This window comes from Cellulomonas sp. Root137 (assembly GCF_001426725.1).
Lineage (GTDB): Bacteria > Actinomycetota > Actinomycetes > Actinomycetales > Cellulomonadaceae > Cellulomonas.
In genome coordinates, this window is the sequence record NZ_LMFG01000002.1 from 1 (window position 1) to 223,928 (window position 223,928).

Below are 223,928 nucleotides of genomic sequence, written 5' to 3' on the forward strand. Positions count from 1 at the left end.
TCGTCCAGGTCGACGTCGCGGACGCGGTGGCGGCGGATCACGACGTGCGGCTTGGGGGTGGTCCAGGCGACCGCCGCGAGGCGGGACCCGTCCTCGAGCCGCAGGTGCAGTGCAGGGTGGGCCGAGGAGAAGGTCCGTTCGGCGTTACCGGTGCGGGCCGCGAGCAGCTGCAGGATCTCGATCAGCTCGGCGTCGGAGTCGGCGATCGGGGGGTGCTGCTGGTCGCGGCCGTCGGCGTAGGACACCCAGACGTGGTCGTGCCCGTCGACCTCGATGTTCTCGATTGCCGGGTCCTCGATCAGCGGTTGTAGCCGGCCGAGGCCGAACAGGGCCGCCATCACTGCCCGCGAGGTCACGATCTCCAGGTCCAGCGGCCACGGCTCCTGCCCGCGCCGCACCCGCTCGCGCCCACGCTCGGACAGCTCAGCGGCGACCACGGAGCGGGCCAGCTCGCGTCGGGCGTCCGGGGAGTCCAGATGCTGTGCCTGGAGCCGTTCGGCGAGCCGGTCGGCGACCACACGGCGCACCTCACGCACCAGCGCCACATCCGGCACGGGCAGCACGGGCCCGGCGCCGTTGGTCAGGTGTGTGGCGGCGGGACCGAACCCGTTCGTCGCCCGGGTGGTCTCGTCCAGGCCGGTCACGACGTCACCGCCAGGTCCGGGCTCGGGGCGAGCTGGGCGAGGCGCTCGATCACGGCACGGACGGTGCGCAGCAGCGGGGACCGATCAAACCGCCAGCCCTGGGCGCCGCCCTCGGCGAACCGGCGAGCCGTCCACGCGTCGAGAGCCACCGGCAACGCGTCCGCCACCGCGAGGGTGGCGGTGATCTCGCCGGGGGAGTACCCGTCGCCGATCACCAGGGCCACCGGCGGGATGCGGCCTGGGCGCTCGTCGCGCAGCCTGCGCACCGCCGCGGCGGCCGGCACCAGCGACGCAATCTCGCCGCGAGCCGTCACTGCCACGAGGTCCGCGTCGTGCAGCAGGCTTGTCGGTTCGGACCGGTGCCCCAACCGGCCCGCATCGACAACCACGTCCACCCCGCACCGGCCCAACTCGCGGCCGGTGTCCGTCAACGCGGTCCACGTTCCGACGAGGGGCCGGGCCTGCACTGGGTCGGCCACACCGGGAACCACCATCCGGGTCGAATCGTCGTCGAGCGCGAGCGCGCATTGCATCGTCTGCTCCGCCGACAACGGAGGGCGTTGTGCTGCCAACGCGAGCACCCCGGCAGTGTCCGGAACCCCGGCGTGCAGGTACCCGGTCAGCAGCCCGGACCCGGCCGGGTCCGCGTCCAGGAGCAGCACCCTCCGATCGGGGTGCACCGCCGGCCACATCCAGGTCAGCGCCAACGACGTGGTCGTCACGCCGGGGGCTCCGTGTGCCGCGCACACCACCACGACGCTCACTTCGACCCCTGCGCGGGCAGGACCACCAGGGCGAACCGTCCGGTCGCTGCGCGAGCCGCGAGGGCTGGCCCGTCCTCGGCCGCGGCGACCACGTCGGCGACCACCAGACCGTTGATGTCCGGTGCCCCGACACGCGCCACCGTTGCAGCGAACGATCTCGGTGTCCCGTCCACGGGGTCGGCCCCTTGCGGTGGCGCATCCACGATCAGCACGGCTTCGCCTGCGGTCAGGCCGCCGGCGGGCACCCGTTCGACAGGCAGCGGCAGCGGCACGAGGACCTGGCCCGGCCCGACGACGCCCGCTGAGGTCACGTCGGTGCGGGCGAGCAGCGTCCCCTTCGCCAGGAACGCCGCGGCGACCTGACCGACCACCTCGCGCGCATCGCCGGCCGGGACCGTCTCGACGTCCGGGTCAACCGCCACCGCCGTCGTCGCCAAGTCCTCCGCGGTGATCGGTGCCCCGTAAGGCACGTCGGCAGCCATCACGACCACGTCGACGCGGTGCCCCGAGCTGGACACCAGCCACACCGCGGCCAGCGCACCGACAACCACCATGACGGTCCCCGCCACGACGAACAGCGGTCGACGTCGGAAATGCGGCGCCACGACGCGTGGAGCACGCAGCTCCGCACGCGCGGGCGCGCCGTTCAGCGTGGACTGCTCACTCGTTGCCGTCATGGCAACCTCCCCCTGCAGGCGGGCACGCCGCCGGTCACTACTCCTGGGTGATGAGCACCTGCATCTCACCGATGCGCACGCTCGCCGTGGACTGCCGCGTCACCGTCAGGGCACCCGAGGCACCCCCACCGGTCNACTACTCCTGGGTGATGAGCACCTGCATCTCACCGATGCGCACGCTCGCCGTGGACTGCCGCGTCACCGTCAGGGCACCCGAGGCACCCCCACCGGTCCACGTCACGTCCCACGTCGTCGTCGCGGTGACCGGGAACGCCTCGTTCGGCTGCCCGGCGGACGACTGCTCATAGATGTGCTGGCACGTCGGAGACGTGACACCACCGGNTCCCACGTCGTCGTCGCGGTGACCGGGAACGCCTCGTTCGGCTGCCCGGCGGACGACTGCTCATAGATGTGCTGGCACGTCGGAGACGTGACACCACCGGCGTAGTACGGCGTGCCCGCGTTCTTGCACGTCTCCTTGCGCCCGTCGCCCGTGTCCCACACGATCTGGCGCGCCTGCGCGGTTGCGGTCACCGACAAGCCCGGCACCGCGGCCGTCGCCGAGTTCGGCCCCCACGTCGTGGGACCCACCTCGGTCCACAACCACACCGGAAGCCCGACCAGGCCGTGCTCGTCGCCCTCGATCGTCATCCTGATCGCCGGACCAGTCAGCGCCATCTGCGCCAGCGCCTGCTGGGCCAACTGAGCCGGCGTCACCCCTGTTCCGCCGTAACCCGGCGGATCCGCTGGAGCCCACTCCCACCCGTCCACGCCTCCCGGATGAGTCGGCGCGCAGGCAACGGAGTACACGGCGCCGTTCGGGAAATGGCCACCCCAGATCACGTCAGTCATCGGGGGCTGAGGTTCGACTCGCCGCCAGTAGCAGTCATCCCCGTCGTTGAACCATCCCCAAACGTCGCTGTGGCACGGGACGTCTCTGCCGGTGCCAGACACGAGGCAACGTCGCTCAATGACGTCGGAACCACCCGGATCGGGTGCCCCGGGGGCGCCGGGTGCACCGGGCTGCTCGACGCGGATGACGCAGACCTGGGTTCCCGGTGCGCAGTCCACTTCGCCCGCGGCGTTCGCAGCCGGTGCAGCCGTCGCGAGCGCAACTACGAGGAGGGCGCTGACGACGATCACCCGCCGCATGACGTTCCCCGGTCAACGTCGGACGTTCGGATGGTCCAGTGATCGATGTAGAAGTACGCCGTCGAGTTGGTCAGCACTTTCGTTGCCTGGCCAGGTGCCGCAGCGGAGTCGCCCGTGGCCGTGTAGATCGGCCGCCAATCCGAGACATCCACACAGTCGGTGATGTTCGCGCTGCCTTGATCGCCGGCGACGACGTCGGCGACTTTGGGGGACAGTCGGGGAGCCCCGATGAATGCGATTCCGCTGTCCCTGAAGGTAAAGAGCGACGTACCGACATCGGTGAAGGCGCGGTCGACGGCGAAGCGTTCGAGCTCAGCTCCTGGGTCCTTCGTCGGATCGGCGAATGCCGCGACCTTGGCGGCCCAGTACCCGTGGTACGCCTCGAGGATCGCCACCTCGGCGGCGGCGAGGGTCGGGTCCACCGACCGGGTTGGGCTGACCGTCGGTNGACCTTGGCGGCCCAGTACCCGTGGTACGCCTCGAGGATCGCCACCTCGGCGGCGGCGAGGGTCGGGTCCACCGACCGGGTTGGGCTGACCGTCGGTGTCGGGGTCGCCGTTGAAGCCGACGGGGTCGGGCTGGGTGTGGGTTCAGGTTGCGTGCACGCGCCGAGGAGGACCGCGACGACGATCAGCGCTGTGGCGATCGCGGTCCCGTTGGTGATCTGTCGATGTCTCATCGCCGAACACCCGCCCCCTGACGGCCCCCGCTGACGCACGCACCGCTCGACGACACCGGAACGCCCATTCCATACCCAAGCGGGTGAACCGCACTAGTCGGAACCGTCAGGTGATCCATGACTGACACGCACGCACCGCTCGACGACACCGGAACGCCCATTCCATACCCAAGCGGGTGAACCGCACTAGTCGGAACCGTCAGGTGATCCATGACTGACTGCCTACCCATGCCCATAGGTGTGCCACGCGATGCGTAACCCGCGAGCCATGCGCGGGGAATCTGTGGACGGGACTCAGCCTGCACGGCGCTGTGGACAGGCGTCGGTTGCGGCTTCCTCGGCGCGACGGGCGGCGAGGACGGGGGAACGGTCAGAGTGTCGGCGGGTCGTCATCAATGCCGTATGCACGATGGGGGACTCGACGACGGTCGGTCCTTCGGCGACGATCCGCGCCAGTACGCCCGGCCAGTCGCTCGTCCCACGGAGTGCGATCGTGAGCCGGCGTGCCTGCCACGCCGGGATGCCCAGCGCACTGGCCATCGCCCGCCAGCCGGGGAACTGCGTGCGATCGTCGACCCGGGTTGAGGTGTCCAGCACCATCGCCAAGATCTTCGAGGCCATCTGTTCGCTCCACCCGACGAGCATCAGGGCGCGGCACGCCGCCTCTGCCAGGACGCCCGTGTGCAACGGAGCGGACGGGTCGGGATCCTCAGAGGCCGGCTCCCAGCCAGCCTCGAGCAGCAGGTCGAGACTCACGGCCGGGGCGACGGCCCCGTAGCGGGATGCGACCTCGAGCTTCCACGCGCGTCGGTCGTTGGTGGCGAACCGGGCGGCGACGATCTCGCCTAGCAGCTGTCGCCTGGCGACCTGCCCGAGGATCCCCCACGGTGAGGTCGCGGTGCGCAGCGCGGGCTTGGTGAGCTCCACCCACAGTGCCTGCCACGCCGTTGCCTCGGCCTGCGACGCGGCCGCACCCCGAAGGCCAACGCTGATCGCCAGCGGGCGAACGATCCGCTCACGCACGAAGTTCAGAAGGGCGGTGCCAGTCGGCCCGTCCCAGCCCTCCCGGTCGATCACTGTGAGCATGCGTAGAAGCGATGCGCGTTCTCGGACGACGCACACGTCGTGCCCGAGCTCGTTGCCGGCTGGGGGATCCGGTGTCGTGGTCATGCTCGCCTCCGGTGTCGTCGATGAACGACACAGAGGCTCGTCAGGGGCGATAGACAGACCGATCACACGCACGGTCCCGCGTCGATGTGATCGATCCGTCTATCGATGCCGCCGATGCATCACGGGGCGCGGCCAGAACGATCACACGCCTATGACCAGCGCAGTCACCGCGTGCAAACCCTCGATCATCTCCCTCACACACCTCGGTGGGGCGGCCTGCTGGCCGCGCTCGGCCGCCCGGCGTTCCACACGCGAGCCGGAGGCCATCGCCCCACACCGTGATCGATCGGTCTATGAAGAGGGCGCTTCGTCGTACCTGTTAGGTGTGACCAGGTGCTGTCGGTGCATTGCAGAGTCACCACGAGGAGCAACCGTGACGACGTCACCCACCGACGCGTAGCGAACCGAGTTCGTCTCGGTGGCGGACCTTGCCGCGGAGTTGAGAGTCACGCAGTTGTTCGTAGCTCGGCTCATCGCCGAGGGCGAGCTGCAGGCCGTCAGGATCGGGAGCCGGCTCGTCAAGTTCCGTCGCGACGACCCGGAAGCGATGCTGCGCGCCGTCCCGGTCCACGGGGCCAACCGCCTCAAGCCGTGAAGCAGCATGGCTACCCACGGCGGCCCGACCTCAGGAGTGCCGTGCGACTAGGGCTGCGCAACGCGTGCGCGCACCGCGGCCGTGTCGTTGAGGCCTGTCGCCTCGCTGCTCGCTGCCGAGCACGTCCGGAGCGTGTTCGCCCGGTGTGGCATCGGTGTATCCCAAGCCGCCTTCCCGAGCAGGTCCACCAGGTGTTCTCCGTCGATGAGGTGGATAGGTGTCACGCGGTCCCTCGTTGCCAAGGGCTTTGGCGCGACCGTCGATCCCGCCGCCCTCGGTCGCAGGTCGAGGGCGACGCGCAGGTCTAGCTCAAGCTGGTCCGGCCAATCACACGCTCAGGCTGGCGGTGGGTATAGAGCGCACCCGCGTGCGCGGCGGCGTCTCGCAGCTTGCGTCCCTTCTGCCGCTGCGTACCCCTCGTTGGCTCTCCACGGAAGTCGACCGAGGCGTGGTCTGCGGGGTGAGTCGAGCAAGCACTCGTCGTCTATGCAGAAAAGGTCGAGGGTCGACGCGAGTGCAACTGCGATCCCCCGCGTTCCAGCTGACGCTAGGCCCGTTCACAGCCCTTTCAGCAGCGACCGCGACGCGTCATGCTTCTCGGCCGCCGTCCGCCGGTCTCAAGACGACTTCCGAATCTGACTGCCTCTCATGCGGTACCACGGAGCAGCCGGCCAGGGGTGGCAGGGCGAGGGACGGACCGGCAACGTCGAGAGCGACCCAAGCATGGAGGTCCGACTAGGACTAAGCGGCGTGAGCAACTTGCCCCGTGGCCTGCGCAACGCTATTCGCCAGCGCGCAGGGAGAAGAAGGCCGCGGTGATCTCGTCGGGCATCAACCCTCGGCCCGCACCCGCCGAGACGATGGGGCGCACGGCCTCGATCGATGGCTGTGCTCGGTCCGGCACGATCACCACAACAGGTGCATCGTCCGGATACAGCAAGGGCTCCGCAAGCAGTTCGGCGGCAGTAAGCACGCTCTAGAGCTCAAGCATCGTCGCCTCCAGCCGACTCTCTCCCAAGTCGCGGCCCTGCGCGATGAGCCTGCGGCGCCAGTCCGCCGGCGGTGGCCAGCACACGCCCCAGTTCGCCAACTAGGCCCGCGTCCATCCACCTCCCGCCGTGCTTGCCGCTTCAATCTCGTCCGCTGAGGGCATGGGCCGAAGGTACCGCTCAACCCGATCGAGTCTGAGGCGGGTTGTGGACATCTGAGTTGCGAGTCGGGCTGATGTGATCGATCGGTCTATCGATGCCGCGGATCGTCGTATAGGTGACGAGCCGTCGGCCGCCGTCCGCTGGCGGCCGCATCACGACGACGAAGGGAGCCGCGAAATGTCCCTTGAAGCCAGCACCCTGACGCCCGAAGAGGTCGCGCAGATGCTCGGAGCTTCCCCTTGGTGGGTGCGCGAGCAGGCGCGGCGCGGCCGAGTCCCGCATCTTCGATTGGGTCGCGGCAGGATCCGCTTCCTGCCCGAGCACTTCGACGTTCTTGTGCGGATGGTGACGGTGCACGCTAACGGCACTGGCAGCGAGCCGCCCGCTTCAAAGCCCGTGGACCTTCGGGCACTGGGGGCGACTTCGAAGTCCACCCGGGCGCATCTGAATCGGCCGCACGTGCAGGGCAACTTGCGTTGAGAGTCGGCCGCCCTTCGGGTTCACCGCCGGAGCGATGACGATCTAGTCGGGACCTCCGAGCGGCAAGGAGTACTTCCTCCAGTCTCCGCTCGGCGTATCGATACCGCCCCGGAAGCCGCTCCCAGAACGGCTAGCCCGGCATCTCGGCAAGAATCTGTTCAAAGTGTAGTGCAGCGGACTACTCTTTGTCCGTGAACGGGAGAATGTGGACAGATCTAGACGTCGGGCAAAGTGGCCCGCCGCGGCTTGGGGCACGGCCGATGCGTGTCGTTCGGCCGGCTGACCTGACCGGGCAATACGCGAACCCGCGCGCGATCCTGCGCGAGCGCGCTGCAAAGGGAGAGGTGCGCAAGGTCGCCTACGGCATCTATGTGGCGGTACCCGACGACGTTTACGACCCGGGCCGATGGCGTCCGTCGTTCGAAGCGGCTGCGGGGGCTGTCGCGACCGCGATCTTCGGTGACCAGGGTGCTGTACTTATGGGGATGGCAGCGGCCCGGCTCCAGGGTGCTGTGCCGCGGGCGCACGGCTTGGCGACCGTTGCGGCGCCACGACGTCATCGGGCCGTAGCACTCACCGATCGGAGCTTCGGCGTCATCGAGTTCGTTACGCGTGACCTGGATGCGATCGATGCGCAGCTACTCAGGACTGAACTCGGCGGAATGCTTGTCACCACCGCAGAACAGACAATCGTCGACTTGGCTCGGGATCGCACTACCCACGAGTCGGACCTTCGCGATGCTATGCGCAACCTTGGCTACGTCGCCGACTGGAGCCTCGTAGAGGAGCTGGCGGGCAACCAGCGCGGGGGAGGGGTCGTGCTCCCGGGACTTCGTCGGCTACGTCGAGAGCTCAACAAGTGACTGCAGGGGTCCGTCTCGGTGTGTGGTTCGACGAAGAGGTAAGGTCCCGCGGCCGCCGCTCGACAACCTCGGGCCGAGCGTCCACGGTGCCGATTTGAGATAGTCACCCCCGGATCGCATTCCGGATTCGGGTGCTCGAGGGTGCGGCGGCTTGCTCCTTCATCGTCTAGTGGCGCTTGGTGGTGTCAACGCGTTCAGTCGGCGCGCACGCCGAATCTCGTGTCGCATGGATATTGGCACGATCGCCTTGTTCTCCAGGCCGACAAACTGGCTCCAGCCCTCACCATCGATCGTTGACCAGTCGCCTTGCACATGGACCCGGGTTACTGGCGTACCCCAGGAAGAGACCTCTTCGCGGCTGGCGAGCACTACCCCTTGGAGCGCGTCCGGAAACGCCTCGTTCGCGCCCTCGACGTTGGCAGCGAGGTCACCTGAGAAGTAGGGGAAACCCAGAGAGATATCGTGGTTTACCTGCTCGATCGTTTCTGAAAAGGCCGCGAAAGAGTGTCGACCATCAAATGTGAACCCGAAGACATACGGCCTGTCCTCGACCGTTACCTGGCCGCAGATGACTCGTGAACTGCCGCCGGGGCGTCGGCCATCCATCCAGGCGCGAGCCTCCGCTGAGTCCGAGGGCTCTTCAGGGTGCAGCGCGTGCGACATGCCGGGCTGGTTCATCAGTGGGAATCCGGTCCATTCGCCGTTCAGATCCCGGTGTATGACGTCGGGCACGACGTCAGCGTAGAACCGCAGTACCTCCATCATCGTGCTCATGACTTCCTTGCCGAAGAGCTTCGCGTCGTACGCTGGGCGCAATGACTGTGTGCCCGGTCGCAACTTCGCGTGAACTGCGGCCGGAACCTCATCCCAATGCGCGTACAACCTCATGCCGAGCGTCCCACCGACGAGATTGACCTCATCGTCGGGGCTAACGATGTGCATGACGTGCTGGGACACGTTCCGCACGTACTTGTTCGCGTCGATATAGTCTGCGAGCAAATGGCGAGGCGTTCCAAAGTGGGCCTTGTAGGAGGCAGCGTCTCCGACGGCATTCGTTAGCCAGTCGTTGACCGTCTGGGTATGAGTGATGAACTCGCGAACTAGTGCTCCGAGGTCTTCGCTGGACGCAGTTCCGGCGTAGTAGCGCGAGGCGCTCAGTTGGAGATCGCGCATCACCGTGCGCAGCGGTGCTAGCTCGTCAGGTCTGACGGTGACCGGCATATCCGTCCCCTTCTCTGAGGTTGCAGAAGGCGCAAGCGCAGCGGGCCGGCTTGTTCCAGGTCCCACGACGTCAAGAACATCGACCGCCAACAAACCCTTGGTCAGCAGCAAGCGCTGGTCGGTACCGACAGTACGGGGCATCGTGCGATTTGCGTGGCGCTGTTGCCGACCCGCGCGGCCGAACGTACCGGACCTTCGGCGACTGACAATCCGCACCGACGGACGACTAGGCCAATCGCTCGGTCCGCTCAGCCGCGTCGTGACGAGTCGGGTGAAACTTCGCCAGAGCCGCACTGTTCACCGCTAGGCTCGATTCGGATGGCGGCGGGCCGGGAGCCGGCGACCGTGTGCGACGAAGCCGGGAGGCGCCCGTGCCCGTTCGTGCACCGAGCGCAGGCTCATACCGCGCCAGCGCCGCGCTGCAGGCGTCGCGTCGGGTAGAGACCTGGATCGTTGCACTCCTGTTCGCGGCAGTGCCCTTGTCGACGACGAGCGCATCGGCAGCCACGGCGGACCCACCCGCCCCGACGATCGCCGTGTTGCCGAGCTCCGTGACGCTGCAGGTCGGCGAGACGGCCGTGCTCGACGTCGTGGTCGCGAACCCTGGCACCGCGCCGGTTGTCGTCACGAAGGTCGTTGTGGCCGCCCCACCTGGGGTCCAGACGGCGAAGCGCGTCGAGGCGCCCGCGCCGCTCGAGGCCGGTGCATCGGTGGACCTGGACCTTTCCGTGACCCCGACCCGTGGACTCACGGACGCCCAGATCGGGCTGGCCCTCTACTACAGCGACGGTGCCGCAGGCTCACCCGTAAGGACAGCGACCGCCTCCGTCGCACTCAGCGCGACGGCCGCGACGGCTCCGGTGATCACGTTCGTGGTCGCGCCGTCCGCGCTCAACGACGGTGAGTCGCGGCCCACGTCGGTACGCATCGACAACTCGGCCGGTCTGGCGTTCGACGATGTCTCGCTGGCGGCGGTGAACGGCGATGACGTCGCGATCGTTGTACCCAAGGACGCAGACAAGGGCTGCGCCGACGAGCACCGCACACTCTGGACCGCCCCGAGACTCGACGCGGGTGCGACTGTCGTGGTGGACCTCGTGACCTGCGCCGAGTCCAGCGTCCGTACCGGAGCGCAGCAGGTGGGCGTGGTGCTGACGGCGACACCGAGCACGGGCCCCCCGAGCGTCGGGTCGATCGCCACCCACAACGTGACGCTGAGTGTGTTCGGCGTCGACGCCCTGTCGCCGTTCGGCGTCGGCACCCTTTTCCTGATGCCCGGGGTGCTGGCGGTCGTCGTCTTCCTGCTCGGCAACGCCGTGTACCCGAGGACCAAGGCGTTGCCCGACCAAGTCGACCTCAAGGACCTCCGGCAGCTCCCCGCCGTAGTGGGTGTGAGCGCACTTCTGTACGTCGGAGCGTGGTTCGGGCTGAAGCGGGACCTCACGCAGTCCGTCAGCACGGGCGAGGTCGCGTTGCTGATGCTCGGCGGCGCAGCGCTCGGAGCTGCGGCCTGGGGTGCGCTGGCGCTGTTCTACCGAGACCTCGTCGGAAAGAAGGTCTTCCGGCTCGACGACTCACCCGAGAAGGTGCTCACCCGCCTCAAGGCCCGCGGTGCGACATTCGAGGTGCCCGCGTTCACGGTCGGGGGCCTCACCTTCGGACGTCTCGCACCCGCAGCGGACGGCGAGGTGTACGCGGCACCGCAGATCAAGTTCACGTTCACCGCTTCGGCGAACGCCGACGACCCAGCCCGCCGGCAACTGCTCGCCGCGGTCGAGCGCCGTGAGATCGACCCGGTGCTCGCTGCTGCGGCGGACGACGTCATCAACCTCGACTGGGGCGGCCGGGACGGGGTACGCACTGTCGACGAGGACAAGGCCGTCGTCGCCGGCACGGTCAGTCTGCTGGAGATCACCCCGTAGGCCAGCGGGTGCGGGACCGTCCCCTTCCTTTCTTGGGAAGGGGGCCGGCCCGCGGATCCGCCGACGAGACGCCGAACACGTCGACGCTCAAGGACAGGAACAATCATCACGAGAGTAGCGGAGGGCACTGTGGGACTCCATGGGGTTCGGGTCACCGTTGGGCGGACGTGGAGGTTCGTGGCCGCCGACAAGACGTGCTCGGACGTGGACCTGGCGGTCTATCGGCGACGGTTCGACGAGCTCAAGTCCCCCTCGCCCGTCATCGGGTTCGGCCTGCCGTGGCCGCGGTACCCAAGCCACGTCTGGCGTTACGTGTACAGCCCCGAGTACCAAAACACCCCATCTCGCGACCTGGTCAGCACCCTGCTCCCGACACGGTGGGCGGAGACGAGGACGCTTCAACTGCCCGGCTCGTCGCCATGGAGCGTCGACGTCGAGGCGATCCGCCATCCGTTCGCCCTGACGACGATGGCCCACGCCGGTCCATTCCCGGGTGCGGCTTGGCCCTCCGACCCGGCCAAGGCCGCCGCCCAGCTCCGAGCCATTCTTAGGACGAGCGTCGGCGCTGGCTCCCTGGTCGACGGTGTCCCGGCTTTGGAGATCCCGTTCCTGCCCGACACTAGCTTCGAGGGCTTGCCCCTCACGCTCGTCCCCGGGGGCCAGTTCGTCGTCCTGTCAGGCATCCACGACGAAAAGGACGGTCGCGCGATCGCCTCGGCGCTGGCTCGGCTCTTCGACGACGAAGCCGATCCCACCAAAGCGGTCGCACTGCGCTCTCCTCGGGGGGCGATCAGCGTGCGCGGCGAGAACGTGGCCCTGACCATTCCCGTCGGACTGCCGCGTACAGATCAGAAGCTTCGGTGCCTGCACCACAACGCGACGACCGTGCTGGCGCAGATGCAGAACCTCTCGACGGTGCTGAGCGGCCCGAGGACCACGACGTGCGAGTGGTTCGGCAAGCAGGCCGCCAGCGTGCTCAGCCACCTCCATCGACGCGCGCCGCTGACCGAAAGCGGAACGATCTACAAGTCCCGGCTGCCCGAGCTGTGGATCGCCCAACGCCAGCTCGCCCCCGCGATCAACGCCCTCACCGTGGACCTTCAGGCGCTGCCCAGCTGAGCGAGGAGGTCGTCGAACGGGGCCGCGATCGGAGGGACAGAACCGACCGTGTCGGTGGGCCGCATCGGAAGTAGCGAGCCGGCCTCGGGTCCTGGCGTCCGGCGCGACTGTCGCCCCGCCTTCATCCACGCCCGTCGTGCGACATGGTCGGCCACCTTGCGAGCTCCGCAGTAGCTCACAACATCCGTGATGGGACGAGTCAAGCGACCGATCCCCTCAGCCGTGCGCAGTCGCGATCTTGAGCAGCAGGAAGCCGGCCACGAATGGTGTGCGCGTTGCAGGGCCAGCGATCGAAGCGGCCCGATGCTCGACATGGTGGGAGGCGGCGGGCGGGTTGTGTTGCCGTGGCCTGGTACCAGCAACTCGTTGGCGCGGCATTCCGGTTCGTACACGCGGGACCCGGCGCCACCAGAGCTCTGCCATGGCGATTCTGTTCGGACGCGCATGTCCCGGCTACCGTCTCAGAGATGACCGATGCGAGCGGCTGGGTGGATCTGGCGTTCCAACTCGTGGCGCTGGTAGTGGTATCGGTCGGAGCGCTCTGGGCCTACACGCGCTACGCGCTTGAGCGTGGGCTGTTGGCACCGGCGTCGTTCAACATCGAGGTCGAGGCATTCGAACCCGATCAGTTGGTTCCTGGGGTTCCGCGTGATCGAAGGATAATCTCGGTGCTACTGCAGGTTCGCAACCGCGGCACGTCGACCCTCGTGCTGAAGAACCTTCGGGTCGACGTTCGCTACTTAGCATCGAGCGACCCGATCGTCCTCGGAACTGACCCCAAGCACTCGCTGTTTGGCCGGGTGCAGTTCTCCAACTCAGTTCTATCCGACATGCATCCGGCCGCGCCCCGAGACGATCTTGTTGGCCAGACGAGCGCTTCGAAGCCGCAGCGCGGCTTTCTGCTCCTGAAGTACGACACGTTCGTCCAGTCGGGTGTGGACCAGACCTACACGTTCGTCACGAGCGTGCCGACTAGCGCTCAGTACGTTCTCGCCTGGGGTTCATTTGAGTACGCCCAGCGCCCTGGGTATCTACAGAAAGTTGTGCTGCGTATCAGTCGCCGGCTTGGACTCGTGCAGTTCAGCTTGACGCACGTCCAGATACCACACACGGCAGAGACTGTGGTTCAGATCGGAACCGCGGATGGTGCGACGTCCTCCGAGTCGCATTTAGCCGAAGACCGCCCCGAGCATGACGACCGCTAAGCGCGGTGCTTTGTTGCACCGGATCGTGCTGGATGGCACCGCGCGGCCCACGACGAGACGTCTCGCTCCCCCACATCACCCCTCGGAGCTGGACAGGTCTTGTTCGCAAGTGGCTCAGACGGTCCGCGATTCACGCGACGTATGGGCTCGAGCCGGTCCCTGCAGACTGCTCCTTCACCGTCCGTCGATTGCATACGTCACGTCCGGCACGGTCTGAGGGAGCGATGAGCCGTCGTGGCCGAGCTCCGGATCAGGGCAAACGCTGGAGAGAAGAATCGCCAGACGCAGCGCCGCCGAACGCGGAGTGTGGTGGTTGTCAGTGGGTAGGCGCACTGCACGGCGGCTAACCTAGAAAGTCCGGACGTCTCCGCGCCCGATGTGGGTGTCGCCGCCGTCGGTCGATCGCGCGGGCACGCTGGCGGGTCCTCGGAACCTAAGTGGTTGGCGTCGTGTGGCAAGAGGCCCGCAGGCGGGACCGGATCACTACTTCGGGATCTTGTGCAGCGGCCTGGATAGCGGTGCCCGGCTCGTCGAGACCCGTGGCATAGCCGCCAAAACCGAGGGCCCGGGGTCGCGTTGATCCTGTCAACCGACGAGCCCGAAGAGACAAGATCTGTCCGAACCGGTCCCGAGCAAACCTGCAGGTCGCGGCCCCGAACCAACGGTTTCAGACGGCTCCCAACGCTTTCGATTCCCGACACCTCCACCATCAAGGCCTCGCGGACCTGCGTAAGTGCGAGGCGAGCGGCGCTATGGCGCTGTCCGTGTGCCCTGCACACCGTAGGCCCCGACCTGCCTGCCCGGTATCCGCGGAATCGGGCGCGCAACATGTCGCGCACTGTCACGCCGAGCCGGGAGCCAAGCCATCCCAACCCTCAGGGAGCTAGGGAGTCATCGACCCTGAGGATGGCGTTGTCACACCGGACAGCCAGATACTCTCAAAGTGGGCGAGTGCTGCGGTCGAGACGACTATCAGGCCACGTTCTCCGACCGGTTCGCGCGCCAGATGGCGCGGCGGTTCCGCACGCGCGGCCTGACCCGCGTCGAGGAGCGGCTGGTCGGGTTTCTCACCGAGCGCGGCATCGACGGCGCCACGGTCCTGGAGATCGGTGGGGGCGTCGGCGGGATCCAGATCGAGCTCCTCCGCCGCGGGGCGGCTTCGGCGACGAACCTGGAGATCTCGACGAACTACGAAGACGAGGCTCGACTTCTGCTCGAGCATTCCGAATTGACCGGAAGAGTGAGCCGGCGGTTCCTCGACATCGCGGTGGCTCCAGACGACGTCGAGCCGGCCGACTTGGTCGTGCTGCACCGCGTGGTGTGCTGTTATCCGGATTACGAACGGCTGCTCGCGGCTGCAGGTAGTCATACCCGGCGGTTGTTGGTCCTTTCCCACCCACCGCGCAACGGGATGACTCGTGTGGCGCTGTGGGGTGAGAACGCGTTGCGACGACTGAGGCGCAACGACTTCCGCGCCTTCGTGCATTCGCCCCCGGCCATGGTGGACGTCCTGGCAGCCCAGGGGCTGACCCCTCGCTACCGTCATCACGGTCTGGCCTGGGATGTGGTCGGGTTCGAGCGATGATCGGGAGGTCGAGTGTTCGCTGGAGCCGCGCTCGGGGCAAACGCGGTGCAAGTCCGGCGTCGGCAGCCGAGAGCGGCGAGAGCGAACGCACGGCAGGTGCTCACGGCTCGGCCGGAAGCGCGATCGCCTCAAGTGCGGAGCCGGTCTCGATCAACGTGCTCAGCGTCTCGGTGAACCGCGCCGCCGGTGCCCCGTCGATCACCGCGTGATCAAAGCTCAACGTCAGCGGCAGCATCGGCCGAACGACCACGACCCCGTCGCGCACGACGGCGCGGTCCGCGATGCGCCCCACCGTCGCGATCACCGTGAGAGGTGCGAGCGGAATGGCCCACCCCCACCCGCCGGCGAACATCCCGATCGACGTCACTCCCACCGCGGGGCCAAACGTGGCGGCGATGTCGGGTCTGGTGGCGGCGACCCGGATGGCGCTCCGCCGAAGGGGACCCGGTAGGCGCAACATCGCCCCGGTCAGCCCGCTCGGGCGGTGCTGCTCACCGGGGCCGAACTTCGCGCGCTGCAGGGCCCGCGAGATCGCCGCGCAGGACAGCTGATCGGCGTCGGCCACGGTCACGGCGTCGAGCACGATGCGTCCCTGCCAGTGTCGCTCCACGGTCGCGCCGATGTCGACGCGGTCGAAGGAGACGATCGCGTTGCCGGCCTTGCGGGCGTTCACCTCAGGGTGCATCGCGACAGCCCGTGCCACGCTCGCGATGACGAAGCCGGTCCACGACACGCGAGGCTCGGATGCGGCGATGCGCGCCATGGGGACGGTCACGTCGAGCTCGAGCAGGGCGTGGACCTGGAATCGCCGGCTTGCGCCCGCCAGCCTGTCCAGGATCGGCTGGCGTTCCCGGGGCACAGCCCGCACGACATAGGCCATGGTCAGCGGATGCCCTCCCAGAGCGCCCGTTCCCAGGCTCGTGGGTCGTCGACGACCTCCGATGTGGTGTCGAAGCGCATCGTGGCCCGGCGGTGCTGGTCGTACGGGGGCCAGCCCGGGTCACCGGTTCTGGCGAAGGCGATCCAGGTGGCGTGCATCAGACGCGCGAGGTCCTGCGGCGGGTGGGCGCCGAGCATCGGGCCGAACAGCGGCGCGTCGGGAGTCGCTGTGTCGAAGACGAAGGGCACCTCGACGGCGTGGACCGCGCCGAGCCCGGGGGCGGGCCAGGCGAACTCGTACATGTAGGTGCGTCCGGTTGCGGGGGTACGCGTGCGGGCTTCGGCGAGGCGGAGGGCCGGCACCCGCATCCACCAGTCGGTCTGGACGTTCGCGAGCAGGTCGCCGGGGGAGGCCTGCGGATACCTGTCGCGGTAGGCGGCGAGCGCCGTCGACGGATCGAGTCCGTAGGCCGCCAGCGCCTGGTAGCCGTGCCCGCGGACGGGGCCGGTCAGGATCTCGTCGGTGATCTGGCCGAGGGCGCCGCTGACCAGGAGCCAGAGCCGCCAGTCGTCGGTGTTCGTGCCCACGATGACGTCGATGTCGCCGCCCGACCCGGCTGCGATCTGGTCGATCGGGACGCCTGGCACGGTCTGGCCGTCGACGACCGGCTGCCACGGCATGGTGCTGGTGACGACCGCGTGGCCCCAGCGCTCCGGGTCCGGGTCGGTGAGCAGCTCGATCTTCAGCTGTGCCTGGGCGGCGAGCAGGCGCTCTACACCGACGGATGCGATCGCCTGGCGGGTCGGGGGCACGCCGAGGATGTCGGCCAGGTGGCCGGCGATGCGTCGCGCGTCGTCGGCCGGGGTCACCTGGTGCGCCGCGCCGCTCTGCAGGATGGCCCGTCGGAACAGTCCCTTGGCGTGAGGCATCGCGAGCAGGATGCCGATGCTCATCGCGCCCGCGGACTCGCCGAAGACGGTGACGTTGCCGGGGTCTCCGCCGAACGCGTCGATGTTCTCCTGCACCCACTCCAGCGCGGCGACCTGGTCGAGCAGGCCGACGTTCGCGATGCCGTCCCCGAGGGAGAGGAACCCCTCGGCGCCGGGGCGCCAGTTGATGACGACGCAGACGACGCCGTCGCGGGCGAAGTGCGCACCGTCGTAGGCCGAGGTCGAGCTGAGCTCGAACATGCCGCCCTGGATCCACACCATCACCGGCAGGCCGGTCGCCGTGGGATCAGGGGTCCACAGGTTGAGGTTCAGGCAGTCCTGCGACGGTGCGGCGCGCTCGACGGCGGCGAAGGCGCCAGAGACGTCGCGCCAGTCCTCACTCGGTCCGCCGGTGGCCGGCGGAGCGACCTGCGGGGGCTCCGGGCCCGGAGCCGTGGCGTCGCGCACGCCGCTCCAGGGCTCGGCGGACCGCGGGGGTCGAAGCCGGTTCGCACCGAAGGGCGGTGCGGCGTACGGGACTCCCAGGAACGCGTACACGCCATCGGCGACGCTGCCACGCAGGACGCCCTGAACGGTCTTGACCGTTGCACCCATGTCGACCAGGTTTCGTCGGCCCAGGCCCCGCCGGTAGGGGCGGAAGTCCCGGGGCAGCCCGTTAGCCTCGGTGACGTGGATGAGGCTGCGGCGAATGACGAGACCGACGTCCTCGCCGACCTCCGCCGCTACCCCGACCTCGAGGCGCCGAACCTGCACGCCGTCGACGCGAGCGACCGGCTGATCCTCGACGAGGCCGCATCCACGCTGTCGAGAGCCGGGGACGGCGTCGTCGTGATCGGCGATCACCACGGCGCCCTTACCCTCGGTGCGATCGCGCGGCACGGGCTGTCCGGGGTCCGCACTCACCAGGACCGACTGCTCGGCGAGCGGGCTCTTCAGGCGAACGCCGAGCGCCTCGGCATGGACGGCTTCACCCAGCACGGGCTGACAGCCGAACTCGTCGATAAGGCGAGAGTCGTGCTGCTCCAGCTCCCACGGTCGCTCGACGCGCTCGACGAGATCGCGGGCCTGATCGCCGCGCACGCGGACCCCGAGGTGGTCGTCGTCGCGGGCGGGCGGGTCAAGCACATGACGACCGCGATGAACGACGTCCTCGGGCGCCACTTCACCAGCGTGCAGGCGCACCTGGCACGACAGAAGTCGCGCGTCCTGGTGGCGTCAGAACCGCGACCGGCCAGCCAGCGGTGGCCGGAGTGCCAGGAGCACGCCGACCTCGGCATCACCGTGTGCGCCCACGGCGGCGCGTTCGCCGGGACGAAGATCGACATCGGCACGCGCGCACTGCTGCAGCACCTCGACGCGATGCCGCCGGACATCGCCCGGGCCGTCGACCTCGGCTGCGGCACCGGGGTGCTCGCGGTCCTGCTGGCACGGGCGAACGAAGGGCTGACCGTCACCGCGACCGACGAGTCCGCCGCCGCGGTGGCCTCCGCCCGCGCGACGGTCGCGGCGAACGGTCTGGAGGGTCGAGTCGTCGTCGTGCGTGCGGACGGTGCGGAGACGATCCCGGACGCGAGTGTCGACCTTGTCGTGCTCAATCCGCCGTTCCACGTGGGCGCGGCGGTCCACGACGGGGTGGCCCGGACGCTCTTTGCGGAAGCCGCGCGCGTGCTCACGAACGGCGGCGAGCTGTGGGCGGTGTGGAACTCGCACCTGCGCTATCGGCCGACGCTGGAGCGTGTGGTCGGGCCGACCCGGCAGGTCAGCCGCGACCCGAAGTTCACGGTCACGGTCTCCACTCGCGCGGCTCAGCTCCCGCCGATCTGATCCTTCGAGTCGTCGACCGCATCGTCGATCAGCGTCGTCAGAACCTCCGCGACGAGGGAGTCCGCCATCGCCTCGATGCGGGGGAGCTGCGACTTCTGCACCTTCCGGGGCTGGTGCTGGAGGATCTGCAGCGCCCGGTCGACCTGGTCGGCCCGCTGCTTCCAGCCCGCCGCCTGGACCGAGGCGATGGACTCGGCATCCTGAGCCTCAGAGCCGAGGACTATCGAAGCCTGCTCCCGCACCGACACCATCGCCCGCGCGATCTTGGCCTCCGGCGTTCGGGCCCGCTGGACGTCGGCGAACTTCTTGCCCAGGTTCTCGAGGCGCTTCTGGATCTCGGGGTTGTTGGCGACGATCACGCTGACCTGTGCCGCGACCTTCTTGGCCAGGGGCCACGCGACCGCCAGTGCGACACCGGTGGATCTCTTCTTCGCCATTTCACCGACCCTGCCCCGGCGACCCTCCATCGGCAACTGGTCGGAACCGGACGTACGCTCGGCCGAATGATGCGTCCCACAGCCGCAACTGTCGGCGAGCTCCGCGCTTCCGGGCATGTCCACACGTCGGTGCGAGAAGAAGTCCGCACCAACCTCCTCGCCGCCCTGAAGGACGGTCGCGACCCCTGGCCCGGCATCCACGGGTTTGACGACACCGTCATCCCGCAGCTCGAGCGCGCCCTCCTCGCCGGCCACGACATCGTCCTGCTCGGCGAGCGCGGCCAGGGCAAGACGCGACTCCTGCGCACGCTCCACGGCCTGCTCGACGAGTGGTCGCCGGTGATCGAGGGGTCGGAGATCGGCGAGCACCCGTACGAGCCGATCACGGCAGCGAGCAAGAGGCGCGCAGCTGAGCAGGGCGACAGCCTCCCCGTCACCTGGCGCCACCGCGACGAGCGGTACGTCGAGAAGCTCGCGACGCCGGACACGAGCGTCGCGGACCTCATCGGCGACGTGGATCCCATGAAGGTGGCCGAAGGGCGCGCGCTCGGTGACCCGGAGACGATCCACTTCGGCCTCGTCCCGCGCGGCCACCGGGGGATCGTCGCCATCAACGAGCTGCCCGACCTCGCCGAGCGCATCCAGGTCGCGATGCTCAACGTGATGGAGGAGCGCGACATCCAGATCCGTGGCTACGTCCTGCGCCTGCCGCTCGACGTGCTGGTCGTGGCCACCGCGAACCCGGAGGACTACACCAACCGCGGGCGGATCATCACGCCGCTGAAGGACCGGTTCGGGGCGGAGATCCGGACGCACTACCCGACCGAGCTCGACGACGAGGTCGCGGTCATCCGTCAGGAGGCCCTCCTCCACGCGGACGTCCCGGATCACCTCATCGAGATCCTGGCCCGCTTCACCAAGGCGCTGCGGGCGTCGAGCTCGGTCGACCAGCGCAGCGGGGTGAGCGCCCGGTTCGCCATCGCCGGCGCGGAGACCGTCGCCGCCTCGGCCCTGCACCGGGCCGCGCGGCAGGGCGAGGACCACGCGGTCGCCCGGCCCGTGGACCTGGAGACCGCGGTCGACGTGCTCGCCGGGAAGATCGAGTTCGAGTCGGGGGAGGAGGGGCGCGAGGACGAGATCCTCGAGCACCTGCTCCGCACCGCCACGGCGGAGACCGTCCGCGCGCATCTCCGCGGTATCGACTTCAGTCTCCTGGTCGACGCGATCCAGGGCGGCGCCATGGTGACCACCGGCGAGCAGGTCACCGCGCGAGACGTGCTGGCGGGCCTCCCGCCGCTCGGCGAGTCCGAGCTGTACGACGACATCGCGCAGCGACTCGGCGCCACGAACGACGGCGAGCGAGCCGCCGCGATCGAGCTCGCGCTGGAGGGCCTGTACCTGTCCCGCCGGATCAGCAAGGAGTCCGGAGGCGGCGAGACGATCTATGGCTAGACCCAACCGCCGCCTGGCCCGGTACACCCCGTACGTGGACGGGCCGGACCCGCTCGCGCCGCCGGTCGACCTGGCCGAGGCTCTGGACGCGATCGGCCAGGACGTCATGGCCGGCTACTCGCCCGAGCGCGCGATGCGCGAGTTCCTCCGGCGCGGCGGCCGGGACCAGGCGGGCCTGGACGAGCTCGCGCGGCGGGTCGCCGAGAGGCGCAGGGAGCTGACGCGCGAGAACAACCTCGACGGCACGCTGCAGCAGGTCAAGGAGCTGCTCGACCGGGCGGTCCTCGCCGAGCGCAAGCAGCTGGCGCGCGACGTCGACATGGACGAGGGCGACCGTGCCCTGCGCCAGATGCAGCTCGACAACCTCCCGTCCTCGCCGGCCGCTGCGGTCGACGAGCTCAACGGGTACGACTGGCGCAGCCGCGAGGCACGCGAGGAGTTCGACAAGATCAAGGACCTGCTGGGCCGGGAGGTCCTCGACCAGCGCTTCGCCGGCATGAAGCAGGCGCTGGAGAACGCGACCGACGCCGACCGGGCCGCCCTGAACGAGATGCTCGCGGACCTCAACGGGCTGCTCGACGAACGAAAGCAAGGCACGGACACCCAGGAGCAGTTCGACGACTTCATGGCGAAGCACGGTGAGTACTTCCCGGAGAACCCGCAGAACCTCGACGAGCTCCTCGACGCCCTGGCGCAGCGGGCCGCCGCCGCGCAGCGGATGCGGAACTCGATGACCCAGGAGCAGCGCGACGAGCTCGATGCGCTCGCGCAGCAGGCGTTCGGCTCGTCGGACCTCATGGACGCGCTGGGCCAGCTCGACGACAACCTCAGAGCCCTGCGACCGGGCGAGGACTGGGGCAGCTCGGAGCGGATGGACGGCGAGAACGGGCTCGGCCTGGGCGACGGGACCGGCGTGTTCCAGGACCTCGCCGACCTCGACGCGCTAGCGGAGCAGCTCGCGCAGTCCTACCAGGGCTCGCAGCTGGACGACCTCGACCTCGAGAAGCTCGCACGCCAGCTCGGGTCGGACGCGGTCGTCGACGCCCGCACCCTGCAGCGGCTGGAGAAGGCGCTGAACGAGGGCACGATGCGGCGCGGTGCGGACGGCCAGCTCGCGTTGACGCCGAAGGCCATGCGCCAGTTGGGCAAGGCGGTCCTCAAGACCGTCGCCGACACGATGTCCGGCCGCACCGGCGGCCATGAGGTCCACCGCTCCGGCGCCGCCGGCGAGCCGTCGGGATCGACGCGGCAGTGGACGTTCGGTGACACCGAGCCGTGGGACGTGAGCCGGACGATCACCAACGCGCTGGCTCGCGGGTCGCGCACGATCCAGGTCGACGACGTCGAGATCCAGGAGACCGAGGCGCGTACGCAGGCGTGCGTGGCGCTGCTCGTCGACACCTCGTTCTCGATGGCGATGGAGGGGCGGTGGGTGCCGATGAAGCGCACCGCGCTGGCGCTCCACACCCTGGTCACGAGCCGGTTCCGCGGCGACCAGCTGCAGCTGATCGGCTTCGGGCGCAGCGCGTCGGTCATGCAGATCGAGGAGCTCGTCGGGCTCGACGAGAAGTGGGAGAAGGGCACCAACCTGCACCACGCCCTGCTGCTCGCCAACCGGCACTTCCGCAAGCACCCGAACGCCCAGCCCGTGCTCCTCATCGTCACCGACGGCGAGCCCACGTCCCACCTGGAGTCCAGCGGCGAGGTCTTCTTCGACTACCCGCCGAACCCGGTCACGATCGCCCTCGCGGTGCGCGAGCTCGACGGCTCGGTGCGCCTGGGCGCGCGCACGACGTTCTTCCGCCTCGGCGACGACCCGGGACTGGCGCGGTTCGTCGACGCCATGGCCAAGCGGGCGGGCGGCACCGTCGTCGCGCCCGAGACGGACGACCTGGGCGCGGCGGTCATCGACTCGTACCTGAGCTCGCGGCGCAACGGTGCCTTCGGGGGCTGGGGTCGCGACGAGGAGTGGTGACGGCCGATATCGTTATCGAACCGCCCTGGAGGAGATGACGATGACGTCCGACCAGCTCACGTTCGACAACCCCGTCGAGCGCCACTCCCACATCAAGCCGCACGCCTCGTGGCAGCCGCTGCCGGGCCTCGACGCGGAGCTCGACCCGAAGGCCGACCACGGCGAGACCAGCTACCGCGGTACCGGTCGCCTGCCCGGCCGCAAGGCGCTCATCACGGGCGGCGACTCGGGGATCGGCGCAGCCGTGGCCATCGCGTTCGCGCGCGAGGGTGCGGACGTCGCGCTCAGCTACCTCCCCGAGGAGCAGGTGGACGCGGAGGCCATCGCGGAGCACGTGCGTGCGGCGGGTCGGAAAGTGGTCCTGCTTCCCGGTGACATCCGGGACCGCGAGTTCTGCCGGTCACTGGTCGCCGACGCCGTCGAGGGTCTCGGTGGGCTGGACATCCTGGTGAACAACGCGGCGCACCAGGTGTACCACCAGAGCTTCGACGAGCTGGACGAGGCCGACCTCGACCGCACGATCCAGACGAACCTGTACGCGATGTTCTGGATCACCCGGGATGCCCTCCCGCACCTGGGCCCGGGGTCGACGATCATCAACAGCACGTCGGTCCAGGGGTACAACCCCTCGCCGATGATCATCAACTACGCGTCCACCAAGTTCGGGATCATCGGCTTCACCAAGGCGCTCGCCGCCGACCTGGCGCCCCGCGGCATCCGCGTGAACGCCGTCGCTCCGGGGCCCGTGTGGACGCCCCTGCAGGTCTCCGACGGGCAGCCCACCGAGAAGCTGAACGGTTTCGGGGAGTCGTCCTGGTTGGGCCGGACGAGCCAGCCGGTCGAGCAGGCACCGGCCTACGTGTTCCTCGCGTCGCCGGAGTCCAGCTTCGTGGTCGGCGAGGTCATCAACGTCAACGGCGGGGCGAACGTCCCCTGATCACTTGATCGCCCCCTGGGTCACTCCGGACATCACCCAGCGCTGGGTGAACAGGTACACGATGATCGCCGGCGTCATGGCCATGAGGTACGAGGCGAACGCGACGTTGTAGTTGCTGCTGAACTGGGTCTGGAAGATGTTCTGCAGCACCGGGAGCGTCTGCAGCGTGGAGTCGGCGGTGATGAGCGACGGCATCATGAAGTCGTTCCAGGAGGCGAGGAACGCGAAGATCGCGACGGTCGCGCTCATGGGCGCCATCATCGGGAACACGATGCGCCGGAACACCACCCAGGTGGTGGCGCCGTCGAGCCGGGCGCTCTCCTCGAGCTCCTCGGGAAGGCCCCGGATGAAGGCCGTGAACAGCAGCACGCTGAACGACAGCTGGAACATCACGTGCAGGAGCGCCACACCGACGGGGTTGGCGAGGCCGACCATCCCCGTGAGCTTGACCTGGGACAGGGCCAGCACGGGGAACGGCAGGAACATCGCCGCCAGCAGGTAGAAGAACGACCAGCGGAAGAACTTGTGGTCCCAGTTGCGTGCGATGGCGTACGCCGCGAACGCCGCGAGGAGGACGGTGCCGACGACGGTCACCGCGGTGACGAACACGGAGATGGCGAACGCGCGGGGGAAGTCGGTGAGCTCCCACGCCTGGACGAACCCGTCGACGCTGATCGGGTTCGGCAGGGAGAAGACCTGCCCGTCGACGGACTGCTCGGTGGTCTTGAAGGCCATCGTGACCGTCGCGTAGAGCGGCACGATGACGGCCAGCGTGCACAGGACGAGGACGAGGGTGGTGCCCCAGCTCGGGCGGTCCTCGCCTCCCGTGCCGAGGAAGCGCCGGCGGGGACGGACCGGTACCTGGGCGGGGGTCGTGGTGACCAGGGTCTGGGCAGTCATCAGAACGCGCTCCTTCCGCGGTTGAGGCGTAGCTGGATCACGGCGAGGACCACGGCGATGAGGAAGAAGATCGTCGCGTTGGCCATCTGGTAGGCGTAGTCGCCGCCGGTGAAGCCGGAGAAGATCGTCATGGCGACGCTGCGGGTCGCTGTGCCGGGACCGCCGTTGGTCAGGCCGACGATGATGTCGTAGGCGTTCAGGAAGTTCTTGAAGCCGATGACCAGGTTGATGACGACGTACCCCGCGACGAGCGGCAGGGTGATGGAGACGAGGCGTCGCATCGGGGACGCGCCGTCCATCGACGCCGCCTCGTAGACCTCCGCCGGGATCGACAGGATCCCCGCGATGTAGATGAGCAGCGCGCTGGGGATCGCCTGCCACGCCGTGACGATGACGATCGTCACCCAGGCGAGGTCGGGGTTGGCCAGCAGGCTCTGCTCGAGGGCCGTGATGCCCACCGCCTCCCCGAGCTGCGGCAGCGAGTTGGAGAAGAGGAAGTTGAAGACGTAGGCGATGACGATGCCCGAGATGACCATGGGCAGCACGAACGCCGCGCGCAGCGCGACCTTCCCCCGGATCTTGGCGGTCAGGCCGACGGCCAGCAGGAACGCGAGGAGGTTCACCAGCAGCACCGTGACCAGGGCGAACCCGATCGTGAACAGGTACGAGCTGCGGATCGCCGGGTCCGAGAACAACGCCACGTAGTTGGTCAGGCCGATGAACTGGAACTCCCCGAAGCCCACCGAGTCGGTGAAGCTGAAGGTGATGCCCATGATCGCCGGCAGGGTGATGCAGAGCGTGAAGAGGACGAGCGTGGGCAGCAGGAACAGGTAGAACGTCCGGTTCACCCGGGGGCGGCTCGCCTTCATCGGCGTCGGAGCCGCGACGTCGCGGCTCCTCGGCCGGGTGGCAGCTGCTGTGGCCATGAGATGTCTCCGTTCGAAGGTCGAGGTCGTCAGGAACGGAAGGCCAGGCGCCGCCAGTCGGCGTCGAGGGTCCGCAGGATGGGTTCCGGGTCGGCGCCGGAGGCGAGGGACTGCGTGTAGTTCTGCAGCGGGATCGACTGCGGGACCAGCTGCGACGCGCCCAGGTAGAAGGCCGCGTCGTCGTAGTACTCCTTCAGCTCCACGAGCGTCTCGTTGGTCACCGGGGCCGCGTCCTTGGTCACGCCGAAGCCCAGCGCGTGCGCGTTGTAGGCGTCGATGACCTCGGGCTGCATGAGGAAGGACAGGAACTCCCGCGCCGCCTCCTTCTTCGTCGAGCCCTCGGGGATCCACAGCGCGAGGTCGATGTTGACCCGGACCTTGCGGTCCGCCGGGTCGTCGGTCATCGGCAGGGGGAACGCACCGACGTCGAGCTCCGGGTTCGACTTCGCGATCTCACCGATGGCCCACGGACCCTGCAGGTACATGGCCGCCTCGCCGTTCGCGAACGCGAGGTTGCCGTCCCCGTAGCCCCGGCTCGCCGCGTTGTCCTGCGAGTACGGCACGAGCTCCTGCATCTGCTGCACCGGCGCGAGGAACTGCTTCTCGAACGACACGGGGGAGTCGGGCCCGACGTTGGTGCCCTGCCGCTTGATCTGGTTGAAGAACTTCGTCGTGTCGACCGTGCCGCCGACCGAGTAGTCGAAGTGGCCCTGCGCGATCGTCCACGGGTCCTTGAACGTGCTGTACAGCGGCGTGACCCCCGCGGCTGCGAGGGCGTCGCACACGGCGATGAGCTCGTCCCAGGTGGTCGGGACCGTCAGGTCGTGCTCCGCGAAGATCTGCCGGTTGTAGAGCACGGCCGCCGCCATCAGCGAGTAGGGGATCACGCTGGTGCGGTCCGGGTAGGTGGCGGTGACGTCGATGAGGGGCTTCAGCTCGTCGAGGATCCGGCCGGCCTCGGGCATGTCGCCGAGGTCGCTGAGCGCCCCGCGCTCGACGTAGCGCGAGATCTCGAAGTTGTAGTTGAGGCAGCCGATGTCGGGTGGAGACTCCCGCACGAACGTGCCGGCCAGGTTCGACGCGGCGTCGTGGCGGACGCGCACCCGGGACTGGGACTGGTGGAACTGCTCGATGAGCTCGTCGAAGTACCCGATCACCTCCGGCTTCGACTGGTAGAAGATGATCTCCGTCGTTCCGGAGCCTGCGGGTCTGGCGCACGACGCGAGCGCGAGGCCGGCGCCCGCGACCCCGACGCCGCGAAGGAATCCCCGTCGGCTCAGCTCCGCCGACATGAGGGGTGTCTGGGACGTCATGCCTTCGCCTCCATTGGTCGAAGTCATCGAACGGCAGGGTTGCCGTCAGTGGTCGCGTTGCAGCCAGACAGTGGTCTCCGCGGGCACCTCGTGGGTGTCGAGCGGCGAGCTCGACACGACCACCCGCCCTGCCGGCATCGGCGCCGGTGAGCTCCCGAAGTTGGTGACGGACATCCAGCCGCCGGGTCGCGTGAACGCCACGACGCCCGGGGCCGCGGGCGTCAGCCACTCCAGCGTCTCGTCGGTCTGGAGGCGTCGGCGCTCGGCCAGGGCCTGCCGGTAGAAGCTCAGGGTGGAGCCCTCGTCGGCCTCCTGGGTCTCGACCGCGAAGCGGCCGAAGTCGGCGGGGACCGGCAGGTGCGCCCGCTGGTCGCCGAAGCCGAGCGTCGGGCCGTCCGTGGCCCACGGCAGAGGCACGCGGCAGCCGTCGCGCCCCTTCTGAGCGCCTGAGGACCGCAGGAAGGTCGGGTCCTGGAGGGCGTCGGCGGGCAGGTCGGCGACCTCGGGAAGTCCCAGCTCCTCGCCCTGGTACAGGTACGCGGACCCGGGCAGGGCCAGGGTGAGCAGGGTCGCCGCACGGGCCCGTCGACGACCGCGCTCCTCGTCGGGGTGCGGCTCGGCGCCGTCGTGCAGGAGCCACGCGTTCAGGTCGGTGCCCTCCGGCAGCGCGTACCGGGTGGCGTGCCGCACGACGTCGTGGTTGGAGAGCACCCAGGTGGACGAGGCGCCGGACTCGCGAGCGAGCGCGAGGTTCTTGTCGATGATCGCGGAGAACGTCGTCGCGTCCCAGCCCGCCTCGAGCAGGTCGAAGTTGAAGGCCTGTCCGAGCCCGTCGGGGGAGGCGTAGCGCGAGCGTCGGTGCGCAGGGACCCACGCCTCCGCGACGGCGGTGCGCGGCGGGTCGTACTCGTCGAAGAGCCGGCGCCACTCGCGGTAGATGTCGTGGACCTCGTCGCGATCCTGGAGCGGGTGCGCGCCGCCCCAGATGTCGGCGTCCAGGTCCGCCTGGCTGGCGAGCGGCTCGGTGAGGTCCTTGGCCAGCGCGTGCGCCACGTCGATGCGGAAGCCGTCGACTCCCCGGTCGGCCCAGAACCTGAGCGTGGTGAGGAACTCCCGGCGCACCTCGTCGTCGGCCCAGTTCAGGTCGGGCTGCTCCGGGGCGAACAGGTGCAGGTACCACTCGCCGTCACCGACGGGCTCCCAGGCCGGGCCGCCGAAGATCGAGGTCCAGTCGCTGGGCGGGAGCTCGCCGCGGCCCGGCCGGAAGATGTAGCGCTCACGCGCCCGCGAGCCCGGCGGCGAGGCGAGCGCCTCCTGGAACCAGACGTGCCGGTTCGAGGTGTGGTTGGGGACGATGTCGACGACGAGCCGGATGCCTGCGCCGTGAAGGGCCGCGCACAGGTCGTCGAACTCCTCGAGCGTGCCGATCCGCGGGTCGACGGCCCGATAGTCGTCGACGTCGTAGCCGCCGTCGGCCAGCGCGGACGGGTAGAACGGGCTCAGCCACACCGCGTCGACGCCCAGCTCGCGCAGGTAGCCCACCTTGCCGGTGATGCCGCGCAGGTCGCCGATGCCGTCGCCGTTGGAGTCGGCGAAGCTGCGCGGGTAGATCTGGTAGACGACAGCCTGCCGCCACCAGGCCGCGTCCTGCTGTGGGCCGACGGACGTGCTGCCGGTCGCTGCCAGAGTCGACACTCATATCCTCCGATTGATGTAGGTCCTAAATTTAAGACCTGCCATTACAGTGACACTGTCGATCGAGGAGGTCAAGTGGTTGTCCGGACTCCGGTGGCGTCGCGGCACCTGCGCGACGCCAGCGCGCGGCTGGTGCTCGAGCACCTCTGGGACGTCGACGAGGTCACCGGATCGGCGTTGATCGAGGCCACAGGGCTCTCGCGGGCGACCGTGCACGACGTGTGCGACGAGCTCATCGAGCGCGGATGGGTCACCGAGCTGGAGAGCCAGCGCGCCGGGAACGACCACCGCAAGGGACGGCCCGCCCGCCGCTACGCGTTCGACGCACGCGCCGGGGTGGTCGTCGGCGTCGACGCGGGTCAGCACCGGGTCAGCGCGACCGTGACCGACCTGCGCGGCGACGCGCTCGCCAGCACCGTGCTGACCGTGGAGCCGAAGGACGGGACCGTCGCCCGACGGCTCGCCCTCATCGAGGAGGGCGTGTTCACCGCCCTGGCGGACGCGGGCGCGCAGCTGACGAGCGTGCTGGCGGTGGCGGTCGGTGTACCGGCACCCGTGGACCGTGACGGCCGCACCACGTTCCAGGACAACCCGTTCTGGGAGCTGATGAACCCCGACATCGCCCGCCACCTGCGCGACCGGCACGGCTGGACGACGCTCACCGACAACGACGCGAACCTCGCGGCCATGGCCGAGCACTGGCGGGGGCACGGTGCAGGAGCGCGGTGCCACGTCACGCTGCTCGCCGGCGAGCGGTTCGGTGCGGGCGTCGTCGACGACGGTCGCCTGCTGCGCGGTGCCCACGGAGGCGTGGGGGAGATGCGCTACCTGGACTTCGTCGAGGGCGTGGGCTCAGCCGACGGCATCGCGGCGCTGGTGCGCGACGACGCCCGCGCCCAGCTGCACCGGCTGGACGGTCAGACCGGCTCGTCGCAGCTGCAGGAGCTGGATCCCGCGACGCTGGACGCGGCGAGCGTCTTCGCGGCGGCCCTCGACGAGGACCCTCTCGCGGTCAGCGTCGTCGAGCACGTGGCGGCGCTCCTGGCGCGGGTTGTCGCCACGTTCGCGAGCATCTACGACCCGGAGCGCGTCATGATCGCCGGCGCCGTCGCCGCGTCCTGCGGGCCCCTGCTGGAGCTCGTGCGGCGCGACCTCGACCGGTACGTCGACCCCCCGGGCATCGAGGTCCTCGCCTCCGAGCTGGGCCGCGACATCGTGACCGTCGGAGCCGTCAAGCGGGCCCTGGACCACGTGCGCGAGCACGCGCTGGAGATCGCACCGGCCAGGCTGCGCTAGAAGAAGGGCCACGGGAACGCCGGCATGTCGCCCGACGGACCGGGGAAGACGCCGTTGCGCACCAGCCGGTCGCAGCGGTCCGCCAGCGCCTCCAGCTCCTCGTCGCTGAGGAGCTCGGACAGTCGCTGACCGAGACCGCCGTCCAGGTCCGCGTGCACCCGCTCGACCCCCGCGACCTCGGCGGGGTCCAGCGCGTCGCCGCGCCATCCCCACAGGACCGTGCGGAGCTTGTGCTCCACGTGGAAGCTGACTCCGTGGTCGACGCCGTAGCGGTGACCCTGCGACGTCGGCAGGACGTGGCCGCCCTTGCGGTCGGCGTTGTTCACGACGACGTCGAAGACGGCCATCCGGCGCAGCGCGGGGGAGTCCTCGTGGACGAGGCTCAGCGGCTGGTCGTCCTCGTCCACGCCCTCGAACACGGCACGCCATCCCTCGCGTGGCTCCCGGACGATGTCGACCGGATCCTGCTCCGGGTCGGGCTCCTGCCAGAGCTGCACCATGCCCGGACCCAGCGGACCGTCGCGCAGGACCGTCGTCGGCACCACGTCCCACCCGAACGCCTCCGACACCAGGTAGGCGGACGCCTCCCGGTTCGCGAGCGTCCCGTCCGGGAAGTCCCACAGCGGCTTCTCCCCGGCGACCGGCTTGTAGACGACGCGGACGTCGCCGATCGTGGCGAGGAAGGTCGCGTTGGAGGCGACCGTGATGCGCCCGACGAGCTCGAGCTCACCGCCGACGAGATCGGTCACAGCTGGTCGGGAGCGCCGCACACGTGGCCGTCGTCGACCGGCCTGCCGCAGCTCGGGCAGAGGGGCCGGCCCGACCGGACGACCTGCCGGGTGCGTTCGACGAACGCCCGCGCGGTCCCCACCGGCATCCGGACCAGGAGCACCTCGCTCGCGTCCTCCGGCTCGGGAGCCTCCTCCTCGTCCTCCAGCGGGAATGCCTCGACGATCACCTGCGCGGTCGACGGGTCCCAGCCGAGGCGCAGGAGCCCCGTGCGGAACTGCTCCTCCACGGGTTGGTCCAGGGGCTCGTCGTCGACGAGCTCCACGGGTGTGGCGGCGGGGACGCTGAACCGGTTCCCCTCGTCGGCCATGAGGGCGCCGAGGATCTCGTCGATCTTCTCGGCGAGCACGGCGGACTGCTCCTTCTCCAACCCGACGCTCGTGTTCCGGGCGCCGTCGCGCACCTGCAGGTAGAAGGATCGGGAACCTGGGGGGCCGACGGTGCCGACGACGACACGGTCGGGCCAGTCGAACTGGTGAACAAGGGCCGGCATGTCGCCCACTTTACGAGTGGGCCGAGCCTGCTGCCGGGGGTCCGGCCCCGCCCCCGACCTGTGCGTCGCCGACCGGACCGGCGGTGCGCAGCCAGGACAGGTCCCCCGAGTCGGTGTTGGTGGCCACCACCTCGGGGCGGGTCGTCCCGTACCGGACGATCGACGCGGAGCCGGGGTTGACGGTGAGGCGCTGGAAGAGGTCGAGCTCCATGCCCAGCGCGTCCGCGAGGACGGACTTGATGATGTCGCCGTGGCTGACCGCCACCCACACCGCGCCGGTGCCGTGCTCCGCCTCCAGCTGCGCGTCGTGCCGGCGGATCGCCGCGACCGACCGTGCCTGCATGGCGGCCAACGACTCCCCGCCAGGGAACACGGCCGCGGACGGCTGGTTCTGCACGACCGACCAGAGGGGCTCCTGGGCGAGCTCCTTGAGGGGCCTGCCCTGCCACTGCCCGTAGTCGCACTCGAGGAGGTCCGGCTCGAGCTGCACCGGCAGGGAGTGGTGCTCCGCGATGGCCCGCGCGGTCTGCCGGCACCGCGCCAGGGGGCTCGAGATCACTGCGACCAGCGGCGCGGCGGCGAGCCGTTCGGCCGTGCGCTCGGCCTGGCTCCGGCCGACCGCGTCCAGGTCGACCCCGGCGGCCCGCCCGCTCAGGATCCCGGCGACGTTCGCGGTGCTCCGGCCGTGCCGGACGAGAAGGAGGGTGGCCATGGCCTGGAGCCTAGGCAGGATCTCGGGGTTCAGCCGCGCCCGGCGCTCGTCACGGCCCTGGTCGCCCCTCCCGCTCGAGCGTCGCGGCCGTCTTCCCACCGATCACAGCGCGGAAGGCACGGTCCCACGCCTGCTTCGCCGCGGCGCCGGCTCGTGCCCCCGTCGACTTCACCTCGAAGTACGACGAGGCGGCGAGCACCCGGTACGTCGCCAGGATGCAGAGCAGAGGAACGGCCGAGATCAGGGGCGCTCCCGCCGGCACGGTGTCGACGAGCACGCTCGCCGCGATGGCTCCGCCGAGCACCAGCGCGCTGACGATCCCGACCAGCGCGCCCCGCGAGGTGGTCTGCGTGAGGACGACGGCGATGGCGAGACAGACGACCGCGCTCACCGCCGTGATCGCGTCGACGTGTCGCCACGCGACCAGGAGCCACCCCGCGCCGGCCGCGGCGACGAGCACGGACAGGTTCCACGGGGCGACCAGCGACGTCCGCGGCCGCAGCGCCTGGACGACCTTCCAGTCGGCGGGCCGCGCCCCCTCCCAGTGCGCCAGGTCCACGAACTGCAGCAGGGGAGCGAGGTGGGGGCGGGCCTGGTCGGAGCGCCAGCCGGTCGGGACGTCCCAGTCGGCTCCGACCGGGCCGGCCTGGCAGACGGCGTGCAGCGTCCAGGTCATCGCGACGAACATCGACCCGAACGCGGCCCCGACGACGACGATCACGAGGTCGCCGGCCACGATCTCCGGGTGCGGCCATCGCGCCGCCTCGACGAGGGCGACCCCGACGCCGGCGCGCAGGGCGTACCCGAGCGCGAGCACCACGCCGACGAGGCGAGCCCCCGACCGCGCGCGCAGGAGCTCGTAGATCGCGGAGAGGATCACCAGGAGGGCGGCGGCGACGGCCATGACGACCTGGCCCGGCGGCGCGAGGAAGAGGGTCAGGCACACCGCCGCGTAGATCCGTGCGGCCGCGACCACCAGGCTCGCGCGCACCGCGAAGCGGGCCTCGCCGGGGCGGACGGGGAGCCTCTGCCGTTCCGCGGCGGCAGGGTCGGACGTGTCCTCCTCCAGGCCGCGGATGTCGTTGAGCTGGTAGCGGCTCTGGTAGAGGAGGAGCTCGAAGACGACGACGCCGAGCAGGACGGTCCAGACGGTGCCACCCAGGGACACCCCGTCGACGACAGCGGCCAGCGCGGCGGCGACCACGATGAGGAAGGCCTTCGGGATCGAGTCCGGCCGGGGCAGGAGCAGGTACTGGGTGAGGCTGCGGGTGCCCGGGGGCCGAGCGGGCCGCGGCTGCAGGTCCTCGCCCAGGGACGCGTCGAGGGTGTGGACCGCCCGGTAGAAGTAGCGGCGGCCGTCGACGACGGCGAGCACCCCCTGGCGACCGATCGACAGGAAGGCGGCGCCGTACACCGCCACCACGATGAGCCTCCACGGCGCGGAGACCGCGGCGATGATGACGGCGAGGAAGCCGACGTACCCGACGATGAGCGCGAGCATCACCAGGACCCCGAGCGCCCGCGCCGCGCCCGATCGCCGCAGCGCCGTCGGGCTGGCGAAGAGGGTGAGCTCCGCGCCCCGCGGGAACGTCAGGCCCGGGTAGGACTCGACGCTGGTGTCCGGCACCGTGCCGGCCAGCTCGCGCTCCAGCGCCCGCATGTGGAACGAGCGCAGCGTGGACCGCAGGGCATTGGCAGCGAGATAGGCGAGGAGCGCTGTCGGGACGAGCGGGGCGCCTGCCAGGAGCACGTCGGGAGCCGGGACGCACTGGTCCCTGCCCGCGTAGCCGACCGAGCAGACGTTGAGCATCAGCCCCGCGAGAAGGCCGATGCTGGCGAAGGCCAGCGAGGCGAACCCGGCCTGCAGAGCGAGGTGCGACGTGTCCTCGGCGCGCTCGAGGCGGTAGGCCTCGAGCAGCAGGTTGCGGCGCCACGTCTCGTCACCGGCCGGGGTGGTCTGTGGCGCTCTGCCCATGTCCGTGACTCTACGGACGCAAAGATCTCCTGTGCAGTGGTGCTGTCGACGACCGGTTCGTCGGCGCCCGACGCCCGACGTCGATACGGTCAGACTGTGACGAACCTCGTGGAGAAGCTGGCAGGCTCGGTCTCGTCGTGGGGCACGAAGGTGGCCTACGGCGAGAAGGTCACGGTGGACGGGCACGAGCTGGTGCCCGTCGCGCTGGTCGGGTTCGGCTTCGGTGCGGGCGAGGGCTCGGGCGAGATGCCTGACGCGGGCACGGTTCCGGCGGGCAGGGGTGAGGGCAACGGCGGTGGAGGTGGCGGCTACGCGGTGCCCATCGGGGCCTACGTCGGCGGTCCGGACGGGCTGAGGTTCCGTCCCAACGTCATCGCCGTGATCGTCGTCGCCGCACCGTTGGTGTCCGCCTCGGGCATGGCGCTCGCGCAGATCATCCGAGCGTTCCGAGGCCGCGCGACGAGCTGATCGCGCTACGCCAGTGCGCGTTCGACGGCTGCGGCCTCGCGGCGGTACCCCACGGTCTCGTAGCCGACCACGACCACCGCCGGCGCGATCGTGACGACGACCAGGCACACCCCGATCGGCGCTCCCGCGGCGGCGAGGCCGATCGCGGCGACCAGTGTGGCGACGCAGCCGGCGACGAGGCCGACCATGACCCGGTCCAGCTCGCGCAGCAGGTAGGTGTGCAGCGCGAGCAGGGTCACGGAGAACACCAGCGCGGGCACGGACACCGACACGATCGCCGCCATCACACCGACCGCCGCGTGCCCGTCGATCACGTCGGCGGCGACGTGCAGGCCCGCACCGATGGCCGCGATGGCACCGAGGATGACGATCTGGCCGTAGCCCCACACGACGGACCGCTCGCGGTGCCGGGCGAGGAGCTCGCCGGACGGCACGATGAAGTACGTCCACCACAGGCCGAACGTGATCCCGACCCCCGCCACCACCACGAGGACGGCCTCCGTGCTCCAGCCCTGGTGGTCCACCAGGGCGGAGACCGCAGCGACGGTGCCGAAGATGCCTTCGCCGAGCGCGATGATCGCGAGGAGCCCGTAGCGCTCGGCGATGTGCAGCGGGTTCCACGGGGTGCCCGACGACCTGCGCTCGGCGATCACCGGGCACGCGGCCTCGAACACGAAGAGCAGGCCGGCGCAGACGAAGAAGGCGAGCGCGGACTGCGGGACGAGCACGAGAGCGATCCATGCGAGCTGCGCGATCCCGACGAGGACGGCGTACGCGAGGGCCGTGCTGCGGCGCAGCGGGTCCTGGACCGCGACGCGCAGCCACTGCGCGATCATGGCGACACGCATGACCACGTAGCCGGCCACGAGCACGCCGTTGTCGACGGTGCCTCCGACCTCCAGGGACTCGAACAGCGCCGGGAGGCCGAGGGTGAGCACGACGACGCCGATCATCTGGACCAGGGTCATGACCCGGAACAGCCAGTCGTCGGTGTCGTAGGCGGACGCGAACCAGGAGAAGTTGACCCAGGCCCAGCAGGTGGCGCCGATGGCGAAGACGAATCCGAGGATGCCCGGAGCCGCGTGCCCGTCGGCGACGAGGTGCGAGAGCTCGTTGGCGGCCTGTCCGAAGGCGACCACGAAGGTGAGGTCGAAGAGGAGCTCCAGCGGGGACGCGGCTCGGTGGTCCGCGCCCGGGTCGCGCCCGGTCATGCGCGCGAGGCGGTGCCCCCTGGCTGTCGCTGGCGGGCTCTCCTCCTGCACGGCACTCATGGTGCCACCGCATCACGCCCGCGGAACCCTTGCCCTCGACCCGTGCGCCCGTCCATCGTGAGGGAAGACCTGCCGGCCCGCCCCACCGGGTCGTCATGACACCGCTGGAGGTGGCGCTCCCGATGGCTCCTCGCCGGATCCTCGTCGTCGGTGCCGGGGTCGGTGGCCTCGCGCTGGCGGCCGGTCTCAGGGACGGCGAGCACCTCGCGGTCCTCGAGCAGTCGACCGAGCTCAGGGCGAGCGGCGGTGCCGTCACCCTCTTCCCGAACGGTCTTGCGGCGCTGGACGCGTTCGGTGTCGACGTGACCGGGACGGGTGCACCCGTGGGGGTGATGCGGATGCACCGCGGCGACGGGACTCCGCTGATGACGATCGATTTCGCCGAGATGGCGCGCCGGACCGGCTACCCGGTCCGCAACATCCTGCGACGGGACCTCCTGCGCCTGCTCGCCGACCAGGTCCCGGCCGGCGTCGTGGAGCTCGGCACCGAGGTCAGCGACGTGGCGCCCCACGAGGAGTCCGCGACGGTGCTGCTGTCCGACGGCTCGTCGCGGGAGGCGGATCTCGTCGTCGGCGCCGACGGCACGTCGTCGGTGGTGCGTCGGTCCGTCCTCTCGGCGCAGCCCGCCCGCACGAGCGGGTGGATGACGGTGCAGTCGCTCGTCCACGGCTCGATGCAGGGCGTCCTCGACGACCGGTCCGGCGCCTCGTACGTGGGGCGCGCCGGGTTCTGCGGCATCATGCCGGTCGGCCCGCAGCTGACGCTCGTCTGGTTCGACGTCCGGGTGCCGGCGGAGGGATGGCGGACCGTCGACGCGGCGTGGCTCCGGGAGATGTTCCGGGACTACGCCCGGCCTGTGACCGACGTCCTCGGTCGGATCGAGACGGTGGACCCTTTCGCGCACCGCACCCACGAGGTGCCGGACACGTGGGGACGCGGACCGACGACTCTCCTGGGAGATGCCGCCCACGCCGTGCCACCGACAGCGGGGCAGGGCGCGAACCAGGCGTTGGACGACGCCTGGGCCCTGCGCGAGGCGCTGCGCTCGGACGGGGACGCCGTCCGTGCCGTGCGCCGGTACGAGAGCCATCGCGTGCCCAGGGTGCGGCGGATGTCCCAGGTGGCCGCCGCCGAGCGCCCGAACCAGGTGCCCGGCGCCGCGACCGGGTTCGTGATGCGGCACGTCCCCGCCCGCATGGCCGGCATCGGGCACACGGCGCTCGTGCGCCGGTGGAGCAGCGTGCTGTCGGGGTCGCGGCCCTGAGCGACGTGACGGGCCGGTCGTTCGGTTCAGCTGCGTCAGTGGGCGATCAGCCGCGGGCGGGGACCGGGGTCGAGCAGCTCCGCGGCTCTCCGGAGTGCTCGTGCGACGAGGACTCGCATGCTGGTGCCGCGGCGCTGCCTCACCTGGTCCGCCACCACCGGGGCGTCCGGCATCGCCGAGTGCTGCAGGTTCCACGTGGCCCGTGCTCCGATGTACGCCAATCCGTCGATCATGATGACCTCCGCTACCAGTGAACGGTGTTATACCGGTAGCCTACGCGTGCGCTACCATCAAAACAAGGTATGCAAGTAGCAGAATGGAGACGTCGGTGGACGATCGACAGACGCCCCCCGAGCTGGTCGCTGGGGCACTGTGCCTGGACGTCGCGAACTCGGTGGACGGCCGGGTGCTGGAGGTCCCGCTGGACTACTTCACGACCTACGCCGACGTCGTCGACTGGGTGTCGCGGGCCGGCGGCCTGTCGGCGGTGGAGGCGACGGCGCTCCTGGCCCGCGCCGACGCCGAGCCCGAGGCGGCCGCGGAGGAGCTCGCGCGCACCCGGGCTCTTCGTGAGGCCGTGTTCGATCTCTTCCACGGGCGAGCCACGGGGGGCGCACCTGACCCGACGGCGGTCCAGCAGGCATACACCGAGGCGCTCCGGCACGGCAGGCTCGAGCCCGGTGAGGCCGGCCTCCGGTGGACGTGGGAGCTCGATCTGCGGCTGCCACGCTGGCGGGTCGCGCAGTCGGCGATCGAGCTCGCGACGAGCCGCTCGCTCGACCGCGTGAAGGCGTGCGCGTCCCAGGATGGCTGTCAGTACCTGTTCGTCGACACGTCGAAGAACGGCAGCCGCCGGTGGTGCAGCATGACGGACTGCGGCAACCAGGCGAAGTCGCGGCGGCTCACGGAACGTCGACGCGCGAGCCGGGTCTGACCGGGGGGCGGTTCGACGGTGCGACTCTTCCCGACACGGTGTGGATAAGATAACGACACCGTGTCGGGAAGACTCGGTCGTCCTGTCTGAGAGGTCCACTGTGTTTCTTGCGCTACGTGAGCTCGCGTTCGCGCGCGTCCGGTTCGGCCTGATGGCCGCGGTCGTCGCGCTCATCTCGGTGCTGATGGTCATGCTGTCCGGCCTGTCGTCCGGCCTCGTCGTCGACGGCGTCTCCGGCCTCATGCGCAGCCCCATCCAGTCCGTGGCATTCGCCGACGGCGTCAAGACCGACTCCGCCTTCACCCGCTCCGAGGTGACGACCGCGCAGCGTGACGCGTGGGCGGCGCAGGACGACGTCGCGGACGCGGAGCTGCTCGGCACGGCGATCGTCAACGGCAAGAACGAGGACGGCACGGCGATCGACCTCACGCTGTTCGGCGTCGAGCCGGACGGGTTCGTCGCACCGGAGGCCAGCGAGGGTCGGGAGCTCGTCGGCGAGGGCGAGATCGTGGTCAGCGCGTCCGCCAAGGACGAGGGCGTCGAGCTGGGTGATGTCGTGACCCTCGACCGGCTGGGCACCCAGCTCGAGGTGGTCGGGTTCACCGCCGACCAGCGGACGTTCGGGCACGTCGACATCGCGTTCCTGCCGCTGCGCACCTGGCAGGAGGTGCACGCCGGGGTCCTGCCGGGCGAGGTGCCTGAGCCTGAGGCCTACGACGTCGCGAGCGTGGTCGCGCTGCGCGGGATCGACGGCGCACCGGCGGAGACGTCGGTCGCGGGGACGTCGGCGCGCTCGCTCGAGGAGACCTTCGACTCCTCGCCCGGCTACAGCGCCGAGCTGATGACCATGCAGCTCATCCAGGTGTTCCTGTACGCCATCGCGGCGCTGGTCGTCGGTGCGTTCTTCACGCTCTGGACCGTCCAGCGCACCCGTGAGCTCGCTGTCATGCGAGCCATCGGTGCCTCGACGCGGTTCCTGCTCACCGACGGCGTCCTGCAGGCCGCGATCATGCTCGTCGGCTCCGTCGCCGTGGGTGTCGGCATCGGCCTCGGGTTCGGGGCGCTGCTCGAGGGCACCGGCATGCCGTTCGCCCTGGAGCTCGGCCCGATCCTCGGCGGAGCGGGGCTGCTGCTCGCTCTCGGCCTGATCGGCGCCGCCGTCGCCACCGCCCGTATCGCCTCCGTCGACCCCGTCACCGCGCTGGGAGAGAACCGATGACCACGACCACCACCACCCGGGTCGGCACAGGCCTGAGCCTGTCCGGCGTCACCCTGACCTTCGGCGACGGCGACGACCAGGTCGCCGCGCTGGACTGCGTCGACCTCGCGGTGTCGCCCGGCGAGCTGGTCGCGGTCGTCGGGCCCTCCGGCGCCGGCAAGTCGAGCCTCCTCGCCGTCGCGGGCGGGCTCACCCAGCCCACGGCCGGCTCGGTCGTGGTCGACGGGATCGAGCTGACCGAGCTGTCGTCACGCGCGCTGGCGACGTTCCGCCGCGACCACGTCGGCTTCGTGTTCCAGTCGGGCAACCTCGTCCCCGCGCTCACGGCGATCGACCAGCTTCGCCTCGTCGAGAAGATCACCGGTCGACGAGCCGCCACGCCCCCGGAGGCTCTGCTCGACGCGGTCGGGATGGCCGGGCACGCCGACCGGCGCCCGGGGCGGCTGTCCGGGGGAGAGCGGCAGCGCGTCGGCATCGCGCGGGCGCTCGTGACATCGCCGTCGGTGCTGCTGGTCGACGAGCCGACCGCGGCGCTCGACCGTCGGCGCAGCCACGAGATCGTCGAGCTGCTCGCCCGCGAGACGCACGCGTTCTCCGTGGCCACCGTGATGGTCACGCACGACCACGACGTGCTGAAGCACTGCGACCGCGTGCTGGAGATGGTGGACGGGAAGCTCCGGGCACTCTGAGGCACCCCCGCAGGTACGGCTGGGGCAGTGCCCGTGCCGTACCTGCGGGGGCATCGAAATAGGCTGTCGTCGCCCCCGCCAGAGGAAGGACGCCATGCCCCGGATCGACGCTCCCACCGTCGCTGAGCACCGCGCCGGGCGCGAGCGTGCGCTGATCGCCGCCGCCCACACCCTGCTGATGGCGGAGCCCGACCGCATCCCCACCCTCGCGGAGGTCGGGGAGCTCACCGGCCTGTCCCGGTCGAGCGTCTACCAGTACTACACGTCGCGCGAGGACCTCCTGTCCGCCGTCGTCAGCGAGGCCTTCCCGCGCTGGCAGGAGCGCCTGGACACCGCGATCGCCGCGGCGGCCGACCCGCGTGGCCGCATCCTCGCGTTCGTCCGTGCCAACCTCGAGCTGGTGGCGGACGGTGAGCACGCCCTCGCGCGCACGCTCGCGCTCGTCGCCCCGTCGGAGGACCTGGCGCGCCGGTCGCGCGAGTTCCACGACCGGCTGCTGGTGCCCATCGTCGAGGCACTCACCGAGCTCGGCGTCCCCGACCCGGAGACCACGAGCGAGCTGGTCAACGCGCTGGTGCACGCCGCCTCGCGCCGCGTCGAGCAGAACGGTGACCTCGAGCGCGCCTACGCCGCCACGGAGGCGCTGCTCGAGCCGTACCTGCGCGGATAGGTCGTCAGGTGGGGTCCCGCCACAGCAGCAGCGCTTCTCCCTGTCCACCGCCCCCGCACAGGGCCACGCCGGCCCGGCCGGATCCGCGACGTGCCAGCTCGCTCGCCGCGTGACCCGCCAACCGCGCCCCGGACGCCCCGATCGGGTGCCCGAGCGCGATCGCGCCGCCGTGGATGTTCGTCTGCTCCAGCGGGTACGACAGGTCGCGGAGCGACTGCACCACGACCGACCCGAAGGCCTCGTTGATCTCCAGGAGGTCGATAGCCGACAGGTCCCAGCCGGCACGTGCCAGTGCAGCCGTGATCGCCGCCGACGGCTGCGAGTGCAGCGAGTTGTCCGGCCCCGCCACCTGCCCGGACGCGCCGACGGTCGCCAGCCACGACAGCCCGCGCTCCTCGACGACCTCCCGGGCGGCGACCACCACGGCCGCGGCTCCGTCGGTCAGGGGAGAGGCGTTGCCGGCGGTGATCGTCCCGTCGGCCGAGAACGCCGGCCGCAGCGCTGCCAGAGACTCCAGTGACGTCTCGGGCCGAAGACCCTCGTCCACCGACACGACCACAGGGGCGCCGCGCCGCTGCGGCACCTCCACCGGCTCGATCTCCTCCGCGAACACGCCGGAGGACGCGGCCTCGGACGCGCGCCGGTGGCTCTCCACGGCCACGAGGTCCTGCGCCTCCCGGGGGATCGCCAGCGTCGTGTTCCCGCGCTCGGTCGACGACCCCATCGACTCCCGGTCGAACGCGTCGGTCAGCCCGTCGAACGCCAGGGAGTCGACGGCCTGGATGTCGCCGTAGGTCCACCCGCGACGCGACCCCGGCAGCAGGTGCGGCGCCTGACTCATCGACTCCTGCCCACCGGCGACCACGATCGACGCCTCACCGAGCCGGATCATGCGCGCGGCGTCGATGATCGCGGTCAGCCCGCTGAGGCAGACCTTGTTGAGCGTCATCGCCGGCACGGTCCAGGGGATGCCGGCCTTCACGGCCGCCTGCCGTGCGGGGTTCTGGCCCGCACCGGCCTGCACGACCTGGCCCATCAGCACCTGGTCCACCGACGCCGGGTCGATGCCCGCCCGGGAGAGGGCGCCACGGAGGGCGACGGCTCCCAGGGATGCGGCGGACAGCGACGACAGGGCGCCGTTCAGCCGCGCCATCGGCGTCCGCGCGAACGACACGATCACGACCTCGCGGTCAGCAGTCATGAGAGCACCACCTTCAACGGCACCAGGGGAGTTGCGGCGAGGACCTCGTCGACGGATACGCCCGGCGCACACTCCCGCAGCACGAGTCCGTCGGGCGTCACATCCAGCACCGCCAGGTCGGTGATGATCCGATCCACCACCCCGACCCCGGTCAGCGGCAGCGTGCACTCGGGCAGGATCTTCGCCGACCCGTCCCGCGCCACGTGCTCCATGAGCACGACGATCCGCCGCGCCCCGTGCACGAGGTCCATCGCGCCGCCCATGCCCTTGACCATCTTCCCGGGGATCATCCAGTTGGCGATGTCCCCGGACGACGACACCTGCATCGCCCCGAGGATCGCGACGTCGACCTTCCCGCCGCGGATCATCGCGAAGGACGTCGCCGAGTCGAAGTACGACGCCCCCGGGGCGATCGTGATCGTCTCCTTGCCGGCGTTGATGAGATCGGGGTCGACGTCGTCGTCGGAGGGGTACGGCCCCACCCCGAGCACCCCGTTCTCCGACTGCAGGACGACCGACACCCCCGCCGGGACATACCCCGGCACCAGCGTCGGCAGCCCGATCCCGAGGTTCACGTAGGACCCGTCGGCCAGCTCCAGGGCGGCCCGCGCGGCCATCTGCTCCCGCGTCAGACTCATGAGACCGTCCTCCGCTCGATCCGCTTGTCCTCGGCCTCGGCGGGTGAAAGTGGGACGACCCGGTCCACGAAGATCCCCGGCAGGTGGATCGCATCGGGGTCCAGAGACCCCACCGGAACAAGCTCCTCGACCTCCGCGATCGTCACCGCGCCCGCCGTCGCGCACAGCGGGTTGAAGTTCCGCGCGGACGCGTGGAACACCAGGTTCCCCTGCCGATCTCCGACGGCGGCCCGCACCAGGGCGTAGTCCGCAGTGATCGCCTCTTCCCGCACGAACTCGTGCGACACCCCTCGTACCGAGAACGTCTCGACCGGCTTGGGAGGCGACGACACCAGGACCGATCCGTCCGGGGAGTACCGCCACGGCAGCCCGCCGGAGGCCACCAACGTGCCCACCCCGGTCCGCGTGTAGAACGCCGCGATCCCGCTCCCACCTGCACGAAGACGCTCCGCGAGCGTGCCCTGCGGGGTCAGCTCCACCTCGAGCTCCCCGGCCAGGTACTGCCGGGCGAACTCCTTGTTCTCACCCACGTACGAGGCGATGATCCGCCGGATGCGACCCGCCTGCAGCAGCAGCCCGAGCCCCCAGTCGTCCACACCGCAGTTGTTGCTCACCACCTCCAGGTCCTGGACGCCGGAGTCGAGCAGAGCGTGGATCAGCACGCTCGGGATACCGCACAAGCCGAACCCACCGACCGCGAGGGTCGCCCCGTCGGGGATGTCGGCTACCGCCTCGACGGCGGACTGGACGACCTTGTCCATTCTTGCCTCCTGTCGACGACGACATTGTGCGCCGACCGGTCGACACTCGCGCTAGCCCATGGGCACAAGGTCCCTTGCGGACTTACCCTGGCGGGACATCAGGCAATGGGGCCTAGCTTCACAAGAGCGACGGTTCCGCCACCACAACGGAGCGAAACATGTTGCGTGCAGATGTGTCACCCAGCCGTGCCCTGCCCACCCATCAGCAGGCGGAAGCACTGCAGCTGGTGACCCCCGACGGCGTCCGTCGGCCGGATCCCGAGTATGACCCGTGGATCGCCGACGTCGACGACGAGCAGCTCGAAGCCCTGTACGAGGACATGGTCGTCGTGCGCCGCTTCGACACCGAGGCCGTCGCGCTCCAGCGGCAGGGACAGCTCGGGCTGTGGCCGCCGCTCCTCGGTCAGGAGGCCGCGCAGATCGGCTCCGCCCGCGCGCTGCGCAGCGACGACTTCGTGTTCAGCAGCTACCGCGAGAACGGCGTCGCGTACTGCCGGGGCGCCCAGCCGACCGACCTCATGCGCGTCTGGCGGGGGACCGCGCTCGCGGGCTGGGACCCGCGGGCGATCGGGATGGCCACGCCGCAGGTGATGATCGGCTCGCAGACCCTGCACGCCACCGGGTACGCGCTCGGCTGCGTGAAGGACGGCGTCGACTCGGTGGCGGTCGCGTACTTCGGCGACGGTGCCACCAGCAAGGGCGACGTGCACGAGGCGATGGTCTTCGCCGCGACCTTCACGGCCCCGGTGATCTTCTTCTGCCAGAACAACCAGTGGGCGATCTCCGAGCCGGTGGGCCTGCAGGCGCAGCGCCCGATCGCGGACCGCGCGGCCGGCTACGGCATCCCCGGCATCCGGGTGGACGGCAACGACGTCCTCGCGGTGATGGCCGCCACGCGGTCGGCCCTGGACCGGGCTCGGCGCGGCGACGGCCCCACGTTCATCGAGGCGGTCACCTACCGGATGGGTCCGCACACCACGTCCGACGACCCCACCCGGTACGTGAACCCCGAGGACAAGGCGCTCTGGGCCGCCAAGGACCCGATCGTCCGGCTCGAACACCTGCTGCACGCGCGCGACGCACTCTCCGAGGAGCGCATCTCGCAGGTCAAGGAGAAGGCCGAGACGTTCGCCGCGGCCATGCGCAGCGGCTGCTACGGGCTGCCGGTCCCGGAGCCGCTGAGCGTCTTCGAGGACGTGTTCGTCGAGCCGTCGCCCGCGCTCGAACGGCAGCGCAGCCAGTACGCCGCCTACCTCGCCATGTTCGACGAGGAGGCGTGATGACCACGATGACCCTGGCCGCGGCCCTGAACTCCGGCCTGCGGCACGCGCTCGACGACGACCCGACGGTGGTGCTCCTCGGCGAGGACATCGGCACCCTCGGGGGAGTGTTCCGGGTGACCGACGGGCTCCAGCGCGACTTCGGCGCCGACCGCGTCATGGACACACCGTTGGCCGAGTCCGGGATCATGGGCGTCGCGGTCGGCCTGGCGTACCGGGGGTACCGACCGGTCGTGGAGATCCAGTTCGACGGGTTCGTCTACCCGGCGGTCGACCAGCTGGTCACCCAGGTGGCGCGGATCCACTACCGGACCGGGGGCGCGGTCCGCATGCCGATCACCGTCCGGATCCCGTACGGCGGTGGCATCGGGGCGGTCGAGCACCACTCCGAGTCACCCGAGGCCTACTTCGCCCACACGCCGGGCCTGCGCGTGGTCACCTGCGCGAGCCCGCAGGACGCGCACACGATGATCCGCCAGGCGATCGCGTGCGACGACCCCGTGGTGTTCTTCGAGCCGAAGCGGCGGTACTGGGTCAAGGGCGAGGTCGACGAGTCGTTCGACGACGTCCCGCTGCTGGACCGCGCACGCGTGGTCGTCGAGGGCACGGACGTCACGCTCGCCACCTACGGCCCGCTGGTCATCACCGCGCGGGACGCCGCCCTAGCCGCGCAGGACGACGGGCTGTCGGTCGAGGTGGTGGACCTGCGGTCGCTGTCGCCGATCGACGTCGACACGCTCGAGGCGTCCGTGCGCAAGACCGGCCGGCTCGTCGTGACGCACGAGGCCCAGGCCAGCGGCGGTCTGGGCGCCGAGATCATCGCGAGCATCACGGACCGCTGCTTCGACGTCCTCAGGTCCGCACCGGTACGCGTCACCGGGTTCGACACCCCGTACCCCGCCGCGAAGCTCGAGGAGCACTTCCTGCCCGACCTCGACCGGATCCTCGACGCCGTCGACCGCGTGATGGGCAGACAGCACTCGCTGACCGGATGGAGGGCGTCATGACCACGATCCAGACGGTCACGCTGCCCGACCTGGGCGAGGGTCTCACCGAGTCCGACCTGGTGGAGTGGACTGTCGCCGTGGGTGACACCGTCGAGCTGAACCAGGTGGTCGCCGAGGTGGAGACCGCGAAGGCGCTGGTCCAGCTGCCGTCGCCGTACGCCGGCGTGGTCGCCGAGCTGCTCGTCGAGCCCGGAGCCACCGTGCCCGTGGGGACCGCGCTGCTGACGATCGCGGTGGAGGTTCCGGCCGATGCCACGGCTCCGGCCGATGCCACGGCTCCGACGTCGCCCGCTGTCGAGCCGGCCGCGGAGGGCGAACCCGCCGCGCCCGAGCGGACCGCCGTGCTCGTCGGGTACGGGCCGCTGGTCGAGGGGTCGTCGCGACCCCGCCGCCGGTCGAAGTCGGAGGACTGGACCGCGGCGCACGCGGTCGCCGACGAGGTCGGTCTGGCCCTCGCGGGCGGTCGCATCGGGCCCAAGGTGCTCCCCCCGGTGCGCAAGCTCGCGCACGACCTCGGGGTCGACCTGAACAAGATGGAGGGCTCGGGCAAGGACGGGATGATCACGCGGGAGGACGTCCTGCGGGCGGTGTCCGGTGTGGACGTCTCCCCGGCGGCACGCCGGCCCGACGCGTTGTCCGCCGCGCACCGGCCCGGCCTCGCGCGGCCCGTCGAGACCGTGCCGACGCCCAGCCCGCCCGAGTCGGCGCGCGAGGTGCGGACCCCGATCGCGGGGGTGCGCAAGCAGACGGCCGCTGCGATGGTGGCCAGCGCGTTCACGGCTCCGCACGCGTCGACGTCGCTGACGATCGACGTCACCCCCACCCTCGACCTGCTCGACGAGCTCAAGCACGACCGCGCGCTGGAGGGCCACCGGATCTCGATCCTCACGCTCGTCGCCAAGGCCGTGACGATCGCGCTCGGTCGCAACCCGTCGCTCAACGCGCACTGGGACGAGGCCGCGGGGGAGATCGTCCAGTTCGGCTACGTCAACCTCGGCATCGCTGCGGCGACCCCGCGCGGGCTGCTCGTGCCGAGCATCAAGGACGCGGACCGCCTGCGGCTGCCGGACCTCGCGGACGCGATCGGGGCGCTGACCGAGAGCGCACGGGCGGGGACGTCGACGCCCGCGGACCTGGCCGGGGGGACGATCACGATCACCAACATCGGGGTCTTCGGCGTGGACACCGGCACGCCGATCCTGGTGCCGGGGCAGGCGGCGATCCTGGCCATGGGCGCGATCCGACGCCGGCCGTGGGAGTTCCAGGACCAGCTCGCGCTGCGCAGCGTGATGACGCTCAGCCTGTCGTTCGACCACCGGCTGGTGGACGGAGCGGAGGCCGCGCGGTTCCTGGCCGACGTGGGCACGATCCTCGCGCGGCCCGGCTCCGTCGTGAGCATGGTCTAGCGGGGCGCGACGACCGCCGGCACCGCCGTCGTGCGGTGCCGGCCTCCGACCCTGGGGCGGCGCGGTCAGGAGTCGAGGCTGCGGTAGAAGCCGAGGAGCGCGTGGGCCAGCTCCTCGGGAGCCTCCATGGCGACGAAGTGGCCGATCCCCTCGATGGTCGCGGTGGTGACGTCGGCGGCGACCGCGTGCATCGTCCCGCTGGTGAACGGCCCGCTGCCGGCGTCGACCGCCAGGACGGGCATCGTCAGCCTGTGCTCGGTGGCGAGCCGCGTGATCTCGGCGCCCTCCGTGAGCACGGAACCGTAGATGCCGGTGGTCCCGCGAAGGCCCTCGGGGCGCGAGTACACCCGCGTGAACTCCTCGACGTCCTCGTCGCTGAGGGCGCCCGGGGTGCCGTTCATGGCGGGGAAGGCGAATCCGGTGAGGAACTCGCGCTCCCGCCCCGCGAGCAGCATCTCGGGGATGCCCGGAGCCCCGAGGAACCCGACGTGCCACGCCCCGCCGTGCGCCACGTCGGCGAGCAGCTCCAGCCCGAACCCCGGCAGCGCCGCCTCGATGGCGGTGTAGCTGCGCAGGAGGTCGGGGTGCTGGGCGGCCAGGCGGAAGGTGGGGGTCCCGCTGATGTCCTGGCCGGTGAGGTGGACGGGGCCGAGGTCGAGGTGGGCGATCAGCCCGCGCAGGCTGTCGGCGAACGTCGAGCTCGTGTACTCGCCGGGATCGGTGCCGGAGTCGCCGAACCCCGGCAGGTCGACGGCGATGACGCGGTGCTCGGCAGCGAGCAACGGGATGAGCTTGTGGAACGCCCACCACGACTCGGGGAACCCGTGCACGAGCAGGACCGGCGTCCCGGTGGCGCCGGCGGTGACGTAGTGCAGCTCGGTGCCGTCGAGGGTGACGCGGTGGTGCGTGACCTCGGGGATCGAGGCGGCGGTCGTGACGGTCATGGTGTCGCTCCTTCGGAGGTTTTGGACAACCAGGTTGTGACAAGTGTAGAAACATGGTTGTCGATACGTCAACCAGGTTGTCGTAACATGGCGCCATGACGCGTTCCGGTGCTGACCTCGCGCTCCTTCTGCTGGGGGGCTTCCGCGCGCTCGCCGACGCGGGGAGCGCCGAGCTGGCCGACCGCGGCTACGACAAGATCCGGCCCATCCACGACTTCGCCCTGCGCTCGATCCTCGCCGGGGCTGACACCACCGCCGAGCTCGCGCGGGAGCTGGGCATCTCGAAGCAGGCCGTGATCAAGACCGTCGGCTTCCTCGAGGCGGAGGGCTACGTGGCCGTCGAGGCCGACGCGCGCGACGGCCGCCGCCGGCTCTACTCGCTGACCCACCGGGGGCGCGGGCTGCTGCGCACGGGGGAGCAGGTGTTCAACGAGCTCCGCGACGCGTGGGCGCAGCGCATCGGCGCCGACCAGCTGGAGGCGGTCGGGGACGCGCTCGCCGACCTCGGCGTCCGAGCCCCGGCCCACCTCGACGCCGCGGGCTGGTTCAGCGGTTCGTCAGCCGAGTGACGGCCGCAGGGCGGCCAGCGCCATCTGCTCCAGCACGGCCCGCGTGCGGGCCGCCGTCACCGCGCGCGCGCTGTGCGGGGTCGAGTTGAGCAGTCCGAACGTGGCCTGGGCGCGCAGGCGGAGCTCGGCGCGCTCGGTGGACGGGCTGAGCCGGGCGAGCACGTCCACCCACAGGTCGATGTAGCGACGCTGCAGGTCACGGACCGATTGGCGGTCCTGCGGGGACAGCGCCGCAAGGCTGCGGTCCTGCACCCGGATGACGTCGGGATCCCGCAGGGCGAACTCGACGTGGAACCGGACGAGTGCGCGCAGCGCGGCCGGTGCGTCGTCGCCCGACGCGCCCACGACCGCCTGACCGCCGTCGAGCAGACCCTCACTGGCCCCCACCAGGAGCGCGGCGAGCACGGCCTGCTTGCTGGGGAAGTGGCGGTAGACGGCCGGCCCGCTGACGCCGACCGACGAGCCCAGGTCCTCGATCGACACCCCGTCGAACCCGTGGCTGGCGAACAGCCGGGCCGCCTCGGACAGCAGGGCGTCACGGCGCTCGGCCTTCGCGCGGACGCGGGCGGTGGTCGGGGCCTCACTCATGTGGTGCGAGCTCCTCGATGGACAACGGGGTGATCGAACACTAGCCTCATTTCAGTTAGCGATCACTAACTCAGTTCGTCTCTCCCACCACCCCCGTGGAGACAGCGTCGATGGAGATGCTCAGCACGACGGCGGACCCCGCCGCGGACTCGTTCGTCGCGAACGACCGGTCGCAGCGCGCCCTCGTCGGCGAGCTGCGGGACCGGCTCCGCACCGCGGCCGAGGGCGGCCCCCTGCGCTCGCGGGAGCGGCACGTGGCCCGCGGCAAGCTGCTGCCGCGCGAGCGGATCGACGTCCTGCTCGACGACGGCAGCCCGTTCCTCGAGGTCGCACCGCTGGCCGCGCACGAGCTCTACGGCGGCGAGGCGCCCGGCGCGGGGGTGATCGCGGGGATCGGCCTGGTGCACGGCCGGCACGTCATGGTCCTGTCCAACGACGCGACCGTGAAGGGCGGCACCTACTACCCGCTCACGGTGAAGAAGCACCTGCGCGCGCAGGAGATCGCGCTCGAGAACCGGCTGCCGTGCATCTACCTGGTCGACTCCGGCGGCGCGTTCCTGCCGATGCAGGACGAGGTGTTCCCGGACCGCGACCACTTCGGCCGGATCTTCTACAACCAGGCCCGGATGTCCGCCGAGGGGATCCCGCAGGTCGCGTGCGTGATGGGCTCCTGCACGGCGGGCGGTGCCTACGTGCCCGCGATGAGCGACGAGACCGTGATCGTGCGCGGCCAGGGCACGATCTTCCTGGGCGGCCCGCCGCTGGTGAAGGCGGCGACCGGTGAGGTGGTCACGGCCGAGGACCTGGGCGGCGGGGAGCTGCACTCGCGGACGTCGGGTGTCACCGACCATCTGGCCGAGAACGATGCGCACGCGCTGCAGATCGTGCGGGACATCGTCGCCACCCTTCCCGCCCCACGACAGACCGCGTGGGACGTGCAGGAGAGCCGGCCGCCGAAGGTCGACGAGGGTCAGCTGTACGGCGTCGTGCCCACGGACCTGCAGACCGCGTACGACGTGCACGAGGTGATCGCGCGGCTGGTCGACGGCAGCGAGCTGCACGAGTTCAAGCGGGAGTACGGCACCACGCTGGTCACCGGGTTCGCGCGGCTGCACGGGCACCCGGTGGGGATCGTCGCCAACAACGGGGTCCTGTTCAGCGAGTCGGCGGTCAAGGGAGCCCACTTCATCGAGCTCTGCGACCAGCGGGGGATCCCGCTCGTGTTCCTGCAGAACATCTCCGGCTTCATGGTCGGCCGCGACTACGAGGCCGGCGGGATCGCGAAGCACGGCGCCAAGATGGTGACCGCCGTCGCCACCACCCGGGTGCCCAAGCTGACCGTGGTGATCGGCGGCTCGTTCGGGGCCGGCAACTACTCCATGTGCGGGCGGGCGTACGGTCCGCGGTTCCTCTGGATGTGGCCCGCCGGCCGGATCTCGGTGATGGGCGGCGCGCAGGCGTCGTCGGTGCTGGCGACCGTCCGCCGCGAGCAGCTGGGTGACCAGTGGTCCGCCGAGGACGAGGAGGCGTTCAAGGCTCCGCTGCGGGAGCAGTACGAGACGCAGGGGAGCCCGTACTACTCGACCGCGCGGCTGTGGGACGACGGGATCATCGATCCCGCGGACACCCGGCGGATGCTCGGCATGGCCCTCGACGTGTGCGCCGGCGTCCCCCTCGGAGAGCCCCGCTTCGGGCTCTTCCGGATGTGAGCGGCATGTTCGGGACCGTGCTGGTGGCGAACCGGGGGGAGATCGCCTGCCGGGTCATCGCGACGCTCCGCACCCTCGGGATCCGGTCGGTCGCGGTGTTCACGGACGGAGACCGCGCTGCGCTCCACGTGGCGCGCGCGGACTCGGCGATCCGCGTCGAGTCCTACCTGTCGATCGACGCGGTGATCGAGGCCGCGCGGTCCGCTCATGCCGAGGCGATCCACCCCGGGTACGGGTTCCTCTCCGAGAACGCGGACCTCGCGCGGGCGTGCGAGGCGGCGGGCGTCGTGTTCGTCGGGCCCGGGGTGAAGGCCCTGGAGCTCATGGGCGACAAGATCCGCGCGAAGGAGCACGTCTCGGCCGCGGGGGTGCCGGTGATCCCGGGCTCGTCGTCGACCGATGCGGCCGACGCCGACCGCGTCGGGTACCCGCTGCTGGTCAAGCCGTCCGCGGGCGGGGGCGGCAAGGGCATGACGGTCGTCGAGCGTGCCGAGGACCTGGCCGATGCCCTCGTCGGCGCCCGTCGCGTGGCCGCCGCGGCGTTCGGCGACGACACGCTGCTGCTCGAGCGTCTGGTGCGGACCCCGCGGCACATCGAGGTCCAGCTGCTCGCCGACACCCTGGGGAACGTCGTCCACCTCGGCGAGCGCGAGTGCTCGCTGCAGCGCCGCCACCAGAAGGTCGTCGAGGAGGCGCCGTCGCCGCTCCTGGACGCCGCCACCCGGGACCGGATCGGTGCGGCCGCGTGCGAGGTGGCGCGGAGCGTCGGCTACGTGGGAGCCGGGACGGTGGAGTTCCTGGTGTCCGACGAGGCGCCCACGGAGTTCTTCTTCATGGAGATGAACACGCGGCTGCAGGTGGAGCACCCGGTCACCGAGCTGGTCACCGGGCTGGACCTGGTCGCGTGGCAGCTGCGGATCGCCGCGGGAGAGCCGCTGGGCGTCCAGCAGACCGACGTGCGGCTGACCGGGCACGCGATCGAGGCGCGCGTCTACGCCGAGGACCCCCTCCGGGACTTCCTGCCGAGCACCGGGACCGTGCGGGTGCTCGACGAGCCGGCCGGCGAGGGGATCCGCGTCGACAGCTCGCTGTACGCCGGGCTGGAGATCGGGTCCGCCTACGACCCGATGCTGGCCAAGGTCGTCGCGTGGGGACCGGACCGCGCCACGGCTCTCGCCCGCCTGGACCGCGCGCTGGCCGGCACCACGATCCTCGGCGTCCGGACCAACCTCGCGTTCCTGCGGCAGGTGCTGGCCGACCCCGACGTGCGGGCCGGCCGGCTGGAGACCGGCCTGCTCGGACGCCTGACGCCCTCGACCGAGGCTGCCCCGATCATCGCCGCGGTCCTCGCCCGCCACCCGGCACCCGTCGGCGCGTGGGGGACCGACGGCTGGCGCCTCGGAGATCACCGACCCGTGCGCTACGAGGTCGACGACGTCGAGGTGTCGGTGCTCGGTCCGCCCGACGGTGCGACCGTCACGGTCGGCGACGACGCGCCCGTCCACGCATCGCTGGAGCGGACCGGACCCTCCTCCGTGGCGCTCGAGGTCGACGGCGTCGTGCGCCCGCTGCGCCTCGTCTCGGACGGCCCGGTCACCTGGGTCGGCACCTCCGAGCTGCGCTTCCGCAGCCGCGTGGAGCGGCTGGCCGACGAGCTCGCCGCCCTCACCCGCGGCACCCGCCCGGCCGACCCGGAGGTGCGCTCGCCGATGCCCGGCATCGTCGTCTCGGTCGACGTGCGCACCGGCGACCAGGTGGTCACGGGACAGAACCTCCTCACCATCGAGGCGATGAAGATGGAGCACCGGGTCGTCGCGCCCAGCGACGGCATCGTCACCCTCACGGTCCGACCGACCGACCGGGTGGCACTCGACCACGTGGTGGCCACCATCACCGGCCACCCCGACGAAGGGACACCGGCATGACGTCCGACCTCACCCCCGAGCAGCAGAAGCTCCGCGACGAGGTGCGGGACTTCGCCGACACCGTCGTCGCGCCCGCCGCCTACGAATACGACACCAAGCGCGAGCTGCCCTACGAGATCCTCGCCCAGATGGGGGAGATGGGGCTGTTCGGGCTGCCGTTCCCCACCGAGTACGGCGGCCAGGGCCGCGACTACGTGGACCTCTGTCTGGCGGTCGAGCAGCTGGCGCGGGTGGACCAGTCGATCGCCGTGACGCTCGAGGCCGGGGTCGGCCTCGGCGCGATGCCGGTGTGGCGCAGCGGGACCGAGGCGCAGAAGCGGGAGTGGATCCCGATGCTCGCGCGGGGCGAGGCGCTCGCGGCCTTCGGGCTGACGGAGGCCGAGGCCGGGTCCGACGCCGCCGGCACCAAGACCACCGCGCGACTCGAGGACGGTCAGTGGGTGATCGACGGGACCAAGCAGTTCATCACCAACTCGGGCTCGGCGATCACGCGGCTCATCACCATCACCGCGGTCACGGGCGAGACCGTGCGCGCCGACGGCTCGGTGAAGAAGGAGCTCACCGCGATCCTGGTCCCCAGCGACACCCCCGGGCTGACCGTGCTGCCGGCCTACGACAAGGTCGGCTGGCACACCTCCGACACCCACCCGCTGCGGTTCGAGGACGTGCGCGTGCCCGAGGCCAACCTGCTCGGGGAGCGCGGCCGCGGCTTCGCGCAGTTCATCCAGACCCTCGACGAGGGCCGCGTCGCGTTCGCCGCCCTGTGCACGGGGGCTGCGCAGGGCTGCCTCGAGGAGGCCATGCGGTACGCCAAGAGCCGCAACGTGTTCGGCCACCCGATCGGCGACAACCAGCACATCGCGTTCACGATCGCCCGGATGGAGGCGCGGGTGCACTCCGCCCGGCTCGCGTGGCTCGACGCCGCACGCCGGCTCGTGGCCGGGCAGCCATTCAAGCTCGAGGCGAGCCTGGCCAAGCTCATCGGCAGCGAGGCGGCGATGGACAACGCCCGGGACGCGACGCAGATCTTCGGCGGGTACGGCGTGATGAACGAGAACCCGGTGGCCCGGCACTACCGCGACTCGAAGATCCTGGAGATCGGGGAGGGGACCACGCAGGTGCAGCTCATGGTGATCGCGCGGGAGCTGGGCTTCTCGGGGGCGCCTCGATGACCCGCGACGTGGAGCAGCGGGGGCTGTACTACGAGGAGCTCGAGCTCGACGTCCGGTACGTGCACCGCCCCGGACGCACGATGACCGAGGCGGACAACGTCCTGTTCTCGACGCTGACCATGAACCCGCAGGCGCTGCACCTGGACGCGGCGTGGTCGTCCGGTCAGCCGTTCGGGCAGCGGCTGGTGAACTCGATGATGACCCTGGCCGTGCTGGTGGGGAGCTCGGTCGCGCAGCTGACCCAGGGGACCATCGTCGCCAACCTCGGGTTCACCGACGTCCGGTTCCCGCACCCGCTGTTCCACGGGGACACGCTCTACTCGTCGACCGTGGTCACGGACAAGCGCCTCTCGTCGTCGCGGCCCGGACAGGGCGTCGTGACGCTCGAGCACACCGGGCGGAACCAGGACGACGTCGTCGTGGCCGTCGCGACACGGACCGTCCTGTTCTGGTGCACGCCATGAGGGGCCCGGCGCTCCTGTTCTGCCCGGCCGACCGGCCCGAGCGGTACGAGAAGGCCGCGGCCCGCGCCGACTCCGTGATCCTCGACCTGGAGGACGCGGTCAACCCCCACGCGAAGGCGTCCGCGCGATCCCTGCTGGCCACCGTCCCGCTGGACCCCGCGCGCACGATCGTCCGCGTGAACCCCGCCCCCGACCTCGACGACGACCTGCGCGCCCTGGCGCAGACGCCCTACCGCACGCTGATGCTGGCCAAGACCTCGTCCGCCGACGACGTCCGCGCGCTCGCGGGCTACGAGGTCGTCGCGCTCATCGAGACCGCGGCCGGCGTGGTCAACGTGGCCTCGATCGCCGCCGAGCCGAACGTCGTCGGGCTCATGTGGGGTGCCGAGGACCTGGTCGCGTCGCTGCGCGGGACGTCCAGCCGGGCACCGTCCGGGGCGTACCGCGACGTGGCGACGCACGCGCGGTCCGCCGTGCTGCTGGCCGCGGGCGCGTTCGGCAAGGCGGTGATCGACGCGGTGCACCTGGACATCGACGACGTCGACGGGCTCGCCGCGGAGGCCGCCGACGCCGCGGCCTGCGGGTTCACGGCCACGGCGTGCATCCACCCGTCGCAGGTCGAGGTGATCCGGGCGGCCTACCGGCCGGGGGCGGCCGAGGTCGAGCGGGCGCGCGCCGTGCTCGCGGCCGCGGTCGGGCAGCACGGGGCGTTCCGGTGGGAGGGGCAGCTGGTCGACGGCCCGGTGCTCAAGCACGCGCACGAGGTGCTGCGTCGCGCGGGCGACCCCGGGTGAGCACCGCGCTCCCGCCGTTCGCCGCCTGGCGGTTCGTCGACGCGGTCGACGGCTTCGAGGTGGTCTTCGCCGGACCGGGCACGCTGCGCGGACACACCTCCGCGGTCGAGGACGGCCGGGCCTACGCCGTGGCGTACGAGATCACGCTCGACGGATGGGTCACCCGAGAGGTGCGGGTGCGCGCCGACACCGTGGACGGGACGCGCACGACGGTGCTGGTCTCCGACGGGCGCGGGACGTGGACGGTCGACGGGGTGCACGCGCCGGCGCTGGACGGGCTCGTCGACGTCGACCTCGAGGCGTCCGCGTGCACGAACACGCTGCCCGTCCACCGGATGGCGACGCCCGTGGGCGAGCTCGTCGCCGCGCCCGCGGTGTACGTGCAGGTGTCGGACCTCGTCGTGCGGCGCCTGGACCAGACCTACCGCCGGCTCGACGAGCACCGCGTCGCGTACATGTCGGAGGGCGGGTTCGAGGCGGTGCTGACGTACGACGACGCCGGGCTGGTGGTCGACTACCCCGGGATCGCCGCCCGCTTCGCGTGACGTCGGCAACCGGTCGACCGACTAGGGACCAACGGATCTGGTGCCGCGCTCGTCGCTGAGCAGGCTGGGAGGGGCGGCACCGCGCGTCGTCCAGGTCACCAGGCCCGAAGATGCGCCGCCCGCCCACGGAGGCAGTCATGGCCGGCACGATGAGCCCCGCCCGGGTCGAGGATCTCCCCACCCGGCACACCCCGCGCCGGACCCGGTGGGTGGCCGTCCGGCCCTGGGTCCCGCTCGTCGGAGTCCTCGTCCTGGCCGCGGTGACGGGGGTGCTGACGGGGCAGCTCGCGCCCCTCGGGCCGGTGTCGACGCTCGGCGCCCTGGCGGTGATGGCGACCGGCGCCGGTCTCGGCCTCGTCGGGGGACGGGTGGTCGGCGCCGTCTGGGTCGTCCTCCCCCTGCTCGTCGTGCACGTGGCCGCGCTCGAGCTCGCCCGCAGCGACGTCCTGCTCCCCACGGTGCACGACGTCCGGCTCGACTCGACGTGGGGGGTCCTGGCACTGGTCCTCGGGCGTGGGATGCACGCCCTCCTGCTGGTCCTGCCGATGCTGCTGGGCGCTCTCGTGGGGTCGCGCCTGACGCGTCGGCGGGTCGCGACGCGGGGCACCGTGCTCGTCGGAGCCCTGACCCTCGCGCTCGCCGCCGTCGTCGCCCTGCCCGCCTCGACGCCGCCGGTGCGCGGCGCCGACGGCGAGGTCGTCCCGGGCAGCGTCGCGACGCTCGACACGGTCGCTCTGGGTGGCGATCCGCACACGGTGATGGTCCGGGCGGCGGACCCCGACGCCCCGGTGCTGCTCTACCTGTCCGGCGGTCCCGGGCAGTCCGACCTCGCGCTCGCCCGGGTCCTGTCCGAACCCTGGGTCGACGACGTCGTCTTCGCGAGCTTCGACCAGCGAGGCAACGGCACGTCCTACGCCGCGCTCCTGCCCACCGAGGAGGCCACGCTCGACCGGGCGGTCGCCGACGTCATCGAGCTCACCGAGTACCTGCGGGACCGGTTCGACGAGGACAAGGTCATCCTCATGGGGGAGTCGTGGGGCACGATCCTCGGCGTCCTGGCGGCGCAGCAGCGGCCCGACCTCTTCCACGCCTACCTCGGCAGCGGGCAGATGGTCGACGTCACCGAGACCGACCGGCGGATCTACCGCGACCTCGTCGAGTACGCGGACCGGACCGACGACCAGGCGGTGGCGGACCTGACGGAGCGGATCGGGGAGCCGCCCTACGCCGACCTGCCCTGGGCCAACGCCGACGTCATGCTCGCCTACGAGTACCTCTACGGGTCGTACACGCCGTCCGAGGGGTACCTGGCACGTGGCAAGTCCTCCGGGCTGGACGCGTTCGGCGTCAAGGGCGTCGAGTACACCCTGCTCGACAAGGTCTCCGTGCTCCGCGGGCTGATGGACACCTTCGCGGTGATGTACCCGCAGATCCAGGGTCTGGACCTGCGCCGGGAGGTGCCGCGGCTGGAGGTCCCGGTGTTCGTGCTCGACGGGGCGGCGGAGCTGGACGGTCGCCGCGACCTGGCCCTCGAGTGGTACGCGGCCCTCGAGGCACCGACGAAGCGCCTCGTGACGTTCCAGGACGCCGCGCACGCGGTGGCGTTCGAGCAGGCCGACGCCGTCGACCGGCTGCTGGTGGACGAGGTCCTGCCGCTGGTCGGGCGATGACTCGGCTCAGCCGGCGGCGGGTGGCGTGAGGACCTCGACGCCTGCGGCCTCCAGCGCTTCGGCGAGGTCCGGCGGCGGGGTGGAGTCGGTGACCAGGTAGTCCGCACGGCCCAGCTCGGCGATCTGCGCGAACAGCCGGCGTCCGAACTTGCTGGAGTCGGCGAGGACGGCCACCTTGGCGGACCGGTCCATCATCGCGCTCATCATCGCGGCCTCGCCGAGGTTGCTGGTGGAGTAGCCGGCGTCGGCGTTGACCGCTCCGACGCCGATGAGGGCGAGGTCGCAGCGGATGTCGCGGTCGGCGCCGCTCTCGGTGGGGAACGCGACGGCGCCGATGGTGCCCTGGGCACTGAGCCGGACCGCGCCCCCGAACACGTAGAGGTCCCTGAACGCGAGCGGGTTGATCTCGGTCGGCATGCGCAGCGAGTTCGTCGCGACCGTGAGGTCACGGTGCTCGGACAGGTGGCGTGCGACAGCCAGGGTCGTCGTGCCGGCGTTGATCATCAGGGCTGCCCCGTCGCGCACCAGGCCTGCCGCCAGCGCGCCGATCTGGTCCTTGGCCGAGGTCTGCAGCCGCAGCCGGACGTCCAGGCCGGTGTCCGGGCGGGGGACGGCCTGCGGGCTGATGGCGCCGCCGTGCGTGCGGATGAGGACGCCGTCGGCGTCGAGGGCGTCGAGGTCGCGCCGGATGGTGTCGGCGGAGACGTCGAACCGCTCGGCGAGGTTGGCGACGGTCACCTGCCCCTGCTCGGCGACGTACGCCGCGAGGTCGGCCTTGCGGCCCGCGGGGAGGCGCCGTGACGTGCCGTCGGTGGTCGCTGACATGGGAGTACTGAACCACAGGTCTGCGGGTTTGTGCGAGAACCCGCATGCAGGCGTGCCGTGCTCAGATCCGGCAGCGAACCAGACATTTGCCCAGTTCAGAGGCGAAGAACCAGGTAGATCGCGTGCGCCGACGATCGACACGGCCATGTCACGGAGTGGTTGCGACTCGCCAGCACCGGTTGACGACGCACATCCACGGGTCTACGTTGGCGGAAATACGCAGAAGTGCGCAGACAGTCGCACCAAGCGGCAGATTCCGAGGATGGGAGAGTCATGAGCAAGGGCGCTCACGTAGGACGCTTCATTGCACTCACCGGTGTCACAGCACTTGCGCTCACGGCCTGCTCCGGGGGCGGCGGGTCCAGCTCGGACGGCGACGGCGACTCGGGGGGTGACGTCACTCTCGAGTTCTCGCAGTGGTGGGAGCCCGAGCTCCCCGACGGCGCGTTCCGCGAGCTGATGGACAAGTTCGAGGCCGAGAACCCCGGTATCACGGTCGACCTGCTGTCCGGCCCGTACGCCTCGACCAAGGAGCAGGTGGTCGCCGGTGCGGCCGCCGGCACCATGTCGGACGTCGTCGGCCTCGACGGCGCGTGGGTCAGCGACTTCGCCGACCAGGGCGCGATCACCGACCTGTCCGCGGTCATGTCCGAGGCCGGCTACGACGAGTCGCAGCTGGCCAGCCAGGTCCAGGTGGACGGCAAGACCTACATGATCCCGGTGGTGAACTTCGTCTACCCGATGTTCACCAACGACGACCTGCTGGGCCAGGCGGGCGTCACGGCACCGCCCACCAACCGCACGGAGTTCGCGGATGCCGCGGCCAAGGTCACCAGCGGCGACGCCCATGGGTGGGTGCTCCCGCTCTCGCTCGAGGCTCCGAACGGGATCCAGAACGACGTCATGTCCTGGGTGTGGGCGTCCGGCGGCTCGATGCTCAAGGACGGTCAGCCCGCCCTCACCGACAACGAGGCCGTCACCAGCGCCACGGACTACATCCAGGGCCTGTGGGACGCCGGTGTCATCGCCCCCGGTTCCTTCACCATGAAGGAGCAGGACAAGGTCGAGGAGTTCAGCAACGGCCGGGTCGGCATGATGATCGACTCGCTCGCCCACGTGAACCTCATCCGCGAGTCCAACCCGGACCTGAACTTCAGCATCTCGGCGATCCCGGCCGAGGACGGGTACACCGGCGAGCGCGGCATCCCGTACGCCTCCTGGGGCATCGGCATCGCCGAGAACTCGGAGCACAAGGCCGAGGCGTTCAAGCTCGTCGAGTTCCTCATGAGCGAGGAGACCAACAGCGAGCTGTCGTCGATCGCCAACGCGTTCCCCGGCAACACGACCTCCGTCCCCGACTTCGTCGAGGAGGACGAGCTGTTCGGCACCGCGTTCGAGATCTACCAGTCGGGGTTCCCGGCCAACGAGTTCACCGGCCTGCCCGTGGCCGAGCAGCTCATGCGCGACTTCGGCGAGGAGTTCCAGAAGGCGCTCGACGGCCAGCAGTCGATGCAGGACGCCCTCGCCGCGGCCCAGACCAAGTGGGAAGAGGAGTTCTAGGCCACCAGCCCGGAACGCCCGGGCCGCGCCGGACACGCATCGCCGGCGCGGCCCACCCCCTCAGGGAGAGAGCCCCGTGTCCATGTCACAGACCACCAGCCCCGAAGCGGAGGCACGGCCCACCAAGGCCGCCCCGCCCCCCGGTGCAGACTCCGCCCGGACGCGCACCATCGGCCGGATCAAGCGCACGCTGACGCCCTACGGCTTCCTCAGCCCCACCGGCGTCCTCCTGATCATCCTGATGGTCACGCCGATCATCATGGTCGTCAGCTACTCGCTGCTCGACCGTGTGATCACCAACAAGAACCCCGCGTTCGTCGGCTTCGAGAACTACGTCGAGGTGCTCACCGACCCGGTGTTCTTCACCGCGGTGCGCAACACGCTCGTGTTCACGATCTCGTCGGTGGTCGTGCACTTCGTGATCGGCCTGGCGTTCGCCCTGCTGCTGAACTCACCGCTGCTGGGCAACCGGAGCAAGGCGTTCTTCCGGGTGCTGTACATCCTCCCGTGGCTGTTCACGGTGGCGATCGTGGCGGTGCTCTGGCGGCTGCTGCTCAGCCCGAACGGGGTCATCAACTACCTGCTCGGCGCCAGCGGGATCACCGACGGCAACACCGAGTGGCTGGCCAACCCGTCGACCGCGCTGGCGGCCGTCACGTTCATCAACATCTGGTCCGGCTACCCGTTCTTCATGATCTCGCTGCTGGCCGGCCTGCAGGGCATTCCCCGTGACCTGTACGAGGCCGCGAAGGTCGACGGCGCGGGCGCACTGGCGCAGTTCCGCAACGTCACGCTCCCGCAGCTGAAGCCGATCATCATCTCGATGGCGCTCCTGGACTTCATCTGGACGACGCAGCAGTTCGCGCTCATCTGGATGACCACCGGCGGCGGACCCATCAACTCCACCGAGGTGCTCTCCACCTTCACGTACAAGCTCGCGTTCACCGAGTACGAGTTCTCCGTGGCCTCCGCGTCCGCGGTCCTCGTGCTCCTCATGTCGATGGTTCTCGCGTTCTTCTACGTGCGGCACCAGAAGGCGAGGGACTGAGATGACCACGCTGGCCACCCCGGCGCTGACCGCCGAGCGCCCCGCGCTGCGGACACCGCCCAAGCACACCGGCAAGAAGGTGGCGATCATCGTCGCCCTGGTCGTCGGTGCGTGCTTCTCGGCCCTGCCCGTGCTCTGGATGCTCTCGAGCTCGTTCAAGTCCAACCCGGAGATCTTCGAGTTCCCGCCGCGTCTCATCACGCCCGGCTTCTCGTTCGACGCGTACACGACGATCCTCACCGACCCGACCAAGCTGCGGTTCTTCTTCAACAGCTACGTCATCGCGCTCGCGGTGACCGCCCTGTCGCTGATCGTCGCGGTGCACGCGGCGTACGCGTTCAGCCGGTACGAGTTCTGGGGCAAGAAGACGATCAACGTGGTCGTCGTCTCCGTCCAGGCCGTCCCGCCCATCACGTTGCTGATCCCATACTTCGGGCTCGTCGTGGCGCTCAAGCTCTACAACACCTACCAGGGCCTGATCCTCACCTACATGGTGTTCACGCTGCCTTACGCGATCATCATGATGACGGGGTATTTCAATACGCTCCCCAAGGAATTGGACGAGGCCGTCAAGGTGGACGGGGCCGGTCCGCTGACCGCACTGTGGCGCATTCTCATGCCCATCTCGGTGCCGGGTCTGGTGTCGGTCGGCGTGTACACGTTCATGATCTGCTGGAACGAGTTCCTGTTCGCGCTGACGCTGACCAGGACCGAAGACATGCGCACCGTCCCCATCGGCATCCAGCTCCTCATGGGCCAGCACTCGTACGAATGGAACGAGATGATGGCGATGAGCATTCTCGGGTGCATTCCCGTGCTGCTTCTCTTCCTCTTCTTCCAGCGCTACTTCATCGGGGGGATGACCGCTGGCGCCGTGAAGATCTAGTACCCCCCGATCCTCAGAAACACACACACAGGAAAGTTGACACACCATGTTGATGAACGGCCGAGACCTGCTCGCGGTGGCGAACGAGAACTACTTCGCCATCCCCGCCTTCAACATCAGCGACTACGCGATGGGCAAGGGGATCTTCGAGATCTCCGAGAAGCTGAACGCCCCGCTGATCGTCGCCATCCACCCCGACGAGGTGTCGCACATCGGCGGCGACGCGCTCGCCGCGCTCATCCAGCGCGCGCACCGCTCGTCGGTGCCGGTCGCCATCCACTGGGACCACGGCGGCACCTACGAGCAGGTGCTCCTGGCCATCCAGCTCGGGTTCACGTCGGCCATGATCGACGCGTCGATGCAGCCGTTCGAGGACAACGTCGCGATCACCACGAAGGTCGTCGACACCGCGCACGCGGTCGGCCTGTCGGTCGAGGGCGAGCTCGGCACCATCGGCAAGCTCGACGAGCAGGCGGAGGACGGGGTGCTCGTCGACCAGATCGCGTTCACCGACCCCGCCGAGGCCGTGGAGTACGTCCAGCGCACCGGCGTGGACAGCCTCGCGATCGCCATCGGCACCGCGCACGGCCTGTACCCGAAGCACGTGACCCCGCAGCTGAGGCTCGACCTGCTGCAGGAGATCAAGACCCTCCTGCCCATCCCGCTCGTGCTGCACGGCGGCTCGGGCAACCCGGACGACGAGATCGGGCAGTCGGTCAAGCTCGGGGTCAACAAGATCAACATCTCGAGCGACATCAAGGTGGCGTACCACGACAAGATGCGAGAGGTGCTGGCGGACACCTCGCTGCGCGAGCCCAACTCGATCCAGCCGCCGTGCATCGCCGCGATGCAGGAGGTCGCCGCGCAGAAGATCCACCTGTTCGACGCGGCCGGCAAGGCCGACCTGTACTGACCGAGCCTGACACGACGCGCGAGGGAGCGGCCGACCGATGAGCACGAGGTTCGTGCTGGGCATGGGTGGCACGGTCGACTACGAGATCCGCTGGGACACGGCCGTGCTGGAGCAGCTCGCTGCGGAGCACGGGATCGGTCCCGAGGACCTCGACCTGTCGGCCCCGGTCGAGACGGTGCGCGACCTCGTGCGGAGCCTGCTGGCGTTCGTCCGCGACGGTGTCGGGGGAGAGCGGTTCGTCGCCTCCTCCGACATCGTCGAGGAGTTCGCCGCGCGCTTCCCCAAGGAGGTCACGCTCGGGGGGACGTGCGTGCGGGCCGCGATCGCCATGGACGTGCTCGGGGTGCCGAGCACGATGCACCTCGTCTCGATCGACGACAACGTCCGTCGGCTGCTGCCGGCCTCCGTCGACTACGTGTCCAGCGCCACCGAGGACACGCTCGACCCGCACCTGATCGTGCAGTACCCGGCGGGGACGCGGGTCCGGGTGGGTGACGTCGAGCTGGTGGCCCCGCACCCCAACCGGATCATCTACGCCAACGACCCGCCGCACCGCGAGCTGCGCATCGCCGCCGACCTGCCGGACGCGCTGCGCACGGCGGACGTCTTCCTGCTCTCGTCCTTCAACGTGATCCAGGACCCGGCCACCCTGGAGTCCCGCCTGACGCAGGTGCGCGAGGCCATGCGGGTGCTCCCGCCGGACGCCCTCGTCGTGTTCGAGGACGCGGGCTACCACGTGCCGGCGCTGAGCCGGCGGGTCCGCGACGAGATGGTGTGGGCCGCCGACGTCTACAGCCTGAACGAGGACGAGATGCACGCCTACCTCGGCCGCCCGGTGGACCTGCTCGACGCACCCACGGTGGCGAAGGCCGTGGAGGAGCTGCACGCGCTCGTTCCCGCACCGACCCTCGTGGTGCACACCAAGTACTGGGCGCTCGCGGTCGGGCAGCGGGCGGCAGCGCTGCGTCCGGCCCTCGTCGGGGGGATCACGATGGCCAGCACCCGGTACAGGCTCGGGGACGGGTTCACCGCGGACGACTACGCCGCCACGCGGGCCATGACGGCACCCGCGGTCGGTCAGCGGGTCAGCGCCGAGGTGGCGGACCTGCTCGGCGGCGACGCGGCCGTGGTGCCGGCGCTGGACCTCAGCGACGTCGCGGCGCCGACGACGATCGGGCTCGGCGACTCGTTCGTCGGCGGCTTCCTCGCAGCGCTGGGCCGGCGATGACCGCCTGGACCGAGCTGACCGACGACGGCCGGGTCTCCCAGCCGGAGGCCCTCGCCGGCGTCGAGGTCCGGGGTGGCGTGATCGCCGTGCGGCTGGCCGGGGGGCTCGCGTTCGACGTCCTGCCGGACCGTGGCCTCGACCTCGGTGCCACGTGGTGGGGCTCGACGCCGGTCGCGTGGCGCTCCCCGAACCTCGTCGACCCGGGACCCGGTCGCGACTGGGAGTCGCGCTTCCTCGGCGGGCTCCTGGCGACGTGCGGCCCCGACAACATCGGCGAGCCGCGCGGGTCCTCGGGCCAGCACGGTACCCACCACCTCACTCCCGCGACCGACGTGCACTGGTCGCGGGAGCGTGGGGGGGACGCCTGGCGGGTGTGCGTGACGGGCACGGTCGCGCACACCTCGCTGGGTGGTCCGCGCATCCTGGTCGAGCGGTCGATCCTCGCGCGGACCGGGATCCCGGCGGTCGAGGTCCGCGACGTCGTCCGCAACGTCGGCGACCAGGCCGTCGGGGTCCCGCTGCTCTACCACGTCAACCTCGGCGCACCGCTGCTGCGCCCCGGCGCGCGCCTGCGGGTCGACGCCGACGAGGCCGTCGTCCGCGAGCCGCTGCCGGAGGGCCGCGACCCCCTGCTGACCCCTGCGCCGGCACCTGGTCTGGCGCCGGTCGTCGCCGAGCACCGGGGAGTGCGCGGGGCGCGGGCCACGCTCGTCGGCGACGACGGGTACCCGGACGTCGTCGTGACCTGGACGGACGCGACGCTGCCGCGGCTGTGCACGTGGAGCTGGCCCGCCCGTGGCGCGTACGTGCTCGGCGTCGAGCCCACCAACGCGCCCCTGTTCGGCCCGGAGCGGGACCAGCCGCACGCCGGCGCTCCCGTCCTCGAACCCGGTGCGACCTGGCGCACGGGTGTCCGCATCGCGATCGAAGGACCCTGATGACGTCGCTGTACCTGCCCGCCAACCAGCCCGCCGACCGGTTCTACGCCGGAGGCCGTCAGATCGCCGACTTCCGCGGTACGGGGCCGGCGGCCAGCCACGAGCCGGAGGACTGGGTGGGATCGTCGACCTCGGTGTTCGGGCACGAGCCGGTCGGCCTGACGGTGCTCCCCGACGGCCGGCTGCTGCGCGACGCCATCGACGCGGACCCTGTCCACTGGCTGGGTGCCGAGCACGTCGCCGCGTTCGGGTCCGACCCGGCGTTGCTGGTCAAGCTGCTCGACGCCGGCCAGCGGCTGCCGGTGCACGCCCACCCGGACGTCCCGTTCGCCGCCGAGCACCTCGGCCTCGCGCACGGCAAGACCGAGGCGTGGGTGGTGCTCGAACCCGCCCGCGTGCACCTGGGGTTCGCGCGGGACGTCGGCGTCGACGAGCTGGCCGGCTGGGTGCGGACGCAGGACACGGACGCGATGCTCGGGGCGATGCACGTGCTCGACCTCGACGCCGGCGACGCGGTGCTGGTCCCCGCCGGCCTCCCGCACGCGATCGGCCAGGGCGCGTTCGTCGTCGAGCTGCAGGAGCCGACCGACCTGTCGATCCTGCTGGAGTGGTCCGGGTTCGAGATCGACGGAGCCTCCGACGGGCACCTCGGGCTGGGGTTCGACGTCGCGCTCGCGGCGGTGGACCGGCGTGGCTGGACGGCCGACGAGATCGCCCGCTTGCGTGGCGCGACCGCGGCGTCCTCCGGGGACCTGCTGCCCGAGGCGTCGGCGTTCTTCCGGGTCGAGCGGTGGACCGGTGCGCGCGAGCTCGACGCCGGGCTCGCGGTGCTGGTCGTCGTCGCGGGCGACGGCGCCCTCGTGGCGGCTGGGGAGTCGTCGCCGCTCCGGCGTGGTCAGACGGTCCTGCTCCCCGCAGCCGTCGGGCCGGTCGCGGTCGACGGCGACGAGCTCCAGGTGGTCGTCTGTCGTCCGCCTCGGCCCTGACCCGGGGGTTCGCTCCCTCGCGTTGCACTTTCACCCGATCGGTCGAACGATGGGCGGCACGGGGGATGCTCCGGCCGACGTCAAGGTGAACAACGAAGTTCGACCGAGGGACGGCAGAGATGCTCAACTCACGACGCACATGGATGGGAGCCGGCGGCGCCGCAGTGCTTGCGGCCGGGCTGGTGACGGGCGGGGTCGCGACGGGGGGTGACGGCGTCGACCGCGGACGCGGCAACGACCGCGTGGTGGCCAAGAACGTGATCTTCATGGTCGGTGACGGCCTGAGCATCGCGGCGAGAGAGGCCACCCGGCTCGCGACCGTCGGTCAGGACGGGCAGCTGGAGATGGACTCGCTGCGGTACGCGGGGTGGACGCACACCGACTCGGCGGACCCGGAGGAGGCGGTCACCGACTCCGCCGCGGGCGCGACGGCGTTCGCCGCGGGCGTGCGCACGTACAACGGGGCCGTGTCCGTCGACGTCGACGGCAACCCGGTGAAGACCCTGCTCGAGTACGCGAACGACCTGCGCAAGGCGACGGGACTGGTGTCGACGGCGCAGGTCACGGACGCCACGCCGGCCGCGTTCGGCTCCCACGTGCCCGACCGCGGCGACCAGAGCGAGATCGCGCGCCAGTTCATCGAGGTCACCAAGCCGGACGTCATCCTCGGTGGAGGCGAGGACTGGTGGTACCCCGTGGGCGACCCGGGGGCCTACCCGGACGACCCGGCGGACCCGCGTCCGGAGGTGAGCAAGAGCACCATCGGCAACCTCGTCGAGCTGGCCGAGGGGGCGGGCTACGACTACGTCAGCACCCCGGCGGAGCTCGCGGCGACCGACTCCGAGAAGATCCTCGGGCTGTTCGCCAACGAGGAGATGTTCGAGCAGTTCCCCGAGGGGCAGGGCGACGAGTACGCGCCCGTCGTGCCGCTGACGGACATGACGGCGAAGGCGCTCGAGGTGCTCTCCCAGGACCGGCGGGGCTTCTTCCTGATGGTCGAGGAGGAGGCCATCGACGAGATGGAGCACGCCAACAACGCCGCACTCACCCTGAAGGCCGGCCAGGCTCTCGACGCCACGGTGGCCCTGGTCCGGCAGTTCGCCGCCTCGCACCCCGGCACCCTGGTCGTCGTGGTCGGTGACCACGAGACCGGTGGGCTGGCCATCGAGAACGTCTCGTCGAGCGACGAGTCGGGTGACCCGACCAGCACCGTCCCCGGGGTCCTGCAGAGCCTGGAGGACGGTCCGTTCCCGATCGCGAACAGCGACCTCCAGTTCACGATCGACTGGACGACGAGCGGGCACACCGGCGCCGCGACGCCGCTGACCGCCGAGGGGCCGGGGGCCGAGCGGCTGGCCCGGTCGCAGGACAACACCGACGTGTTCACGGTCGTCCTGGACGCGATGCGCGGCCGGCGCTGACGCACGACGAGGGCGGCTGTACAGACGTGCAGCCGCCCTCGTCGTCCGCGCTCAGGACTGGAGGAACTCCAGCAGGTCCGCGTTGATGGTCGCGGCCTCGGTGGTCGGCATGCCGTGCGGGAACCCGGGGTAGGTCTTCAGGGTGCCGTTCTGCAGCAGCTGCGCCGACAGCGGTGCGGAGTCGGCGTACGGGACCACCTGGTCGTCGTCGCCGTGCATCACCAGCACGGGGACGGTGATCTTCTTCAGGTCCTCAGTGAAGTCGGTCTGCGAGAACGCGACGATGCCGTCGTAGTGCGCCTTGGCGCCGCCCATCATCCCCTGGCGCCACCAGTTCTCGATGATCGCCTCGGACGGGTCGCGGCCGGGCCGGTTGAAGCCGTAGAACTCGGTGGCGGCCAGGGCCCGGTAGAAGTTCGACCGGTTGGTGGCCACCTGCTCCTGGAGCCCGTCGAACACGCTCTTCGGCAGGCCGCCGGGGTTGGCGTCGGTCTGCACCATGATCGGCGGGACCGCGCTGATCAGCACGGCCTTGGCGACGCGGCTCTCGCCGTGCCGGGCGATGTAGTGCACGACCTCGCCGCCCCCGGTCGAGTGGCCGATGTGGACGGCGTCGCGCAGGTCGAGGTGTTCGGTCAGGGCGGCCAGGTCGTCGGCGTAGTGGTCCATGTCGTGGCCGTCGCTGGTCTGCGTGGACCGGCCGTGACCGCGGCGGTCGTGCGCGATGACGCGGTAGCCGTGCTGGAGGAAGAAGAGCAGCTGGGTGTCCCAGTCGTCGGCCGAGAGCGGCCAGCCGTGACTGAAGACGAGCGGCTGGCCCGACCCCCAGTCCTTGTAGAAGATCTCGGTGCCGTCGGACGTCGTGATCGTGCCCATGGGTGACCCTCCGGGAGCTCGGGAACGGTCATCCGAGACTAAGCGGGCATCGACCGGTTGCCTAGGTCACCCGCTGCCGGACCAGCTCCACGATGCGTCCGGCGTTCAGGGTCCAGCCGACGCCGAACACCCGCGGGCTGATCACGTGGGCGCCCTCGGGGTCCCACATGCGCTCCTTGAACCGCGCCACCGTCGGCATGCGGAAGTCGTAGGGGACGAACCCGGCCACCTGGCCGTGCCACTCCCGCTCGTCGGCGGGGCGCCGCAGCTCCTTGACCACCGCCGCGACGGCCAGCGCCAGGGTGATGAGGCGGATCAGCTTCTGAAGGTCGAGCCCACTGCTGTCCTGCTCGTGCGATGTCATGTCGACTCCCTCGTCGGGCTTCTGATGATCCACCCGGTGGCCGTCAGGAACCACCCTCGAGCACCTCGCGCAGCCTCGCGGCGAACGCCTCCGGCTGGCCGGGCTGGCCGTACTCGTCGCCGAGGAAGCCGCCGTGGTTGCTCGGGAAGACGGTGAGCTCCTGGTCGAGCTCGTCGGCGAGCGCGGAGGAGGTGCGCCAGGTGAGCGTGCCGGTGCTCTCGATGCCGGCGGCGACCACGACGCGCGTCGGAGCGGCGATGAGCGCCGGGATGTCCGGCTGGTAGGCCGTGATCGCGTTGGAGATGCCGGACAGCAGAGGGTCGGCGCGGGACCCGTCGTCGCCGGTCGGCAGGCCGAAGCCGGCCGGGTCGGGCAGCTCGGCGCCGAACTCGTCGGTGAGCTCGCCCTCCCAGGAGGTCAGCGCGATGAACGCCGCCATGCCGGCTCCCCACCCGCGCTGGTGGTACGCGTCCTGCACCTTCTTCTCCGCGGCGAACGCCTCCTGCGCATCCGGCAGCACGCCCAGCAGGGGCGGCTCGTGCGCGACGAACGTGCGGACGTCGGCGGGGTGCGCGGAGACGAGGTGCAACCCGGTCACCGCGCCCCCGCTGCTGCCGAGGAGGTCGACCGTCCCGCCGAGCTCGGCGACGAGCCGGTGCAGGTCGTCGGCCTGCTGCTGCGGGGTGTTCGCGGTCTCGCCGTCGCTGCGGGTGCTCCGGCCGAGGCCGCGCGGGTCGTACGTGACCACGGTCCGGTCCGGGAAGTACGACGCGAGCGTGCCGAAGCCGGACGCGTCCATGGGCTGGGCGATGAACAGGAGCGGCGGGCGGCCGTCAGCCGGCGGGAGGGGGCCGCGGACGTCGTAGGTGAGCGTCGCCCCGGGCACGTCCAGGGTGTGGGTGGTGGCGGTCGTCATGTGATCCTCCGGAGGCGGTCGGGGCCCCCGCCAGTATCGGGGCCCCGACCACGTCCGGTCGAGGGTCAGGGCAGCAGCAGCCGCACCGCCTGGGTGGTTCCGGTGCTGCTCAGCGACCACGTGCCGTCATCGGTCGGGCTCAGCGTCCAGGTGCCGCACCCGGTGCGGACCAGCCGCAGGTCCGTGCCCAGGCAGCCGCCGCGCTCCGCGGTCCGCACGGTGTACGCGGCGGTCCCGGCCACCGGCTCGAGCACCCACGACTGACGGGCGCGCTCGTCGCGCGGCCGGAACGTGACCGCACCCGTGTGACCCCGTGGCGCGGTGAGCGTTGTCTGGTCCGTCGGGCTGGCCAGCAGCACCTCGCCGACGGGCTCGAACCGGAACTGCTGGTCCGCGCCGCCGGTCGGGGAGCTGATCGCGAGGTTGCTCCCCGGGACGGGACCGCCCTGGACCGTCCACACCCGGTTGCCGGGCAGGATGCTGGCCACCGTCGTCCACCCGTCGCCCGCGGCGGAGAAGCTCCAGCGCTGGCAGTCGTTGTTCGGCAGGAACCCGAGCCAGCCCCACTGGGCCACGTTGCCGCCGTCGACGTTGGTGCAGGCACCGACCTCGGCCACGTTGTTGCTGAACCGGTTGAGGATCCGCGTGCCGGTGCCGCGGTCGGACAGCTGCCACTGCTGGCACGCGTTGTCCAGGTCGGTCCACAGGGCGATGTTGGCGCCCTCGTAGCCGCAGCCGGCGTTCTCGACGACCGCGGTGCCGTCGCGCGGGACGATCTGCACGAAGGGGTCGCCGTGGCCGATCGAGCGGCTCGGGTTGATCGGGTCGCTGATCACCGGCCACCCGTCGCGTCCCCAGGTGAGCTTCCGGACGTTCAGGCGGGGAGCGCCGCCGTCCGTCGCGTCGTAGTAGTGGTTGACGAAGTACCCGGAGCGGCCGTTCTTGTCCATCAGCAGGTCGCCGCCGCCGGCGCCGACGAACTCGTTGTAGCCGCGCAGGATCTCCGTGCCGCCCTTGGCGTCGAGCAGCGGCACGCCGTCGGCGTCGACGTACGGGCCGGTCAGGCTGGGGGAGCGGCCGACGATGGTCCGGTAGTCGCTCTCCACGCTGCGGCAGCAGTAGTCCCAGGACACGAACAGGTAGTAGTAGCCGTCGTGGAACGCGATCGCCGGGTTCTCCTCGGCGTTCGGGGCGAACTGGCGGCGGGCGATCGCGACGGGCTGCTCGCCGGCGACCGGCGTGCCGGTCGTGGCGTCGAGAGGCACGAGGTGGATGCCGGAGAAGAACGAGCCGAACGAGAGCCAGGTGCCGCCGTCGGCATCGGTGACGAGGTTCGGGTCGATCGCGTTGAACGTGTCGACGCCCGGCGTCGAGCGGACGACGAGGCCCTGGTCCTCCCACTGCGGGTTCGCCAGGGTCGGCGACGTGAGCAGCCCGATCACGGAGTTGTTGGTGCCGAACTGCGAGACCGCGTAGTACAGCCGCCACTCGGTGCCGGACCAGCTGAGGTCGGGCGCCCAGGCGTCACGCGGCGCGTTCTCGGGGGTGACCCCGAGCGCCTCGAGCACCCACGAGGGCAGCTCGGTGATCGCCGGGCCGAGCTCCTCCCAGTGCACCAGGTCGCGGGAGCGCTTGAGCGGGAGGTACGTGTCGTCGAACGCGGCGTCGCCGGTGATCGCGACGTAGTACCAGCCCTTCTCCTTGACCATCGTCGGGTCGTGCGCGATGGGGTCGACCGGGCGGGTGGCCGGCGACGGGGTGTGTCCGCCGGCGGTCGCCGCGGTAGCTGGGGCGACCAGCCCGAGCAGCGCGGCGATCACCAGCAGGACCAGCGACAGGGGGGTGCGTCTCATCGGTATTCCTCGTCTTCCACATCGTCGTGGGGGCCGGGCGCGTTCATCCTGGCACCGTTCTACAACGATGTACATGGTGTCCGGAATGTGATCACCCAAGCGGTTCGTGCTAGCCGACGCGGCCCGCGATCGCCGTCAGGGCGGCGTCGAGCACGGCTGCTCGGGTCAGGGGTGTTCCCGCCCCGGCCGAGCGCGCGGAGGCCGCAGCCGGTCCCACGGCCGGCGCGTCGGGCGCTGCGTCGGCGGCGGTGGACAGCAGGCGCGCCGCGTCGTCGTCACCGGTCCGCCGCAGCAGGTCCGCGAGGTTCCGCAGCGTCGCCCACAGGTGCGTCCAGTTGCCGGTCCGCGCGAAGTACCGGATCACGTCGCGGTAGCCGCGCAGCGCGTCCTGCACCCGTCCCTGGTCCGACAGGGCGGTGAGCAGACCCACGGTCGCGACGCCGACCAGGAAGGTGGCGCCGGAGCCGCGGGCCAGCCGGACGGCGTGGCGGTAGTGGCCCTCCGCGGCGCCGGCGTGGGCGGTGGCGTTCTCGATCTCCCCGGCCACGTAGGCGGCCCACGCGCGCTCGGTGGGGGAGGCCGCGCCGACGAGGGCGTCGGTGCAGAGCGAGCGCGCGCGCGCCGGGTCGCCGGAGTAGAGCGCGGCGAGCGCTGCCACGCCCGACGGGTCGGGGCGCGGTGAGGCCTGCGTCGCGGCGAGGGCATGCTCGATGGCCTCGAGGTAGCTGCCCCTGGCCAGGGCGACGACCGACCACGGCACGTGGCAGTACCAGCGGCCGAGGTCGTCCGTCGCCTGCTCGAGACCGGTGCGAGCGAGGGTGGCCGCCTTCTCGAGGTCGCCCCGCTGGTAGGCGGCCTCGGCCGCGGCGCCGTGGACGCCGGCGGCACGGGGATGGCCGGCGAGCACCGGGTCCGCCGCCAGCTCCTCGGCCCAGGCGCGGATCTCGAGCAGGTCGCGGTAGGCGATCGCGCCGTACAGCGAGACGACGACGTGGGCCGCCGCGTCCACCGCACCGCGGCGACGCGCCAGCTGCCACACCGCGCGCAGGTTGGCGCGCTCGCGGCGCAGCGTCGCGTCCGCGTCGGGCTCGTCGTCCCCGGCCAGGCCCGCCTCGATGCTCGTCGTGAGCCGGACGCCCCAGCGCAGCATGCGGTCGGCCGACTCGTCGTCCTCCCCGGCCGCGACGATCCGGTCGAGACCGAACGCGCGCAGCGTCTCCAGCATCCGGTAGCGGGTGCGCACCTCGAAGTGCGCGTCGACCATCGAGGCGTCGACCAGCCGGGAGAGCATCGCCCCGGGGTCGCCGGGCAGCCCGAGATCGGCGGCCAGCCACTCCGCGGACTCCAGGTCCAGCCCGTCGACGAACGGCGCGACGTGGCGGAACAGGCGCTGCTCGTCCGGGGAGAGCAGCCGGTAGGACCACTCGACGGTCGAGCGCAGGGTGCGGTGCCGGGCGTCCCCGGTGGGCCGTCCGGAGCCCAGCAGGTCCAGGGAGCGGTCGAGGCGGTCGTGCAGGTCCCGCAGCGAGAACGCCGACAGGCGGCTGGCGGCGAGCTCGATGGCGAGAGGGACACCGTCGAGTCGGCGCACGATGTCGGCCACGAGTGCCAGCTCCGCCGCGGAGGCCGCCGGGTCGGTGCGCACCCGGGCCGCCCGCTCGAGGAAGAGCGCGACGGACGCGACGTGCGCGGGGTCGTCGTCCGCCCCTGGCAGCGGCAGGGGAGCGAGGCGCACCGTGTGCTCGCCGGGCAGGCCGAGCGGCTCGCGGCTGGTGGCCAGCACGGTCAGCTGGGGGCAGGCGGGCAGGACGACCGCGAGCAGGTCCCGGACCGGGTCGAGCAGGTGCTCGCAGTTGTCGACCAGGAGGATCCCGGGCCGGCTGTTGAGCACGGCCGTGCACGCCTCGAGCACGTCGCCCTGCACCACGTCGAGCTGCAGCGCCGCCGCCAGGGCACTGGGCAGGGCCGTCGGGTCGGTGACGGGGGCCAGGAGCAGGACGGTCACCGCCGGCGCGCGGGCGACGACCTCGAGGGCCACGCGCGTCTTGCCGACGCCTCCGGTGCCGACGAGTGTCACCAGGCGTTCGTCCGCGAGCACCCGGTGGAGCGCGGCCACCTCGGCGGCGCGCCCGATGAGCCGGGTCGGCGGTCGTGCCGCGAGCGACGGCCCCGGCGCACGCCCGGAGCCACCGCCTGCGATGACCCGTTCGAGCTCCCCGACCGCCGGGGACGGGTCCAGGCCGGTCTCCTCCGCCAGCCGCTGCCGCAGCTCGCGGCCGACCTGCAGCGCCTCCGCCGGACGCGCGACCGCGGCGAGCGCCCGCATGAGCAGCACGGCCGCCGACTCCCGCAGCGGGTCCGCCGCGTAGGTGGCGGTCGCGAGGTCGACGACGTCGGCGGCCCGGCCCGCGTCGACCGCGTTGGCCACGAGGGCGTCGGTGACCTCGCGCCGCAACCGCGCGCACTCCTCGATCGACACGGCGACCGGCGCCACCTCGGCGAGGTCGGCCAGGATCGGCCCTCGCCACAGGGCGTGCGCCTCGCGCAGCTGGGCCAGCGCGCCGCCCGGGTCGTGCGCCGCCCGGGACCTGGCGCTCGACAGCAGCGATCTCGCGTGCGCGAGGTCCAGCTCGGAGGCGCCGAGCCGGAGCCGGTACGCGCCGGGACTCGTCTCGAGCCGGTCCGCGGCGGGTCCGAGATGGGCGCGCAACCGGGAGACGTGGGTCTGGATCGCCTGGCGCGCGGACTCGGGCGGGTCGGCCGGCCACAGGGCGTCGACCAGGTCGTCGGCGGTGACCGCGCGCCCCTCGGCCAGGGCGAGCAGGGCGAGGACCGCTCGGCGCCGAGGCCCCGGGACGTCCACGACGGCGCCGTCCACCTGCACCTGGAGGGGGCCGAGCACGTCCACCCGCAACGGCACCGACGGGACCGTCGCGCTCATGGACGCCAGTATGCCCGGCCTGTCAGCGCGGAGACAGGCCGTGACAGGGCGGTGACAGCGGGTCCCGCCAACCTCGTCTCATCCCGGCGACCGGCCGGGCAGAGACGAAGGAGAAGGACAGATGGACCACGACAAGGTGCGGGCGTTCCTCGGCCAGGTCATCACGGACATGGGCGCGACGGGCTCCGCGGGCGCGGTGGTGATCGGCCACCGGCTCGGCCTGTACGGCGCGCTCGCCGAGGGCCCCGCGACGGCGCAGGCGTTCGCCGAGCGGACCGGCTACGACCAGCGCTACCTGACCGAGTGGCTGCGCAACCAGGCGGCGGGCGGGTACGTCACGTACGAGCCGGCCACCACCCAGTTCTCGCTCACCGAGGAGCAGGCGTACTGCCTCGCGGACCCCAACGGCCCGAACGTGTCCGCCGCGTTCGTCGCCGGGGTCGGCTACCTGCGCGCCGAGCCGCAGCTCACCGAGGCGTTCCGGACGGGTGCCGGCGTCGGCTGGCACGAGCACCACGAGGACGTCTTCGTCGGCTGCGACGCGTTCTACCGCCCCGGCTACGTGGCCGATCTGATCCCCACGTGGATCCCGGCGCTGGACGGCGTCGAGCAGAAGCTGACCGAGGGCGGCCGCGTCGCCGACATCGGTTGCGGCCTGGGCTCGACGTCCGTGCTGATGGCGCAGGCGTTCCCGAGCTCCCGCGTCGTCGGTTCCGACTACCACCGCGAGTCCGTCGAGCTCGCGCGCAAGAAGGCGGCCGAGGCCGGCGTGACCGGTCGCGTCGAGTTCGAGGTGGCGACCGCGCAGGACTTCAGCGGCTCCGGGTACGACCTCGTGACCACGTTCGACGCCCTGCACGACATGGGCGACCCCGTCGCGGCCGCCCGGCGGGTCCGGTCCGCGCTCGCGGACGACGGCACCTGGCTGGTGGTGGAGCCCGCCGCGTCCGACGCGCTGGAGGAGAACCTCCACCCCGTCGGCCGGCTCTACTACGCCGGGTCGCTGTTCCTGTGCGTGCCGAACAGCCTCTCGCAGGCCGGCGGGTACGCGCTGGGCGCGCAGGCTGGGGAGACCGCGATCCGGGAGATCGCCGCGGCGGCGGGGTTCACCCGCTTCCGGCGCGCCGCGACGAGCGCGCTGAACGTCGCGTACGAGATCCGTCCGTGACCCCGGGGGATCGCGGTGCCGTCCTCACTCCAGGAGCGGCACCGCGATCCCCTCGCCCCGGCGCAGCAGGCTCGCGCGCACGACCGCCTGCGTGCCGAACCGCAGGGCCACGGCGTCCACGGCCTCGTCGAGACCCCCGTGGTCGGGATGGTCCAGCGGCAGCGCGAGCTGCACGAACTCGTCCGACGAGAGACCGGTCAGGGCGACGCCGACCAGGGTGATCCCGCGCTCGCGGATCAGGGGTGCTGCGGCGTCCAGGAGCCCGAGGGCCGCCGCGGCGATGTCCTCCGAGGAGTCCGTGCCGGTGACGAACGAGCGCGAGCGGGTGGCCTTCGTGTAGTCCTCGAACCGCAGCCGGAGCACCACCGTCCGCGCGATCCGGTCCGCCTTGCGCATCCGCCGGCACACGCGGTCGACGAGCCCGAGCAGGGCCGCCCGGACGAACGCGGGATCGTGCGGGCCGTGCCCGATCGCGCGCTGCGCCCCGATCGACCCGCGCGACTGGCCCACCACCACGCGGGCGGGGGTCAGGCCGTGCACCACCGCGTACAGGTGGGCGCCGGCGGCCGGACCGAGCGTGCCGGTGAGCACGGAGCGGGGGAGCGCGGCGACGTCCCCCGCGGTGAACAGCCCGTACGCGTGCAGCTTCGTCGCGGTCACCGCACCGACGCCCCAGAGCAGCTCGACGGGCAGCGGGTGCAGGAACGAGTCCTCGTCGGCCGGGAGCACCAGCAGCAGCCCGTCCGGCTTGGCCACGCGCGAGGCCACCTTGGCCAGGAAAGGAGTCCGGGCCACCCCGACGGTGATGGGCAGACCGACGACGTCGCGGACCTGCGCACGGAGACGTGCGCCGATGTCCACCGGCGCGACGTCGATCCGGTGCAGGCCGGCCACGTCGAGGAACGCCTCGTCGATGGAGACGCCCTGGACCATGGGGGTGGTCTGCCGGAAGAGCTCGAACACCGCCTTGCTCGCCTCGACGTAGGCGTCGAACCGCGGCCGCACGATGATCAGGTCCGGGCACAGGGCGCGCGCCTGCCGGCCGCCCATCGCGGTCTTCACGCCGCGACGCTTGGCCTCGTACGAGCAGGCCAGGACCACTCCGCCACCGACCGCGATCGGGCGGTTGCGCAGCCGGGGGTCGTCGCGCTGCTCGACGGAGGCGTAGAAGGCGTCGAGGTCGGCATGCAGGATCGTGGAGCGCACGAACACATGTTCGAACGTACCTCTGACACTAGGGTGCCGTCATGCACCGGATCATGCTCCGGGAGGTCATCATCGACGCTCCCGCGAAGGCCTTCGACGCGGTCACCGCGTTCTGGTCGGGCGCCCTCGCGGCGACGCCCCACCCGGTCCCTGACGAGCCGTTCACCGCGCTGCGGGACGCGGCCTCGCTGCCGCACGTGGCGACGCAGGACATCGGCGACGACCCGACGCCGCGTTACCACCTCGACATCGAGACGGACGACCTCGAGGCCGAGATCGCGCGGTTGGAGGGGCTCGGAGCCACCGTCCGCACGCGCTACGACGACTACGCCGTCATGGCGGACCCGGTCGGCCTGGTGTTCTGCTTGCTGCCGCCGGTCTCCGAGGAGTTCGAGGCGCGCGCGAAGACCGTGTGACGCGACAGGTCAGTCGTAGAACGGGGGAAGGAGGTCCGACGCGTCGTCCGTACGGTCGACCACGAGGGTCCCGCACTCCTTCGTCTGCTCACGTTCTGCTGCCAGTCGCCACCACGGTGCGTTCACGCTCCCGATCGTCCACCCGCCGGTGTCTCGACAGGTGGGACGAAGGGCCCTGTCACTCCCAGACGTACGCGGGCCGCAGCTCCGCGACGCTCCCCGGTCCGGCGAACTGCGCGGCGATCTCCTCCGCGCGCTCGCGCGAGGCGCAGTCGACGAGGAAGAACCCCGCCAGGTGCTCCTGCGTCTCGGCGTAGGGACCCTCGCTCGCCAGCGAGCTCCCGCTGCGCCAGCGGTACACCGTGGCGGACGCGGGGTCGGCCAGGGCCTCCGCGGTGACCAGCTCGCCGCTGGCCGAGAGCTCGCCGAGCAGGGTGTCGAACTGCCGGTCCGCCTGCTCGTGGTCGGCGACGGGCAGCGCGCGGCCCTCGTCGGTGAACCGGGACGTCGGGTGGGCCCAGGGCTTCGGGTTGGAGTGGATGAGGATGAGGTACTTCACGGTGAGCCTCCTGTGGGTGGGTGCTGTCGGGGCGATGACGCGGGAGACCTCACGTTCTCGACACGTCCTCGTCGAGTCCGTCGTGCACGTCACCGCACTCGACCTCGACGACGCCGTGCTGGAGGAGGTAGGCGCGGGCGCCGCGGTCGCCGTGGAGCGTCTCGGCGAGGGGCGCCCAGTGGCCGGCGGCGATGTACACCGGATGACCCGGCCGGCCTCCGTACACCGCCTGCCGGAGGTCTCCCGTGCGTGCCAGGAGCCTCTCGATCACGCTGGTCGGGGTGCCGGGCAGATCCACCAGCGTCACGACGGCCGCGTCGCCGGTGGCGTGGGCGAGCCCGGTGCGCAGCGACTCGCCGAGGCCGTCGGCCCACCGGTCCGCGACGACCGCGGTGACCCGCTCGTCGTCGGGGACCAGGCCTCTCGCCTCCTGCGCGGCCGCACCCAGGACGACGACGACACGGTCGCAGCCGCCGTCGAGCAGCAGCCTGGTGGCGTCGGCGAGCCAGGGCACCACCAGCGCCTTCGGGCTGCCGTGCCGCGTGCCGGCGCCCGCGGCGAGCACGATCCCGCAGAGGCTTGCGTGGGTGGGAGGCACGTCCCGTACGGTGCCAGTGCGCGAGTGCGGAGCGCTACCGGAGGGCGGCCTGGATGATCGACGACGGACCTGAGACCCGCGAGCGGCTCACCACCGCGCTGCACGTCGCCCGGTGGGTCGACGAGGTCGCGTCGGGCTGCCCGTACCCCTCGGTCGACGCGCTCGTCGGGGTCGGTGACCTCGCGGCGCGGTCGCTGAGCACGGCCGAGGTCGACGAGGCGCTCAGCGCCCATCCCCGCATCGGGGAGCGGTCGACCGGGCTCTCCGCAGCCGAGCAGGCCGCCTCGAGCACCGAGGACCCCGCCCTCGTCGCCGCGATGGCCGACGGCAACCGCGCCTACGAGGAGCGGTTCGGCCGGATCTTCCTCATCCGCGCCGCCGGTCGGAGCCGGCCCGAGATCCTCGCTGAGCTCCACCGACGGCTCGGGCTCACCGACGACGCCGAGTCCGCCGAGGTCGCCGACCAGCTCCGTCAGATCGCGCTCCTGCGCCTGCGCACCCTGTTCGCGTCATGAGCCAGCTGACGACGCACGTCCTGGACACCGCGCTCGGCCGGCCCGCGGCGGGGGTGCCGATCCTCCTGTCGGCGTTCGACGCCGGGGAGTGGACGGTCCTGGCCTCGGGCGTCACCGACGACGACGGCCGCGCCCGGTCCCTGGGGCCCGATCATGTCGCGCCAGGGCGGTACCGGTTCACGTTCGACACCGCGGCGTACTTCGCGGCGACCGGGCAGGTCGGGTTCCATCCGGAGGTCGTGGTGGTGTTCGACGTGGTGGATGACGGGCACTATCACGTGCCGCTGCTGTTGAGCCCGTTCGCGTACTCGACGTACCGGGGGAGCTAGGCGCGCGCTCGCAGCTCCGGGTGACCGTTCGACTCGGGTGTCCGACCTACCGGTGCCGGGCCTCGATCCTCCACCGGCCGGCAGGCACCGCGTCGCCCGCTCACGCCTTGATCAGCTCGGCGTTGGAACGCGGGCTGTGGGCGGGTCGGTGGTGCGGCTGCGGACATGTTGATGCAGGTCAGAGCCTTGTCGCGACGATCCGGCTCCTGTAGGATCGAACGTATGTTCGAGTCGACGGTCGAGGTGCAGGATGTGGCGGCGCAGGTGCGCGACGCCACCGCCACCCTGGCTGCCGTGGCCCGTGAGTCCCGGGCGTGGAGCGGGTCGGACCGGTCGGCGGTGCTGGCTCTGGTGCGCGTGAGCGAGGCGGCGTTGGCGGAGGCGCGGGCGCACCTGCTGGTCGCCGACCGCGACGCCGGCGACTCGATGCGCCCGGGGGACCGGTCGTTCGAGGCGGCCCACGCGCGGATGACCCGGTCCGGTCTGGGCGAGGCGGCGCGGGTAGTGCGGCAGGCCGACGCCATGGTGTCCATGGGCACGGTCGCGGCGGGGGTGCGCGACGGGGTGGTGCCGTTGGGTCACCTGGACGAGCTGGCCCGGATCGCCGGGTCGGCGTCCCCGGAGGTCGCGGCCGTGCTGCGCAGCCCGCAGGCGCAAGAGGTGGTGGTGGGGATGGCCCGATCCGCGTCGCGGCCGGACTTCGCCCGCGCCCTGGCCCGGTGGGTCGCCGCGCAGGACCCGGCGGGGCTGCAGGCCGTGCATGATGCCCAGCACCGCGAACGGTTCTTCACCCTGTCCGCCCAGGGTCACGGGGTGTTCCTCAAGGGCCGCCTGGACCGGGTCGCCGGCGAGACCCTGCGGGTCGCCCTGGACGCGATGGGCCAGTACGGCGACGACACCCGCTCACCCGGGCAAGCCTCCGCCGACGCGCTGACCATGCTGGCCGAGCACGCCTGCGCCGCTCGTGCGGCTCGTCCAGGCCCGGTCGGGGTGGGTTCACGCCTGCCGGCCGCGCCCGCCGGTGAGCCTCTCGCCGACACGGACGCGGCTCCAGCCGGCACCGGCGCAGTCACGTCCGGGGCGGTCAGCCGCCCGCACCTGTCCCTGCTCGTGCCGGCAGAGACCGTCGCCGAGTTGCTGGCCCACCAGCGCGCCCTGCACGATGCCGACACGAGCGTGAGTCGCGCGGACATCGACGCCGGCACCATGGCCGCTACGGGCGCAGGGGCGGGTCGGGTCCTGTGCGCCCCGATAGCCCTGCCGTGGGGGACCGTGGTTCCGGCGACGTTGGAGGACGGCACCCCGGTGCCGATGTCCGAGCTCGCGAAGGCGTTGTGCGAGGCGGACATCACCCGGGTCGTGATGTCCGCCGAGAGCCTCCCGCTGGACGTCGGACGGTCCAAGCGGCTGTTCACCACGGCGCAGCGCCGGGCCGCGGTCGTGCGCGATGGGCAGTGCACCTGGAACGGGTGCGCCCAGCACGCGTCGCGCTGCGAGGTGCACCACGTGCGCTGGTGGGACCGCGACCGGGGGGACACGTCGATCAGCAACGCTGCCCTGTTGTGCAAGCACCACCACTCCGAGGTCCACCGGCTCAACCTGTCCATCCAACGCCTGGAGAAACCCCCCGGCTGGACCCGACGGCAACGCATCACGGCCCACATAGGTGGAGCAGGACAAGCGGTGGACGGGAACCTCGACGCGCCCACCACTACCGTCGGCGCGACCGGTGGCCGTCAACTCCTGCGCTACGTGTTCCGGGACCACCGCGGCCACCTCATCAACGCACCCGACGGGAAAGGCGGCGCGCCCTAGCAGTCCGGTGGTCATGCGTCGGGTGCGGAAGTGCTGGCGCGTCAGGGAACGCGGGCTGTCGCGAACACGTGGGCTGCCGAGGGCGGAGCGTCAGACCTGGAATGTCAGGCCTGGAGTGTCAGTACTCGATGCGCAGGGGACGGGCCAGCCACGCGTCCATGGGCTCGGACGCGTTCGGAACCCGGTGGTTGTCGACCGGCATCGGCCAGGTGTCGCGGTGGCTGGCGAACAGGTCGTAGAAGGCACGGTCGTCGAATCCCGCGCGCGCGGCGTCGATCCGGTCCGCGGCGAAGACGACTCGGTCGACCCGGGCCCAGAGGCAGGCGGCGATGCACAGAGGGCACGGCTCGCACGACGAGTAGACCGTCGCGCCCGCGAGCGAGAAGTTCTCGATCGCCCGGCACGCAGCACGGATGGCCTGGACCTCGGCGTGGGCGGTGGGGTCGTTGTCGCGCGTGACGCGGTTCTGACCGACACCGATCACCTCGCCGTCGCGGACGACGACGGCACCGAACGGACCGCCGCCGTCGGCCACGTTGGCGGTCGCGAGGGCGACGGCCTGCGTCAGCCAGCTCTCGTCGTCGGGGCTCATGCGACACCTCCCAGGATCACGGTGCGACGGCGGATCCGGGTCGCCGACGGGCGGCTCGTGCGGGTCGAGGACTGGGTCACGGTGCGCCCACCGATCGCGTCCAGGCGGTGTCGGCGTCGGGTGCGCCCTCCCGGACGACCACCGCCTCGATCAGCCCGTACGGGCGGTCGGCAGCGAAGAAGACCTCCCCGGGGTTCGGCAGTCCGAAGGGGGTGAGGTCGGCGAGGAAGTGGTGCTTGTTGGGTGCGGCGATGCGGACCTCCACCACCTGAGGGACGGCGTCGAGCACAGCCTCGCCCATCTGCCAGAGGGTCTGCTGCAGCGCCAGCGAGTGCTCCGAGGCGAAGGTCGAGAGGATCACGGCCCGCACCACGGCATAGGTCGCGTCGAAGTCGAGGTCGGTGCCTGCGTAGCGCCACTGCACGGTCAGCGAGGTGGCCAGCACGCGGTCGTCGGCGTCGACCAGGGTGGTGAACTCGTCCCGCAGGAAGCCCCGGAACTCGGACGCCGTCGACTTGAGCACCGTGAGGTCGCGCAGGCCCGCGATGACCGTGGCGCCGCTGTCGTCGGTGGTGACGGACGCCGTCCGTACCTCCTGCCCGCTGCGGACCCACGTGTGGTCGTGCTCGGCGCCGTCCACCACGGCTCGGACCCAGGCGTACTCCTCGACGTCGACCCGAGCACCGGAGACGGGCGCGACGTGGTCGACGAAGTGCCGTCCGAGCAGCGTCGCGAACTGCTCCGGGGAGGAGATCCCATGCGTCTTGGCGAACACGAACGACATGTTCTTCTGCGTGTCCGTGGGCAGGACGGCCGACTGGTCGCCCTCGAGGTATGCCGCCGTGAAGTCGCCGCGCAGAGCCGTCGAGACGTTCAGGTCCCGGATCTCGTGGCGCGGCGTGTCGCGCACGATCCGGACGACGCGCGTCTCGGCCTTGCCGTACTGGTGGGCGTGCAGTCGGGCGCTCATGGCCGCAGTGTGCCCGGGCGATGTGACACGCGCGTTTCCTCCTCCCGGGACACCGGTGAGGACGAGGTGCCCCGCGGTCCCGACGGTACTCGCGGGCGTTCGGGGGCGGTCTAGGCTCGTCGCACTCTGCAACAGGACGTCGGGAGGTGTGCCGTGCTCGAGATCGCGGACCGCCTGCTGGCCATCCTCAGTGCGGGTCACCGGGTCGCTGTCGCCACAGTCGTGTCGATGACCGGCAGCGCGCCGACGGTCGTCGGGACGTCGATGGCCGTGGACGACACGGGCGCGGCCCTGGGGAGCGTCGCCGGCGGGTGCGTCGAGGGGGCGCTGTACGAGCTGTGCACCTCCGTGCTCCAGGGTGCCGCGCCGGGCGTCCAGGAGTTCGGCGTGACCGACGAGGACGCGTTCGCGGTCGGCCTGACCTGCGGCGGCGTGCTCCGGGTGCACGCCCGCCTGATCGGGCCGGAGGACGTGCCGGTGCTGGCCGCGGCGGCGCGCGGGGACGAGGCCGTCATGGTGACCGCCCTCGACGGGCCGCTGCCCGACCGGCTGCCGACGGTCGACCGGTCGGGCCTCGTGCGGGCCATGGGTCCCGACGGTGGCGTCGAGGTGTTCGTCGAGGTCGCGTCGGCCCCGCCGCGGATGCTCGTCTACGGTGCGCTCGAGTTCTCCTCCGCGCTCGCCGTGGTGGCTCGGGCGGCGGGCTACCGCGTGACGGTGTGCGACGCCCGCGCCGTGCTGGCCACCCCGCGGCGGCACCCGGCGGCCGACGAGGTGGTCGTCGACTGGCCCGTCCGGCACCTCGCGCAACAAAGTCTCGGTGTGCGCGACGTGGTCTGCGTGATGGCGCACGACGACCGGTTCGACGCCGACCTGGTGCTCGCGGCGCTGCGCTCCGGGGCCGGCTACGTGGGCGCGATGGGGTCGCGGCGGACGCAGGACCGGCGGCTGGCGGAGCTGGTGGAGCGGGGGGTCACCGACGACGAGCTGGGCCGCCTGCACGCGCCGATCGGCCTGGACATCGGTGCGTCGACCCCGGGCGAGACGGCCGTGTCGGTGCTCGCGGAGGTGCTGGCGTCACGCGCGGGAGCCACGGGCCTCCCGCTGACGGACCTGGCCGGGCCGATCCACCGCCCCGCGCGCACCCACCAGCCCTGACGCGGGACGTCCGCACACCGGGGTGCGGGGACGCGCGATCGTGCGGACGTCCGAGGACGTGGTTCCCGGAGCGCGCACGTGTTCGGACGCGCGGGCCGGGGGTCAGTCGTGGATCAGGCGCCAGAGGCGGTCGGCGCTCATGGGGAGCTCGTGCGGGCGGATACCCAGGGCGTCGTGGACGGCGTTGGCCAGCGCGGGGGCGACCGGGTTGTACGGTGCCTCGCTCATGGACTTGGCGCCCAGGGGTCCGAGGTCGTCGCTGGTCTGCGCGAAGAGGACCTCGGTGCGGGGCAGGTCGACCATCTGCGGCACGTGGTAGCTGCGGAACGAGGCGGTGGTCACGCGGCCCTCGTCGTCGAGCCGCATCTCCTCGTACAGGGCGGTGCCGATCGCCTGGCCGGTGCCGCCCTCGACCTGCCCGCGCAGCTGCTCGGGGTGCAGGACGGTGCCGGCGTCGACCGCCTGCACCGACCGCAGGATGGTCACCTCGCCCGTCTCGGGGTCGACCGCCACGCGGAACCCGTGCACGTTGAACGCCACGGACCGGGGCGTGCCGTCGTGGCTGCCCTGGCCGGTGAGCCCGGGCACGGCCCGCGCGATCTCGGTCAGCGACACGCCGCTCGCCGAGTCGGGGGTGAGGTCCTTCGAGTCCCAGGTGCGGGGCTCGTCGCTGGGGTGGTCGCGCAGCGCGGCGGCCGCGGACAGGATCTTGGCGCGCAGCTGGAGCGCCGCGCGGTGCAGGGCGAGCCCGGCGACGACGACGCCCGCGGACCCGAAGGCGCCGGTGTCGTACCCGGCCACGTCGGTGTCGGACTGCGCGATCACGATGCGGTCGACGGTGGTGCCGAGCGCCTGCGCGACCAGCTGGCCGTGCACCGTCGTGGTGCCGTTGCCGAACTCGGTGGTGCCGATGCTCGCCCGGTACCGGCCGTCGTCGAGCAGCTGCACCGTCGCCTCGGCGTAGTGCCCGCGCGGGGCGATGGTCGCGATCATGGCGACGGCCATCCCCGAACCGACGAGCGTGCCGGGCGGCGCGGGCAGGTCCGCCGAACGGTCGGCGAGCGCCGACTGCACCAGGTCGAGGCACTGGTCCATGCCGTACGAGTGCATGTCCAGGTCGCCCTTCTCCTCGGCGTCGACCACGAGCAGGCGGTCTCCGGGGACGACGACGTTGCGGCGTCGCAGCTCGAACGGGTCGATCCCGACCGACTGTGCGAGGTCGTCCATGGCCGACTCGATCGCGAAGATGATCTGCCCCAGCCCGTACCCGCGGAACGCGCCCGACGGCACGGTGTGGGTGTAGACGGACTCGGCGTCGACGCGCTTGTTCGCGCACCTGTACACGGCCATCGACTCGGAGACGCCGTGGAACATCACGCCCGGCCCGTGGTTGCCGTAGGCGCCGGTGTTGTTGAGCACGTCGATGCGCATGGCGGTCAGCACGCCGTCGGCGTCGGCCCCGAGCTCCACCTCGACGCGGACGGGGTGCCGGGTCGGCACGATGGTGAACTCGTCCTTGCGGCTCATCTCGTACTGCACCGCGCGCCCGGTGCGCAGGACCGCGAGCGTGACGACGTCCTCCGTGAGCAGCTCCTGCTTGCCGCCGAACCCGCCGCCGACGCGCCCCGTGAGCACCCGGACGCGCGCGGGGTCGAGGTCGAAGATGTGCGCGATCTCGTCGCGGACCAGGTAGGGCACCTGCGTGCTGGTGCGCAGGACGAGCCGGCCCTCCTCGTCGAGCCAGCCGCGGGTCGCGTGCGTCTCCATGGCCGTGTGCGACACCCGGCTGGTGCGGTACGTGCCGCTCACGCGGTGGGCCGACGACGCCAGCGCGGCGGTGACCGAGCCCATCTCGGCGTGCAGCTGCGCGACGACGTTGCGTCCGGGCTCGGAGATCCGCGACTCGGGGCCCTTGTCGCCGTGCACCAGGGGAGCCCCCGGCGACCGGGCCGACTCGACGTCGACCACCGCGGGGAGCACGTCGTACTCGACCTCGATCAGGGCGAGCGCGCGCGACGCCTCCCGCAGGGACTCGGCCACCACGACGGCGACCCGTTGGCCGTGGAACCGGAGCACGGGGTCGAGCACCCGGGTGTCGTCGGGGTCGTCGAGGCGCGACTCGTGCCGGGCGGTCGAGAAGAGCGTCGCGGGGGAGTCCTCGTGCGTGAGCACCGCGACGACTCCGGGCGCGCGCAGGGCCGCGGAGGTGTCGATGGACACGATCCGGGCGTGCGCGTGCGGGCTGCCCAGCACGGCGAGGTGCGCCAGGTCGGTGGCCGGGACGTCGAGGGTGAACGGCTCGCGGCCGGTGACGATCCGCTGCGCCGCGGGGGAGCGCACCGAGCGGCCGGCGTCCCGACCGGCGACGGGGTCCACCGTGTTGCAGCGCCGGGCCACGGCGTCGCAGATCGAGCGGTAGCCGGTGCAGCGGCACAGGTTGCCCTTGAGCAGCCGCGCGGTCTCGTCGTCGTCCGTCCGCAGGTCCAGGCCGGCGACCGTCGTGACCAGCCCGGCCGTGCAGAACCCGCACTGGAACGCGGCGGCGTCGACGAACGCCTGGCCGACCTCCGGGTCGAGGCCGGACACCGTGGTCACGGCGCGGCCGGAGGCCCGGTACGCGGGGACCAGGCAGGAGTGGGTGGGCCGGCCGTCGAGCAGCACCGTGCACGCGCCGCAGTCGCCCGAGTCGCAGCCCTTCTTCACCTCGACGTGCCCGTGCTCGCGCAGCAGGGTGCGCAGGACCTGGCCGGGGGCGGGTTCCGCCTCGACGGGTGCGCCGTTCACCTCGAACCTCATGCGAGCTCCTCCCGGACCTGCTCGGCCAGCCGCAGGGTCATGGCCCGACGCCAGTCCGGGGCGCCGTGCGGATCGTCGTACCAGTCGTCGACCTGCTCGATCGCGGCCCGGAGCTCGTCGGACCCCGGGAGCTGCGAGAACGCCAGTCGCTGCGGTCGCGTGACCCCGGCGGTGAGCGTGACCACGAGGCCGCCGTCGGCTGGGCGGCGGCCGATGACGATCGCCCCGGAGCGCCCGTGCCGGGTCAGCGCGACGCGGCGGAACGCGGCCGGCTGCGCGAGGGCCTCCGTGGGGATCGAGACCGCGCGGAGCACCTCGCCGGGACCGAGCGTGGTGGTCCGCACCCCGGTCACGAACGACGCGACGGGCTCCCGACGCTCCCCGCCGTCCGGCGTCCACACCACCGCGGTCGCGTCGAGCGCCACCGTCAGTGAGGTCATCGCTCCCGCAGGGAGCGCCACGCAGAGGTTGCCGCCGACCGTGGCCCAGTCCCAGATCTTCTCCGACGCCACCAGCGACCGGGCGCACTGCGCGACCAGGTGCTGCGAGGTCCACCCCGGCACCGGGGGCAGGTCCACGAGGGTCCGGATGGTGCAGGTGGCAGCGAGCAGGAGCCCGGAGGACGAGACCTCGACCGCCGGCCAGCCCAGCGTCGTGAGGTCCACCAGCTCCTCGAGGTGCGGCTGCTCCTCGGAGAACAGCCACGTGCCGCCGGCCAGGGGCGCGCTGCGGGGGCCGAGCGCGAGCTCGGTCCGGTCGTGCGCCGCTCGGATGCGGTCCAGCGAGGTCAGGTCCATGGTCCGGTGAGTGAACCGTATCCACGTGTCGGGCATGTGACGAAACCCCTAGCGTCGGTACATGACGACCCGACACCTGCGCCAACCGACCGTGGACTGCGCCGACCCCCGGGAGCTCGCGGAGTTCTACCGACGCCTCCTGCGCTGGGAGTGGGCGCCCGGCCACGAGGAGCCGGACCCCGAGGGCGACGAGTACCTCCTGATCGTCGACCCCGAGCGCCCGGTCCGGATCGGGTTCCAGCGCTCGGACGCCGTGGTGCCGCCGTGGCGGGCGGGCGCGATCGTGCACCTGGACCTGGAGGTCACCGACCTCGTCGTCGGGCACGAGGAGGCAGTGCGCCTCGGTGCGCGGCCGCTCACCGGCACGCCCGAGGAGGAGGGCCACCCGGAGGACCCGTTCCGCGTCTACGCGGACCCGTCCGGGCACCCGTTCTGCCTCTGCCTGGACCGCTGACGTCCTACGTGGCGGGCCGGAACGGCTGCAGCTCCTCCTGCCCGCCCTCGATGGTGAGGCAGCTGCTCTCCGGCACCTCGTGCCACGCGCCCTTGAGGTCTCCCAGCGGCTCGGAGACCACGATGCGGGTCGAGTCGGCGAGGTCGTGCAGCACGGGGTTCTCCGGGTACTGCTGCCGGAGGACCGCGACGTCGGTGTTCCGGAACAGCGACCGGCTCTGCCCCTCGGTGGAGTACCGGAACGCCCAGAGCCGCGTGCCGTCGCTGGTGGCGACGGTCATCTGCACCGGGAACGCGATGCCGTGCGTCCGGCCGACCTCCTCCACCAGCCCGACGGCGCGGGCGACGGCGGTGGGCGGGTCCTTCTCGAGGCCGAACGTCAGGGCGAGGTAGAAGAGGACCTCGGAGTCGGTCGACCCCTCGATGAGCGGGAACAGCTCGGGGTCGATGGCCAGCACGAGGTCGCGCTTCATGGCGGAGAACCCGGCCAGCAGCCCGTTGTGCATCCAGAGCCACCGGCCGTGCCGGAACGGGTGGCAGTTCGTCTGCTGCACGGCGGTCCCGCTGGTCGCGCGGATGTGCGCGAGCACCACCCCGGCACGGACGTGCTCCGCCAGCTCGCGCAGGTTCCGGTCGCTCCACGCCGGCTCGATGCTGCGGAACACCCCTGGCGTGGGCGCGTGCTCGTCGTACCACCCGACGCCGAACCCGTCGCCGTTGGTGGCCTCCGCGCCGAGCCGGCTGTGCAGGCTCTGCACCACGAGCGAGTTGGTCGGCTTGTAGATCAGGTCGTCCAGGAGCACGGGCGACCCGGTGTAGGCGAGCCAGCGACACATCTCGGCCTCCTTGCCCGTGCGGCTGTCCACCATCGTCCGCCGGGCGCCACCGACGGTCAACGTGCGTCACCAGGGCGGGGTCGGGAGCGCTTCGTCGTGTGTGCCGCCCGGCCCGCACCCGCCCACGTAGCGGTCGGGCATCCGCGGGTACACCTCGATCCAGTACCGGCGGGCCAGGGCCTGAGCCTCCTGCGGGGACGCCCCGAGCGCGACGGCCATCGCGGCGTCGCGCTGCACGGCGGCGCACTCGGCGTGGGCCTCGTCGGTGATCCCGACCATGTGCATGGTCTCGTGGGTGAGCACGTGCACGGCGACGACCTGGTCCAGCGAGGGGCTCGCCTTGGTCGAGCCCAGCCACGCCCGCAGGTTCCCGCAGACGCCGAACTTGATGAGCGTCGACCGCTCGGGCACGCCGTCCGCTCCCCAGGCGACGAAGCCGAGCTCGGGGCCGACGTCGACGAAGGCCTGGCCGACGCTCTGGCAGTGGACCTGCACCGGCCCGCCTGCGATCTCGCCCGCGGCGTCCTCGAGCCGGTGCTCGACCCAGGCCTCCACCATCAGCGGGACGGCGCAGCAGAGCGCCAGCCCGAGGGACAGACCCACGCTGATCTTCGGGAACGGCGCGACCCGGCCGAGGGCGTCGACGCGCCGGCCGATCCACCGCACGACGATGCCGGCCGCGAGGGTGAGGAAGCCGATCAAGGAGAGGGCGAGGAGCACTCCTCAGTCATCGGTCGACGAGGCCCCGACCATGACGTGCGACGGGTCGAGGACCTCGAGGATGCGACCCATCACGCGGTCGAGGTCGGCGACGTCGGTCGCGGTGAGAGGGTCGATCACGGTCGCCAGGACGGTGCCGACGTGCCCGGGCGCGGCGGCCTCGACCATGGTCCAGCCGGCGGGCGTGAGGATCGCGTTCGTCGCCCGGCGGTCCTCGGCGCACGCCTCGCGGCGCACCAGCCCACGCTTCTCCAGCCGGGTGACCACGTGCGAGAGGCGTGCGAGGGTGGCGTTGGTCTGCGCGGCGAGCGACGTCATCCGCAGCGTGCGGTCCGGTGCCTCGGAGAGCATCGCGAGCGTGAAGTACTCGAAGTGGCTCAGGCCGGAGTCGCGCTGCAGCTGGGACTCCAGCGTGCCCGGCAGCAGCTCGACCACGGCGATGAGCTTCTTCCAGGCGCACAGCTGCTCCGGGGTGAGCCAGCGCGGTTCCGTCATGCGAGACATGCTAGCAAACACTTGACGCGACAACTATTAGAGGTACAGTAGTTGTAGCAACAACCAATCGAGGAGGACACCATGAGCACGGTCACCATCATCGGAGCAGGCAACATGGGCTCGGCCATCGCGTGGCGCGTCGTCGCCGGCGGCAACGACGCGCAGGTGCTGACGCGGGAGCCGGTCAAGGTCGCGATCCCCGGCGCGAAGCACGGCACCGTCGGTGACCCGATCACGGGCGACATCGTGGTGCTGGCGCTGCCGTACGGTGCCGTGCCCGAGGTTCTCGGCCAGTACGAGGGGCAGCTGGACGGCAAGGTGCTCGTGGACCTGACCAACCCCCTCGACTTCGCCACGTTCGACTCCCTGGTCGTGCCGGTGGGCAGCTCCGCCGCCGAGGTCATCGCGCAGTCGGTGCCCGGCGCGTCGGTGCTCAAGGCGTTCAACACCACGTTCGCGGCGACGCTCAGCACGGGTGAGGTGGGCTCCGAGCGGACTTCCGTCCTCATCGCGGGCGACGACACGGACGCCAAGGCGGCCCTCGCTGCGGTCGTCGAGGCGGGCGGCCTGCGCGCCGTCGACGCCGGCTCCCTCAAGCGCGCCCACGAGCTCGAGGCCCTCGGGTTCCTGCAGCTGACCCTCGCCGCGGCGGAGAAGACGTCGTGGACCGGCGGGTTCGGGCTGACGGCATGACCGAGATCCTCGACGCCCGCACCGACGTCGGCGCCGTCACCCTCAAGGTGGGCGACCTCGACGGGATGACGGACTACTACTCGCGCGGCATCGGCCTGTCGGTCCTGGAGGCCGAGGGCGACCGCGTCACGCTCGGCAGGCTGGGTGTCCCGGCCGTCGTGCTCGAGCACACGCCGCTGCTCAAGCACGCCCCCTCGACGGCCGCGGGGCTGTTCCACACCGCGATCCTGTTCGACGAGCAGAGCGCCCTCGCGTCCTCAGTGTACTCGGTCGCCCAGCACTTCCCGTCCTCGTTCACGGGCAGCTCGGACCACCTGGTGTCCAAGGCGCTCTACTTCGACGACCCCGAGGGCAACGGCGTGGAGCTCTACTGGGACCGGCCGCGCGAGCAGTGGGGCTGGGAGAACGGCCGCGTCGCGATGGCCACGAACTACCTGGACCCGAACGGGTTCCTGCGGGAGAACCTCACCGACCCCGACGCGCTCGACGGCGCCGCCGCAGTGGGGCACGTGCACCTCAAGGTCGGCGACATCGCGACGGCCCAGCAGTTCTACGTGGACACCGTCGGCTTCGAGGTGACCGCGGAGTACGGCACCCAGGCACTGTTCGTGTCGGCCGGCGGGTACCACCACCACCTGGCGATGAACACGTGGCAGAGCCGCGGCGCGCAGGGCCGGTGGCCGGCGCTCGGACTCGGCGAGGTCACCATCGAGCTGCCCACCGACGAGGAGCGCGGCGCGCTGGGCGCCCGGCTGACCAGCCGCGGGGTCGCCACGCGCGACGACGGCCGGGTCCTGGCGTTCGAGGACCCCTGGAACAACGAGATCCGCGTGGTGGTCGCGGGCTGAGCCTCAGCCCGGGATCGCCCCGGCCAGCTCCGCGCGGGACCTGATCCCGAGCTTCAGGTACACGTTGCGCAGGTGGTACTCGATCGTCTTCGGGGACAGGAACAGCGCCGCGGCGGCCTCCCGGGTGGTGCGTCCGCCCGCCAGCATGCTGGCCACCTGCAGCTCCTGCGGCGTCAGGTGGTCGAGGCCAGTGGCGCTGCGCCGCTGAGCGGTCTCGCCGGTCGCGCGCAGCTCGGAGGCCGCCTGGTCGGCCCACGGGACCGCACCGAGCCGCTCGAAGGTCGCCAGCGCGGAGCGCAGGTGCGGCCGGGAGTCCACGCGACGCTTCATCCGGCGCAGCCGGGACCCGTACGCCAGCTCGGTGCGGGCGGCCTCGAAGGCGTCGGGCGTGTGCTGGTGGTAGGCGAGGGCGACGGAGAAGCACACGTCCACGTCGGTGTCCGGGCACGTCAGACCGGCCGCGCGGGCGGCGCGGGCCAGCGACCACGGTTGCCCCTTGACCTCTGCGCGCTCGGTCAGCGACGCCGCCAGGGCGCCCGCCTCGTCGGCCATCCCCAGGCGCACCATCGCCTCCACCATGTCCGCCGCGGGGGAGAGGTCCACGTCCACGAGCCCGAGGTCCGCCAGCACGGACTCGAGCTCGCGGAACCGGTCGAGCGCCGCGTCTGTCCGTCCGAGGCCCAGCTCGCGCTCGGCCAGCGCGGTCATCGCCCAGGTCCGGAAGAAGCCGAGGTGGTGCGCACCGGCGATCGCCAGGGCCTCCTCGGCGTGCGCCAGGCAGGCGTCCTCGTCGCCCCTCCGAGCCTCCAGCCAGGACAGCCCGGCGAGGCACGCGGTGAGGTCGGTGGCCTGGCCGGCCTCGCGGGCCAGCTGGATCCCCTCCGTGTACCCCGCGACGGCGTCGTCCCACCGGTCCGTGGTCGCCTGGTCGCGCGCGACGTAGAACAGCAGGATCGGCAGCCCGCCGATGTCGCTGCGGCGCCGGGAGTGGGCGACGACCGTGGGGATGACGTCCCGGCCCACCGCGCTCTCGCGCAGGTAGAGCGGCAGGACGACGAGCCACGGTGCCAGCTGCGGGTCGTCGAGGTACTGGTCGACGTCCGCCATCGCCGCGCGCAGCAGGTCCGGGCCGCCGTGCCCGGAGAGGATGTCGGCCACGGCGGTCGCCATGGACCCGACCCATCGTGCCCGTGCGGTCCGCGGCTCGAGCTCGGCGATGAGCGCGGCCGCCGAGCCGGCCGTGGCGACGTCGCCGGCGAACTGGCAGGCCTGGATGGCGTCGGAGAGCAGGGTGACGGCGGTGTCGGGGTCCTCGTCGGCGGCCCGCGTGCCGGCGGCGACGAACACGTCCCGGGCCCGCTCGACCGACCCGGTCCGCGCGGCGACGGACCCGTCGAGGGCGGCGGCGCGGGTGCGCAGCGCCGGGGACTGGGGGAGCTCGGACGCGCGGTCGAGCAGCTCGATGGCGGAGTCCGGCAGTCCCGCACGCCACGCGCTCTCCGCCGCGGACACGAGTCTGCGGGCACGGTCGGACGGGTCGGGGCTCACGCGCGCGGCACGCTCGAACCCCGCCGCGGCGACGGCCCACGCGCCTCGCTCCCGGGCGCGGGCGGCGGCCTCGTCGAGCACGGCGGCGACCGACGCGTCCGGGGTAGCCGTGGCCTCGCCGAGGTGCCAGGCGCGCCGGTCCACGTCGTCGGAGGGCACGGCCTGCGCCAGCGCGGCATGCACCGCGCGCCGGGCGGCGGGTGCGGCCTCGGCGTAGACGCCGGAGCGGACCAGGTCGTGCCGGAACGTGACGCGGTGGGCGTCGACGGTGAGCAGCTGCTCGCGGGCCGCCTCGTCCAGGTCGCCGACGGAGACGCCGAGCAGCGCGCACGCACCGGTGATCGCCGCGAGGTCCCCGCCGGCCGCGGCGGCCACGAGCAGCGCGGTGCGAGCGCTCTCCGAGAGCGCGTCGGCGCGGCGGGCGAACGTCCGGGCGAGCGACGCCGGCACCGGGACGGGCGCGTCGGGCGGCAGCGCGTCGAACCCGTCGTCCGTGAGCTCCAGCAGGGCCAGCGGGTTGCCCCCGGTCGCGGACAGCAGCCGCGCCCGCGCCCCGTCCGGCAGGCGTCGGCCCAGGGACCCGGCCAGCTCCGCGGCGTCGGCGTCGGCGAGCCCGCCGAGCGTGAGCGTGGGCAGCCCCGCCGAGCTGACGACCGACGGGGTCTCGTCGCGCACCGCGAGCAGGACGACGACGGGGTCGGCGGTGAGTCGTCGGGCGGCGAAGCACAGGGCCTGGGCCGACGGGGGGTCGAGGAGGTGCGCGTCGTCGACGATCACCGCGACCGGGCCGTCGTCGGCCACGCGGCTGAGCAGGCTCAGCACGGCCGCGCCGACAGCGAACCGCTCGCCGCCGGACCCGGGCACCAGGGCGAGCGCCGAGCCGAGCGCCTCCGCCTGCGGTGCGGGGATCGCGTCGAGGTGACCCAGCACCGGGCGCAGCAGCTGGAGCAGGCCCCCGAACGGCACCTCGCGCTCGGCGTCGATGCCGGCCGCCCGGAGCACCCGCATGCCCGCCTCGGTCACGGCCGCGGCGGCGTCCTCGAGCAGGGCGCTCTTGCCGATCCCGGCCTCTCCCGAGAGCACCAGCGTGCCGCTCTCACCCACGCGCGCGGAGGCCACCAGCTTCCCGATGACCTGACGCTCCTGCTCCCGGCCGACCAGCACCCACCGAGTCTAGGGAGCACACCAGGGGGGTCCCCTGATGCGACGTCCGCCGCGCCACGGCCAGGGTCAAGAGCGACAGATCCGACATCCTCCTGAGGAGACGCACCACCATGACCCAGACCCTGCCGTTCACCGAGCGGACCATCGACCCCGACAAGCTCATGTCCTTCGTGTTCCGCGCCGTCGACGAGGTCGGCGCCACCCTGAACACCGCGCTGGTGGTGATGGGCGACAAGCTGGGCTACTACACCGCGATGGCGGACGGCACGCCGGTCACGCCCGGAGAGCTGGCCGCGCAGACCGGGACCAGCGAGCACTACGCCCGCGAGTGGCTGAACAACCAGGCCGCCGGCGGCTACGTCGAGTACGACGCCGAGGCCCGCCGCTACACGCTGCCCGCCGAGCACGCCGTGGCGCTCGCGGACCCGACGAGCCCGGCCTACCTGGCCGGCTTCTTCCAGCTGGCTCTGGGCACCGTGCACGACTCCGACGACATCTTCCAGGCGGCCCGCGACGGAGACGGGCTCGGCTGGCACGAGCACCACACCGACGTGCACCACGGCTGTGAGCGCTTCTTCCGCACCATGTACAACGGGCACCTGCTCACCGAGTGGATCCCCGCGCTCGAGGGCGTCACCGCCAAGCTGGAGGCCGGCGCCAAGGTCGCGGACGTGGGCTGCGGGCACGGCGCGTCCACGATCCTGCTGGCCAAGGCGTTCCCGAACTCCACGTTCGTCGGCTCGGACTACCACGCGGCCTCGATCGACATCGCCCGCGAGCGCGCCAGGGCCGCCGGGGTGGACGACCGCGTGACGTTCGAGGTGGCCCCCGCGACGGCGTTCAGCGGCTCCGGGTACGACCTGATCGCGATGTTCGACTGCCTGCACGACATGGGCGACCCGGTGGGCGCGGCCCGGCACGTGCGCAACGCGATCGCCGCGGACGGCACGTGGATGGTCGTGGAGCCGATGGCGGGCGACCGCGTCGAGGACAACCTCAACACCGTCGGACGCGCGTACTACGGCTTCTCCACGCTGCTGTGCACGCCGGCGTCGCTGAGCCAGGACGTCGGGCTGGCGCTGGGCACGCAGGCCGGACCGGCCAAGATCCGCGACGTCTCCACGGCGGCCGGGTTCACGGCGTTCCGCACCGCCGCGAACACGCCGTTCAACAACGTGTTCGAGGTACGCCCGTGACTCGGGATCCCCTCCAGGCGGACACTGCTCGGGTGAGTGCTCACCCGAGCAGGTCCGCGGACCCCGACGTCACGGGCGTCACGGTCCGCGACGGCGTCGAGCTGGCGTACGAGGTCTTCCACCAGGACCACCCGCTGACCGTCGTCCTGGTCCCGACGTGGTCGATCGTGCCCTCGCGGTTCTGGAAGGCGCAGATCGGCTTCCTGGCGCGGCACTACCGGGTGATCACGTTCGACGGGCGGGGGAGCGGCCGGTCGGGCCGACCGGAGGGCGCCGCCGAGTACACGGACCGGCAGTACGCGGACGACATCCTCGCGGTGCTGGACGCCACGGGGACCGCCAGCGCGGTGCTGGTCACCGAGTCCTGCGGGGCGTCGTGGGCGGTGCACGTGGCCGCGGGCGACCCGGACCGGGTGCTCGGGATCATGGCGATCGCCCCCTCGTGCGGTCTGGACGTGGCCACCCCGGGTCGCGACCACGTGCCGTGGGACGAGCCGCTGGACACGTCGCAGGGCTGGGCGAAGTACAACAAGCACTACTGGACCGGCGGCGGCTACGACGACTTCACCGAGTTCTTCTTCCACAAGATGTTCTCCGAGCCGCACTCGACCAAACAGATCGAGGACTGCATCGGCTGGGCCCACGAGATCTCGCCGGAGACCCTGGCGGACACCACCGCGGGTCGGCTCGGGTGCGAGGGCGCGGTGTGCGCGCCCGTCGCGCCGCTGGCCCGCCAGGTGACGTGCCCGGTGGTCGTCGTGCACGGCACCGACGACCGCATCCGGCCGCTCGCGTTCGGCGAGCGGCTGGCCGAGCTCACCCGCGGCGAGCTGGTCGTGCTGGAGCACGCCGGGCACGGACCGTCGGCGCGCGACCCGGTGAAGATCAACCACCTGATCGCGCAGTTCGTCGACCGGTTCGCGGCCCCTGCCCCACGGACGACCTGGGTGCGCGCGGCTCGGCGCCCGCCGAAGGCCCTGTACCTCTCGTCGCCGATCGGGCTCGGGCACGCGCAGCGGGACGTCGCGGTCGCCGCGGAGCTCCGTGCGCGCAGGCCGGAGCTGCAGATCGACTGGCTGGCGCAGAACCCGGTCACCAAGGTGCTCGCGCAGCACGGCGAGACGCTGCACCCCGCGTCGGCGTGGCTGCGCAACGAGTCCGGCCACATCGAGCGCGAGGCCGGGGAGCACGACCTGCACGCGTTCCAGGCCATCCGCCGGATGGACGAGATCCTCGTGCACAACTTCATGGTGTTCGACGAGGTGGTGGCCGAGGGTGGCTACGACCTGGTGATCGGCGACGAGGCGTGGGACGTCGACTACTTCCTGCACGAGAACCCGGAGCTCAAGCGGTTCTCGTTCGCGTGGATGACGGACTTCGTCGGCTGGCTGCCGATGCCGGACGGCGGCCCGCGCGAGGCGGCGCTGACCGCCGACTACAACGCGGAGATGATCGAGCAGCGTGCCCGGTTCGCCCGCGTGCGGGACCGCTCGGTGTTCGTCGGCGACCCCGACGACATCGTCGAGGACGACTTCGGTCCGGGGCTGCCCAGCATCCGCACCTGGACGCAGGAGAACTTCGACTTCGCCGGCTACGTCACCGGGTTCGACCCGGCGGAGCTGGAGGGCACGGAGCGGCTGCGCAGCGAGCTCGGCGTCGGCCCGGGGGAGAAGCTCTGCCTGGTCACCGTCGGCGGCTCCGGCGTCGGCACGTCGCTCCTGCGACGCGTCATGGACGTCGTGCCGCTGGTCCGCCAGCTCGCGCCCGAGCTGCGGTTCGCTTTCGTCACCGGCCCGCGGATCGACCCGGAGTCGCTGCCGGCGTGGGAGGGGTCGACGGTGCTCGGGTACGTGCCCGACCTGTTCCGGCACCTCGCGGCGTGCGACGTGGCGGTGGTCCAGGGCGGCCTGACGACGACCATGGAGCTCACCGCCCTGAACAAGCCGTTCGTGTACGTCCCGCTGCGCCACCACTTCGAGCAGAACCTGCACGTGCGCAAGCGGCTCGACCGGTACGAGGCCGGCCGGCACCTGGCCTACGAGGACGCGCTGGACCCCGACGCGCTCGCGGAGGCGATCGTCAAGGAGGCCAGCCGCGACGTGCGGTACCGGCCGGTCGCGACGGACGGTGCGGCGCGGGCGGCGGCGATGCTGGCGGACCTGCTCTAGAAGTCCACCAGCGTCAGGCGCACGTGCACGGTGTCGCCGACGTCGAGGTCCTCGGCCCGGCGGACCGCCTTCTTCACGGGCAGCACGTACGTGTCCGTCGACGGGAAGATCGAGGTCCGCCAGGTCGTCGCGCCGACCGTGACGTCGACGCGCACCGACCCGAACCCGCGGGCGCCGTCGCCGACGAGGTCCAGCACGTCGTCGGCGAGCGCGGTCGGCAGGCTCACGAAGGTCCAGGCGTCGGTGCGTCGCGCGCTCCAGAGCCACAGGGGGGCGTCGAACTCCATCGGGCCATCGTCGCGCGTGCCACCCACGCGCGACGTAGCGTCGAGGGATGGGTGTCGCCGCACTGCTGATCGAGTCGTTCGGACGCGTCGAGGGGGTGCTGGACCGCGCGGTCGGCGGGTTGACCGAGGACCAGCTCGCCCTGCGGCCCTACCCGGAGGCGAACTCCATCGCCTGGCTCGCCTGGCACGCCGGGCGCGGGCAGGACGCGCAGGTGGCCGACGTCGCGGGGGTGGAGCAGGTGTGGACCGCCCAGGGGTGGGCGGACCGGTTCGCGCTGCCGTTCGACCCGTCCGCCACCGGGTACGGGCACAGTGCCGACGAGGTGGGCCGCGTCAAGGCATCGGGTGAGCTGCTGCTCGGCTACTACCGCGCGGTCGCCGTCGAGACGGAGACCTACCTGGGGCGGCTCACCGCGGAGGATCTCGACCGCGTCGTCGACGTGCGCTGGGACCCGCCCGTGACGCTCGGCGTGCGGCTGGTCAGCATCGTCGGCGACAGCCTGCAGCACGCCGGTCAGGCCTCCTACGTGCGCGGACTGCTGGAGCCTTTCGAGACGTAGGCTCCGGCGCATGCAGTGCGACTACTTCGATGCGGGGGTCTGTCGCTCGTGCACCTGGATGGGACGCCCGCACGGCGAGCAGGTCGCCGACAAGGAGCGGCACTGCCTGAACCTGCTCGGCGAGCGCGACGACCTCGCGTGGCTGCCGCCGGCGACCGGGGCGGAGTCGGGGTACCGCAACAAGGCGAAGATGGTGGTCGGCGGCACGGTCGAGCAGCCGACGCTGGGCATCCTCGACGCCGGCGGCCACGGCGTCGACCTGCAGGGCTGCGGCCTCTACCCCTCGTCGCTAGCGGCGACCTTCCCGGTGCTCGCCGCGTTCGTCACCCGCGCGAACCTCACGCCGTACGACGTGCCGGCGCGCACGGGTGAGCTGAAGAACCTGTTGGTCACGCAGTCGCCCGACGGTGAGCTCCTGCTCCGCTTCGTGCTCCGGTCGCAGGAACCCGTGGCCCGGATCCGCAAGCACCTGCCGTGGCTCCTCGACGCCCTGCCGCAGCTGCGGGTGGTCTCGGTCAACCTCCTGCCCGACCACAAGGCGGTGCTCGAGGGCGACCGGGAGATCCTGCTCACCGCCACCGAGACCCTGCGGATGCGCGTCAACGGGATCGACCTGCACCTGCGCCCGCAGAGCTTCTTCCAGACGAACACCGAGGTGGCGGCCGCGCTGTACCGGCACGCGACCGCGTGGGTCGAGGAGCTCGCCCCGGCGTCCGTGTGGGACCTGTACTGCGGGGTCGGTGGGTTCGCGCTGCACGTCGCGGCGCCCGGTCGCGAGGTCGTCGGCATCGAGACCAGCACCGAGGCGATCGCCAGCGCCACGCTGAGCGCGGCCGACCTCGGTCTGGCGGGGGTGCGGTTCGCGGCCGGCGACGCGACCGCGTTCGCCCTGGGCGCCGAGGGCGCCCCGGACCTGGTGATCGTCAACCCGCCGAGGCGGGGGATCGGCGAGGACCTGAGCCGCTGGCTGGAGGCGTCGAGCGTGCGGCACGTCGTGTACTCCAGCTGCAACGCCGTCTCGCTCGCCCGGGACCTGGCCGCGATGCCGTCGCTGCGCCCGCGCCGCGCGCAGGTGCTCGACATGTTCCCGCAGACCACGCACTACGAGGTGCTCACCCTGCTCGAACGGCGTCCAGCAGCGCGATGACCTCGTCGGTCGTCCCCGTCTCTGCGATGCGGGGGAAGACGCGCGACACGCTGTTCTCGTGCGCGTCGGCGCTCATGTCGGTCATCGCGTCGACCGCGAGCGCCACGTTCAGCCCGTGCTCGTAGGCGGCGCGGGCGGTCGACTCGACGCCCATGGTCGTCGCGATCCCCACGACGACCACCTCGGTCACCCCGAGGCCCTCCAGCAGCTCTGCGAGACCGGTGCGGTGGAACGCGCTGAGGGTCCGCTTGGTGATCACGTGGTCGCCGGGCTGCGGGGTCAGCTCCGCGACGAGGTCGGCGGCACCCTGGGGCACCGGTCCACCGGCAGCGCGTCGCGGGGACTCGGTCCGGCCGGGTGCGCTGCCGAGCGCCTGGACCAGCACCACCGGCAGGCCGTGGCGGCGGAACGCGTCGGCCAGCCGGGCGGAGCGTGCGACGACGTCCGCGGTGGGGTGGGCCGACGGGAGGGCGACGACGGCGTTCTGCAGGTCGACGACGACCAGGGCGGTGATCGGGTCGAGGGTGGTGAGGGTCACGGGGTGGGCCTTTCGAGGGTGAGCCGGTCCAGCAGGGTCAGGGCGTCGAGCACGGTGGTGCGCTCGGCGGCGGTGAAGCGGTCCTGGAAGGCGCGGGCGAGCCACTCCTCGCGCACCTGACGGACGCCTTCCGCGCGCTCGCGGCCTGCGGGCGTCAGCGACACCAGCTGGCGGCGGCCGTCGTGCGGGTCGGGGGTCCGGTCCACGAGCCCCTGCGCGTCGAGGGCGGTCAGGATCGTCGCCACGGACTGCGGCCGGATGCCCTCGGCGGTCGCCAGGTCGCTCGCCGACGCGGCGCCGGCCTTGTCCAGCCGGCTCAGCACGCTCAGCTGCGACGGCGTCAGCGCGCTGGTGTCGTAGACCTCGCGGAGCCGCCGCACGAGGCGCCCGAGCAGCACGCGCAGGTCGCGGGCAGCGCGTGCCGCGTCCGCGGAGAGGGGATCCATGATTCGACAGTACCAACTGTTCAGTTGAAACTGGCTGTTGGACAGGCGTCCGAGACGGTAGGAAGAGCCATGAGCAACGCGGCCGTCCTCGTCATCGGTGCCGGACCCGGCGGTCTCGCGGTCGCCGCCGCGCTGCGTCGGGAGGGCGTCGCCTCCGTGGTCCTGGAGCGGTCCGACGACGTCGGCGCCTCGTGGCGGCGGCACTACGAGCGGCTGCACCTGCACACCACCCGGCGCTGGTCGAGCCTGCCGGGTCTGCCGATCCCTCGGGAGTTCGGCCGGTGGGTGGCCCGCGCGGACGTGGTGCGCTACCTCGAGCTCTACACCGCGCACCACCGGATCGACGTGCGGACCGGCGTCGACGTCAAGCGCATCTCGCGCGCCGGCTACGGGCGCTGGGTGCTGGAGACGACCACGGGCGACGAGCTCGCCGGGTCGACCGTCGTCGTCGCCACGGGCTACAACCACACCCCGGTGCCGCCGAGCTGGCCGGGCGTGGAGACGTTCGCCGGTGAGCTCGTGCACGCCTCGGCGTACCGGAACCCGGAGCCGTACGGCGACAGGGACGTGCTCGTGGTCGGGGCGGGGAACACCGGGTCGGAGATCGCGGTGGATCTCACGGAGGGCGGGGCCGCACGGGTGCGGCTCGCCATCCGCTCGGCCCCCCACATCGTCCGACGCTCGAACCTCGGGTGGCCGGCGCAGGGCACCGGGATCGTGGTGCGGCACCTGCCCGTCCCCGTCGTGGACCGGGTGGCCGCCGCGGTCGCGCGCGTCGAGGTGCCCGACCTGGCGGAGTTCGGGCTGCCGCGCCCGACCACCGGCCTGTACTCGCGGGTGCGGCAGGGATCGGTGCCGCTGCAGGACGTCGGTCTGATCGCGGCGGTGCAGGGCCGGCGGGTGGAGCCGGTCGCGGCGGTGGACTCGTTCGACGACGGCGTGGTGGTGCTGGCCGACGGGTCGCGGATCACGCCCGAGGTGATCATCGCGGCGACCGGGTACCTCCGCGGGCTCGAGCCGCTGGTCGGCGACCTCGACGTGCTCGACGACCGCGGCCTTCCCCGGGTGCACGGTCCGCGCACGTCGACCTCCGCCCCCGGGCTGTACTTCACGGGGTACACCAACCCGATCAGCGGGATGTTCCGCGAGCTCGGGATCGACGCCCGGCGGATCGCGCGGGCGATCAGCCGCGGGTAGACCGTCAGCGCACCACGCGGAACGTCAGGTGCGTGGCCTCGGCGGTGGCGACGAGCCCGGTGCGCTCGAGCTCGGTGTGCCGGTCGCTCGCGACGTCGAGCAGCCGGGAACCCCCGTGCAGGAGCACGGGCACCACGTTGAGGGTGATCTCGTCGACCACGCCCGCGGCCAGCGCCTGTCGCACCACCTCCGCGCCGCCCATGACGAGGACGTCCCGGTCGCCCGCCGCCGCCACAGCCTGCGCCACCGCGCTCGCGACGCCGTCGGTGACGAACGTGAAGGACGCGCTCGTCATCGGGCGCGGCTCCTGTGCCCGGTGCGTCACCACGAAGGTGGGCACCGGGAACGGGGTGTCAAACCACAGGTCGACGCCGATGTCGTAGGTCCGGCGCCCGATGACGACCGCGCCGGTGCGGGCGTACAGCTCGGCGGACACGGCGGCGTCGTCGCCGCCGGGTGTCGTGCCGTCCGCCGCCACCTCGCGGTCGCCCCCGCCGCCGAAGAGCCAGCGGTGCAGACGCTCGCCGCCGACGCCCATCGGTGCGTCCGTCGAGACGTCCGGGCCGGCGCTGAACCCGTCGAGCGACACGGACGAGCTCACCCGCACGATCCCCATGCCGGACACGGTAGGGGTGGCGGTGCCCCCTTGTCGTCGCTCGGTTCGAGGTTTACATTGAAGATGTTCCTTAATTAAGGAGTTGCTCACATGCCAGCTCGGGACCCGTTGAGCGTCGTGTTCGCGGCGCTCGCCGATCCCACGAGGCGCGCGATCCTCACCCACCTCCAGCACGGCCCGGCGACCGCCGGCGACGTGGCTGCACCGTTCGCCATGAGCCGGTCCGCCGTCTCGCAGCACCTGCGGGTGCTGGAGGACGCCGGGCTGATCGAGCGGACCGTGACCGCGCAGTGGCGTACCTGCGTCCTGCGCACCGAGCCGCTCGACGAGGTCGCGACGTGGGTGGACACGCACCGGCGGCTGTGGGACGAGCGGTTCGACCTGCTGGACGAGCGGCTCCGGACGAGACGAGGAGAGGCAGACGATGCTTGAGACCGACCGCAAGTCCTTCACCATCACCCGGGTCTTCGATGCGCCGCGCGCGGTCATCTGGCGCGCGTGGACCGACCCCGACGAGGCCGCCGCCTGGTGGCACCCGCGCGGGGTCGTGACGCCGCGGGAGTCGGTCGAGCTCGACGTCCGCCCGGGCGGCTCGTACCGCTACACGATGGTCGCGCCCGACGGCAGCACGTACCCGACCGGCGGCGTCTACCGCGAGGTCGTCGAGCCCGAGCGGCTCAGCTTCACGTGGACCGACCCCGGGGACACCGAGGGGGACGCGCCGCTGATCACGGTCACCTTCGACGACCTCGGCGAGCAGACGCGCATGACGTTCCGCCTCGACGGCTACGACGGGCAGCCGGGCGACGATAACGTCTACGACGGGTGGGACCAGGCGTTCGACATCCTGGTCGAACGCCTCGGCTGACGGGTACGTCGCAGGGCGACGACCACCACCAGGGGCCAGACGGCCTGCGCGCCGGCGACGGCCCGCTCGCTGAGCCCGGTCAGGTCACCGGCGCCCTGGAGCTCGACGACGAACCAGCCGAGCAGCCCCACAAGCCCCACCGAGGCGCCGACGGTGACGGCCGGCCGCAGGACGCCGGTCGCGCCGCGGCGCGCTGCCAGCGCGGGCCAGAGCGCGAGCGCGCCGAACCCGATGCCGGCGGCGATGCCGTGGGCCCGCGGCGCGGAGTCGACCGGCAGGAGCGCCACGGCGAGCGTGGCGGCCCCGCCGATCGCGTGCAGCACGCGGGCGCCGCGGGGGACCGGTCGCAGCCCGGCGGCCGTCACGACGTGGGCGACGCCCGTGATCGCCAGGCCGGCCGTCATGATCCACGGGTCCGTCGCGGTCGACGCAGCGAGCGCGCTGATCGTCTCCTGCACCGGGTCGAAGGAGGGCTGCCGTGCGGCGGCGAGCGTCCAGCCGCCGATCATGGCGACGGGCGCGGCGATCGCGGACGCGAGCGCCCAGCGGGGGACGGTCATGGAGGGGCTGCCTTCTGCTCGGGTCTGTCGGAGACTGGGGTTCGTGACCGACCACCCCGACGGATGGGTGCTGGCCTTCGAGGACGACTTCGACGGCCCCGACCTCGATCCTGCCGTGTGGCTGCCGCACTACCTGCCGGCGTGGAGCTCGCGGGCGGCGACAGCGGCGTCCTACGAGCTGCGCGACTCGTGCCTGCACCTGCGCATCCCGCCGGACCAGGGCCTCTGGTGCGCGGACGACCACACGCCCCCGATGCGCGTGTCGGGCATCCAGTCCGGCAGCTGGTCCGGGCCCGTGGGCGGCACGCGCGGCCAGCAGCCGTACCGCGACGGGGTGCGCGTCCGGGAGGAGCAGGAGGCGTTCTGGGGGTGGACCCCGTCCGGCGGGTACATCGAGCTGCGGGCGCGCGCGGTGGTGACGCCGCGGTCGATGGTGGCGTTCTGGATGGTGGGGCTGGAGGACGAGCCGGAGCGGTCGGCAGAGATCTGCGTGACGGAGATGTTCGGTGACGCCGTCGAGCCGGGGTCCGCCGCGGTGGGCGTCGGCCTGCACCCGTTCCGGGACCCGGCGGTCGTCGAGGACTTCGCGGCGGTCCGGCTCCCGATGGACATCGCCGCGCACCACACCTACGCGGTGGACTGGTCGCCGGAGCAGGCCACGTTCCTCGTCGACGGCGTGGTGGTCCGGCGGTGCGCGCGGCCCCCGTCGTACCCGATGCAGCTGATGCTCGCCGTCTTCGACTTCCCCGAGAAGTCCGTCGGCGACGACGCCGAGGCAGTCCCGGAGCTCGTCGTGGACCGGCTGCGGGGCTACGTCCGACCCTGAGCGATTGGTGCCCCGACCACCCGCGATTCAGCCACGCCGACACCCCGCCACGCGGTATAACCGGTGCGCCGACTCTCCGCCGACCCTGAGGACACCACCGCATGCTGATCCTCTGGGTGATTGCCGGGGTCGCGCTCCTGCTGCTGGTCCTCACCGTCACCGTCGGCGACTTCCTCGACGGCGTGGTCGACGCGCTGGACTTCACCGGCGGCTACCTGTCGTCCACGGTGGTCCTGTCGTTCCTCGCCACGTTCGGCATCGTGGGCGGCCTGCTTCTCGCGACGACGGACGTGAGCGTGCTGGTCGCGTCGCTGGGCGGGGTCGCGGCCGGGGCCGTGGTCGGTGCCGGCGCCGGGGCTGCCACACGCGCCCTCACCATCGGGCCCACCGCGCACCAGATCACCAGCTCCGACTACGTGGGCCAGGCCGCCACGGTCACCACGTCCATCCCGTCCGACGGCCTCGGTCAGATCTCGCTCGTGGTCGCCGGCCAGAGCACCGCGCTCGCCGCCCGCGCCGACGGTCCGCTGCCCACCGGGTCCGGCGTCACCGTCGTGTCCAACCTGGGACCGGGCGTCGTCAAGGTCATCTCCACCCCGTCCTCATCGAACGACTCGAACTAGGAGCTCTCCGTGCCCGACAGCTGGCTGCCCGTCCTCGGCGTGGCAGGTCTCGCCCTCGTCGTCCTCGTCGTCGGCATCGCGATCGCCAAGCGGTACCGCGTCGCCAAGCCCAACGAGGCGTTCATCGTCACCGGCCGGAAGGGCAAGACCTCCGGGGACCTGTCCGGGCAGAAGGTCGTCACCGGCGGCGGGGTGTTCGTCCTGCCGTTCGTCCAGCAGCTCTCGGTGCTCGACATGTCCTCCCGCCGCATCACCGTCGAGGTCAACGGGGCGCCGTCGTCGCAGGGCATCGCGCTCACCGTGTCGGGCGTGGCCATCGTCAAGGTGCACAACGAGGACGTGTCCATCCGCGCGGCCGCCCAGCGGTTCGGCAGCCAGCAGTCGGAGATCGACAGCTTCACCACGAACCAGCTGTCCGGTGCGCTGCGCGCGATCGTCGGCAACCTCACCGTCGAGCAGGTCATCCGCGACCGCGAGTCGTTCTCGCAGCAGGTGCTCGAGTCGGTGACCGGGTCGCTGAGCGCGCAGGGGCTGAGCCTGGATGCGTTCACCATCCAGGAGGTCAACGACCACGGCGACGGCACCTACATCCTCGACATGGGCCGCGCGTCGGCCGCCGCGATCCGCCGGGAGGCCGAGATCGCCGAGGCGGAGGCGCGCCGGCTGTCCGAGGAGAAGCGGATCGACGCCGAGACGCAGGTGGCCAACTACCAGCGCGCGCTCGACCTGCGACAGGCCGAGATCCTCGCGGAGACCGACCGCGCCAAGGCGCTGTCGGCGTCGGCGGGACCGCTCGAGGCCGCCGCCCGGCAGCAGGAGATCCTCGCGCAGGAGGAGCTGGTGGCCCAGCGGCAGGCCGCGCTGACGGAGAGCCAGCTCGACACCACCGTGCGGCGGCCCGCCGACGCCGAGCGCTACCGTCTCGAGCAGCAGGCCGAGGCGCAGCGCGTGACCGCGGTCAAGGCGGCCGAGGCGGCCAAGTCCGAGAACGAGCTGCGCGGTGCGGGCGAGCTCGCGCTCCGGTCGGCCCAGGCGAAGGCCACCGAGCTCGAGGGCGCGGCGGAGGCCGCGGCGGTCCTCGCCCGCGGCAAGGCGGAGGCCGAGGCGCTGCAGAAGCGGGCCGAGGCGTACAAGGAGTTCAACCAGGCCGCCGTCTTCGACCGGCTCCTGGAGACGCTGCCGGAGATCGCGAAGCAGCTCGCGGCACCGATGGGGAACATCGACACCCTCACCGTCGTATCGACCGACGGGGCGTCCGCGCTGCCCAAGGCGGTCGCGGGGAACTTCCTTCAGCTGCAGGAGCTCATCAAGTCGACCACCGGGCTGGACCTGACCCAGATCGTCTCGCAGCTCACCGAGTCCTCCACCGTGGTGGTCCCGGCCGCGTCCACGAACGGGACCGCGACCTCCGCGGCTTAGTCTCGTGGCATGACCGTGCTCACCAGGAACAACGTCGTGCTCTCGGGCACTCCCGGTGCCACGCCGATGGTGTTCGCCCACGGGTTCGGCTGCGACCAGAGCATGTGGCGGTTCGTCGCGCCGGCGTTCGAGGCGAGCCACCGGGTGGTCCTGTTCGACCACGTGGGGGCCGGTGGGTCGGACCTGACCGCGTACGACCCGCAGCGGTACGGCTCGCTCGACGGCTACGCGCAGGACGTCGTGCAGATCCTGGACGCGCTGGACCTGGGACCGGTGGTCTTCGTCGGCCACTCGGTGAGCGCGATGGTCGGGGCGCTCGCGGCGGCCGAGCGGCCCGACCTGTTCGACCGGTTGGTGCTCGTGGGTCCGAGCCCGCGGTACATCGACGACGCGGGCTACCGCGGCGGGTTCAGCGCGGCGGAGATCGACGAGCTGCTCGAGACGATGGACGACAACTACCTCGGGTGGTCGGCGTTCATCGCGCCGGTGATCATGGGCAACCCGGGACGACCGGAGCTCGGCGAGGAGCTGACCAACTCGTTCTGCCGCACCGACCCGGCCATCGCGCGGCGGTTCGCGCGCACCACGTTCCTGTCGGACAACCGCGCGGACCTGGCCCGGGTGCTCACCCCGGCAGTGGTGCTGCAGTGCCGCGAGGACGTCATCGCGCCGCCCGAGGTGGGTCAGTACGTGCACGAGCACCTGGCGACCAGCGAGCTCGTGCTCCTCGACGCCGTCGGGCACTGCCCCAACCTCAGCGCGCCGGACCAGGTGATCGCCGCCATCAGCGCCTACCTGTCGCATGCCGCCGCCCGGTCGTAGCGAAGCCTGGGACGCCGCGCCCGTCGCGCTCCTGCGGCTCGACGGCGACGGCGTCATCGTCGACGCCAACCTGGTCCTGCTGGAGTGGGTCGGGCGCGGGGCGCAGGACGTGCTCGCGGGCGTGCGGCTGAGCGAGCTGCTCTCGGTGGGCGGCCGGATCTACTGGGAGACCCACCTCTCGCCGCTGCTGCACATGCAGGGCCGGGTCGACGAGGTCGCCGTGGAGCTGCGCGGCGCGGCGGGCCGCCTGCCCGTGCTCCTGTCCGCGGTGGTGCGGACGCTCGACGGCGACCGCCGGATGGTCGACGTCGCCCTGTCCAGGGCGACGGAGCGCTCGCGCTACGAGCGCGAGCTGCTCGCCGCGCGCGCGGCCGCCGACCGGTCGGCGGACCAGCTGCGCGCCTTGCAGGCCACGACCGCGGCGCTGTCGCGGGGCGTCGGCGCGGACGGTGTCGCGCGCGCTCTGGTCCGGACGGCGGTGGCGGGGCTCGGGGCCTCGGCGGCGACCGTCTGGATCGCCGCCGAGGACGGCAGGCTCGTGCGTACGGCGTCCGCCGGATCCGCGACGGGCCCGGGCACCGCCGATCCGCCCGACGAGCCGTGGGCCCCCGGTCCGCACGCGGCAGCCGGGTCGCCCCCGAGGCCGGTCGAGGCGGTCGAGGTCCATGCCGGAGGGGTGGTCGTCGTCGCGCTCGGTGATCCGGCCGCGCCGCTGGGCACCCTGGTGCTGGTCCCGCGGGCGGGGCAGGGCGACGACCCGCTGGACGTCGGGGTCCTCACGGCGGTGGGTCAGCAGGCCGGGCTGGCGCTGGAGCGCGCGCGGATGTTCGACCAGAAGGCGTCGGTCGCGCACGAGCTGCAGCACGCCCTGCTCACCACCAACCTCCCGCCCGACGACCGGTTCACCGTGGTCACCGAGTACCGCCCCGGCGTGCAGGCCCTCGAGGTCGGCGGTGACTGGTACGACGCGTTCCTCCTCGACGACGACGTGCTGGCCGTGGCCGTCGGTGACGTCGTCGGCCGTGGGCTGCACGCCGCCACCGCGATGGGTCAGCTGCGCAGCGCCGTCCGCGCGGTCGCCGGGCCCGAGGTCGGTCCCGCCGAGCTCCTGCGCCGGCTCGACCGGTTCGTCGCCCAGGCCGGGGTCGGGTTCATGGCCACGGTGGCCTACGCGGAGATCGACCTGACGACCGGCCGCGTCCGGTACGCGTGCGCGGGCCACCTGCCGCCGCTGAGGTTCGCCGCGCACGGCGCGCCGGAGTTCCTCTGGGAGGGCCGGTCCACGCCGCTGGGCGTCCGCTCGGTCCGGACGGAGGCCGAGGTCGACCTCGGCCCGGATGACCTGCTGATGCTCTACACCGACGGTCTGGTCGAGCGCCGCGGCCGGCCGCTGCTCGACGGGCTCGGGGACCTCGCGGCTGCGGGCGCCGCGCTGCGGGAGAGCTCGGTGAGCGCCCTGGTCACGGGACTCCTCACGCACGCGGGCGACGAGCGCGACGACGTGTGCGTGCTCGTCGTCGCGTGGCCGGGCGCTGACCCCCAGGCGTTGCCGACCGCCGACCCCCGCACCTAGCCTCGGCACGGGGGAGGTGCGCGATGGGTGCGGACGACCGGCTCGTGCTCAACGGCATCGACGCGGGCACCGGCGCCTACCTCGCACCCTCCGTGGGTATCGCCGACCTCGCCGGGTACCTGCGTGACGGGGCACCGCCGGTCGGCTCGCAGGCACTGCGCCGCCGCCGGCACGACGACGAGGCCCACCTCGGCGTCGCGTGGGGCTTCGACCCCGACGACCTGTCCTCCGTCGGCTGGGGTGTCGTGGTCGCCCCGGGGACGGACCGCGACGTCCTGGACGCGGTCGAGCCGCTGCTGCGCCTGCGCGAGGAGCAGGCCGGTGACCGCTTCCGGCGTCTCGAGGCGCGGGAGGGGGAGTCCAAGGACGACTTCCTCGCGCGCCACGGTGCCGGCCCGGGGGTGGTGGACCCGCGCAAGGTGCCGTACTTCCTGCTGCTCCTGGGCAGCCCGGAGCAGCTGTCGTTCGAGCTGCAGTACCAGCTGGGTGTCGCGTACGCCGTCGGCCGGCTGGACCTGCCGGACGCCGCGGCGTACGCGTCCTACGTGGCGGCGGTCCTGCGGGCCGAGTCGGAGCCTGCGGCGGACGCCCCGGCCCGTCACCTGCACCTGTTCGCGACGCGGCACCCCGCGGACACCCCGACCGGCCTGAGCTCGTCGCGCCTGGTCGAGCCGTTGGTGGCGGACGTCGGCGAGAGGGCGCTCGCGTGGCAGGTGACGGCGGACGTGGGGGCGGGGGCGACGAAGGAGCGGCTGCTCGACCTGGTGACGAGCCCCACCGGCCCGGACGTCCTGTTCACGGCCGGCCACGGGCTCGGCGGCGAGACCGCGACCTCGCAGGACGTCGCGGGCGCCCTCCTGTGCCAGGACTGGCCGGGGCCCCTCGGTCCCGCCGGGCCGATCAGCCCGGACCACTTCGTGGCCGCCGCCGACGTGGGCACCGGGGTGTCCGCGCGGCCCCGCGTGGTGTTCTCGTTCGCGTGCTTCGGCGCCGGGACGCCGCGGGTGTCGGACTACCCCGGGATCGGCTCCGCGCCGCCCGGCCGGAGCTTCACGGCACCCCTCGCGCAGGCGCTCCTCACCGCGGGCGCGCTGGCCTTCGTCGGCCACGTCGATCGTGCCTGGACGTGCTCGTTCCTGTGGAAGGGCCTGAGCGCCCAGGTGATGCCGTTCAGCAGCACGCTCCTGGCGCTCATGGACGGTGCACGGCTCGGCCTGGCGATGGAGAGCATCAGCTCGCGGTACGCCGAGGTGGCCACGGAGCTCACCACCCGTCTCGCCGAGAGCCGTCGCCTGGGCACCGTGATCGAGGACGTCGACCTCGTCGGGCTGTGGACGGCGACCCACGACGCCCGCGGCTACGTCGTCCTGGGCGACCCCGCGGTGCGGGTGGCCCCACGGGGTGCGGCGGGTCTGCGCAGGAGATAGCGGCGAGCGAGGGAGACTGCCATGGCACGGCCCGGTCCGGGGGACGAGGGCGGCTACCACCTGGTCGCGTTCGACGCGGCGGGGCTCGAGCGGCCCGACGACGACGGGCTGCCGAGCCGGCGGCTGGCCGGGCTGGCAGCGGACCTCGCACCGACCGACGTGTTCGTGCTGAGCCACGGCTGGTTCGGCGACGTGCCCGCCGCCCGGCAGCAGTACGACCGGTGGGTGGCCGCCATGGCGCTCTGCGAGGACGACGTCGCCCGGGCTCGCGCGCGCGGCTTCCGGCCGCTCGTGGTGGGCGTGCACTGGCCGAGCAAGGCCTGGGGCGACGAGGAGCTGGGGTCCGCGTCGTTCGGCCTGGCCGACGGTGGAGGAGGAGCCGACGCGCTCGCGGCCTCGGTCGAGGACGTCCTCGGCGGCTCGGCGGAGGTGCGCGAGTCCCTCCGCACGATCCTCGACGCCGCGCGAGAGGACATCGTGCCGGTGACGCTCCCCGAGGAGGTCCGGAGGGCGTACGAGCGGCTCGACGCCGCGACGGGCCTGCCGGCGGACGGGGAGGGTGGAGCCCCAGGAGCCGACCGGGACGCGTTCGACGCGGAGTCGGCGTACCAGGCCTGTCTCATGGCCGAGCTCACCTCGTTCGGTGGCGTCTCGCTGGGCGGCCTGCTCGCGCCGCTGCGGGTGCTGACGTTCTGGCAGATGAAGCGCCGTGCGAGCGAGGTCGGCGCGCGCGGGGTGGCCGACCTGGTCGCGGGCCTGCAGAGCGCGGTGCCGACGGCTCGGGTGCACCTCATGGGGCACAGCTTCGGGTGCATCGTCGTGTCGGCCGCGGTGGCAGGGCGACCGGCCGGGACGCCCGCGGTGAGCACGCTCATGCTCGTCCAGGGAGCGATGTCCTTGTGGTCGTTCTGCACCAGCATCCCCGCGGCGCCCGAGCGGCCCGGCTACTTCCACCGGGTGGTGAGCGACGGTCTGGTCGACGGTCCCGTGCTCGTCACCACGTCGGTGCACGACCGCGCGGTCGGCATGTTCTACCCGCTCGGCGCCGGCGCGCGGCGACAGGTGGACTACGCGCCGGGCATCCTGCCGACCTACGGCGCGATCGGCACGTTCGGTGTGCGCGGGCCGGGCCTGGCGGTGGTCGACGACGACCTGCACGCGGTGGACGAGCCGTACGACCTGCGGGCGGGGCACGTGTACAACCTGCGCGCCGACCGTGTGATCGCCACGAGCGCGGGGGTGATGGGCGCGCACAGCGACATCGCCCGCGCCCCGGTCGCGCACGCGCTGTGGCAGGCCGTGGTCCGGTAGTCAGCAGGTGGTGATCTCGTACTGCTCGCACTCGTAGGGGGTGAGGTCGCGCGTCACCTTCGACCGGACCAGGTCGACCAGGGCGTCGTCGTCCAGCGGCAGGACGGCCACGGAGCCGTCGCGCGCAAAGACGGTCACGGAGGACCCGTCGGCGGCGGCCACGGCTCCCATCGGCCAGGTGTCGACCAGCGGGATGTCTCGTTCCACCCGCCCCGACCGGGGATCGATGATGCGCAGGTGGACGTCTCGGCTCGAGCTGAGCACGTCACCGTCGGGCGTGAAGCCGACGTGGTTGACGCGCAGGGAGGTGGCCGCGTCGGCGTACACGACCGCGCCCGTCGCCGCGTCGAACACCGCGACCGTCCCGTCCTCCGTGCCGATCGCGACGAGGCCGCCGTCCGGCGCGAAGGCGGCGTCGGTCACGACCTCCGTCGTGCCGTCGGGGGGCGCGCCGGGGACCGACGACGGCGACGGAACGTCCGTGGCAGAGGTGTCCGGGGTCGAGCGAACGATCGGTGGCGCGGCGTCCTCCGTCGGCTGGTCGTCGAGCTGGCGGGGTGCCTCGGGCAGGCGTGAGCGGCTCGTCACGCTGAGCGGGACGAGGGATCCCGCGCCGTCGACGGGCAGGATCGCAGCGAGCATGGGGGCCGCCGCGGCGTTCGCGTCGGCGTTGGCACGCAGGGCGACCAGCACCTGCGACCCGTCGGGGGAGAAGTCGGTCGCCACGAAGTCTGTCCAGTCCGGGCCGTCCAGCTCCCGCAGGGCCTCGCCCGTCTCCGCGTCCCAGAGCGTCACCGTCCCCTCGGTGTCGGTGGTGACCACCCGGGAGCCGTCCGCGCTGAGGGCCGCGGTGGTGATCCCGCCGGCGCCTGACTCGAGGACCGGTCCACCGCCCACCGAGCCGACGTCCCAGACGGTCGCGCCGCCGAGCTGCACCACGACCGCGCGGTCCCCGGAGGCGTCGAGGTCGACGTCCCACGCGTAGTCGCCGTCCCCGGTGCGCATGACACCGGGGGAGTCGCCGACGTCGGTCACCCGCAGGGTCCCGTCGTCCGACGAGACCGCGATCGACTCGCCCTCCGCCGACACGGTGGCAGTGGGCCGCACCGACTCGGTCCGCCAGATGGCCGGGTTGCCGGCGTCGGGCAGGACGAACGCCGCCGTGGGCTCGCGGCTGTCGAACCCTGCCCCGGCGAGCCGTGCACCGGAGACGAACGCCTCGCGCTCGAGCGTGCCGGTGGCGAGGTCGAGGATCTGGACGTCCCCCCACGTGGTCATGGTGAGCAGCTCCGTCAGGTCGGCGTTCAGTGCCCAGGAGTCGGCGTCCGTCTCCAGAGGTCCGCTCGTGCGTGCGCCCGTGGCGACGTCCCAGACGCTCGCCGTGCCGTCCAGCGCGATCGTCCCGAGCCTCGACCCGTCGCGGCTGAACAGGGCGTTCCGCGCGCCCTCGCCCATCGGGATCCGCGACAGCTCGGTGCCGCTGCTCGCGTCCCACACCACCGCGTCGGTGCCGTCGCCGACGGTCGCGAGGAACCGCCCGTCGTCGCTGAACATCGCCTCGTAGAGCAGGGTGGCGCCCGGGTGGCGCAGCTCCAGCTGGAGCTCGCCGGCCGTGTCCCAGACCCGCACCGAGTCGTCGCCGACCAGCGAGGCGACACGGTCCCCAGCGCGCGAGACCGAGGCGGCCCACGCGTACCCGGAGCCCAGGTCCCAGGACTGCGACTCCCGCGTCGCGACGTCCCACGTGACGATCGTGCCGTTCTCCAGCGAGGCGACGACCGTGCCGCCGTCGGTGCTCACGTCGACCGAGCCCACTCGCCCGGGGACCGGTGGCTCCAGCTCGGCCTCGAGCTCGCCGGTGCCGCGGTCGAACACCCGCACGGTGTTCCCGCCCCCGGTGACGACGGTGCTGCCGTCACCGGACAGCGCGGCCCAGGCGACCTCCTGCGCGTCGTCGCCGCGGAACACCACCGACACGGGGGAGGCGTCCGCGGCCTGGTAGAGCAGGGACCTCGTGTCGATGTCGAGCTGGTCGGCGCCGACGGTCTCGGTCAGCGCACCGGCCAGCGCGACCCCCGTCTGCGGGTCGCTGGCCAGGGCTTGGAGGGCGCCGAACTTCAGGTGCTGCCGCAGCTCGGCGGCCTGTGCCTCGGCGGTCGCCTCTCGAGCACCGCGGAACGACACCCAGCCGATCACGCTCGCGACGAGGGCGACGACGACCGCGGCCGCGAGCACCATCGAGATGCGACGCATCCGCTGGGCGCTGCGGATCTGGGCGCGGCGGTGCGACTCGGCCGCCTGGGACGCCTCCAGCAGCTCGCGCTCCCGCGGGCGCAGCTGCCCGGGGATCTGCGTGGCGTCCGCCAGGGCATCCTCGAGCGCCGGCCCGACCAGCAGGAGGTGCTGCGGGCGCTCCTCCGCCGCCCACAGCGCAGCAGTCCGCTCGAGCACCGTGAGGTGCTCGCCGCGCCACGCGGCGTTGTCCTTGCGGATCGGCTCGATGAACCGGTCGTGGGCGAGCTCGTACCAGGTGGCCTGCCGCCGGCTCTCGGCGCGGACGAGGTGGTCCGCGATGAGCGCGTCGAGGAGCGCGCGGTCGGTCGCGAGGTCGCCCGTCGGGCCGTCCAGCACCTGCCCGCGCAGCCCCTGCGGTGTGATGAGCCGCTCGTCGAACCAGTCCCGGACGGCGCCCTCCCGCATGCCCGTGCGCTTGGCGGCGTCGCGCACGCGGTCGGCGTAGTAGCGCGCGAGCGCCTCCTCCACGTCACCGAGCGCCGCGCCGTCCGCCTCGGTGATCTCGCGGGCGTCCGTCGGTAGCCGCGACCACAGGAGGTGGCACGCGACCTGCAGCTGGACCGGCTCCACGTACGGGCCGAGGACCTCCTGCGCGCCCTCGGGGCGCTGCACCCGGACCCGCCGCAGGTCGTCGACCAGGCGGGAGGCGGCGTCCGTCGCGAAGGTCACGCCGGAGTCGCGCGCGGGGTTGACGACCGCCTCGAGCGCCTGCGCCGCGGTGAGCAGGTCCAGGCGGTACCGCGTGCGGAAGCGGGTCGGCACGAACCGGAGGTAGGGATCGAGAGCCGCGAGGAAGTCCTCGCGCATCGCGAAGACCGCCCAGTGCTCCCGGTCGCGGAGCATCTCGCCCAGCTGGGCGAAGAACTCGCGCTTCGCCGCCTCGTCCGTCGGGTCGGCCGTGAGCACCTCCTCGAACTGGTCGAAGATGAGCACCTCGTTGCCGGGCACACCGTCCAGGTCGGGCCGAGCCGCCAGGTAGTCGGAGATCGACATCGTCGCCAGGGTGCTGAGTGGCACCTGCTGTGCCGCCGGGACCCCCTCCTCGAGGGAGAGCAGCGTGCTCATGACGTACCGGTTGCGCACGTCGGGCACCGAGGCGTCCGCGGACAGTGCGTGCGTCACGCGGATCACCGGCAGCACCTCGAACCGCGCCTCCTCCAGGGCGTGGACCAGCGCAGCCTGGATCAGGGACGTCTTGCCGGCTCCGGACGGCGAGTACAGCAGGACGATGCGTTCGGCGATGACCAGGTCGAGCAGGTCGTCACGCGCCTGGGACCGTCCGTAGAGCGGGTCGCCCGACTGGAAGGACGTGGGCCCGACGTACGGGTTGTCCGCGCGCACCGCGGTGGCGTCGAGGGTCATCGCCGTTGCCGCCACTCGTCCGCGAGCTCCTTGATGAAGCTCTCCGTGCTGCCCCAGTACAGGCTGATGTGGGAGTGGTCGAAGTAGCTCTCCAGGTACCGCCGCGCACGCTCGGCATCGATCGTCGTCCCCTCCTCGGGATCGATCTGGACGGCGACGTGCGTGTAGTCGTCCCGCCGCCGCCCACCTTCCGAGTTCATCAGGCTGCGGTAGAGGACGCGGAAGTCCCACTCGTCGATCCGGAAGCCCACGAACATCAGGGCGGAGTCCGTGAGGGCGCGCTTCACCGGGGCCGGCACCAGGTCCTGGTTGAGCGTGACGCCGATGAGGAAGTCGAAGTAGTCGTCCTCGGTGAGCACCAGGGACTGTGGCTCGCTCAGCGCCCCCAGCAGGTGGTAGACGAGCGGGCGCTGCGCGGTCGGTCGGTACCCGGGCTCACGCTCGAACACCGACTCCGGCCACGACTGGTCCTCGCGCCACCGGCACAGCTCGATCTCCGGCTCCCGGCCCGCCTTGATCAGCGCCTTCGCCAGCAGGAACGACGGCTGCGCGGTGATGTAGATGGGCGTCGGGATCTCGGCGAGCACGCTGTACGGCTCGGTGCCCCCCCGCGCGGCGACGGCCTCCCATGCCGCCTCGAGGACGTCGTCGAGCGAGGCCCGCTCCCCGAGCAGCTCCTCCGGCAGCTCGTCGTGGTAGCGGTCGACGAGCGTCCGGCGCAGGTGGTTCTCGAGCTCGAGCCGGGGGAACCGCCGACCCAGGTTGATCGACAGGTACTGCGCCACCTGTGGCAGGCTCTCGCGGTTGTGCGGTGCCATCGGGAAGCGGTAGCTCCGCGCCCACGTGCGGGCGATCTCCTGCCGGCTGCCGATGAGCGGGTCGCTGATCCCGGGACCGATGATCGGCGTGCACTTGTCGGCCTTGATGTCCGCCACGACCGAGGGCCACTTGTCGAATCGCGCGCCGCCGGGTGCCGTGCCGGGCACGTACCAGAGCCTCCCGCTCTTCAGGCGCATGAACAGGGCGGGCACCCACCAGTCGGGGCGCTCGCGGACGACCGAGCGGGCCACCGCGGTCGCGCGGTCGACCAGACCGTCCTCGTCGAGGCTGGAGAAGAACGAGGTCGTGAAGGTCGCCGCGGTGGTCATCGAGACGTTCCCCTGCATCGCGATCACCGCCGGGACGCCGGAGGACGCCAGCCGCGGTCCGAGCGCGGACAGGACGCCCGCGTCGGCGCTGCTGCGGTCGGCGCCCGCCCCGGCGCTCTGGCAGGACGCGAGGAACACGAGCCGGGGTGGCCTCGAGATCTCCCGGAGCCTCGCCACCAGGTCGCTGCCCAGCATGGGCGCCGCCCTGCCCTCGTCGTCCTCGAGCAGCAGGACCGGCTCGTCGTTGGCGAGGTAGCCGTGGCACACCAGGTAGAGCACGTCGACGCCGCGGCGCAGCCTCTCGATCAGGTGGGCTGCCGTGGGCCGCGCGGTGCCGGGCAGCTCGGTGAGGTCCATCCCGTCCAGGGCCTGGCGGGCGCGCGTCCGCTCGGCCTCTGTGTCCACGGGCGCCAGGGGACGCCCCGCCGAGATCGCGTCCAGGTTCGAGGGGGCGGCGATCAGGGCCAGCGCCGAGAGGTCGCCGCGCGGCCGCACGCTCACGGGCCGCCAGTCGAGGCTGCCGAGGTACCGCGAGAAGAGGACGTTCTCGTTCGTCAGCAGCGTGGAGCCGTCCGACGGGTCCCGCAGCGTCTCCCACCGCAGGCCGTGCAGCGCGCTCGCGGTCCTGCCGATGACCAGACGCACCCGCAGCCGGACACCCTTGCTCTGCGAGGTCGCGACGGCGGTCCGGAACGCGTTGCCGACGCCACCCCCGAACAGTCCGCGCCCCAGCTGCGCCCCGTACTCGTCGTCGTCCAGCTGGTCGAGGGCGGCGGGGTCGATGCTCGCCAGCAGAGGTCCGTCGGCGTCCAGACGGTTCTCGACGTCCGAGCCCGGCAGCTGGAACCGCAGCTCCACCGCGTAGGTGATCGCGTCCCGCCGATGGACGCTGATCTCCAGATCGGCGTAGTCGGTCACGGCAGTGGTCCAGGGATCATCGGTCGCGCCCCCCTGCGCACCTCAGTGGTCGTCAGACAACGCCCATCCTTGATGAGCAGCCAACTCGCGCTGAGGTACGTGCGCAACGTCCTGGATGTCCCCGATGGGCGATTTCACCCTGGCCGGGCGGCCCGGCGCGCGTGCGCTCCGGGCCGCCCTCGCCGTCAGAGTCCCGGGTTCGCGAGGTGCACGAGCTCCAGGGCCATCTGCGGGAACCACGCACCGGCCGCCGGGTCGGCGTAGCCGCGGACGGGGTCGATGCCGCCCTCGGGTGCCCACCGCGTGCACTGGCCGTCGGACTCGCCCGGGATCTTCACCCAGAGGTACGCGTCCACGTACGGGTCGCCCGTGCTCAGCGTCGGACGCAGGCCCAGGCCGCGGTCCGGCGGGTTGCACCAGACCTGCGGGTCGCCGGCGGGGCTGCCCGGGGGAGCGGTCCACGGGCCCTGGCCGTTGCGGCTGGTGTCGATCACGGCGTGCGCGAGGACGTCCGGCCCGCTGGGCGGGTTGGCCGCGTTGGTGACGTTGTCCAGGTACCACTGGTCGGTCAGCGCCCACGTGCTGAAGTCCGCCGGGTTCGCCGGGTAGTACTGGCTGGCGCAGTAGTCGAAGTGGCCCACGCGCCAGCCGCCCTCGGCGGTGTTGGTGCCGTACCAGAGGCACTGCGCGATCCAGGACGCGAACTTCGCCTGACGCTCGGTGGTCTCGTAGTTGGAGACGTTGAGGAAGAACCCCTCGGTCTTCTCGACGCCGGCCTTGTGCAGCCGGTCGGCGATGTCCCCGGTCCCGAGCCAGCCGCTGTGCGTCCCGTCGAGGTAGAGGGACACGTTCGGCAGCGCGGCCAGGCGGTCGACGGCGCCGTTGAGCTGCGTGAACCGGTCGGCCGCCGCGGTCGCGGGGTCGAGCTCCGCGGGCTGGCACCACTCCTGGGCGCCGTTGATCGAGGTGTACCAGGGGATGATCCCGAGGCCGTCGGGCTCCAGCAGGACGATCGCCTTGCCGTCCCCGATGCCCGCCGCGAACCCGTCGATCCACGCCAGGTACGCCTCGGTGTCGAGCGCGCCACCGGCCGAGTACTGCGCGCAGTCGCGGAACGGCAGGTCATAGGCGACGAGCACGGGGACCGACCGGGTCACCTTGGCCTGCTTCATCGTCTTCTGGACGGCCTTCTTGACGTCCTTGGGCGTTCCCGAGGTGAACCAGACCGCCTGCGGTGTGGCGACCATCTTGGTGATCGCCGCCGCGTCCGACCACTGGCGTGCCTTCACCAGCTGCTTGATCTGCGCGACCGCGCCGTCGTTCGGTGGGGGAGTGAAGAGCCGGGTGGCGGGCGCCGGGTGGTGGTGACCGCGGCCGTCGTGCGCCGCGGCGGGAGCGGCGACGGCCAGTGAGAGCGCTACCACACTGGCGGCAGCGAGCAGCATCGAGCGCGTGCGGGACAGGGATCTGGACACGGAGTCTCCTACGTCGTTGTCGGATGACCGTTCGCGTGCGACGGGTGTGCGCCGTCCCGGAGAGCATGACAATTCGGACGGCCGCGCACAAGGTGTACCGGTAAGGAAAGGACCACGCGCGACGAGATGCGGGTGTCGCCGCGCGTGGCCGTCGGTGCTCAGAACACGCGGTTGGCGATCTCCGCGGGTGCCAGCAGCAGGTCCTTGATCTCGTCGTCGAGCTGGACCAGCGTGAGCGACGCGCCCGCCATGTCGAGCGACGTGCAGTACTCGCCCACGTAGCTGCGGCCCACGGTGATGCCCTGCGCGGCGAGCTTCTCGTGCGCCAGCCCGTACAGCAGGTACAGCTCGCTGATCGGGGTGCCGCCCAGGCCGTTGATCATCAGCGCGACCTCGTCGCCCGAGGAGTACGGCAGGTCCGGGACGACCGCGCCCAGCAGCTCGTCCACGATCTCGTCGGCGCTCACCAGCTTGGCGCGTCGGCGGCCGGGCTCGCCGTGGATGCCGACGCCGACCTCCATCTCGTCGTCGGCCAGCTCGAACAGGGGCGAGCCCTTGGCCGGAGGCGTGCACGGGGTCAGGGCGATGCCCATGGTCCGGGTGACGGAGTTGACCTTCTCGCCGATCCGCACCAGCTCGTCCAGCGAGGCACCCGCCTCGGACGCAGCCCCGACGGCCTTCATCACGAAGAAGTTCCCCGCGACCCCGCGCCGGCCCACCGTCCAGGTGGAGTCCTTGACCGCGACGTCGTCGTTGATGAACAGCGTCCGTACGTTCAGGCCCTCGGCCTCGGCCAGCTCGGCCGCCATCTCGAACGCCATCTTGTCGCCGGTGTAGTTGTTGACCAGCAGCAGGACGCCCTTGTCCGAGGCCAGCAGCTTGGCGGTCTCCAGCACGTACTCCATGGGCGGCGCCGCGAACACGTCGCCGGGACAGGCGCCGTCGAGCATGCCCTTGCCGACCACCATGACGTGCGCCGGCTCGTGCCCCGACCCGGAGCCCTGGATGATCGACACCTTGTCGTGCCGCGGGGCGTCGGCCCGCATGATCAGGTTGTACTCGGGCACGTAGCGCAGGGTGTCGGGGTTGGCCAGCGCGATGCCCTTGAGCATCTCGGGGACGAAGTTCTTCGGGTCGTTGACGAACTTCTTCATCAGTCGTTCCTCCACATCGTCGTGTTGTCCAGACCTGTCGCCGCGTCGCCCCCGGAGCGCGGACGTGTGGGTGTCACCAGGTGTCGGCGACGCGTTCCGCCAGCACGGCCACCGCGACCGCGCCGGGATCGAGCGAGCCGATGCTGCGCTCGCCGGTGTACGACGCCCGGCCGCGCCTGGCCTGCATCGGCCGGGTCGCCTCGGCGGCCTCGCGGGCGGTGACGGCCGCGGCCTTGGCGATGTCCGCGGGCGCGGTGCCGGCCCCGAGCTCGTGCTCGATCGTGTCGGTCATCGGCGCCAGGGCGTCGAGCAGGGTCTTCTCGCCCAGGTCCGCTCCGCCGCGCGCCTTGATCCCCTCGATCGCCGCGCGCAGCATCGCCACGACGTCGTCGCCCGTGATCTCCTGCTTGCCATTGACCTGGCCCGCTGCGCGCAGGAACGCCGTGCCCCAGATGGGTCCCGACGTCCCGCCGATCCGCCCGCTCATCACGACCGCCACCTTCTGCAGGAACGTGCCGGTGTCGGTGCGGTCGAAGTCGTCCCACTGGGCCAGCACGTTCTCGAAGCCGCGCGCGAGGGAGAAGCCGAAGTCCCCGTCGCCCACGACGGAGTCCAGGTCCCCGAAGTACGTCTCGTTCTCGATGCAGGTCTGCGTGATGGTGCGGACGACGGACTCGACGCGGGCATCGGACACGGGCGGGACCCTTCAGGGAGTGGTGAGGAGCTGGTCGAGGTGGGACAGGGTGACCTCGCCGTCGACGACCAGGTCGTGGGGGTTGGCCAGCGCGGTGGCCGGCTGGTCGGGGAGGTCGCCGAGCGTGCTGACGACGAGCGACGCGCCGGTGAAGTCCTCGTCGGCCGTGTAGCTGCTGACCGTGACGACGGTGCGCAGCCCGGCGCCGAGCGCGGCCCGCAGGCCGTTGGCGCTGTCCTCGACGACGATCACCTCCTCGGGACCGACGCCGAGCTCGCGCAGGGCGAGCAGGTAGATGTCCGGCGCGGGCTTCTTGGCCGGCACCACGTCCCCGGCGAACACCGCGAACTCCGCGGCTCGCTCCGCACCGACCGCGTGCTCGAGCACCGCGCGGACGGACGCCTCGGCGGACGTGGACGCGACCGCCAGCAGCCAGCCCGCAGCGGACGCCTCCGCCACGATGCGCGCGATGCCGGGCCGCCCGGGCATCACCCCGGCAGCGACCAGCTCCGTGTAGTGCGCGGTCTTCGCCTTGTGCCAGCGGGCCACCAGGTCGCGCTGCTCGTCGGGGTCGGTGGGCAGGTGCGCGGTCGCGACGAACGCCGGCGTGAACACCGTCGCCAGCCGTTCTTTGCCGCCGCCGATCGCCAGCAGGTACCCGTACTCCTGCTCGCTCCAGTGGATCGGGAGGCCGGCCTCCTCGAAGGTCCGGTTGAACGCGGGCAGGTGCCCGTCACGCTCGGTGTCGGCCAGCACGCCGTCGCAGTCGAACACCAGGGCGGGGCTCACGACGACGCCTTCCCGGCCGCGCCGAACTCCTCGATGTGCACGGCGATCGCGGCCTGCACGGCGGTGGAGATGTCCCGGAACATCGAGGGCGGATCCCACTTGTCGCGGGCGCGCGCCTCGGCCAGGTGCGTCTCGGCGGACCGCATGTACGCGACCTTGACGCCCGTCGAGATGTTGATCTTGGAGACGCCGGCGTCGATGAACGTCGCGAAGTCCTCCGCCGACAGGCCGGTGCCGCCGTGCAGCACGATCGAGCGGTCCGTCAGGGCGGCCAGCTCACGCACGCGCTCGGGGAGGAGCACCGGCTGCGCCTTGTACTCGCCGTGCGCGGTGCCCAGCTGGGGTGCGAGCAGGTCGACCCCCGTGCGCTCGGCGACGGCGGCCAGCGTCGCGACGTCGTAGGAGTGCAGGCTGACGTCGGAGCCGACGCCGTCCTCCACCCCGATGATGTTCTCGATCTCCGACTCGACGTCGACCCCCGCGGCGTGCGCCTCCGCGACCACCTCGCTCGTCTCGCGCTCGGCGGTCTCCAGGTCGCGGTCCGAGGCGTCGAAGAGCACCGACGACCACCCGGCGCGGACCACGTCGGAGATGACCGCCCGGTCGGGGCAGTGGTCGAGGTGCAGGGCGACCGGGACGGGGACGTCGGCGGCGGCGTGCCGGAACATCGTGGTGATCAGGTCGGTGCCGATCGAGCGGACCGTCTTGACCGAGATCTGGATGATCATCGGCGAGCTCGCGGCCACCGCGGCGGCGATCACGGCGCGCAGGCTGAGGTCGTCGAGGATGTTCACCGCCGGCACCGCGTACCCGTGCTCGCGGGCGGCCCGCGTCATCGTCACCGTCGACGAGATCATGCTCAGCCCTCCCGGGGAGCGACCCTGCGTGACCAGGACCGCATCGTCCCGATCTGTCCGCAGTCTAGACAGGTCTACTCATGGCCGACCAGAGCGTGGAAGTCTTGGCCCATGTCGGAGGTCCTCGCGCGGGAGTCGGCCGTGCCGCTCTACGCGCAGCTGGAGCAGATCCTGCACGCGCGGATCACCAGCGGGGAGTGGGTCCCGGGGCAGCGGATCCCGTCGGAGAACGAGCTCAACCGCATCTACGGACTCAGCCGGATGACCGTGCGCGGCGTGCTGACCAAGCTCGTCGGTGACGGCCTGCTGGTCCGCGTGCCGGGCAAGGGCACCTACGTGGCCACGCCCAAGATCAGCGCGATCTCCCCGGCCTACCGGGGTGTGCGCGAGCAGCTCGAGGCCCTCGGCTACGAGACGTCGACGCGGCTGGTGTCCTTGGCGCTCGAGACGCCGTCGTCCGGGGTGCGCGAGCGTCTGGCGCTCGGCGAGGGCGACGAGACGTACGTGATCGTCCGGGTCCGGTCCGTGCAGGGCGAGCCCATCAGCCTGCACCGCTCCTACGTCCCGGCCCGGCTGGCGCCCGCGCTCGACCGGCACGACGTCGTGGCCAACCAGCTCTGCGTGGTGCTCGAGGAGCACTACGGGCTGCCCATGAAGCGCGTGCACGAGGAGCTCGAGGCCGTCGCGGTGAGCACCGCCGACGCCAAGCACCTGGGCATGCGCCGCGGAGACCCCGCCCTGCAGCTGCAGGACGTGATCTCCGACGCGCTCGCGCGGCCGTTCGAGTACTCGTCGATCGTGTTCCGCGGGGACCGGATGCGGCTGCGGTTCGACTACGACCGCTGAGTCAGCTCTCCAGCAGGCCGCCGCCCACCCACGCACCGATCGCGGCGGCGTCGGCGGGGCTCAGCTGCATCCGGGCGCCGCGGCACAGGCCGACCACGTTGTCCGCCCACGCCAGCGCCAGGTCGGACGCCTTGGTGGTCGGCTTGAGCTCGAGGCCCGCGAAGATGATGCCGCCGATCACGAAGTTCACGGTGGAGCGGCCCACCTGGGCGCCCGCCTTCCGGCAGGCGTCGCGCACGCGCCGGGACGTCTCGGCGCGGTCGAACGGGTGGGCCTTGAGGTCCGCGGCCAGGGCGGTCAGGAGCACCCGGTAGTTCGAGGCGCTGAGGCCGGGGGTGTCGGTGACCGCGACGACCTGGCGCTGGAGGGCGCTCGAGGACGTGTCCGCGACGGCGCCCGGCAGGTCGGCCTCGCCGAAGCGGTTGGCGTCCCAGACGAACCCCGGCGGCCGCGACGAGACGCCGACCTCGGGGACGTTGCGTGCCAGCCAGGGCAGGAAGCCGCCCGCACCGGCCCACCGGGTCTCGGGCAGGGTCGGCTCGGTCTTCTGCGCCAGCTGCGCGATGGTGCCGAGCGGCACCGGGCGGTCCGCGGCCTGCACGCGCTGGAGCACGGCCTTGCGGGCGGCCGAGCTCGGGGGAGGCGTGGCGGCGGCGGCCTTCTTCGTCGGCGCCTTCGTGGGAGTCTGCGCGGGCGCCTCGACGGCGACCGCGACCTCCTCGACCACGGTCTCGACGTCCAGCGTCGACGCCGTGTGGGTCACCAGCTCGGCCAGGTCGTCGGCCGTGATGACGGAGTCGGCCACCGACCGGTAGGCGGCCGCGGCCGGGCTGGCGGTGATGATCGTGACGCGGCGGTCCGCGGCGCGGCAGCGCAGGGCCAGAGGCGTGAAGTCGGCGTCGGCCGAGACGATGACGAACTCCTCGTACTGCGTAGGCGCCGCGAGGGCGTCGACGGCGTCGAGGACGAGGTTGATGTCGGCGCTGCTCTTGCCCTGCTGGGTCAGCGACGGGCAGTCGACCACCTGGAAGCCGGCGCGCGTGAAGTTGGGCCGGAACTGCGAGAACCGCGACGGGTTCAGATAGCAGGCGCGGATCAGGAAGCGGCGGCTGAACTCGCCCTCGGAGTCGGTGCCGGTCTCCAGCTCACTGAGCCAGTGGGCCGGGTTCGTGGCGAACGCCTCCGCGGCCACGGGGTCCAGGCGCTGCAGCCCGATGTAGACGTTGTCGAAGTCGACGAACATGGCGGTGCGAAAGCGGCGGCCCGCATCCGTCCGGTCGGCAGGGGTCACGCTCGGGGAGGTCACCCGAGCATCTTCCCTGCTCCGGGGGACGGATGCGTACCGCGCGCCTCACTCCGCGGTGTCGGCCTCGTCCCGAGCCGCGACGACGAACGCCTCGACGGCGGCCTTGTCGAGCCCCAGCGCCGCCACCGGACCGCTGCCGCCGTCGGCCTCCAGGAGCGCGAGGAGCACGTGCCCGGTGTCGACGCGCGCGTCGTCCAGGCGCACCGCCTCGCGGAACGTCAGCTCCAGCGCCTTCTTGGCCCCGGCGTCGAACGGCACGAGGTCGGGGACGGGGGCGACCGAGGGTGCCAGGCCGGCCGTGAGCGTCCGTCGGGCGCCGTCCAGCGAGCTGACCTGCGCCGCGACGGCCCGGGCGGCGACGTCGTCGGGTGCCGCGAGCAGGCCGAGCGCCAGGTGGGCCGTCGTGATCTCGGTGTTGCCGGCCGCGTGCGCCTCGTTCTGCGCCGCGACGACGACGTTGCGCGCGGCCTCGGTGAATCGCTCGAAGCCCTGGCTCGCGCCCGGCGCCCCGGGATCCTTGGCCACGAACCGCTTCTGTGCGGCCTGCTTGGTCACCCCCATGTTGGCGCCGATCTCCGTCCACGAGGCGCCGGACCGCCGCGCCTGGTCGACGAAGTGGCCGATGAGGTGGTCGGCGACGTCGCCGAGCGCCTGCGCGGTGAGCACCGCGGTCGACAGCTGGTGGAGCACGGTGGGCTGGGAGGTGGTGATGGCGTCGATGAGGTCGTCCAGCCGGACGGGGTTCTGCACGCGTGTGGTCATGCGTCAACCTTAGGTTGACGATGTGTGCTCGTCAACCATGGGTTGACGGGCACACTGGCGGGATGGTCCGCCGCCATCTCGTCGTCGACGGGTCCGTCCAGGGCGTCGGCTACCGCTGGTCGCTGGCGCGCGAGGCCCGCCGACTCGGCGTGCACGGCTGGGTGCGCAACCGGGCCGACGGCACGGTCGAGGCCGTCCTCGAGGGAGCCGCCGACGCCGTCGAGGCCCTCGTGGCGTGGTGCCGTACCGGTCCCGGCGGGGCGGTCGTGTCCGGGGTCGACGTCACCGTCGAGGAGCCCGAGGCGCTCACGAGGTTCGAGATCCGGGGGTAGGCGGTCAGCGGACCCAGACCCGCAGCGGGCCGACGGTCGCGAACCCGGTCGCGATCGGCGGCGCCAGGTCCGCACCCGACTCGTAGCCGACCAGCGGGTGCGCGCCCAGCTCCTGACGGGCGACGACGGCGAGATCGGCCCAGACGGCCTCGGGGTCACCCCGCAGCACCCGCACGTTCGAGACCCCGACCACCGTCCGCGGCCCGTTGCCCGAACGGTTGAGCGCGGCGACCGCGACCGGCCCCTCGTCGTCCTCGGCGAGCAGGAGGCGCACCCCGGGGTCGTCGAGCACGGCCGCACCGACGACCCGCGAGCCGTGCGCAGCCCACCATCGCGGGAGCGTCGTCGCCTCGATCGACCGCCACGGCAGCAGCGGTGCGCCCGGCCGCGCCGCGGCGCGGACCAGCCACCGGGCCTCGAACAGCACGGTGTACCCGTGCGGCGCCAGGTCGAGGTCCGCGAACGAGTCCTTGACCGAGGCGCCCGCGGAGTCGTCGACGGAGCCCAGCACCTCCTGCGCGGGCACCCCCGGGCGGAGCGTGACCCCGTCCGGGTACGCCTCGGGGGAGCGGGTCGGCGTCGACCAGAGCCCTGCGCGGGTCTGCGTCGGCAGTCCGGCCGCCCGGCAGACCAGATCGCACCACGCGGCGTTGTTGGCGGCGGCCGAGGAGGCGTCCATGACCGTTCATCCTGTCGGGCCGCGCCGCTGGGCGCGATGATCGGCACGGCACGCCCCACCCGCGAGGAGGACGACGCATGGCCTGGATCAGCGGCGCGACGACGGACGACGACCCCGCCGGCGAGGTGGCAGCGGCGTTCGAGAAGGACCGGGCGTCTCTCGGTCACGTCGCCAACTACACCCGCGTGCTCGCGCACCGGCCGGAGGTCCTGCGCGGGTGGCAGGGGCTGAACCGGGCGATCAAGGGGATGGACCCGCGGCGTTACGAGGTGGCGACGACCGCCGCAGCGCTGCGTCTGCGGTCGAGCTACTGCGCGCTGGCGCACGGTGACGTCCTCGCGTCGACGCACATGAGCCCCGACGCGGTCCAGGCGCTGGCGCGGGGCGGCGAGTCCGAGGAGCTGACGGAGGTGGACCGCGCTGTCGCGCGGCTGGCCGGCACGGTGGCGGCGGGCGCCGCCGACATGCGTCCGGAGGATCTCGACGAGCTGCGCACCCTCGGGTTCGCCGACGACGAGATCCTCGACGTGGTGCTGGCCGCCGCCGCGCGCTGTTTCTTCAGCACGGTGCTCGACGCGGTGGGTGCGCAGCCCGACGCGGCGTACCGGGAGCTGGACGCGCCGCTGCGGGAGGCGCTGACCGTGGGTCGGCCGATCGCCGAGGACTGACCGCACAGGAGGCGCACAGCGTCCGCACCGAGGAGCGACAGTCCCGCTCCCTAGACAAGGGGCATGAAGAAGCGCACCCCCCTTCGCCGCACCGTACTGGTCGGTGTCCTGACCCTCTCGCTGTCCGTCGTCGGCGCGGGCGCGTGGGCGCTCGACCGGTTCGTGATCGAGCACGTCGAGATCTCCGACGTGCAGGCGTACGAGGCCAGCCAGGGCACGACGGCGTCCGCGGGTTCGTCGTCCGCCGACGCCGTGCTCACGGACACCTCGTACGAGTCCTCGTCGTCCGCCGTCTCGGTCTCCACGGTGACCACGGGATCGGGCGACGACACCGTCACGTACTACGTCGCCGACGTGACGCTCACCGACGCGACGGCCCTGCGGTCGGCGTTCGCGCAGAACAGCTTCGGACTGAACATCACCGAGGACACCTCCGACATCGCCGCCGACAACGGCGCGGTGTTCGCCGTCAACGGCGACTACTACGGGTTCCGCGACACCGGGATCGTCATCCGCAACGGCGTGGTCTACCGCGACGAGGGCGCCCGCGAGGGCCTCGCCTTCTACACCGACGGGCACGTCGAGGTGTACGACGAGACCGCGACGACCGCTGACGAGCTGGTGGCCGCGGGCGTCTGGAACACCCTGTCGTTCGGGCCGGCGCTGCTCGAGGACGGGCAGGTGGTCGACGGGATCGAGGACGTCGAGGTCGACACCAACGTGGGCAACCACTCGATCCAGGGCGAGCAACCGCGCACGGCGATCGGGGTGATCGACGACAACCACCTGGTGTTCGTGGTGGTCGACGGGCGCAGTCCGGGCTACAGCGCCGGGGTGACGCTCACCGGGCTCGCCGAGATCATGCAGGACCTCGGGGCGAGCACCGCGTACAACATCGACGGCGGCGGCTCGTCGACGATGTACTTCGACGGGGCGCTCGTGAACAACCCGCTCGGCAAGGGCCAGGAGCGCGGCACCTCCGACATCCTGTACATCGCAGGCTGATGACGATGTACGTACTGATCCCGGCGTACGAGCCCGACGGCCGGCTGGTGTCCGTGGTGGCCGCCCTGCGCTGCGCCGACCTCGACGTCCTCGTGGTCGACGACGGCAGCGGACCCCGCTTCGCCGCGACCTTCGACGAGGTCCGCGCGCTGGGTGCGACGGTGCTGGCGGACACGACGAACCGAGGCAAGGGCCACGCCCTGAAGGCCGGGTTCGCCTGGCTGGCCGAGCACCGGCCGGGCAGCGACGTGGTGTGCGCCGACTGCGACGGCCAGCACCTGGTGCAGGACATCCTGCGGGTCGCGGACCGGGTGACCGCGTCCGACGGCGCCATGGTGCTCGGGGCGCGACGCTTCACCGGACACGTGCCGCTGCGCAGCCGGTGGGGCAACGCGGTCACCGGCGTGCTGGTCCGGACGGCGACCGGGCTGCCCGTGCACGACACCCAGACGGGCCTGCGCGGCTACCCGGCCTCGATGCTCGGGTGGCTCCGGACGGTGGACGGCGAGCGGTTCGAGTACGAGCTGGACCTGCTGCTGCGCGCGTCGCAGGACGGGATCGCGGTCGAGGAGGTCGAGATCGAGACGGTCTACCTGGACGAGAACGCGTCGTCGCACTTCCGGCCCGTCATCGACTCCGCCCGGGTGTACGCGCCGCTGCTGCGGTTCTCGCTGTCGTCGTTCGGGTCGTTCCTGGTCGACACGGTCACGCTGCTCGCCCTCTTCTCGGTCACGGGGGCCCTGCTGCCGTCCGTGGTCGCGGCACGCGTGCTGAGCTCGTCGGTCAACTTCGCGGCCAACCGTCGCCTCGTGTTCGCCGGCGGGCGCGCCAAGTCGCTGCGCGCCGCCGCCACCCAGTACGGCGTGCTCGCAGCCACGCTGCTCGCTGCGAACTTCGGCATCCTCACCGCCCTGACGGGCGTCGGCATCGCCCTGCTGCCGGCCAAGGTGCTCACCGAGGTGGCCCTGTTCGCGGCCAGCTACCAGCTGCAGCGCACCGTGGTGTTCGCGCCTACGGCACGTCCCGCCGCGCTGGTCCCACGTACCGGCTCAGCGGCCGGATCAGCGAGTTCGCGCTCAGCTGCTCCATCACGTGCGCCGTCCACCCCGTGACCCGGCTGGCGACGAACAACGGGGTGAACGTCGGGGTGTCGAAGCCCATGAGGTGGTACGCGGGTCCGGTGGGGTAGTCGAGGTTCGGCAGGATGTTCTTGCGCTCGGTCATCGCGGTCTCGAGCGCGGTGTACAGGTCCAGCAGGTCCGGGCGGTCGTAGTGCTCCACGAGGGTCACCAGCGACTCGTGCATCGTCGGCACGCGGGAGTCGCCGTGCTTGTAGACGCGGTGACCGAAGCCCATGATCTTGCGCTTGTGCGCGAGCGCGTCGTCCAGCCAGTCCGCGGCCCGGTCGGCCGTGCCGATCTCCGCGAACGTGGCCATCACCGCCTCGTTGGCGCCGCCGTGCAGCGGGCCCTTGAGGGCGCCGATCGCGCCGACGACCGCGGAGTGCAGGTCGGACAGGGTCGACGCGATGACCCGCGCGGTGAACGTGGACGCGTTGAAGGAGTGCTCGGCGTACAGGATCATCGACACCTCGAACGCGTGCACCACGACGGGGTCGGGCACCTCGCCGAACGTCATCCAGAGGAAGTTCTCCGCGAACCCGAGGTCGTCGCGCGGTGCGACCGGCTCCTGACCGCGGCGGCGGCGCTGGTCGAGCGCCACGATCCCGGGGATCTGGGCCAGGAGGTGCACGGACTTGGCCAGGTTGGCCTCGCGCGACGAGTCCTGCTCGGTCGCGTCGTGCGCACCGATCACGCTGACCGCCGTGCGGACGACGTCCATCGGGTGGCAGGTGGTCGGCAGCGCGAGCACGGCGTCGACCACCGTGTCGTCCAGCACCCGCTGCGACCGTCCGGTCGCCTGCAGGTCCGCCAGCTGGGCGGCGTCGGGCAGCTCGCCGTGCCACAGCAGGTAGGCGACCTCCTCGAACGAGCGCTGCGCGGCGAGCTGCTGGACGGGGTAGCCGCGGTACAGCAGCGAGTTGCTCTCGGCGTCGACCGAGGAGATCTCGGTGGTGTCGACGACCACGCCGGCGAGGCCCTTGTGGATCTGGGTGTCGGACTCGGTCATACGGTCTGCCTCCATCGTCGTTGACGGGACGTTCCTGCTGGTCAGAGCTTGAAGTTGAACACGTTCGCGTCGAAGGTGCCGTATGCCTCGTAGTCCAGGAGCTCGTACAGCTCGGCGCGCGTCTGCATGCGGTCCAGCAGGCCGGCCTGCGTGCCCTCCGCACGGATGGTGTCCAGGCCGGCCATCGCGGCGCCCATCGCCAGGCGCAGCAGGGTGACCGGGTAGATCACGAGGTTCATGCCGATGTCCTCGAGCTGGCGGGCCGTGAGCAGCTCGCCCTTGCCGAACTCCGTCATGTTGGCCAGCAGGGGCACGTCGACGGCGGCACGCACGGCGGCGAACTCGTCGGGTCCCGTCATCGCCTCGGGGAAGATCGCGTCCGCGCCCGCGTCGACCAGCGCCTTGGCCCGGTCCACCGTGGCTGCCAGGCCGTCGACCGCGCGGATGTCGGTGCGGGCGATGACCAGGAAGTTCGGGTCGCGGCGACCGTCGACGGCTGCGCGGATGCGCTTGAGCGCGGTGTCCTCGTCGACCACGGCCTTGCCGTCCAGGTGCCCGCAGCGCTTGGGATTCACCTGGTCCTCGATGTGGCAGCCGGCCAGGCCGGCGTCCTCGAGCCCCTGGATGGTGCGCGCGACGTTCATGGGCTCGCCGAAGCCGGTGTCCGCGTCGACGATCGACGGCAGCGCGGTCATCCGGGCGATCTGGCCGGCGCGCTGGGTGACCTCGGTGGCGGTCGTCAGGCCGATGTCCGGCAGGCCCAGGTCCGCGGACAGCACGGCGCCGGAGACGTAGACGCCGTCGAAGCCCTTGGCCTCGATGAGCCGCGCCGACAGCGGGTTGAACGCGCCGGGCAGCTGCAGGAGCCGGCCGGAGGCCAGACCCTCGCGCAGGGCGACGCGCTTGTCCGCCGGCGTGGTGGTCGCGTAGAGCATCAGAACAGTCCTTCCGGGGTGACGACCGACTCCAGCAGCCCGGCGGGCGCGACGACCGTCAGGCCGGCGAGCTCGTCGGCGCTCAGGGAGGCCAGCCGCTGGGCGACGTCGAGGAACCGCTCGATCTCGGCCTGGTCCAGGACGCCCGCGGCGAGCGAGCGGAACTTGGCCACGTACTGCTCACGGGCGAACGGCCGGGCGCCCAGCGGGTGGGCGTCGGCCACGGCGAGCTCCGCCACGACGACCTCGCCGCCGGTGGTCGTGATCTCGACGCGGCCGCCGAACGCCTTCTGCGCCGGGTCGTTCGAGTGGTACCGGGCGGTCCAGGCGGGGTCCTCGGTGGTGGTGACCTTCTGCCACAGCTCGACGGTGTCGGGTCGAGCGGCGCGATCGGGCGCGTAGGAGGCCACGTGGTCCCACACGCCGTCCTGCAGCGCGACCGTGAAGATGTAGGGGATCGAGTGGTCGAGAGTCTCGCGCGACGCCGTCGGGTCGTACTTCTGCGGGTCGTTGGCGCCGGAACCGATCACGTAGTGCGTGTGGTGCGACGTGTGGATGACGATCGACGCCACGTTGTGCGGGTTGGTCAGGTCCGGACGCTCGCGGTGCAGGCTGCGCGCCAGGTCGATGAGCGCCTGCGACTGGTACTCCGCCGAGTGCTCCTTGGTGTAGGTGTCGAGGATCGCCGTCTTGGGCTCACCGGGCGCCGGCAGCGGCACGTCGTACGCGGCGTCGGGACCGTCGAGCATCCAGGCGATCACCCCGTCCTCGCCCTCGTAGATGGGGGTCGGCGACGTCTCACCGCGCATCGCCCGGTCGACGGCCTCGATGGCGACCTTGCCCGCGAACGCCGGGGCGTAGGCCTTCCACGACGAGATCTCGCCCTTGCGCGACTGCCGCGTGGCCGTCGTCGTGTGCAGCGCCTGGCCGACCGCGTGGAAGATCACCTCGGGAGACAGCCCGAGCAGCGTGCCGAGACCGGCGGCGACCGACGGGCCCAGGTGAGCGACGTGGTCGATCTTGTGCTGGTGCAGGCTGATCGCGCGGACCAGGTCGACCTGGATCTCGTAGCCGGTGGCGATCGCCCGCACCAGGGCCGCGCCGTCGCGGCCGGTGTGCTGCGCGACGGCGACGATCGGCGGGATGTTGTCGCCCGGGTGGGAGTAGTCGGCCGCGAGGAACGTGTCGTGGTAGTCGAGCTCACGCACGGCGACGCCGTTGGCCCAGGCCGCCCACTCGGGGCTGACGCGGGTGGTGGGCGCGACGCCGGAGACGGTCGCGCCGTGCCTGGGCCCCGCGTACGGGTGCGCGAGCGCCTGCGCCCGGGCGGTGGACGGGGGGGTGCGCGTCAGCGACGCGACCGTGACGGCGGCGTTGTCGATGACCCGGTTGATGATCATGTCGACCACGGCGTCCGGGACCTCGACCGGGTCGGCGGCGACCTCGGCGATCTTCCACGCGAGCTGGTCGGTCCGGGCCAGCCGGTCAGCGCTGGGGTGGACGCGCACGGCGTGGGTCTGGGTCATCCGTTCCTGCCTCTCGGTGCGTCGGTCGTCCGGCGTCGCACGACCACGGACCGAGGGTAGTGCGCTCCGCCGGTGTCGCCCGTCCTGCGGGGATGGCGCGTCAGCCGGCCCGGCCGTCGGCGTCGCACGGCGGGTCGAGGTCGAGACCGATGGCGGCCCCCTGCGTCTCCATGAGCGCGAGGGTGCGCTCCATCGCGATCGGCTGCAGCTTGCCGACGCCGGGCCCGTGCGGATGGTCGAAGAAGCCGATGAGCAGCAGCAGGAGCGTGATGACGAGCGTCACGCTGCCCATCAGGACGGCCTGGGTGGGCGCCCGCTCCGCCGAGTCGGCGAAGAACAGCATGTAGACGAAGATCACGCCCGCGACGATGTACAGCACGATCCACAGCGGCAGCGGGATGAGGCCCTCCGCGCCGTGCACCCGCGACTGACGCGCCTGCTGCCGGTCGGCGGTCTCGTCGGCCCACCGGTCGTACGCCGACTGCTCGGCATTCGTCTGCGGGTCGACGTCGCGGAACGTCTGGAACATCGCGACGCCCCACGGGTTCACGGAGTCGCCGATCGTCCCGGCCACCATGGAGGGCCACTCCGTCCGGACCACCGTGCGGGCGTAGCAGACGAGCTCGCCGGTGAGCTCGTCGCGCACGTCCTGGGGCATCAGCTGCGCGGTCTGCAGCTGCTGGGCCACGAGCTCGGCCTCGAGCTGGGCTCCGGAGCGGGCCTCGTCGTAGGACTGGAACGCCAGGAAGATGATGAAGCCGAGCAGCACCGAGAACCCGGTGGCCAGGACGCCGAACACGCCCGACGCGCGGTCGCCGTCGCTGAACCAGCTGCCCTCGGGGGAGCGGCGTCGGACGAGCAGCATCGCGACCACGGTGAGTGCGGTGATCGCGAGGGCGAGCGCGCCCGACGCGAGAACGCTCATCCGAAGCGCACCGGGTAGGTGGCCAGCACGCCGATGGTCGCGAGGAGGAACACACCCGCGAGCACGATCATCGCCGTGCGGCTCCGGACCGAGCTGAGCTTGCCGCCGATCCCGCAGAAGAAGAGCACCGACGCGCACATGACCGTGGCGAGCACATAGTTGTCCTTCCGCTGGTTCGCCTCACGAGCGATCGTGGCAGACGCGTCGGCGGACGACTCGAGTCGCTGGGACTCCTGCGCGGCGGCGAGGACGTACTCGTCCATCGCGAACGGGCTCGGCGGCGCCTCGGGATCGGTCGCCGGGTCCTCGGCGAGCCAGGCGTGCAGGGCCGGTCGGAACTCGGGACGGAACCGCTCGTACAGGAACCCCGAGTACGTCGTCGGGTCCGGCACGTACGACGGCGGAAGGACCTGGCCCTGCTCCTCGTTCACCGCGGCCAGCCAGTCCGTGAACAGCGTGACGTCGATGATCGTCTGCTGCCCGGCCAGGGTGGCCGACCGGTTCGAGAGCGTGCGGCCCGCCGTCGCGGCGCTGTAGGAGGCCGTCGAGTAACCGCCCCACTTGCTGCTCTGGAACGCCGACCACGCGGTCGTCACGGTCGCGACGGCCAGCAGGATCGTCGCGACGAGCTCGAGATGCCGATGCCAGCCCGTGGGGTGGTCGTCCTGCGCGTCGTCCACGGCTCACCGTCCTCGTCGGCCCCCGGGCGGTCCCGGGTGGTCCCCTCCGACCACCCGGGCGCCCGAGGTCAGGCCAGTGCCCTGGCCTTGAGCGTGGCGAACTCCTGCTCGTTGATCGCCCCCTGGTCGAGCAGCGCCTTCGCGTCGCTGATCTGGCTGGCCGGCGACTTGCCCGCCACCCCCCGGATGTAGGTGTCGGTGTCCTCCTTGGCCTGGACCATCGCCGCCGTCTGCCGCTCGGCCATGCTCCGACCGCGGGAGACCACGTAGATGAACGCGGTGAGGAAGGGCAGGAACACGAGCGCGATCATCCAGACCGCCTTGAGCCACCCGCTGAGCTCCTTGTCGCGGAACAGGTCGCCGATGATCTGGAAGAGGATCACCAGGTAGGCGAAGAACAGGAACCACCAGACCATCAGCCAGAACCACTGCGCGAACGTGTCCACGGACGTCTCGTCTCTCTCGGTGTCGGAAACTCGGTGGTCAGTACCCGCCGAGGATGCGGGCCTTCTGGACCTCGAACTCGGCGTCGGTCAGGACTCCCGAGTCGCGCAGCGTGCCCAGCTGGGCGAGCTGCGCCAGCTTGTCGTCCATCGGCGGTGCCGCCGCTGCTGCCGGTGGCGGAGGCGGCGGCGGTGGTGCGGCGTAGGTGGGGGCCGGAGCCTCCTGTGGAGCCTCCTGGGCGGCCCAGCGGCCCGCCTGGCGTCGGGAGACGCGGTTGGAGACCGCCGTCGCGGTCCCCGCGATGGCGGCGGTGCGGGCGACCCCGCGGATGAGTCCTGGCATCGGTCTCGTCCTCTCGGTGTGCTGTCGATCGCCCGTCAGGCGACGGGTTCGGTGGCGTCGATGGCGGCGAGGAGCGCCTGCACGGGGATGCGACCGCTGGCGACCAGCTGGGCGCCGTTGCGGCGCAACGCGGTGGCGAACGGCGCTGCCCAGACGTTCTCGTAGACCAGCAGCGCGGCGGTCGTCCCGGGGTCCAGGGCGGCGCCGGCCTCCTCGAGGTCGTCGTCGCCCAGCAGACCGGAGGACGCCCCTTCGAAGAACGTCAGGTTGACGCCCCCCGGCACCTCGTCCAACGCGACCCCGGACACGCTGCCGTCCGCTGCCTTGCTCAGGAACGCGAGGTCCAGGACGCGGACCAGCCCGCGGCCCACCAGGTCGAGCAGGTGCTCGAACGCGGTCCCGTCCATGCTCGCGGTCGGGAGCTGGATCACCAGGTAGTCGATCGGACCGATCTCCTCGAGATCGGTGCTGTCCTCCGTCATCCTCCGCCGCCTCTCCTGCCCCCTCGGGGGGCGTCCTCGTCGTCGGTCCCCGCTGGGGACACCGCCACTGTCGGACGCGGCGGGCCCGCGAGTCGTCATGCAGAACGCATGAAGATCCCTTTCATCCCATCTACGTGATGCCGCCGACAGCCGCGGCATGGCTCCATGGGACGACGGAGGTGGACCGTGGACTACATCGAGCGACTGCGTCGGCTGGCACTCAACGACAGGCACCTCGAGGACGACGACCCCCTGGAGGCCCAGCCGCATGAGCTCGACGTCCGGACGCTGGCGCTCGCCCGGATCGCCGCCCTCGTCGCCACCGGTGGCGCGCAGCCCAGCTACGGGGCCGAGGCGGACGCCGCGGTGGGCGCCGGCGCGACCGCGGGGGAGATCGTCGACGTGGTGGCGGGGATCATCCCGATCGTCGGGCTGCCCTGCGTCGTCGCGGCGGCTCCCAAGCTCGCGCTCGCCCTGGGGTTCGACGTGATCGAGCCCTCGGACGGTGCGGGGGACTGACGGCGCTACGCCCCGAGGAGGCCGATCGCGGTCGCCCGCCGGACCGCCTCGCTCCGGGACGACACCCCGAGCTTGCGGTAGATCGAGCCGATCTCCGAGCTCGCCGTGTTCCGGGAGACGAAGAGCCGGTCGCCGATCTCGCGGATCGTCAGGTGCGTCTGCAGGTACGGCAGGAGCCGCAGCTCGGCCGGGGTGAGCGGGGAGACGCCCGGCGCACGCGAGGGGGCTGCCGACGAGAGCGCGGCGCGCAGGGCTCCCACCTCCTCGACCAGCGTGCCGAGCTCGGGTCGGCGGAGCAGCACGTCGTCGATCTCGTGCAGCAGGTGCTGCGCGGCCGGCTGGTCGCCCAGCCCCCAGCACACCCGGGCCAGCTCGAGGCGCGTGCGGACGGCGATGAAGGGGATCACGTAGGTGCACACGGGCCGGGCGCGCATCGCCCGGGTCAGCTGCCGCTGGGCCTCCTCCGCGTCGCCGAGGTGCAGGGCCAGCCGGGCGGCGGCGGCCAGCGCCAGGACGCACGTGGCGTAGTCCTGCATGCGATGGGTCTCGAGCACCCCCAGCCCCGGAGCCAGCAGGGTCGCCGCCTCGGTCCACCGTCCGTGGTCCATCTCCAGCAGGGCGAGCTCGGCGGCCGCGAACACGAGGGTGTCCGCATTGACGTTCCCGGTCGGGGACTCGATCGCCGACGCGAACAACGACCGGGCACGCTCGACGTCCCCGGCGAGCAGGGCGGCCTCGCCCGCCATGGCCTGGGCGTTGTCGCGCCAGACGCTCCACTCGGGCTCGAGGCGCAGCGCGAGCTCGGCGTCCTGCTCCATCTGCTGCGGTCCGTGCGCGCACATGAGCGCGCGGAGCATCGCGCGCGCGGAGTCGAACGAGGCGCTGCCGTCGGGGGGAACGTGCGGGAACGACGCGGCGTCGACGACGGCCGCCCAGCGCTGCGCCTGCTGCGTCTGCCCCGTGAACGCCGCCACGTAGCCGGCCATGAGCGCCAGCGGAGGGTAGGCCTCGGCCGCGGGGGCGCCCAGCTCGTCGATCCACCGCTGCACCGTGGCGATCTGCCCGGACTGGTAGGTGGGGTTCGCCAGGGTGGCCACCAGGATCGCGGTCCTGTCCCGCTCGTCGGTCGACAGCAGGTGCTCGACCGCGAGCGCGGGAGAGTCGTGGGCCTCGTACCAGTCCGCGGCGCGCAGCTGGAGCTTGCGCACGCCGTCGGGCTCGCACCGCTGGAGCTCGGAGAGCAGGAACTCGCGGAACAGCGCGTGGTACCGGAACCACTCCCGCCGGCGGTCGAGAGGGACGAGGAACACGTTCGTCGCCTCGAGCCGGCGCAGCTGCTCGTCGGCGCCGGGTTCGTCGAGCACCGCGTCGCACAGGGGTGCGCTCAGGTGCTCGAGCACGGCGGTGTGGAGCAGGAACTGCTGGGCGTCCGCCGTCAGCCGGCCGAAGGCCTCCCGCTGCAGGTAGTCGGCCACGTACCGGTCGTCACCGGTGATCGCGACCCCGTCGCCGCCACCGTCGCGGGCGATGAGCGACGCGAGGTAGACGCCGACGGGCCAGCCCTCGGTGCGCGCGGTGACCGCGATCGCCGCCTCGGGGGAGAGGTCGACGTCGGAGGCGGCGAACACCGTCCGGGTGCCGGCCGCGTCGAGCGCCAGGTGACGCGGCCCGATCTCGAACGTGTCGCCCAGGGCGCGCAGGCGCGGGATGTGCGGCTGCTCGTCACGGCTCGCCGCCACCAGCTGCGAGCCGGGTGGGACGCCGGCGATGACCACGCCCAGCGCGTCGTGGCACGCGGACGACCGGATCTCGTGGAGGTCGTCCAGCATGAGCACGAACGGGAGCGGGCTCGACCGCAGCGCGGAGGCGAGCCGAGGCGCCGAGCGGGCCAGGACGGAGGCCCGGGTACCGCCCATCTCGTCCTCGACGGCGGGGTCCACGAGACCGTGCCGCACGCACGCCGAGGTCAGCACGGTCAGCAGGCGGGCGGGGTCGTCGTCGAACCGGTCGAGCGACACCCACGCGACCGGGCGGTCCTCCAGCCGCAGCCACTCCGTGAGGAGGGTCGTCTTGCCGTAGCCCGCCGGGGCGGTGATGCCGACGACCCGCCTGCCCCGCGCTCGCGCCGACCCGACCAGTGCGCCACGACTCACCGTGCCGGCTCGATGAACCGGTACGGCCAGCTTGGCGTCCAGCAGCACCGCGCCGAGCGCGTTCCCCCTGTGGACGCCCGAGTGCTCGGGCCTCACCCGGTCAGACTAGGGCCCCGGGTGCGCGAGCGGACAAGACCGGGCAGATCCGGTGTGTCGGGCGCCCGGCGCAGCGTCAGCGGGAGTGGACCATGTCGCCGACGGCGAGGCGCCGCAGCACCTCGATGACGACGGTGGCCGAGCGGTCGGCGGCGTCGTCCACGTGCGTGAGGAAGTCGGCCCCCGCCACGGGACCGCACAGGTCCGAGATGCCGCGGACCGACAGGAACGGGACCCCGTACAGGTGGGCGGTGTGCGCCAGCGCGGCGGACTCCATGTCGGTGGCCATGGCCGACGGGAACGCCGTCCGGATGCGGTCGATGCGACTGGCGTCGATGAAGGCGTCGCCGGACAGGATCGTGCCGCTCAGGACGCGCAGGTCGACGGTCGCGGTCGCAGCGGCGTCGTGCAGGATCTGCTCCGCCTCGTAGACCTCGGGCATGCCCGGCACCTGCCCCAGCTCGTACCCGAACGCCCGCGCGTCGGCGCCGGAGTAGAGGTACTCGGACCCGACGACGACGTCGCCGACGCGCACGCCGTTGCCGACCCCGCCGGCGCTCCCCGCGCTGATCACCGCGCGCGGGTGGGTGCCCTGGATGGCCACGGCGGCCGCGGTCGCGGAGTTGACGAGCCCGATGCCGCACTGCACCAGCAGCACCTGGCGACCGGAGATCGTGAGCAGCCGGTGCTCGGCGTGGCCCATCGGGGTCGGGTCGCCGACGACGTCCGCCCGGTTCACGAAGGCCGCGGCCTCGTCGGCCATCGCCGTGACGATGACCGCGTCGACGGCGATCATGCGGTGACCGTGCTCCACTGCTCCCGCGCGCCCAGGAAGGTCCGCGCCGCGTCCTGCGCACCGGCGAGCGTGTGGTTGGCGCCCCAGCCGCACTGCACCTCGTTGGCTGCCGGTACCTCGGTGGCCGTCGTGATGTCGGTGAGCGTGTCCTGCACCAGGCCGAGCACGTCGTCGTACGCCCACTCGCCCTGCAGGATCAGGTAGAACCCGGTCTGGCAGCCCATCGGCGAGAAGTCGATGACCCGCTCGGAGTGGTTGCGCGAGTGCTCCGCGAACAGGTGCTCGAGCGAGTGGATCGTCGGCATCTCGAGGTGCGCGACGTTCGGCTGCGTGAAGCGGACGTCGTACTTCTGGATGACGTCACCGGCGGGCAGCTGCTTGGTGTCGGCCAGGCGCACGTAGGGCGCGACGACGGTCCGGTGGTCGAGGTTGAACGACTCGACGTTCATGCGGGGCTGGTTCACGGCACAGGTCCTTCGCGATCGGAGGCGTCCATTGTCCCCCGACCCGCGCGTGCCACCGAACCGGTCCTCGTACGATCGGCCGGTGCCGACCCCCGAGTACGTCCTGGCCCTGCGCTCCGCCGTCGGGCACCACCTGCTCTGGCTGCCGGGGGTGACGGCGGTCGTGCTGCGCGGCGACGAGGTGCTCCTGGTGAAGCGCTCGGACAACGGCGCGTGGACCCCCGTGACGGGCATCGTCGACCCCGGCGAGGAGCCGGCGGTGGCGGGGGCGCGCGAGGTGCTGGAGGAGGCGTCGGTCGTCGCCGTCCCGGAGCGGCTGGCCTCGGTGCACGCGCTGCCGCCGATGACCTACGAGAACGGCGACCACGCGCAGTACCTCGACCTCACGTTCCGGTTCCGGTACGTGTCGGGCGAACCGTTCCCGGAGGACGGCGAGAACACCGAGGCGGCCTGGTTCCCGCTCGACGCGCTCCCGCCCATGTCCGCCGAGATGCACCGGCGGATCGAGAGCGCACTGCCTCCGGACGGACCGGCGCTCTTCACCGCCTGACTCAGCGGGCGAGCCGCTCGACCACCGCGCCGTAGAGCCCCGGTGCCGCGGCGGCCAGGGGCACGATCCCGCGCCGCAGCGGCGACCTGGCCGCGGTGATCAGGCCGCTGGTGAGCAGCCGGTAGTCCCGGGTCGCGGCGGTCCACGCCTTCTCGTAGGCCGCGTTCGACCGGTGCACGTCGTCGTCGAGGGTGGCGACGGCGGCGCGGGCCTGCGCCAGCCCGACGCGGACGCCCTCGCCGGTGAGGGCGTCGACGTAGCCCGAGGCGTCGCCCACGAGCCGCACGCGCCCCGCGGTGCGGCGGCGGGTCTGCTGGTGCAGGGGACCGGCCCCGCGGGCGGGCCCGAGCGTCTGCGCGGCGCCGAGGTGGCGGCGCAGGGCACCGAACGTCTCCAGCGTGGCGTCGAAGTCGTGGCGGGCCGGTCCGAGGAGCGCCACCCCGACGACGTCGTCCGCCACCGGGGTCACGTACGCCTCGACGGTCCGACCCCAGTGCACCTCCACCCGGTCGGTCCACGGCTCCGCCTGGAAGTGCCGTCGGACGCCGAACCGTCGACCCGTCGCACGACGCTGGACCGCGAGGTCGACCTGGCGGCGGACGGTCGAGTGCAGGCCGTCGCAGGCGAGCAACCAGCGTCCGCGGATGCCCGCGCACCAGACGGAGGACTCGTCCTGCTCGACGGCGCCACCCCGACCGGCCACGACGACGGCACCGAGCTCGGCCGCGCGGCGGGCGAGGGCGGCGTGCAGGACGGTCCGCCGGACCCCGAGACCGGGTGCGATCGCGAACGGGTGGTCGGCGACGACCGAGCCGCGCAGGTACCGGATGCCGGTCAGCGTGTGGCCCTCGGGGTGCACGCCGAGGCGGGAGAGAGCCGCGACCGCGCCGGGCATGAGCCCCTCGCCGCAGGCCTTGTCCACGGGGGTGGCCCGCGGCTCCACGACGATGACCGACAGCCCCGCCAGGCGTGCTTCGATCGCGGCCGCGAGCCCGACCGGTCCGCCACCGATCACCAGCAGGTCGGCGTCGGTCATGCCGCGGCCGGGCTGACGGACCGCAGCGCGCGTTCCTCGGTGGGGATCCGGAAGCCGAGCAGCAGCACGGCGTTGAGCACGGTGAACGCGACCGCCGTGACCCAGGCGGTGTGCACCAGGGGGAGTGCGGCGCCCTCGACGGCGACGGCGACGTAGTTGGGATGGCTCAGCCACCGGTACGGCCCCCGCCTCACCAGGGCGATCCCGGGCACCACGATGACGCGGGTGCTCCACTGGTTGCCGAGCGTGGCGATGCACCACCAGCGCAGCGCGTTCGCGGCGACCACGAGGGCCAGTGCGGTCCAGCCCAGCGCGGGCAGGAACGGCCGGTCGGCCACGTGCACCTCGACCAGGCACGCGACCAGCAGCCCGGTGTGCAGGGCGACCATGGGCGGGTAGTGGCGCTTGCCCGTCTCGACGCCGCCGTGCGCGAACGCCCAGGTCACGTGCCTCTGCGAGACCACCAGCTCGGCCAGGCGCTCGAGCGCGACCACGACGATCAGCCAGTCGTACCAGATCACCTACGGCTCCTCGGGCCAGCGCAGCAGGACGGTCTCGGTGCTGACGCCCGGACCGATGGCGAACAGGACGCCCGCGGAGCCGGGGATCTGACCACCGGCGGCGAGCTCGTCGGCCAGCACGTGCAGGACGCCGGACGAGCTGAGGTTGCCCACCCGTGCCAGCGACCGCCAGCTCGCCGCGAACGCCTCGTCAGGCAGGCCCAGCGCGCGGGCAGCCGCCTGAAGGATGCGCGGTCCGCCGGTGTGCGCCACCCACGTGCCCACGTCGGCGACCTTGAGCTGGTGCGCCGCGAGGAGGTCGATGACGCCCGCGCCGAGGTGCTGCTCCACGAGGTCGGCCAGGCTCGCCGCCAGCACGATCCGGAACCCGCTGCCGCCGATGTCCCAGCCGAGCGCGTCGGTGCTGTCCGGGTACAGCGCGCTCCGGGCGTCCACGACGTCGACGCCCCCCTCGACCTGCGCGGCGCGGTCGCTGCCCACCATGACGACCGCCGAGGCGCCGTCCCCGAAGAGCCCGCTGGACACGATGTTCGCCATCGAGTCGTCGCCCTGCTGGAGCGTCAGCGAGCACAGCTCGACGGACACCAGGAGCGCCACGTCCTGCGGGTGGCCCTGCAGGTAGTCGCGGACGCGGGCGATCCCGGCGGCGCCCGCGACGCAGCCGAGCCCGAACACGGGGAGCCGCTTGACGTCCGGGCGCAGGCCGACCCGCTCGACCAGGAGCGCGTCGAGCGACGGCGTCGCGATGCCGGTGATCGAGGTGAAGAGCAGGAAGTCGACGTCGGCGGCGTCCAGACCGGCGGAGGCCAGCGCCTGCCGGCACGCCTCGGCGGCCAACGTGGTGCCCTCGCGCACGAACGCGTCGTTGGCTGCGGTGAACGTGGTGAGCCCGGCGTACTCGTCCAGGGGCAGGGCCAGGTGGCGCGTCTCGATGCCGGTGGCGGCGTGGATCCGCCCGATCGTGGCGCTCCGTCGCGGGTCTGACGAGAGCAGCGGGGCGATCGTGGCGGTGATCTCGCTCTGGGCGTGGACGTGCCGGGGGAGGACGGGGGCGATCGAGGCGATACGCACCATTCGGGCATCGTGCCATGCGGGCGCAAGTCCGCAAGGTCCCACGCGTGAGGTGCGACCTGCGACGATGACGCCGTGACCGAGGGCTCAGGGCATCCAGGCGCCCGTGATCTCGCGTTGGCGAGCCACCCGGGCCCGACAGTCGCGGTCAGCGTCTTCTCGGTCGCCATGGCCGCCGGCGCCGGTGCGCCCCCGCTGACCACCGCCCTCGTCGGCGCGGCGGTCCTCGCCGGGCAGCTGTCGGTGGGCTGGTCGAACGACTGGATCGACGCCGAGCGGGACGCGGCGGTCGGCCGCACCGACAAGCCCGTCGGCACCGGCCGCCTGCGCGTCTCGACCGTCCGGACCGCCGCGCTCGCGGCCGCCGCGGCCTGCGTCGTCCTCTCGCTCGCGCTCGGGTGGCGGGCGGGTCTGGTGCACCTGGCGACGGTCGCGTCCGCCTGGGCCTACAACGCACGCCTGAAGAGCACCGTGTGGTCCTGGGCGCCCTACGCGTTCTCGTTCGGGTTCCTGCCGCTGGCCATCGCGCTGGCCCTGCCCGGTGCACCGGTGGCCGCGTGGTGGGCGATGGCGGCGGGCGCCCTGCTCGGCATCGGTGCGCACGGTGCCAACGTGGTGCCGGACCTGCAGGACGACCGGGCCACCGGCGTGCGCGGGCTGCCGCACCTGGTGGGTGGCACGGCGACGAGCATCGGCACCGCGCTCGCGCTCGTCGGCGCGACGGTGCTGCTCGTCCTGGCGCCGCCGGGTCCACCGCGCGCGATCGCCGCCGGCGCGCTCGTCCTCGCGGTCGGGCTGACGTTCGCGGGCGCCGTGCTGGCGCTGAGCGGCGGGCGCAGCCGGCTGCCGTTCACGTTCGCGATCGCGGTCGCGGCGGTCGACGTGATCCTGCTGGTGCTCTCGGACTGGGTGGTCGGCTGACCCGCTTGACTTCGAGCGCACTCGAAGGGGCAGGGTGCACGTACACCCCCGGTCGAAGGAGCTTCCATGCGCGTCGGTGTCCACCTCATGCGGTTCGATTCGGTCGAGACGTCCGCCCTGCGTCAGGAGCTGGCCGACACCGCGTCGGCGGCCGAGGAGGCTGGGCTCGCCTGGGTCTCCGTCATGGACCACTACTTCCAGATGACGGCGGCCGGGTTCCCCGCAGAGGACCCGATGCTCGAGGCCTACACGACTCTCGGCTACCTGGCCGGTGTCACGTCGAACGTGCAGCTGGGCGTCCTGGTCACCGGCGTGACGTACCGGCACCCTGGGCTGCTGGCCAAGATCGTCGCCACCCTCGACGTGCTCAGCGGCGGGCGCGCGACGCTCGGCATCGGGGCCGCCTGGTACGAGGAGGAGCACCGCGGGCTCGGCGTGCCGTACCCGCCGCTGGCCGAGCGGTTCGAGCGGCTCGAGGAGACGCTCCAGATCAGCCGCCAGATGTGGGACCCGACGAACGACGGACCGTTCGACGGCAGGCACTACCAGCTGGCGCAGACCCTCTGCTCGCCCCAGCCCCTGACGCGTCCCGAGCTCCTCATCGGCGGTGGCGGTGAGCGCAAGACGCTGCGCCTGGTGGCCCAGTACGGCGACGCCTGCAACCTCTTCGCGACGACGCCCGAGCAGGTCGCCCACAAGCTCGACGTCCTGAACGGCCACTGCGAGGACGTCGGCCGCGACCCCGCCGAGATCCGGGTCACCCTGCTGCACGGCGGGGACACGCTCCTGACCGGCGACGTCGACACGTTCGTCGAGCAGATGACGCCGTACGCGAAGCTCGGCGTCGAGACCGTGATCCTGCGACCGCCGGCCACCAGCCTGTCGGCGTGGGTGCGGGACGCGGTCGCCCCGGCGGTGCCGGCGGTCGCGGACCTCGGCTGAGGGGCCTAGGCCGTCGCGACCTCGACCCCGTCCGCCGCCGCGCGCAGGGCGGCCACGTCGAGCTTGCTCATGGTGAGCATCGCGTTCAGGGCGCGGCCCGCACGTCCGGGGTCGGGGTCGCCCAGCAGCTCGGGCAGCACGGTCGGGATCACCTGCCAGGACAGGCCCCAGCGGTCCTTGAGCCAGCCGCAGGCCCCCGGCTCGCCGCCGTCCGCGGTCAGGGCGTCCCACACGCGGTCGCACTCCGCCTGGTCGGGCACGGACACCTGCATCGAGAACGCCTCGGTGAAGGAGTACGTCGGCCCACCGTTGAGCGCCTGGACCTCGAGGCCGTCGAGAACGAAGCTCACGGTGAACGCCGTCCCGGCCGGCTGCGGGGCGCCCTCGCCGTAGCGGGCGACCGAGACGATGCGGGAGTTCGGGAAGATCGACACGTAGTGCTCGGCGGCCTGCTCGGCCTGGTCGTCGAACCACAGGAACGGGCTGATGGACTGCATCTCAGTACCTCCGGTCGGGGGACGCGAGGCCGGGTGCCCGGCGTCCTTCGTGAGGTGGTCGGAGCCGCCCTCCGGTTCTCGACATCACCAGTGCGCGGGCGGCAGCAGGTCGCGGGGGAGCCGGGTCGCCGCGTCGCCCTGTGCCGACGCCACCTGCGGCGGGGTGACGAAGAGCGCGCCCGACAGGTCGGCGCCGCTCAGGTCGGCACCCCGCAGGTCCGCGCCGAGCAGGTCCGCCCGGCGCAGGTCGGCTCCGCTCAGCTCCGCGCCGAGCAGGGAGGCGCCACGCAGGTCCGCCCCGCGCAGGTCGGCGCCGCCGAGCCGGGCTCCGACGAGGTCCGCATCTCGGTGCGACGGTCCGGGTCGGTCGGCGCGGACCAGGGCGCTCGCCCGCTCCAGCAGCGGACCCACCTGACGGCGGCGTGCTGCGACGTCGACCTCCGCCAGCCGCGCAGGGTCGCCGTCGGCGTCCGCCGCGATCTCGTCGCGAGCGCGTGCCAGGTCCACGTGGACAGCCGCTGCCTCGGGGATCGCGATGGCCTCGGTGAGGTAGGTGAGCAGCTCGTGCAGGTGCCGGACCACCGGGAACACCGAGAACATCTCACGGGCCAGCTCAGGGTCCTCGCGCCAGCTGCGCCCTGCGAACGTTTCCTGCGTGACGTGCTGGCCGGCACCGAAGCACTCGTACGCGGTGCACCCGGCCATGCCGCGCTGACGCAGGGTGGCGTGGATGCCGCACCGGAAGTCCGAGGCGAGGTGCCGGCACGGAACGCCCGCGGGCTTGGCGAACGCGAAGTCCGCCGAGCGCGCGAACGGCAGCGCGACGCAGCACAGGCCGACGCAGCGGGCGCAGTCGGACCGCAGCTCGAGTCGCGTACCGGGCACTCGTCGAGGCTAGCGACCGCTCCCGTCAGTCGACCATGTCGATCAGCTGGCGCACGGCCGCGACGTGGTCACGCAGGGCCTGCCTGCCGACGTCGGTCAGCCCGACCCACGTGGTCCGACGTCCCGCGTGGACGCTCTTGCGACTGCGCAGGTAGCCGGCGTCGACCAGCGCGGAGACGTGCTTGGAGAGCACCGAGTCGCTGACCTGCAGAGCGGTCCGCAACGTCGTGAACTCGGCCTCCGACACCGCCGACAGCGTCGTGACGAGCTGCAGGCGGGTCGGCGGGTGGATCAGGGGATCGAGCCCGACCATCAGCCGAGCACCAGCAGGGCCGCGAACCCCACGCACGCGACCACGGCGAGCACGGCGAGCTGCCGCGGCGAGACGCCGTGCGAGTTCGCGGCAGGGTCGTGCCGGTACTCGCGCCACCAGTGGCGGGCACCGAGCGCGCAGCCGATTCCGCCGACCACCGACGCCGCCGCGACGAGCCACCACTGCGACTCGAACGCGGCCCAGATCCCCGCAGCGAGCGCGCCGAGGTAGACGAGCGAGGCGCTGGCTCCGGCGGCGAGCACGATCTGGCTGGCGAGGCCGTCGACCCTGACCCCGTTGACCCGGCTGAACCGGTGCAGCAGGAGCGCCGCCACGCCCAGGAAGACCGCCAGACCGGCCAGCACGACGGCGAGGCCCGCCACCGTCTGCGCGGCGATGCCGTAGGCGGCGGTGCCGAGCTGGACCGCGACCGCGGCGGCGATCACCACGAGGAAGCCCGTGGGCAGCCGGAGGCTCGTGGTCAGTCGTCGGCGAGCCTCGTCGGCGCCGGCCAGGGCGGTGCGCGGGTCCTGCGGGTCGGTGCTCAAGCTTTCCATGGTGGAAAGTATCGACTCTACTTTCCAGATTGGCAAGTAGGCGTCTGCCGTCGGCAGATCCGCCCACGGCAGACCGGGGGTCCGTGGCCGGGCACCGCGTGTGACGGTCGAGTGGTCAGCATCCGACGAGGAGGCCTCCATGAGCACCGCCCCACCCACCGTCCGCCCGTTCGACGACGACCTGTCCACCCGGCTGCTGCACCAGCGCATCGTCGTGCTGGGCCAGGAGGTGGACGACACCATCGCCAACCGCGTCTGCGCCCAGCTGCTCCTGCTGTCCGCCGAGGACCCGCGCCGGGACATCGCGCTCTACATCAACTCGCCGGGTGGCTCGGTCAGCGCGGCCCTCGCGATGTACGACACCATGCGGCTCATCCCGAACGACGTGTCGACGCTGGCGATGGGGCTGGCGGCGAGCGCGGCCCAGTTCCTGCTCAGTGCCGGGACACCGGGGAAGCGGTTCGCGCTGCAGCACGCGCGGGTGCTCATGCACCAGCCGTCGGGCGGGATCGGCGGCACCGCGATCGACATCGCGATCCAGGCCCAGAACATGGCGCACGTGAAGCGCACCATGCAGTCGCTCACCGCCGAGCACACGGGCCAGTCGGTCGAGACGATCGAGCGCGACGCCGACCGGGACCGCTGGTTCACGGCCGAGGAGGCGCTCGCGTACGGGTTCATCGACCGCGTGGTCGAGCATCTGGACGACGTGCGACCGGACGCGTCGATGCGACGGGCGGGACTGTGATGGCCGGCCAGTACACGATCCCCGTGGTGATCGAGCAGCGCCCGACCGGTGAGCGCGCGTCGGACGTCTACTCGCGGCTGCTCACCGACCGGATCATCTTCCTGGGCACCGAGATCGACGACGGCGTGGCCAACGTGGTGATCGCGCAGCTGCTCCACCTGCAGTCGGAGAGCCAGGACTCGCCCATCCACCTGTACATCAACTCGCCGGGCGGCTCGATCACCGCGCTGCTGGCCGTCTACGACACGATCCAGTACATCAAGCCGACCGTGGCCACCTTCTGCCTCGGTCAGGCGGCGTCGGCGGCAGCCGTGCTGCTGGCGGCGGGCACACCCGGCAACCGGCACGTCCTGGAGCACGCGCGGGTGCTGCTGCACCAGCCGTCGGGCGGGGGAGAGGGGACCGCGGCCGACCTGGAGATCCAGGCCCGGGAGATCGGCCGGCTGCGCGAGCAGGTGGACGAGATCCTGCACCGGCACACGGGCCAGCCCCTGGCCAAGCTCCGCACCGACACCGAGCGCGACCTGATCCTCACCGCGCAGCAGGCGGTCGACTACGGCCTGGCGGACCAGGTCGTGACGACCCTGAAGCAGGTGCCGGCTCAGGCCGCGAGCAGGACCTGAGCGCCGGTGGTGCGGGTCGGGAGCGTCGTGACCGTGGCGAGCTCCCGTCCCGCGGCCGGCGCGGTCAGGTCGACCACCACGCGGCCCTCGGTCAGAGCCAGCTGCGCGTGCGCGGTGCCCACCAGGTCGACGAGCCGCAGCCCGAGCGCCCGGCAGACCGCGGCCAGCACCTCCGAGGACGCCTCCTTGCGACCGCGCTCCACCTCGGACAGGTACGCGACCGACACTCGGGCGTCCTCGGCGACGTCACGCAGGGTGCGGCGCTGACGCTCGCGCTCCTCGCGCAGGATGGCGCCGACGAGCCGGCGGAGCAGGGGCTCGGCGCGGTGCTCGAGCTGAGCGGTCATCGCGTCCTCCGGGGGCGTCGGGGTGCTTCCGCCACGCTAGCCCGCGAACCTCGTCGGCCGGCGTCGCACCCTTCTGCCCTGAGCGGACGCGATCAGCCGAGCTCGACCTGCTCGTCGCTCGCGGAGTCCCGACCGACCAGCGTCCGGCCGAGCGCACCCACCTCGATCACCCCGTCGGGGTAGGGCGCCCGGAACACCTCCTCGCCGCTCGCCGGGTCGTACGCGACGAGGGCGGGCACGCCGCTCGTGCCCGTGCGTTCGGCCGCGGCGAGGATGTGCTCGCCGTCCGTGAGCAGGTTCGACAGCGCGAGCCCGACCCGCTCGTCGCTGCGCCAGAGCTCGCGACCGGAGCGTCCGTCGATCGCGACCACCTCGCGGTCGCTGGTGGCATACACCCGGCCGCGCACGACCAGCGCGTTCGTCGTGGACCGCACGTCGGTGGTCCACCGCGTGGCGCCCGTGGAGGCGTCGTAGGCGTGCACCGAGCTGTCGGCGGTCAGCAGCAGGCCAGGCACGCTCCCGTCGTCGACACCGACCTCGAGCAGCATCCCGTCGACCTCCAGGTCGGTGGCCGGGTCGGCGCCGCTGACGACGACCGACTGCGACGTGCCGTCCGAGGCCTGGGCGAACAGGGTCACCGTGGCCCGGCGGGGGTCGCTGTTCCATCCTCTGCCCTGGCTCGCGTCGCCGGGTGCGGCGATGCCGCTGCGGACGACCGCGCCGTCCGAGGACAGCAGCGTGAGCTCTCCGCCCGCGTCGGTGAGCGCGACCAGGTCACCCAGGCGGAACATCTCCGACATCTGGCGGGTCGTCGACCTGGCCTCGTGCGTCCACAGCGCGCGCCCGGACAGCGGGTCGTAAGCCGTGACGACCTGCCCGTCGTCGCTCTGGGCATCCACGACCGCGACGGGCCCGGGGAGCGCCACGACGCCGTACCCGTCCCGCAGCGGCCATCGAGCGAGCACCGACCCGTCGGCGGTGTCGAGGACCACGATGTCGGTGGTCGTCGTCGGCAGCGCCTCGCCGCTCTGGCCCGTGCTCGACACGACCCGGCCGCCGTCCGTGACCAGGCACACCACGTGGTCGGCGTCGCCGGTCCCGACGCCCGACGCCTCATCCGTCGCGCAGGTGCTGTCGAAGTACACCTGCGACGAGGTCTCGAGTCCGGCCGGCGCGTCGAGCAGCGGAGTCGTCCACCCCTGCCCGTCGTCGGCCGGCTCGAACCACTGGTAGCTCTGTGCGCCGTCCGCGCCACGGTCGAGGACCCCGTACGCCTCACCGGCCAGTGCGACGGTGTCCTGCGGCGTCAGGACGCGCACCACGTCCAGCGACTCGTCCACGTGCCCGATCACGCCGGGTACCTGCGCGAGCCGCGCCACGGCGGCGTTCTCGCGCGCGGTCATGACCCACTGCGTCACGCCCAGCGCCAGCGCGACCACCGCGACGACGCCCACCAGCCACACCCGCCCGCGTGATCCGCGGGGGTCGGTCGGCAGCGCGTCGTCCGGCACGGCCGAGTCGTGCAGCTCGACTTCTTGCACGTCGCCCCGTCGTCCCATGGCGGGACACTACGTCAGCTCGACACGTCCGCCGTGGTGAACCGGCTCCACGCCAGCGCCCCGAAGATCGCCACCCACGCGGCCTGCAGCGCGAGTCCTTGACCGAGCACCCCCCAGTCGGGCTCCAGCCGCAGGAACTCCGCGAAGTCGAGCCAGTGGTGGGTGAGCAGGGCGGGAGCGATCGTCGCGAGCTGCGGGAGCTGGTCGAGGACGCCGCAGACGATCGCTGTGACGACGGTCGCGGCCATCGCGCCGACGGGCACCTCGGTGAGCGTCGAGAAGAACAGCCCGACCGCCACCAGCCCGGTCATGGAGAGCCCGACGTAGACGACGACCGCGGCCACGCGCAGGATCCCGTCGCCCAGGGGCACGGTGGTCCCGGAGAGCAGGGTGATGCCGCGCAGGCCGAAGAACGCCGCCCCCGCCACCACCCCGACGATCGCGATGGCCGTCACTGCCGAGGCGGCGAACGCGAGCGCTCCGACGGCCTTGACCGCGAGCAGCCGGCCCCGCGCCACGGGCACGGTCAACAGGTAGCGCAGGGTGCCGGCCGACGCCTCGCCGGCGATGGCGTCGCCCGAGGCGATCCCGATGGTCAGCGGCAGCAGGAACGGCAGGCACAGGAACAGGGACGCGATGACGAGGAACAGGCCGTTCCCGGTGACCCGCCCCACGAACCCCGGGCCCTGGCCGTCCAGCGCGGTGTCCTGGGTGAGGAACAGGACGGTGCCCAGCAGCAACGGCACCAGCGACAGCCCGACCAGCAGGACGATGTTCCGGCGGCGGCCCAGGACCAGGCGCAGCTCGGAGCGGACGAGCCGGAGCAGTGAGCCCCGCCGGGGTGCGACCTCAACGAGCGACATCGAAGCCCTCCCCGGTCAGCTCGACGAAGATCTGCTCGAGGTTCGGTCGGCGGACCTCGAGTCCCAGCAGGTCGACGCCGGCGTGGACGAGCGCGGCGGACACCTTCTCGGGCGGCACCGCCCCGAGCAGCGCCGACACGGTGTGGCCGGCCGTCTGGACGTCGGTGAGCCCCAGCCCGGTGAGCACCTCCGCGGCCGCGCCGACGTGGTCCGCCGACGTCTGCAGGGACAGCCGTGGAAGGCCGCGCCCGGTGAGCTCGGCGCGGTCGCCCTGCAGGAGCAGGTGGCCGCCGCTCATGATCCCGACGTGCGAGCACACCTGCTCGATCTCGGCCAGCAGGTGCGACGAGACCAGCACGGTCGTGCCGTGGTCGGCGAGCTCGCGCACGAGGTTGCGCACCTCGCGGGTGCCCTGCGGGTCCAGGCCGTTGGTCGGCTCGTCGAGCACCAGCAGCTCGCGCGGCCGCAGCAGTGCCGCGGCCAGGCCCAGGCGCTGCTTCATGCCGAGCGAGTACTGCCGGTACGGCTTCGCGGCCGCGGCGGCCAGCCCGACGCGCTCCAGGGCCTCGTCGGCACGCTGCCGGGCCGTCCGCGGGTCCGCCGTCGCGTCGCTCGCGTCGAGCCGACCGAGGTTCGCCCGCCCGGTCAGGTACGGGTGGAAGGCCGGGCCCTCGACGAGCGCTCCGACGCGGGGCAGCACCTCGGCGCCGGCCTCGGGCATCGCGCCGCCGAGCAGGTGCGCGCGACCGCTGGTCGGCCGCACCAGGCCGAGGAGCATCCGGATCGTCGTCGTCTTGCCCGAGCCGTTCGGGCCGATGAACCCGTACACCGCGCCGCGGGGGACGCGCAGGTCGATCCCGGCGACGGCCACCTGCCCGGAGCGGAACCGCTTGGTCAGCCCGTCGGTCCGGATGGCCAGGTCGGCGTCCTCGGACGCGACCGGAGCCGCACCCGAGGGCGCGGCTCCGGTCGGCCGATCGGTCACTGGGCCGCCAGGGCCTGGAGCGTCGCGCCGGGCACCGCGCCGGCCAGCACGCGGCCGTCGTCGGTGATCAGCACGGACAGCAGCGCGGAGGACAGGAGCCGGCCCTCGGGCACGGGCTTCGTCAGCGTGTCGTACAGCGCGGTGGTGTCGAGGTCACCCATCGGCGAACCCGAGCCCTCCTCAGGCACGAACTCGGCATACAGGTCCGCGGCCCCCTTCGAGCCGAACGTCTTGTCGACGCCGGGCAGGTTGGCGGCGGCCGCCGGGTCACCGGCCACCAGGGCCGCGACGTCGAGACCGGACGCCTGCACGACGGTGTCCCAGCCGGTACCGGTGATGGTGACGCCCTCGGGCAGCTCCTTGTCCTCCGGCGCAGTGGTCGCCTCGGTCGGCGTCTCGGGCAGCGGCACGACGACGTCGCGGGTCGAGGACCCGGCCGGGGCGGAGAACGCGAGGACCGAGTCGGCGGGCGTCGCGAACGACACGTCGGTGAAGCCGATCTCCAGGGCAGGCGTCTCGGTGTCGGTCTTGCTCCACACCTGCACGCGCAGCGGGGTCGAGGTCGTGGCGTCCACGGCCACCACGATCCTCCCCACCAGGGTGGTGTCGCTCGTCGGCGTCACCACCAGCTGGTACGCGGCGCGTCCCGCGACCTCGGTCTGCGAGTCCAGCGTCACCGTCGAGGACGTCCGGGCCAGCCCGACCGCCTGGCGTCCGGCCTCCTCGGGCGTGGGCAGGTCGCTCTGCACCGGCAGGTCGCCGGCCTCAGCCTGCTCCTGGAGCGTCTCGAACCTCGCCTGGTCCGCCGCGCTCAGGCTGTAGTGCACGACCGCGTCGTCCGTGCTCGAGTACGTCCACGCCTCCGGCCCGTCCTGCACGACGGAGTACTCCGACGTGGGACCGAGCAGCGCCACACGCGACCGCTGGTCGCCGTCGGACCACACCCGCATGGTCGAGCTGCCGCCGAGCAGGTTGATGGGGTCCGCGCCGGCGACCGCGCCGAACGGGATCTCCGGCAGCCCCAGCCGCGCGGTGTAGACGACCGTGCCGGACAGCGGCGACGGCTCGGCGCTCGCCACCTGCGCGGCCAGCTCCTCGGGGGTGATGGTCGGCAGGCCGTCGTCGCCGGCGGACGCGAACAGCGGCGGGGCGACGAAGGCCATCCCCACGGCGACTGCGGCGACGACCGGGACCGTCCAGCGGGCTCGGGGCGAGAGGGTGCGACGGGACTCGTTCATGGCTCCACTGTGCATCGTCCCTGCTGAGGGCATGCTGAGAGTGCGAGGGCACCCGCGTCGGCTGTGGATGCGATGCTCAGGACATGCGAGTGCTGGTGGTCGATGACGAGCGTGGGCTCGTGCGCGCCCTGCACCGGGGCCTGACCGCCGAGGGCTTCGCGGTCGACGTCGCGTACGACGGGGAGCGCGGGCTCGAGCTGGCCTCCGAGGACGGGTACGACGCGATCGTGCTCGACGTGATGCTCCCGCGGCGCAACGGCTACGACGTCGTCACCGAGCTGCGGGCGCGCGACGTGTGGACGCCGGTCCTCATGCTCAGCGCCAAGGACGGCGAGTACGACGTGGCCGACGGGCTCGACGTCGGCGCCGACGACTACCTGACCAAGCCGTTCGCGTTCGTCGTCCTGGTGGCCCGGCTGCGCGCCCTGCTGCGCCGGCAGGGCACGGTGCGTCCGCCCGTGCTCACGGTGGGCGACCTCGCGCTGGACCCCGCGACGCGACGGGTGACCCGCGCGGGCGAGACCGTCCCGCTGACCACTCGGGAGATCGCGCTGCTCGAGTACCTCATGCACCACGCCGACCGGGTGGTCGGCAAGGTCGAGCTGCGCGACCACGTCTGGGACGGCACCGGCGAGGACGTGAACGTCGTCGAGGTCTACGTGGGCTACCTGCGCCGGAAGCTGGGCCGGGACGTGGTCGAGACGGTGCGCGGGGCCGGCTACCGCGTGGCCGGCTGACCGTGGCGGACGGGGTGCGTCGGGGCGCCTCCCTGCGTCTGCGACTGACCCTTCTGGCCTCGGGGGCGGTCTGCGTGGCGCTCGTCGTCGGGGCCGTCGCGCTCACCACCGTGCTGCGCAGCACGCGCGTCGACGCCCTCGACCAGGTGGTGCGCGACCGCGCGACGACGGTGGCCGCGCTCGCCGCCGACGACCGGCTGCCCGAGACCCTGCCTGTCGAGGAGCCCGGCGAGATCGTGCAGCTGATCGACGCCGACGGTGCCGTGCTGGCCACCTCCCCGAACGCCAGCCGCACGCTGCCCGTGCTGACGCCGGACGTCCTGGCGGGCCTCGGGTCCACGAGCACGCAGCAGACCGCGTACGACGACGCTGCGCGGGTCGCGGTGCGCGCGACGACGTACGGCGAGGAGCCTGTCACCGTCGTCGCCACCGTGCCGCTGACCGAGGTGCAGGGCGTGCTGGACGCGCTGCGGCTCGCGCTCGTGGTCGTCGTGCCGCTGCTCACCGTGGCTCTGGGGGTCGGGGTCTGGCTCATCCTCGGTCGCGCGCTGCGACCGGTCGAGGAGCTCCGTCGCGGCGCCGCGCTGGTGGCCTCCTCGGGCGGTCCGGGCTCGCTGCCCGTGCCCGCGCGCGACGACGAGCTGGGCGCGCTGGCCCGGACGCTCAACTCGATGCTGGACCGCCTCGAGGCCGGGGCCGCCCGGCAGCGGGCGTTCGTCGCCGACGCCGCCCACGAGCTGCGTTCCCCGCTCGCGTCCCTGCGCACCACCATCGAGGTCGCCCGGGCGCACCCCGGCTCGTACGGGACCGACGAGCTCGCCCGGGACCTCGAGGTCGAGGTGCTCCGGATGCAGGCCCTCGTCGACGACCTGCTCCTGCTCGCCCGCGTGGGCTCGTCGCCGCTGGTGCACGACGAGCTCGACCTGGGTGCCGTCGCCCGCGACGTGGTGCGCCCGGGCGGGCCGGTGGCGGTCACGGTCACCGGGTCGGGGCAGGCGCGCGGCGACGCGGCCGCGGTCGGTCGGGTGCTGCGCAACCTGGTCGACAACGCCGTGCGGCACGCGGTCGACCGGGTCGACGTGGTGGTGGCCGACGGCAGCGTGCGGGTCGACGACGACGGCGCGGGGGTGGCGCGGGCCGACCGCGAGCGGGTGTTCGAGCGGTTCGTGCGGCTCGACGAGGCACGCGAGCGGGATGCCGGCGGCAGCGGGCTCGGGCTGGCGATCGCCCGGGAGATCGCGCGGGAGCAGGGCGGCGACGTGGTGCTGGGCGACGCCGACCTCGGCGGCCTGCGGGCTGAGCTGCGGCTGCCCGGCTGACGACTCGCGGCTGGCGTCGTAGCGTGGAGCCGACGACCCCCGGAGGTGACGATGCCCGAGCACGACCCGGTGCGCGACGCCGCCCGGTACCGCGTGGGGCGAGACCGGAAGCCCGACGAGACGGAGCCGGAACGTCCGCCCGGCCGGATGGAGGACCGGCACCTGTGGGTCGACGTCGTGATCGACCAGGCCATCGCCCGCGGGGAGTTCGACGACCTGCCCCTGGCGGGCAAGCCGATCCCCGGCATCGGAGCCCAGCACGACCCCGACTGGTGGCTCAAGGCGCTCATCGAGCGCGAGCAGATCTCCGGCGTCCTGCCCGAGGCCATCCAGCTGCGCAAGGACGACGCCGTGCTCCAGGAGCGGCTGGACCGCCTGCACGGCGAGGCCGACGTGCGCGCGGCCGTGGAGGAGTTCAACGCCCGGATCGTCTCCGCGCGACGTCAGCTGCTCGGCGGTCCGCCCGTGGTCACGCCGCTGCGCGACGTGGAGCTCGAGGTGCGGCAGTGGCACGTCCGACGGCAGCCGCCGCCTGCCCCGCCCGTCGAGCCCGCCCGGCCGCAGCGCAGGTGGCGCCGCCGGCCGTCACCCTGAGCCTCAGCGGTCCTCGAGGGCCGGGAGGATCGTCGTCGGGATCGCGAACGCGAGCGTGATGGACAGGATGCCGCCGGCGAACACCCAGATGCCCCAGTCCCCGACGTTGAACGCGACGGCGAACAGGGCGAGACCCACCAGGAACAGCAGGGCGGGGAAGACGACGCTGAGCATGCGACCGGGCGTGCCCGACCCGTCGTCCTCGCGACGCTCGATCACCGGGTAGCTCATGGACGTCCTCCTGCGGGGTCTGTCGACGCTGGGCCTCCAGCGTAGTCAGTGCGCCAGGACCTCCGCCGTCTCGTCCGCCTCGACCCCGTGCGAGGACGGGGCGGCCCGGACGAAGAACGCCGCCGGGATGGCGACCAGCGAGATGACCGCGCCGACCAGGAACGCCGCGTGGATGCCACCCGCGGTCGCGTCGACCACCCCCGCACCGCCGGCCGCCAGGGTCGCGCTCTGCGCGGTCAGCACGGTGACGAACAGGGCCGTCCCGGCCGCCCCCGCCACCTGCTGCACCGTGCCGACCATCGCGCTGCCGTGCGAGTACAGGTGCATCGGCAGCGAGCCCAGGGCGGAGGTGAACAGGGGCGTGAACATCAGGGCCAGGCCCGCGCTGAGCAGCACGTGGCAGGCGAGCATGAGCCAGGGGGAGCTCGTCGCGGTCAGGAGCGTGAACCCCCAGGCGCTCGCGCTCACGACGACCGCGCCGGGGACCAGCAACGGCCGCGGGCCGAACCGGTCGTAGGCGCGGCCCACGCTCGGCGCCAGCAGACCCATGATCAGGCCGCCGGGCAGCAGCAGGAGCCCGGTCTGCAGCGCCTCGAGGCCGAGGACCGTCTGCGCGTAGAGCGGCACCAGGATCAGGGTGCCGAACAGCGACATCATGCTGATCGCCATCACGCCGACCGAGATGGTGAACGTGGACGACGAGAGCGTCCGCAGGTCCAGCAGCGCGTCGTCGATCTTCTGCAGCTGCAGCTGGCGCCAGACGAAGACGACGAGCGCAACCGCGCCGGCCCCGAGCGAGACCCAGGTGGTCGTGGTGATGCCGGTGGTGGCGACGGCGCCGAGCCCGCTCAGCCCGTACACGATCCCGCCGAACGCGACGGCCGACAGGATCACCGACGCGATGTCGACCCGTGCACGGCGGGTCTCCGTGAGGTTGGGCAGCTGCACCGCCCCGAGCGCGAGCGAGCCGAGCGCGATCGGCAGGACGAGGGCGAACAGCCACCGCCAGTCGAGCACGCTGAGCACGAGCCCGGAGATGGTGGGGCCGATCGCGGGCGCCACGGAGATGACGATGGAGATGTTGCCCATGGTGCGCCCGCGGCTGGCCGGCGGCGTGACGGTCATGACGGTGGTCATGAGCAGCGGGAGCATGATCGCGGTGCCGCTGGCCTGCACCACGCGCCCGACGATGAGCGCGTCGAACCCGGGGGCCAGCGCGCAGATCGCGGTGCCCAGGCTGAACAGAGTCATCGCGGCGAGGAACGTGGTGCGCGTGGTGAACCGCTGGATCACGAACCCGGTCACCGGGATGACGATCGCCATGGTGAGCATGAACGCCGTGGTCACCCACTGCGCGGTGCTCGCGGGGATGCTCAGGTCCTCCATCAGGCGCGGGAGCGCGACGCCCATCACGGTCTCGTTGAGGATGACGACGAACGTCGAGGTCAGCAGCAGCCGGACGGCGAGGCGGTCGCGCGCGCCGGTCCCGGTGCCCGCGTCGTCCGCGGGTGGTCGGGTGGTGGTCAGGGTCTCGTCGGTCACAGCGGTACCTCGGGTGTGGGAGGGAAGGGTGTGGCGCAGCCGACGGGGTCGGCGCGGACGGTAGGCACAGTGTGTGCGGGGCGACCCCTCGGGGTCGACGTATTTCGCTCTGAGAAGACGCCGGGGTTCAGAGCTCGAGCGGCCAGAACGGGCGGACCTCGATGCGGCCGAACCGGGCCATGGGGTGAGCCGCCGCGCGGTCGAGCGCCTCGTCGAGGTCGGCGCACTCGAGCACGTCGAACCCGGCGATGCTCTCCTGCGTCTCGGCGAACGGGCCGTCGGTCACCAGCAGCTGCCCGGAGCGCACCCGCACGGTGCGGGCGTCCTCCGCCGGCCGCAGCCGGTCGCCCAGCACGCTCAGGCCGCGGCGGTCGTTCTCCGCGACCCAGTCGACGATGTGGTCGTCCTCGGGGCGGTAGGGCTCGGCCGTCGGGTCGTCGCAGACGAGCAGCAGGTAGCGCATGGGTCCTCCAGGTGGTGGTCGGTCCGTCATCAGGTGGACGATCCTGCGGGGCCCGGATCGACACGATCCGGCGAGCAGTTTTCCTAGTGCAGCGGCCGGGCCCGCGGCATGCGTGGTCCGAACCGGGGCGCGTCGGCGGTCTGGGTGAGCTCGATGAGGCGGATGACGCGCTGCCGGTGACCGGCCCACGGCTCGAGCAGTCGCAGCATGCCGGCGTCGTCGGTGCGCCGACCCGTCAGCGCCCAGCCCACCAGGTGCGCCAGGTGGTAGTCGCCGACGGACACCGCGTCGGCGTCGCCCAGCGCCCGGGACGCGACCTCGGCGACCGTCCAGGGGCCGATGCCTCGCACGGTGAGCAGGCGGCGACGTGCCTCCTCGAGCGGCAGGTCCGCGCCCTCCTGCAGACGCCTCGCCACCGTCGCGGCCCGCAGCACGGTGCCCGCCCGGGCCTCCTCGACGCCGGCGCGCCGCCAGTCCCAGACCGGCACCGCGCGCCATGCCTCCGCCGTCGGCGGCACCCGCAGCGTGGGCGGCGCCGGCCCGGGAGCGACCGTGCCGTGCTGCAGGACGAGCCGGCGCCACGCTGCCTTGGCGTCGAGCCCGACCACCTTCTGCTCGAGCACCGCCGGGACGAGCGCCTCGAGCACGTTGCCCGACCGCGGGATCCGCAGCCCGAGCCGCGTGCGGTAGGCCTCGCGCACGACGGGATGCAGGGACGGGTCGAACCCGCTCGGGTCGTCGCGCGCCCCCAGGAGGTCAGGGACCCCGGCCAGCACGCGCTCGGCGCCGGGTCCCCACGCGGTGGCGTGGATGCCGTCGCGCCGGACAGCCAGGTGCAGGGTCGCGGGACCGTCCGGCGTCGAGGTCGCCTGCCAGAGCGATCCGTCGGGGGAGGTCGCCCAGGCCGGGTCGCCGCCGCCGCGCCGCAGCGGACCGAGCGTCAGCCGCACGTCCACGGGTGCGCGCGGCCGGTAGACGGACGCGCGCCACGACTCGTCGTCGGCCGGCGCGGGGATCACGCCACCACTATGCGCCGTACCGCCGACAGACTGACCCCATGACCATCCGCACCGGCATCTCCGGCTGGCGCTACCCGCCGTGGCGCAAGGTGTTCTACCCGGCGGCGCTGCCGCAGCGGCGCGAGCTCGAGTACGCGTCCCGGCAGCTCTCGTCGATCGAGATCAACGGGTCGTTCTACGCGCTCCAGCGACCGGAGAACTACGTGAGCTGGGCCGCCGAGACGCCGGACGACTTCGTGTTCTCCGTCAAAGGCCCGCGGTTCGTCACGCACATGAAGAAGCTGGCGGACGTCCGGGTGCCCGTGGCGGGCTTCCTGGCCAGCGGCGTGCTCGCCCTCGGCCCGAAGCTGGGGCCGATCCTGTGGCAGCTGCCCCCGACGCTCGGCTTCGACGCGTCACGGCTCGCCGCGTTCTTCGACCTCCTGCCGCGCACCACCGCGGACGCGGCACGCCTGGCCACCGAGCACGACGAGCGCCTGGACGGCCGGGCGTGGACGACGACCGACGCCGACCGGCCCCTGCGGCACGTGCTGGAGGTCCGGCACGCGACCTTCGAGACCCCGGCGTTCGTCGAGCTGCTCCGGGAGCACGGCATCGGGCTCGTGGTCGCGGATGCCGCCGGTCGGTGGCCGGTGATCGAGGACGTCACGGCCGACCTCGTCTACATCCGGCTGCACGGCGAGACCGAGCTCTATGCCAGCGGGTACGACGACGATGCGCTCGACCTGTGGGCGGCGAAGATCCGCGAGTGGGCGGCGGGCGGTGAACCCGCCGGAGCGCGCACGCTCGCCGGCCCCGCCGCACCCGTCGACGGTCGCGACGTGTTCGTCTACTTCGACAACGACCTCAAGGTCCGGGCGCCGTACGACTCCATGGCGCTCGCGGCGAGGCTGGGGATCTCGGCGGCCCCCGTCAGCGGCCCTTGAGGCGCTGGATGAGCCGGCGGTCGCGCTTGGTGGGGCGGCCCGCACCGCGGTCGCGCTCGCCGGGGACCACGTGCTCCTTGGGCAGCGGCGCGGGGGAGCGGTCCAGGTAGCAGGCGACCGCCACCGGCGCGCCGACGCGCTTCACCACGGTGCGCTGCACGACGACGATGCGCTCGCGCTCACCACCGCGAACGTGCACCTCGTCGCCGGGGACCACCATCGTCGCGGGCTTCGCCCGGTCGCCGTTGACCCGCACGTGACCGGCCCGGCACGCGGCCGCGGCGGCCGACCGGGTCGGGAACAGTCGCACCGCCCAGGTCCACGCGTCCACGCGCGCCCGCGTCACCTCAGCCACCCGACGAGCCTCTCACGCTGGGTCGGACGCGCCGCGGCCGTGGACGGCGTCGAACCGGTTCCGCGGCGAAACGATTCGCCGCCCTCCGCACGCGTTCGGCGACCAGCACCCTGCGAGGTGGCGGGCGCCTGCTCGCGGACGCGACGGAGGACCCGATGACGACCACGCTCGTGCGCCGACTGGCCGGCGCGATCGCCGCCCTGGCGCTCCTGGTGACCGGCGCGCTGTCGCTGGCCGGACCGACGGTCGCCGCCGACCCCGTCCGGATCATGACCCTCGGCGACTCGATCACCGGCTCGCCCGGGTGCTGGCGGGCGCTCCTGTGGCAGAAGCTGCAGCAGACCGGCTACACGAACATCGACATGGTCGGCACGCTCCCGGCGCAGGGCTGCGGGATCACCTACGACGGCGACAACGAGGGCCACGGCGGGTTCCTCGTCACCAACGTCGCAGCGTCGAACCAGCTGGTCGGCTGGCTGTCCGCCACGCACCCGGACATCGTCGTCATGCACTTCGCCACCAACGACGTGTGGAGCAACAAGAGCCCGCAGGAGATCCTCGCCGCCTGGACGACCCTCGTGCAGCAGATGCGGGCGAGCACGCCGACCATGAAGATCCTGGTGGCCCAGATCATCCCGGTGGCGCCGCCGAGCTGCGCGGACTGCCCGCAGCGGACGGTCGCGCTCAACGCCGCGATCCCCGCGTGGGCCGCGGGCCTGAGCACCGCGGCGTCCCCGATCACCGTCGTCGACCAGTGGACCGGCTGGAACCCCGCCACCGACACGTCCGACGGCGTGCACCCGAACGAGGCGGGCATCGTCAAGCTCGCCGACCGGTGGTACCCGGCGCTCACAGCCGCGTTGAACGGCACGACGCCGACGCCGACCCCGACGGTCACCCCGACCCCGACTCCCACACCGACGGCCACCCCGACGGTCTCACCGTCACCCAGCCCGACGTTCACGATGCCCCCCGCGGGCGGCTGCACGGCCACCTACACGGTCGTCAGCCAGTGGCCGGGCGGGTTCGTCGCCAACCTCCGGGTGGCCAGCCGACTGCTGCCGATCACGAGCTGGCACGTCACGCTGCAGCTGCCGAGCGGCACCGTCGCCAACGCGTGGAGCTCGCAGCCGACGACCTCCGGCACCACGACGACGTTCGCCAACGCTCCGTGGAACGGCTCGCTCCCGGCCGGCGGCTACACCGAGTTCGGCTTCCAGGGCACGGGCAGCCCGACCCCGGCGACGGTCGGCTGCTGGTAGGTGGACCGTCGTCGAACGCGCGGCGCGCTTCGCGTCCTGAGCTCCCGGGCGTCACCGCGGCTCGCGTGAAGACTTCGTTGCGCTGGACGTGACGAAGTCTTCACGCGAGGGCGTGCCGCCGTCGTCAGGCGCGCAGCTCGAGGTACTTGCTGATCAGTGCGTGCGTCGACGGGTCCTGCGCGGCCAGCGCCGCGGCGTCGCCCTGGACCGCCGGGGCGATCTCGAGCGCGAGCTTCTTGCCCAGCTCCACGCCCCACTGGTCGAACGAGTCGATGCCCCACACGACGCCCTGCACGAACGTGATGTGCTCGTAGAGCGCGATGAGCTGGCCGAGGACGCTCGGCGTGAGGGACGCGGCGAGGATCGAGGTCGTCGGGCGGTTCCCGGAGAACACGCGGGCGGCCACGATGTCCTCGGCGGTCCCCTCGGCACGGACCTCGTCGGCGGTCTTGCCGAACGCGAGCGCCTTGGTCTGCGCGAAGAAGTTGGCCAGGAACAGCCCGTGCACGTCGACTCCACCGTCGGTCAGCGGGTGCGCCGGGTTGGCGACCGCGATGAAGTCGGCGGGGATGAGCCGCGTGCCCTGGTGGATGAGCTGGTAGAACGCGTGCTGGCCGTTGGTGCCGGGCTCGCCCCAGAACACCTCGCCGGTCTGCGTGGTCACGGGCGTGCCGTCCCAGCGGACCGACTTGCCGTTGGACTCCATGGTGAGCTGCTGCAGGTAGGCCGCGAAGCGGTGCAGGTACTGGGCGTACGGGAGGACCGCGTGCGTGTGCGCGCCCAGGAAGTTGACGTACCAGACGTTCAGCAGGCCCATGAGGACGGGCACGTTCTGCGCGAACGGCGTGGTCGCCACGTGCTCGTCGATCGCGTGGAAGCCCGCCAGGAACTCGCGGAACGCCTCGGGGCCGACGGCGATGGCCAGCGAGGTGCCGATGGTCGAGTCGACGGAGTACCGGCCGCCCACCCAGTCCCAGAAGCCGAACGCGTTGGTGGGGTCGATGCCGAACGCGGCGACCTTGTCGAGGGCCGTGGAGACCGCGACGAAGTGCTTGGCGACGGCCGCGTTGCGGGACTCGTCGTCGTCGGCGGTGCCCAGCTGCTCCCAGAGCCAGGTGCGGGCCAGGCGCGCGTTGGTGAGCGTCTCCAGGGTGCCGAACGTCTTGGACGCGACGATGAACAGCGTGGTCGTCGGGTCCAGGCCCTTGACGGTCTCCGCGAGGTCGCTCGGGTCGATGTTGGAGACGAACCGCACCTCGAGGCCGTCCTGCACGTACGGCTTGAGCGCCTCGTACGCCATGACCGGACCCAGGTCGGAGCCGCCGATGCCGATGTTCACGACGGTGCGCACCCGCGCACCGGTGACGCCGGTCCACTCGCCGGAACGCACCTTGTCGGCGAACGCGAACATCTTCGTGAGCTCGGCCTGCACGTCGGTGTCGATGTCCTGCCCGTCCACGACGAGCGGGGGCTGCGCGCCCGCGGGACGGCGCAGGGCGGTGTGCAGGACCGCGCGGTCCTCGGTGACGTTGATGTGGTCCCCGCGCAGCTGGGCCTGCAGGTGGGCGGCCAGGCCGACCTCGTCGGCCAGCTGCGTGAGCAGGGCGAGCGTCTCGTCGGTGACCAGGTTCTTCGACAGGTCGACCGTGAGGTCGGCGAGCGGGAGCGTGAGGCGGGTGGCGCGCTCGGGGTCGTCCGCGAACCAGCCGCGCAGGTCGGGCGTCAGCGTCGACTCGTGGACGGAGAGCTCCTGCCAGGCGGCGGTGGCGGTGGCGTCGATGGGCGGGGTGGGCACGGCGGGCTCCTGGGGTCAACGAGAGGGATCGCGGTCGATGCGCTCCCCACCACCGTAGGGGGCGTTCGGGACAGGGTGCACGGGACGTCCGTCCGGGGCGACGCCGGCCGCGAATAGGGTGTCGACGTGCCGACCGAGCCCCGCACCGCACCCCGCCGCGAGCGTCTGAGACCGCGGGGGCCGGTCCCCGCGATCCCGACCGCCGCCCTCGCCGCGGCGACCCTCGTCGCCGCCTTCGCAGTCGCGCAGCTGTCCGACGTCCGGGCGCTCGGCGGCGCGCTCCTGGTCGCCGGGGTCGCGTGGTGCGTGTGGCGGTCGGTGCACGTCGCCGGGTGGCTCCGGGTCGCGGCCGTGGTCCTGGTCGGCGCGGTCTGCTTCGTCGGCGCGCACCTGCTCAGCCCGGCGATCGGACCGTGGCCCGCCGTGCTCCTGTCGGCGCTGGTGCTCGGCGTCGTCACGTGGGTGCTCACCGACACCCGGTCATGAGGACCCCACCGCTTCTCGTGTGCTGCGGGCTGGCGACGCTCGACGTCGTGCAGGTGGTCGACCACGTCCCCGCCCCGGACGAGAAGCTGGTCGCCGGCGACCTGGACGTGTCGTTCGGCGGACCCGCGGCGAACGCGGCCGCCACCGCCGTCGCGCTCGGCGTCCCCGCGGTCCTGGTGACCGCGCTCGGCGCCGGCCCGGTGGCCGACCTGGTGCGCGCGGGGCTCGTCGCCGCGGGGGTCGAGGTGGTCGATCTCCTGGCCGGCCGTCCCGGGTCGCCCGCCGTGTCCACCGTGCTGGTCACGCGGTCCACGGGGGAGCGCGCGGTCGTCTCCGTGAACGCCACGGGGGCGGGTGACCTGCGCGGAGCGGCCGACGCGGTCGTCGACCAGGTGCTCGCCCGCGCGACTGCCGTGCTCGTGGACGGGCACCACCTGGGTGCCGCGCGGGTGGTCGCCGCCGCCGCGCACACGCGCGGCATCCCTGTCCTGCTCGACGGGGGCAGCTGGAAGCCGGGGCTGGAGGCGCTGATCGCCCACGTCGACCACGCGGTCCTGTCCGCGGACCTCGCGTTCCCCGGGGTTGCGGGCGACGGGGTGCTCGACGCGGTCGCGGAGCTCGGCCCAGGGTTCGTCGCGCAGTCAGCGGGCGGGGGACCGGTGCGTATCCGTGCGACGAGCGCGGACGGTGTGCGGACGTCGTCCGTCCTGCAGCCGCCGGACGTGCCCGCGTCGGAGGTCGTCGACACCCTCGGGGCCGGTGACGTGCTGCACGGCGCGACCGCGGCCGCCCTCGCCCGGGGAGTGGATGTCCGCGCGGCGCTGGCGGAGGGGGTGCTCCGGGCGAGCGAGTCGGTGCGCCACCGCGGTGCGCTCGGCTGGGCCTCGGGTCCGAGGGGGTCCTCGACCGTTCGGCCGAGCCGCTGAGCAGCGCCGATCCCTAGGCTGCGAGACATGATCCCCGCCCTGCGTCCCCTGTGGACCGCCCCCCGAGCGCCCGGCGCGCCCGCGCGGGTGTGGCGGGACTGGGTGCTCGTCGGCCTCCTGGTGCCGACCGCGGTCCTGGAGGCCGTGCTGCGTCCGGACGTCCTGTGGCGCCCGCTCGCCCTGGCCGTCACGCTCCTGATCGTCGTGTCCCTGCTGTGGCGGCGGACCCACCCGCTGGCCGCGGTGGCGGGGGTGTTCGGCACGCTGGCCGTGGTCGACGTCGTGGTCCTGGTGGGCGGGGCGGGTGAGCTCGCGCTCTACACCTCGGTCTGCGTCCTCCTTCTGCCCTACGCACTGTGCCGGTGGGGGAGCGGTCGTGAGGTCATGCTCGGGCTGCCGCTCGTCGTGGTCAGCGCGGCCCTGGGGATCGCCGGCACCTACACGGGGGTGCCGGACGCGATCCTCGAGCTCCTGTTCGTCCTGTCGCCCGGCGCCATCGGGGCCGGGGTCCGGGCGGGCGCCGGCTCCCGGCTGCGGGAGCGGGAGCAGGTGCGGGTGCGCGAGCGGGAGCAGCTGGCGCGGGAGCTGCACGACACGGTGGCGCACCACGTGTCGGCCATCGCGGTGCGTGCTCAGGCGGGTCGTGTGGTGGCCGCGGTCGACCCGGCGGCCGCCGTCGACGCGCTCCGGGTCATCGAGGCGGAGGCGTCTCGTGCCCTGACGGAGATGCGCCTCATGGTCGGCGCGCTGCGTGACGACGGCGCCGCGGACCTCACGCCGCAGCGCGGGGTGGCCGACATCGAGCGGTTGGCTCGCGCGGTGATTGGCCCGCCGCGCGTGGAGGTCGAGCTCTCTGGGGACCTCGACGACCTGCGGCCGGCGGTGGGCGCCGCCCTGTACCGGCTCGCCCAGGAGTCGGTGACCAACGCCGTCCGGCACGCCCGGCACGCGTCGCAGGTCACGGTCCGGGTCGCTGCCGACGACGAGCGCGTCCGCCTCACCGTCGCGGACGACGGTGAGCTGCAGGGCCGCGGCGCCACCGGGTACGGGATCGTCGGCATGACGGAGCGCGCCACGCTCCTGGGCGGCACGCTCGACGCGGGCCCCGGTCCGGATCGCGGCTGGACGGTGGCCGCGGTGCTGCCCCGGGCGGGGGCGGCCGCATGACGATCCGGGTGCTGGTCGCGGACGACCAGGAGATCGTCCGCACCGGCCTGGCGATGATCCTCGACGCGCAGCCCGGGATCGAGGTGGTGGGCCAGGCCGCCGACGGTCGCCAGGCGGTCTCGCTGGCGCGCCAGCTGCGTCCGGACGTCTGCCTGTTCGACATCCGGATGCCGGAGATGGACGGCATCGAGGCCACCCGCCGGCTCGCCGGCCCCGACGTCGTGGACCCGCTCGCGGTGGTGGTGATCACGACGTTCGACCTGGACGAGTACGTGCACGGCGCGCTCAAGGCCGGTGCTCGGGGCTTCCTGCTCAAGGACGCCGGACCGGAGCTGCTGGTCCAGGCCGTGCACGCGGCAGCGGCCGGGGACGCGCTGATCGCCCCCAACGTCACCGTGCGGCTGCTCGCGACGTTCGCGGCCGCCGGGTCCCGCGCCCGGGTGGCTCAGCCGATCGCCCCGCTCACCGGGCGCGAGGAGGAGGTGCTGGTCACGGTCGCGCGCGGGAGGACCAACGCCGAGATCGCCGACGAGCTGCACATCAGCCTGAGCACCGTGAAGACGCACCTCGGCAGCCTCATGGACAAGCTCGCCGCCCGGAACCGCGTCGAGCTGGCGATGTGGGCCTACGAGTCGGGCCGGATGGACTGACCCAAGGCCTCGCGCACCAGGGGAGCGACCTGCGTCCCCAGCAGCTCGATGGAACGCAGCGACTCCTTCTGCGGCACCCCGGACAGGTCCATCTGGAACGCCTGCCGGTCGTGGTGCAGCACGCCGTGCAGGGCCACGATCCGCTCGGCGATCTGCTCGGGCTCGCCGATGAAGTACGCGCCGCCGCGCGCCGCCTGGGACTCGTACGAGATCCGGTTGGGCATCGGGAATCCGCGTTCCGACGAGATCCGACGCATGGACTCGAACCAGTACGGGTAGAAGTAGTCGCGCGCCGCCTTCCCGTCGTCGGCGACGAACCCCATCCCGGCCACGGACACGAACCGCGCGGACTCGTCGTGCCCGGACTGCTCGTGGGCGCGCCGGTACAGGTCCACCAGCGGCGCGAACGAGGCGGGCTGGCCGCCGATGATCGCGTAGCTGATGGGCAGCCCGAGGACTCCCGCGCGGACCGACGACTGCGGGTGGCCGCCGGTCGCGACGGCGATGCGCAGGTGCTCGCCGAAGGGGCGAGGGAGCACCAGAGCGTCGTCGAGGGCCGGCCGGAACCGCCCCTGCCAGGTGATCCGCTCGGCCTCGTCGAGCTTCAGGAGCAGCTGGATCTTCTCGTCGTACAGCTCGTCGTAGTCGTCGAGGGAAGCGCCGAAGAGGGGGTAGGACTCGATGAACGAGCCGCGGCCGGCGAGCAGCTCGACGCGGCCCTCGGAGAGCAGGTCCATGGTCGTGAACTGCTGGTACACCCGCACGGGGTCCTCGGTGGAGAGCACGGTGACGGCGCTCCCGACGGTGATCCGGGACGTCTGCGCGAGCGCGGCCGCGATGACTGTCGACGGCGACGAGATGGCGTAGTCGGGGCGGTGGTGCTCGCCGATGCCGACGTAGTCGAGGCCGACCTCCTCGGCCAGCCTCACCCGTTCGAGCACCTCCCGGATCCGCTGACCGGGGGAGACCCGCGCCCCGCTGACGGGATCGGGGTGGACGTCACCGAACGTGTACAGGCCGAGTTCCATGTCCGTGCGAACGCATGGACCTCATCGCCTGTTCCGCGCGTTCCCGCTGGTCACGTTGAATCGTTTCCGCGCTAGTCATCCCATGAGTCAGGCGGGTGAACGTCCGGTCACGATGTGGTCACGGTCACAATCCAGGCTTGACGCAGATTTGTAAGGAAGGTCTACTAACAAACGTGACGGCAACAACGCAGCCCCTCGCGGCAGCACACGGAGTCGGTCGGGCGCTGCGCCCGACGGGCAAGGTGCTGCCGGAGCACGCGCGTGCCCACAACCGGTCGCTGGTGCTCGCGCACCTCTTCCACATCGGGCCGGCGTCCCGCGCCGACATCGCGCGCAGCACAGGACTGACCCGCGTCACGGTGTCGGGGATGGTCGCCGCGCTGATCGCCGAGGGGCTGGTCGAGGAGCTGGGCGTCCGCGTCGAGGGGAAGGTCGGCAAGCCGGCCACGCTCGTCGGGATGCGGACCGAGGCGTTCCAGATCGTCGCCGTGGACCTCACCGACGACACGCACCTGCTGGGTGCCGTGCTCACGCTCGTCGGCGCCGTCGTCGTCCGCCGGTCGGTCGCCCTCGAGGGTCGCACCGGCCAGCCCGCCGCCGAGCTGCTCGAGAGCCTGTGCCGGGAGCTGCTGGCGGCCGCGACCCGTCCGGTCATCGGCGTCGGCATCGCCTCGCCGGGCGTCATCGACCTCGACGGCACGGTCGTCCAGGCGCCCAACCGTGGCTGGTACGACCTGCCCCTGGCGGCGAACCTCACCGAGAGCCTGGGCGTCCCGGTGCACGTGGCCAACGACGCCAACACCCGCGCGCTCGGCGAGTTCACCTACGGCTCCGCGGCGGGCTCCGGCTGCATGGTCCTCACCATCGGTGAGGGCGTCGGCGCCGGCATCGTCGTGGACGGCGCGCTCGTGCTCGGCCGGCACCACGCGGCCGGCGAGATCGGGCACGTCACGGTCGTGGACGGCGACGCGCGCGACGAGCCGCCGCTGGACTGCGCCTGCGGCCGCACCGGCTGCCTCGAGACCGTGCTGAGCGTCCCGGCCCTGCGCCGCCGGACCGCCGGTCTCACCCCCGAAGAGTCCGACGCCGCCCTGGCGTCGGTCGGACGGCTGCTGGGCATCGCCCTGGCACCCGTCGTCAGTGCGCTCGACCTCGCGGAGGTCCTGCTCTCCGGCCCCCCGGAGCTGCTGGACGGTCCTCTGCGCGAGTCGGCGCTGGCCACCGTCCGCGCACGCACGATGCCCGTCATCGGGCACGGACTGGCACTGCGGATGGGATCCCTCGACGAGGACGGGGCTCTCGCTGGCGCGGCAGTCCTGGTCCTGTCAGGCCAGCTGGGGGTCTCGTGACGACCCCCAGCCGGCCCACTGCAGGTCGGAAGAACCACCCGGCGGCGCCGTCCGGCGCACGCCTCGCTCACGGGAGGAACCCCAACGTGAAGATCCTACGTTTCGCGGCCGTCGGCGTGGCGGCCGCGCTCACGCTCACCGCCTGTGGCACCGGCGACGACGCCGGCGACACGCCGAGCGCGAGCAACGGCACGCCCGAGCCCGCCACGATCAAGCTGTGGCTCAACGGCACGGACACTCCCGACGCCCTGCGTGAGTACCTGGTCACGACGTTCGAGACGGAGAACCCCGGTTCGAAGCTCGTCATCGAGGAGCAGGACTGGAGCGGCCTCGTGCCGCGTCTCCAGACGGCGCTCGGCTCGGCCGACCAGACGCCCGACGTCGTCGAGATCGGCAACACGCAGTCGCCGACCTTCACCTACGCCGGCGCCTTCGCCGACATCACGGACATGTACGACGAGCTCGGCGGCGAGAAGCTGCTGCAGGGCTTCGTCGACGCCGGCAGCGCGGACGGCAAGTTCTACGCCGCCCCGTACTACTCCGGTGCGCGTGCCGTGTTCTACAACAAGGACGCGTTCGCCGCGGCCGGCGTCGAGGTCCCCACGACGCTCGCCGACTTCACCGAGGTGGCCAAGAAGCTGCAGTCCGACACCCAGTCGGGCTTCTGGTTCCCCGGCCAGGACTGGTACAACGGCGCCGCCTGGATCTACACCAACGGCGGTGACCTCGCGGTCAAGGACGGCGACGCCTGGAAGGGCGCGCTCTCCTCGCCGGAGTCGATCAAGGGTCTCGAGGAGGTCCAGGACCTCTTCGCGAACGCGACGAACGCCCCGGCCGACAGCGACTCCAACGAGCCGTGGGTCCCGTTCAACGCCGGCCAGTCGGCCATGTTCTCGGCGCCCACCTGGGCGCGCTGGAGCATCGACCTGCCCGCCTGCAACAAGGCCGTCGACCCGGACGACACGTCCGACGCGGCCAAGGCCCTGCGCGGCGAGCAGCAGGCCTGCAACGAGGAGCACACCGGCGTCTTCCCGCTGCCGGGCCTGGACGAGGGCTCCTTCGCGAACGGCTTCGCGGGCGGCTCGAACATCGCCGTCGCCGCGAAGTCCAAGCACCCGGAGCTGGCCAAGAGCCTCGTGCGGATCATCTTCACCGAGGAGTTCCAGAACATGCTCGGCGAGAACGGCCTGATCCCGGGCAACACGGCGTACTCCGCCTCGATGGGTGACGACGTGTACGCCGCGGCTGCCGTCGCTGCCGCGCTCAACGCCAAGCTCACGCCGGCGGCCGAGAAGTGGGCCGACGTCGAGGGTGACCGCATCCTGGAGGACTTCTTCCAGAAGCTCGCGACCGGTGCGGACGTCAAGGAGGCTGCCGCCGAGACGGACCAGCTCCTCGAGGACGCACTGAACTGATCACGGCACCGGCCGGTCGCGTCCCCGACGCGACCGGCCGGGACCGGACCAGGTGATCCCGGTGCAGTCGGGCCTGCCGTCGCAGGCCGGCCCGGCTGCGCCACCAGACAGGAGCTCTCCCCATGGCAGCCACTGCCCCCGCGCTGCAGCAGGACGACGCAGCAGTCGTCTTCCCGCGTCGCCGCCGCCGCAAGCTCGGCGTGTACGGCCTGCTCGTCCCCGCCGCGATCCTCATGGGCGTCGCGCTCGGGTACCCGCTGGTCCGTCAGTTCGTCATCTCCTTCCAGGAGTACGGCCTGCGCCAGCAGTTCGGCCAGCCCGCCGAGTGGGTGGGCCTGCAGAACTACACCGAGCTGCTGACGGACCCCTACGTGTGGACCGTCATCGGCCGGTCGATCGCCTTCTGCCTGGTCAACGCCGCGGTGACGATGCTCGTCGGCGTCGCGTTCGCGGTCCTCATGACCCGGATCGGCAAGGCCTCGCGCATCACGCTGCAGGTGGCCCTGCTGCTCGCCTGGGGCACCCCGGTGCTCGCGTCGATGACCGTGTGGCAGTGGCTGTTCGACTCGCAGTACGGCGTCATCAACTACGTGCTGGCCCACGTCTTCGGGCTGGACGACATGGCCGGCCACTCGTGGATCATCCAGCCGCTGTCGTTCTACTTCGTGGCGACCGTCATCGTGGTCTGGATGTCCGTGCCGTTCGTGGCGTTCTCGGTCTACGCCGGCCTGCTCCAGGTGCCCGAGGAGACGATGGAGGCGGCCCAGCTCGACGGGGCGTCGTCCCGCCAGCGGTTCTGGAACATCACCATCCCGATGGTCCGTCCGGTGCTGTCGATCGTGCTGCTGCTGCAGGTCATCTGGGACTTCAAGGTCTTCACGCAGATCTACGTGCTCCAGCGCGCGGGCGCACCGACCCGCGAGACCAACCTGCTGGGCACCCTCATCTACTCGTACGCCAGCGAGTTCTCGATGGCCGGCGCGCTGGCCACGATCATGCTGGTGATCACGCTCGCCCTCACCGGGTTCTACATCCGGCAGATGCTGAAGGAGGACGAGCTGTGAGCGCCCTCGCCACACCCGCCCCGACCACGCTGGACCCCGTGCCGGGCCGCCCGGTGCGCTCCTCGGAGGCCGGACGCGCGCAGTCCCGCGGCGGTCGCCGCGCGCTCGGCGTGCTGGCGGTCGTCCTGTCGGTCGCCTGGGTCTTCCCCATCTACTGGATGATCAACAGCGCGTTCCTGCCGCTGAACAAGCTGCAGACGCCGACCCCCACGTTCTTCCCGGTCGAGGGGACGCTGTCCAACTTCCGGCGCGTGCTGGACGACCCGAGCTTCTGGGCGTCGATGCGGGTGTCGCTCGCGGTGGTCGCGATCGTGCTGGTCGCCGCGCTGATCTTCGCGTTCCTGGCGGCCCTCGCGGTGAGCCGGTTCCGGTTCCGCGGACGCAAGGGCTTCATCCTGACCATCCTCGTGGTGCAGATGATCCCGGCCGAGGGCCTGTTCATCTCGCAGTACCAGATGCTCGACGGCTGGAACCTGGTGAACAAGGTGGCAGGCCTCGCGCTCGTCTACACGGCGGCGATCCTGCCCTTCACCATCTGGATGCTGCGCGGGTTCGTGGCCGGCGTGCCCATCGAGCTCGAGGAGGCCGGGATGGTCGACGGCCTGTCGCGCACCGGCGCGTTCTTCCGCATCACGTTCCCGCTGCTGGCCCCCGGGCTGGTCGCCGCCGGCGTGTACGGCTTCCTGCAGGCGTGGAACGAGTACACCCTGGCCCTGGTCGTGATGACCGACCCCGCCCAGCGCACCCTCCCGCTCTGGCTCCAGGGGCTCGTCGAGTCCAACCGGGCCACCGACTGGGGCGTGGTCATGGCAGGGTCCGCACTGATCGCGATCCCCGTGATCGTGTTCTTCCTCTTCGTCCAGAACAAGATGACGTCCGGGCTCGTCGCGGGTGCGGTGAAGGGCTGACGTGAGCACGCAGGGGATCCCGACGCCGCCGAGGCGCGCGTCGGACGGGGGAGCGCGGCCGTGGTCGGTCGGGCTGGACGTCGGGGGCACCAAGGTGCTCGGCGTGCTGCTGGACGCCGGCGGGGTGGTCCGTCACCAGCTGCGGTCGGCCAGCGTCGCCGGAGCGGACGGGGTGGTCGCCACGGCGGTCGCCGTGGTCGAGGAGCTGGCCGCGGGCGCGGGCATCGCGGTCACCGAGCTGGCCGGGGTGGGCATCGGCCTGCCCGGCGTGGTCGATCCCACCGACGGCACCGTCGAGCACGCGGTCAACCTCGGCATCGAGGAGCGCACCCCGCTCGCGGCGCTGGTCGCCGAGCGGCTCGGGGTGCGCGTCCGCGTGGAGAACGACCTGACGGTCGCGGTCGTCGGTGCTGCCCACACGGTCGACGGCGAGCACGCCTCGACCGACGACGCCGTGGTGCACGACCTCGCGTTCCTGGCGCTCGGCACGGGCCTGGCCGCCGGTCTGCTCCTCGAGGGCCGGCTGCGGCGGGGCTCGACGGGCGGCGCGGGCGAGATCGGGCACCTGACGCTCGTGCCCGACGGCCTGCCGTGCAAGTGCGGTCAGCTGGGCTGCCTCGAGCAGTACGCCTCCGGGTCGGCGCTCGACGCCGCCTGGCCGAGCCGGTACGGGCGTCCCGCGCCCGAGGAGCTGTTCGCCGCTGCCGAGGCCGGTGACGCGCGCGCGGTCGAGATCCGCGACCAGTTCGCGTGGGCCGTCGCCGCCGCGGTGCGGATCCTGGTGCTGACCTGCGACGTCGAGCTGGTGGTGATCGGCGGCGGCGTGAGCGCGCTCGGTCAGCCGCTGCTGCGGGCGGTGACCGCGGAGCTCGAGAGGGAGGCGCAGGCGTCGCCGTTCCTCGCCACCATGGGTCTGGCGAAGCGCGTGAGTCTTGCCCCCGCCGACGTTCCCGTCGGCGCGGTCGGTGCGGCCCTGCTGGGCAGAGGGGAGTACGTCTGATGGAGGTCGTCATCGCGCCGGGCCCGGAGCTGGGCCGCCTGGCCGCCTCGGCCATCGAGCAGCTGGTGCGGGAGCAGCCCGACGCGGTGCTGGGGCTCGCCACCGGGTCGAGCCCGCTCGCCGTCTACGACGAGCTGGCCCGCCGGCACGCCGAGCACGGGCTGTCGTTCGCGCGCGCCCGCGCGTTCATGCTCGACGAGTACGTCGGGCTCGCTGCGGACCACCCGGAGCGTTACCGCAACGTCATCGAGAAGGACCTCGTGTCCCGGGTGGACTTCGCGCCCGGTGCGGTGCAGGGGCCGGACGGCCTCGCGGAGGACCTCGTCGGGGCCTGCGCGGCGTACGAGGACGCGATCGCGTCCGTGGGCGGCGTGGACCTGCAGATCCTGGGCATCGGCACCGACGGGCACGTCGCGTTCAACGAGCCCGGCTCCTCGCTCGCGTCGCGGACGCGCATCAAGACGCTCACCCGGCAGACGCGCGACGACAACGCCCGGTTCTTCGGCGGCGACGTCGACCAGGTCCCGCAGCACGTCCTCACGCAGGGGCTGGCGACGATCATGTCCGCGCGGCACCTGGTCCTGGTGGCCACCGGCAAGGGCAAGGCCGAGGCCGTGCACCAGCTGGTCGAGGGGCCGGTCAGCGCGATGTGGCCCGCGACGGTCCTGCAGCACCACCCGCACGTCACGGTGCTCGTCGACGAGGCCGCCGCGAGCCGCCTGCAGCTGGCCGCCTACTACCGCGAGACGTTCGCCTCCAAGCCGGCCTGGCAGGGCCTCTGAGCCCGGTCCCACCCGCGGACGCCCCCGGACGGTGTCCGAGCCCCGACGTACACTTCACGCCATGACCGAGCCCCTGCCGCAGCGCACCGGACCCGACGACCCGTTCTCCTCGGACCCGGGCACGTCGACCAGCGTGCTGGAGCGCGAGGAGACCACGGAGCAGGTCGAGCCGGGGGACCACGAGCGGTTCGCGCACTACGTGCGCAAGGAGAAGATCCTCGACTCCGCGATCAGCGGCAAGCCGGTCATCGCCCTCTGCGGCAAGGTGTGGGTGCCCGGCCGGGACCCGAACAAGTTCCCCGTCTGCCCGGTGTGCAAGGAGATCTACGAGGGCCTCCGGGAGCCGCAGGACGGCGACAAGAACGAGGGCGGCAAGGACTCCGGCGGCGGCCGGAAGTGGGGCTTCGGCCGCAACCCCGGCAGCGGCGGCGCGTGACGGCCGCCCCGCGCCCGTCCTCCCTCCCCTCGACCCACGCGTCCTCGTCTGCGGCGTCCCAGCTGCCGCCGGCGTTCCCCGCGCGTGCGCCCTGGGGAACGGCGGGCAAGCTGCGCGCCTGGCAGGCGGAGGCGATCGAGCACTACCGGACCGCCAACCCGCGCGACTTCCTCGCGGTGGCCACGCCCGGCGCCGGCAAGACGACGTTCGCCCTGCGGATCGCCACCGAGCTGCTCGAGGCGAAGCTGGTCCGGCGGGTGACCGTCGTCGCGCCCACGGAGCACCTCAAGCGGCAGTGGGCCGACGCGGCCGCCCGGGTGGGCATCACCCTCGACCCCAACTTCAGCAACGCGCAGGGCCGGCACGGGCACGGCTTCGACGGCGTCGCGGTGACGTACGCCCAGGTGGCCAGCAAGCCCGCGCTGCACGCCGCACGGACTGCGGCCGCACCCACGCTGGTGATCCTCGACGAGGTGCACCACGGCGGCGACGCGCTGTCCTGGGGCGACGCGGTGCGGGAGGCGTTCGAGGGCGCCACCCGCCGGCTCGCCCTGACGGGCACGCCGTTCCGCTCCGACACCGCCGCGATCCCGTTCGTGCGCTACGACCGAGGGGGCGACGGCATCCGGCGCAGCGTGGCCGACTACACCTACGGGTACGGCGACGCGCTGCGCGACCACGTGGTGCGGCCGGTGATCTTCCTGTCGTACAGCGGCTCGATGCGGTGGCGCACCAAGGCGGGCGACGAGATCAGTGCCCGCCTGGGCGAGCCGCTCACCAAGGACATCACCGCGCAGGCGTGGCGCACGGCCCTGGACCCGAACGGTGAGTGGATCCCGAGCGTCCTCGCGGCGGCCGATCGTCGCCTGACCGAGGTGCGCCGGGCCATCCCCGACGCGGGCGCCATGGTGATCGCCACGGACCAGACCGACGCCCGCGCGTACGCCGGCCACCTGGCGCGGATCACCGGGAGGTCCCCGACCATCGTGCTCTCGGACGACGACGGCGCCAGCGACCGGATCGACGAGTTCTCCGCGGGCGACTCCCGCTGGCTCGTGGCCGTCCGGATGGTCTCCGAGGGCGTGGACGTACCCCGGCTGGCCGTCGGCGTGTACGCGACCAGCACCGCGACGCCGCTGTTCTTCGCGCAGGCGGTCGGCCGGTTCGTGCGTGCGCGCCGGCGGGGGGAGACCGCCTCGGTCTTCCTGCCGAGCGTCCCGCAGCTCCTCGCGCTGGCCAACACCCTGGAGCTCGAGCGGGACCACGCGCTGGACCGCCCGAAGACGCTCGAGGAGCAGGGCATCGACGTCGGGCTCGACGACGGGCTGCTGGACGAGGCGAACCGGGAGCGCAACGGCGCCGACGAGATTGGCCCGGACGGCAAGCAGGGGGCGTTCGAGGCGCTCGAGGCGCAGGCGTCCTTCGACCGGGTGCTCTTCGACGGTGGCGAGTTCGGCACGGGCGCGGAGATGGGCTCCGACGAGGAGCTGGACTTCCTGGGCCTGCCCGGGCTGCTCGACGTGGACCAGGTCTCGGCGCTCCTGCGGCAGCGGCAGGCCGATCAGATCAGCGGTCGGAAGAACAAGGGCGCGCCGGCGGAGGCACTGGCGGAGATGGACCACCGCAAGCAGGCGGAGCTCCGCAAGGAGCTCTCGCAGCTGGTGGGGGCGTGGGCGCGCAAGAGCGGTCAGCCGCACGGGTCCGTGCACAACGAGCTGCGGCGCCGGTGCGGCGGGCCCGAGGTCGCCCTGGCCGATCCCGACCAGCTCACCGCGCGCGTGGCGATGGTGCGCGGGTGGTTCGTCGGCAAGCGCTGACGTGCGTCGGGGCGATGCTCGATGAGCATCGCGCGATTACATCCACGAGCGGGTGACTTGCAAGGGCCGTCTCATCATGCGGACAGGGCAAATCCGCAGTAAAACCGCAGGTCACGGCCCTGGACGCGCGACCACATAGCATTTCGGTTCCCCCGCGCAACTTTTCTCTCGACGTGCCGAGTGCGGCCAGGGCTGCCACCGTTGTCCTGTGACCACGGCGCCGGGTACCCCCGGACCGCCTGATCGGTGACCACAGATCGAAAGGGTCAACCATGCCTACCTGGCTCATCCTCATCCTTGTCGGCGTCGTCCTCGTCATCCTTGGCGTGGCGACGAACATCGGCCAGTTCCTCATCTGGATCGGCGTCATCGTGCTCGTCGTCAGCCTGATCCTGGGGCTGGTCGGCCGGGGCCGCTCGCGCGTCTAGCTCGACGGAACACACTCCGCAGTACCGGCGCTGCGGCTCGGGCCCCTCAGTCCCCGAGCCGCAGCGCCACGGTCGGCACCGCTGCCTCGTCGGCAGACAGCCGTCGCGCCCCGCGCGGCAGCTCGTCCCGCGAGGCGCGGTGCCGTTCTGCTGCCCGGCGCACGCCGTCCGGGCCTGTCCACGCGGTGTCGACCACACCGTCGGTGACGAGCGGGACGTGCAGGGCGCGCAGCGACGCGTCGGAGGACGACCAGGTCACGACGTCGTCGTCGCGCCCCGTGACGAGCACCTCCTCCACCGCCCGGCCGTCGGGACCGAGCCGCCGCGCCGCCGCCTTGCGGCCGCCCACGCTGATCTTGCCGCGCGCCGCCTTGGCCACAGGCGCCAGGGCCCCGTCGGCCCCCTCACGGGCGACGAGCTTGTAGACCATCCCGCACGTCGGCGCTCCCGATCCCGTGACCACCGAGGTGCCGACCCCGTAGGAGTCCACCGGGGCGACCGCGAGCGACGCGATCGCGTACTCGTCCAGGTCCGACGTCACCGTGATCTTCGTGCCCTGCGCGCCCGCCTCGTCGAGCTGCGCCCGCACCTCGTGCGCCAGGACGCCGAGGTCGCCGGAGTCGAGCCGCACCGCGCCCAGGCCGGTCCCGGCCGCCGCCAGGGCGAGCTCCACACCGCGCCGGACGTCGTAGGTGTCGACGAGCAGCGTGGTGCCGGTCCCGAGCGACGCGACCTGCGCGGCGAACGCCGCTGCCTCGTCGTCGTGCAGGAGCGTGAAGGCGTGGGCCGCGGTGCCGATCGTCGGCAGGCCGTACCGGCGCCCGGCCTCGAGGTTCGACGTGCCGACGAACCCCGCGACGACCGCCGCCCTGGCCGCCGCGACCGCCGCCTCCTCGTGCGCCCGCCGCGACCCCATCTCGAGGCACGGCCTATCGACGGCCGCGCTGGTCATCCGGGACGCCGCGGACGCGACCGCCGAGTCGTAGTTGAGGATCGACAGGACGAGGGTCTCCAGCAGCACGGCCTCGGCGAACGTGCCCTCGACCACCATCACCGGGGACGACGGGAAGAACACCTCACCCTCGGCGTACCCGACGATCGAGCCGGTGAACCGGTAGTCGGCGAGGAACGTCAGGGTCGCGTCGTCGACGACCCCCTCGTGAGCGAGCCAGTCGAGCTGGGCCGCCCCGAACCGGAACCTCTCGAGGGACTCCAGCACCCGCCCGGTCCCCGCGAGCACCCCGTACCGCCGGCCGGCCGGGAGCCGCCTGGTGAACACCTCGAAGACGCAGCGCCGGTCCGCGGTCCCGTCGGCGAGGGCGGCCTGCAGCATGGTGAGCTCGTACCGGTCGGTGAGCAGCGCCACGCTGGGCGGGTGCGGGTCGGTCATGGGCCCAACGTAGGGCGCGTGTGCCCGGGCGGCTCGGCGCCCACCTACAGTGGACGGCGTGCCAGTGCAGACCCTCCCCGACGCCCTCGTCGAGGAGGAGGAGAAGACCGACGTCGCCGACCCGTGGGTGACGATCGTCTGGAACGACCCGGTCAACCTCATGAGCTACGTCACGTACGTGTTCGAGTCCTACTTCGGGCATCCGAGGGCGAAGGCCGAGAAGCTCATGAAGCAGGTGCACGAGCAGGGCCGGGCGGTCGTGTCCACCGGTTCGCTCGAGGCGATGGAGGTCGATGTGCAGGCGATGCACGGGTTCGGGCTCTGGGCGACGCTCCAGCGCAGCGGGCAGTGATGCGCGGCTTCAAGCGCCGCCGCGGGATGTACGCCGCGCGCCTCGACGCGGACGAGCGCGAGGTCGTCGCCGCTCTCGTCGCGGACGTCGCCGAGTTGCTGGGCGGCGGGCGCCTGGAGTCGCGGGACCCGGTCCCGGCCGGTGACGGGAACCCGCGGATGCGGATCGAGCCGCTGGCGCCCCCGTCGGACCCCGCCGTGCGGCGGCTCCTGCCCGACGCCTCGCGCGACGACCCGGAGATCTCCGCGGAGTTCCGGCGGCTGACCGAGGACGACCTGCGGGCCGACAAGATCGCCCGTCTCGCCCGGCTCTGGGACGCCCTGACGACGCCCGTCGACGGCTGGCGCGCGGACGCGTTCGTCGTCGCGCCGGACGACGCGCGGGACGTCGCGGCGGCGATCACGGACCTGCGCCTGGTGCTCGCCGAGCGCCTCGGCATCCGCACGGACGAGCAGGCCGAGCACCTGTACGACACCCTCCTGGACTCGCCGCAGGCCGAGGTGGCCCAGGAGGCGGCCGAGGCGCTCGACCCCGCAGCCCGCCGGTACCTCGTCGCCGTGTACGGCGCGCTGAGCTGGTTGCAGGAGTCGCTCGTCGAGGTGCTGCTGCACGACCTGCGCGCCGCCGGTCGCCCGGGCGAACCGTGAGCGTGCAGCGGTTAGGCTCGTCCGCGTGAACGACGCCCCCCTCGGCATCTTCGACTCCGGCGTCGGCGGGCTCACCGTTGCCCGGTCGATCCTCGACCAGCTGCCCCAGGAGTCCACCCTCTACATCGGCGACACGCTGAACACCCCGTACGGGTCCAAGCCGCTCGCCGCGGTGCGCGCGCACGCGCTCGAGGTGATGGACGACCTGGTGGACGCCGGCGTGAAGCTGCTGGTCATCGCGTGCAACACCGCGTCGTCGGCCATGCTGCGCGACGCCCGCGAGCGGTACACCCTGCGCCGGGGCATCCCGGTGGTCGAGGTGATCCTGCCCGCCGCGCGCCGTGCCGTGGCGGCCACCCGGTCCGGGCGCATCGGGGTGATCGCCACCAAGTCCACGGTCGAGTCGCGCTCGTACGACGACGCGTTCGCCGTGGCGCCCGGGATCGAGCTGACCACGCGGGCGTGCCCGGAGTTCGTGCGCCTGGTCGAGGCCGGCATCACGTCCGGCCCCGAGGTCCTCGCGTACGCGCACGAGTACCTGGACCCGGTGCGCGAGGCCGGGGTCGACACCCTGGTCCTCGGCTGCACCCACTACCCGCTGCTCACCGGGGCGATCTCCTACGTCATGGGCGAGGAGGTGACCCTCGTGTCGAGCGCCGAGGAGACCGCCAAGGACGTCTACCGCACGCTCGTCGCGCACGACCTGGAGCGCGACCCCGCTGCGGGTCCGCCGACGCACCGGTTCCTGGCCACCGGCGACCCGGCGCAGTTCCGCACCCTCGCCCGGCGCTTCCTCGGCCCGGAGGTCGAGACCGTCGAGTCCAGCGCGGCACTGCGATGAGGCTCACGGTCCTCGGCTGCGCCGGCTCGTTCCCCGGCCCCGACTCGGCGGCCTCGGGGTACCTCGTCCAGGCGGACGACGCCGACGGGCGCACCTGGACCGTCCTGCTCGACCTCGGCAACGGCGCCCTGAGCGCCCTGCAGCGGTACGGCGACCCCACCCGGCTCGACGCGATCGGGCTGTCGCACCTGCACGCCGACCACGTGGCCGACATGGTGGTGCTCAACGTGCTCCGCAGGTACCGCCCGGAGGGGCCCTGTGCGCCGGTCGCGGTGCACGGGCCGACCGGGACCGCGGATCGCCTCGCGCAGCTGGCCGGGAAGGACCCCGCCACCAGCACCGACGGGCAGTTCGACGTGGTCGAGTGGCGTGCCGGATCGCGCGTCGTCGTCGGGCCGCTCGTGCTGGAGCCGGTGCCCGTCGAGCACCCGATCCCCGCGTTCGGCATCCGGGTCTCCGGGCCCAGCGACGCGGATCCCGCCCGGACCGTCACGCTCGCGTACACGGGCGACACCGACGCGTGCGCCGGTCTGGACGACCTCGCCGCCGGGGTCGACCTCCTGCTGTCGGAGGCGGCCTACGTCGAGGGTCGCGACGACGCCTCGCGGGGCGTCCACCTCACGGGCCGACGCGCCGGCGAGGCCGCGGCGCGCGGGGGAGCGGGCCGGCTGGTGCTGACGCACATCCCGGCCTGGAACGACCCGGCGGTGACCGTCAGCGAGGCGTCCGCGGTGTACGACGGCCCCATCGAGCTGGCCCACCCCGGCGGCGTGCACGTCCTCTGAGGCACCCAGCGTCCGCACTCGAGGGGGTTCCAGCCCTCCGGAGTGCGGACGTCCGGGGGTGTCGGGGCGCGCGGTTAGGCTCGTCGTCATGACTTCTGCTGCCACCACCTCGTCTGCGACCGGGAGCCCGACGCGCGTCCGCGCCGACGGACGCGCCCCCGACCAGCTCCGTCCCGTGACCCTGACGCGCGGCTTCCTGGAGGCGGGCGAGGGCAGCGTGCTCGTCGAGTTCGGGGGCACCAAGGTGCTCTGCGTCGCGTCGTTCACCCCGGGCGTGCCGCGCTGGAAGAAGGGCTCCGGCGAGGGCTGGGTCACCGCCGAGTACTCGATGCTCCCGCGCGCGACGTCCAGCCGCTCGGACCGCGAGTCGGTCAAGGGGCGCGTCGGCGGGCGCACGCACGAGATCTCGCGGCTGATCGGTCGGTCGCTGCGCGCGATCATCGACGTCTCCGCGCTCGGCGAGAACACGATCGTGCTCGACTGCGACGTGCTGCAGGCCGACGGCGGCACCCGGACCGCCTCGATCACGGGCGCGTACGTCGCGCTCGCCGACGCGGTCGCGTGGGCGGTCGAGAACAAGCACATCCCCAAGAACAAGGTCGTGCTGCGCGACTCGGTGGCCGCGGTGAGCGTCGGCATCGTCGACGGGCTGCCCGTGCTGGACCTGCCCTACGTCGAGGACGTGCGGGCCGAGACGGACATGAACGTCGTGGTCACGGGGTCGGGCACGTTCGTCGAGGTGCAGGGCACCGCCGAGCACGCGCCGTTCGACCGCGCGGAGCTCGACTCGCTGCTGGACCTCGCGGTCGCCGGCACCGCCCAGCTCACGGCCCTGCAGGTCGCGGCGCTGGCCTCGGCACCGGCGGACGGCTCGGCCACGCGGCTGGTGCGGTGAGCGCGCGGCTGGTCCTCGCGACGCACAACGCCCACAAGGTCGGCGAGCTGCGCGCGATCCTCGCCCCGGTGCTGCCCGGGCTGGACCCGTCGTCGGTGGTCGGTGCCCGCGACGTGGGCGCCCCCGAGCCCGTCGAGGACGGTGTCACGTTCGCCGAGAACGCCTTGATCAAGGCGCGCTCGCTCGCCGCGTTCACCGGGCTCCCCGCGGTCGCGGACGACTCAGGGCTGGCGGTCGACGTGCTGGGCGGTGCGCCCGGCATCTTCTCGGCGCGCTGGGCTGGCCGGCACGGTGACGACGCGGCCAACCTCGCGCTCCTGCTGGCGCAGCTCGCCGACGTCCCGGAGCCGCACCGCGGCGCCCGCTTCGTCTGCGCCGCGGCGCTGGTCACCCCGGACGGGTTCGAGCACGTGGAGACCGGCACGCTCGAGGGCGTGCTGGCCGCGGAACCTCGCGGCGCCGGCGGCTTCGGGTACGACCCGATCCTCGTGCCGGTCGGCGAGACCCGGTCGTGCGCGGAGCTCACGCCGGCGGAGAAGAACGCGATCAGCCACCGCGGCACGGCGTTCCGCGCGCTCGTCCCCACGCTGGTGCGGGTGCTCGGGGGATGACCCGCAGTGTCTGACGGCCACGTGCAGCTGGTGGCGGACGCGGTGACCTACGGGTACCCGGGTCACCCCGTGCTCGAACGCGTGGACCTGGTGGTCAGCGCCGGGGACCGGGTGGGCGTCGTCGGGGAGAACGGGGCCGGCAAGACGACCCTGCTGCGGGTCCTCGCGGGTGAGCTCGCACCGCAGACCGGGACCGTGCACCGCAGCGGCACGCTCGCCTCGGTGGAGCAGGAGCTCGACGCACCCGGTGGCGCGACCGTCGGCACCTTCGTCGCGGAGGCCCTCGGCGGCATCCGCGCCGCCGCGGCCGAGCTCGAGGCGGCCATCGCGGGGTTCGACCACGAGTCCGGCGACCTCGCGCGGCTGACCGCCGCCGTCGCCCGCTACGAGCACCTCGCCGCCTGGGACGCCGACCGCCGGGTCGACGAGGCGCTGACGCGGTTCGGTGCACCGCGCGAGGCGGACCGGCGGCTGGACCAGCTGAGCGTCGGCGAGCGGTACCGGGTGCGGCTGGCGTGCCGGATCGGGGAGCGCGCGGACCTGCTGCTCCTGGACGAGCCCACCAACCACCTGGACGCGGCCGGCATCGACTACCTGACCGCGCAGCTGCGGGAGTGGCCGGGCGCGGTCGTCATCGTCACGCACGACCGCCGACTGCTCGACGACGTGATGACCGCGATCCTCGACCTCGATCCCGCCATGGACGGCAGGCCCGCGCTGTACGGCGCCACGCGGTACTCCGACTACCGGTTCCTCAAGAGCCAGATGATCCGGCGCTGGCGGGCGCGGTACCGGGCCGAGCGCAAGCGGGCGGTCCAGCTGGCCGAGCGGCTCGACTCGACGTACGAGAACCTCTCCGACGAGTGGCGCCCGCCCAAGGGATCCCAGACGCACCGGCGTGCCACGCGCGCGCGGGGGCACGTCAAGGCGGCGGACCGGCTGATCCAGCAGCTCGAGGCCGACGCCGTCGAGGTGCCGACGCCGCCGCTGGTGCTCACGTTCCCCGACCTCCCCTCGCTCCCGCCGCAGCCGCCGACGGGGCCGCTCCTGGACCTGCGCGCGCCGCGGGTGACCGGTCGCCTCGACCTCGCCGGGGTGCGCGTCGACGTCCCCGCGTGCGGGCGCCTGCTGGTCACCGGGCCCAACGGCTCCGGCAAGTCGACCCTGCTCGCGGCGCTGGCGGGATCCGTCCGGCTCGACCGCGGCGTGCGCTCGATCGCGCCCGGCGTGCGGCTCGGGGTGCTCGCCCAGGAGGGTCCGACGGAGCACGCCGCGGCCCTCGTCGCCCACCCGCGCGCCGCCGGGGCCGCCGAGCAGCTCTCCGGGTTCGACGCGTACGCGCGCCACGCGTTGACGCTCCTGGAGGCTCAGCTGCTCGACCCCGGTCAGCTGGTCCCGATCGCCGCGCTCGGTCTGCTCACCGAGGAGGACCTCGACCGGCCGCTGCGCGAGCTGTCCGTCGGTCAGCGGCGCCGGTTCGATCTCGCGTGCGCGCTGCTGGCGGCTCCGCACGTGCTCATCCTCGACGAGCCGACGAACCACCTGTCCGTCGGGCTGGTGGACGAGCTCACCGCCGCACTGCGGGCCACGTCGGCCGCGGTGGTCGTCGCCACCCACGACCGCCGGATGCGGGCTGACCTGGCGGACTGGCCGGAGCTCAGCCTGTAGCTCTCACGGCAGGCGGCCGACGTATCCCATCGCCTGGCGGAGCAGGAGGCCCTGCCCGCCGTTCATCTCGAACTGGATCTGCTGCGCGCACGCCTCCTCGGGCGTCATCCACGCGAGGTCGATGGCGTCCTGCTGCGGCCGGCAGTCGCCGAGCACCGGCACCACGTACGCGAGCGACACCGCGTGCTGTCGCGGGTCGTGGTACGGCGTCACGCCGGGCGTCGGGAAGTACTCGGCGACGGTGAACGGCTGCGGCGACGCGGGGATCTGCGGGAGAGCCACCGGGCCGAGGTCCTTCTCGATGTGCCGCAGCAGCGCGTCGCGCACCCGCTCGTGGTACATCACGCGACCGCTGATCAGCGCCCGGGACATGACGCCCTCCTGCGTGACCCGCAGCAGCAGGCCCACCTGCACGACGTCGCCCGAGTCGTCCACGCGCACCGGGATGGCGTCGATGTAGAGGATCGGCAGCTGCGTGCGGGCACGACCGATCTCCTCGGGGCTGAGCCAGCCGGCCGGACGTTCGGGGCCGCGGGGGTACTCGGCGGAAGCGGTCACTGACCATGTCTACCTCGCCGGGAGCGCCCGCGACGGGCACGCCGCGCGGATCCGGGCCTCCCGAGGTGTGCGTCCCACCACCCTCGGGAATAGTCGTGGGTGGTTGCGTGCTCTATCTGGCGGTAACCGAGGACTGGAGGAACGTCATGGCGACGACTGAGCTGACCGGTAGCACGATCGGCCAGACCATCAAGGACAACGAGATCGTCCTTGTCGACTTCTGGGCAGAGTGGTGCGGGCCGTGCAAGCGGTTCGGACCCGTCTTCGAGGACTCCTCGGAGAACCACCCGGACGTCGTGCACGCGAAGGTCGACACCGAGGCCGAGCAGGAGCTGGCCGCCGAGCTGCAGATCTTCTCGATCCCGACCCTGATGGCCTTCCGCGACGGCATCCTGGTGTTCAACCAGGCCGGCGCGTTGCCCGCTCCCGCGCTGGAGCAGGTGGTCGAGGCCGTGAAGGCGCTGGACATGGACGAGGTGCGCGAGAAGATCGCCGCCGCGGCCACCACGGACGCCTGACCTGACGTCAGAAGGGCCGGCCCCCGGGATGGGGACCGGCCCTTCTGCGTGCGCGGCTACCGCTGGAGGGTCAGCAGACCCGGGCGGTACGGGAGCAGGCCGTAGTCCCCGCCGGAGCTGGGGGAGCGGCCCTGGTACAGCAGCTGCAGGTTGCAGGGGTCGACGGTCATCGTCTGGTCGTTGCTCGAGCGGATGAGCTCACCGTGGCTGATGTCGTTGGTCCACGTCGCGCCGCTGTTGGCCTTGCCCGCGAACGGGTTGCCCTCGGTCGCCGCCTGCGGCGTCCACGAGCCGGAGAGGCTGGTGGCGGTGAACGAGCGGAAGTACCGACCGTTGGCACCGATCGCCTCGACGATCATCAGGTACTGGTTCTGGCCCTTGACCTTGTACACCTGAGGCGCCTCGAACAGGTTGTTCGTGGAGTCGCTCATGATGGTGGTGTACGACGAGCCGAAGCTGCCCGGGAAGTTCCCGATGGGCATGCTCGCGCGGTAGATCTTCCCGTTGTCCCCGGCGAAGAACAGGTACATGTTCGTGCCGTCGCCGATGACCGTCTGGTCGATGGGACCGGTGCCGGAGCCGCTGATCGACCCGGAGAACAGGGTGCTCGCAGCCGACCAGCCGTTGGCGTTCGTCGGGTCGCTCGAGGTCCGGTACATGAAGGCGGACGGACCCCACTGGTAGGTGAGCACCCAGATGTTCTTCGGGGCGAAGTAGAAGAGCGACGGGGCCACGGTCGCGGACGACATGGCGTTCTGCGAGGCGGAGCCCATGTCGGGCCAGCTGGAGAACAGGCTGAAGTTCATCGAGCCCCACGACGAGCCGAAGTCGTGGGTCGTCGCGTAGACGAGGTGCCGGCCGTTGTACTCGGCCGTGGTGAAGTCCTTGAGCGAGGCCCAGCCCGACCTCGGCGTGGCGAGCACACCCGTGGAGCTCCACCGGTAGCTCGACGGGAGGGTGCACGTGCCCGTCGGCGGCGGTGTCGTCGGTGTGGTGCCGCCGAGCCGGACGAGCTGCCACTGCTGGTTGGCGCCGTTCCAGTCGGAGTACTGGACGACGTTGGCGCCGTCGGCGGTGGAGGCGCCCTGGACCTCGACGGCCTTGCCGCTGTTCCGGCTGATCAGCTGGATGTAGCCGTCGATGTCCTGGATGCTGAACTGCTGGTTGGTGGAGTTGGCGTCGGTCCACTGGATGAGGGCGGCACCGTCCGCGGTGGACCGGTTGGAGACGTCGAGGACCTTGCCCGACAGCCGTGACTTGAGCCGGTAGTAGCCGCTGCCCGAGTCGACGAACTGCCACTGCTGCTGGGCGCCGTCGTTGCGGGTCCACTGGGCGATGCGTGCGCCGTCGTTGGTGGCCAGGTTGTACACGTCCAGGGCCTTGCCGCTGTTGCGGTTGACCAGCACGTAGGACGCGGAGGTGTCGATCGATGCGGCGCTCGCGGCCTGTGCGGTGAGCACGGCGACCGTGCCGGTCAGCGCCACGCTCAACGCGACGAGCCACGCCTCCCAGCGATGCCGCGTCTCTCTCGGGCTTCTTCTCATGCGTCCCACTCCTTCGGGGGTCGTGGAGGTGGGGCGCCCGGTCGGCACCCCACCCCCGCTACGGGTGTCGGTCATCCGACGCGGACGAGCTGCCACTGCTGGTTGGCGCCGTTCCAGCTGCTGTACTGCACGATGGCGGCGCCGTCGGCCGTCGAGGCCCCCTGCACCTCGAGGGCCTTGCCGCTGTTGCGGCTGATCAGCGTGGCGTACCCGTTCGAGATCGTGGCCCGCCACTGCTGGTTGGTCCCGTTGTTGTCGGTCCACTGCACGATCGCGCCACCGTCGGCCGTCGACCTGCCGGAGACGTCCAGGTTCTTGCCGGAGAGCCTGGACCTGATCTCGTAGTAGCCGTCACCGGTGCTGGTGAACTGCCACTGCTGCTGGTTGCCGTCGTTGCGGGTCCACTGGGTGATCCGGGCACCGTCGGCGGTGGACAGGTTGTACACGTCGAGCGCCTTGCCGCTGTTCCGGTTGACCAGCACGTACCAGGCGGAGGTGTCGATCGAGGTCGAGCCACCGCCACCGCCACCGCCGCCGCCCGCGTTGAGGGCGTTCAGGACGGAGGTGTAGGCCGCCTTCTTGTTGCCGGACGAGTCGAAGAGCAGCGGGTTGGCCCCCGTGCGCCACGAGTCGGAGTCGCGCACGCCCCACACGGTGATGCCGGTGCACCGCGACACGGCGAGGCAGGCGTTGGTCACGGCGGCGTACATGTTCGCCTGGTTCCCGCCCTGCTGGATGTCGAGCTCGGTGAGCTGGACGTCCACGCCGAGGTCGGCGAAGCGCTGCAGGTTGGCCTGGAAGTCGCCGGGAAGGCTCGTGCCGAGGTGCGCCTGGAAGCCCACGCAGTCGATCGGGACGCCGCGGGACTTGAAGTCGCGGACCATGGTGTAGACGCCCGTGGACTTCGCGTTGATGCCGTCGGTGTTGTAGTCGTTGTAGCAGAGCTTGGCGCCGGGGTCGGCGGCGCGGGCGGCGCGGAACGCCGCCTCGATCCAGTCGTTGCCGGTGCGCTGCAGGTTGGAGTCGCGACGGCTGCCGCGACCGTCGTCGGCGAACGCCTCGTTGACCACGTCCCAGGCGTAGATCTTGCCCTTGTAGTGCGTGGCCACCTGCGTCACGTGGTTGAGCAGCGCGCTGCGCAGGGCGCTGCCGGACATGTTCTGCATCCAGCCCGGCTGCTGCCCGTGCCACGCCAGGGTGTGGCCGCGCACGCGCTTGCCGTTGCTCAGGGCCCAGTTCAGGATGCGGTCGCCGCTGCCGTAGCTGAACTGGTTCTGGCTCGGCTCGGTCGCGTCCATCTTCATCTCGTTCTCGGCCGTGATCATGTCGAACTCACGGTTGGCGATCGTCGAGTAGGTCGAGTCGCCGAGCCTCCCTGCGGCGATCGCGGTGCCGTAGTACCGACCCTTCTCGGCCGCCGACGCGCCGAGCGTCGAGGCCGCCTGCGCCGGGTTCGCCAGCGCGACGAGCGTGGTCAGGATCAGTCCCGTGGTGGCGACGAGCGCGGTTCCTCGTCGTCCCCATCCGTGGCGGTGCGGCTGTTCGGGCGTCGTGCGCATGATGACTCGCTCTCTGTCGGGACCAGCACGCCGGCATGTCGGCTCGCCTCCGCCGACGTGTCGTCGTCGACACGGAGGAGGCAGCGTTGTTAGCGCTCACATCTGCGTGGCAGCCAAGCTCGGAGTTGAGGTGGTTCGCCGGAAAAGTAGCGAGATTTACACCGGTGTACAACGAGTTCGACGCACGCGGAACGTTTAACCCCAGACACACGGAAGCTCCCGGCAGGATCGCGTCCTGCCGGGAGCTGTCCCAAGCCTTCCCTGTGCGGGAGACGGGAGTCGAACCCGCACGCCCTCTCGGGCACCAGGACCTAAACCTGGCGTGGCTGCCGTTTCACCACTCCCGCGCAGCGGAAGTTTCCCACAGGCTCACGCGACCTTCAGGTCCCGGCGCAGCTTGGCGACGTGACCGGTGGCCTTCACGTTGTACTGCGCGAGCTCGACGCGGCCCTCGGCGTCGACGACGACGGTCGAGCGGATGACACCCGTGACGGTCTTGCCGTAGTTGAGCTTCTCGCCCCACGCGCCCCACGCCTCGAGCACGGCGTGCTCCGGGTCGGAGCCCAGCGGGAACGTCAGGTGCTCCTGCTCGACGAACGCCGCCAGCTTGTCGACGGTGTCCGGGGAGACGCCGACGACCGCGAAGCCGGCGCCCTGCAGCGACGCGAGCGAGTCGCGGAAGTCGCAGGCCTGCGTCGTGCACCCGGGGGTCATCGCGGCGGGGTAGAAGTACACGATCACCCGACGACCGCGCAGGTCGGACAGGGTGACGGTGCCACCGTCGGCGGTCGGGAGCGTGAAGTCGGGGGCGAGGTCGCCGACGGCGAGACGGGGCACGTGAACTCCTGCACTGCGAGATGGTGGGGTGCGGTCAGCCTACGTCGCACGGGTACCGTCGGACGCGTGAGCGACCTCCCGATCCGCATGCTGAACGACCGTCTGCTCGTCTCGCTGGACGGCGAGGCGGGGGAGCGTCGGTCGTCCGCGGGCATCGTCATCCCCGCCACAGCCGTCGTCGGGAAGCGGCTGTCGTGGGGCGCGGTCGTCGCCGCCGGCCAGCACGTGCGGCAGGTCGAGGTGGGGGACCGGGTGCTGTTCGACCCCGAGGACCGCGCCGAGGTGGAGCTCGGTGGGGCGACGTACGTGCTGCTGCGGGAGAAGGACGTGCACGCCGTGGCCGAGCCGCGCGGCACCGGCGAGGGAACCGGTCTGTACCTCTGAGCGTTCTCCGTCTTGCACTGCCTGCACTCTGGTGGTGCCATGAACAGCGGGACACGGTCCCCGAGGAGGTCGACCCCCATGACCACGCACGAGCCCACACCAGTCCCCGTCGACGACGCCGCGGACGTGCAGCCGGTGCGCGACCTGCTCGCCGAGCACGTCCCGCTGGCCCTGATCGTCGACCTGGTGACCCCCGAGGCCACCTCGGCAGAGATCCTCGAGGCCGAGGGGCTGCCCGACGACGCATGGTGGGAGAAGGACTCGACGGCGTCCGACACGGGAACCGCGTGACGGTCGTCACGACGGTCGATGTCGATTGGCAGATCGGGCGGTCGGCCTGCTAGCGTTCTCAACCGCGCGCCATTAGCTCAATTGGCAGAGCAGCTGACTCTTAATCAGCGGGTTCGGGGTTCGAGTCCCTGATGGCGCACCGGAGAAAGGCCCCTGATCAGCGGAAACGCTGATCAGGGGCCTTTTCGCTTGCCTACTCGCCGACCGACCCGTCGATCGCCTCCCGGATCAGGTCCGCGTGCCCGTTGTGGCGCGCGTACTCCTGCAGCAGCTTGACCACGTACCAGCGGACGGTGCGCGTCCCGGCAGGGTCGCCGAGGTCCGCATGCGCCGCCAGCAGGAGGTCGGCCTCGGCCCGGACCTCGTGCCAGCGCGCCACCGAGTCGCCCGCCATCGTCGCGTCCAGACCGAGGATGTCGCCGTCGGGGTCCTCGTCCGTGCAGTACAGGAGCCCGGTGTCGACGCCGCTGAGCGCGCGGACCAGGTAGTGGTCCTCCATCTCCGTCAGGTGCCGCACGAGGCCGAGCAGGGTGAGGTCGGACGGCGGCGTCGACGTGATCACCAGCTGCGCGTCCGAGAGGTCCGCGCACTTGGCGGCGAGCGCGTCGCGGTGGAAGGCGAGCCAGCCGAGCAGCACGCCGCGTTCGTCGGTGGCCTCGGGTTCCGGTGCACGATGCATGAGCGCATCGTCCCGCCCGGGCAGCCCACGGGCCACCCCGCGCTGCGTAGCCCCGTCGAGCGCGCCACGATAGGCCGAGGTCCCCGGCGGTCGGTGCCGGGGGGCGATGCTGACGGACGGAGCCGGAGATGGCGGAGCAGGCGCAGGAGTTCGACGTCGTGGTGGTCGGCGGCGGCGCGGTGGGCGAGAACGTGGCGGACCGCGCGGGACGGACCGGGCTCAGCGTCGCGCTCGTCGAGCACGCCCTGGTGGGGGGCGAGTGCTCGTACTGGGCCTGCATGCCGTCCAAGGCGCTCCTGCGACCCGGCGCGGCGCTCGCGGCCGCCCGTGGCGTCCCGGGTGCCGCGGGAGCGGTGACGGGCGACGTCGACGTCGCGGCGGCGTTCGCCCGGCGCGACGAGATCACGCACCACTGGGACGACGGCTCCCAGGTCGACTGGGTCCGGAGCACCGGGATCACCCTCCTGCGGGGACATGCACGGTTCACCGGGCCGCGGGCGCTCACGGTCGAGGGCGACGACGGGCCGGCGCAGGTGACCGCCCGGCACGCCGTCGTCGTGGCCACCGGGTCAGCGCCGGTGCTCCCGTCGGTCGAGGGCCTCGCGGAGCTGCCGCCCTGGACCAGCCGCGAGGCGACCTCCGCGCAGCAGGTGCCGGCACGGTTGGCCGTGCTCGGCGGCGGCGTGGTGGGCGTCGAGATGGCCACGGCGTTCGCCGACTTCGGCAGCGCGGTGACACTGATCGTGCGTGGGGACCGGCTCCTGGCGGGCGCGGAGCCGTTCGCCGGCGAGGCGGTCGCGACGTCGCTGGCCGACCTGGGGGTCACGGTCCGGTTCGGTGCCGAGACCCGGTCCGCGCGCCGCGAGGCGGACGGCGTGCACCTGGACCTCGGCACCGGTCAGGACCTGGTGGTCGACGAGGTGCTCGTCGCGACCGGTCGGCGACCGCGGACCACCGAGCTGGGCCTCGAGACGCTCGGGCTCGAGCCGGGGAAGGCGGTGGCGGTCGACGACGCCCTGCAGGCCACCGGGGTCGACGGCGGCTGGCTGTTCGCCGCCGGCGACGTGTCCGGACGGACGGCGACGACCCACCAGGGCAAGTACGACGCCCGCGTGGTCGGCGACGTGATCGCCGCGCGGTTCGACCCGCGGTCCTCGGCGGCGGACTCACCCGACGGCGCCACGCCGGGCGACCGAGCGCTGGCGGCCGCCGACGAGCGTGCCGCGGGTCCGTGGAGCCGCTACCGGGCGACCGCCGACCTCGGGTCGGTGCCGCAGGTCGTGTTCTCCCGGCCGGAGGTCGCGTGGGTGGGACTCACCGAGGAGGCCGCACGGAAGAAGGGCCTCGACGTGCGCGTGCTCGGCTACGACCTCGAGAACGTGGCGGGCGCGAGCGTGTTCGCCGCGGACTACGCCGGTCACGCGCAGCTGGTGGTCGACGACGCCCGGGGGGTGGTCGTCGGCGCCACGTTCGTCGGGCCGGAGGTGGCCGAGCTGCTGCACGCCGCGACGATCGCCGTGGTCGGGGAGGTGCCCCTGGAGCGCCTGTGGCACGCGGTGCCGTCGTACCCGACCGTGAGCGAGGTCTGGCTCCGGCTGCTGGAGACAGCGGGCCTCTGAGCATGGCGAAGGGGGCGGACCCAGTCAGGTCCGCCCCCTTCGTCCGTGCGATCAGCTGTCCGCGGCGAGCGACCCGTCGCTCGAGAGGACGAGGCCGATGGCGGCCTCACCCTGACGCACGGCCTGGCCGATCAGGCCGAAGTCGTAGGACTTGAAGTCCGCGAACTCGATCCCGTACGTCTCCTCGAGGCCCAGCTGGCAGAACGGGCGCTCGGGGCACTCGGCCGGACCGGCCAGCACCAGCCCGCCGCAGTTCTCGGCGAGGTCGGACAGGGTGGTCAGGTCGTGCTCGGTGGCGAACTCGCTGGTCACCGCGAACGCGTTCTGGTCCTGCGCGGTGGACGGGGCGCCCACGGTCAGGCCGGCGGCGTCCGCGAGCGGGGTCAGCGCGGTCACCGTCTCGTCGACGTCGGCGGAGGCCACCGACGCGGCGTCGGCACCGTTCTGCTGCGCGTTGAGGAAGTCCGCGAGCGTCGCCGCGTACTCCGGGACTGCCGTGAGCGTGCCGTCGGTCAACGCCGGCAGGTACGTCTCGCGGTTGCCGATGGTGCGCACCTCGACCGTGTAGCCCGCGGTGCGCAGGACGGCCGCGTAGATCTCCGCCAGCGTCGCGCTCTCGGAGAAGTTGGCCGCACCGATCACCAGCGACGCACCCGCACCCGACGCCTCCGTCGCGGCGAGGCCCTCGGTGTCCACGAACTCCTCCGCGACCTCGCTCGACGTGCGGCGGTCGATGTCGACGGCCTTGTTGAGCTCGATGAGCTTGTCCGTGTCGAGGGCGGCCGAGACGGTGTCGAGCAGCTCGATCACCGACGCGTTCGCCGCGGCGGCGGCCTTGTTGACGGCCGGGATGATGTTGTCGGCGTTCTGGAGGCCCTTGTCGTCCTCCAGGACGACGAGCTTCTCGCCGGCGATCGGGTCGCACGTGGCGAGCCCGGACGAGCCGGAAGTTGTCGGGTCGGCTTCGCCTCCGCCCGAGCCAGGGCTGCCACAGGCGCCGAGCGCCAGGGCGGCGACGGCGATCAGGGTCAGGGTGGTGGAGCGTCTCGCTCGCATCGTGCTCTCCTCGGGGAGTCAGCAGGGGGCGGGAAGGGTCCCGGTGACGGACAGAAGGTCCCGCCGACGAGGTCAGGACGTTGTGCCCGACCTATTCGATCCACTGGTCGCGGGCTCGGCAAGCCCTGGGGATGTGACGCGTGCCCGGCGTGTGCGCCGGGACGGCGTGTCGGACGTGTCCCGGGCCAGCGCTCGCAGGCCCGGGGGAGTGAGCAGGTACTGCGCGATCGCCAGCAGGCCCTCGGCGAGCAGGCACAGCCCGGCGACGAGGATGCCGCCCGCGAGCACCTGCCCGTAGTCCTGGGTGCCGAAGCCCGTGACGACGATGGTGCCGAGACTGCGTCCGCCCACCAGCGCCGCGAGCGGGACGGTCGCGAGCACCTGGACCGCCGCGGTGCGCACGCCGGCGGCGATGAGCGGCACGGCGAGCGGGAGCTCAACAGCCCACAGGCTGCGTCCGCCGGACATGCCGACGCCCCGGGCGGCGTCCCGGACGTCGGCGTCGACCTCCCCCAGCCCCGTCACCGTGTTGGTGAGCAGGGGCGGGACCGCGAACACGGCGCACGCGAGGACGGTGGCCGTGTTGCCGAACCGCCCGCTCGCCGCCAGCAGGGTGAGCAGGGCGAGCGTCGGCAGCGCCCGCGTGGTGTTGGCGACGACGACACCGACCGTCGCGCCGCGGCCCCGGTGCCCGAGCCAGAGGCCCACGGGAAGGGCGACCACCGCGGCCAGGAGCACCGCGAGCACCGACACGACGATGTGGTCGCGCGTGAGCGCCAGCACGCCGTTGCGACCGACCCAGTTCAGGGGGTCGTTCAGCCAGACGAACGCGTCGGTCAGGGTGTCCACGTCACACCGGCCTCTCGACGCGCGCCCACGGGGTGATCCGGCGCCCGACTCCCGCGATCACCAGGTCGCACACCAGCGCGAGCAGGAGGCAGAGCACCGTGGACGTCATGATCTCCGCGTGGTAGTTGCTGCGGAAGCCGCGGAACATCAGCTGCCCCAGCCCGCCGTAGCCGACGACGACACCCACGGTGACGAGCGCGACCGTGGTGACCGTGGCCAGCCTGAGCCCGGCGACGATGCTCGGCAGGGCCTGCGGCAGCTCGACCGCGAACAGCAGCCGCGACCGGCCGTACCCCATCCCGCGCGCCGCGTCCCGGACCGCAGGATCGACGCCCTGAAGCCCGACCAGCACGTTGCGGGTGAGCACGAGCAGCGCGTAGGACACCAGGCCGATGAGCACCGTGGTGCGCCCGATGCCCGTGTACGGCGCCAGGATGGCGAAGAGCGCCAGCGACGGCACCGTGTAGAGGACGCCCGCGACGCCGAGCACCGGGCCGGCCAGCCGCGGTCTCAGGTGGGCCAGCGCGCCGAGCGGCAGGGCGAGCACGAACGCGATGACGACGGCCTGCAACGTGAGCGAGGCGTGCTGCTCGAGCGCGCGCCCGATGTCCGCGGCGTTGCGCTCGACGTACTCCCACGAGAACCACGGGTTGGGTGGAGCCTCGGCCAGACGCATGCGGCGAACGTACCGGGGGCCTGTGACATGCGCAGTCTGACCCTGCGGGTGTGGGACCGGGCGACTAGCGTCCTGGGGGTGGCAGAGGACCCGGCGATCGCCTTCGAGCACGTGAGCAAGTCCTACGCGTCCGACCGCGGGCGCGGGGAGTCCGGCGCGGCCGTCGACGACCTGTCGCTGGCGGTGCGGCCGCACGAGGTGCTGGTCCTGGTCGGCCCTTCGGGCTGCGGCAAGTCCACCACCCTGCGCATGGCCAACCGTCTGGTGGAGCCGACGTCGGGGCGGATCATGCTCGAGGGCGAGGACGTGACCACGGTCGACCCCGTGGGCCTGCGCCGGCGGATGGGCTACGTGATCCAGAACGTCGGGCTCTTCCCGCACCGCACGGTCGCGCAGAACGTCGCCACCGTGCCGGGCCTCGTCGGCTGGGACCGCAAGAGGACGGCCGCGCGCGTCGACGAGCTGCTCGACCTGGTGGGCCTGGACCCCGACCGGTACGCCCGCCGCTTCCCGCACGAGCTCTCCGGTGGCGAGCGTCAGCGCGTCGGGGTCGCCCGCGCGCTGGCCACGGACCCCCCGGTGCTCCTCATGGACGAGCCGTTCGGCGCGGTGGACCCCGTGGGCCGACGCCGGCTGCAGAACGAGTTCGCCCGGATCCAGCGCACCCTGGGCATCACCGTGATGCTGGTCACGCACGACATCGACGAGGCGGTCCGCATGGCCGACCGCGTGGCGGTGCTGAGCACCGGCGCGCACATCGAGCAGCTCGCGTCGCCGCTCGACATCGTCGCCCGACCCGCCACCCCGGCCGTGGCGGACCTCGTCGGGCGCGGCCGCACCGCTCGTCTGCTCGCGCTGGGCCGCCTGGAGCGCGCTGACCTCGACCCTTCCGTGCAGGACGGCGGGACCGGTCCGGCGCTGGCCGTCGGGGCGGAGCTGGGCGACGTGCTCGACGCGCTCGTCGGCGCGGACGGGCCCCTGGCGGTGCAGGACGAGCAGGGTCGGGTCGTCGGCAGCGCCACCGCCGCCACGGTCGTGCGTGCCCTCGACCGGCTCACGGAGCGGGCAGAGGAGACGGACGCCACAGCGGACGCGGACGCGGCCGTCGGTACGCTGCGCAGGTGACCACCCCCACCGCACGCCTGGCCCTCGCGACCTGCGCCGAGCTCCCGGAGCTCGACGCCGACGACCACGCCCTGCGCGACGCGCTGCTCGAGCGCGGTGTCGCCACGGACGTCGTGGTCTGGGACGACCCGACCGTCGACTGGGGCACCTACCCCCATGTCGTCATCCGCTCCACGTGGGACTACACCGACCGCCCGGCGCAGTTCGCCGACTGGACGCGCAAGGTGGAGCGCACCAGCACGCTGCTCAACCCCGCGTCGGTCGTCGGGTGGAACATCGACAAGACCTACCTGCGCGACCTGGAGAAGGCCGGCCTGCCGATCGTCCCGACGATCTGGCTGGACCCCGAGCGCAACCTCGACTCCCGCGCCATCCACACGCGGTTCCCGGCGTTCGGCGACTTCGTCATCAAGCCGACCGTCAGCGCCGGCTCGCGGGACACCGGCCGGTACGACGCCGGGGTCACGCAGCAGCGCTCGCTCGCCATCACGCACGCCAAGAACCTGCTGAGCGTGGGCCGGCGCGTGATGATCCAGCGGTACTTGCGCAAGGTCGACACGGTCGGTGAGACAGCGCTGGTCTTCATCGAGGGTCAGTTCAGCCACTCGGTCCGCAAGGGCGCGCTGCTCGCCGGCCCGTTCCGCGAGGAGCAGGTGCTGTACCGGGACGAGACCCTCACCTCGCGGGACGCCAGCGACGCGGAGCGCGAGCTCGCGGAGCGCGTCGTGGCCGCGCTGCCGGGGATCGCCCCGGGTGCCGACGGACCGCTGCTCTACGCCCGCGTGGACCTGATCCAGGACGACGAGGGCCACCCCGTGGTGCTCGAGGTCGAGCTCACCGAGCCGTCCCTGTTCTTCGCGCTCTCGGAGGGTTCCGCCGGGCGGTTCGCCGACGCGATCGCCGCGCGGCTCTGACGTCGGCGGGCAGTGGCCGAGGCCACTGTCTGCCGGTTCCAGAAGTGCTCCCAGCCTCGGGTACACTTCTCGACGCCCCGGCGTACGCGTCGGGGGATCGTGGTGGCTATAGCTCAGGTGGTAGAGCACCTGGTTGTGGTCCAGGGGGTCGCGGGTTCAAGTCCCGTTAGCCACCCCATCGCGTCGGGCGTCGACCATCTGGTCGGCGCCCGTCGCCGTTCCCGGGGGCGTCAGCCCTCCGACAGCAGGGCGCCCTTGACCGACGTCGCGACGACCTCGGCGGCGATCTTCTTGGCGGCCGCCGAGTCGGGGCCGGGCTGGGCCGGGAGCAGGGCCGCGCGGTAGTACCGCAGCTCGTCGATGCTCTCGAGGATGTCCGCGAGCGCCCGGTGGCCGCCGTTCTTGCGCGGCGAGGCGAAGTACACGCGCGGGTACCAGCGGCGGGCGAGCTCCTTGATCGAGGACACGTCGATCACCCGGTAGTGCAGGTGCCCGACGAGCTCGGTCATGTCGCGGTCCAGGAACGCCTTGTCGGTGCCCACGGAGTTGCCCGCCAGCGGGGCCTTGCCCGGGTCCGGCACCCAGGTGCGGACGTACTCGAGCACCTTGGCCTGCGCGTCCTCGATCGTGGTGCCGCCAGCGAGCCCCTCGAGCAGGCCCGAGGTGGTGTGCATGGTGCGGACGAAGTCGTTCATCTGCTCGAGCGCCTCGGGCGGCGGGGAGATGATCACGTCGACGCCCTCGCCGAGCACGCGCAGCTCCGAGTCGGTGACGACCGCGGCGACCTCCACGAGGGCGTCCGCGCCGAGGTCGAGGCCGGTCATCTCGCAGTCGATCCAGACGATGCGGTCGCCGCTCTCCTGTCCGGTCGTGGCGGGCGGGGGCGTCGGCGTGCTGGTCACGCAGGTCAGCCTAGGGGGCGTCCGCGCGTCCTGCGTTCGTGCGCCGGGCGTGCCGCGGTTAGCGTCGACCGATGACCGACGACGTCGCACGCACGCCGCCCCGCCTCCCGACTCTCGCTGCACTGTGGTCGCGGCCCGCGCTCTGGGCATGGCTGCCGGGCATCGTGCTCGTCGTCGGCGGGCTCGCGGTGTTCTTCGGCGTGCTCGACACGGTCCGCGAGAAGGACGACCTGTCGAGCCTGGACCAGCCCGTGCTGGAGTACCTGGTGGCGCACCGCACCCCCGGGTGGACGGGGGTGCTCGCGGCGATCACGTTCGTCTCGGGTCCCACCGTGCTCCCGATCCTCGTCGCGGTGGCGTGCGGCGTCTGGGCTCTCGTGCGGCGGGCGTGGTGGCGTCCTGCGCTGCTGGCGGGGGCGATGGTCGCGTCGACGCTGATCAGCCTCTCGGTCAAGGGCCTGGTGGGACGTGAGAGGCCGCCCGCGGACACGATGTTCGTGCCGGGTGCGGAGACGACGGCGTCGTTCCCGTCCGGGCACACGATCGGCACCGCGACGCTCCTGCTGGTGGCCACCTACCTCGTCTGCAGCCGGAGGCCGACGGCGCCGCGGCTCGTCGCGTGGGGGCTGGCGACGCTGGTCGGGACGACGCTCGTGGCGCTCAGCCGGCTCTACCTCGGCTACCACTTCCTCACCGACGTGGTCGCGGCGGTGGCGCTCGCGGTGGGGGTGGTGGGCCTGGTGACGATCGTCGACCGTCTGCACACGGGCCCGCCGCCCGCCTGAGGTGCTACCCGGCGTGGTCGTGGCCGGGAACCGTCGAGGCCAGCCACGCGGCGATCGGGACGATCACGGCGACGGCCCCCGCGATCCAGAGGCTGGCGGTCCACGAGGTGCCCGCCCAGCGCAGCACGACGAGCGTGCCGCCGCCTGCGGCCACGCCGAGCCCGACGCGCTCGAGCCAGAGGACGACGAGCCGGGCGAGCCGCCTCCGCGGGGGCAGCTCCTGCGCGGCGTCCGGGGTGGCGTGCCGGCCCATCAGCGACGCCCGGGGTGCCGCGGGTGCGGGCAGTCGGACGGCGGCATGGCGACATGGTGGCACGCATGACGGCGGGCGCGGACCGGAACCCCTGGTGGGGATCGGCCCGCGCCCGCTGCGGTGTGGGTCAGTGCGCGCTGACGGCGTCGACGAGGGTCGTCGAGCGGGTCGTCGCGCGCCGCGGATCCGGAGGTCGACCGATGCTCTCGGCCGGCTGTCTGACGTGCCGCGCGGCTGCGCGGACGCGTGCCTGGTGGGACTGAGCGAGGCGCTGGGAGTGGTCCTGGCGCGCGAGCTCGAGGGAGATGGTCGGGTTCACGGTGTGCTCCTGAGGCATGGCTGTGCCCGGGCGGGATGCCCTGGCTATCGGTGGTGTAGGAGTACTCGACCACGCGCCTGATACCGCCGTCACATGATTTTTCGGCCCCTTTCGTCCTGTTTCCGGTGGCGGGATCTCGACGGACGGAGCCCGTCTGCCGGATGGATCGTGTGGGTGGGCCGGGGGAGGCTGCAGGGGTGCCCACTCCCGCGATCGCTGCCCCGTCGGTGGTCGTGGGCGAGCAGCCGCGGATCGGGCTGGCCCTCGGGAGCGCGCTCTACATCGCCTCGGTGCTCGGCACCGGGATCCTGCTCCTGCCCAGCCTCGCCGCGCGCGCGGCCGGTCCGGCCTCGTTGGTGGCGGTCGCGGCGGTGCTCGTCGCGAGCGTTCCGCTGGCCATGACGTTCGCCGCCCTGGCCACCCGGCACCCCGACTCCGGCGGCGTGGCGACCTACGTGCGCCTCGCTCTGGGTGCCACCGCCGCGCGGATGACCGGGTACTGGTTCTTCTTCGGCGTCTGCGCCGGGGCGCCCGTGGTGGCGCTCCTCGGCGCGCAGTACGTGGTCGCGATGCTCGGCGGCACCCAGACGCAGGTGTACCTCGTCGGCGTGGCGTTCCTGGTCCCGCCGCTGGTCACCAACGCGGTCGGTCTGCGCCTCGCCGGACCGGTCCTGCTCGCGCTGACCGGCGCGCTCGTGGTGCTCGTCGTCGGGGTGGTCGTCGTGTCCTTGCCGGCCTCCGACCCCTCGACGCTCGTGCCGTTCGCGCCGCACGGCTGGGCCGGTGTGGGGGCCGCCGTGAGCCTCTTCGTCTGGGCGTTCGCCGGGTGGGAGGCGGTCACGCACCTGGCGGGGGAGTTCCGGGACCCGCGGCGGACCATCCCGCGGGCGACCGCGATCGCGCTGGTCGTGGTCGGCGTCGCGTACCTGGCCCTGCAGTACGTGACCGTCACGGTGCTCGGCGACGAGGCGTCGTCGTCGCAGGTGCCGCTGATGGACCTCGTCGACGTGCGGCTCGCGGGTGCGGGCCGGGTGGCGGTGGCCGTCGTCGCGGCGATCGTCACGCTCGGGGTGCTCGGGACCTACCTCGGCGCCTTCGCCAAGCTGGGGGCGTCGCTCGGCCGGGACGGTGACCTGCCGCGCTGGGTGGCGCGCGGGGCGCAGCCGGGCGGGGTGCCGCGCCGGGCGCTGCTCGTGGTCGCCGCGCTGGTCACCGTGTACTTCGTCATCACCGTGGCGACGGGCGGGGACCTGGAGCCGTTCGTGCTCGTGCACACCAGCTGCATGGTCGCCATCTACGCCACGGGCACGGCCGCAGCCGTCCGGCTGCTCGACCGGGGGTCCGCGGGGTGGTGGGCGGCCGTCTGCGCGTGCGTCCTCGCCGCCGGGCTGGCTGCGCTCGCGGGGTGGCACCTGTTGGTCCCGCTGGGCCTCGCCGTGGTCGCGGTGGCGGTCGGTGCGGCCCGGGCGAGGGGCGGCTCGACCGCGGTGGATGGGCGCCCCCGGCAGGACTCGAACCTGCAACCGACGGATTAGAAGGCCGTTGCTCTATCCGTTGAGCTACGGGGGCCGGACGTGCGCCCACAGCCTAACGGCGCGGCGCCGGATCCTCCGTTCCCGGACGAACCGCTCGCAACCGACCCGCGTGGCGCGTTTTGCCAGGTCAGATCGCACCGCGACAATGGGCGCGTGAGCGCACAGCCCGGCACCGCGCCAGTGCAGCCTGTGCCGACCGCGCAGCCGCTGGCTCCACACGCACGTCACGCCGCCTCCGACCCCCGCGACGTCCTCGCGCGACCGCTCGCGGCGACCTCCCTGCTGGACGCCGTGCGGGACCTGCGCCGCGACGTGGAGCGCACCGGCTTCCCGCTCGAGATCGACGGCATCGCGTCTGCGCGAGCGTCCCGGGCGCGGCTCGTGGACCAGCTGGGCGAGCACCTGGTGCCGCGCCTCACGGAGCTGTCCGCGCCTGCCGTGGTGGTGGTCTCCGGATCGACCGGCGCCGGCAAGTCGACGCTGGTGAACTCGCTGGTCGGGACCGAGGTGAGCACCGCGGGGGTGCTGCGGCCCACGACCCGGCGGCCGGTCCTTGTGCACAACCCGCTCGACGCCGAGCTCCTCTCGCACCACCCCGTCCTGGAGTCGGTGACCGTGGTCGCGGACGAGAACGTGCCGAGAGGCATCGCCCTGCTCGACGCGCCGGACCTCGACTCGGTGCTGGAGTCCAACCGCGAGTCGGCGCACCGCCTGCTGGAGGCGGCCGACCTGTGGCTCTTCGTCACCACCGCCGCGCGCTACGGCGACGCGCTGCCCTGGCGGGTGCTGCAGGGGGCCGTCGACCGGGGGGCCTCCATCGCCATGGTGCTGAACCGGGTCCCGCCGGCCTCCCTGCCGACCGTGCGCGGGGACCTGCTCGACCGCCTCCGCGGGCACGGGCTGCAGGGCTCACCCCTGTTCGTCGTGCCCGACCTCGGCCCGCACGAGGGACTGCTGCCCGCCACGGTCGTCGCCCCGATCCGCCGCTGGCTGGCGATGCTCGCCGGGCCCGACCGCGCACGCACCGTCATCGGCCGAACGCTGCGAGGCTCGCTCGCCGCGCTGCGTCCGTGGGTCGACGAGCTGGCGGAGGCCGTGCAGGCGCAGGCCGACGCGGCGAGCGCGATCGCGGCGGTCCTCGACGAGGCGGTCGTGGGGCCGACCGCGCAGGGGTCCGCGTCCATCCGGGGGGGTGCGGTCGCGGACGGCGCGGTGCGTGCCCGGTGGGCGGAGCTCGCGTCCGACGCCGGCCCTCTCGGGCGGGTCGTGCGCCCGTCGGGTCGCATCCGCGGGTCGGCGCGGGAGGGTCGCGCACGGGCGACCGCCATCGCGCCGCTGATCGAGGACCTGACGCGGTCCGCGGCCGCCACGCTGACCGCCGCGGGCGCGCAGACGGAGGAGGTCCTGCGGGCCGCGCTCACCGGACCCGACGGGCCGGAGGGTGGCGTGTCCGTGGATGCCGCGTGGACCTCGGCCACGCTGCGGACCGGGCGGCGGAACGCTGCCGAGCAGGCGGCGCGCGCCTGGATCGCCCAGGGCCCCCGCGTGGTGCGGGCGGCGCTGACGCAGGGGCCGGCGGAGTCGACGCCCGAAGGCACCTCCCGGGCGCGTCGCGACGTCGCGCGCGAGGTCCGTCGGCGTCGCAAGGCGGAGAACGCGCTGGGCGACGAGGGGCTGGCCGCCGTGGCGCTCGCCGCAGCCGCCGGAGTCGTCGAGGCGCGGGACCTGCTGGTCGACCTCATCGACGTGGCGGGGGAGCGTGCCGTCACCGAGCTGCGCGACGACCTGGTCGCCCGGGTGGCGGGGCAGGCGGCGGTCGAACGCGCGGCCGTGGGCGAGGTCCTGGCAGACCCGGACCTCGCCGAGGACGCGGCATCGCGGCTGCGGCTGCGGCTCGCCGTGCTGAAGGGACTGACGTGAGCACGACGACCGACGGGCCGCGGCTCGGCGACGACACGGCTGCGCTGACGGCCCGCGTCGACGCGCTCGACCGTGCGCTGGCGGTCGGCGGCGCGCGTCTGGCGCCGTCCGTGGTGGCCCGGGTGGTCGCGACGGTGGACAGCGTGCGGGAACGGCTCGAGCTCGGCGTGGACCACACGGTCGTCGCGCTGGTCGGAGGGACGGGCTCGGGCAAGTCGAGCCTGTTCAACGCGATCTGCGGGCTGGACTTCGCCGACGTCGGCGTGCGCCGGCCGACCACCTCGGAGATCACGGCATGCGTGTGGGGCGACGAGGGCGGACCGCTGCTGGACTGGCTCGGCGTCGTGCCGGACCGCCGGATCGAGCGCGAGAGCCTGCTCGACGGCGAGAGCGAGGCACCGCTGCGCGGCCTGGTCCTGCTCGACCTGCCCGACCACGACTCGATCGCCCCGGAGCACCGCGAGGTCGTCGACCGGCTGCTGCCCCAGGCCGACCTGCTGGCCTGGGTGGTCGACCCCCAGAAGTACGCGGACGACGCCCTGCACAGCGGCTACCTGCGCCGGCTGGTCGGGCACGAGTCGTCGATGGTGGTGGTGCTCAACCAGGTGGACACGGTGCCGCCGGACGTGCGGCCCGAGCTGGTCGCGGACGTCGAGCACCTGCTCGTCGACGACGGGCTCACGGGGGTGCCGGTCCGTGAGGCCTCGGCGCGCACCGGCGAGGGCGTGAACGTCCTGCGCGAGCTCCTGGCCACGGTGGTCGGGTCACGGTCGCTGGCTGCCCGCCGCGCGAGCGCCGAGCTCAACGACGCCGCCGCGCTGCTGGCCGCGGAGGTCGCCGCACGCGAGCCCGCCCCGGCCGCGTTGTCGGTCACGGACGTCGTGGACCGGCTGTCCGCCGCGATCGGCCTGCCGGCAGTGGCATCGGGTGTCGGTTCCGCCGTGCGCGGTCGGGCGTCGACCACCCCGGGGTTCGGCGCGGTGCAGGAGGACGCCGTCGGCCTCGCCCGGTCGTCGTGGCTCGACGCCGTCACGCCTGGGCTGCCCCGGCGGTGGGGTCAGGACGTCGCCTCGCGGGTCGCGTCGACCACCGAGATGCGGCTCGCCGTGACGGACGCGCTCACGCAGCTCACCCTCTCGTCGCGGCGGTCATCCCTGGCGCTGGGCCTGACGGTCGCCGCCGTGCTGCTCGGTGGAGCGGCCGTGCTCGTCGGGTCGATCGCGGTCGGGTCACTCATCGGCGCCGGAGAACCGAGTGCCTGGGCCGCCGTGGTGGCGGTCGTCCTCGTCGTCGCCTGCGTCGTCGCAGCCGTCGGGGCCGGTGCCGCACGCCGGGCGGCAGCACGGAGACGGTCGGCTCGGGTGCTGCAGGACGGGCGTGCAGCCTTGGAGAACGTGGCCCGCGCGCGGCTGGCCGTCCCGACCGAGACCGTGCTGTCCGAGCACCGGACGGTCCGCGAGCTCATCGCCGGCGCCACGGGCTGACCCGCCCACAGCCCCGCCGCTCGGATGCCCTCTCCACGGTTCGTCCGCTGCTCCGCCCCTGCGGCGCGCCCGCGGCCGACCCTGGTCGCACGAGCCCCGCACCCGCCGGGGCGCACGGCACCGGAGGAATCCCATGAGCTCGCAGTCCCTGGACCTGACCGTCGTCGGGTGGATCGGCACCGAGGTGCGGATCCACCACGAGTCGGACGGCGGCGTCCCGTTCACCACGTTCCGGCTGGGCAGCACGCGCCGCTGGTTCGACAAGCAGGCAGGCGTCTGGAAGGACGCGCAGACCGAGTGGTTCAACGTGAAGGTGTGGCGCACCACGGCGCTGAACGCGGCGCGGTCGCTGCGCAAGGGCGACCCCGTCATCGTGCAGGGGCAGCTGTCGACCGAGGAGTGGGTGGGCGCGGACGGCCCGCGCACGTCGCTCGTGCTGGACGCGAGCGCGCTCGGCCCGAACCTGGCGTTCGGCAGCAGCCACTTCGCGCGGACGGTCAGCCCGGCGGCCGCCTCCGACGACGCGTCCGACGCGGCACCCGCGGACGTCTCCGGGCTGGAGGAGCTGCCGGAGGACGAGGGTGCTGGTCAGGCACCCGCGCAGGACGAGGAGCGGGGGCTCGCACTGGCCGGCGCCAGGTGATCGCCTAGGCTGGGGCACCGGCACCCGACGACGTGGCTGGTCGGACCGCGCGCACACCGTGCCGCGCGGTCGACCCGCCGCCGGGATGCTGGTCAGCAGTGCCCCGAGACACCCGCGAGAGCCGGGGCGACCCCACGAGCATTGAGGCGGACGAAGAGCCAGTGGCTGAGTTCATCTACAGCATGTACAAGACGCGCAAGGCGCACGGTGACAAGGTCATCCTCGACGACGTCACCCTGAACTTCCTGCCGGGCGCCAAGATCGGCGTCGTCGGACCCAACGGCGCCGGGAAGTCGACGATCCTCAAGATCATGGCCGGCCTGGACCAGCCGTCGAACGGCGAGGCGCGCCTGAGCCCCGGCTACACGGTGGGGATCCTGCAGCAGGAGCCGCCGCTGAACGAGGCCAAGACGGTGCTCGGCAACGTCGAGGAGGGCGTCGCCGAGATCAAGGGCAAGCTCGACCGGTACAACGAGATCTCCGAGCTGATGTCCGAGCCGGACGCCGACTTCGACGCCCTGCTGGCCGAGATGGGCCAGCTGCAGGAGGCGATCGACGCCGCCGACGCCTGGGACCTCGACGCCCAGCTGGACCAGGCGATGGACGCGCTGCGCTGCCCGCCGCCGGACGCCGACGTCACCGTGCTGTCCGGTGGTGAGCGCCGCCGGGTCGCCCTGTGCAAGCTGCTCCTGGAGAAGCCGGACCTGCTGCTCCTCGACGAGCCCACCAACCACCTCGACGCGGAGAGCGTGCTCTGGCTGGAGGCCCACCTCAAGGACTACCCCGGCGCCATCCTCGCTGTCACCCACGACCGGTACTTCCTCGACCACGTCGCGGAGTGGATCTGTGAGGTCGACCGCGGCCGGCTGTACCCGTACGAGGGCAACTACTCGACCTACCTGGAGAAGAAGGGCGAGCGCCTCGCCATCCAGGGCAAGAAGGACCTCAAGCTGGCGAAGCGCCTCAAGGACGAGCTGGAGTGGGTGCGGTCCAACGCCAAGGGCCGGCAGACCAAGTCCAAGTCGCGCCTGGCGCGCTACGAGGAGATGGCCGCCGAGGCGGACCGCACCAGGAAGCTCGACTTCGAGGAGATCCAGATCCCGCCGGGTCCGCGACTCGGCTCGATCGTGCTCGAGGCCAAGAACCTGGGCAAGGGCTTCGACGGGCGCGTGCTCATCGACGACCTGAGCTTCACGCTGCCGCGCAACGGCATCGTCGGCGTCATCGGCCCGAACGGCGTCGGCAAGACCACCCTGTTCAAGACGATCGTCGGGCTCGAGCCGCTGGACAAGGGCGAGCTCAAGGTCGGCGAGACGGTGTCCATCTCCTACGTCGACCAGTCGCGTGGCGGGATCGACCCCAAGAAGACCCTGTTCGAGGTGGTCTCGGACGGGCTCGACTTCCTCAAGGTCGGCAACGTCGAGATGCCGTCGCGCGCCTACGTGGCTGCGTTCGGCTTCAAGGGCCCCGACCAGCAGAAGCCCGCGGGCGTGCTGTCGGGTGGTGAGCGCAACCGCCTCAACCTCGCGCTCACGCTCAAGCAGGGCGGGAACCTGCTCCTGCTCGACGAGCCCACCAACGACCTGGACGTCGAGACCCTCGGCTCGCTGGAGAACGCCCTGCTCGAGTTCCCCGGCTGCGCCGTCGTGGTCTCGCACGACCGGTGGTTCCTCGACCGGGTGGCGACGCACATCCTGGCCTACGAGGGCACGGAGGACGAGCCGGGCAACTGGTACTGGTTCGAGGGCAACTTCGCCTCCTACGAGGAGAACAAGGTGGAGCGGCTCGGCGCCGACGCCGCCCGCCCGCACCGCGTGACGTACCGCAAGCTGCGCCGCGACTGACGTCCGACGAGGCCGCCCGTCCACGTGACGGGCGGCCTCGTCGCGCTCACCGCACCTTCTCGGACCTGCGCCTATACGCTCGGCATGACCTGGGAGGCGGTGTGGCGATGGAGCACGACGAGCTCGTCGGCGCCCTGCTCACGCTGCGCAGCCGCGTCGCCGACGTCCGGCTCCCGCTCGAGACCGCGTCGGCCCCGAGCGCCCGTGCCGACCGCACCCGTGTCCTGGACCAGCTCGACGACTACCTGCTTCCGCGGCTGCGCGATCCGGGCGCACCGGTGCTGGTCGTCGTCGGCGGCTCGACGGGTGCGGGCAAGTCCACGGTGGTGAACTCGCTGGTCGGCGCCGAGGTCAGTCCGTCGGGCGTGCTGCGGCCCACCACCCGCTGGCCGGTGCTCGTGCACCACCCCCTGGACGTGCGCTGGTTCAGCTCGGACCGGGTGCTCCCGTCGCTGTCCCGCGCGGACGCGGCCGGCGAGCAGGGGCTCGCGGGTGCGCGTCCAGGACTGCGTCTGGTGGCCTCCGAGGCGGTGCCGGTGGGGCTGGCCCTGCTCGACGCGCCCGACGTGGACTCGGTCGAGGAGGGCAACCGGATCCTCGCCGCCCAGCTGCTGGGTGCCGCCGACGTCTGGCTGTTCGTCACGACCGCAGCGCGCTACGCGGACGCCGTCCCCTGGGAGCTGCTCGCCGACGCCGCCCAGCGGGGCACGCACCTCGCGCTGGTGCTGGACCGGGTGGACGTCGGTGCCGAGACGGCGGTGGGCGAGCATCTGCAGCAGATGCTCGCGGATGCCGGGCTGTCGGCGGCCACGGTGATCGTGGTGCCCGAGGTCGCGCTCGAGGACGGGCTGCTGCCCGAGCACGCCGTGGGGCCGATCGCCGACTTCCTCACCCGGACCGCCACGGACCCGGCCGTCCGCGCGGCCGCGCTCGCCGAGACCTGGGACGGGGCGGTCGCCGACGTGTCCCGCCGGGCGCTCGACCTGGCCGCGGCGGCCGACGAGCAGCGGGAGGCGGACGTGCGCCTGCGCTCGGCGGTGACGGCGGCCTACGCGTCGGCGTCGGCCCAGGTCGCGCACGCGACCTCCGACGGGACGCTGCTGCGCGGTGAGGTGCTGGCCCGGTGGCAGGACGTGGTCGGCACCAGCGAGTGGTTCCGCTCCCTCGAGCAGGGGGTGTCCCGGCTGCGCGACCGCGTGGTGGGGTTCGTGCGTGGGCGTCGACCGGCCGAGCCGGCTCTCGTCGAGGCCGTGGCGCACGGGTTGTCGGCCGTCATCCAGGACGCGGCCGAGGACGCCGCCGAGACCGCCCACTCCGCCTGGCGGCACGACCCGGCGGGCCTCGCGCTGCTCGACGGGCTGGCCCTCTCGCGGGCGTCGAGCGACCTGCGGACGCGCACGGCGGAGCAGGTCCGCGCGTGGCAGGGCGACGTGCTGTCCCTCGTCGAGACGGAGGGTGCGGACAAGCGGACGACCGCGCGTGCACTGTCCTACGGGGTCAACGGCCTCGGCGCGGTGCTCATGGTCGCGGTCTTCGCGTCGACCGGCGGGCTCACAGGCGCGGAGGTCGGCATCGTCGGCGGGTCGGCCCTGCTCGCGCAGCGCCTGCTGGAGGCGGTCTTCGGCGACGACGCCGTGCGTCGGCTCACGCAGGAGGCGCACAGCCGCCTGGCCGCGCGCACGGACGCGCTGCTGGAGGAGGAGTCGTCCCGGTTCACGCGCCAGCTGGACGCCACGGGTGCGCGAGGACGCGACGGGGACGACCTGCGGGCGTCTGCGGCGGCGGTGAGCTCGGCGATGGCGGCACGGACCGCGGCGACCGCGTGGGGGGCCGGCGAGCTCCCGGCCGGTGGCAGCGGGCACCTGCGCGGGACAGGGGCCGTCGCCCGCTCGGTGGCTGTGCCCGACCGCGAGGAGCCGGAGCGCCCCCGGTGGTGGAGCCGCTGGTTCCGGGGCGACGGGTGAGCGCGTCGGCGGGGAGCCTGACGGGGCGCGTCGCGGCGCTCGACGAGGCCGTCGGTCTTGCACGCGGGCGGCTGCCCGACGCCGCCCTCGAGGCGCCCGCGGCCGTCGTCGCGAAGGCGCGGGACCGTGCGGCGCTGTCGGGTGAGTACACGGTGGTCGCGCTCGCCGGCGCCACCGGCTCGGGGAAGTCCTCGCTGCTCAACGCCCTCGCCGGTGCGCGCATCGCGGAACCGGGCGTCCGTCGGCCCACCACCGGGCAGCCGGTCGCGGTGATCGTCCCCGCCAAGGGCGGCGACACGGACGAGGGCGCCGACGAGCTCCTCGACTGGCTCGACGTGCGCCAGCGGCACGTCGCGGCGAGCCGCGCCCTGGAGTCGGCGACCGGCCTGGTGCTCCTGGACCTGCCCGACCACGACTCGGTGGTCACCGAGCACCGCGCGATCGCCGAGCGCCTCTACGGGCGCGTGGACCTCCTGGTCTGGGTCGTCGACCCGCAGAAGTACGCCGACGCCGCCCTGCACGCCCGGTACCTGCGCGGGCTGCGGGACCACGCGGGAGTCGTCGTCCTGGTGCTCAACCAGGCCGACCGGCTGGGCCCCGCGGAGCAGCGGGCGATGCTGGCGGACCTGCAGCGGTTGGCCGCCGAGGACGGTCTGGGCGCGTCGCCGGTGCTGGCTGTGAGCGCGTCGACCGGCGCGGGCGTCGGGGAGCTGCGGGACCTGCTCGCGCGCGCGGCGCAGCGCCGGCTGGCGGCGACCGAGCGGGTGACCGGGGACGTGCGCCTGGCGGCGCGCGCCCTGGTCGAGGCGTGCGGCCGCCCGCCGAACGTGCGCCGGGAGGTCGGTGCGGCGGCGTCGCTCGTGCGCGCGTGGGAGTCCGCGGCGGGGGTCGGCGAGGTGGCGGACGCCGTGCGGCGCTCCACCAAGCGGTCGGCGCGCGCTGCGACCGGGTGGCCGGTGACGCGGTGGGTCGCGCAGCTGCGCCCGGACCCGCTGCGGCGCCTCGGCCTGGGGCGCGACCGGCTCCAGGCGGGGGCCGACGACCTGCTGCGCTCGTCACGGCCGGCGCCGGCGGCGGGCGAGCGGGCCGCGGCGCTCAGCGCGGTGCGCACCTACGTGGACGCCGCGACGGCCGGGGCGCCCGACCACTGGGTCCTCGCCGCGCGGTCGCGCGCGGCCGACGTGGATCTCGACGACGTGCTCGACCGGACCGTCGTGCGGGTTCCCGTCGGCGCCGTCCGCGTGCCGTGGACGTGGCGGCTGCTCGCGTTCCTGCAGTGGGTGCTGCTGGCGGTCGCGGTGGCGGGGCTGGCCTGGCTCGTCACGCTGGCCGCCATGGCGTGGCTGCAGCTGCCCGCGCCCGAGACGCCGATGTGGTGGGGGGTGCCCGCGCCCACGCTCCTGCTGCTCGGCGGGGTCGCCGGGGGACTGCTCGTCGCGGGGCTCGGCTGGCTGGTCGGGGTGGTCGCCGGGCGCAGCCGTGCCGCGACGGCGCGCCGGCGCCTGGGTGCGTCCGTGGCGGCTGCGGTCAACGACCACGTCATCGGACCGGTCGCCGCCGAGATGGACGCGTTGGCGCGCTGCCGCGCGGCGGCGTCGAAGGCCGCGGCCTGACCGCTCCTAGGATCGAGCGCATGACTCGCCTCGAGGTCCCCGTGCAGCTGCGCTGGTCGGACATGGACGCCTACCAGCACGTGAACAACGTCGAGATGCTGCGGCTGCTGGAGGAGGCGCGGATCGAGGCGTTCTGGAGCCACCCGGTGGCGCCCGACGGCAGCCGGGTGGAGAGCGCCTGGCCGACGGCGGTGCTCGACGCCGGTCCGGGCGCCGAGCTGTCCACGCTGGTGGCGCGCCAGGAGATCGAGTACCTCAAGCCGCTGGGCTACCGCCGGACCCCGGTGATCGTCGAGATGTGGCTGGGCCACCTGGGCGGGGCCAGCCTGGACGTCTGCTACGAGGTGCGCGACGCGGGTGACGTGGGTCCCGAGCGCGTCACCTACGCGCGCGCCGTGACCACGTTGGTGCTGGTCGACGCGGCGACCGGAGCTCCCCGGCGCATCGGACCCGAGCAGCGCGCGGCCTGGTCCGCCTACGTGGAGGAGCCGGTCACGATCCGCCGGCGGCGCTGACGCGTCGGTCCGTGCGGGCACGCTCGGCGGTCTCCGCCGCACGGGCGATGTTCCGCTGCATCCCGCCGAAGACGATCCCGTGGAACGGGTACACGGACCACCAGTAGAGCTGCCCGAGCAGACCCTTCGGGTGGAACAGCGCGCGCTGGGAGAAGACGGAGGGGGCAGCGTCGGACGTGCCCGTCGGCTCGACGCGCAGCTCCAGCCAGGCCAGCCCTGGGACGCGCATCTCGGCGCGCAGCCGCAGCAGGCTGCCCTCCTCGATGGCCTCCACCCGCCAGAAGTCGACCGCGTCGTCCACCAGCAGCTGCAGCGGGTCCCGACGTCCGCGGCGCAGGCCGGGACCGCCCACGAGCCGGTCGGCCAGCCCGCGGACGCGCCACGCCAGCCCCCAGGAGTACCAGCCGCGCTCGCCGCCGACGGCCTCGAGCACCCGCCACAGCGCCGCGGGGGAGGCGTCGACGGTGACCTGGCGCTCGTCGACGAACAGCGAGCCGCCCGCCCAGTCGGGGTCGCTCGGCAGCGGGTCGCTGGGCGCTCCGGGCACGGAGGCCGACGACCAGCGCGTGGTCACGGCCGCGTCCTGCACGCGCTGCAGGGCCAGCCGCACCGCGCGGTCGAAGCCGATCAGGCCACCGGGCGGGTCGGGCACGTGCTCGGCGATGTCGTGCTCGTCGCAGACCACCTCGTGCACCAGCGACTCGACCAGCGGACGCGCGAGGCCGCCCGGCACCGGGGTCACCAGCGACACCCAGAGGCTGGACAGCTTCGGGGTCAGCACGGGGACGCCGACGATGACCCGTCGGTGCAGCCCCGAGGCGGCGGCGTAGCGCTGCATCATGTCGCGGTAGGTCAGGACGTCCGGGCCGCCGATGTCGAACCCGCGGCTGACCTCGGCGGGCATCGCGGCGGAGCCGACCAGGTACCGCAGCACGTCCCGGATGGCGATGGGCTGGATGCGGTTCTCCACCCAGCGCGGCACGGTCATCGCCGGCAGGCGCTCGGTGAGGTAGCGCATCATCTCGAACGACGCGGAGCCGGAGCCGAGGATGACCGCGGCGCGCAGCACCGTCGTCGGGACGCCGCTGGCCAGCAGGATCTCGCCGACCTCGGTGCGGGACGCGAGGTGCGGGGAGAGGTCCTCGCCCTCGGGGTAGAGGCCGCCCAGGTAGACGATCCGCTCGACGCCCGCCTCGCGCGCCGCCTGCCCGAAGACGAGGGCGGTGTGCCGGTCGGTCGACTCGAAGCTGCGCCCGGAGCCGAGCGAGTGGATCAGGTAGTACGCGATCTGCGTGCCCTCGAGCGCCGCGCGGATCTGCTCAGGGTCGGCGGCGTCGGCTGCCGCGACCTCGACGTCGCCGTACCAGGGGCGTCCGCGCAGCCGGTCCGGGTGCCGGGCGATCGCCCGCACGCGGTAGCCGGCGGCGAGCAGCTCGGGGACCAGCCGACCGCCGACGTACCCGGTGACGCCGGTGACGGCGACCAGAGGGGCGTCGGCGCGCGGACGCCCGTCGGGGCCGAGCCCGGGCACGAGGCCCTCGAGGGTCTCCGCGACCGGGGCGGGCAGGAGGTCGTCCGGGGCAGTGGCCATCTGGGAAGTCTGCGGTGCCTGGCGCGGACCCGCACCCGGTCGCGCCGGATCCTCAGCGCTCGCTCAGCAACGCGAGCGTCTCCCGCTCGGCGACGGCCTGCGACCGGGTCGGACGGATCGTCGTGCCACGCTCCCAGAGGTCGATGACCCGCGGGTCGATGTAGGACGCCCGGCACACGGCGGGCGTGTTCCCGAGCTCCTCGGCGACCGCCCGCACGACGTCCGTGACGACACGACGACGCGCACGCTCCGCCCGCGGAGGGGCCCCGGCGTCGGCCAGCCCCCGGGCGGCCAGCACCGTGGCGTGCCACGTCCGGAAGTCCTTGGGGGTGGCGTCGTCGCCCAGCTGCTGCTTGACGTAGGCGCCGACGTCCGCGCTCGTGACGTCGTGCCAGCCGGCGTCGTCCTGCCACGCGAGCAGCTCCTCGCCGTCGTCGCGCCGCCGGGTCAACGTCCGCACCAGGGTGGCGACGTCGTCGTCCTCGACCACCGTGTCCCGGACCTGGCCCGACTTGGCGGGGAAGTTCAGGTGCACGCGGCCGGGGTCGCCCTCGCTCTCGGGTGCCAGGACCCGGACGTGCGACCGCAGCAGGGTCGCCAACCCGTAGGAGCCGTGCTGGAGCGCGTAGCCCTCGCCGCCCACCCGCAGGTAGGCCAGGTCGAGCAGCCGGAACGCCAGCGCGAGCACCTTCTGGCGCGGCATGCCCTCGAGCGCCAGGTCCGCGCGGACACGTCGGCGCGCGGCGGGCAGGCGGCGGGCGACGTCGAGCACGTGGTCGTGCTTGAGCCGTCCCCGTCGGACGGTCCACTGCTGGTGGTAGAGGTACTGCCGGCGCTCGGCGTCGTCGAGCCCCGCCGCCTGGATGTGCCCGTTGGGCCACGGGCTGATCCACACCTCGCGCCACGCGGGCGGGATGGCCAGCGTGGTGATCCGCTCGAGGTGCTCCTCGTCGACGATCCGGACCTTGTCGAGGTCGAGGTAGACGAACCCCCGACCGGCGCGACGTCGCGACCAGCCGGGGGAGTCGAGGCGGACGCGGCGCAGGCGGACCATCCGGGCAGTGTCACCCGGCTGCGCTCGGTCCGCGCGGGGAGCGGTCAGTCCGGGAAGCGGACCATGCCCTCCTGGGCCACCGACGCGACGAGCGTCCCGTCCTGCGTGAACACCCGTGCGGCCCCGAGCCCTCGGCCGCCCTGCGCGCTCGGCGTGGACTGCACGTACAGGAGCCAGTCGTCCACGCGGACGTCCCGGTGCCACCACATGGCGTGGTCCAGCGAGGCGATCGACAGCCCGCGGGTGACCCACGAGCGGCCCGCCCGGCGCAGGATCGGCTCGAGCATCACCTGGTCGCACGCGTAGGCCAGGAGCGCGCGGTGCAGCAGCTGGTCGTCGGGGACGGGCCCGCGCGACCGGAACCACACGGCCTGCTGACCGGTCGCCTCCTTGGGCGGGCCCAGGTAGATCGAGCCGTCGACGTGCCGGACGTCGAATGCGGCCTCCTGCGTCCAGAACTTGGCCACCGGGTGGTCGATGCCGCCGAGCACGTCCAGCGCGGACGGCACCTCGTCGGGGCCGGGGATCCCGGCCGGCACCGTGTCGGCGTAGTCGAGCCCGGGCTGCTGCTCCTGGAACGACGTGATCATGGACAGGATCGCCTCGCCGCCCTGCAGCGCGTGCGTCCGGCGGGCACTGAACGAGCGGCCGTCGCGCAGACGCTCGACCGCGAACGTGATGGGCTCGCGAACGTCGCCGGCCCGCAGGAAGTAGCCGTGCAGCGAGTGCGGGAGCCGGCCGTCCGTGATCGTCCGGCCGGCGGCGAGGAGCGCCTGCGCGAGCACCTGACCACCGAACACGCGCCCGCTCGGCTGCGGCAGGCTGCGCCCGGTGAACTGGTCCGGCGTTCCCGGGTGCTCCTCCAGCCGCAGGATGTCGAGCACGGGGGCGGTCGGGTCGGGCTCGATCGTCATGGACGGCAGCGTCTCACGAGGGGCGGCACCCGAAAGGTGTCCGCGGGGCGTGATGTCGGTCGCAGAGGACTCAGTCGTCGAACGTGTTGAGCATCGAGTGCGCGGCCCGCTCGAGGTAGTCCCAGAGCTCGGCGTGGTGGATGGGCGCCAGGTCCAGGCTGTCGACGGCGGCCCGCATGTGCAGGAGCCAGCGGTCGCGCGCGTCGGGGTTGACCTTGAACGGCGCGTGCCGCATCCGCAGCCGCGGGTGCCCGCGCTCGTCGGAGTAGGTGGTCGGCCCGCCCCAGTACTGCTCGAGGAACAGGGTCAGCCGCTCGGCGGCCGGGCCGAGGTCCTGCTCGGGGTACATGGGGCGCAGCACCGGGTCGTCGGCGACGCCGCGGTAGAACTCGTCGACCAGCCGCACGAACGTCTCGTGCCCGCCGATCGCCGCGTAGAAGGAGTCGGATCTCACGCGGCAATCCTCACACGCGTCAGAGGTCGAGCTCCTCGAGGACCGGCAGGCCCGCGCGCACGACGGCCCGGGCATCCGCGGCGCTGGACGTGGCGAGGGCCAGCTGGGCGAGGCGGCGGCACTCGTCGAGCGGCGTCACCGCCAGCAGTGCCGCGACGTCGGGCAGGGCGCGCGGGGTCATCGACAGGGACGCGACCCCGAGTCCGACCAGCACGACCGCGAGCGCGGGGTTGGCCGCGGCCTCGCCGCAGACGCCCACGGGCCGGCCCTGCTGCGCGCCTCCCTGGCAGGCCGCCGCCACGAGGTGCAGCACGGCCGGCTGCCACGGGTCCGAGAGCTCCGCGACGGCGCCGAGCAGCCGGTCCGCGGCCATCGCGTACTGCGTGAGGTCGTTGGTGCCGATGCTGGCGAACGCGGCGTGCGCGAGGATCGGCCCGGCCAGCAGTGCGGCGCTCGGCACCTCGATCATCACGCCGGCGACCGGCAGCCCGTGGGCCGCGCACGCGGCGACGAACTGCTGGGCCTCGTCGACGGTGGACACCATCGGGGCCATCACCCAGACCTCGGCGGTCTCGGCGGCGGCGGCCCGGGCGATCGCCGCCAGCTGGTCCTGGAGCACCTCGGGGTGACGCACCGCGGTCCGCAGGCCACGGACACCCAGCGCGGGGTTGACCTCCGGGTCGCCGGCCAGGAACGGCAGGGGCTTGTCGGCGCCGGCGTCGAGCGTCCGGACGACGACCTTGCGCCCGGGGAACGCGGCCAGCACGCGGCGGTAGGCCGTGACCTGCTCGTCGATGCTCGGGGCCTCGTCGCGGTCGAGGAACCCGAACTCGGTCCGGAAGAGACCCACGCCCTCGGCCCCCGCGGCGGCGGCCGGTGCCGCGTCGGACGGGTCGCCCACGTTCGCCAGCAGCTCGACGTGGTGGCCGTCGGCGGTGTGCCCGTGCCCGTCGAACGTGCGGACCTGCGCGGCGAGGGCCAGCGCCGCCGCCACCTGCTCGTCCGTGGGGTCGACGGTCACCGTCCCCGCCGCGCCGTCGACGAGCACGAGGCCCTCGGCCACCACGGCCGCCTCGACACCACGGGCCGCGACGACGGCGGGGATGCCGCGGGAGCGCGCCAGGATCGCCGTGTGCGAGGTGGGGCCGCCGGTGCCGGTGACGATGGCGAGCACGCGGTCGGTGTCGAGCGTCGCGACGATGGCCGGCGCCAGGTCCGCAGCCACCAGGACGAAGGGTGCCTCGTGTGCGGGCACGCCCGGCGCAGGACGGCCGATGAGCTCCGCGACGAGCCGGTCGCGGACGTCCGCGATGTCGCGCACGCGCTCCGCGAAGTAGCCGCCGAGCGCCTCGAACTGCGCGGCGACCGCCTCGGCGGCCTCCCAGACGGCGCGCTCCGGGACCAGCCGGTCGTCGACCACCCGCTGCTCGGCGTCGGCGACGAGCGTCGGGTCCGCGGCGATCGCCGCCGTGGCGTGCAGGAGGTCGGCGCTGTCGCCCTGGGCGCGGTCGGCGGCGGCGTCGAGCGCGGCTCGGACCACCTCGGACGCCGCCCCGATCCGCTTCGCCTCGGCGGGGTAGTCGGTACCAGGTGGGAGCCGTCGGCCGGAGGGCGGCTCCGCGATCGGGTCGGGCATGAGCACGGCGGGCGCGACCACGCGTCCCGGGCTCACCCCGATGCCGGTGATGACCGTGGGGGATGGCTGGCTCACCTGGCAGGACCTCCTCGTCGACCTGACGGCAGTGTGGTCCTTCGGTGTCCGCGGACGCCACCCGGCACGCACGTCCGGCGCTGCGAGGCTGAGGTCGGTGTGCCAGGGTTACGCTGGCCCTTGGCGCAGATCGGCGCCGGTCGAGCTGGGGAGTTCCATTGAGCAAGGCAGAGCAGATCCTCGCAGCGCTGGGCGGCGACGGGAACGTCGTCGACCTCGAGCCGTGCATCACCCGGCTCCGCGTCGAGGTGAGCGATGCCCATCTGGTCGACGAGGCGGCGCTGAAGGCCAGCGGCGCGTTCGGCGTGGTGCGGTCCGGCCGCATCGTCCAGGTGATCGTCGGTCCCGAGGCCGACAACCTCGCCGCCGAGCTCGACAGCCTGCGCTGACCGGCCGCCTCGGTCACGGGCGCGACGGATGACCACCCTGCGGCTGCTCAGCCCGCTGAGCGGCGTCGTCAGGCCGGTCTCGGCGGTGCCCGACCCGGTGTTCGCGGAGGGCATGGTCGGCCCCGGCGTGGCCATCGAGCCGCAGCACGTGCAGACCCAGACCGTGCTGGCGCCCGCGGACGGCGTGATCGGCGCCCTGCACCCGCACGCGTTCGCTCTCGAGCTGAGCGAGGGACGGACCATCCTCGTGCACCTCGGCATCGACACCGTCGGCCTGGCCGGACAGGGCTTCACGCTGCACGTCGACGGCGGCCAGACGGTCCGCGCCGGCGACCGGCTCGTGACGTGGTCGCCGGTCGACGTGTCCGCCGCGGGGCTGCAGACCATCTGCCCGGTGGTCGCGCTCCAGGCGGACCCCGAGGCGCTCACCCTGCTGCTCTCCGACGGCGAGACCGTCCACGCAGGAGACCCGCTGCTCGACTGGGCCTGACGGCCGCTCAGGCGCGCGGAGCGGGCTCCTCGGTCGTCGCCACCGGGTCCGCGGCGGGGCGCGGCTCCTCGCCGGCTCCCGACGCAGCAGTCCGCGCATCGCGCTCGGCGAGGGCGTCGTCGATCGGGGTGTCGTGCGGGTCATGGGGTTCCGGCGCGATCCCCGCCCGGTGCGTGGCCATGAGGTCGCGCTGCCCGGCCAGCGGCACGTCGGCGCGCTCGAGGGCGTCGCGCGTCGCGGTGCGCAGCGAGCGGGCGACCTCCCACTGCATCGCCGGCGACGTCTTGACCTTGAGGCGCAGCGTGACCGCGTCCGCGCTGAGGCGCTCGATGCCGGTGATCGTCGGCTCGCCCAGGACGTGCGTGCCCACCACGGGGTCCTTGACCACCCGCGAGGCGGCCTCGGCGAGCAGCGCGCGGACCCGGTCCAGGTCAGCGAAGTAGTCGACGTCGACCTCGACGACCGCGGTGGCCCAGCCCTGCGACTTGTTGCCGACGCGCAGCATGGTGCCGTTCGGGACGTACCAGAGGGTCCCGTCGGAGTCGCGGATCTTGGTGATGCGCAGCGTGACCGCCTCGACGGTGCCGGTGGCGGGCCCCACGTCCACGATGTCGCCGACCCCGTACTGGTCCTCCAGCAGCATGAACAGGCCGCTCAGGAAGTCCTTGACCAGGCTCTGCGCACCGAAGCCGACGGCCACGCCGACCACGCCCGCCGACGCGATGAACGGGGCGATGTTGACCCCGAGGGCGTCCAGGATCAGGAAGAACGCGATCGAGCCCACCACCACGGTCGCGGTGGAGCGGAGCACCGAGCCGATCGTGCGGGCGCGCTGGGCTCGGCGGGCGCTGGACAGCGGGCTCGCCTTGGCCAGCACGCTGCCGACCGCGGACTCACCGAGCGGGCCGCGGTCGAGGATCGAGGAGCCGTCGGCGACGTGGTTGGTGATCCCGCGTATCGCGCGGCGCAGCAGGACCAGCACGATGCTGCTGATCACGACGATGAGGATGATCTTCAGGGGCAGGCCGACGAACCAGTCGGCCCACGACTCCGCGGACGTCGCGTCCTCCGGCCCGGTGGTGGCAGGCAGGCCCGTCATGCCCGGCTCCCCGCGGCCAGGCCCGTGCGGTCCGCCACGAACTGCAGCTGCTCGACCGTGAGGCCGATCGTGCGCGACAGGGCCCGTCCGCCGTGGCCGACCCCGCGCTCGCGGCGGACCAGGACGGGCCGGTCGCTGCTGGTCGCGGCCTGGAGCGCCGCGGCGAGCTTGCGGGCGTGCAGCGGGTCCACGCGGGTGTCGCCCTCGAACACGGTGAACAGGGTGGCGGGGTACGCGGTGCCCTCGACCACGCGGTGGTACGGCGAGTAGCCGAGCAGCCAGCCGAGCTCCGTCGGGTCGTCGGCGTCGCCGTACTCCTCGGTCCACGTGACGCCGAGGCCGAACCGCTGGTAGCGCACCATGTCGAGCAGCGGCGCCGAGCACACGACGGCGGCGAACAGGTCGGGTCGCTGGGTGAGGGCGGCACCGACGAGCAGGCCGCCGTTGGAGCCGCCCCAGCACGCCAGCTCGTCCGGGGTGGTCCAGCCCTGCGCGACGAGGTGGTCACCGACCGCGTGGAAGTCGTCGAACACGTTCTGCTTGTGGGCCCGCATGCCGGCGCGGTGCCACTGTTCGCCCTCCTCGCCACCGCCGCGCAGGTTGGCGACGACGTACACGCCGCCGGCCTCCACCCACGCGAGCGTGGTCGCCGAGAACGCCGGGTCGAGGGAGATCTGGAACCCGCCGTAGCCGTAGAGGATCGTCGGCGCGGTGGCCAGCGGACGGCCGTCGGCGTCGAGCGCGTCGGTGCGTGCGACGACGAACGCGCGCACGGTCGTGCCGTCGGGGCTGGTCACCTCGATCTGCCGCGCGCGGACGTCCGGGAGGTCGGCCACGAGCCCGGGAGGCGACGCCCACAGGGTGGTCTCGCCGGTGCGCGCGTCGAACCGGTGCACGCTCGTGGGCGTCGTGTGGTCGGTGTAGGAGAACCAGGCCTCCGCGCCTCCGTCGGGTCGCGTGACGAGGCCCGAGATCGAGCCGAGCCCCGGCAGCGTGACCGCGTCGGGCAGGCGCAGACCGGTCTGCGGGTCGTGCGCGCTGACCTCGGACACGGAGTGCCGGCGCCAGGACGCGAGCAGCAGGGTGGGCGTGGTGTCGTCCCCGCCGCCGTCGATGAACGCCACGTCCTCCAGGACCGCCGTGGGGTCCTCGGCGAGCAGGGTGGTCCAGTGCTCGACGCCGGGTGCCGTCGGGTCGGTGACGGAGATCCGGCCGCGCGGCGCGTCCAGGTTGGTGTGCACGTACAGCCGCCCGTCGCGGGCCACCCAGGCGCCGGTCTCGGCATCCAGGCCGACGGCGACGTCGACGAACGAGGGGGCGCCGAGGTCGGAGGCCGTGAGGTCGGCGATCCACACGTCGGTCCGGGGCGCCGTGCCCGCGGAGGCCGACACGATCAGCCAGCGCCCGTCGCGGGAGACCGAGACGCCGTAGTAGTTGGTGTGGTCGAGGCCCGCGCCGAACACCTCGACGTCGTCCGTGGCCGGGGTGCCCAGCCGGTGCAGCCAGACGCGGCGGTGGTACTGCGCCTCGTCCTCGGGGAGCGTCTCCGGGGGCAGCCGGCGCACGTAGTAGAACGCCTCGCCGCCGGGCAGCCACGCCACGGGGGAGTAGCGCGCGCGGTCGATCGGTCCGTCCACCAGCTCGCCCGTGGCCACGTCGAGCACGTGCAGGACGCTCTCCTCGGTGCCGCCGGACGACACCTGGTACGCGACGAGGTGGCCCTCCTTCGACGGCTGCCACGCGTCCAGGGTGGTGGTGCCCGCGGGGTCGATCGCGACGGGGTCGAGCAGCACGCGCTCCTCGTCGCCCTCGGCCACCACGACCACCGCGTGCTCCTGGTCGCCGGAGCGGCGGGAGAAGAAGCGCCGCTCCCCGCGCCACGCGGGCGGGCTCACGAAGCCGGCGCCGAGCAGGTCGCGCAGCCGGGCGGTGAGGACGTCCGTGGCGAACGGACCCGTGGTGCCGAGCGCGTCGCGGTACTGCGCGTACAGGTCGTCCTGCGCCGACGACCACGCCTCGGTCTCGTTGGAACGCTCGTCCTCCAGCGCGCGGAAGGGGTCCGCGACGGCGTGCCCGTGCAGGTCCTCGACCAGATCGGTCCGAGGGGCGGTCGGGTACGTGCGCAGGGAGGGTGCGGTCATGGTCCGCAAGGCTACGACGACCGGCTGCGAGGGCGCGCGAGTGACGCAGTCGGGAGCGTCCGTCCTGCGTATGCGCACGGTGCTCTGGCAGGATCGGCGTGTGGCAGACGACCCGGGGACCGCGTCCGACGCCCTTCTGCGCCTGGCGGGGGCCTACGGGGTGGTCCCCGACCACTGGGACTTCCACGGCCGGAGCAAGCGCGCGTCGGCCGCCACGCTGCAGGGGGTGCTCGGGGCGCTCGGCGTCGACGCCTCCTCGCCCGAGCGCGTCGCCCTGGCGATCGCCCACGTCGAGGACATGCCGTGGCGCCGCATCCTGCCGCCGGTGCTCGTCGTCCGCGAGGGTCGGCAGGCCCACGTGCCGGTCCACGTCACGCACGGCGACCCGGTCGACGTGTGGATCGAGCTGGACCCCGAGGTCGGCGGCGGTCGGCGCGAGGTCGCCCAGGCGGACGTCCCCGTCGATCCCCGCACGGTCGACGGCCGGCTCGTCGGCCGCGCCACCTTCACCCTGCCGACCGACCTCCCGCTCGGCTGGCACGAGATCGTCGCCGAGGGGCCCAGCGCCTCGGCGCACAGCCCGCTCGTCGTGACGCCGTCCCGCCTGGAGCTCCCGCCGGCGCTGCGCGAGCGACGGGCCTGGGGCCTCATGGCGCAGCTGTACTCGGTGCGCTCGCGGGCGTCCTGGGGGGTCGGCGACCTCGCAGACCTCGCCGAGATCGGGTGGCTGGCCGGCCGCGAGCTCGACGCCGACTTCCTGCTCATCAACCCGCTGCACGCCGCCGAGCCCACGGTGCCGCTCACCCCGTCGCCGTACCTGCCGACCACGCGCCGCTTCGTCAGCCCGCTGTACATCCGGGTCGAGGACGTCCGCGAGACGGGGTACCTGTCGTCGGCGGACCGGGCCCTCGTGGAGTGGGCGGCCGAGCCGGTGCTCGCGATGGACGACGACGCCGGCCCGATCGACCGCGACGCCGCCTGGACCGCCAAGCGCGCGGCGCTCGAGGTCGTGTTCGCCGCACCACGCTCCGCCGCACGGCAGGCGGCGTTCGACGCGTTCGTCGTGCAGGAGGGCAGCGGGCTCGAGACGTTCGCGCTCTGGTGCGCGCTCGCGGAGAAGTACGAGGGCGTGACGCCGTGGCCCGCCGAGGCGCTCGACCCGTCGTCCAGCCTCGTGACCGGGCTCCGCGCCGAGCTGGCGGAGCGCGTCGAGTTCCACACGTGGCTGCAGTGGGTCGCCGACGAGCAGCTGGCCGCGGCTCAGCGCGCCGCGCTCGACGGGGGCATGGCGCTCGGGATCATGCACGACCTCGCGGTCGGCGTGCACCCGGAGGGCGCGGACGTGTGGGCGCTGGGCGACGTGCTGGCCCGCGGCGCGACCGTCGGTGCCCCGCCGGACATGTACAACCAGCAGGGGCAGAACTGGTCCCAGCCGCCGTGGCGTCCCGACGCCCTCGCGCGCGCCGCGTACCGGCCGTACCGCGACATGCTCCGGACCGTCCTGCGGCACGCGGGCGCCATCCGGATCGACCACGTCATCGGCCTGTTCCGCCTCTGGTGGATCCCCGAGGGCGCCGACTCCGCCGACGGCGCGTACGTCCGCTACGACCACGAGGCCCTCGTCGGCATCCTGGCGCTCGAGGCCCACCGCGCGGGTGCCGTGGTGATCGGGGAGGACCTGGGCGTCGTCGAGCCGTGGGTCCGCGACTACCTGTCCGACCGGGGGATGCTCGGGACCTCGGTGCTCTGGTTCGAGCGCGACATGCACGGCGCGCCCCTGGCCCCCGAGCACTACCGGCCGCTGGTGCTGGCCACGGTGACCACCCACGACCTGCCGCCGACCGCGGGGTACCTGGCCGGCGAGCACGTCTCCATCCGGGAGCGGCTGGGTCTGCTCACCGACCCGGTCGAGGTGGTCCGCGCGGCGGCGCTGGCCGAGCGGGACCAGATGCTGAAGGTGCTGCACGATCGCGGGCTGGTGGGCGACGACCCCTCCGAGCGCGAGATCGTCGAGGCCCTGCACCGGTACGTCATGGCGACCCCCTCGGTGCTCGTGGGCGTCTCGCTGGCCGACGCGGTGGGGGAGCGGCGCGCGCAGAACCAGCCCGGGACCGACCAGGAGTACCCGAACTGGAAGGTGCCGCTGGCGGACAGCTCGGGGCGGGTGGTGCTGGTCGAGGACCTGTTCACCAACCAGCGCCTGCGGTCGTTGGCGGCCGTCCTCAACAGCTGAGCGGCCGTGACCGCGCAGCTGCGTCGACTCCGGGTCGTCGGCAACACCGGGTCGGGCAAGACCACGTTCGCTGGGCGGGTGGCCGCCGCGCTCGACGTGCCGCACCTGGAGCTCGACGAGGTGTTCTGGGACGCCGGCTGGACCAAGCGGGACCCGGAGGAGGCACGCGCGTCGGTCCGCGCGTTCGTGGCGTCGTCGCCGGACGGGTGGGTCACCGACGGGAACTGGGCCACCGCGCTGGCCGGGCTGCTCCAGGACCCCGACGCGTTCGTCTGGCTCGACTACCCGCGCCGCACGGTGATGCCGCGCGTCCTCCGCCGCACCCTGGGGCGAGGGCTGCTGCGCACCGAGCTGTGGCACGGCAACCGCGAGGACCTGCGCTCGCTGCTGCGTCGCGACCCCGACCAGAACGTCGTCCTGTGGTCCTGGACCCACCACGAGCACTACCGGCTGCGCTACACGGCGCTCGCGGCTCAGTCCCCGATCCCGGTCATCCGCCTGCGCAGCCCGCGCGAGGCGAACCGCTGGCTGGCCGGCCTGACACCCTGACGGTCCTCGCGTGAAGACTTCGTCGCGTCCGGCGCGACGAAGTCTTCACGCGAGCGGGGCTCAGACGCGGCGGAGGTCCGCCTGCTGCGCGGCCAGGGCGCGGCGCACGCCGTCTCGGGACTCCAGCACCAGGCGACGCAGCGCCGAGGGTGCGTCCGGGTGGCCGTCGAGCCACGCGTCGGTCGCTCCGAGCACGTCCACCGACGCGTCGTCGGCCAGCTCGGTCGGGTACAGGCCGACGACGATGTTCTGCGCCATCTCGTTGGTCTTGTCCGCCCACACCGTCTCGAGGCCCTCGAAGTAGGGCGTCACGAACGGCACCAGCAGCGACCGGTCGTGCACGCGCCCGAACCCGGCGATCGTCGCGGCCTGGATCGCGTTCGGCAGGCCGTCCTGGTCCACGACGGAGGCCCAGGCGGTGGCCTTGGCGTCGGCGGTCGGCACGGCGGCACGCGCGGCGGCGGCCGCCCGCTGACCCGTCGCCGTGGCGTCGTCGGCCAGCTGCGCGGCGATGTCGGCGTCACCGGCACGCCCGCCGGTGACCAGCGACGTGAGCAGCTCCCAGCGCAGGTCGGTGTCGATGGACAGGCCCTCGAGGGTGGCGTGCCCGTCCAGCAGGTCGCGGACGGCGTCCAGCTGCTCGGTCGTCGCCGCGCGGCCCGCGAAGGACTTGACCAGCTGCAGCTGCGTGTCGGAGTCGGCCGCGGCGGCGCGGGCGAGAGCGAGCAACCGGTCGGCCGCGGCGATCTCCGTGGCGGACCGGTGCTCGGGCGCCACGTACAGGTCGAGCGCGGTGGACAGCTGGCGCAGGAGGACGAGCACCACCGAGGAGTCGGTCTCGTGCGCGATGTTGTTCAGCACCAGGTCGACGAAGTCTCGGGCCGGCGTCTCCCCGTCGCGGGTGGCGTCCCAGGCGGCGGTCCACACGAGCGTGCGGGGCAGCGAGTCGTCGAACTTGCCCAGGTGCTCGATCGACGCGGCGAGCGACTGCTCGTCGAGCCGGACCTTGGCGTACGCGAGGTCGCCGTCGTTGACGAGCACGAGCGTGGGGCGCTGCACGCCGACCAGCTCGGGCACCTCGGTGCGGGGGCCGTCGATGTCGAGCTCGACCCGGACGGTCCGGACCAGGCGGCCGGTCGTCGGGTCGAGGTCGTAGCCGCCGATGGCCAGGCGGTGCGGGCGCTGCACGGGGTGCTCGTCGGGCACCTCCTGCAGGACCGCGAAGGACGTGATGACGCCGGACCCGTCCACCTCGATCTCCGGGCGCAGCAGCGTGACGCCGGCCTTCTCCAGCCACAGGCCGGACCACGCGGACAGGTCGCGGCCGCTGGTGGTCTCCAGCTCGGTGAGGAAGTCGCGGAGCTCGGTGTTGCCCCACGCGTGCTTGGCGAAGTACGCGCGCACCCCGGCGAAGAACTCGTCCTGGCCCACCCAGGACACCAGCTGCTTGAGCACGCTCGCGCCCTTGGCGTAGGTGATGCCGTCGAAGTTGACCTCGACGTCCTCCAGGTCGCGCATGTCCGCCACGATCGGGTGCGTGGAGGGCAGCTGGTCCTGGCGGTAGGCCCAGTTCTTCTCCAGCGACGAGAACGTGGTCCACGCGCTG

The 223,928-nt window shown here is 72.5% G+C and carries 220 protein-coding genes, 4 tRNA genes and 1 pseudogene (1 of these 225 running past the window's edge); 117 read left to right on the forward strand and 108 right to left on the reverse strand.

Features of this window, described 5'->3' with window-relative positions:
- The 4 genes and pseudogenes from ASD18_RS12390 to ASD18_RS12425 form a co-directional block, all read right to left on the reverse strand.
- Positions 1–644: pseudogene (locus tag ASD18_RS12390) on the reverse strand (CpaF family protein); the annotation flags it as partial.
- The gene (locus ASD18_RS12395; RefSeq protein ID WP_156388004.1) at positions 641–1,225 is read right to left on the reverse strand and encodes a hypothetical protein; all 585 of its coding nucleotides are present in this window, start codon (positions 1,223–1,225) and stop codon (positions 641–643) included. The gene ASD18_RS12395 and the pseudogene ASD18_RS12390, both read right to left, overlap by 4 nt.
- Positions 1,226–1,404: 179 nt before the next feature.
- Complete coding sequence (locus ASD18_RS12400) at positions 1,405–2,085, reverse strand: SAF domain-containing protein (protein WP_156388005.1); 681 nt, start codon at positions 2,083–2,085, stop codon at positions 1,405–1,407.
- 2,125 nt (positions 2,086–4,210) lie between these two features.
- Positions 4,211–5,086 carry a hypothetical protein gene (locus ASD18_RS12425; RefSeq protein WP_156388007.1) on the reverse strand — a complete coding sequence of 292 codons (876 nt, stop codon included), beginning with the start codon at positions 5,084–5,086 and terminating at the stop codon, positions 4,211–4,213.
- A gap of 418 nt (positions 5,087–5,504) precedes the next feature.
- On the opposite strand from ASD18_RS12425, the gene ASD18_RS20800 reads away from it, so the two are divergent.
- Entirely contained in the window at positions 5,505–5,681 is a 177-nt protein-coding gene (locus tag ASD18_RS20800; RefSeq protein ID WP_082574011.1) for an excisionase family DNA-binding protein, read from the forward strand.
- A 781-nt stretch (positions 5,682–6,462) separates the two neighbouring features.
- Here the strand turns inward: ASD18_RS20800 and ASD18_RS12430 are convergent.
- A complete protein-coding gene (locus ASD18_RS12430) occupies positions 6,463–6,654 on the reverse strand; it encodes a hypothetical protein (RefSeq protein ID WP_056092225.1) in 192 nt (63 codons plus the stop codon).
- Positions 6,655–7,009: 355 nt separating this feature from the next.
- On the opposite strand from ASD18_RS12430, the gene ASD18_RS20805 reads away from it, so the two are divergent.
- Together ASD18_RS20805 and ASD18_RS12435 are read left to right on the forward strand one after the other, a co-directional pair.
- On the forward strand, positions 7,010–7,312 hold the full coding sequence (locus tag ASD18_RS20805; RefSeq protein WP_082574012.1) for a helix-turn-helix domain-containing protein: 303 nt from the start codon (positions 7,010–7,012) through the stop codon (positions 7,310–7,312).
- Between the two features lie 344 nt (positions 7,313–7,656).
- Positions 7,657–8,175 carry a hypothetical protein gene (locus ASD18_RS12435; protein ID WP_056092228.1) on the forward strand — a complete coding sequence of 173 codons (519 nt, stop codon included), beginning with the start codon at positions 7,657–7,659 and terminating at the stop codon, positions 8,173–8,175.
- 159 nt (positions 8,176–8,334) lie between these two features.
- Here ASD18_RS12435 and ASD18_RS12440 read toward each other — a convergent pair whose 3' ends face one another.
- Positions 8,335–9,507 (reverse strand): hypothetical protein, encoded by a 1,173-nt coding sequence (locus tag ASD18_RS12440; protein WP_156388009.1) that lies wholly within the window; start codon positions 9,505–9,507, stop codon positions 8,335–8,337.
- Positions 9,508–9,947: 440 nt separating this feature from the next.
- On the opposite strand from ASD18_RS12440, the gene ASD18_RS12445 reads away from it, so the two are divergent.
- The 4 genes from ASD18_RS12445 to ASD18_RS12460 all read left to right on the forward strand — a co-directional run bounded on the left by ASD18_RS12445 (position 9,948) and on the right by ASD18_RS12460 (position 15,227).
- The gene (locus ASD18_RS12445; protein ID WP_156388010.1) at positions 9,948–11,318 is read left to right on the forward strand and encodes a hypothetical protein; all 1,371 of its coding nucleotides are present in this window, start codon (positions 9,948–9,950) and stop codon (positions 11,316–11,318) included.
- Positions 11,319–11,495: 177 nt separating this feature from the next.
- Positions 11,496–12,437 (forward strand): hypothetical protein, encoded by a 942-nt coding sequence (locus ASD18_RS12450; protein ID WP_156388011.1) that lies wholly within the window; start codon positions 11,496–11,498, stop codon positions 12,435–12,437.
- 467 nt (positions 12,438–12,904) lie between these two features.
- Entirely contained in the window at positions 12,905–13,642 is a 738-nt protein-coding gene (locus tag ASD18_RS12455) for a hypothetical protein (protein WP_056092241.1), read from the forward strand.
- Positions 13,643–14,585: 943 nt separating this feature from the next.
- On the forward strand, positions 14,586–15,227 hold the full coding sequence (locus ASD18_RS12460) for a methyltransferase domain-containing protein (protein WP_056092243.1): 642 nt from the start codon (positions 14,586–14,588) through the stop codon (positions 15,225–15,227).
- Between the two features lie 100 nt (positions 15,228–15,327).
- Here ASD18_RS12460 and ASD18_RS12465 read toward each other — a convergent pair whose 3' ends face one another.
- On the reverse strand, positions 15,328–16,107 hold the full coding sequence (locus tag ASD18_RS12465) for a 2-oxo acid dehydrogenase subunit E2 (protein WP_056092246.1): 780 nt from the start codon (positions 16,105–16,107) through the stop codon (positions 15,328–15,330).
- A gap of 2 nt (positions 16,108–16,109) precedes the next feature.
- On the reverse strand, positions 16,110–17,651 hold the full coding sequence (locus ASD18_RS12470; RefSeq protein ID WP_056093542.1) for a carboxylesterase/lipase family protein: 1,542 nt from the start codon (positions 17,649–17,651) through the stop codon (positions 16,110–16,112).
- Between the two features lie 75 nt (positions 17,652–17,726).
- On the opposite strand from ASD18_RS12470, the gene ASD18_RS12475 reads away from it, so the two are divergent.
- Positions 17,727–18,881: a class I SAM-dependent methyltransferase gene (locus tag ASD18_RS12475; protein WP_056092249.1), complete on the forward strand. Its 1,155-nt coding sequence runs from the start codon at positions 17,727–17,729 to the stop codon at positions 18,879–18,881.
- Here ASD18_RS12475 and ASD18_RS12480 read toward each other — a convergent pair.
- Positions 18,863–19,435 (reverse strand): hypothetical protein, encoded by a 573-nt coding sequence (locus ASD18_RS12480; RefSeq protein ID WP_162251746.1) that lies wholly within the window; start codon positions 19,433–19,435, stop codon positions 18,863–18,865. The genes ASD18_RS12475 and ASD18_RS12480 overlap by 19 nt on opposite strands.
- On the opposite strand from ASD18_RS12480, the gene ASD18_RS12485 reads away from it, so the two are divergent.
- Genes ASD18_RS12485 through ASD18_RS12495 form a run of 3 tightly spaced genes read left to right on the forward strand, consistent with a single transcriptional unit; the run spans position 19,385 to position 23,682 of the window.
- The gene (locus tag ASD18_RS12485) at positions 19,385–20,770 is read left to right on the forward strand and encodes an ATP-binding protein (protein WP_056092255.1); all 1,386 of its coding nucleotides are present in this window, start codon (positions 19,385–19,387) and stop codon (positions 20,768–20,770) included. The two genes, ASD18_RS12480 and ASD18_RS12485, sit on opposite strands and share 51 nt — an antisense overlap.
- Positions 20,763–22,745, forward strand: a complete 1,983-nt coding sequence (locus ASD18_RS12490; protein WP_056092258.1) for a VWA domain-containing protein — start codon at positions 20,763–20,765, stop codon at positions 22,743–22,745. Before ASD18_RS12485 ends, ASD18_RS12490 begins: the two co-directional genes overlap by 8 nt.
- A gap of 40 nt (positions 22,746–22,785) precedes the next feature.
- The gene (locus ASD18_RS12495; RefSeq protein WP_056093546.1) at positions 22,786–23,682 is read left to right on the forward strand and encodes an SDR family oxidoreductase; all 897 of its coding nucleotides are present in this window, start codon (positions 22,786–22,788) and stop codon (positions 23,680–23,682) included.
- Here the strand turns inward: ASD18_RS12495 and ASD18_RS12500 are convergent, their stop codons facing one another.
- The 4 genes from ASD18_RS12500 to ASD18_RS12515 are packed head-to-tail and all read right to left on the reverse strand — an operon-like array spanning position 23,683 to position 28,516.
- Positions 23,683–24,582, reverse strand: a complete 900-nt coding sequence (locus ASD18_RS12500) for a carbohydrate ABC transporter permease (protein WP_056092261.1) — start codon at positions 24,580–24,582, stop codon at positions 23,683–23,685.
- The gene (locus tag ASD18_RS12505) at positions 24,582–25,508 is read right to left on the reverse strand and encodes a carbohydrate ABC transporter permease (protein WP_056092263.1); all 927 of its coding nucleotides are present in this window, start codon (positions 25,506–25,508) and stop codon (positions 24,582–24,584) included. Before ASD18_RS12505 ends, ASD18_RS12500 begins: the two co-directional genes overlap by 1 nt.
- A 29-nt stretch (positions 25,509–25,537) precedes the next feature.
- Entirely contained in the window at positions 25,538–26,821 is a 1,284-nt protein-coding gene (locus ASD18_RS12510) for a substrate-binding domain-containing protein (RefSeq protein WP_056092266.1), read from the reverse strand.
- 45 nt (positions 26,822–26,866) lie between these two features.
- On the reverse strand, positions 26,867–28,516 hold the full coding sequence (locus ASD18_RS12515) for a glycoside hydrolase family 13 protein (protein ID WP_056092268.1): 1,650 nt from the start codon (positions 28,514–28,516) through the stop codon (positions 26,867–26,869).
- Between the two features lie 75 nt (positions 28,517–28,591).
- On the opposite strand from ASD18_RS12515, the gene ASD18_RS12520 reads away from it, so the two are divergent.
- Positions 28,592–29,812, forward strand: coding sequence for an ROK family transcriptional regulator (locus ASD18_RS12520; protein ID WP_162251748.1), 1,221 nt, complete (start codon positions 28,592–28,594; stop codon positions 29,810–29,812).
- Here the strand turns inward: ASD18_RS12520 and ASD18_RS12525 are convergent.
- The 4 genes from ASD18_RS12525 to ASD18_RS12540 are packed head-to-tail and all read right to left on the reverse strand — an operon-like array spanning position 29,809 to position 33,781.
- Positions 29,809–30,561, reverse strand: a complete 753-nt coding sequence (locus ASD18_RS12525; protein WP_235522387.1) for an SCO1664 family protein — start codon at positions 30,559–30,561, stop codon at positions 29,809–29,811. The genes ASD18_RS12520 and ASD18_RS12525 overlap by 4 nt on opposite strands.
- Complete coding sequence (locus tag ASD18_RS12530) at positions 30,558–31,094, reverse strand: DUF3090 domain-containing protein (RefSeq protein WP_056093551.1); 537 nt, start codon at positions 31,092–31,094, stop codon at positions 30,558–30,560. Before ASD18_RS12530 ends, ASD18_RS12525 begins: the two co-directional genes overlap by 4 nt.
- Before the next feature lie 10 nt (positions 31,095–31,104).
- The gene (locus tag ASD18_RS12535) at positions 31,105–31,806 is read right to left on the reverse strand and encodes a histidine phosphatase family protein (RefSeq protein WP_056092278.1); all 702 of its coding nucleotides are present in this window, start codon (positions 31,804–31,806) and stop codon (positions 31,105–31,107) included.
- 49 nt (positions 31,807–31,855) lie between these two features.
- A complete protein-coding gene (locus ASD18_RS12540; protein WP_056092280.1) occupies positions 31,856–33,781 on the reverse strand; it encodes a hypothetical protein in 1,926 nt (641 codons plus the stop codon).
- A 96-nt stretch (positions 33,782–33,877) separates the two neighbouring features.
- Between ASD18_RS12540 and ASD18_RS12545 the strand changes: the two genes are divergently transcribed.
- Entirely contained in the window at positions 33,878–34,249 is a 372-nt protein-coding gene (locus ASD18_RS12545; RefSeq protein WP_056092283.1) for a hypothetical protein, read from the forward strand.
- Positions 34,250–34,254: 5 nt separating this feature from the next.
- On the opposite strand, the gene ASD18_RS12550 is transcribed toward ASD18_RS12545, so the two are convergent.
- Complete coding sequence (locus ASD18_RS12550; protein ID WP_056092286.1) at positions 34,255–35,520, reverse strand: low temperature requirement protein A; 1,266 nt, start codon at positions 35,518–35,520, stop codon at positions 34,255–34,257.
- 95 nt (positions 35,521–35,615) lie between these two features.
- Between ASD18_RS12550 and ASD18_RS12555 the strand changes: the two genes are divergently transcribed.
- Positions 35,616–36,785: an NAD(P)/FAD-dependent oxidoreductase gene (locus ASD18_RS12555; protein ID WP_056092290.1), complete on the forward strand. Its 1,170-nt coding sequence runs from the start codon at positions 35,616–35,618 to the stop codon at positions 36,783–36,785.
- A gap of 35 nt (positions 36,786–36,820) precedes the next feature.
- Here ASD18_RS12555 and ASD18_RS12560 read toward each other — a convergent pair whose 3' ends face one another.
- A complete protein-coding gene (locus ASD18_RS12560) occupies positions 36,821–37,018 on the reverse strand; it encodes a hypothetical protein (protein WP_056092293.1) in 198 nt (65 codons plus the stop codon).
- Between the two features lie 95 nt (positions 37,019–37,113).
- Between ASD18_RS12560 and ASD18_RS21350 the strand changes: the two genes are divergently transcribed.
- From ASD18_RS21350 to ASD18_RS12580, 4 genes are all read left to right on the forward strand, one after another.
- On the forward strand, positions 37,114–37,719 hold the full coding sequence (locus ASD18_RS21350; RefSeq protein WP_200938610.1) for a CGNR zinc finger domain-containing protein: 606 nt from the start codon (positions 37,114–37,116) through the stop codon (positions 37,717–37,719).
- Between the two features lie 100 nt (positions 37,720–37,819).
- Complete coding sequence (locus ASD18_RS12570; RefSeq protein ID WP_200938611.1) at positions 37,820–38,938, forward strand: ABC transporter permease; 1,119 nt, start codon at positions 37,820–37,822, stop codon at positions 38,936–38,938.
- Positions 38,935–39,627, forward strand: coding sequence for an ABC transporter ATP-binding protein (locus ASD18_RS12575; RefSeq protein WP_056092300.1), 693 nt, complete (start codon positions 38,935–38,937; stop codon positions 39,625–39,627). The genes ASD18_RS12570 and ASD18_RS12575 overlap by 4 nt, the downstream gene beginning before the upstream one ends.
- 94 nt (positions 39,628–39,721) lie before the next feature.
- The gene (locus ASD18_RS12580) at positions 39,722–40,297 is read left to right on the forward strand and encodes a TetR/AcrR family transcriptional regulator (RefSeq protein WP_056092303.1); all 576 of its coding nucleotides are present in this window, start codon (positions 39,722–39,724) and stop codon (positions 40,295–40,297) included.
- Positions 40,298–40,301: 4 nt separating this feature from the next.
- Here ASD18_RS12580 and ASD18_RS12585 read toward each other — a convergent pair whose 3' ends face one another.
- The 3 genes from ASD18_RS12585 to ASD18_RS12595 are packed head-to-tail and all read right to left on the reverse strand — an operon-like array spanning position 40,302 to position 42,897.
- Positions 40,302–41,498: an acetyl-CoA C-acyltransferase gene (locus ASD18_RS12585; protein ID WP_056092305.1), complete on the reverse strand. Its 1,197-nt coding sequence runs from the start codon at positions 41,496–41,498 to the stop codon at positions 40,302–40,304.
- On the reverse strand, positions 41,495–42,136 hold the full coding sequence (locus ASD18_RS12590) for a CoA transferase subunit B (protein WP_056092308.1): 642 nt from the start codon (positions 42,134–42,136) through the stop codon (positions 41,495–41,497). Before ASD18_RS12590 ends, ASD18_RS12585 begins: the two co-directional genes overlap by 4 nt.
- Positions 42,133–42,897: a CoA transferase subunit A gene (locus tag ASD18_RS12595; RefSeq protein WP_056092311.1), complete on the reverse strand. Its 765-nt coding sequence runs from the start codon at positions 42,895–42,897 to the stop codon at positions 42,133–42,135. Before ASD18_RS12595 ends, ASD18_RS12590 begins: the two co-directional genes overlap by 4 nt.
- Positions 42,898–43,055: 158 nt before the next feature.
- On the opposite strand from ASD18_RS12595, the gene pdhA reads away from it, so the two are divergent.
- Genes pdhA through ASD18_RS12610 form a run of 3 tightly spaced genes read left to right on the forward strand, consistent with a single transcriptional unit; the run spans position 43,056 to position 46,590 of the window.
- Positions 43,056–44,177 (forward strand): pyruvate dehydrogenase (acetyl-transferring) E1 component subunit alpha, encoded by a 1,122-nt coding sequence (pdhA, locus tag ASD18_RS12600; protein ID WP_056092314.1) that lies wholly within the window; start codon positions 43,056–43,058, stop codon positions 44,175–44,177.
- Positions 44,177–45,184: an alpha-ketoacid dehydrogenase subunit beta gene (locus ASD18_RS12605; protein ID WP_056092316.1), complete on the forward strand. Its 1,008-nt coding sequence runs from the start codon at positions 44,177–44,179 to the stop codon at positions 45,182–45,184. The genes pdhA and ASD18_RS12605 overlap by 1 nt, the downstream gene beginning before the upstream one ends.
- Entirely contained in the window at positions 45,181–46,590 is a 1,410-nt protein-coding gene (locus ASD18_RS12610; RefSeq protein ID WP_056093556.1) for a dihydrolipoamide acetyltransferase family protein, read from the forward strand. Before ASD18_RS12605 ends, ASD18_RS12610 begins: the two co-directional genes overlap by 4 nt.
- Before the next feature lie 65 nt (positions 46,591–46,655).
- Here the strand turns inward: ASD18_RS12610 and ASD18_RS12615 are convergent, their stop codons facing one another.
- Positions 46,656–47,534, reverse strand: a complete 879-nt coding sequence (locus tag ASD18_RS12615; RefSeq protein ID WP_056092320.1) for an alpha/beta fold hydrolase — start codon at positions 47,532–47,534, stop codon at positions 46,656–46,658.
- A gap of 95 nt (positions 47,535–47,629) precedes the next feature.
- Between ASD18_RS12615 and ASD18_RS12620 the strand changes: the two genes are divergently transcribed.
- Entirely contained in the window at positions 47,630–48,103 is a 474-nt protein-coding gene (locus tag ASD18_RS12620; RefSeq protein ID WP_056092323.1) for a MarR family winged helix-turn-helix transcriptional regulator, read from the forward strand.
- Here ASD18_RS12620 and ASD18_RS12625 read toward each other — a convergent pair.
- Entirely contained in the window at positions 48,092–48,691 is a 600-nt protein-coding gene (locus ASD18_RS12625; RefSeq protein WP_056092326.1) for a TetR/AcrR family transcriptional regulator, read from the reverse strand. The two genes, ASD18_RS12620 and ASD18_RS12625, sit on opposite strands and share 12 nt — an antisense overlap.
- Positions 48,692–48,801: 110 nt before the next feature.
- Here ASD18_RS12625 and ASD18_RS12630 point away from each other — a divergent pair, with 110 nt between their 5' ends.
- From ASD18_RS12630 to ASD18_RS12660, 7 genes are all read left to right on the forward strand, one after another.
- The gene (locus ASD18_RS12630) at positions 48,802–50,400 is read left to right on the forward strand and encodes a carboxyl transferase domain-containing protein (protein WP_056092329.1); all 1,599 of its coding nucleotides are present in this window, start codon (positions 48,802–48,804) and stop codon (positions 50,398–50,400) included.
- 5 nt (positions 50,401–50,405) lie between these two features.
- Positions 50,406–52,325: a biotin carboxylase N-terminal domain-containing protein gene (locus tag ASD18_RS12635; protein WP_056092332.1), complete on the forward strand. Its 1,920-nt coding sequence runs from the start codon at positions 50,406–50,408 to the stop codon at positions 52,323–52,325.
- Positions 52,322–53,497 (forward strand): acyl-CoA dehydrogenase family protein, encoded by a 1,176-nt coding sequence (locus ASD18_RS12640; RefSeq protein WP_056092334.1) that lies wholly within the window; start codon positions 52,322–52,324, stop codon positions 53,495–53,497. The genes ASD18_RS12635 and ASD18_RS12640 overlap by 4 nt, the downstream gene beginning before the upstream one ends.
- Complete coding sequence (locus tag ASD18_RS12645; RefSeq protein WP_056092335.1) at positions 53,494–53,961, forward strand: MaoC family dehydratase; 468 nt, start codon at positions 53,494–53,496, stop codon at positions 53,959–53,961. The genes ASD18_RS12640 and ASD18_RS12645 overlap by 4 nt, the downstream gene beginning before the upstream one ends.
- The gene (locus ASD18_RS12650) at positions 53,958–54,755 is read left to right on the forward strand and encodes a CoA ester lyase (protein WP_056093559.1); all 798 of its coding nucleotides are present in this window, start codon (positions 53,958–53,960) and stop codon (positions 54,753–54,755) included. The genes ASD18_RS12645 and ASD18_RS12650 overlap by 4 nt, the downstream gene beginning before the upstream one ends.
- The gene (locus ASD18_RS12655) at positions 54,752–55,300 is read left to right on the forward strand and encodes a putative glycolipid-binding domain-containing protein (RefSeq protein WP_056092338.1); all 549 of its coding nucleotides are present in this window, start codon (positions 54,752–54,754) and stop codon (positions 55,298–55,300) included. The genes ASD18_RS12650 and ASD18_RS12655 overlap by 4 nt, the downstream gene beginning before the upstream one ends.
- Positions 55,301–55,437: 137 nt before the next feature.
- Positions 55,438–56,970, forward strand: a complete 1,533-nt coding sequence (locus ASD18_RS12660; RefSeq protein WP_200938612.1) for an alpha/beta fold hydrolase — start codon at positions 55,438–55,440, stop codon at positions 56,968–56,970.
- 6 nt (positions 56,971–56,976) lie between these two features.
- Here the strand turns inward: ASD18_RS12660 and ASD18_RS12665 are convergent, their stop codons facing one another.
- Entirely contained in the window at positions 56,977–57,795 is an 819-nt protein-coding gene (locus ASD18_RS12665) for a DeoR/GlpR family DNA-binding transcription regulator (RefSeq protein ID WP_056092341.1), read from the reverse strand.
- A gap of 273 nt (positions 57,796–58,068) precedes the next feature.
- Between ASD18_RS12665 and ASD18_RS12670 the strand changes: the two genes are divergently transcribed.
- The 8 genes from ASD18_RS12670 to ASD18_RS12705 all read left to right on the forward strand — a co-directional run bounded on the left by ASD18_RS12670 (position 58,069) and on the right by ASD18_RS12705 (position 66,775).
- The gene (locus ASD18_RS12670) at positions 58,069–59,355 is read left to right on the forward strand and encodes a sugar ABC transporter substrate-binding protein (protein ID WP_056092344.1); all 1,287 of its coding nucleotides are present in this window, start codon (positions 58,069–58,071) and stop codon (positions 59,353–59,355) included.
- An 82-nt stretch (positions 59,356–59,437) separates the two neighbouring features.
- Positions 59,438–60,403 (forward strand): carbohydrate ABC transporter permease, encoded by a 966-nt coding sequence (locus ASD18_RS12675; protein ID WP_082574090.1) that lies wholly within the window; start codon positions 59,438–59,440, stop codon positions 60,401–60,403.
- A 1-nt stretch (position 60,404) separates the two neighbouring features.
- Positions 60,405–61,289, forward strand: coding sequence for a carbohydrate ABC transporter permease (locus tag ASD18_RS12680; RefSeq protein WP_235522388.1), 885 nt, complete (start codon positions 60,405–60,407; stop codon positions 61,287–61,289).
- 52 nt (positions 61,290–61,341) lie between these two features.
- Positions 61,342–62,202 carry a ketose-bisphosphate aldolase gene (locus ASD18_RS12685; protein WP_235522389.1) on the forward strand — a complete coding sequence of 287 codons (861 nt, stop codon included), beginning with the start codon at positions 61,342–61,344 and terminating at the stop codon, positions 62,200–62,202.
- 37 nt (positions 62,203–62,239) lie between these two features.
- A complete protein-coding gene (locus ASD18_RS12690) occupies positions 62,240–63,430 on the forward strand; it encodes an ADP-dependent glucokinase/phosphofructokinase (protein WP_056092350.1) in 1,191 nt (396 codons plus the stop codon).
- Positions 63,427–64,368: a DUF4432 family protein gene (locus ASD18_RS12695; RefSeq protein WP_056092353.1), complete on the forward strand. Its 942-nt coding sequence runs from the start codon at positions 63,427–63,429 to the stop codon at positions 64,366–64,368. Before ASD18_RS12690 ends, ASD18_RS12695 begins: the two co-directional genes overlap by 4 nt.
- Positions 64,368–65,354, forward strand: coding sequence for a class I mannose-6-phosphate isomerase (locus ASD18_RS12700; protein ID WP_056092356.1), 987 nt, complete (start codon positions 64,368–64,370; stop codon positions 65,352–65,354). The genes ASD18_RS12695 and ASD18_RS12700 overlap by 1 nt, the downstream gene beginning before the upstream one ends.
- Before the next feature lie 119 nt (positions 65,355–65,473).
- Complete coding sequence (locus ASD18_RS12705; RefSeq protein WP_056092360.1) at positions 65,474–66,775, forward strand: alkaline phosphatase; 1,302 nt, start codon at positions 65,474–65,476, stop codon at positions 66,773–66,775.
- A 51-nt stretch (positions 66,776–66,826) separates the two neighbouring features.
- Here ASD18_RS12705 and ASD18_RS12710 read toward each other — a convergent pair whose 3' ends face one another.
- The 5 genes from ASD18_RS12710 to ASD18_RS12730 all read right to left on the reverse strand — a co-directional run bounded on the left by ASD18_RS12710 (position 66,827) and on the right by ASD18_RS12730 (position 73,725).
- On the reverse strand, positions 66,827–67,651 hold the full coding sequence (locus tag ASD18_RS12710; protein ID WP_056092364.1) for an alpha/beta fold hydrolase: 825 nt from the start codon (positions 67,649–67,651) through the stop codon (positions 66,827–66,829).
- Between the two features lie 61 nt (positions 67,652–67,712).
- Positions 67,713–68,015, reverse strand: coding sequence for a DUF5808 domain-containing protein (locus ASD18_RS12715; RefSeq protein ID WP_056092366.1), 303 nt, complete (start codon positions 68,013–68,015; stop codon positions 67,713–67,715).
- Positions 68,016–68,058: 43 nt separating this feature from the next.
- On the reverse strand, positions 68,059–68,931 hold the full coding sequence (locus ASD18_RS12720; RefSeq protein ID WP_056092370.1) for an alpha/beta fold hydrolase: 873 nt from the start codon (positions 68,929–68,931) through the stop codon (positions 68,059–68,061).
- 65 nt (positions 68,932–68,996) lie between these two features.
- Positions 68,997–70,784 (reverse strand): family 43 glycosylhydrolase, encoded by a 1,788-nt coding sequence (locus tag ASD18_RS12725; RefSeq protein ID WP_056092373.1) that lies wholly within the window; start codon positions 70,782–70,784, stop codon positions 68,997–68,999.
- A gap of 109 nt (positions 70,785–70,893) precedes the next feature.
- Entirely contained in the window at positions 70,894–73,725 is a 2,832-nt protein-coding gene (locus ASD18_RS12730) for a BTAD domain-containing putative transcriptional regulator (protein ID WP_056092376.1), read from the reverse strand.
- 121 nt (positions 73,726–73,846) lie between these two features.
- On the opposite strand from ASD18_RS12730, the gene ASD18_RS12735 reads away from it, so the two are divergent.
- The gene (locus tag ASD18_RS12735) at positions 73,847–74,893 is read left to right on the forward strand and encodes a bifunctional 2-polyprenyl-6-hydroxyphenol methylase/3-demethylubiquinol 3-O-methyltransferase UbiG (RefSeq protein WP_056092379.1); all 1,047 of its coding nucleotides are present in this window, start codon (positions 73,847–73,849) and stop codon (positions 74,891–74,893) included.
- Positions 74,894–74,917: 24 nt separating this feature from the next.
- Here the strand turns inward: ASD18_RS12735 and dinB are convergent, their stop codons facing one another.
- Positions 74,918–76,099 carry a DNA polymerase IV gene (dinB, locus tag ASD18_RS12740; RefSeq protein ID WP_369817291.1) on the reverse strand — a complete coding sequence of 394 codons (1,182 nt, stop codon included), beginning with the start codon at positions 76,097–76,099 and terminating at the stop codon, positions 74,918–74,920.
- A gap of 41 nt (positions 76,100–76,140) precedes the next feature.
- Between dinB and ASD18_RS12745 the strand changes: the two genes are divergently transcribed.
- Positions 76,141–76,515: a VOC family protein gene (locus ASD18_RS12745; protein ID WP_056092383.1), complete on the forward strand. Its 375-nt coding sequence runs from the start codon at positions 76,141–76,143 to the stop codon at positions 76,513–76,515.
- A 178-nt stretch (positions 76,516–76,693) separates the two neighbouring features.
- On the opposite strand, the gene ASD18_RS12750 is transcribed toward ASD18_RS12745, so the two are convergent.
- The gene (locus ASD18_RS12750; protein ID WP_056092386.1) at positions 76,694–77,074 is read right to left on the reverse strand and encodes a YciI family protein; all 381 of its coding nucleotides are present in this window, start codon (positions 77,072–77,074) and stop codon (positions 76,694–76,696) included.
- A 49-nt stretch (positions 77,075–77,123) separates the two neighbouring features.
- Positions 77,124–77,672, reverse strand: a complete 549-nt coding sequence (locus ASD18_RS12755; protein WP_200938613.1) for an NTP transferase domain-containing protein — start codon at positions 77,670–77,672, stop codon at positions 77,124–77,126.
- Positions 77,673–77,725: 53 nt separating this feature from the next.
- On the opposite strand from ASD18_RS12755, the gene ASD18_RS12760 reads away from it, so the two are divergent.
- The 3 genes from ASD18_RS12760 (at position 77,726) to ASD18_RS12770 (ending at position 80,331) form a co-directional block, all read left to right on the forward strand.
- Positions 77,726–78,187, forward strand: a complete 462-nt coding sequence (locus tag ASD18_RS12760; RefSeq protein ID WP_056092389.1) for a 2-oxo-4-hydroxy-4-carboxy-5-ureidoimidazoline decarboxylase — start codon at positions 77,726–77,728, stop codon at positions 78,185–78,187.
- Positions 78,184–78,516, forward strand: a complete 333-nt coding sequence (gene uraH, locus ASD18_RS12765) for a hydroxyisourate hydrolase (RefSeq protein ID WP_056092392.1) — start codon at positions 78,184–78,186, stop codon at positions 78,514–78,516. The genes ASD18_RS12760 and uraH overlap by 4 nt, the downstream gene beginning before the upstream one ends.
- A gap of 222 nt (positions 78,517–78,738) precedes the next feature.
- Entirely contained in the window at positions 78,739–80,331 is a 1,593-nt protein-coding gene (locus tag ASD18_RS12770) for an HNH endonuclease signature motif containing protein (RefSeq protein WP_056092394.1), read from the forward strand.
- 118 nt (positions 80,332–80,449) lie between these two features.
- Here the strand turns inward: ASD18_RS12770 and ASD18_RS12775 are convergent, their stop codons facing one another.
- Both ASD18_RS12775 and pucL read right to left on the reverse strand, forming a co-directional pair.
- On the reverse strand, positions 80,450–80,923 hold the full coding sequence (locus ASD18_RS12775; protein WP_056092397.1) for a nucleoside deaminase: 474 nt from the start codon (positions 80,921–80,923) through the stop codon (positions 80,450–80,452).
- 76 nt (positions 80,924–80,999) lie between these two features.
- The gene (pucL, locus tag ASD18_RS12780) at positions 81,000–81,893 is read right to left on the reverse strand and encodes a factor-independent urate hydroxylase (RefSeq protein WP_056092399.1); all 894 of its coding nucleotides are present in this window, start codon (positions 81,891–81,893) and stop codon (positions 81,000–81,002) included.
- Positions 81,894–82,046: 153 nt separating this feature from the next.
- Between pucL and ASD18_RS12785 the strand changes: the two genes are divergently transcribed.
- Positions 82,047–83,051, forward strand: a complete 1,005-nt coding sequence (locus ASD18_RS12785) for an XdhC family protein (protein ID WP_056092402.1) — start codon at positions 82,047–82,049, stop codon at positions 83,049–83,051.
- 102 nt (positions 83,052–83,153) lie between these two features.
- On the opposite strand, the gene ASD18_RS12790 is transcribed toward ASD18_RS12785, so the two are convergent.
- Both ASD18_RS12790 and ASD18_RS12795 read right to left on the reverse strand, forming a co-directional pair.
- Entirely contained in the window at positions 83,154–85,847 is a 2,694-nt protein-coding gene (locus ASD18_RS12790; protein ID WP_056092405.1) for a molybdopterin cofactor-binding domain-containing protein, read from the reverse strand.
- Entirely contained in the window at positions 85,844–86,644 is an 801-nt protein-coding gene (locus ASD18_RS12795; RefSeq protein WP_056092408.1) for a xanthine dehydrogenase family protein subunit M, read from the reverse strand. Before ASD18_RS12795 ends, ASD18_RS12790 begins: the two co-directional genes overlap by 4 nt.
- A 61-nt stretch (positions 86,645–86,705) precedes the next feature.
- Here ASD18_RS12795 and ASD18_RS12800 point away from each other — a divergent pair, with 61 nt between their 5' ends.
- Positions 86,706–87,098, forward strand: coding sequence for a VOC family protein (locus tag ASD18_RS12800; RefSeq protein WP_082574018.1), 393 nt, complete (start codon positions 86,706–86,708; stop codon positions 87,096–87,098).
- A gap of 4 nt (positions 87,099–87,102) precedes the next feature.
- Here the strand turns inward: ASD18_RS12800 and ASD18_RS12805 are convergent, their stop codons facing one another.
- The 3 genes from ASD18_RS12805 to ASD18_RS12815 form a co-directional block, all read right to left on the reverse strand.
- On the reverse strand, positions 87,103–87,933 hold the full coding sequence (locus ASD18_RS12805) for a class II glutamine amidotransferase (RefSeq protein WP_056093572.1): 831 nt from the start codon (positions 87,931–87,933) through the stop codon (positions 87,103–87,105).
- Between the two features lie 66 nt (positions 87,934–87,999).
- The gene (locus tag ASD18_RS12810; protein WP_056092413.1) at positions 88,000–88,653 is read right to left on the reverse strand and encodes a hypothetical protein; all 654 of its coding nucleotides are present in this window, start codon (positions 88,651–88,653) and stop codon (positions 88,000–88,002) included.
- Positions 88,654–88,656: 3 nt separating this feature from the next.
- Positions 88,657–89,148, reverse strand: coding sequence for a MarR family winged helix-turn-helix transcriptional regulator (locus ASD18_RS12815; protein WP_056092417.1), 492 nt, complete (start codon positions 89,146–89,148; stop codon positions 88,657–88,659).
- 81 nt (positions 89,149–89,229) lie between these two features.
- On the opposite strand from ASD18_RS12815, the gene ASD18_RS12820 reads away from it, so the two are divergent.
- Together ASD18_RS12820 and ASD18_RS12825 are read left to right on the forward strand one after the other, a co-directional pair.
- On the forward strand, positions 89,230–89,841 hold the full coding sequence (locus ASD18_RS12820) for an NADPH-dependent F420 reductase (protein ID WP_056092420.1): 612 nt from the start codon (positions 89,230–89,232) through the stop codon (positions 89,839–89,841).
- Complete coding sequence (locus tag ASD18_RS12825) at positions 89,838–90,689, forward strand: VOC family protein (RefSeq protein ID WP_056092421.1); 852 nt, start codon at positions 89,838–89,840, stop codon at positions 90,687–90,689. The genes ASD18_RS12820 and ASD18_RS12825 overlap by 4 nt, the downstream gene beginning before the upstream one ends.
- A gap of 3 nt (positions 90,690–90,692) precedes the next feature.
- Here ASD18_RS12825 and ASD18_RS12830 read toward each other — a convergent pair whose 3' ends face one another.
- Positions 90,693–93,401: an AAA family ATPase gene (locus ASD18_RS12830; protein ID WP_056092424.1), complete on the reverse strand. Its 2,709-nt coding sequence runs from the start codon at positions 93,399–93,401 to the stop codon at positions 90,693–90,695.
- 110 nt (positions 93,402–93,511) lie between these two features.
- Here ASD18_RS12830 and ASD18_RS12835 point away from each other — a divergent pair, with 110 nt between their 5' ends.
- Together ASD18_RS12835 and ASD18_RS12840 are read left to right on the forward strand one after the other, a co-directional pair.
- Positions 93,512–94,597 (forward strand): class I SAM-dependent methyltransferase, encoded by a 1,086-nt coding sequence (locus ASD18_RS12835; protein WP_056092427.1) that lies wholly within the window; start codon positions 93,512–93,514, stop codon positions 94,595–94,597.
- A gap of 32 nt (positions 94,598–94,629) precedes the next feature.
- Positions 94,630–96,765 carry an alpha/beta hydrolase gene (locus ASD18_RS12840; RefSeq protein WP_056092430.1) on the forward strand — a complete coding sequence of 712 codons (2,136 nt, stop codon included), beginning with the start codon at positions 94,630–94,632 and terminating at the stop codon, positions 96,763–96,765.
- Here ASD18_RS12840 and ASD18_RS12845 read toward each other — a convergent pair.
- Positions 96,762–97,052: a DUF1905 domain-containing protein gene (locus ASD18_RS12845; protein ID WP_056092433.1), complete on the reverse strand. Its 291-nt coding sequence runs from the start codon at positions 97,050–97,052 to the stop codon at positions 96,762–96,764. The genes ASD18_RS12840 and ASD18_RS12845 overlap by 4 nt on opposite strands.
- A 47-nt stretch (positions 97,053–97,099) precedes the next feature.
- Between ASD18_RS12845 and ASD18_RS12850 the strand changes: the two genes are divergently transcribed.
- Positions 97,100–97,612: a DUF664 domain-containing protein gene (locus ASD18_RS12850; RefSeq protein WP_200938614.1), complete on the forward strand. Its 513-nt coding sequence runs from the start codon at positions 97,100–97,102 to the stop codon at positions 97,610–97,612.
- Between the two features lie 10 nt (positions 97,613–97,622).
- Complete coding sequence (gene rlmC / locus ASD18_RS12855; protein ID WP_056092436.1) at positions 97,623–98,759, forward strand: 23S rRNA (uracil(747)-C(5))-methyltransferase RlmC; 1,137 nt, start codon at positions 97,623–97,625, stop codon at positions 98,757–98,759.
- On the opposite strand, the gene ASD18_RS12860 is transcribed toward rlmC, so the two are convergent.
- The gene (locus ASD18_RS12860; protein WP_056092439.1) at positions 98,725–99,297 is read right to left on the reverse strand and encodes an isochorismatase family protein; all 573 of its coding nucleotides are present in this window, start codon (positions 99,295–99,297) and stop codon (positions 98,725–98,727) included. The two genes, rlmC and ASD18_RS12860, sit on opposite strands and share 35 nt — an antisense overlap.
- Positions 99,294–99,743, reverse strand: coding sequence for a MarR family winged helix-turn-helix transcriptional regulator (locus tag ASD18_RS12865; protein WP_056092441.1), 450 nt, complete (start codon positions 99,741–99,743; stop codon positions 99,294–99,296). The genes ASD18_RS12860 and ASD18_RS12865 overlap by 4 nt, the downstream gene beginning before the upstream one ends.
- 69 nt (positions 99,744–99,812) lie before the next feature.
- Here ASD18_RS12865 and ASD18_RS12870 point away from each other — a divergent pair, with 69 nt between their 5' ends.
- Positions 99,813–100,940 carry an NAD(P)/FAD-dependent oxidoreductase gene (locus ASD18_RS12870; RefSeq protein ID WP_056092444.1) on the forward strand — a complete coding sequence of 376 codons (1,128 nt, stop codon included), beginning with the start codon at positions 99,813–99,815 and terminating at the stop codon, positions 100,938–100,940.
- Positions 100,941–100,944: 4 nt separating this feature from the next.
- Here the strand turns inward: ASD18_RS12870 and ASD18_RS12875 are convergent, their stop codons facing one another.
- Complete coding sequence (locus ASD18_RS12875; protein ID WP_056092447.1) at positions 100,945–101,556, reverse strand: dihydrofolate reductase family protein; 612 nt, start codon at positions 101,554–101,556, stop codon at positions 100,945–100,947.
- Positions 101,557–101,646: 90 nt separating this feature from the next.
- Between ASD18_RS12875 and ASD18_RS12880 the strand changes: the two genes are divergently transcribed.
- Together ASD18_RS12880 and ASD18_RS12885 are read left to right on the forward strand one after the other, a co-directional pair.
- Entirely contained in the window at positions 101,647–101,988 is a 342-nt protein-coding gene (locus ASD18_RS12880; protein ID WP_056092451.1) for a helix-turn-helix transcriptional regulator, read from the forward strand.
- Positions 101,981–102,424 (forward strand): SRPBCC domain-containing protein, encoded by a 444-nt coding sequence (locus tag ASD18_RS12885; protein WP_056092453.1) that lies wholly within the window; start codon positions 101,981–101,983, stop codon positions 102,422–102,424. The genes ASD18_RS12880 and ASD18_RS12885 overlap by 8 nt, the downstream gene beginning before the upstream one ends.
- Here the strand turns inward: ASD18_RS12885 and ASD18_RS12890 are convergent.
- Positions 102,373–102,984, reverse strand: a complete 612-nt coding sequence (locus ASD18_RS12890; protein ID WP_056092456.1) for a DUF998 domain-containing protein — start codon at positions 102,982–102,984, stop codon at positions 102,373–102,375. The genes ASD18_RS12885 and ASD18_RS12890 overlap by 52 nt on opposite strands.
- A 43-nt stretch (positions 102,985–103,027) precedes the next feature.
- Between ASD18_RS12890 and ASD18_RS12895 the strand changes: the two genes are divergently transcribed.
- The 7 genes from ASD18_RS12895 to ASD18_RS12925 all read left to right on the forward strand — a co-directional run bounded on the left by ASD18_RS12895 (position 103,028) and on the right by ASD18_RS12925 (position 110,985).
- Positions 103,028–103,810 (forward strand): glycoside hydrolase family 16 protein, encoded by a 783-nt coding sequence (locus ASD18_RS12895; RefSeq protein WP_235522390.1) that lies wholly within the window; start codon positions 103,028–103,030, stop codon positions 103,808–103,810.
- A 101-nt stretch (positions 103,811–103,911) separates the two neighbouring features.
- Complete coding sequence (locus ASD18_RS12900) at positions 103,912–104,433, forward strand: hypothetical protein (RefSeq protein WP_056092459.1); 522 nt, start codon at positions 103,912–103,914, stop codon at positions 104,431–104,433.
- 9 nt (positions 104,434–104,442) lie between these two features.
- The gene (locus ASD18_RS12905; RefSeq protein WP_082574024.1) at positions 104,443–105,852 is read left to right on the forward strand and encodes a flotillin family protein; all 1,410 of its coding nucleotides are present in this window, start codon (positions 104,443–104,445) and stop codon (positions 105,850–105,852) included.
- 9 nt (positions 105,853–105,861) lie between these two features.
- Positions 105,862–106,674: an alpha/beta fold hydrolase gene (locus ASD18_RS12910; protein WP_056092462.1), complete on the forward strand. Its 813-nt coding sequence runs from the start codon at positions 105,862–105,864 to the stop codon at positions 106,672–106,674.
- Entirely contained in the window at positions 106,655–108,247 is a 1,593-nt protein-coding gene (locus ASD18_RS12915; protein WP_056092465.1) for a SpoIIE family protein phosphatase, read from the forward strand. Before ASD18_RS12910 ends, ASD18_RS12915 begins: the two co-directional genes overlap by 20 nt.
- 23 nt (positions 108,248–108,270) lie before the next feature.
- Complete coding sequence (locus tag ASD18_RS12920) at positions 108,271–109,674, forward strand: hypothetical protein (protein ID WP_056092468.1); 1,404 nt, start codon at positions 108,271–108,273, stop codon at positions 109,672–109,674.
- 21 nt (positions 109,675–109,695) lie between these two features.
- Entirely contained in the window at positions 109,696–110,985 is a 1,290-nt protein-coding gene (locus ASD18_RS12925; RefSeq protein ID WP_056092472.1) for a hypothetical protein, read from the forward strand.
- Here ASD18_RS12925 and ASD18_RS12930 read toward each other — a convergent pair whose 3' ends face one another.
- From ASD18_RS12930 to ASD18_RS12960, 7 genes are all read right to left on the reverse strand, one after another.
- A complete protein-coding gene (locus ASD18_RS12930; protein WP_056092475.1) occupies positions 110,986–114,642 on the reverse strand; it encodes a WD40 repeat domain-containing protein in 3,657 nt (1,218 codons plus the stop codon).
- Complete coding sequence (locus tag ASD18_RS12935) at positions 114,639–116,708, reverse strand: CHAT domain-containing protein (RefSeq protein ID WP_056092478.1); 2,070 nt, start codon at positions 116,706–116,708, stop codon at positions 114,639–114,641. Before ASD18_RS12935 ends, ASD18_RS12930 begins: the two co-directional genes overlap by 4 nt.
- 185 nt (positions 116,709–116,893) lie before the next feature.
- Entirely contained in the window at positions 116,894–118,183 is a 1,290-nt protein-coding gene (locus ASD18_RS12940) for a glycoside hydrolase family 6 protein (RefSeq protein WP_082574026.1), read from the reverse strand.
- Between the two features lie 158 nt (positions 118,184–118,341).
- Complete coding sequence (gene dhaK, locus ASD18_RS12945) at positions 118,342–119,337, reverse strand: dihydroxyacetone kinase subunit DhaK (protein WP_082574028.1); 996 nt, start codon at positions 119,335–119,337, stop codon at positions 118,342–118,344.
- 73 nt (positions 119,338–119,410) lie between these two features.
- On the reverse strand, positions 119,411–120,031 hold the full coding sequence (gene dhaL, locus ASD18_RS12950) for a dihydroxyacetone kinase subunit DhaL (RefSeq protein ID WP_056092481.1): 621 nt from the start codon (positions 120,029–120,031) through the stop codon (positions 119,411–119,413).
- 12 nt (positions 120,032–120,043) lie between these two features.
- Complete coding sequence (locus tag ASD18_RS12955; protein WP_056092483.1) at positions 120,044–120,820, reverse strand: HAD-IA family hydrolase; 777 nt, start codon at positions 120,818–120,820, stop codon at positions 120,044–120,046.
- Complete coding sequence (locus ASD18_RS12960; RefSeq protein ID WP_056092486.1) at positions 120,817–121,677, reverse strand: class II fructose-bisphosphate aldolase; 861 nt, start codon at positions 121,675–121,677, stop codon at positions 120,817–120,819. Before ASD18_RS12960 ends, ASD18_RS12955 begins: the two co-directional genes overlap by 4 nt.
- Before the next feature lie 111 nt (positions 121,678–121,788).
- Here ASD18_RS12960 and ASD18_RS12965 point away from each other — a divergent pair, with 111 nt between their 5' ends.
- Positions 121,789–122,523: a GntR family transcriptional regulator gene (locus ASD18_RS12965; protein WP_056092487.1), complete on the forward strand. Its 735-nt coding sequence runs from the start codon at positions 121,789–121,791 to the stop codon at positions 122,521–122,523.
- Between the two features lies 1 nt (position 122,524).
- On the opposite strand, the gene ASD18_RS12970 is transcribed toward ASD18_RS12965, so the two are convergent.
- Both ASD18_RS12970 and ASD18_RS12975 read right to left on the reverse strand, forming a co-directional pair.
- Positions 122,525–123,829: an NYN domain-containing protein gene (locus ASD18_RS12970; protein WP_156388013.1), complete on the reverse strand. Its 1,305-nt coding sequence runs from the start codon at positions 123,827–123,829 to the stop codon at positions 122,525–122,527.
- 45 nt (positions 123,830–123,874) lie between these two features.
- Positions 123,875–124,591, reverse strand: a complete 717-nt coding sequence (locus ASD18_RS12975; RefSeq protein WP_056092495.1) for a Clp protease N-terminal domain-containing protein — start codon at positions 124,589–124,591, stop codon at positions 123,875–123,877.
- Between the two features lie 62 nt (positions 124,592–124,653).
- Here ASD18_RS12975 and ASD18_RS12980 point away from each other — a divergent pair, with 62 nt between their 5' ends.
- Positions 124,654–124,923, forward strand: coding sequence for an acylphosphatase (locus tag ASD18_RS12980; RefSeq protein ID WP_082574030.1), 270 nt, complete (start codon positions 124,654–124,656; stop codon positions 124,921–124,923).
- 4 nt (positions 124,924–124,927) lie between these two features.
- On the opposite strand, the gene ASD18_RS12985 is transcribed toward ASD18_RS12980, so the two are convergent.
- A complete protein-coding gene (locus ASD18_RS12985; RefSeq protein ID WP_056092508.1) occupies positions 124,928–125,602 on the reverse strand; it encodes a hypothetical protein in 675 nt (224 codons plus the stop codon).
- 77 nt (positions 125,603–125,679) lie between these two features.
- Between ASD18_RS12985 and ASD18_RS12990 the strand changes: the two genes are divergently transcribed.
- From ASD18_RS12990 to ASD18_RS13000, 3 genes are all read left to right on the forward strand, one after another.
- Positions 125,680–126,270, forward strand: coding sequence for a carboxymuconolactone decarboxylase family protein (locus ASD18_RS12990; RefSeq protein WP_056092511.1), 591 nt, complete (start codon positions 125,680–125,682; stop codon positions 126,268–126,270).
- Between the two features lie 63 nt (positions 126,271–126,333).
- The gene (locus ASD18_RS12995; RefSeq protein WP_056092514.1) at positions 126,334–127,275 is read left to right on the forward strand and encodes a phosphodiester glycosidase family protein; all 942 of its coding nucleotides are present in this window, start codon (positions 126,334–126,336) and stop codon (positions 127,273–127,275) included.
- Positions 127,275–128,387, forward strand: coding sequence for a bifunctional glycosyltransferase family 2/GtrA family protein (locus ASD18_RS13000; protein ID WP_235522391.1), 1,113 nt, complete (start codon positions 127,275–127,277; stop codon positions 128,385–128,387). The genes ASD18_RS12995 and ASD18_RS13000 overlap by 1 nt, the downstream gene beginning before the upstream one ends.
- Here the strand turns inward: ASD18_RS13000 and ASD18_RS13005 are convergent.
- From ASD18_RS13005 to ASD18_RS13040, 8 genes are all read right to left on the reverse strand, one after another.
- Positions 128,287–129,405, reverse strand: coding sequence for a bifunctional 2-methylcitrate synthase/citrate synthase (locus ASD18_RS13005; protein ID WP_056092520.1), 1,119 nt, complete (start codon positions 129,403–129,405; stop codon positions 128,287–128,289). The genes ASD18_RS13000 and ASD18_RS13005 overlap by 101 nt on opposite strands.
- A gap of 41 nt (positions 129,406–129,446) precedes the next feature.
- Positions 129,447–130,340: a methylisocitrate lyase gene (gene prpB / locus ASD18_RS13010; RefSeq protein ID WP_056092523.1), complete on the reverse strand. Its 894-nt coding sequence runs from the start codon at positions 130,338–130,340 to the stop codon at positions 129,447–129,449.
- Positions 130,340–131,866 (reverse strand): MmgE/PrpD family protein, encoded by a 1,527-nt coding sequence (locus ASD18_RS13015; protein WP_056092526.1) that lies wholly within the window; start codon positions 131,864–131,866, stop codon positions 130,340–130,342. The genes prpB and ASD18_RS13015 overlap by 1 nt, the downstream gene beginning before the upstream one ends.
- Positions 131,867–131,966: 100 nt before the next feature.
- Positions 131,967–132,791, reverse strand: a complete 825-nt coding sequence (locus tag ASD18_RS13020; RefSeq protein WP_056092529.1) for a DUF4239 domain-containing protein — start codon at positions 132,789–132,791, stop codon at positions 131,967–131,969.
- The gene (locus tag ASD18_RS13025) at positions 132,788–133,471 is read right to left on the reverse strand and encodes a hypothetical protein (protein WP_056092532.1); all 684 of its coding nucleotides are present in this window, start codon (positions 133,469–133,471) and stop codon (positions 132,788–132,790) included. Before ASD18_RS13025 ends, ASD18_RS13020 begins: the two co-directional genes overlap by 4 nt.
- Before the next feature lie 68 nt (positions 133,472–133,539).
- Complete coding sequence (locus tag ASD18_RS13030; RefSeq protein ID WP_056092535.1) at positions 133,540–133,917, reverse strand: SHOCT domain-containing protein; 378 nt, start codon at positions 133,915–133,917, stop codon at positions 133,540–133,542.
- 37 nt (positions 133,918–133,954) lie between these two features.
- Positions 133,955–134,257, reverse strand: a complete 303-nt coding sequence (locus ASD18_RS13035; RefSeq protein ID WP_056092538.1) for an SHOCT domain-containing protein — start codon at positions 134,255–134,257, stop codon at positions 133,955–133,957.
- 35 nt (positions 134,258–134,292) lie between these two features.
- Positions 134,293–134,739, reverse strand: a complete 447-nt coding sequence (locus tag ASD18_RS13040; RefSeq protein WP_056092541.1) for a DUF6325 family protein — start codon at positions 134,737–134,739, stop codon at positions 134,293–134,295.
- A gap of 186 nt (positions 134,740–134,925) precedes the next feature.
- Here ASD18_RS13040 and ASD18_RS13045 point away from each other — a divergent pair, with 186 nt between their 5' ends.
- Positions 134,926–135,258: a carboxymuconolactone decarboxylase family protein gene (locus tag ASD18_RS13045; RefSeq protein ID WP_056092544.1), complete on the forward strand. Its 333-nt coding sequence runs from the start codon at positions 134,926–134,928 to the stop codon at positions 135,256–135,258.
- Positions 135,259–135,263: 5 nt separating this feature from the next.
- On the opposite strand, the gene ASD18_RS13050 is transcribed toward ASD18_RS13045, so the two are convergent.
- The 3 genes from ASD18_RS13050 to ASD18_RS13060 all read right to left on the reverse strand — a co-directional run bounded on the left by ASD18_RS13050 (position 135,264) and on the right by ASD18_RS13060 (position 138,752).
- On the reverse strand, positions 135,264–137,507 hold the full coding sequence (locus ASD18_RS13050) for a LuxR C-terminal-related transcriptional regulator (RefSeq protein ID WP_056092548.1): 2,244 nt from the start codon (positions 137,505–137,507) through the stop codon (positions 135,264–135,266).
- A gap of 76 nt (positions 137,508–137,583) precedes the next feature.
- Entirely contained in the window at positions 137,584–138,303 is a 720-nt protein-coding gene (locus ASD18_RS13055; RefSeq protein ID WP_056093590.1) for a 5'-methylthioadenosine/adenosylhomocysteine nucleosidase, read from the reverse strand.
- On the reverse strand, positions 138,300–138,752 hold the full coding sequence (locus tag ASD18_RS13060) for an S-ribosylhomocysteine lyase (RefSeq protein ID WP_056093595.1): 453 nt from the start codon (positions 138,750–138,752) through the stop codon (positions 138,300–138,302). The genes ASD18_RS13055 and ASD18_RS13060 overlap by 4 nt, the downstream gene beginning before the upstream one ends.
- A 97-nt stretch (positions 138,753–138,849) precedes the next feature.
- Between ASD18_RS13060 and ASD18_RS13065 the strand changes: the two genes are divergently transcribed.
- Complete coding sequence (locus ASD18_RS13065) at positions 138,850–139,317, forward strand: NUDIX domain-containing protein (RefSeq protein ID WP_056093598.1); 468 nt, start codon at positions 138,850–138,852, stop codon at positions 139,315–139,317.
- A 1-nt stretch (position 139,318) separates the two neighbouring features.
- Here ASD18_RS13065 and ASD18_RS13070 read toward each other — a convergent pair whose 3' ends face one another.
- Genes ASD18_RS13070 through ASD18_RS13080 form a run of 3 tightly spaced genes read right to left on the reverse strand, consistent with a single transcriptional unit; the run spans position 139,319 to position 141,948 of the window.
- Positions 139,319–140,353 (reverse strand): NAD(P)/FAD-dependent oxidoreductase, encoded by a 1,035-nt coding sequence (locus tag ASD18_RS13070; RefSeq protein WP_056092550.1) that lies wholly within the window; start codon positions 140,351–140,353, stop codon positions 139,319–139,321.
- Positions 140,350–140,874 carry an isoprenylcysteine carboxyl methyltransferase family protein gene (locus ASD18_RS13075; protein ID WP_056092553.1) on the reverse strand — a complete coding sequence of 175 codons (525 nt, stop codon included), beginning with the start codon at positions 140,872–140,874 and terminating at the stop codon, positions 140,350–140,352. The genes ASD18_RS13070 and ASD18_RS13075 overlap by 4 nt, the downstream gene beginning before the upstream one ends.
- Positions 140,875–141,948, reverse strand: a complete 1,074-nt coding sequence (locus ASD18_RS13080) for a type III polyketide synthase (RefSeq protein WP_056092556.1) — start codon at positions 141,946–141,948, stop codon at positions 140,875–140,877.
- A 72-nt stretch (positions 141,949–142,020) separates the two neighbouring features.
- Between ASD18_RS13080 and ASD18_RS13085 the strand changes: the two genes are divergently transcribed.
- Together ASD18_RS13085 and ASD18_RS13090 are read left to right on the forward strand one after the other, a co-directional pair.
- Positions 142,021–142,866, forward strand: coding sequence for a UbiA family prenyltransferase (locus ASD18_RS13085; RefSeq protein WP_056092559.1), 846 nt, complete (start codon positions 142,021–142,023; stop codon positions 142,864–142,866).
- A 66-nt stretch (positions 142,867–142,932) separates the two neighbouring features.
- Positions 142,933–143,808, forward strand: a complete 876-nt coding sequence (locus ASD18_RS13090) for an LLM class F420-dependent oxidoreductase (RefSeq protein ID WP_056092564.1) — start codon at positions 142,933–142,935, stop codon at positions 143,806–143,808.
- Positions 143,809–143,813: 5 nt separating this feature from the next.
- Here ASD18_RS13090 and ASD18_RS13095 read toward each other — a convergent pair whose 3' ends face one another.
- The 4 genes from ASD18_RS13095 to ASD18_RS13110 form a co-directional block, all read right to left on the reverse strand.
- A complete protein-coding gene (locus ASD18_RS13095) occupies positions 143,814–144,305 on the reverse strand; it encodes a VOC family protein (protein WP_056092568.1) in 492 nt (163 codons plus the stop codon).
- A gap of 84 nt (positions 144,306–144,389) precedes the next feature.
- Positions 144,390–145,190 (reverse strand): pentapeptide repeat-containing protein, encoded by an 801-nt coding sequence (locus tag ASD18_RS13100; protein WP_056092571.1) that lies wholly within the window; start codon positions 145,188–145,190, stop codon positions 144,390–144,392.
- Positions 145,191–145,215: 25 nt separating this feature from the next.
- Positions 145,216–145,503 (reverse strand): transcriptional regulator, encoded by a 288-nt coding sequence (locus tag ASD18_RS13105; protein ID WP_056092573.1) that lies wholly within the window; start codon positions 145,501–145,503, stop codon positions 145,216–145,218.
- On the reverse strand, positions 145,503–146,051 hold the full coding sequence (locus tag ASD18_RS13110) for a hypothetical protein (protein ID WP_056092577.1): 549 nt from the start codon (positions 146,049–146,051) through the stop codon (positions 145,503–145,505). Before ASD18_RS13110 ends, ASD18_RS13105 begins: the two co-directional genes overlap by 1 nt.
- Before the next feature lie 148 nt (positions 146,052–146,199).
- On the opposite strand from ASD18_RS13110, the gene ASD18_RS13115 reads away from it, so the two are divergent.
- Both ASD18_RS13115 and ASD18_RS13120 read left to right on the forward strand, forming a co-directional pair.
- The gene (locus ASD18_RS13115) at positions 146,200–146,808 is read left to right on the forward strand and encodes a ClpP family protease (RefSeq protein WP_056092580.1); all 609 of its coding nucleotides are present in this window, start codon (positions 146,200–146,202) and stop codon (positions 146,806–146,808) included.
- Positions 146,808–147,431, forward strand: coding sequence for a ClpP family protease (locus ASD18_RS13120; protein WP_056092586.1), 624 nt, complete (start codon positions 146,808–146,810; stop codon positions 147,429–147,431). Before ASD18_RS13115 ends, ASD18_RS13120 begins: the two co-directional genes overlap by 1 nt.
- Here ASD18_RS13120 and ASD18_RS13125 read toward each other — a convergent pair.
- From ASD18_RS13125 to ASD18_RS13145, 5 genes are all read right to left on the reverse strand, one after another.
- Positions 147,410–147,778, reverse strand: a complete 369-nt coding sequence (locus tag ASD18_RS13125; RefSeq protein WP_056092589.1) for a helix-turn-helix domain-containing protein — start codon at positions 147,776–147,778, stop codon at positions 147,410–147,412. The two genes, ASD18_RS13120 and ASD18_RS13125, sit on opposite strands and share 22 nt — an antisense overlap.
- Before the next feature lie 92 nt (positions 147,779–147,870).
- Positions 147,871–149,337, reverse strand: a complete 1,467-nt coding sequence (locus ASD18_RS13130) for a PQQ-binding-like beta-propeller repeat protein (protein ID WP_056092594.1) — start codon at positions 149,335–149,337, stop codon at positions 147,871–147,873.
- A gap of 14 nt (positions 149,338–149,351) precedes the next feature.
- Positions 149,352–150,200, reverse strand: coding sequence for an ABC transporter permease (locus tag ASD18_RS13135; RefSeq protein ID WP_056092597.1), 849 nt, complete (start codon positions 150,198–150,200; stop codon positions 149,352–149,354).
- The gene (locus tag ASD18_RS13140) at positions 150,187–151,185 is read right to left on the reverse strand and encodes an ABC transporter ATP-binding protein (RefSeq protein ID WP_082574035.1); all 999 of its coding nucleotides are present in this window, start codon (positions 151,183–151,185) and stop codon (positions 150,187–150,189) included. The genes ASD18_RS13135 and ASD18_RS13140 overlap by 14 nt, the downstream gene beginning before the upstream one ends.
- Positions 151,182–152,423, reverse strand: coding sequence for a hypothetical protein (locus ASD18_RS13145; protein WP_082574037.1), 1,242 nt, complete (start codon positions 152,421–152,423; stop codon positions 151,182–151,184). The genes ASD18_RS13140 and ASD18_RS13145 overlap by 4 nt, the downstream gene beginning before the upstream one ends.
- A gap of 83 nt (positions 152,424–152,506) precedes the next feature.
- Here ASD18_RS13145 and ASD18_RS13150 point away from each other — a divergent pair, with 83 nt between their 5' ends.
- The 3 genes from ASD18_RS13150 to ASD18_RS13160 all read left to right on the forward strand — a co-directional run bounded on the left by ASD18_RS13150 (position 152,507) and on the right by ASD18_RS13160 (position 155,073).
- Positions 152,507–153,160 carry a response regulator transcription factor gene (locus tag ASD18_RS13150; RefSeq protein WP_056092605.1) on the forward strand — a complete coding sequence of 218 codons (654 nt, stop codon included), beginning with the start codon at positions 152,507–152,509 and terminating at the stop codon, positions 153,158–153,160.
- 74 nt (positions 153,161–153,234) lie between these two features.
- Positions 153,235–154,479, forward strand: coding sequence for an ATP-binding protein (locus tag ASD18_RS13155; protein ID WP_235522392.1), 1,245 nt, complete (start codon positions 153,235–153,237; stop codon positions 154,477–154,479).
- A gap of 51 nt (positions 154,480–154,530) precedes the next feature.
- On the forward strand, positions 154,531–155,073 hold the full coding sequence (locus ASD18_RS13160) for a DUF1992 domain-containing protein (RefSeq protein ID WP_056093606.1): 543 nt from the start codon (positions 154,531–154,533) through the stop codon (positions 155,071–155,073).
- A gap of 3 nt (positions 155,074–155,076) precedes the next feature.
- On the opposite strand, the gene ASD18_RS13165 is transcribed toward ASD18_RS13160, so the two are convergent.
- The 4 genes from ASD18_RS13165 to ASD18_RS13180 form a co-directional block, all read right to left on the reverse strand.
- The gene (locus tag ASD18_RS13165; RefSeq protein ID WP_056092607.1) at positions 155,077–155,304 is read right to left on the reverse strand and encodes a hypothetical protein; all 228 of its coding nucleotides are present in this window, start codon (positions 155,302–155,304) and stop codon (positions 155,077–155,079) included.
- Between the two features lie 45 nt (positions 155,305–155,349).
- Entirely contained in the window at positions 155,350–156,846 is a 1,497-nt protein-coding gene (locus ASD18_RS13170) for a DHA2 family efflux MFS transporter permease subunit (protein ID WP_082574039.1), read from the reverse strand.
- 127 nt (positions 156,847–156,973) lie between these two features.
- Positions 156,974–157,309: a YciI family protein gene (locus ASD18_RS13175; protein ID WP_056092610.1), complete on the reverse strand. Its 336-nt coding sequence runs from the start codon at positions 157,307–157,309 to the stop codon at positions 156,974–156,976.
- A gap of 83 nt (positions 157,310–157,392) precedes the next feature.
- Positions 157,393–158,328: a DNA-3-methyladenine glycosylase gene (locus ASD18_RS13180; protein WP_369817295.1), complete on the reverse strand. Its 936-nt coding sequence runs from the start codon at positions 158,326–158,328 to the stop codon at positions 157,393–157,395.
- Positions 158,329–158,366: 38 nt separating this feature from the next.
- Here ASD18_RS13180 and ASD18_RS13185 point away from each other — a divergent pair, with 38 nt between their 5' ends.
- The gene (locus ASD18_RS13185) at positions 158,367–159,254 is read left to right on the forward strand and encodes a DUF72 domain-containing protein (RefSeq protein WP_056092614.1); all 888 of its coding nucleotides are present in this window, start codon (positions 158,367–158,369) and stop codon (positions 159,252–159,254) included.
- Here ASD18_RS13185 and ASD18_RS13190 read toward each other — a convergent pair.
- Complete coding sequence (locus ASD18_RS13190) at positions 159,241–159,609, reverse strand: RNA-binding S4 domain-containing protein (protein WP_082570996.1); 369 nt, start codon at positions 159,607–159,609, stop codon at positions 159,241–159,243. The genes ASD18_RS13185 and ASD18_RS13190 overlap by 14 nt on opposite strands.
- A 155-nt stretch (positions 159,610–159,764) precedes the next feature.
- On the opposite strand from ASD18_RS13190, the gene ASD18_RS13195 reads away from it, so the two are divergent.
- Entirely contained in the window at positions 159,765–160,871 is a 1,107-nt protein-coding gene (locus ASD18_RS13195) for a GDSL-type esterase/lipase family protein (RefSeq protein WP_056092617.1), read from the forward strand.
- 124 nt (positions 160,872–160,995) lie between these two features.
- Here the strand turns inward: ASD18_RS13195 and pgi are convergent, their stop codons facing one another.
- Positions 160,996–162,666 (reverse strand): glucose-6-phosphate isomerase, encoded by a 1,671-nt coding sequence (gene pgi / locus ASD18_RS13200; RefSeq protein ID WP_056092620.1) that lies wholly within the window; start codon positions 162,664–162,666, stop codon positions 160,996–160,998.
- A gap of 126 nt (positions 162,667–162,792) precedes the next feature.
- Here pgi and ASD18_RS13205 point away from each other — a divergent pair, with 126 nt between their 5' ends.
- From ASD18_RS13205 to ASD18_RS13220, 4 genes are read left to right on the forward strand one after another with little or no spacing between them, the layout of a single operon-like run.
- Entirely contained in the window at positions 162,793–163,152 is a 360-nt protein-coding gene (locus tag ASD18_RS13205; protein ID WP_235522393.1) for a hypothetical protein, read from the forward strand.
- Positions 163,149–164,078: a PfkB family carbohydrate kinase gene (locus ASD18_RS13210; RefSeq protein ID WP_056092623.1), complete on the forward strand. Its 930-nt coding sequence runs from the start codon at positions 163,149–163,151 to the stop codon at positions 164,076–164,078. The genes ASD18_RS13205 and ASD18_RS13210 overlap by 4 nt, the downstream gene beginning before the upstream one ends.
- A 27-nt stretch (positions 164,079–164,105) precedes the next feature.
- Positions 164,106–165,245 carry a sensor histidine kinase gene (locus ASD18_RS13215; RefSeq protein WP_056092625.1) on the forward strand — a complete coding sequence of 380 codons (1,140 nt, stop codon included), beginning with the start codon at positions 164,106–164,108 and terminating at the stop codon, positions 165,243–165,245.
- Positions 165,242–165,895, forward strand: coding sequence for a response regulator transcription factor (locus tag ASD18_RS13220; RefSeq protein WP_056092627.1), 654 nt, complete (start codon positions 165,242–165,244; stop codon positions 165,893–165,895). Before ASD18_RS13215 ends, ASD18_RS13220 begins: the two co-directional genes overlap by 4 nt.
- Here ASD18_RS13220 and ASD18_RS13225 read toward each other — a convergent pair.
- A complete protein-coding gene (locus ASD18_RS13225; RefSeq protein ID WP_056092629.1) occupies positions 165,871–166,923 on the reverse strand; it encodes an LLM class flavin-dependent oxidoreductase in 1,053 nt (350 codons plus the stop codon). The genes ASD18_RS13220 and ASD18_RS13225 overlap by 25 nt on opposite strands.
- A 173-nt stretch (positions 166,924–167,096) precedes the next feature.
- On the opposite strand from ASD18_RS13225, the gene ASD18_RS13230 reads away from it, so the two are divergent.
- The 9 genes from ASD18_RS13230 (at position 167,097) to ASD18_RS21355 (ending at position 176,122) form a co-directional block, all read left to right on the forward strand.
- The gene (locus ASD18_RS13230) at positions 167,097–168,272 is read left to right on the forward strand and encodes an ROK family transcriptional regulator (protein WP_056092632.1); all 1,176 of its coding nucleotides are present in this window, start codon (positions 167,097–167,099) and stop codon (positions 168,270–168,272) included.
- Between the two features lie 86 nt (positions 168,273–168,358).
- Positions 168,359–169,687, forward strand: a complete 1,329-nt coding sequence (locus ASD18_RS13235) for an extracellular solute-binding protein (protein ID WP_056092634.1) — start codon at positions 168,359–168,361, stop codon at positions 169,685–169,687.
- Between the two features lie 122 nt (positions 169,688–169,809).
- On the forward strand, positions 169,810–170,751 hold the full coding sequence (locus ASD18_RS13240) for a carbohydrate ABC transporter permease (protein ID WP_056092637.1): 942 nt from the start codon (positions 169,810–169,812) through the stop codon (positions 170,749–170,751).
- Positions 170,748–171,659, forward strand: a complete 912-nt coding sequence (locus ASD18_RS13245) for a carbohydrate ABC transporter permease (protein WP_082574040.1) — start codon at positions 170,748–170,750, stop codon at positions 171,657–171,659. The genes ASD18_RS13240 and ASD18_RS13245 overlap by 4 nt, the downstream gene beginning before the upstream one ends.
- A gap of 1 nt (position 171,660) precedes the next feature.
- Positions 171,661–172,659, forward strand: coding sequence for an ROK family protein (locus ASD18_RS13250; RefSeq protein ID WP_235522394.1), 999 nt, complete (start codon positions 171,661–171,663; stop codon positions 172,657–172,659).
- Entirely contained in the window at positions 172,659–173,441 is a 783-nt protein-coding gene (nagB, locus tag ASD18_RS13255; protein ID WP_056092640.1) for a glucosamine-6-phosphate deaminase, read from the forward strand. The genes ASD18_RS13250 and nagB overlap by 1 nt, the downstream gene beginning before the upstream one ends.
- A gap of 61 nt (positions 173,442–173,502) precedes the next feature.
- Entirely contained in the window at positions 173,503–173,877 is a 375-nt protein-coding gene (locus ASD18_RS13260; protein ID WP_056092643.1) for a DUF3039 domain-containing protein, read from the forward strand.
- On the forward strand, positions 173,874–175,694 hold the full coding sequence (locus tag ASD18_RS13265; protein ID WP_056093624.1) for a DEAD/DEAH box helicase: 1,821 nt from the start codon (positions 173,874–173,876) through the stop codon (positions 175,692–175,694). Before ASD18_RS13260 ends, ASD18_RS13265 begins: the two co-directional genes overlap by 4 nt.
- A 272-nt stretch (positions 175,695–175,966) precedes the next feature.
- On the forward strand, positions 175,967–176,122 hold the full coding sequence (locus tag ASD18_RS21355) for a hypothetical protein (protein ID WP_186814839.1): 156 nt from the start codon (positions 175,967–175,969) through the stop codon (positions 176,120–176,122).
- A 46-nt stretch (positions 176,123–176,168) separates the two neighbouring features.
- Here the strand turns inward: ASD18_RS21355 and ASD18_RS13270 are convergent, their stop codons facing one another.
- The gene (locus tag ASD18_RS13270) at positions 176,169–177,512 is read right to left on the reverse strand and encodes a nicotinate phosphoribosyltransferase (RefSeq protein ID WP_056092645.1); all 1,344 of its coding nucleotides are present in this window, start codon (positions 177,510–177,512) and stop codon (positions 176,169–176,171) included.
- 58 nt (positions 177,513–177,570) lie between these two features.
- Between ASD18_RS13270 and clpS the strand changes: the two genes are divergently transcribed.
- From clpS to ASD18_RS13305, 7 genes are all read left to right on the forward strand, one after another.
- A complete protein-coding gene (gene clpS / locus ASD18_RS13275; RefSeq protein ID WP_056092647.1) occupies positions 177,571–177,864 on the forward strand; it encodes an ATP-dependent Clp protease adapter ClpS in 294 nt (97 codons plus the stop codon).
- Complete coding sequence (locus tag ASD18_RS13280; RefSeq protein WP_056092650.1) at positions 177,864–178,511, forward strand: DUF2017 domain-containing protein; 648 nt, start codon at positions 177,864–177,866, stop codon at positions 178,509–178,511. Before clpS ends, ASD18_RS13280 begins: the two co-directional genes overlap by 1 nt.
- Before the next feature lie 25 nt (positions 178,512–178,536).
- A complete protein-coding gene (gene murI / locus ASD18_RS13285) occupies positions 178,537–179,352 on the forward strand; it encodes a glutamate racemase (RefSeq protein WP_056092652.1) in 816 nt (271 codons plus the stop codon).
- Entirely contained in the window at positions 179,349–180,137 is a 789-nt protein-coding gene (locus ASD18_RS13290) for an MBL fold metallo-hydrolase (RefSeq protein WP_056092654.1), read from the forward strand. The genes murI and ASD18_RS13290 overlap by 4 nt, the downstream gene beginning before the upstream one ends.
- Before the next feature lie 88 nt (positions 180,138–180,225).
- Positions 180,226–181,032: a ribonuclease PH gene (gene rph, locus ASD18_RS13295; protein ID WP_056092657.1), complete on the forward strand. Its 807-nt coding sequence runs from the start codon at positions 180,226–180,228 to the stop codon at positions 181,030–181,032.
- Entirely contained in the window at positions 181,029–181,643 is a 615-nt protein-coding gene (gene rdgB, locus ASD18_RS13300) for an RdgB/HAM1 family non-canonical purine NTP pyrophosphatase (RefSeq protein ID WP_056092659.1), read from the forward strand. Before rph ends, rdgB begins: the two co-directional genes overlap by 4 nt.
- A gap of 21 nt (positions 181,644–181,664) precedes the next feature.
- Positions 181,665–183,311 carry an ABC-F family ATP-binding cassette domain-containing protein gene (locus tag ASD18_RS13305; protein WP_056093626.1) on the forward strand — a complete coding sequence of 549 codons (1,647 nt, stop codon included), beginning with the start codon at positions 181,665–181,667 and terminating at the stop codon, positions 183,309–183,311.
- A 3-nt stretch (positions 183,312–183,314) separates the two neighbouring features.
- Here ASD18_RS13305 and ASD18_RS13310 read toward each other — a convergent pair whose 3' ends face one another.
- Positions 183,315–183,869: an NUDIX hydrolase family protein gene (locus ASD18_RS13310; protein WP_056092661.1), complete on the reverse strand. Its 555-nt coding sequence runs from the start codon at positions 183,867–183,869 to the stop codon at positions 183,315–183,317.
- 146 nt (positions 183,870–184,015) lie between these two features.
- Between ASD18_RS13310 and trxA the strand changes: the two genes are divergently transcribed.
- Complete coding sequence (gene trxA / locus ASD18_RS13315; protein WP_055921401.1) at positions 184,016–184,387, forward strand: thioredoxin; 372 nt, start codon at positions 184,016–184,018, stop codon at positions 184,385–184,387.
- Positions 184,388–184,443: 56 nt separating this feature from the next.
- On the opposite strand, the gene ASD18_RS13320 is transcribed toward trxA, so the two are convergent.
- The 4 genes from ASD18_RS13320 to bcp form a co-directional block, all read right to left on the reverse strand.
- Entirely contained in the window at positions 184,444–185,931 is a 1,488-nt protein-coding gene (locus tag ASD18_RS13320; protein WP_056092664.1) for a non-reducing end alpha-L-arabinofuranosidase family hydrolase, read from the reverse strand.
- A 71-nt stretch (positions 185,932–186,002) separates the two neighbouring features.
- Positions 186,003–187,490, reverse strand: coding sequence for an endo-1,4-beta-xylanase (locus tag ASD18_RS13325; RefSeq protein ID WP_056092665.1), 1,488 nt, complete (start codon positions 187,488–187,490; stop codon positions 186,003–186,005).
- Positions 187,491–187,754: 264 nt separating this feature from the next.
- A tRNA-Leu gene (locus ASD18_RS13330) sits at positions 187,755–187,837 on the reverse strand.
- Between the two features lie 22 nt (positions 187,838–187,859).
- The gene (bcp, locus tag ASD18_RS13335) at positions 187,860–188,327 is read right to left on the reverse strand and encodes a thioredoxin-dependent thiol peroxidase (RefSeq protein WP_056092669.1); all 468 of its coding nucleotides are present in this window, start codon (positions 188,325–188,327) and stop codon (positions 187,860–187,862) included.
- 87 nt (positions 188,328–188,414) lie between these two features.
- Between bcp and ASD18_RS13340 the strand changes: the two genes are divergently transcribed.
- From ASD18_RS13340 to ASD18_RS13350, 3 genes are all read left to right on the forward strand, one after another.
- Complete coding sequence (locus tag ASD18_RS13340; RefSeq protein ID WP_056093629.1) at positions 188,415–188,711, forward strand: co-chaperone GroES; 297 nt, start codon at positions 188,415–188,417, stop codon at positions 188,709–188,711.
- A 78-nt stretch (positions 188,712–188,789) separates the two neighbouring features.
- Positions 188,790–189,002, forward strand: coding sequence for a hypothetical protein (locus ASD18_RS13345; protein WP_056092674.1), 213 nt, complete (start codon positions 188,790–188,792; stop codon positions 189,000–189,002).
- Positions 189,003–189,068: 66 nt separating this feature from the next.
- Positions 189,069–189,141, forward strand: a tRNA-Lys gene (locus ASD18_RS13350).
- A 54-nt stretch (positions 189,142–189,195) separates the two neighbouring features.
- Here the strand turns inward: ASD18_RS13350 and ASD18_RS13355 are convergent.
- The gene (locus ASD18_RS13355; RefSeq protein WP_056092675.1) at positions 189,196–189,681 is read right to left on the reverse strand and encodes a DinB family protein; all 486 of its coding nucleotides are present in this window, start codon (positions 189,679–189,681) and stop codon (positions 189,196–189,198) included.
- Between the two features lie 128 nt (positions 189,682–189,809).
- Here ASD18_RS13355 and ASD18_RS13360 point away from each other — a divergent pair, with 128 nt between their 5' ends.
- Positions 189,810–191,300: an NAD(P)/FAD-dependent oxidoreductase gene (locus ASD18_RS13360; protein ID WP_056092680.1), complete on the forward strand. Its 1,491-nt coding sequence runs from the start codon at positions 189,810–189,812 to the stop codon at positions 191,298–191,300.
- A gap of 51 nt (positions 191,301–191,351) precedes the next feature.
- On the opposite strand, the gene ASD18_RS13365 is transcribed toward ASD18_RS13360, so the two are convergent.
- From ASD18_RS13365 to ASD18_RS13375, 3 genes are all read right to left on the reverse strand, one after another.
- Entirely contained in the window at positions 191,352–192,356 is a 1,005-nt protein-coding gene (locus ASD18_RS13365) for a glycine betaine ABC transporter substrate-binding protein (RefSeq protein ID WP_056092683.1), read from the reverse strand.
- 72 nt (positions 192,357–192,428) lie between these two features.
- Positions 192,429–193,205: an ABC transporter permease gene (locus ASD18_RS13370; protein WP_056092687.1), complete on the reverse strand. Its 777-nt coding sequence runs from the start codon at positions 193,203–193,205 to the stop codon at positions 192,429–192,431.
- 1 nt (position 193,206) lies between these two features.
- Complete coding sequence (locus ASD18_RS13375; RefSeq protein ID WP_056092691.1) at positions 193,207–193,881, reverse strand: ABC transporter permease; 675 nt, start codon at positions 193,879–193,881, stop codon at positions 193,207–193,209.
- A 27-nt stretch (positions 193,882–193,908) separates the two neighbouring features.
- Here ASD18_RS13375 and ASD18_RS13380 point away from each other — a divergent pair, with 27 nt between their 5' ends.
- The 3 genes from ASD18_RS13380 to ASD18_RS13390 all read left to right on the forward strand — a co-directional run bounded on the left by ASD18_RS13380 (position 193,909) and on the right by ASD18_RS13390 (position 196,098).
- On the forward strand, positions 193,909–195,006 hold the full coding sequence (locus ASD18_RS13380) for an ABC transporter ATP-binding protein (protein WP_082574044.1): 1,098 nt from the start codon (positions 193,909–193,911) through the stop codon (positions 195,004–195,006).
- Positions 195,003–195,920 carry a RimK family alpha-L-glutamate ligase gene (locus tag ASD18_RS13385; RefSeq protein ID WP_056092698.1) on the forward strand — a complete coding sequence of 306 codons (918 nt, stop codon included), beginning with the start codon at positions 195,003–195,005 and terminating at the stop codon, positions 195,918–195,920. The genes ASD18_RS13380 and ASD18_RS13385 overlap by 4 nt, the downstream gene beginning before the upstream one ends.
- Positions 195,921–196,022: 102 nt before the next feature.
- Positions 196,023–196,098 (forward strand) — tRNA-His (locus ASD18_RS13390).
- Between the two features lie 52 nt (positions 196,099–196,150).
- Here the strand turns inward: ASD18_RS13390 and orn are convergent.
- Positions 196,151–196,822 (reverse strand): oligoribonuclease, encoded by a 672-nt coding sequence (gene orn / locus ASD18_RS13395; protein ID WP_056092701.1) that lies wholly within the window; start codon positions 196,820–196,822, stop codon positions 196,151–196,153.
- A 71-nt stretch (positions 196,823–196,893) separates the two neighbouring features.
- Here orn and ASD18_RS13400 point away from each other — a divergent pair, with 71 nt between their 5' ends.
- On the forward strand, positions 196,894–197,607 hold the full coding sequence (locus ASD18_RS13400) for a phosphatase PAP2 family protein (RefSeq protein ID WP_056092704.1): 714 nt from the start codon (positions 196,894–196,896) through the stop codon (positions 197,605–197,607).
- 4 nt (positions 197,608–197,611) lie between these two features.
- On the opposite strand, the gene ASD18_RS13405 is transcribed toward ASD18_RS13400, so the two are convergent.
- Together ASD18_RS13405 and ASD18_RS13410 are read right to left on the reverse strand one after the other, a co-directional pair.
- Positions 197,612–197,860, reverse strand: coding sequence for a hypothetical protein (locus tag ASD18_RS13405; protein ID WP_056092707.1), 249 nt, complete (start codon positions 197,858–197,860; stop codon positions 197,612–197,614).
- 127 nt (positions 197,861–197,987) lie between these two features.
- Positions 197,988–198,179 (reverse strand): hypothetical protein, encoded by a 192-nt coding sequence (locus ASD18_RS13410; protein ID WP_056092710.1) that lies wholly within the window; start codon positions 198,177–198,179, stop codon positions 197,988–197,990.
- 161 nt (positions 198,180–198,340) lie between these two features.
- Between ASD18_RS13410 and ASD18_RS20810 the strand changes: the two genes are divergently transcribed.
- Positions 198,341–199,714, forward strand: a complete 1,374-nt coding sequence (locus ASD18_RS20810) for an APC family permease (protein WP_082574092.1) — start codon at positions 198,341–198,343, stop codon at positions 199,712–199,714.
- Here ASD18_RS20810 and ASD18_RS13425 read toward each other — a convergent pair.
- Positions 199,676–199,748: transfer RNA gene (locus tag ASD18_RS13425), tRNA-Arg, on the reverse strand. The two genes, ASD18_RS20810 and ASD18_RS13425, sit on opposite strands and share 39 nt — an antisense overlap.
- Before the next feature lie 119 nt (positions 199,749–199,867).
- Here ASD18_RS13425 and ASD18_RS13430 point away from each other — a divergent pair.
- From ASD18_RS13430 to ASD18_RS13460, 7 genes are all read left to right on the forward strand, one after another.
- Positions 199,868–201,634 carry a GTPase domain-containing protein gene (locus ASD18_RS13430; RefSeq protein WP_056092720.1) on the forward strand — a complete coding sequence of 589 codons (1,767 nt, stop codon included), beginning with the start codon at positions 199,868–199,870 and terminating at the stop codon, positions 201,632–201,634.
- A complete protein-coding gene (locus tag ASD18_RS13435) occupies positions 201,631–203,118 on the forward strand; it encodes a GTPase (RefSeq protein ID WP_056092724.1) in 1,488 nt (495 codons plus the stop codon). Before ASD18_RS13430 ends, ASD18_RS13435 begins: the two co-directional genes overlap by 4 nt.
- A gap of 133 nt (positions 203,119–203,251) precedes the next feature.
- Positions 203,252–203,761 carry a single-stranded DNA-binding protein gene (locus ASD18_RS13440; RefSeq protein ID WP_056092728.1) on the forward strand — a complete coding sequence of 170 codons (510 nt, stop codon included), beginning with the start codon at positions 203,252–203,254 and terminating at the stop codon, positions 203,759–203,761.
- Between the two features lie 161 nt (positions 203,762–203,922).
- A complete protein-coding gene (gene ettA, locus ASD18_RS13445; RefSeq protein WP_056092731.1) occupies positions 203,923–205,605 on the forward strand; it encodes an energy-dependent translational throttle protein EttA in 1,683 nt (560 codons plus the stop codon).
- Between the two features lie 107 nt (positions 205,606–205,712).
- Entirely contained in the window at positions 205,713–207,569 is a 1,857-nt protein-coding gene (locus ASD18_RS13450) for a dynamin family protein (protein WP_082574046.1), read from the forward strand.
- Positions 207,566–209,182 carry a GTPase gene (locus ASD18_RS13455; protein ID WP_056093631.1) on the forward strand — a complete coding sequence of 539 codons (1,617 nt, stop codon included), beginning with the start codon at positions 207,566–207,568 and terminating at the stop codon, positions 209,180–209,182. Before ASD18_RS13450 ends, ASD18_RS13455 begins: the two co-directional genes overlap by 4 nt.
- Positions 209,183–209,202: 20 nt before the next feature.
- On the forward strand, positions 209,203–209,697 hold the full coding sequence (locus ASD18_RS13460; protein WP_056092733.1) for a thioesterase family protein: 495 nt from the start codon (positions 209,203–209,205) through the stop codon (positions 209,695–209,697).
- Here the strand turns inward: ASD18_RS13460 and ASD18_RS13465 are convergent.
- The 5 genes from ASD18_RS13465 to ptsP form a co-directional block, all read right to left on the reverse strand.
- Complete coding sequence (locus tag ASD18_RS13465; RefSeq protein ID WP_082574048.1) at positions 209,675–211,288, reverse strand: SDR family oxidoreductase; 1,614 nt, start codon at positions 211,286–211,288, stop codon at positions 209,675–209,677. The genes ASD18_RS13460 and ASD18_RS13465 overlap by 23 nt on opposite strands.
- 52 nt (positions 211,289–211,340) lie before the next feature.
- Complete coding sequence (locus tag ASD18_RS13470) at positions 211,341–212,342, reverse strand: DNA topoisomerase IB (RefSeq protein WP_056092736.1); 1,002 nt, start codon at positions 212,340–212,342, stop codon at positions 211,341–211,343.
- 44 nt (positions 212,343–212,386) lie between these two features.
- Complete coding sequence (locus tag ASD18_RS13475; RefSeq protein WP_056092740.1) at positions 212,387–213,256, reverse strand: acyl-CoA thioesterase II; 870 nt, start codon at positions 213,254–213,256, stop codon at positions 212,387–212,389.
- A 70-nt stretch (positions 213,257–213,326) separates the two neighbouring features.
- On the reverse strand, positions 213,327–213,710 hold the full coding sequence (locus tag ASD18_RS13480) for a globin (protein WP_056092743.1): 384 nt from the start codon (positions 213,708–213,710) through the stop codon (positions 213,327–213,329).
- Between the two features lie 19 nt (positions 213,711–213,729).
- Complete coding sequence (gene ptsP, locus ASD18_RS13485) at positions 213,730–215,421, reverse strand: phosphoenolpyruvate--protein phosphotransferase (RefSeq protein WP_056092746.1); 1,692 nt, start codon at positions 215,419–215,421, stop codon at positions 213,730–213,732.
- A 158-nt stretch (positions 215,422–215,579) separates the two neighbouring features.
- On the opposite strand from ptsP, the gene ASD18_RS13490 reads away from it, so the two are divergent.
- Together ASD18_RS13490 and ASD18_RS13495 are read left to right on the forward strand one after the other, a co-directional pair.
- Complete coding sequence (locus tag ASD18_RS13490) at positions 215,580–215,810, forward strand: glucose PTS transporter subunit EIIB (protein ID WP_056092748.1); 231 nt, start codon at positions 215,580–215,582, stop codon at positions 215,808–215,810.
- Positions 215,811–215,838: 28 nt separating this feature from the next.
- Complete coding sequence (locus ASD18_RS13495) at positions 215,839–216,300, forward strand: glucose PTS transporter subunit IIA (protein WP_056092752.1); 462 nt, start codon at positions 215,839–215,841, stop codon at positions 216,298–216,300.
- 7 nt (positions 216,301–216,307) lie between these two features.
- Here ASD18_RS13495 and ASD18_RS13500 read toward each other — a convergent pair whose 3' ends face one another.
- Both ASD18_RS13500 and ASD18_RS13505 read right to left on the reverse strand, forming a co-directional pair.
- A complete protein-coding gene (locus tag ASD18_RS13500; protein ID WP_056092755.1) occupies positions 216,308–217,399 on the reverse strand; it encodes a mechanosensitive ion channel family protein in 1,092 nt (363 codons plus the stop codon).
- Positions 217,396–219,540, reverse strand: coding sequence for a prolyl oligopeptidase family protein (locus ASD18_RS13505; RefSeq protein ID WP_056092759.1), 2,145 nt, complete (start codon positions 219,538–219,540; stop codon positions 217,396–217,398). The genes ASD18_RS13500 and ASD18_RS13505 overlap by 4 nt, the downstream gene beginning before the upstream one ends.
- Before the next feature lie 100 nt (positions 219,541–219,640).
- Between ASD18_RS13505 and malQ the strand changes: the two genes are divergently transcribed.
- Together malQ and ASD18_RS13515 are read left to right on the forward strand one after the other, a co-directional pair.
- The gene (gene malQ / locus ASD18_RS13510) at positions 219,641–221,773 is read left to right on the forward strand and encodes a 4-alpha-glucanotransferase (RefSeq protein ID WP_235522396.1); all 2,133 of its coding nucleotides are present in this window, start codon (positions 219,641–219,643) and stop codon (positions 221,771–221,773) included.
- 6 nt (positions 221,774–221,779) lie between these two features.
- Entirely contained in the window at positions 221,780–222,322 is a 543-nt protein-coding gene (locus tag ASD18_RS13515; RefSeq protein ID WP_056092762.1) for a toxin, read from the forward strand.
- 60 nt (positions 222,323–222,382) lie between these two features.
- Here the strand turns inward: ASD18_RS13515 and pepN are convergent, their stop codons facing one another.
- Positions 222,383–223,928 carry the 3' portion of an aminopeptidase N gene (pepN, locus tag ASD18_RS13520; protein ID WP_056092766.1) on the reverse strand. The gene runs 1,055 nt beyond the window's last position, so the window shows 1,546 of its 2,601 coding nt (coding positions 1,056–2,601); the start codon falls outside the window, past its right edge; its stop codon occupies positions 222,383–222,385.

Excerpts from the sequence above, each read along its gene's own strand:
- prpB (WP_056092523.1), bottom strand. The coding sequence starts at position 130,340 with ATGCTCTACGCGACCACCACGCCGGCGGACAAGCGCGTCGCCCTGCGC.
- ASD18_RS13165 (WP_056092607.1), bottom strand. The coding sequence starts at position 155,304 with ATGAGCTACCCGGTGATCGAGCGTCGCGAGGACGACGGGTCGGGCACG.
- ASD18_RS12915 (WP_056092465.1), top strand. The coding sequence starts at position 106,655 with ATGCCGCCGCCCGGTCGTAGCGAAGCCTGGGACGCCGCGCCCGTCGCG.
- ASD18_RS12665 (WP_056092341.1), bottom strand. The coding sequence starts at position 57,795 with ATGTCAGCGACCACCGACGGCACGTCACGGCGCCTCCCCGCGGGCCGC.
- ASD18_RS12480 (WP_162251746.1), bottom strand. The coding sequence starts at position 19,435 with ATGCCCGGAAGCGCGGAGCTCGCCGACAGTTGCGGCTGTGGGACGCAT.
- ASD18_RS12990 (WP_056092511.1), top strand. The coding sequence starts at position 125,680 with ATGGCCTGGATCAGCGGCGCGACGACGGACGACGACCCCGCCGGCGAG.
- ASD18_RS12575 (WP_056092300.1), top strand. The coding sequence starts at position 38,935 with ATGACCACGACCACCACCACCCGGGTCGGCACAGGCCTGAGCCTGTCC.
- ASD18_RS12640 (WP_056092334.1), top strand. The coding sequence starts at position 52,322 with ATGACGTCCGACCTCACCCCCGAGCAGCAGAAGCTCCGCGACGAGGTG.
- rph (WP_056092657.1), top strand. The coding sequence starts at position 180,226 with ATGACTTCTGCTGCCACCACCTCGTCTGCGACCGGGAGCCCGACGCGC.
- ASD18_RS12465 (WP_056092246.1), bottom strand. The coding sequence starts at position 16,107 with ATGGCCTATGTCGTGCGGGCTGTGCCCCGGGAACGCCAGCCGATCCTG.
- ASD18_RS12880 (WP_056092451.1), top strand. The coding sequence starts at position 101,647 with ATGCCAGCTCGGGACCCGTTGAGCGTCGTGTTCGCGGCGCTCGCCGAT.
- ASD18_RS12885 (WP_056092453.1), top strand. The coding sequence starts at position 101,981 with ATGCTTGAGACCGACCGCAAGTCCTTCACCATCACCCGGGTCTTCGAT.
- ASD18_RS13280 (WP_056092650.1), top strand. The coding sequence starts at position 177,864 with ATGCGCGGCTTCAAGCGCCGCCGCGGGATGTACGCCGCGCGCCTCGAC.
- ASD18_RS12490 (WP_056092258.1), top strand. The coding sequence starts at position 20,763 with ATGGCTAGACCCAACCGCCGCCTGGCCCGGTACACCCCGTACGTGGAC.
- ASD18_RS12620 (WP_056092323.1), top strand. The coding sequence starts at position 47,630 with ATGACGCGTTCCGGTGCTGACCTCGCGCTCCTTCTGCTGGGGGGCTTC.
- uraH (WP_056092392.1), top strand. The coding sequence starts at position 78,184 with ATGAGCCAGCTGACGACGCACGTCCTGGACACCGCGCTCGGCCGGCCC.
- ASD18_RS13500 (WP_056092755.1), bottom strand. The coding sequence starts at position 217,399 with ATGACGGGCCTGCCTGCCACCACCGGGCCGGAGGACGCGACGTCCGCG.
- ASD18_RS12745 (WP_056092383.1), top strand. The coding sequence starts at position 76,141 with ATGCACCGGATCATGCTCCGGGAGGTCATCATCGACGCTCCCGCGAAG.
- ASD18_RS13195 (WP_056092617.1), top strand. The coding sequence starts at position 159,765 with ATGACGACCACGCTCGTGCGCCGACTGGCCGGCGCGATCGCCGCCCTG.
- ASD18_RS13150 (WP_056092605.1), top strand. The coding sequence starts at position 152,507 with ATGCGAGTGCTGGTGGTCGATGACGAGCGTGGGCTCGTGCGCGCCCTG.
- ASD18_RS12685 (WP_235522389.1), top strand. The coding sequence starts at position 61,342 with ATGAACGGCCGAGACCTGCTCGCGGTGGCGAACGAGAACTACTTCGCC.
- ASD18_RS12550 (WP_056092286.1), bottom strand. The coding sequence starts at position 35,520 with ATGAGTGCCGTGCAGGAGGAGAGCCCGCCAGCGACAGCCAGGGGGCAC.
- ASD18_RS13125 (WP_056092589.1), bottom strand. The coding sequence starts at position 147,778 with ATGACCGCTCAGCTCGAGCACCGCGCCGAGCCCCTGCTCCGCCGGCTC.
- ASD18_RS12815 (WP_056092417.1), bottom strand. The coding sequence starts at position 89,148 with ATGACGGAACCGCGCTGGCTCACCCCGGAGCAGCTGTGCGCCTGGAAG.
- ASD18_RS12805 (WP_056093572.1), bottom strand. The coding sequence starts at position 87,933 with ATGTGTCGCTGGCTCGCCTACACCGGGTCGCCCGTGCTCCTGGACGAC.
- ASD18_RS13210 (WP_056092623.1), top strand. The coding sequence starts at position 163,149 with ATGAGGACCCCACCGCTTCTCGTGTGCTGCGGGCTGGCGACGCTCGAC.
- ASD18_RS13115 (WP_056092580.1), top strand. The coding sequence starts at position 146,200 with ATGAGCACCGCCCCACCCACCGTCCGCCCGTTCGACGACGACCTGTCC.
- ASD18_RS12485 (WP_056092255.1), top strand. The coding sequence starts at position 19,385 with ATGATGCGTCCCACAGCCGCAACTGTCGGCGAGCTCCGCGCTTCCGGG.
- ASD18_RS12470 (WP_056093542.1), bottom strand. The coding sequence starts at position 17,651 with ATGGGTGCAACGGTCAAGACCGTTCAGGGCGTCCTGCGTGGCAGCGTC.
- ASD18_RS13345 (WP_056092674.1), top strand. The coding sequence starts at position 188,790 with ATGACCACGCACGAGCCCACACCAGTCCCCGTCGACGACGCCGCGGAC.
- nagB (WP_056092640.1), top strand. The coding sequence starts at position 172,659 with ATGGAGGTCGTCATCGCGCCGGGCCCGGAGCTGGGCCGCCTGGCCGCC.
- ASD18_RS12635 (WP_056092332.1), top strand. The coding sequence starts at position 50,406 with ATGTTCGGGACCGTGCTGGTGGCGAACCGGGGGGAGATCGCCTGCCGG.
- ASD18_RS13145 (WP_082574037.1), bottom strand. The coding sequence starts at position 152,423 with ATGAACGAGTCCCGTCGCACCCTCTCGCCCCGAGCCCGCTGGACGGTC.
- ASD18_RS12995 (WP_056092514.1), top strand. The coding sequence starts at position 126,334 with ATGAAGAAGCGCACCCCCCTTCGCCGCACCGTACTGGTCGGTGTCCTG.
- ASD18_RS12725 (WP_056092373.1), bottom strand. The coding sequence starts at position 70,784 with ATGAGACGCACCCCCCTGTCGCTGGTCCTGCTGGTGATCGCCGCGCTG.
- ASD18_RS12400 (WP_156388005.1), bottom strand. The coding sequence starts at position 2,085 with ATGACGGCAACGAGTGAGCAGTCCACGCTGAACGGCGCGCCCGCGCGT.
- ASD18_RS12535 (WP_056092278.1), bottom strand. The coding sequence starts at position 31,806 with ATGGCCACCCTCCTTCTCGTCCGGCACGGCCGGAGCACCGCGAACGTC.
- ASD18_RS12705 (WP_056092360.1), top strand. The coding sequence starts at position 65,474 with ATGCTCAACTCACGACGCACATGGATGGGAGCCGGCGGCGCCGCAGTG.
- ASD18_RS12505 (WP_056092263.1), bottom strand. The coding sequence starts at position 25,508 with ATGGCCACAGCAGCTGCCACCCGGCCGAGGAGCCGCGACGTCGCGGCT.
- ASD18_RS20810 (WP_082574092.1), top strand. The coding sequence starts at position 198,341 with ATGGATCGTGTGGGTGGGCCGGGGGAGGCTGCAGGGGTGCCCACTCCC.
- ASD18_RS12695 (WP_056092353.1), top strand. The coding sequence starts at position 63,427 with ATGACCGCCTGGACCGAGCTGACCGACGACGGCCGGGTCTCCCAGCCG.
- ASD18_RS13375 (WP_056092691.1), bottom strand. The coding sequence starts at position 193,881 with ATGCGTCTGGCCGAGGCTCCACCCAACCCGTGGTTCTCGTGGGAGTAC.
- ASD18_RS12770 (WP_056092394.1), top strand. The coding sequence starts at position 78,739 with ATGTTCGAGTCGACGGTCGAGGTGCAGGATGTGGCGGCGCAGGTGCGC.
- ASD18_RS13005 (WP_056092520.1), bottom strand. The coding sequence starts at position 129,405 with ATGACCGAGTCCGACACCCAGATCCACAAGGGCCTCGCCGGCGTGGTC.
- ASD18_RS12790 (WP_056092405.1), bottom strand. The coding sequence starts at position 85,847 with ATGAGGTTCGAGGTGAACGGCGCACCCGTCGAGGCGGAACCCGCCCCC.
- ASD18_RS13355 (WP_056092675.1), bottom strand. The coding sequence starts at position 189,681 with ATGCATCGTGCACCGGAACCCGAGGCCACCGACGAACGCGGCGTGCTG.
- ASD18_RS12710 (WP_056092364.1), bottom strand. The coding sequence starts at position 67,651 with ATGGGCACGATCACGACGTCCGACGGCACCGAGATCTTCTACAAGGAC.
- ASD18_RS12680 (WP_235522388.1), top strand. The coding sequence starts at position 60,405 with ATGACCACGCTGGCCACCCCGGCGCTGACCGCCGAGCGCCCCGCGCTG.
- ASD18_RS12630 (WP_056092329.1), top strand. The coding sequence starts at position 48,802 with ATGGAGATGCTCAGCACGACGGCGGACCCCGCCGCGGACTCGTTCGTC.
- rlmC (WP_056092436.1), top strand. The coding sequence starts at position 97,623 with ATGCAGTGCGACTACTTCGATGCGGGGGTCTGTCGCTCGTGCACCTGG.
- ASD18_RS13020 (WP_056092529.1), bottom strand. The coding sequence starts at position 132,791 with ATGAGCGTTCTCGCGTCGGGCGCGCTCGCCCTCGCGATCACCGCACTC.
- ASD18_RS12675 (WP_082574090.1), top strand. The coding sequence starts at position 59,438 with ATGTCACAGACCACCAGCCCCGAAGCGGAGGCACGGCCCACCAAGGCC.
- ASD18_RS13340 (WP_056093629.1), top strand. The coding sequence starts at position 188,415 with ATGCTGAACGACCGTCTGCTCGTCTCGCTGGACGGCGAGGCGGGGGAG.
- ASD18_RS12795 (WP_056092408.1), bottom strand. The coding sequence starts at position 86,644 with ATGGACCTGACCTCGCTGGACCGCATCCGAGCGGCGCACGACCGGACC.
- ASD18_RS12555 (WP_056092290.1), top strand. The coding sequence starts at position 35,616 with ATGACACCGCTGGAGGTGGCGCTCCCGATGGCTCCTCGCCGGATCCTC.
- ASD18_RS13130 (WP_056092594.1), bottom strand. The coding sequence starts at position 149,337 with ATGGGACGACGGGGCGACGTGCAAGAAGTCGAGCTGCACGACTCGGCC.
- ASD18_RS13405 (WP_056092707.1), bottom strand. The coding sequence starts at position 197,860 with ATGGGCCGGCACGCCACCCCGGACGCCGCGCAGGAGCTGCCCCCGCGG.
- ASD18_RS13365 (WP_056092683.1), bottom strand. The coding sequence starts at position 192,356 with ATGCGAGCGAGACGCTCCACCACCCTGACCCTGATCGCCGTCGCCGCC.
- ASD18_RS13120 (WP_056092586.1), top strand. The coding sequence starts at position 146,808 with ATGGCCGGCCAGTACACGATCCCCGTGGTGATCGAGCAGCGCCCGACC.
- ASD18_RS12910 (WP_056092462.1), top strand. The coding sequence starts at position 105,862 with ATGACCGTGCTCACCAGGAACAACGTCGTGCTCTCGGGCACTCCCGGT.
- ASD18_RS12610 (WP_056093556.1), top strand. The coding sequence starts at position 45,181 with ATGACCACGATCCAGACGGTCACGCTGCCCGACCTGGGCGAGGGTCTC.
- ASD18_RS12870 (WP_056092444.1), top strand. The coding sequence starts at position 99,813 with ATGAGCAACGCGGCCGTCCTCGTCATCGGTGCCGGACCCGGCGGTCTC.
- ASD18_RS12720 (WP_056092370.1), bottom strand. The coding sequence starts at position 68,931 with ATGACGACCGCCACCACCCACACCCTGGACGTGCCCGGGGCGACGCTC.
- ASD18_RS12500 (WP_056092261.1), bottom strand. The coding sequence starts at position 24,582 with ATGACTGCCCAGACCCTGGTCACCACGACCCCCGCCCAGGTACCGGTC.
- trxA (WP_055921401.1), top strand. The coding sequence starts at position 184,016 with ATGGCGACGACTGAGCTGACCGGTAGCACGATCGGCCAGACCATCAAG.
- ASD18_RS13475 (WP_056092740.1), bottom strand. The coding sequence starts at position 213,256 with ATGACGATCGAGCCCGACCCGACCGCCCCCGTGCTCGACATCCTGCGG.
- ASD18_RS13240 (WP_056092637.1), top strand. The coding sequence starts at position 169,810 with ATGGCAGCCACTGCCCCCGCGCTGCAGCAGGACGACGCAGCAGTCGTC.
- ASD18_RS12760 (WP_056092389.1), top strand. The coding sequence starts at position 77,726 with ATGATCGACGACGGACCTGAGACCCGCGAGCGGCTCACCACCGCGCTG.
- ASD18_RS12595 (WP_056092311.1), bottom strand. The coding sequence starts at position 42,897 with ATGGACAAGGTCGTCCAGTCCGCCGTCGAGGCGGTAGCCGACATCCCC.
- ASD18_RS12875 (WP_056092447.1), bottom strand. The coding sequence starts at position 101,556 with ATGGGGATCGTGCGGGTGAGCTCGTCCGTGTCGCTCGACGGGTTCAGC.
- ASD18_RS13460 (WP_056092733.1), top strand. The coding sequence starts at position 209,203 with ATGACTCGCCTCGAGGTCCCCGTGCAGCTGCGCTGGTCGGACATGGAC.
- ASD18_RS12975 (WP_056092495.1), bottom strand. The coding sequence starts at position 124,591 with ATGACCACACGCGTGCAGAACCCCGTCCGGCTGGACGACCTCATCGAC.
- ASD18_RS13095 (WP_056092568.1), bottom strand. The coding sequence starts at position 144,305 with ATGCAGTCCATCAGCCCGTTCCTGTGGTTCGACGACCAGGCCGAGCAG.
- ASD18_RS13450 (WP_082574046.1), top strand. The coding sequence starts at position 205,713 with ATGGAGCACGACGAGCTCGTCGGCGCCCTGCTCACGCTGCGCAGCCGC.
- ASD18_RS12645 (WP_056092335.1), top strand. The coding sequence starts at position 53,494 with ATGACCCGCGACGTGGAGCAGCGGGGGCTGTACTACGAGGAGCTCGAG.
- ASD18_RS13260 (WP_056092643.1), top strand. The coding sequence starts at position 173,503 with ATGACCGAGCCCCTGCCGCAGCGCACCGGACCCGACGACCCGTTCTCC.
- ASD18_RS13290 (WP_056092654.1), top strand. The coding sequence starts at position 179,349 with ATGAGGCTCACGGTCCTCGGCTGCGCCGGCTCGTTCCCCGGCCCCGAC.
- ASD18_RS12925 (WP_056092472.1), top strand. The coding sequence starts at position 109,696 with ATGGCACGGCCCGGTCCGGGGGACGAGGGCGGCTACCACCTGGTCGCG.
- ASD18_RS12730 (WP_056092376.1), bottom strand. The coding sequence starts at position 73,725 with ATGAGCGCGACGGTCCCGTCGGTGCCGTTGCGGGTGGACGTGCTCGGC.
- ASD18_RS13465 (WP_082574048.1), bottom strand. The coding sequence starts at position 211,288 with ATGGCCACTGCCCCGGACGACCTCCTGCCCGCCCCGGTCGCGGAGACC.
- ASD18_RS13470 (WP_056092736.1), bottom strand. The coding sequence starts at position 212,342 with ATGGTCCGCCTGCGCCGCGTCCGCCTCGACTCCCCCGGCTGGTCGCGA.
- ASD18_RS12605 (WP_056092316.1), top strand. The coding sequence starts at position 44,177 with ATGACCACGATGACCCTGGCCGCGGCCCTGAACTCCGGCCTGCGGCAC.
- ASD18_RS12865 (WP_056092441.1), bottom strand. The coding sequence starts at position 99,743 with ATGGATCCCCTCTCCGCGGACGCGGCACGCGCTGCCCGCGACCTGCGC.
- ASD18_RS13015 (WP_056092526.1), bottom strand. The coding sequence starts at position 131,866 with ATGACCCAGACCCACGCCGTGCGCGTCCACCCCAGCGCTGACCGGCTG.
- ASD18_RS12930 (WP_056092475.1), bottom strand. The coding sequence starts at position 114,642 with ATGACCCTCGACGCCACCGCGGTGCGCGCGGACAACCCGTACGTCGGG.
- ASD18_RS13070 (WP_056092550.1), bottom strand. The coding sequence starts at position 140,353 with ATGACCGACGCCGACCTGCTGGTGATCGGTGGCGGACCGGTCGGGCTC.
- ASD18_RS12585 (WP_056092305.1), bottom strand. The coding sequence starts at position 41,498 with ATGACTGCTGACCGCGAGGTCGTGATCGTGTCGTTCGCGCGGACGCCG.
- ASD18_RS12560 (WP_056092293.1), bottom strand. The coding sequence starts at position 37,018 with ATGATCGACGGATTGGCGTACATCGGAGCACGGGCCACGTGGAACCTG.
- ASD18_RS13360 (WP_056092680.1), top strand. The coding sequence starts at position 189,810 with ATGGCGGAGCAGGCGCAGGAGTTCGACGTCGTGGTGGTCGGCGGCGGC.
- ASD18_RS13495 (WP_056092752.1), top strand. The coding sequence starts at position 215,839 with ATGACCACCCTGCGGCTGCTCAGCCCGCTGAGCGGCGTCGTCAGGCCG.
- ASD18_RS12625 (WP_056092326.1), bottom strand. The coding sequence starts at position 48,691 with ATGAGTGAGGCCCCGACCACCGCCCGCGTCCGCGCGAAGGCCGAGCGC.
- ASD18_RS13185 (WP_056092614.1), top strand. The coding sequence starts at position 158,367 with ATGACCATCCGCACCGGCATCTCCGGCTGGCGCTACCCGCCGTGGCGC.
- ASD18_RS21355 (WP_186814839.1), top strand. The coding sequence starts at position 175,967 with ATGCCTACCTGGCTCATCCTCATCCTTGTCGGCGTCGTCCTCGTCATC.
- ASD18_RS13505 (WP_056092759.1), bottom strand. The coding sequence starts at position 219,540 with ATGACCGCACCCTCCCTGCGCACGTACCCGACCGCCCCTCGGACCGAT.
- ASD18_RS13400 (WP_056092704.1), top strand. The coding sequence starts at position 196,894 with ATGACCGACGACGTCGCACGCACGCCGCCCCGCCTCCCGACTCTCGCT.
- ASD18_RS13440 (WP_056092728.1), top strand. The coding sequence starts at position 203,252 with ATGAGCTCGCAGTCCCTGGACCTGACCGTCGTCGGGTGGATCGGCACC.
- ASD18_RS12965 (WP_056092487.1), top strand. The coding sequence starts at position 121,789 with ATGTCGGAGGTCCTCGCGCGGGAGTCGGCCGTGCCGCTCTACGCGCAG.
- ASD18_RS13000 (WP_235522391.1), top strand. The coding sequence starts at position 127,275 with ATGACGATGTACGTACTGATCCCGGCGTACGAGCCCGACGGCCGGCTG.
- ASD18_RS12800 (WP_082574018.1), top strand. The coding sequence starts at position 86,706 with ATGACGACCCGACACCTGCGCCAACCGACCGTGGACTGCGCCGACCCC.
- ASD18_RS12650 (WP_056093559.1), top strand. The coding sequence starts at position 53,958 with ATGAGGGGCCCGGCGCTCCTGTTCTGCCCGGCCGACCGGCCCGAGCGG.
- ASD18_RS12540 (WP_056092280.1), bottom strand. The coding sequence starts at position 33,781 with ATGGGCAGAGCGCCACAGACCACCCCGGCCGGTGACGAGACGTGGCGC.
- ASD18_RS13160 (WP_056093606.1), top strand. The coding sequence starts at position 154,531 with ATGCCCGAGCACGACCCGGTGCGCGACGCCGCCCGGTACCGCGTGGGG.
- ASD18_RS12835 (WP_056092427.1), top strand. The coding sequence starts at position 93,512 with ATGACCCAGACCCTGCCGTTCACCGAGCGGACCATCGACCCCGACAAG.
- ASD18_RS12690 (WP_056092350.1), top strand. The coding sequence starts at position 62,240 with ATGAGCACGAGGTTCGTGCTGGGCATGGGTGGCACGGTCGACTACGAG.
- ASD18_RS12455 (WP_056092241.1), top strand. The coding sequence starts at position 12,905 with ATGACCGATGCGAGCGGCTGGGTGGATCTGGCGTTCCAACTCGTGGCG.
- ASD18_RS12890 (WP_056092456.1), bottom strand. The coding sequence starts at position 102,984 with ATGACCGTCCCCCGCTGGGCGCTCGCGTCCGCGATCGCCGCGCCCGTC.
- ASD18_RS12735 (WP_056092379.1), top strand. The coding sequence starts at position 73,847 with ATGGACCACGACAAGGTGCGGGCGTTCCTCGGCCAGGTCATCACGGAC.
- ASD18_RS13060 (WP_056093595.1), bottom strand. The coding sequence starts at position 138,752 with ATGAACGTCGAGTCGTTCAACCTCGACCACCGGACCGTCGTCGCGCCC.
- dhaK (WP_082574028.1), bottom strand. The coding sequence starts at position 119,337 with ATGAAGAAGTTCGTCAACGACCCGAAGAACTTCGTCCCCGAGATGCTC.
- ASD18_RS12425 (WP_156388007.1), bottom strand. The coding sequence starts at position 5,086 with ATGACCACGACACCGGATCCCCCAGCCGGCAACGAGCTCGGGCACGAC.
- ASD18_RS12980 (WP_082574030.1), top strand. The coding sequence starts at position 124,654 with ATGGTCCGCCGCCATCTCGTCGTCGACGGGTCCGTCCAGGGCGTCGGC.
- ASD18_RS12985 (WP_056092508.1), bottom strand. The coding sequence starts at position 125,602 with ATGGACGCCTCCTCGGCCGCCGCCAACAACGCCGCGTGGTGCGATCTG.
- ASD18_RS12900 (WP_056092459.1), top strand. The coding sequence starts at position 103,912 with ATGCTGATCCTCTGGGTGATTGCCGGGGTCGCGCTCCTGCTGCTGGTC.
- ASD18_RS12715 (WP_056092366.1), bottom strand. The coding sequence starts at position 68,015 with ATGACATCGCACGAGCAGGACAGCAGTGGGCTCGACCTTCAGAAGCTG.
- ASD18_RS12820 (WP_056092420.1), top strand. The coding sequence starts at position 89,230 with ATGAGCACGGTCACCATCATCGGAGCAGGCAACATGGGCTCGGCCATC.
- ASD18_RS12775 (WP_056092397.1), bottom strand. The coding sequence starts at position 80,923 with ATGAGCCCCGACGACGAGAGCTGGCTGACGCAGGCCGTCGCCCTCGCG.
- ASD18_RS12660 (WP_200938612.1), top strand. The coding sequence starts at position 55,438 with ATGGCCGGCACGATGAGCCCCGCCCGGGTCGAGGATCTCCCCACCCGG.
- ASD18_RS13040 (WP_056092541.1), bottom strand. The coding sequence starts at position 134,739 with ATGACGGAGGACAGCACCGATCTCGAGGAGATCGGTCCGATCGACTAC.
- ASD18_RS13055 (WP_056093590.1), bottom strand. The coding sequence starts at position 138,303 with ATGATCGCCGTCGACGCGGTCATCGTCACGGCGATGGCCGACGAGGCC.
- ASD18_RS12920 (WP_056092468.1), top strand. The coding sequence starts at position 108,271 with ATGGGTGCGGACGACCGGCTCGTGCTCAACGGCATCGACGCGGGCACC.
- ASD18_RS13135 (WP_056092597.1), bottom strand. The coding sequence starts at position 150,200 with ATGTCGCTCGTTGAGGTCGCACCCCGGCGGGGCTCACTGCTCCGGCTC.
- ASD18_RS13035 (WP_056092538.1), bottom strand. The coding sequence starts at position 134,257 with ATGCCAGGACTCATCCGCGGGGTCGCCCGCACCGCCGCCATCGCGGGG.
- ASD18_RS12960 (WP_056092486.1), bottom strand. The coding sequence starts at position 121,677 with ATGATCTCGTCGACGGTGACGATGACGCGGGCCGCCCGCGAGCACGGG.
- ASD18_RS13270 (WP_056092645.1), bottom strand. The coding sequence starts at position 177,512 with ATGACCGACCCGCACCCGCCCAGCGTGGCGCTGCTCACCGACCGGTAC.
- ASD18_RS12615 (WP_056092320.1), bottom strand. The coding sequence starts at position 47,534 with ATGACCGTCACGACCGCCGCCTCGATCCCCGAGGTCACGCACCACCGC.
- ASD18_RS12590 (WP_056092308.1), bottom strand. The coding sequence starts at position 42,136 with ATGAGTCTGACGCGGGAGCAGATGGCCGCGCGGGCCGCCCTGGAGCTG.
- ASD18_RS12495 (WP_056093546.1), top strand. The coding sequence starts at position 22,786 with ATGACGTCCGACCAGCTCACGTTCGACAACCCCGTCGAGCGCCACTCC.
- ASD18_RS12850 (WP_200938614.1), top strand. The coding sequence starts at position 97,100 with ATGGGTGTCGCCGCACTGCTGATCGAGTCGTTCGGACGCGTCGAGGGG.
- ASD18_RS13325 (WP_056092665.1), bottom strand. The coding sequence starts at position 187,490 with ATGCGCACGACGCCCGAACAGCCGCACCGCCACGGATGGGGACGACGA.
- ASD18_RS13225 (WP_056092629.1), bottom strand. The coding sequence starts at position 166,923 with ATGGAACTCGGCCTGTACACGTTCGGTGACGTCCACCCCGATCCCGTC.
- ASD18_RS12700 (WP_056092356.1), top strand. The coding sequence starts at position 64,368 with ATGACGTCGCTGTACCTGCCCGCCAACCAGCCCGCCGACCGGTTCTAC.
- ASD18_RS13320 (WP_056092664.1), bottom strand. The coding sequence starts at position 185,931 with ATGAGAAGAAGCCCGAGAGAGACGCGGCATCGCTGGGAGGCGTGGCTC.
- ASD18_RS12580 (WP_056092303.1), top strand. The coding sequence starts at position 39,722 with ATGCCCCGGATCGACGCTCCCACCGTCGCTGAGCACCGCGCCGGGCGC.
- ASD18_RS12825 (WP_056092421.1), top strand. The coding sequence starts at position 89,838 with ATGACCGAGATCCTCGACGCCCGCACCGACGTCGGCGCCGTCACCCTC.
- ASD18_RS20805 (WP_082574012.1), top strand. The coding sequence starts at position 7,010 with ATGTCCCTTGAAGCCAGCACCCTGACGCCCGAAGAGGTCGCGCAGATG.
- ASD18_RS12530 (WP_056093551.1), bottom strand. The coding sequence starts at position 31,094 with ATGCCGGCCCTTGTTCACCAGTTCGACTGGCCCGACCGTGTCGTCGTC.
- ASD18_RS13105 (WP_056092573.1), bottom strand. The coding sequence starts at position 145,503 with ATGGTCGGGCTCGATCCCCTGATCCACCCGCCGACCCGCCTGCAGCTC.
- ASD18_RS13080 (WP_056092556.1), bottom strand. The coding sequence starts at position 141,948 with ATGGTGCGTATCGCCTCGATCGCCCCCGTCCTCCCCCGGCACGTCCAC.
- ASD18_RS12845 (WP_056092433.1), bottom strand. The coding sequence starts at position 97,052 with ATGGAGTTCGACGCCCCCCTGTGGCTCTGGAGCGCGCGACGCACCGAC.
- ASD18_RS12510 (WP_056092266.1), bottom strand. The coding sequence starts at position 26,821 with ATGACGTCCCAGACACCCCTCATGTCGGCGGAGCTGAGCCGACGGGGA.
- ASD18_RS13220 (WP_056092627.1), top strand. The coding sequence starts at position 165,242 with ATGACGATCCGGGTGCTGGTCGCGGACGACCAGGAGATCGTCCGCACC.
- pdhA (WP_056092314.1), top strand. The coding sequence starts at position 43,056 with ATGTTGCGTGCAGATGTGTCACCCAGCCGTGCCCTGCCCACCCATCAG.
- ASD18_RS13090 (WP_056092564.1), top strand. The coding sequence starts at position 142,933 with ATGCGCGTCGGTGTCCACCTCATGCGGTTCGATTCGGTCGAGACGTCC.
- ASD18_RS12670 (WP_056092344.1), top strand. The coding sequence starts at position 58,069 with ATGAGCAAGGGCGCTCACGTAGGACGCTTCATTGCACTCACCGGTGTC.
- ASD18_RS13175 (WP_056092610.1), bottom strand. The coding sequence starts at position 157,309 with ATGCGCTACCTGCTGCTCGTCTGCGACGACCCGACGGCCGAGCCCTAC.
- ASD18_RS13380 (WP_082574044.1), top strand. The coding sequence starts at position 193,909 with ATGCGCAGTCTGACCCTGCGGGTGTGGGACCGGGCGACTAGCGTCCTG.
- ASD18_RS13215 (WP_056092625.1), top strand. The coding sequence starts at position 164,106 with ATGATCCCCGCCCTGCGTCCCCTGTGGACCGCCCCCCGAGCGCCCGGC.
- pucL (WP_056092399.1), bottom strand. The coding sequence starts at position 81,893 with ATGAGCGCCCGACTGCACGCCCACCAGTACGGCAAGGCCGAGACGCGC.